We start from the raw sequence: 230686 nt of genomic DNA on the forward strand, positions 1-230686 counted from the left end.
GGCCTGCAGGTTCGAACCCATGTTGAGCATGCCGATACCGACCAGCCCGAGGGCGATCCCCGCCCACTCCAGGCGCGAATTGCGATGGCCGAAGAACAGGCCGAACACCAGGGTGAACAGCGGCACCGTGGCCACCGCCAACGCCGCCACGCCCGAGGCGACCCCGGCATGCTCGGCCAGGGTCACCCCACCATTGCCGCAACTGAGCAGCAGGAAACCGATCGCCCCGGCCGCGCGCCACTGGGGCCAGGTAGGCGCCGGCACGCCGCGCCAGCGCAGGAAGCCATACAGCAGGCTGCCGGCAATCACGAACCGCACCCCGGCCATCAGCATCGGCGGCCAGGACTCCACGCCGATGCGAATAAACAGGTAGGTCGAGCCCCAGACCAGGTACAGGGCGAGAAAGGCGCCGACAAGCAACAACGGGAAGCGACGGGAGGAGGACATGGCAAGGGCTCGAAATCCGTTTACGGGTGGATTAGTTTAGAAAGGCCCAGGCGCAAACTTAAGTTACAAAACACGTTTAAAACACCGAAACACTTTGCAAAGCATGGTTATGCAGTGCCTTTCCAATCGATTGCAAAGTCAGCAGGAGTCACCATGGACAAGTACGACCGCATGCTCCTCGCCGCCCTGCTGGAAAATGGCCGGGCCACCTACGCGCAACTGGCGCGCCAGGTCAATCTTTCGGCCCCGGCGGTGGCCGAGCGGGTGGCCAAGCTGGAAGCCAGCGGGGTGATCAGCGGCTACACGGCCAAGGTCGACCTGGAGAAGATCGGCCTGCCGATCCAGTGCGTGATGGAACTGCGCCTGGCCAGTCATGGCAACCAGCAGGCCTACGAGGATTTGGAGAAGATCCCCGAACTCACCGAATGCCATCGGGTGACCGGCGACCCGTGCGTGATCATGCAGGCGGCCGTCACTTCGATGGGTGAACTGGAAGCACTGATCAACCGCGTGTCGCAACTGGGCTTCACCAAGACGTCGATCATCCTGTCGAGCGCGGTGGCGCGACGGGTGCCGCTGGGGCATCTGGAAGGCAATGGCAAGAAAGGCTGAAGCCCTCCCACATCCGCTTCCTGCCCGCAGCATGACAGGTCAGTGGCGCAGCAGCAGCCGGCCCTCGATAGGCACGTAGCGGCTTGCGGCGCGGATCACCGACAACGCGGTCAACCCCGGCACACCGTACACGACGGTTTCCACGCCATGGCGTTGCATCGCCCGCTCCAGCAACAAGTCGAAATCACCGTCGCCCGAGGCCAGCACCACCTGGTCGACCCGCGCCGCCGCCTCGATGACATCAAGGGTGATGCCCACATCCCAGTCGCCCTTGGCCGAGCCATCGGCGCGCTGGATGAAAGGCTTGAGGCGCACGTCGAACCCAAGGTTGCGCAGGATCTGCTGGAACTGCTGCTGCTTGCTGTCACCACGGTCGATGGCATAGGCCACCGCCTCGACGATCTGCCCTTCGCGGCTGACCTCGGCCCACAGCGCGGCGTAGTTGAAATGACAGCCATGACCTTGGCGAACCGTGTAGTAGAGGTTCTGCACATCGGCGAACAGCGCGATTTTCTTCACCTGAAGCCTCTTACTGGCAGTGGCAAACGATCGCGGGGCAAGCCCGCTCCCACCAAAGCCTGGGAGCGGGCTTGCCCCGCGATAGGAAGCAGCAGTATGCCAGAGCCCTCAGACGTAGTCGTCGTCCGAGAAGAAGCCGCCATCGTCACCGCTGTAATCGGCATCGGCATAACCGCCCTGGTCATTGCCCCAGCCACCGTTGTCCGCCACCTGGCGCTGGCTGTCCTGGTCGTTCCAGCCGCCAGCGTCGCTGGCCGGCGCCGGCTCTTCCTTGATCACCTCGACGATTTCTTCAGGCTGCGAATGATGGTTGAACAGGCTGCTGATGCCCTGGGCCAGCAACACGCCACCGGCCACACCCGCGGCGGTCTGCATGGCACCGCCGAGGAAGCTGCTGGCGCCGCTGCGCGCCGGGGCGGGCGCCGCGCCGAAGCCCTGCTGCGGTGGTGGCGGGGCGTAGGCCTGGGGCGCCGGTTCACGCCAGCCTCCCGAGGAAGTCGGCGGCGGCGCGACCGGGCGCTGCGGCTCTGGATGGCGGGCTCCCGCGCCGAAGATGCTGGAGAGGAAACCACCACCACCGCTGGGTCGGCTCGCATCCACTTGCGCGCGCGCCTGGCGCAGCTCGGCCTCGAGCTGCTTGTTCTGCTCGTCCAGGCGCTTGAGCGCCGCCTCCTGGACCAGGATCGCCTGAGCCATGTAGTAAGGCGCCGCCGGCTGCTGGCGCAGGTGCTCCTCGATGCGCGCCTGAGCCTGGGCATCGCGCGGCTGGGCCGGGTCCTCGGCTTGCTTGAGACGGCCGAACAGGCCATCGATCAGGGTTTGTTCTTCAGTGTTCATCGGGGCAACCTCGTGCGCTGAACAGGACATCGGACAGCGTCAAAGATGGAGGCCCGGGCGGAACGATTCAATTGTCCGGGCCATGAAACTTTTTTCAGCAAGCGGGCCGACTGGGCTAAAGTTACGCCCTGCTTTTTCTGCCATGCGATGTTGACCGATGAATCCGCTGAGCGTTCTGCGCGACTCCCTGTACTTCTTCCGCCGTCACCTGACGAGCATCCTCCAGCTGTGCCTGCCCTTGGTGGTACTCGAGGCCCTCGGCACACAGCTGCTCTACAGCCAGCTGGGCGAGCAGGCCTCGCCGGCCTATGGCATGCTCGTCAGCCTGCTGTTCTACCCGCTGTACAGCGCCGCGCTGATCCTCTACCTCGACACCCGTAGCAACGGCCAGGACATCGCCAAGCGCGCCCTGTTCGCCCGCGCCCTGCAGTTGTGGCCGATGCTGGCCCTGCTGATCGTGATCAGTTCGCTGCTGATCATGGCGGGCCTGGCGCTGCTCATCTTCCCCGGCGTATGGATCATGGTGAACCTGGTGTTCGCCGAGTACCTGCTGGTGCTGCGCGGCCTGCCGGTGATCGAGTCGATGCGCACCAGTGCGCGCATGACCACCGGGCACTTCCTGCGCATCATGGTCTGCATGCTGTCGGTGCTGGCGCCGCTGTGGCTGATCGACGGCCTGCTGCTGCAGCTGTTCCCCGAGCCGCAGCCCGGCGTGCAACTGGCCCTGGACAGCCTCAGCGGCTTCCTGCAGCTGTTCAGCACCGTGGTGCTGTACCGCCTGTTCATGCTGCTCGAGGGTGAAGCCGGCGCCTGAGGCCGGCATTCCCCCGAGCGAATGCACGGGTCAGGCTTTCCTGGGCTTGGCCCTGGCCGTGGCTTCGGCAACCAGTGGATCGTCCGGCCAGTAGTGCTTGGGATAGCGCCCTTTCAGGTCCTTCTTCACCTCGGCATAGGTGGTGCGCCAGAAGTTGGCCAGGTCCTGGGTCACCTGCACCGGCCGGCGCGCCGGTGACAGCAGGTGCAGTTTGACCTGCTGGCGGCCATTGGCAATGCGCGGGGTGTCGGCCAGGCCGAACAGCTCCTGCAGGCGCACGGCAAGGATCGGTGGCTGCTCGCTGTAGTCCAGGCGAATGCTGGAGCCCGAGGGCACGGCCAGGTGCGATGGCGCCATCTCGTCCAGACGCTGGGGCAGCGGCCAGGGCAGCAGGTTGCGCAGCATCGAAGGCAGGTCCAGGTTGGCGAAATGACTCAGGCGCGACACCTTGCCCAGATAAGGTTGCAACCAGTCCTCCAGGCTGGCGAGCAAGGCGTCGTCGCCAAGGTCGGGCCATTCGCTGTGGCCGTCCTTTTCCAGGTCCAGCTGACGCAACAGGGCGACACGGGCCTGCCACTGGCGCAGTTCCGGGGTCCAGGTCAGCAGGTTCAGGCCCTTGCGCCGCACCAGCCCCAACAATGCCCTGGCCCGTGCGTCGTCATCCAGCCCCGGCAGCGGCTCGCGGCTAAGCACCAGTTCACCGACCTTGCGCTGACGCTCGGCGCGCAGCACCTGTTCACGTTCGTCCCAGTCGAGCAGGTCGAGCTGCTCTACCTGCTCGGCCAGCACACCGTCGAACAGCGCCGGATCGAACTCGGCGGCCAGGTAGATGCGCTCCTCGCGCTGCCCCTGGCGGCTGCCGAGGTCGGCGATCACCAGCCACGGGCTTTTCATCAGAGCATCAGCTTCGGCGAACAGCGCCGCCCGGCCATTGGCCAGGCGGTACTCGGCGCCGCCTTCGCGACGCTGCTGCGCCACCCGGTCGGGGTAGGCCAGCGCCAGCACGGCGCCCAGCCAGCGGGGATGATCGGGGTCGGCGACTGGGCTGCGCGGTTTGCCACGCAACTGGCCGCGATACTGCCGGGCCAGTTGCCGGGCGCGCTGCACGCCGCCCTGCCCGCCACGGGAGGCACGGCTTTCACCGCTGAGCAGCGCCAGCCGGCTGTGCAGGTCGGCACCGCCGCCGCGCAGGATGTCGCGCTCGCCCAGCAACGCGGCGACATCGCAGGCCATGTCGGCCAATCCGAGGTCCTGCCCGCGCAGCAGCAGATGGGCGATGCGCGGATGCGCAGGCAACTCGGCCATGGCCTGGCCATGGACGCTCAGGTTGTCGCGGCAGCCGGGCTTGAAGGCACCGAGCCGGGCCAGCAGGTCCTGAGCCTGGCCGTAGGCGGCCGCCGGTGGCTGGTCGAGCCAGCTGAGCTGCTCCGGCGGCACGCCCCAGCGTGCCAGTTGCAGGGCCAGCCCGGCCAGGTCGGCCTGGAGGATCTCGGCGCTGCCATGGGCCGCCAACTGATCGTGTTGCGCCTCGGACCACAGTCGATAGCACACGCCGGGCTCGAGGCGCCCGGCTCGTCCGGCACGCTGGGTGGCGCTGGCGCGGGAAATGCGCTGGGTGTCCAGGCGGGTCATGCCACTGCCGGGATCGAAGCGCGGCACCCGCGCCAGACCTGCGTCGATCACCACGCGCACACCGTCGATGGTCAGGCTGGTTTCGGCGATATTGGTGGCCAGCACCACCTTACGCTGGCCCTTGGGCGCCGGCTCGATGGCGGCTCGCTGGGCGCTCAGGTCAAGCTCGCCGTGCAGCGGGCAGAGCAGGACGTCCGGACGCACGCCCACGGCCTCCTGCAGCGCCTGGTGCACACGGCGGATCTCGGCCTGCCCGGGGAGGAACACCAGCAGGCTGCCGGACTCGTCGGCCAAGGCCTGGAGCACGCAGTCGACCACGCGCGGCTCGACGAACTCGCCAGGCTGCCAGGGCCGGCTCCAGCGGATCTCCACCGGATGCATGCGCCCCTGACTGCTGATGATCGGCGCGTCGTCGAGCAGGCGCGACAGCCGCTCGCCCTCCAGCGTCGCCGACATCAGCAGGATCTTCAGTGGCGACTCGTCGCGCAACAGCGCCCGGCCGTTGAGGCTCAGGGCCAGGGCCAGGTCGGCATCCAGACTGCGTTCGTGGAACTCGTCGAAGATCAGCAGCCCCACGCCATCCAGCGCAGGATCCGCCTGCAGGCGGCGGGTGAGGATGCCCTCGGTGACCACTTCGATGCGCGAGTTCGGGCCGACCTTGCTGTCCAGGCGGATGCGGTAGCCCACGGTTTCGCCGACCTTCTCGCCCAGTTCGCTGGCCAGGCGTTCGGCGGCGGCGCGGGCGGCCAGGCGCCGGGGCTCGAGCATGAGGATGGTCTGTCCTTGCAGCCAGGGCTCAGCGAGCAAGGCCAGTGGCACGCGGGTGGTCTTGCCGGCGCCGGGCGGCGCCTCGAGCACCGCTTCGTCACGTTCGGCCAGGGCCTGGCGCAGGTCGGACAGTACGGCATCGATCGGTAATGAAATCATGGTGGTCCTCGAACAATCGACCGAGTATAACGGCGAACCGAGGCTGCCCTATCATGGTCTTAAGCTCAGGCGCAGGCCATTGCCGCGCCGTTGTTCGTCGTTTTCTTCCGGAGATTCACATGCGCATCCCTTCCCGCGTCATCGGTGGCGCCCTCATCGCCACCCTGCTGACCCAGTTGACGGCCTGCGGCACCCTGTTCTACCCCGACCGTCGCGGCCAGATCGAAGGCAAGATCGATCCGGTGGTCGCAGCGTTGGATGCCATCGGTATCCTGTTCTATGTCATTCCCGGCCTGATCGCCTTCGGCATCGACTTCGCCACCGGCGCCATCTACTACCCCGGGGGCACCACGGCCCATGTCGACCCGGCCAAGCTCAAGCCGGCGATCAATGCCGATGGCCAGGTCGACCGGACCAAGCTGCAGGCTATCCTTGAAAGCGAACTGGGCCAGCGCCTGCCGCTGAACGACCCGCGGCTGATCCAGCACCGCGGCAGCGTCGAGCAACTGGCCAGCTACGGCCTGGTACCCGCTGCCTGACCTGATTCGGACGATCTCCTGCGCATGACCGCCACCGCCGAACACCAACGCCTGTTGCGCCTGGCCACTCGCGCCTCGCTGAGCGTCGCCTGCATCCTGGTGCTGAGCAAGGCCGTGGCCTGGTGGCTGAGCGGCTCGGTCAGCCTGCTGGCCGGGCTGACCGACTCGGCGCTGGATGCCGCCGCCTCCTTCCTCAACCTGCTGGCGGTGCATTACGCGCTGCGCCCGGCCGATGACGACCACCGCTTCGGCCACGGCAAGGCCGAAGCCCTGGCCGGCATGGCCCAGGCGCTGTTCATAGGGGTCAGCGCGGTGCTGATCGGGGTGCAGGCGGTGGAGCGGCTGAAGTCGCCGGAGCCCTTGGGCGACACTGCCGCCGGCATCGCGGTGATGCTGCTGTCATTGGCGCTGACCGTGGCGCTGCTGGCGTTCCAGCGCAAGGTCATCCGCCTGACCGGCTCCACCGCCGTGCGCGCGGACTCGCTGCACTACCGCTCCGACCTGCTGCTCAACGCCAGCATCCTGCTGGCGCTGCTGCTCGCCCGCTTCGGCTGGCCGCAGCTCGACGCCCTGTTCGGCCTGGGGATTGCCCTGTACATCCTGTGGAGCGCGCTACAGATCGCCCGCGAGAGCACGGCGATCCTGATGGACAAGGAGCTGCCCGCCGATATCGGCGAGCGCATGCTCGAAGTGGTGCTGGCGATTCCCGGGGTGAAGGGGGTGCATGACCTGCGCACGCGGGTATCCGGCAGCCAGTGGTTCGTCCAACTGCATCTGGAGCTGCCCGGCGACATGCCGCTACATGCCGCCCATGAGCTGTGCGTGCAGGCCTCGCAGGTCATTCGCCAGCGCTATCCACGGGCCGATGTAATGGTTCACGCCGACCCGGTGTAGCCCGTTATCGCGAATGCCCCGTCAATTGACGCTGTAGCCGCGCCCGCTCAGGCAAGCGCCCAACGCCCTTCGATAGTTGTCCGTCACATTGGCCGGCGGCGCATAGCTGGCGGTCGCCGGATCGAAGCCCGACTGGCTCACCGCCCAGCGATGGCATTGATAGCGGTCCTGCTCCTGCTGCTCCGGCCCCTGGCCGTACATCGGATAGGCGATCACATCGTAGCCGCTGCCCTGCTGCGGCATTGGCGCCGGCGCCACCGTGGGCGGATTGACCACCACGTACTCGCGGCTGTCGGCCTGGTACTGGTAATACGTGTCGGCCACCAGGAAGAACAGCGCACCGCTCAACCACACCTCACGGGCATAGGGCGGCAGGTAGCCGACCCGCACACCGTAGGGCGGCGTGACTACCACGTAGCCGCCGCGATGGGGCCGGTACCAGTAGCCACCAGAGTAGAAATAGTCCTGCCCGCGGTACGGCACTTTCCAGTAGCGATCCGGGAAGCGGTCGACGGTATGCCCGGGGTGGTACTGCGGCCCTGGCCCCCAGCCATTGCCATGCCCATCGGGCCGGCCTGACCAGTCGCCACCGGGGCGCTGACCCGGACCGCCCGCTTCCCAGTAACGGTTGTCGCCGTAGCGACGGGGAATGTCCTGGTAGTAGCCCTGGCGTGGCGGTTGCGTCTGGCGCACTTCGTCACGTGAATTGAGCGGCGATCCACGCCGTTCGCCACCGCCTTGCTCCTGCTGACCGCCATGCCCTTCTCCAGGCCCTTCGGCCAGGGCGCCCAGGCTGATGCCCAGGCCCAGCAAACCAACACCTGCCAATCGCCAGATGCGCGAACTCATGTTGTTCCTCTCGATGAAAACGCTCGCCTTTACCATTCGCAGTCTACTCCGCGGACCGCGACCGGCAGATGAAATAGCCGACAGCCTAGCGCGCCAACAGGCCGCGCAGCAGCAGCTCTAGCGCACCCAGTGCCTGACCGAGCCGCGCGTCACCGTCCTCGCCTTGGGCGATCCAGAATGCCGCTTCCGACAGGCTGCCATGCACCAGCGCCGCCAGCGCCCAAGGATCGGCCTCGGCTACCACGCCCTGTTGGACCAGCCTCGCCAGCATCCGCTGCAACGACGCGATGCAATACTGCTGCGCCTCGGGCGAAGCGGCGCCCAGCACGGCCCGCGCATCGCGCAGGACGATGCGCTGGATCTCCGGCTCGCGGGCCATGCGCAGGTACGCCTGGCAGCGCTGACAGAAGCCTTGCCAAGGGTCATCGCTGGATTCGGAGATGGCCAGCAGGCGCGCATCCATCTCACCGTCGATCTGCGCCACCACGGCCGCCAGCAGGCCCTGTTTGTCGCCGAAATGGTGGTACAGCGCGCCGCGGGTCAGCCCGGCGCGGGCGGTCAGATCGTCCATGGACGTCTGTGCGTAACCCTGCTCGCCTAGCACTTGACGAGCCATCGCCAGCAAGGCGGCACGGGTTTCTTCCATTTCGGCGCGGGTGCGGCGAACCATGGCCTCTCCTTTACGTACACTTCGTATGAATATTTACATTCACCGCGTATGAATATTTAATCATACGCACTGTACGTATTATTCACGCCCCGCCCAGCCAGCGGCAAGCGGGCCGCCTCAAGGAGGAAGCAGCATGTCCAACCCCTACGCCCAGTTGTTCATCCCCGCAGGTACCCGCGCCTTTACCCTGGCCGGGCTGCTGGCACGGCTGCCATTGCCGATGACCGGGATCGGCATCATCACCCTGCTCGCGCAATGGCGCGGCAACTATGCCCTGGCCGGAGCGGTGTCGGCCTGCTTCGTGCTGACCTATGCCCTGCTGTCGCCGCAGGTCTCGCGCCTGGTGGACCGCCTGGGCCAGCGCCGGGTGCTGCCGCTGGCCGGCCTGCTGAGCGTGCTCGGACTGCTGTTGATGGCGGCCTGCGCCTGGCTGCGCGGCCCCGACTGGCTGCTGTTCGTCGCCGCCCTGCTGGCCGGGTGCATGCCCAGCATGTCGGCCATGGTCCGCGCCCGCTGGACCCACCTGTATCGCGGCCAACCCCAACTGCAGACCGCCTACTCGCTGGAAACCGTGCTCGACGAAGTCAGCTTCATCGCCGGGCCACCCCTGGCGGTCGGGCTTAGCGTGGCGCTATGCCCTCAGGCCGGGCTGCTGGCCGCCGCCGCGCTGCTGTTGCTGGGCACTGCGGCACTGGCGATGCAGACCGCCAGCGAACCACCACCGGCAGCTGTCGACGCACCGTTGGCAAGTGGCCTGCCGGTATGGCGGCTGCCGACCGTGCGTCAACTGACCTTGCTGATGGTGGCAATGGGCATGATTGTCGGCACGGTGGACATCGCCACTGTCGCCTTCGCCAGCGAACAAGGGCAGCCGGCCGCCGCCAGCCTGGTGCTGTCGGCCTATGCTTTGGGTTCCTGTGCCTCGGGGCTGCTGTTCGGCACCCTGCGCTGGCGACTGCCGCTGCCCCGCCAGTTGCTGCTCGGCGCACTGGCCACCCTGCTCGCTACCCTGCCGTTGCTCATGGTCGACAACCTCGCCCTGCTGGCCGCGGCAGTGTTGCTGGCCGGGGTGTTCTTCGCCCCGACCATGATAGTGGCCATGGCCCTGGTGGAGCGCAACGTGCCCGAGCGCCAGCTGACCGAGGGCCTGACCTGGCTGCTGGCCGGCCTGAATGTCGGCGTGGCCATCGGCGCGGCAGGCGCCGGCCAGTGGGTGGACGCCACGACAGCGCGCAGCGGATTCGTGATTGCCGTGGCGGGCGGGCTGCTGGTGCTGCTGGCGGCGCTGGCAGTGGTTGGCCGCCGCAAGGCCTCACTCATTCAGCCTGCGGCGCAATAAAAAAGGGAGGCCTTGCGGCCTCCCTTTGGGAATTGTCGTCCGTGCTCGGCGCTTGTGGCACCGGCTCACCTCGCGCCGTCTTCTGGACAGTGCGTAGCCCGGGGGCCTGGCGGATCCTGTTGGATGGCTGGCCGCGACCGCCCGCCTAGGGCGCGTCGCCGTGGACTGATGTCCGGGCAGTGATTCTGGTGATAAAGATAGGCCAGCCGCCGGGGCAGAGGATTGCGAAGATTGCTCTGATAAATAGCGCTTGCGCAATTTTTCACTCAGGATCGATAATTCGCAGCAATCTGAACAGAAAAGGCCCTTTCCATGAGCAAGCTCGACCGCTACGACCTGAGCATCCTCGCCGAATTGCAGCGCGATGCGCGCATCTCCAACCAGGAACTGGCCGAACGCATCGGCCTGTCGCCTTCCCCATGCTCACGTCGGGTCAAGCAGCTCGAGGACGACGGCTACATCTCGCGCCAGGTGGCCCTGCTGGATCGCAAGAAGCTCGGCCTGAGCCTGACCGCCTATGTGCTGATCGGCATGGACCGGCACACGCCCGAGCGCTTCGAGACCTTCGAGGCGGCGATCCGCAGCCTGCCCCAGGTGCTCGAGTGCAGCCTGGTCACCGGGATGGACGCCGACTACCAGCTCAAGGTGGTGGTGCCGGACATGGACCACTACCAGAAGCTGCTGCTGGGCAGCCTGACCCGTATCGAAGGGGTGACCAGCGTGCGCTCGAGCTTCGTGCTCAACCAGGTGCTGGCCAGCACCGAGCTGCCATTGACCCACCTGCGTTGAATCCTTGCACGTGCGGCGTATGATCGGGGGCTCAATCTGCCTGGAGTGAACTGATGGATCCCGCAGTATTCGAAGAATGGATGATGATCGTCCTGGTCACCGTGCTGATCGGTTTCATGGGCTTCATCGTCTGGGACCTGGCGAAGAAGTCCAAGGCCGGGCGCTTTGGCACGCTGATCCTGTTCTTTGTGCTGGGCCTGGGCGTGCTGGCGTTCATCATCAAGAGCGTGGTGGTGGGGTTTCTCGAAGGGGTGTAGCGGCCTGCAACTCTACTTCCTTGTAGGAGCGGCCTTGTGCCGCGAAAGGGCTGCAAAGCAGCCCCAGATTTCAGCATCAAGGCAGAAATTCCCGGGGCCGCTACGCGGCCCTTTCGCGGCACAAGGCCGCTCCTACAGGGGGACGCGTGCGGCTCAAAGCTTCGCCGGCACTTCGCGCCAGCAGCCCTGCTCCAGCCCTTCGATTGTCCAGTCACCGATCCGAACCCGCACCAGGCGCAAAGTCGGCAAGCCAACCGCCGCCGTCATCCGCCGCACCTGGCGATTGCGACCTTCACGGATCACCAGCTCCAGCCAGGCAGTCGGCACGCTCTTGCGAAAACGCACAGGCGGATTGCGCGGCCACAGCTCGGGCTCCTCAAGCAGGCGCGCCTGGGCCGGCAACGTCAGCCCGTCGTTGAGCTCGACGCCGTCACGCAGGCGCTTTAGCTGCTCTTCGCTCGGCTCTCCCTCAACCTGTACCCAGTAGGTCTTGGCCAGCTTGTGCTTCGGGTCGGCGATACGCGCCTGCAGGCGCCCGTCGTTGGTCAGCAACAGCAGGCCTTCGCTGTCGCGGTCCAGGCGCCCGGCCGGATAGATGCCGGGAATGTCGATGAAGTCCTTGAGCGTGGCCCGCCCCTCGCCGTCGCTGAACTGGGTGAGCACATCGAACGGCTTGTTGAACAGGATCAGGCGCGGTTCGGCCGGCGGCGCCTTGGGCTGGCGACGCGGGCCGGTGGGCCGCGCCGCAGGGCGGCGCGGTGTGCTACGGGGTGGCAGGGGCATGGATCCTCAGCGGAACGGCGGCTCATCGAAGCTGCGCAGTTTACGCGAGTGCAGCGAGTTGAGCTCGGTGCGCAGCAGGTCGAGGGCGGCGATGCCGATCTTCAGGTGCTGGCTGACCGCGCGGTTGTAGAAGGCGTTGGCCGAGCCGGGCAGCTTGATCTCGCTGTGCAGTGGCTTGTCGGAGACACACAGCAAGGTGCCGTACGGCACGCGCAGGCGGTAGCCCTGGGCCGCGATGGTGCCGCTCTCCATGTCCACCGCCACGGCGCGGGACAGGTTGATCAACGGACGTTCCTGGGCCCAGCGCAGTTCCCAGTTGCGGTCGTCATAGGTGAGCACGGTGCCGGTGCGCAGGCGCTTCTTGAGCTGCTCGCCGCGCTCGCCGGTGACCTGCGCGGCCGCCTCCTGCAACGCCAGCTGCACCTCGGCCAGGGCCGGGATCGGGATGTTCGGCGGCACCACGCGGTCTAGGATGCCGTCGCGGCGCATGTAGGCGTGGGCCAGCACGTAGTCGCCGATGGTCTGCGACTGGCGCAGGCCGCCGCAGTGGCCGATCATCAGCCAGCAGTGCGGGCGCAGCACCGCCAGGTGGTCGGTGATGTTCTTGGCGTTGGACGGGCCGACGCCGATATTGACCAGGGTCACGCCATCGCCGTCGGCGGCGATCAGGTGGTAGGCCGGCATCTGGTAGCGGTGCCAGACCACGCTGGCGACCAGGGCCTGGGCCTCGCCGTTGTCCATGCCCTTCTCGATGACCACGTTGCCCGGCAGGACCATGCGCACGAAGCGTGGGTCCTCGCGCAGCTGCTCAAGGCCATGGGCGATGAACTGGTCGACGTAGCGGTGGTAGTTGGTGAGAAGGATCCACGGCTGCATGTGCCGCCAGTCGCTGCCGGTGTAGTGCACCAGGCGGCGCAGGGAGAAGTCCACACGGGCGGCGTCGAACAGCGCCAGCGGCAGGGTCTCGGCACTTTCCCAGTCGTAGAGGCCATCGGCGGTGTTATCGGTGGCCGCCGACAGGTCGGTGCTGGGGAACACCCGCGCCAGCTGCGCGGCGGTGATGCCGCTGCCCGCCAGCTCATCGCCCTGGTCGACCACATAGGGGTACGGGATGTTCTGCTCGCTGACGCCGACTTCCACGGTCACGGTGTAGTCGTGCATCAACGGGCGCAGTTGCTCGAGCAGGTAGCCACGGAACGCTGCCGGCTGGGTGACGGTGACGCTGTAGGTGCCGTCCACCTGGACCTTGGCGTAGGCGCGGGTGGTGGCGGCGACTTCGCCTTGGCTGGAGTAGGTTAGGCGCAGGGCCGGGTAGCGGAACAACGCGCGTTCCTCGTCACCCGGCTCGGTACGGTCCTTGAGATAGCGCTTGAGGGCCTGGCTCAGGGCCCCGGTGGCCTGTTCATGCAAGGCCGCCAGACGGTCGACGGCCTGTTCGGGGGTATCAACGACTACAAACGCTTGGCTCACGCTGGGCTTCCTGTCTTATGGAATGCATGACAACCATCTTGCCTGCGTTGCTGGGTAAAAACACCCCCGAGAATCGGCACTGAGCCTTTCGCGGGGCAAGCCCGCTCCCACGCAACATACGTGACGGGGCGTGGGAGCGGGCTTGCCCCGCGATGGCATTATCCGGCCCAGGCAGGCGTGGCCCTGGCCACCAGCGCCTCGACATCCACCCCGCGCGGCAATGCGCCATACACCCGCCCGCCGCCGCCCAGCCGGCTGCCGATAAACGCATCGCTCACCGTGGCGTTGCCCGCCTCAAGCAGCAGCTTGGCCTGCAGCGCCACGGCGATGTCCTCGGTCAGCTGCCGGGCGCGGTACTGGATATCGCCGGTATCGGCGAAGGCACCCTTGAGGTTACCGATGAACGCCGCCAGCCGCGGATCCCCATGGCCGTCTCCCAACTCACAGAACAGCGCCTCGAGCACGCCCGGCTCCTTCGACAACGCGCGCAGCACGTCCAGGCACTGCACGTTGCCCGAGCCCTCCCAGGTGGAGTTGACCGGCGCCTCGCGGTACAGCCGCGGCAGGATGCTGTCCTCGACGTAACCGGCGCCGCCCAGGCACTCGGCGGCCTCGTTGATCATCCCGGGGGCGCGCTTGCAGATCCAGTACTTGCCCACGGCCGTGACCAGCCGGGCGAAGTGTGCCTGCTGAGGGTCATCGAGGCGGTCCAGGGCCTGGCCCATGCGCAAGCTCAGGGCCAGGGCCGCCTCGCTTTCCAGGGCCAGGTCGGCGAGCACGTTCTGCATCAGCGGCTGCTCGGCCAGCACGCGCCCGCCGACCTTGCGGTGGGCGCAGTGGTGCGCGGCCTGGGTCAGGGCCTGGCGCATCAGGGCGCTGGAGCCGACCATGCAGTCGAAGCGGGTCATGGCCACCATCTCGATGATGGTCGGCACGCCGCGCCCCTCCTCGCCGATCATCCAGGCCAGGGCACCGCGGAACTCCACCTCGCTGGAGGCGTTGGAACAGTTGCCCAGCTTGTTCTTCAGGCGCTGGATGTAGAACTGGTTGCGGTTGTCATCGGGCCGGTGGCGCGGCAGCAGGAAGCAGCTCAGGCCCTTGTCGGTCTGGGCCAGGGTGAGGAAGGCGTCGCACATGGGCGCCGAACAGAACCACTTGTGCCCCACCAGCTCATAGGGCTGGCCCGGGCCGGGCGTGCCCACCGGGTAGGCGCGGGTGGTGTTGGCGCGAACATCGGTGCCGCCCTGCTTTTCGGTCATGGCCATGCCGATGGTGACACCGGCCTTGTGTCGGTCACCGACGTTGCGCGGGTCGTATTCGCGAGCCAGGATCTTCGGCAGCCAGTAGCCAGCAAGCTCGGGTTGCAGGCGCAGGGCCGGCACGGCGGCGAAGGTCATGGTCAGCGGGCAGCCGGTGCCGGCTTCGGCCTGGCTGTGCAGGTAGGTCATCGAGGCCCGCGCCACGTGGGCGCCGTCCCGTGGCTCGGCCCAGGGCAGCGAAGGCAGGCCGTGCTCGACGGCGGTGCGCATCAACTGGTGATAGGCGGGATGAAACTCCACCAGGTCGATGCGGTGGCCGTAGCGGTCATGGCTGCTGAACTCGGGCTTGTGGGCATTGGCCAGGAAACCCGCGGCCATCAACGGACCACCGGCCAGGGCACCGTAGGCGTCGATCCGCGACTCGGCCCAGCCGGCGCCGAACCGCCGTGACCACTCCTGCAGGGGCTGGTCGAGGCGATACAGGTTGGCGCCGTCCAGGGACGGCGGCTGGTTGGTGACTTCGTGGGTTTCAGCGAACTGGTGCAGGTTCATCGGCGGCCTCCTGGATCCGGTCATGCCTGGATAACCCAGTGAAGCACCGCAGGCCCTCGAGTCAAAGTGACAAAACGGACTACATGGGGGCGCTTCGCGCCCTGATCGTGGGGCAAGCCCGCTCCCACGGGTACCGCGACGGGTCCGTCAGAAGCGCTCCAGCCCCGAGGCTGCACGCGCCGGTGGTACCTGCACCTGCGCCACGGCAAGGGCCAGAGTCAGCTCGAAGCGGCTGCCCAGGCCCGGCGTCGACTCGTGGGACAGCTGCGCACCGATCAACTCACCCAGCTGCCGGCAGATCGACAGGCCGATGCCCAGCCCGCCGTAGCGCCGGGTCATCGAGCCGTCCACCTGGAAGAAGCGCTGGCACAGCACCGCCTGGTCCAGGTCATCGAAGCCGATGCCGCTGTCACTGACCGTGAGGCTCAGGACCAGGCTGTCCGGCCCGGTGCGCCGGCCACGGGCCTGCACGGTGACGCCCCCCTGGTGGGTGAACTTCAGCCCGTTGTCCACCAGGCAGGCGAGGCAGCGGGCAAGCTTCTGCGCATCACCGACCAGACTGTCGGGCAGGTCGGCGGGGATGTCCAGGCTCAGGTACAGGCCCTTGGCCAGCGCCTGGCTGGCATAGCCGGCACGCAGTTCCTGAAGCAGGCGTCGCAGGCTGAACGCCATGCCCTGGTTGCGCAGGCGCCCGGCCTGCAATTCGGTAAGGATGAGGATGTCGTCGACCATCGACATCATGTCCTGGGCAGAGCCGGTGGCGGTGCGGTGGTACTGGGCCTGCTCGGCGCTCATGGGCAGGGTGTGCAGCAGCTCCAGCGAACCGATCACACCGTTCATCGGCGTGCGCAGTTCATGGGTCACGGTGGCCAGGAACTCGTCCTTGAGCCGGTTGCTGCGCGCCAGCTGCAGGTTCAGTTGCTCCAGCGTGCGCCCGGTTTCGCGCAGGGTCTGCGCCTGCTGCTCGCGCAGGCTGTTGATACGGTCGGCCAGGGCCAGCGACAGCAACGCCACTTCCAGGGCCGAGCCCAACTGGCTGGCATACATGGTGATGAACACGTTGGGCAGGTAACCCAGCACCATCAGCGTGTTGACCAGCCCGCCAGCGAGGAAGGCGGTCCAGGCGATGATGAACCAGCGCGCCACGCGCAATCCGCGCCACCAGGCATAGAGCCCGGCGCTGAAGATACTGACGGTGAACAGCAGCGCCAGCACCGTGGCCATGCGCAGCGCCACACCGTAGCGCAAGGTCACTGCCAGCACCATTACCAGCGCGCCGCCAGCCATCAAGCCCTTGAGCAGGCGGTCGAAGCCCCGGCTGAGGCTGCCAAGTTGCAGGAAGTGGCGGGCGAACTGGCAGCCGAACAGCCCGGCGGCACCGATGAACAGCGGGGTGGCGGCGTTGGCCCACCACGGGCTGTCCGGCCAGAAATAGGCAATGCCGGCGCCGTTGACCGAGACCTGGTAGAGACCGAACGAAGCGATATAAAGGATGTAGTACAGGTAGCTGACATCACGCACGCTGAGGTAGATGAACAGGTTGTACACCAGCATCACCAGCAGCACGCCGTAGATCATGCCCAGCACATAAAGCCGGGTGGGCTGGTCTTCCAGGTAGGCCTCGGCCGACCACAATGTCAGCGGCGCCTGGATCGAGCCCTGGCTGTGCAGACGCAGGTAGGCGGTGGTCGCCTGGCCGGGCTGCAGCGGCAACTCGAACAGGTAGTTGTTCTGGCGGATCTCCCGGCTGGCATAGGGCAGCGCGTCACCGGTGCGCCGGGCCAGGCGATAGGTGCCCTGCGCGTCCGGCAGGTAGAGTTCCAGGTGATCCAGCGGCGGGTAGGCAAGCTCCAGCAGCCATTGGCGTGGCGCGGCCGATGGGACGGCGGCATAGGCTAGATCGACCCGCAGCCAGAATACCGAGGTGGAGTAGCCGGCATTGAGCACTTCCTCCTGATGCGCCTGGAAGCGCCCGGTGAACGCCGCGGAACTGACCTGGGCAATGCTGGCGCTACCATCGTGGTCTTCATAGACCTGCATGTACCGACCCAGCGGCAGGCGTCCGGTGGCGTCGTCGAATTCGACCGCTCCGGCCAGCATGGGCAAGCAGCCCAGAAGCACAATCAGCAAATAGCGCATACAGCCCCAGCATGGCCTGTGCGGTCGCGTCGCGGTTGCCTCCCATCCCTTTGAGACGACGTGATCCGGCAGAACCCATTTATCGAGTTATCCGAGCACTCTAGCATAGCCTCCAGCACTGGCCAGCAGCCACCTTGAATTTGCATGTAGAGGCTCTAGAACGCATGCTTCAGAATATACAGCCAGTTCAACCTGACCACTTGATCAGCAATTCTCTCGCCGCGAGCGAACCGCAGAAAAAGGTTTGGTGATAAGCTCGCCGACCATGAATACCTACAGCTCCCGCCCCGTTGTCCTCTGTCTCTCCGGCCACGACCCCAGTGGTGGCGCCGGGCTGCAGGCAGATATCGAAGCCCTGATCGCCCAGGGCTGTCACGCCGCGCCGGCCGTGACCGCCCTGACCGTGCAGGATACCGTCAACGTTTCCGACTTCCGCGTGCTCGACCGCGAGTGGGTCCTGGCCCAGGCCAACGCCGTGCTGGCCGACTCCACGGTGGCCGCGGTGAAGCTGGGCATGCTCGGCTCGATCGAGATGGTCGACACCATCGCCGAACTACTCGCCGCCCATCCGCACCTGCCACTGGTCTGCGACCCGGTGCTGCGCGCCGGCGGCGGCGGTCGCCTGGGCAAGGACGAGGTCGGCTACGCGCTGCGCGAACGCCTGCTGCCGCTGGCCACCATCGCCACGCCGAACCTGCCGGAGGCGCGTATCCTGGCGGAACTGCCTGAAGGCACGGCGGACGAGTGCGCCGAGAAGCTGCTGCCGTTCTGTAGACACCTGCTGATCACCGGCGGTCACGGCGACGAAGTGGAAATCCACAACCGCCTGTACAGCCGCGACGGCCAGCAACACACCTGGACCTGCCAGCGCCTGCCGGGCAGCTACCACGGCTCGGGCTGCACCCTGGCCAGCGCCCTGGCCGGTCGCCTGGCCCTGGGCGAGCACCTGGAGAGCGCCGTGCGCAGCGCCCTGGACTACACCTGGCGGACCCTGCGCGACGCCGAGCAACTGGGCAAGGGCCAGTACGTGCCGCGCCGCCTGCCCCTGGATTTCTGTTCCTGACTCGAGGCCATCCGATGACGCTCCGCGGTCTGTATGCCATCACCGACAGCCAGCTGCTCGCCGGCCGTTTCCTGAGCCATGTCGAGGCAGCACTCAAAGGCGGTGTCTGCCTGCTGCAGTACCGCGACAAGAGCGACGACGCCGGACGTCGCCTGCGCGAAGCTGAAGCGCTGGCGAAGCTCTGCGAACGCTACGGCACCCAGCTGATCATCAACGACGACGCCGAACTGGCTGCACGCCTGGGCGTCGGCGTGCACCTGGGCCAGACCGACGGTCCGCTCACCCCGGCACGCGCCCTGCTCGGCCGCCAGGCGATCATCGGCTCGACCTGCCACGCCAGCCTCGACCTCGCGCAACAGGCCGCCAGCGAAGGCGCCAGCTATGTCGCCTTCGGTCGCTTCTTCAATTCCGTCACCAAACCGGGCGCGCCCGCCGCCAACGTCGAACTGCTGGAGCAGGCCCGCGCCCAGGTCAAGCTGCCGATCGCCGTGATCGGCGGCATCACCCTTGACAACGCCGCCCCGCTGGTCGCCCATGGCGCCGACCTGCTGGCGGTGATCCACGGCCTGTTCGGTGCCGACAGCGCGCAGGAAGTCACCCGCCGCGCCCGCGCCTTCAACGCCCTGTTCGTTTCCTGATTTCGAGAGAAGATCCATGTCCCGTTCCGAAGCCCTGTTCGCCCAAGCCCAGAAACACATCCCCGGCGGCGTCAACTCGCCGGTGCGCGCATTCAAGAGCGTCGGTGGCACGCCGCTGTTCTTCAAGCACGCCGAAGGCGCCTACGTCATCGACGAGGATGACAAGCGCTATGTCGACTATGTCGGTTCCTGGGGCCCGATGATCCTCGGCCACGGCCACCCCGATGTGCTGGATGCCGTGCGCCGGCAGCTCGAGCACGGCCTGTCCTACGGCGCGCCTACCGCCATGGAAACCGAGATGGCCGACCTGGTCTGCTCGATCGTGCCGTCGATGGAGATGGTGCGCATGGTCAGCTCCGGCACGAAGCCACCATGAGCGCCATTCGCCTGGCCCGTGGCTACACCGGCCGCGACGCCATCATCAAGTTCGAGGGCTGCTACCACGGTCACTCCGACAGCCTGCTGGTCAAGGCCGGCTCCGGCCTGCTGACCCAGGGTGTGCCGAGTTCGGCCGGGGTGCCGGCGGACTTCGCCAAGCACACCTTGACCCTGCCGTTCAACGATATCGCCGCCGTCGAGAAGACCCTCGCCGACGTTGGCCAGAGCGTCGCCTGCATCATCGTCGAGCCGGTGGCCGGCAACATGAACTGCGTACCACCGGCGCCGGGCTTCCTCGAAGGCCTGCGCACCCTGTGCGACAAGCATGGCGTGGTGCTGATCTTCGATGAAGTGATGACCGGTTTCCGTGTGTCGCTGGGTGGCGCCCAGGGCCACTACGGCATCACCCCGGACCTGTCGACCTTCGGCAAGATCGTCGGTGGCGGCATGCCGGTCGGCTGCTTCGGCGGCAAGCGCGAGATCATGGGCTGCATCGCCCCGCTGGGCCCGGTCTACCAGGCCGGCACCCTGTCGGGCAACCCGCTGGCGATGGCCGCGGGCCTGACCACCCTGAAGCTGATCAGCCGCCCGGGCTTCCATGACGAGCTGAGCGCCTTCACCAGCCGCATGCTCGATGGCCTGCAACAGCGCGCCGATGCCGCCGGCATCCCGTTCGTCACCACCCAGGCGGGCGCCATGTTCGGCCTGTACTTCAGCGGCGCCGACGACATCGTCACCTTCGACGACGTGATGGCCAGCGACGCCGAGCGCTTCAAGCGCTTCTTCCACCTGATGCTCGAAGGCGGCGTGTACCTGGCACCAAGCGCCTTCGAGGCCGGCTTCACCTCCATCGCCCATGGCGACAAGGAGCTGCAGATTACCCTGGATGCGGCCGAGCGGGCGTTCGCCAAGCTGAAGTAAGGGTGTTCCATCGCGGGGCAAGCCCGCTCCCACGCCATAACGACATGCGTGGGAGCGGGCTTGCCCCGCGATGGGGCCGCCACAGGCGACAAATGAGCAAAGCGATAACCGCGTCACACCCTTGCACTGCTCACCGCGTTGTAGAAATCTGAGTAAAACTTTGTAAGGTAGGCGCTGCTTATCCCATAATGTGCCACCAGAGACATTGGCCGTAGCTTTGCAGAGGTAAGTCGATCCCCATGAACCGCACCGGCCGCGCCCTGACCCTGGGCTGCCTGTTGCTTCTTCAGCCCCTGCTGGCCCTGGCGGAGGGCGGTAACTCGTTGCTGATTCCAACGACGGGCCGCTGCACGCTCGATACCGCGCCCGAAGACCTGCAGAACGCCCTGAAGGCTTGCGAACAGACGGCGGAGTCCGGGGATGCCGAAGCGCAGTACGAGCTGGGCGAGTTCTACTACAGCGGCACGCCGCGCCATCTCGACAAGGCGCTCAAGTGGTTCGAGAAGGCCTCGCTGCAGGGCCAGGGCCAGGCCCAGTACCGTCTCGGCTCGATGTTCTTCCATGGCGAAGGGGTCAAGGCCAACAACGTGCAGGCCTACATCCTGCTCAAGATCGCCGCGGTCAACGGTGCCGAAGACGCCCTGGACATGGCCGACGAAGTTACCGAGCAAATGCCCCGCGACGAGCTCGAGCACGCCACCCAGGTGCTCGGCCAGATCTTCCGCAAATACCTGCTGGAACTGCAGAACGCCGAAGGTCGCACGCCCTTCTCGCCCCTGCCCTGAGCCGCCCCGGCCCCTGCACGGCCCACCGGCATCACAGTTTCGTCAACTTGCCCTGCCATGATCGGCACGCGGATCGGAAGCGTCGCACCGACCCTTGATCGTTTCAGTGCTTTCGCCACTGCCACTCAAGGGTTATTCTTGAGTTCACATTCATTGCCGTCGAGCGGCTAAAAACGACCTTGAACGCACCCATACAACCCCATCGCTTCATCCTCGAACCCTTCGAGGCCCATCGTTTCGCCAACCTGTGCGGCCAGTTCGACGAGCACCTGCGCCTGATCGAACAACGCCTGGCCATCGAGATCCGCAACCGCGGCAATCAATTCGAACTGATTGGCGAACCCAAGACCACCTCCGCCGCCGAACAGTTGCTGCGCCGCCTCTATCGCGAGGCCAAGGCCACCGACCTGTCGCCGGAAACGGTCCATCTCTATCTCCAGGAGTCGACGGTCGAGACCCTCGAGAACCCGGCGGTCAACGAAGTCAGCGTCTCGCTGCGCACGCGCAAGGGCAACATCCGCCCACGCGGCGTCAACCAGCAGCGCTACGTCAAGGAGATCCTGGCCAACGACATCAACTTCGGCATCGGCCCGGCCGGTACCGGCAAGACCTACCTGGCCGTGGCCTGCGCGGTCGATGCGCTGGAGCGCGAACAGGTGCGCCGCATCCTGCTGGTGCGCCCGGCGGTCGAGGCCGGCGAAAAGCTCGGTTTCCTGCCCGGCGACCTGGCCCAGAAGATCGACCCGTACCTGCGCCCGCTCTACGACGCGCTCTACGAGATGCTCGGCTTCGAGCACGTGGCCAAGCTCATCGAGCGCCAGGTGATCGAGATCGCGCCGCTGGCGTACATGCGCGGCCGCACCCTGAACAACAGCTTCATCATCCTCGACGAGAGTCAGAACACCACCCTCGAGCAGATGAAGATGTTCCTCACCCGCATCGGCTTCGGCTCGACCGCGGTGATCACTGGCGACATCACCCAGGTCGACCTGCCGCGTGGCACCAAGTCGGGGCTCGCCCATGTGATCGAGGTGCTCAAGGACGTCCCGGGCATCAGCTTCACCCATTTCCAGCCCAAGGATGTGGTGCGCCACCCACTGGTGCAGCGCATCGTCGAGGCCTACGACCGCTTCGACGCCCGTCAGGCCAAGCCCGAGGCACCCGGCAAAGATGCTTGAACTCGACCTGCAACGGGCCACGGACGCCGCTGCCCCCGATGACGCCGCTTTCCGCCGCTGGTGCGAGCTGGCCCTGCGCCAGCGCACGGCCGACTCCGAGATGACCATTCGCCTGGTCGACGAAGCCGAAGGCCGCGAGCTGAACCACACCTACCGGCACAAGGACTACGCCACCAACGTGCTGTCCTTCCCCGCCGATGTACCCGACGACCTGCTCGACATTCCGCTGCTGGGCGACCTGGTGATCTGCGTGCCGGTGGTCGAGCGCGAGGCCGCCGAACAGGGCAAGGCCCTCGAGGCGCACTGGGCGCACCTGGTCATCCACGGCTGCCTGCACCTGCTCGGCTACGACCACATCGAAGATGATGAGGCCGAGGAGATGGAAGCGCTGGAACGAGAATTGCTGGCGGAACTGGGTCATCCGGACCCGTACGCCGATGACGAAACCGAATCAATCACACACTGAACACTGCAAGGATCACGAGTAACCGCCATGAGCGAAGACCGATCGAGCAACGGGCAAAAGTCCTGGCTGGGTAAGCTGACCCAGGCTTTTGCCCATGAGCCGAAAAACCGCCAGGAGCTCCTCGAGCTGCTGCGCGAAGCCCATCAGAACAAGCTGCTCGACAGCGAAGCGCTGACCATCGTCGAAGGCGCCATCCAGGTCGCCGACCTGCAGGTGCGCGATATCATGGTGCCGCGCTCGCAGATGATCAGCATCAAGGCCAGCCAGTCGCCGCGCGAGTTCCTGCCGGCGGTGATCGACGCCGCGCACTCGCGCTACCCGGTGATCGGCGAAAGCCATGACGATGTGCTCGGCATCCTGCTCGCCAAGGACCTGCTGCCGCTGATCCTCAAGGAGAACGGCGACAGCTTCAACATCAAGGACCTGCTGCGCCCGGCCACCTTCGTGCCCGAGTCCAAGCGCCTGAACGTGCTGCTGCGCGAGTTCCGCGCCAACCACAACCACATGGCCATCGTCATCGACGAGTACGGCGGCGTGGCGGGCCTGGTGACCATCGAGGACGTGCTCGAGCAGATCGTCGGCGATATCGAGGACGAGCACGATGTCGAGGAAGACAGCTACATCAAGCCGCTGCCCAGTGGCGACTTCCTGGTCAAGGCACTGACCCCGATCGAGAACTTCAACGGCTTCTTCGACAGCGAATTCTCCGATGACGAGTTCGACACCGTCGGCGGCCTGGTGATGAGCGCCTTCGGCCACCTGCCCAAGCGTAACGAAACCACCGAAATCGGCGGCTACCGCTTCCGTATTCTCAACGCCGACAGCCGGCGGATACACTTGCTGCGCCTGACCCCGATCAACCGTTAAGGACGAAAATGCGCTGGATCACCCGCCCCGGCTGGCCCGGTAACCTGCTGGCCATGGCGGCCGGCGCTTCCACCCTCCTGGCCCTGGCGCCGTTCGACGTCTGGCCGCTGGCCATCCTGTCCATCGCCCTGTTCTACGCCGGCCTGCGCGAACTGACGCCGCGCCAGGCCCTGGGCCGTGGCTGGTGCTTCGGCTTCGGCCTCTATGGCGCCGGCACCTGGTGGATCTACGTCAGCATGAACACCTACGGCGGCGCCTCGCCGCTGCTGGCGATCGCCCTGCTGCTGGCATTCTTCGCCTGCCTGGCGTTCTTCTTCGCCTTGCCCGCCTGGCTCTGGGCACGCTGGCTGCGCCGCGACGAAGCGCCACTGGCCGATGCCCTGTGCTTCGCCGCCCTGTGGTTGCTGCAGGAGGCCTTCCGCGGCTGGTTCCTCACCGGCTTCCCCTGGCTGTACGCCGGCTACAGCCAACTTGACGGCCCGCTCGCCGGCCTCGCTCCGCTGGGCGGCGTATGGCTGGTGTCCTTCGTCCTGGCCTTGAGCGCGGCCTTGCTGTGCAACCTGCACCGCTTGCGTGAGCGTCGCTCGTTCCTGGCCATTGGCGTGGTGTTGCTGGTGGCGCCGTGGATCCTCGGCCTGGCCCTCAAGGACCACGCCTGGACCAAGCCGGCGGGCGACCCGCTGAAGGTCGCCGCCCTGCAGGGCAACGTCGAGCAGGACCTGAAATGGGACCCGGCGCACGTCAATGCGCAACTGGCGCTGTACCGCGACATGAGCTTCAGCTCGAAACCCGCCGACCTGCTGGTCTGGCCGGAAACCGCCGTGCCGGTGCTCAAGGACCAGGCCCAGGGCTACATCGACATGATGGGCACCTTTGCCGCTGAACGGCATTCGGCGCTGATCACCGGGGTGCCGGTGCGGCAGATGGTTCACCACCAACGCCGCTACTACAACGGCATCACCGTGGCCGGCGAAGGCGACGGCACCTACCTCAAGCAGAAGCTGGTGCCGTTCGGCGAGTACGTACCGCTGCAGGACATGCTGCGCGGCCTGATCGAGTTCTTCAACTTGCCAATGTCGGACTTCGCCCGAGGCCCCGAGGACCAGCCACTGCTGCAGGCCAAGGGCTACCAGGTCGCCCCGTACATCTGCTACGAAGTGGTCTATCCCGAGTTCGCCGCAAGCCTTGCCGCGCGCAGCGACCTGCTGCTGACCATCAGCAACGACACCTGGTTCGGCACCTCGATCGGTCCGCTGCAGCACCTGCAGATGGCCCAGATGCGCGCCCTGGAGGCCGGTCGCTGGATGATCCGCGCCACCAACAACGGCGTGACGGCGCTGATCGATCCGTTCGGCAGGATCACCGCGCAGATCCCGCAGTTCCAGCGGGCCGTGCTGTATGGCGAGGTGGTGCCGATGCAGCAGCTGACGCCTTACCTGCAATGGCGCTCGTGGCCGCTGGCGATTGTCTGCGTGCTGTTGCTGGGCTGGGCACTGCTGGCCGGGCGGATCGCCAAGACTGTCTGACCGACGAAGCCCCCCTGTAGGAGCGGTCTTGTGCCGCGAAAGGGCTGCGAAGCGGCCCCACGATCTGTGCATATACGCCAATACCCCGGGGCCGCCTTGCGGCCCTTTCGCGGCACAAGGCCGCTCCTACAGGGGGCCGTGTACGCAGGACATCAGTAGAACAACCGATACCCCAGCAACCCCACCGCCTCGTTCAGCAACTGCCCGCTCTGCCACATGGCCCGGCTTTCCGGCAGCAACCCCGCGAACGGTCGGGCATGATCGCGCCCGAGGAAGCCCACTGGCGCCGGCACCACCTCGAACCCAGCCCGCTCGAAGCTCCAGCGCGAACGCTGCATGTGCCAGGCCTGGGTCACCACCACCACGCGCCTGATGCCCAACGGCTGAAGTATCTTTGCACTGAACTCAGCGTTTTCCCAAGTGGTGCGACTGGCCTCTTCCTTCCAGGTGACCTTCACACCAAAATCAGCCTGCAAGCGTTCAGCCATCAATTGCGCCTCACTGGGTGGCACGCCGTAGTGCAGGCCACCACTGGTCAGCACCGGCAAACCCGAGGCTTTGGCCAACTGAGCGGCATAGCGCATGCGCTCCAGCGCCAGGTAACTTGGCTGGTCAGCGCCATCCCAAGCCGGATCACCCCGCTCGCGCCCCGCCCCGAGTACGACGATGGCATCAGCCTGGACCGCCAGGTCCGTCCAACCCTCGGTCGCGAGTGCCGGCTCGGTTTCGAGGGCTTGGGCGCCCCTTTGCACTGCCAGTGGCGTACTCATCAGCCACAGGCCGCCTAGCCCCACCGCGAAGCAGACAGCAGCCAGGCGAGGACGGCGGCGGCGCCACCACCAGGCAGCCAGCAACAGCAGTAAGAGAATGCCGGGCGGCATCAACCATTGTTTGACGAAAAAGCGAAACGGCATTGCACACCTCCATGGAAGGCATGCAGCCTAAGAGGATCGGCACCGGAGCTCAAGGGCATCCGGCGCCAATCAATACGTGCATTACGAAAACCGGCGCGTCGATCCGCGCCTGCAACCCTGAACGGCTATCGGGACGGCAACGTCCTGGAGCTGGCTGGGGTACCGGAGCGCTTGCGGTCCTTGAGCCAGACGATCCTGGCCGAGGACGGCTCCGGTTGCGGGTAGGCACCGGCACTGGCAAAACGGCCCTCCGGAAGGGATTCCAGGTAGGCCTTGATGACTTCGAACTCGGCATGGCTCAGGCCACGCAACTCCAGTTCGGCAGGCATCTCGTCGCGCAATCGCACCGAGGTTCTGGCCACTTCCAGTGCCAGGCCCAGACGGTCGATCAGGCGTTCGTATAGCTCCGGCTTGTTTGCGGTTAGTTGCGACTCTCCCATCCGTTCACCTCATTGAAGGTAAGAATATCTCCCCCCACAGATGAGCTTAGCGTCACTCGCAAAAGCGGCCGGATGCCGCGACCAACGGCCCGCGCGACGGGCGATGCAATCAGGGTTTCCCACGACGCGCGGCGCTCATGTATGCTACGGCGTTCACTCTCATAAGATACCGGAGTGCCGGACGCAGCGAGGTCGAGCTGCCTGGAACATGTCTCTTATTCCTCTCAATACAAAGTAGCCATGCACGAACAATACACGCCCCGTGATGTAGAAGCCGCCGCCCAGAATGCCTGGGACGAGCAACAATCGTTCGCTGTCACCGAACAGCCAGGCAAAGACACGTACTACTGCCTATCGATGTTCCCGTACCCGAGCGGCAAGCTACACATGGGCCACGTGCGCAACTACACCATCGGTGACGTGATCGCCCGCTACCAGCGCATGCTGGGCAAGAACGTCCTGCAGCCGATGGGCTGGGACGCTTTCGGCATGCCGGCGGAAAACGCCGCGATGAAGAACAACGTCGCCCCGGCCAAGTGGACCTACGAGAACATCGACTACATGAAGACCCAGCTCAAGAGCCTGGGTCTGGCCATCGACTGGTCGCGTGAAGTCACCACCTGCAAGCCGGACTACTACCGCTGGGAGCAGTGGCTGTTCACCCGCCTGTTCGAGAAAGGCATCATCTACCGCAAGAACGGCACCGTGAACTGGGACCCGGCGGACCAGACCGTACTGGCCAACGAGCAGGTCATCGACGGCCGTGGCTGGCGTTCGGGCGCGCTGATCGAGAAGCGCGAGATCCCGATGTACTACTTCCGCATCACCGACTACGCCGACGAACTGCTGGAAAGCCTCGACGAGCTGCCGGGCTGGCCCGAGCAGGTCAAGACCATGCAGCGCAACTGGATCGGCAAGTCCCGCGGCATGGAAGTGCAGTTCCCGTACGACCAGGCCAGCATTGGCCATGAAGGCACCCTGAAAGTCTTCACCACCCGTCCGGACACCCTGATGGGCGCGACCTACGTCGCCGTCGCCGCCGAGCACCCGCTGGCCACCCAGGCCGCCCAGAGCAACCCGGCGTTGCAGGCGTTCATCGACGAGTGCAAGAGCGGCAGCGTCGCCGAGGCCGACATGGCCACGCAGGAGAAGAAGGGCATGGCCACTTCCCTGTGCGTCGAGCACCCGCTGACCGGCGAGAAACTGCCGGTATGGGTCGCCAACTACGTGCTGATGCACTACGGCGATGGCGCGGTAATGGCCGTGCCGGCCCATGACGAGCGCGACTTCGAGTTCGCCCACAAGTACAACCTGCCAGTCAAGGCGGTGGTGCGCACCAGCGTCGGCGACGAAGTGGGCAACGAGTGGCTGGCCGCCTACGGCGAGCACGGCCAGCTGATCAACTCCGGCGAGTTCGACGGCCTGGACTTCCAGGGCGCCTTCGATGCCATCGAGGCCGCACTGATCCGCAAGGACCTGGGCAAATCCCGCACCCAGTTCCGCCTGCGCGACTGGGGCATCAGCCGCCAGCGCTACTGGGGCTGCCCGATCCCGATCATCCACTGCCCGTCCTGCGGCGACGTGCCGGTGCCGGAAGACCAGCTGCCGGTCACCCTGCCGGAGAACGTGGTGCCGGACGGCGCCGGTTCGCCACTGGCGCGCATGCCCGAGTTCTATGAGTGCACCTGCCCGAAATGCGGCACCGCGGCCAAGCGCGAAACCGACACCATGGACACCTTCGTCGAATCGTCCTGGTACTTCGCCCGCTATGCCTCGCCGAACTACGACAAGGGCCTGGTCGATCCGAAAGCCGCCAACCACTGGCTGCCGGTGGACCAGTACATCGGCGGTATCGAACACGCGATCCTGCACCTGCTTTACGCCCGCTTCTTCCACAAGCTGATGCGCGACGAAGGCCTGGTGACCTCCAACGAGCCGTTCAAGAACCTGTTGACCCAGGGCATGGTCGTCGCCGAAACCTACTACCGTGTCGCCAGCAATGGCGGCAAGGACTGGTTCAACCCGGCCGATGTCGAAATCGAGCGTGACGCCAAGGCCAAGATCATTGGCGCGCGCCTGAAGACCGACGGCCTGCCGGTGGAAATCGGCGGCACCGAGAAGATGTCGAAATCGAAGAACAACGGCGTCGACCCGCAGTCGATGATCGAAGCCTACGGCGCCGACACCTGCCGCCTGTTCATGATGTTCGCCTCGCCGCCCGACATGAGCCTTGAATGGTCCGACTCCGGCGTCGAGGGTGCCAGCCGCTTCCTGCGCCGTGTCTGGCGCCTGGCCCAGGCCCATGTGGCCCAAGGCCTGCCGGGCCAGCTGGACATCGCCGCCCTGAGCGACGAGCAGAAGGTCATCCGCCGCGCCATCCACGCCGCCATCAAGCAGGCCAGCACTGACGTGGGCCAGTACCACAAGTTCAACACCGCCATCGCCCAGGTGATGACCGTGATGAACGTGCTGGAAAAGGCGCCACAGGCCACCGCCCAGGACCGCGCCCTGCTGCAGGAAGGCCTCGAGGCCGTCACCCTGCTGCTGGCACCGATCACCCCGCACATCTCCCACGAACTGTGGAAGGCGCTGGGCCACGACCAGGCAGCGATCGACGCGGCCTGGCCAACGGTCGACGAAAGCGCCCTGGTACAGGACACCGTGACCCTGGTGGTTCAGGTCAACGGCAAGCTGCGTGGCCAGGTCGAAATGCCGGCCGCCGCCAGCCGCGAGGACATCGAAGCCGCCGCCCGCAACAACGAGAACGTCCTGCGCTTCACCGACGGCCTGACCATCCGCAAGGTCATCGTCGTACCGGGCAAACTGGTCAACATCGTCGCCAACTGATGGCAACGCCCGCCTGCACACCCTGCAGGCGGGCGTAATCGGTCCACGAGGGAGCAACACACATGATCAAACGCAATCTGCTGGTAATGGGCCTGGCTGTCCTGCTCAGCGCCTGCGGTTTCCAGCTGCGCGGCACCGGCACCAATGAGCTGAGCATCAAGGAGCTGGATCTCAGCGCCCGCAATCTGTACGGCCCAACCGTCATGCAACTGCGCCGCACCCTGGAAAGCAGTAACGTCAAGGTCTATTCGGGTGCCCCCTACAAGCTTGTTCTCACCAACGAGCAGGAAACCCAACGCGCTGCGACCTATACCGGCGGTAGCCGTTCGGCGGAGTACGAACTGACCACGGTGCTCAACTATGCACTGGAGGGCCAGAACGACACCCTTTTGCTGGAAGACAAACTGCAAGTACAGAAGTACTACATTCATGATGGCAACAACATCAATGGCTCCAGCCAGGAAGCCAATCAGGTTCGCGAAGAAATGCGCCGCGACCTGGTACAAGGCATGATGGCCAGACTGCAACAGCTGACCCCTGCGCATCTCGACGATCTGCAGCGCAAGGCCAACGAGCGCGCCGAAGCCGAAGCACGGGCCATGCAAGAAGCCCAGCGCATCCAGGACGAGACGCCCCAGCAGTCGCCACTGGAAGTCCCGGCTCCCTGAGCCTATCGGGGCACCTGAGGTGCCCCGCCTCTCCCCATGAAGCTCGCTCCCGCCCAACTCAACAAGCACCTGCAAGGCCAGCTGGCGCCCGTCTACATCGTCAGCGGCGACGACCCGCTGCTGTGCCAGGAGGCCGCCGACGCCATCCGCGGCGCTGCTCGCCAGCAAGGCTACGACGAACGCCAGGTGTTCAGCGCCGATGCCAACTTCGACTGGGGCAACCTGCTGCTGGCCGGTGCCAGCCTGTCGCTGTTCGCCCAGCGCCGCCTGCTGGAACTGCGCCTGCCCTCGGGCAAACCCGGCGACAAGGGCGCCGCCGCACTGATGGAATACTGCGCCAACCCGGCCGAGGACACGCTGCTGCTGATCAGCCTGCCCAAGCTCGATGGCAGCGCGCAGAAGACCAAGTGGGGCAAGGCCCTGATCGAAGGCACGCACTGCCAGTTCATCCAGATCTGGCCGGTGGACGCCCAGCAGTTGCCGCAGTGGATCAACCAGCGCCTGTCCCAGGCCGGCCTGTCGGCCCAGCGCGACGCCGTCGACCTGATCGCCGCCCGGGTCGAGGGCAACCTGCTGGCCGCCGCCCAGGAAATCGAGAAGCTCAAGCTGCTGGCCGAGGGCAACCAGATCACCGTGGAGACCGTCCAGGCCGCTGTCGCCGACAGCGCCCGCTTCGATGTCTTCGGCCTGGTGGACGCCATTCTCAATGGCGAGGCGGCTCACGCCCTGCGCATGCTCGAAGGACTGCGCGGCGAAGGCGTCGAACCACCGGTAATTCTCTGGGCCCTGGCCCGCGAGCTGCGCCTGCTGGCGGGGCTCGCCCAGCAGTTCAGCCAGGGGGTGCCGCTGGACAAGGCGTTCAGCCAGGCCCGGCCACCGGTGTGGGACAAGCGCCGTCCGTTGGTGAGCAAGGCCTTGCAGCGCCTCTCTGCACAGCGCTGGGCCATGCTGCTGCAGGATGCCCAGCGTATCGATGCGCAGATCAAGGGACAGGCCGAAGGCTCGCCCTGGACCAGCCTGGCGCGCTTGTCGCTGCTCATGGCCGGACAGCGATTGGCACTGCCTGCCGAGTAAAACCCATCGCGGGGCTCCCAAAGGCACTGTGGGAGCGGGCTTGACCCGCGATGAGGCCCGCCACCATAAACACAATCAATTGGCTCACGCAGCGCTACAGGCCTAAAGTGCGCCCGCCATCCACCCAGACCGGGAATCCACCATGAGCAAAAAGCCGAAAAAGCACGGCCCCAACAAGGCCAAGTCCATCATCGCCCAACCGCTGTTCCGCTGCCGCCAGGAACGACCGGAAAAAGGCAAAGGCAGCTACCGCCGCGAAGCCTTCCAATCGAGAGATTGGGAGGCTTCCTGCTTTATGGCGGCATGAAAGGCATGAAATGCGCAGGCATGGTATGGTCGGCACCTGACCTGCAATTCTGGATCTGTGCATGCCCTCTCGTCTCACTCTCCGCTGGCAACCCCGCCAGCTGATCGCGGCCACAAGCTTCATCCTGCTCGTCGCCTGCGCCGAGAAACCCACCGCCGCCGACGCCCTGCCGCTGGCGCCCGCCCAGCCCGCCCCCGTCGTCACCCTGCCCGGCACCGCGCCCGAGGCCAACGGTGAAATCCAGCCCCTGCAGACCTTCGCCCAATGGCAGGCCGGCTTCCGCCAGCAAGCCCTGCAAGCCGGTATCAGTGCCAGCCTGTTCGACCGCGCCTTCCTTGGCGTCACCCCGGACATGGACGTGATCAAGGCCGACCGCAGCCAGCCCGAGTTCGCCCGCCCGGTGTGGGAGTACCTGGACGGCGCCCTGTCGCCGCTACGCGTGCGCAACGGCAAGAAACTGCTCGAGCAGAACGCCGATCTGTTGACCCGCATCGAACAGCGCTACGGTGTCGATCGCCAGGTTCTGGTCTCGGTCTGGGGCATGGAAAGCAACTTCGGCCAGTTCCAGGGCAGCAAGTCGGTGATCCGCTCGCTGGCCACCCTGGCCTATGAGGGCCGCCGTCCGCAGTTCGCCCAGGACCAGCTGATCGCCGCCTTGCAGATCCTGCAGAACGGCGATATCCAGCCCGATGCGATGCGCGGCTCCTGGGCTGGCGCCATGGGCCAGACCCAGTTCATCCCGACCACCTACCTGACCCACGCCGTGGACTTCGACGGTGACGGCCGCCGCGACATCTGGAACAGCACCGCCGACGCCCTAGCGTCAACCGCGCACTACCTGCAGGCGTCCGGCTGGAAACGTGGCCAGCCCTGGGGCTTCGAGGTGCAGGTGCCTGCCGGCTTCGACTACTGGCTGGCCGATGGCAGCCAGCGCAAGAGCGTCAGCGAGTGGCTGCAGCTTGGCGTGAAACTGCCAGTCGGCACCACGCTGCCAAACGGCAGCAGCCAGCTGTCCGCCGCCCTGCTGCTGCCCGCGGGCGCCAAGGGGCCAGCGTTCCTGGTGCTGGACAACTTCCGCGCCATCCTCAAGTACAACAACTCGTCGTCCTACGCGCTGGCGGTGAGCCTGCTGGGGGATCGTTTCTCTGGATGGGGGTTCATTGCCGGCAGCTGGCCGAAAGAGGACCTGCCGCTGAGCCGCAGCGAGCGGATCGAGTTGCAGACCTTGCTCAATGCCAACGGGCATGAAGCAGGCAATCCGGATGGGATCATCGGCGCCAATACCCGCAAGGCGATCCGCAATGCGCAGCAGGCCCAGGGCTGGCCGGCGGATGGGTATCCGACGCACAAGTTGCTCGATAGCCTGCGTCGCTAAAAGCTCAGGGGGGCGCTTCGCGCCCCTTTCGCGGCACAAGGCCGCTCCTACAGGAGATTGCGATCACCTGTAGGAGCGGCCTTGTGCCGCGAAAGGGCTGCAAGGCAGCCCCGGCAATCTCAAACCCTAAACAGATCCTGCAGTAACACCAGACTCTGCTCTTCAGCATCCAGTCGCACGCTAGCCCCCAATGGCAAGCACACATTCGGATCACAATGCCCGCTGCGCCACCCGGCCAGCACCGGCACCCCGAGCGGGCCGAAGATGTCCAGCAGCAGCGGCGCCATCGCCGCCACCGTGATCCCGGCAAAGTCCCCCACCAGCACCCCTCGTACCCCCTCCAGCTTGCCGGCCAGGCGCAGGTGGCTCAGCAACCGGTCGACACGGTAGAGTGGCTCGTTGACGTCCTCGATGAACAGGATGCTGTCCTGGGTGTCGACTTCCGCCAACGTCCCCAGCGTGGAGCCTAGCAGCGACAGGTTGCCACCGACCAGACGCCCGCTGGCAATCCCGGGCACCACACTGGTGAGCGGGAACTCGACAGGATGGTCAATCGCATCACCCGCCCCCAGCCGCCCCCGCAACTGCGCGAACAGTGAGCTGACCGTGGGCTCGAACTTGCCCCCCAGCAGGTCGGCATTGAGCATTGCGCCATGGAAGGCCAGCATCCCGGCATGTCGGTTGAGCGCCGAATGCAGGGCGGTGATGTCGCTGTAGCCCACCAGCGGCTTGGGATGGCGCCGGATCAGTTCGAAGTCGATGCGGTCCAGCAGGCGCATGCTGCCGTAACCGCCGCGCATGCACAGGATGGCGTCGATGTCCGGGGCGCTGAATGCATCGTGCAGATCGCGCAGGCGCTGCTCGTCGCTACCGGCAAGGTAACCATCCGCCTGCAGCACCCCAGGGTAGATGCGGCACTGCTGGCCACGGTCTTCGAACCACTGACGGGCCTTGTCGGTATCCAGACGCGCCGGCCCAGCCGGGGCAACGATGGCGAAACGAGCGTTGTCAGGCAGGGCCTTGGGCAACAGGTACTCGGCAGTTTCCAGGCAATTCATCGCGCCACTCCTTGCAGCTTGTCGCTTGAAACTTGTAGCTCAAAAAAATGCCGATGCCGCCTTCCGGCGCGCATCGGCATGTCCCGCTCAAGCCCGGTTCAGAGCTTGATCTTGGCTTCGTGAGCCTGCTGGTCGGCGTGGTACGACGAACGCACCAACGGGCCGGAGGCGACGTTCTTGAAGCCCATCTTGTAACCTTCCTCGGCGAACCAGGCGAAGGTGTCCGGGTGCACGAAGCGCTGTACCGGCAGGTGGTTGCGCGACGGCTGCAGGTACTGGCCGAGGGTCAGCATGTCGATGTCGTGCTCGCGCATGCGGTGCATGACCTCGATCACCTCGTCGTCGGTCTCGCCCAGGCCCAGCATCAGGCCGGACTTGGTCGGCACATGCGGGACCATCTGCTTGAACTTCTGCAGCAGGTCCAGCGACCAGTCGTAGTCCGAGCCCGGACGCGCGGCCTTGTACAGGCGCGGCACGGTCTCGAGGTTGTGGTTGAACACGTCCGGCGGGGTCTGCGCGGTGATTTCCAGCGCCACGTCCATGCGCCCACGGTAGTCCGGCACCAAGGTCTCCAGCTGGACACCCGGCGACAGCGCGCGAATTTCGCGGATGCAGTCGGCGAAGTGCTGGGCACCGCCGTCACGCAGGTCGTCGCGGTCCACCGAGGTAATCACCACGTACTTCAGCCGCAGGTCGGCGATGGCGATGGCCAGGTTCTTCGGCTCGTCCAGGTCCAGTGGCTTCGGACGACCGTGGCCGACGTCGCAGAACGGGCAGCGACGGGTGCAGATGTCGCCCATGATCATGAAAGTCGCGGTGCCGCCGGAGAAGCACTCGCCCAGATTCGGGCAGGAGGCCTCTTCGCACACACTGTGCAGCTTGTGCTTGCGCAGCAGTTGCTTGATGCGGTCGACCTCCGGCGAAACCGGGATGCGCACACGAATCCAGTCCGGCTTTTTCGGCAGCTCTTCGGTGGGGATGATCTTCACCGGGATGCGCGCCACCTTCTCGGCGCCGCGCAGCTTCACGCCGGCCTCGACTTTCTTCGGCGCAGGGCGTGGGGTCACGTCTTGCGTGGGGATCAGGTTCGGCACGGCTTCTTGCACAATTGTCATAATCAGTCGATTCCGCCCGTGAGGGTCGTCTGCTCAGCATAGTCGAGGTGCCTGACCAGCTGTCCGCGCAGCCTTGTCCTGACCTCGTCGAGTTCGATCGGACCTGCCAGGTCGCGTAGCTGGGTCATGGCCAGCCCCGCATACCCACAGGGGTTGATTCGGCGGAATGGCGCAAGGTCCATGTCCACGTTCAGGGCAAGGCCGTGGAAGGAACGACCGTTGCGGATTCGAAGGCCAAGGGACGCGATCTTCGCGCCATCGACGTAGACGCCCGGGGCATCGGGCTTGGCCACCGCCTGCACGCCGTAGCTGGCGAGCAGGTCGATGAGCGTCTGCTCGATGCGGCTGACCAGCTCGCGCACGCCGATGCTCAGGCGCCGCACATCCAGCAGCAGGTAGGCCACCAGCTGGCCGGGGCCGTGGTAGGTGACCTGGCCGCCGCGGTCGGTCTGCACCACCGGGATTTCCCCCGGGATCAGCAGGTGCTCGGCCTTGCCGGCCTGGCCCTGGGTGAAAACCGGCGGGTGCTCGACCAGCCAGACTTCGTCCTGGCTGTCCGGGCCGCGTTGCTCGGTAAAGCGACGCATGGCCTCCAGCACCGGCTCATAGGGCTGCAGGCCAAGATCGCGAATACCGAGCACGCCGGACATCACAGCACCATTTTCACGATGCCGGTGGCACGCAGGGCACTGTTGATGTCGTGCAGCTGGTTCTCGCTCTCGGCAACGATATGCAGTTGCACCGTGGTGTACTTGCCTTCCTTGCTCTGGCGCTCGGCCAGGGTCGACAGATCGACCTTGGCGTGCTTGCTGAGGATCTCGATCACGGTGTCGCGGAAACCGACAACGGTGTCGCCGATCACCTTGATCGGGTAATCCTCGCAGGGGAATTCGATCTTGTGCGACTTGACGTCTTCTTCGCTCATGGCGGAAACGGCCTCGTAAGCCGTGGCAGCAACATCGCCCCCGCCTGGTTCACGGGGGCGTGCAGGTCACGTATCAGTTGAACAAACCGTAGAAGAACAGGCGGATGCTATCCCACATACGGCCGAAGAAACCAGCTTCCTCCACGCCGTCGAGGGCGATGAGGTCAGCGCTGTGAATCACTTTCTCGTCCAGTTTGACTTCCACTTTGCCGATCACGTCACCTTTGGCGATCGGAGCGGTCAGTTGCGGGTTCATGGTCATCGAAGCCTGGAGGCGCTTCAATTGGCCTTTAGGCATGGTCATGGTCAGGTCGTTGGCCAGGCCGGCTTTCACCTGGTTGGTCGCGCCTTTCCATACCTGGGCCTGGGTCAGCTCGGTGCCTTTCTGGTAGAAGGTCTGGGTTTCGAAGAAGCGGAAACCGTAGGTCAGCAGCTTCTGGGTCTCGGCGGCGCGGGACTGCTCGCTGTTGGTGCCGAACACCACGGCGATCAGGCGCTGGCCGTCACGCACGGCCGAGGCGACCATGCAGTAGCCGGCTTCGTCGGTGTGACCGGTCTTCAGGCCGTCGACGGTCTTGTCGCGCCACAGCAGCAGGTTGCGGTTCGGCTGCTTGATGTTGTTCCAGAAGAACTCTTTCTGCGAGTAGATGGCGTAGTGCGCCGGATCTTCGTTGATGATCGCGCGCGCCAGCAGGGCCATGTCGTGGGCCGACGAGTAGTGCTCCGGGTTCGGCAGACCGGTCGGGTTCATGAAGTGGCTGTTGGCCATGCCCAGGTCGGCGGCGGTCTTGTTCATCATGTCGGCGAAGGCGTCTTCGCTGCCGGCGATGTGCTCGGACAGGGCGACCGAGGCATCGTTGCCGGACTGGATGATGATGCCGTGCAGCAGGTCGCTGACGGTGACCTGGCTGCCGACCTTGATGAACATGCGCGAACCACCGGTGCGCCAGGCGTTCTCGCTGACGGTGACCGGGTCGTTCTCGCCGATCTGGCCGCGGCGGATGTCCAGGGTGGCGATGTAGGCGGTCATCAGCTTGGTCAGGCTGGCCGGCGGCAGGCGCTCGTCACCGTTGTTCTCGACCAGCACGTTGCCGCTGGACGCGTCCATGAGTACGTAGGACTTGGCGGCCAGTTGCGGTGGTGCCGGCATCATCTGCTCCGCTGCGAAGGCAGCGGGCATGATCATCAGCAGAACGGGCAGGCAAAGTCGTTTGGCAAGGTTGGTGATGTTCATCCGTCTCTCGTAAATCGCTAATGGTCTGATGTTCCGTGGGCAAGTTCGTTTGCCCAGCGCCCCGTCAGTCTAGTTTTATGGCCGGTGGCCTGGCCCGACAGTGCGACGTAATGCCGCTGCGGGCAAAAGCGGGCATTGTACATGTCATTGCCCGGCAATTCATGAACAAACCGACAGGTCGGCGTGTCGGTTCATCGCGGGGCAAGCCCGCTCCCACGTCCCGCCTTGCAGATGGCGTGGGAGCGGGCTTGCCCCGCGGTTGGTCTCAATCAGTGACGACCTTGGCCTGGCCGAGATTGGCCAGGCGAATGCTGTCCTGCGCCTGCTGGATCTCACCCTGGCTGTTGATCGGCCCCAGGCGCACCCGGTGCAGGGTCTGCTGGTTACGCACCACGGAGCTGATGAACACCGGCGCGCTGACCATGGTGCTCAGCTTCGAGCGCAACAACTCGGCGGCGTCCGGGTTGGCGAACGCGCCCACTTGCAGGATGCTGCCACCACTGGCGTTCGGCACATTGTTACCGCCCACCTGCACCGGCACCACCGGCGCCGCGTGCTGCTGCGGTGGCGGAGTCCACTGCTCGACCCGGCCGGTGCTGGCGGCGATCGGCTGGGCCTGGGCCACCTGCGGCTCCTTGAGCACCATCGGCGGCTGCTGGCCACGCTGGGCCCACCATTGCTGTGGGTCGATGCCCTCGACGCGCACATGGGCGGTCCCGATCTCTGCATAGCCGAGCTTCTTCGCCGCAGCGTAGGACAGGTCGATGATACGGTCGGAATAGAACGGGCCACGGTCATTGACCCGCAGGATCACGCTGCGGCCGTTGGCCAGGTTGGTCACCCGTACATAGGCCGGCAGCGGCAGGGTCTTGTGTGCCGCGCTCATGCCGTACAGGTCGTACAGCTCGCCGTTGGCGGTGTTCTGGCCGTGGAACTTGGTGCCATACCACGACGCGGTACCCTCGGCGCGGTAGTTGCGCGAGTCCTGCATCGGGTAGTAGGTCTTGCCCAGCACCGTGTAGGGGTTGGCCTTGTAGTTGCCGGTGTGCACGGTCGGCGTGGCGTCGGGGATCTTGTTGACGTCCACGTCCCACCAGGGCGCGCCGTCCTTGTGCGCACGGTTGATGTCCAGGCCCGGCTGCGCACGCACGGTGTTACCGCTCTGCGGGGTGGAAGGCCGGCTCGACGAACAGCTGGCCAGCACCAGGCCGACGGCGACGCAGGTCAGCAGTTTTGCGGTATTGATGGTGAAGAGTTCGCGCATTTACTTGACGCCCCGTGCCAGAACCAGCTGTTCGGAAAGCTGATGCACCGCCATGGCATACATCACGCTGCGGTTGTAGCGAGTGATCGCATAGAAGTTCTTCAGGCCCATCCAGTACTCGGGGCCATCCGCGCCTTCCAGGCGGAAGGCCGTGACTGGCAGATCATCGCGCAGCGCATCATGACCCGACCAGCCCAGCGCCCGCAACTGCGCGACCGTCCTGGTCGGCTCGATACCGGTGGTCAGGCCTTCGTCGGCCCGCTCGCCGGCCACGCTGGCGCGGCTGACCACAGGTTCCCCGGGTACCCAGCCGTGGCGCTTGAAGTAGCTGGCGACACTGCCGATGGCATCGTCCGGGTTGTTCCAGATATTGATGTGGCCGTCGCCGTCGAAGTCCACGGCATAGGCGCGGAAGCTGCTCGGCATGAACTGCGGCAGGCCCATGGCGCCGGCATAGGAGCCTTTGAGCGTGAGCGGATCGAGCTGCTCCTCGCGGGCCAGCAGGAGGAACTCGCGCAGCTCCTTGCGGAAGAATTCGGCCCGTGGCGGGTAGTCGAAACCGAGCGTGGACAGGGCATCGATGACCCGATAATTGCCGGTGTTGCGGCCAAAGAAGGTTTCCACGCCGATGATCGCGACGATGTACTGCGCCGGCACGCCGTATTCCTGCTCGGCACGGGCCAGCACGGCCTCGTGCTGGCGCCAGAAGTCCACACCGCGGGCGATTCGCGCGTCGGTGATGAACATCGGGCGGTATTCCTTCCACGGCTTGACCCGCTCGGCCGGCCGCGAAATCGCATCGAGGATCGCCTGCTTGCGCTGTACCTCGCGGAACACGCCCATCAGCTGCTCACCGGCGAAGCCGTAGTCGCGGGTCATCTCGCCAACGAACTCGGCCACCTGGGGCGAGCCGTCGTAGTCGCCGGCATTGGCCTGCTGGATTGCGCCGAACAGCCCCATCGCGCCGAACCACGGCGCCAGGCGGGCAGCCCAGCCACGCACTGCTTGCATGAAATTCTTCACCTTTTTCAAACCTGTGCAATCCATTTGCGGTGCGTATGGATCGACATCAGAACGCCAAACGCTGACAGCAGCGTCACCAACGAAGTTCCGCCATAGCTGATGAAGGGCAGCGGCACGCCCACCACGGGCAGGAGGCCGCTGACCATACCGATATTGACGAACACATAAACAAAGAAGGTCATGGTCAGGCTGCCCGCGAGCAGCTTGCCGAACAGGGTCTGGGCCTGGGCGGTGATCACCAGTCCGCGGCCGATCAACAGGATGTAGATCAGCAGCAGCAGGCAGATGCCGACCAGGCCGAACTCCTCGCCGAGCACGGCGATGATGAAGTCGGTGTGGCTTTCCGGCAGAAAGTCCAGGTGCGACTGGGTGCCCAGCAGCCAGCCCTTGCCGAACACTCCGCCCGAACCGATCGCCGCCTTGGACTGGATGATGTTCCAGCCGGTGCCCAGCGGGTCGCTTTCCGGGTCGAGGAAGGTCAACACTCGCTGCTTCTGGTAGTCGTGCATGACGAAGAACCACATCGCCACCGCCACCGGCACCGCTGCGGCGATCACGCTGACGATCCAGCGCCAGCGCAGCCCGCCCATGAACAGCACGAAGGCGCCGGAGGCGAGGATCAGCAGCGCCGTGCCCAGGTCGGGCTGGCGCACGATGAGGATGAACGGCACGCCGATCAGGACCAGGCTGATCGCCACATGCTTGAGATGCGGCGGCAAGGTGCGCTTGGACAGGTACCAGGCGATGGTCGCCGGCATGATGATCTTCATGAATTCCGAGGGCTGGAAGCGGATCACCCCGGGAATGTTGATCCAGCGCGTCGCGCCCATGGCGTTGTGGCCCATGACGTCGACCACGACCAGCAGGAACACCCCGGCCAGGTAGGCCAGCGGCACCCAGCGCGCCATGAAGCGCGGCTCGAGCTGGGCGATGATGAACATCGACACCAGACCGATACCGAACGAGCTGGCCTGCTTCATCAGCAGGTCCCAGTTCTTGCCGCTGGCCGAATAGAGTACGAACAGGCTGCCGGCGGCGAGCGTCAGCAGGATGAGCAGCAGGGGACCGTCGATATGGATGCGCTGCAGGAAGCTGGCGCGCCTGCGCATCACGTCCTCGCTGGAGAGCATGCGGTCGAAGTTGTTCTTCACGGGGCCGATTCCTGGGCGACTGTGGCGGGGGCGAACTCGGGCTTGAGCCGGCCGCTCTCGTCAAGCAGCCAGGCATCCATGACCTGGCGCACCACGGGGGCGGCGACGCCGGAGCCGGACTCGCCGTTCTCGACCATCACCGAGACCACGATCCTCGGATCGTCGGCCGGGGCGAAGGCGACGAACAGCGCGTGGTCGCGGTGGCGTTCCTGGAGTTTGTTACGGTCGTACTTCTCACCCTGCTTGATCGCCACCACCTGGGCCGTGCCGCTCTTGCCGGCGATGCGGTACTGCGAGCCGATGGCGGCCTTGCGCGCGGTCCCGCGGGCGCCATGCATCACCTGCTCCATGCCGTGAGTGACCCTGGCCCAGTCCGACTTGTCGCGCAGGACGATGTTTTCCATGGGGTTCTCGTCCACCGGGGGCTGGCCTTCGATGGTCTTGGCCAGGCGCGGACGGTTCCACACGCCTTTGTTGGCAATCAGCGCGGTGGCCTGGGCCAACTGCAGTGGCGTGGTCTGCATATAGCCCTGGCCGATGCCGAGGATCAGGGTTTCGCCGGGGAACCAGGCCTGGCGGCGCGTAGCGCGCTTCCACTCACGGGACGGCATCAATCCGGGCGACTCTTCGAACATGTCCAGGGCGACCTTCTGCCCGATGCCGAACTTGTTCATGTAGCTGGACAGCCGATCGATCCCCATCTTGTGCGCAAGATCGTAGAAGTACGTGTCGTTTGACCGCATGATCGCCACATCCAGGTCAACCCAGCCATCGCCGGTGCGGTTCCAGTTGCGGTATTTGTGATCGTAGTTGGGCAGTTGGTAGTAACCCGGGTCGAACACCCGGCTGCCTGCGGTCACCACGCCACTGTCGAGACCGGCGATCGCCACCGCCGGCTTGATGGTCGAGCCGGGCGGGTAGAGGCCGCGCAGCACGCGGTTGAACAGCGGCCGGTCGATCGAATCGCGCAGTTCGGCGTAAGCCTTGAAGCCGATGCCGGTGACGAACAGGTTGGGGTCGAAGCTCGGCTGGCTGACCATCGCCAGCACCTCGCCGGTGCGCGGGTCGAGGGCCACGATGGCGCCACGGCGTCCGCCCAGCGCCTGCTCGGCGGCTTCCTGCAGCTTGATGTCCAGGCTCAGCACGATGTCCTTGCCAGGCTTCGGATCGGTGCGTTTGAGCACTCGCAGCACACGGCCACGGGCATTGGTCTCGACTTCCTCGTAGCCCACCTGGCCATGCAACTCGTCTTCATAGAAGCGTTCGATGCCGGTCTTGCCGATGTGGTGGGTGCCGCTGTAGTTCACCGGGTCGAGGGTCTTGAGTTCCTTCTCGTTGATCCGCCCGACATAGCCCACCGAATGGGCGAAATGCGCGCCCTGGGGATAGTGGCGGACCAGCTGCGCCGCCACTTCCACGCCGGGCAGGCGGAACTGGTTGACCGCGATGCGGGCAATCTGCTCCTCGTTGAGCTCGAACAGGATCGGCACCGGCTCGAATGGCCGGCGCCCCTGCTTCATGCGCTTCTCGAACAGGGCGCGGTCGTCAGGGGTGAGCTCGAGCACTTCGACTATCACATCCAGCACGTCCTGCCACTTGCCGGCGTTGCCGGCGCGCTCGCGGGTCATCACCAGGCTGAAGCTGGGGCGGTTGTCCGCCACCACCACGCCGTTGCGGTCGAAGATCAGCCCGCGGGTCGGCGGGATCGGCTGCACATGCACCCGGTTGTTCTCCGACAGCGTCGAGTGATAGTCGTACTGGATGACCTGCAGGTAATACAGCCGGGCGATCAGTACGCAGACGAGCAGCACCACCGCCACGGCGCCCACGACGACGCGGTTGCGCACCAGGCGGGCGTCTTTCTCGTGGTCCTTGAGGCGGATCTGCTGCGGCATCGGACAGGCTTACAGGTTCATTTGTGGTAGGGATGCCCGGACAGCACGGTCCAGGCGCGGTAGATCTGCTCGCCGATGAGTATCCTTACCAACGGGTGCGGCAACGTCAGCGGCGACAGCGACCAGCGCTGTTCGCTACGCGCGCAGACTTCCGGCGCCAGCCCTTCCGGGCCGCCCACCATCAGGTTGACCGTACGCGCATCCAGGCGCCAACGGTCCAGCTCGCCCGCCAGTTGCTCGGTGCTCCAGGGCTTGCCATGGACCTCGAGGGTGACGATGCGTTCCCCAGGCTGCACCTTGCTCAGCATCGCCTCGCCCTCCTGACGGATCAGGCGGGCGACATCGGCGTTCTTGCCGCGGGTGTTCAGCGGGATTTCCACCAGCTCCAGCGCAAGCTCCGGGGGCAGGCGCTTGGCATACTCATGCCAGCCTTCCTCGACCCACTTGGGCATGCGCGAGCCGACCGCGATCAGACGCAGACGCACGGCGCTTCCTTATTCCCGGTCTTTGAGCTTGTCGGTGAAGTAGTCGCTGGCGTTTTCCGGACTGTGGTGCTTGGCATCGGCGGCACGGCTCTGCTCGGCACCCAGCCACAGGCGCTCCAGGTCGTAGAACTGGCGGGCAGCGGCGGTCATCATGTGCACGATGACGTCGTTCAGGTCCAGCAGGACCCAGTCGCTGTCGCCCTTGCCTTCTTCACCCAGGGGTTGCGCACCCTCTTTCTTCACCGCTTCACGGACCTTTTCCAGCATCGCGTTGATCTGGCGATTGGAGGTACCGGTGGCAATGATCATGTAGTCGGTCAGGCTGTGCTTTTCGCGCACGTCGATGACCTGGATGTCCTGGGCCTTGACGTCTTCCAGGGCGCTGATGGTCAGTTTGACCAGCTCTTCGCCACTGATGCCATTGATTTTCTGCTTGCTCATATAAAACTCGTTCAACTCATTAAGTGAGGCGCCCATGGGCGCCGTCAGTTGGACACACGATACAGGTCGTGCGCCTCGATATAGGCCAGTACTGCGTCCGGCACCAGGAACCGCGCCGACTTGCCGCTGGCCAGCAGCTGTCGGATCTGTGTGGCGGACACCGCAAGCGGGGTCTGCCAGACGAACGAAATGTGCCCCGCCGGGCCGGACATGGCGGTGGGATCGCTCTCCGAGCGCGCCGCCAGCAGGTTGCGCAGCGCGTCGGGGGGTTCGACATCGGCATCCGGGCGTTGCAGCACCAGGATGTGACAGTGTTGCAGCAGTTCTTCCCAGCGATGCCAGCTGGGCAGGCCGCAGAACGCGTCCCAGCCCAGCACCAGGAACAACTGGTCGTGCGCGTGCAGCTGCGCACGGATCGATTCAAGGGTATCGATGGTGTACGACGGCTTGTCGCGGGCCAGCTCGCGGTCATCCACGCTCAGGCGTTCGACGCCCTGCACGGCACTACGCACCATGGCCAGGCGGTCCTGGGCCGACACCTGCGGCGTGTCGCGGTGCGGCGGGCGGGCGTTGGGCAGCAGGCGCAGTTCGTCCAGGCGCATGAACTCGGCCACTTCCAGCGCACTGCGCAGGTGGCCGATATGCACCGGGTCGAAGGTTCCGCCGAGAATGCCGATGCGCCGGACTGCGACCGCGTTGCTCAACTCAGCACGACTCCTGGCCGCGCAGCTGGCCGTCGCCGATCACCACATACTTCTCGCAGGTCAGGCCTTCCAGGCCGACCGGGCCACGGGCGTGCAGCTTGTCGGTGGAGATGCCGATCTCCGCGCCCAGGCCGTACTCGAAGCCATCGGCGAAGCAGGTCGGGGTGTTGAGCATGACCGACGCCGAGTCGACCTCGGCGATGAAACGCCGGGACTGCCCCTGGTGCTCGGTGATGATCGAGTCGGTGTGGTGCGAGCCGTAGTGGTTGATGTGCTCGATGGCCTGCTCCAGGCCGTCGACAACGCGGATCGACAGGATCGCGTCGAGGTATTCGGTGTGCCAGTCGTCTTCGCTGGCCGGCTTGGCGTCGATGATCGCCCGGGTGCGCTCGCAGCCGCGCAGTTCGACGCCCTTGTCGTGGAAGCGGCGGGCCATTTCCGGCAGGAAGCGCTCGGCCACGGCCTGGTCCACCAGCAGGGTTTCCATGGCGCCGCAGATGCCGTAGCGGTAGGTCTTGGCGTTGAAGGCCACGCGCCAGGCCTTGTCCAGGTCGGCATGGGCATCGACGAAGACATGGCAGATGCCGTCCAGGTGCTTGATAACCGGCACCCGGGCGTCGCGGCTGATGCGTTCGATCAGGCCACGGCCGCCGCGCGGGACGATCACGTCGACGAACTCCGGCATGCTGATCAGCGCACCCACGGCCTCGCGGTCGGTGGTCTCGACCACCTGCACCACCGCCGGCGGCAGGCCGGCCTCAGCCAGGCCGCGCTGGATGCAGGCGGCGATGGCGCGGTTGGAGTGGATGGCCTCGGAGCCGCCGCGCAGGATGGTGGCGTTGCCCGACTTCAGGCACAGGCTGGCGGCGTCGATGGTCACGTTGGGGCGCGATTCGTAGATGATACCGATGACCCCCAGCGGCACGCGCATCTTGCCAACCTGGATGCCCGACGGGCGGTAGCTCATGTCGCGGATGGCGCCGACCGGGTCCGGCAGGCTGGCCACCTGGCGCAGGCCGGTGATCATGCCGTCGATGCGTGCCGGAGTAAGCGCCAGGCGGTCGAGCAGCGCCGGTTCCAGGCCGTTCTTGCGACCGTTGGCCAAGTCCTGTTCGTTGGCTGCGGTGAGCGCGTCGCGGGCTGCGTCGAGGGCATCGGCGGCGGCCTGCAGAGCGCGGTTCTTCTGCGCGGTGCTGGCACGGCCGATCACCCGCGAGGCCTCACGGGCGGCGCGACCCAGGCGGGTCATGTAGTCAAGAACGGACTCGGTCATGGGCTCGGTGTCTTGGCAAAGGGGAAATCGGCTGATTATAACTGGAGCGCTCGGGTACGCCCAGCGGCGGGTGGCGGATGGTCGAAAATGGTGGGGGGAATGTGTTGGAAAGATGTAACGACCCGTATCAGCATTTCCTGCGCCTGATCCGGCCCTTTCGCGGGTAAACCCGCTCCCACAGGCTCTGCGCATAACCTGTGGGAGCGGGTTTACCCGCGAAAGGGCCAATCACCGACCTGGCGATTCAGCCTCGATTAAGCCATTCATTGCTATCATCGCCGCCTCCACAGCCACGAACCGCGCGTATGTCCGTCCCAGCCCCCTGCCCGGCCCGGGCCTTGCCCGACAGCTTCTTCGACCGCGACGCCCAGACCCTTGCCCGCGAACTGCTGGGCAAGGTCATCCGCCATCGCCAGGGCGATCTCTGGCTGGCAGCGCGGATCATCGAGACCGAGGCCTACTACCTGACCGACAAGGGCAGCCACGCCTCCCTCGGCTTCACCGAGAAGCGCAAGGCGCTTTTCCTCGACGGCGGGCACATCTACATGTACTACGCCCGTGGCGGCGACTCGCTGAACTTCAGCGCCCAGGGCCCGGGCAACGCGGTGCTGATCAAGTCCGCCTACCCCTGGACCGACGCCATCTCCGACGTCAACAGCCTGGCCCGGATGCAGCTGAACAACCCCGATGCCAGCGGCAACCTGCGTCCACCCGAGCGCCTGTGCAACGGCCAGACCCTGCTGTGCCGGGCCATGGGCCTGAAGGTGCCGCACTGGGACGCCCGGCGCTTCGACCCCGAACGCCTGTACGTCGAGGACTGCGGCATCCCGGTGCCACGGGTGATCCAGACCACCCGCCTGGGCATCCCCCACGGCCGCGACGAACACCTGCCCTACCGCTTCGTCGATGCCGACTACGCGCGCTTCTGCACCCGAAACCCGCTGCGACGTGGCCAGGTCGAAGGGAAAGACTTCTTCATGCTCGAACAAGGAAACTGAACCATGGGCCAATGGCTCGACAGCCTGACCGCCTGGCTTGGCGCCAACCCGCAGTGGCTGGGCCTGGCCATCTTCATCGTGGCCTGTGTTGAATGCCTGGCCATCGCCGGCATCATCGTGCCCGGCACCGTGCTGCTGTTCGCCGTCGCCGTGCTGGCCGGCAGCGGTGCATTCAGCCTCGGCGAAACCCTGCTGCTGGGCTTCCTCGGCGGCCTGCTGGGCGATGCGATCTCCTACGCCATCGGCAAGTACTTCCACCAGAACATCCGGCGCCTGCCGCTGCTGCGCAGCCACCCGGAGTGGATCGGCAGCGCCGAAGCGTACTTCCAGCGCTACGGCATCGCCAGCCTGCTGGTCGGCCGCTTCATCGGCCCGCTGCGGCCGATGCTGCCGATGGTCGCCGGCATGTTCGACATGCCGCTGCCGCGCTTCATCGCCGTGAGCCTGGTGGCCGGCGCCGGCTGGTCGGTGGCCTACCTGTTGCCGGGCTGGGCCACCGGCGCGGCCATGCGCCTGCCACTGCCCGAAGGGTTCTGGCTGGACGCAGGGATCGTCATCGGCACCCTGGCGGTGTTGATCGGCCTGAGCCTGAGTACCAGCATCCGCGACCAGCGCCATGGCACCCGGCTGATCGCCGCCCTCAGCGGCCTGGCCGTGGCCGCGCTGTTCATCGGCTGGCCGTACCTGAGCGAGTTCGACCAGGGCGTGATGACCCTGGTCCAGGAGCACCGCAGCCAGGTGATTGACGGCGCCGTGGTGCTGGTCACCCGCCTGGGCGACTTCCGCACCCAGTTCTTCCTGGGAGGCCTGCTCACCGGCCTGCTACTGCTGGCCCGGCAATGGCGCCATGCCTTGTTCGCCGGCGCGACGCTGATCGGCACCGCGGTAGCCAACGGTACCTTGAAATGGCTGTTCGCCCGCGCCCGCCCCGAAGTACTGGTCGATCCGCTGACCAGCTACAGCATGCCCAGCGGCCACAGCTCGGCGTCGTTCGCCTTCTTCCTGGTGCTGGCAGTGCTGGCCGGACGCGGCCAGCCGCCGCGCATGCGCCTGACCTGGGTCATGCTGGGCTGCCTGCCGGCGCTGGCGATCGCCTTGTCGCGGGTGTACCTCGGGGCGCACTGGCCGACCGACATCCTCGCCGGGGCATTGCTGGCGTGCTGCGTGTGCGCGGCAAGCCTGACCCTGGTGCAGCATCGCCAGCCACTGGTGGCGCTGCCGCAGCGGGTGTGGTGGCTGGTGCTGCCGGCGTGCGTCGCGTTGCTGGCGTTCTTTGCCCTGCATGCGCTGCCAAAGGCGTTGTTGCGTTACCAATACTGATGCCGTCGCAAATCCCTGTAGGAGCGGCCTTGTGCCGCGAAAGGGCTGCGAAGCGGCCCCGGGACTTCAGAGCTAAAGCAAAAATCGCCGGGGCCGCGTTGCGCCCCTTTCGCGGTACAAGGCCGCTCCTACAGGGATCGCATGGGCCGCTGGAGGACCGAGCCTGATCAGGCGAACAACTCGCCCTGGATCCGCTCGAGCAACGCCTGGATCGCCTCCAGCCTGAGCTGTGGCGAATCGATGGCCAGCAGGTCGAGCTTGTCCTCTTCCATGAACGGCAGCAGGTAGGCCAGCTGGTTGCCCAGCGACTGGCGCCCGTCCACGTCGCGCGGCATGTCCAGTGCCTCGACCATCGGGTGCTCGCCCAACGCCAGCAGCAGTGCCAGGAGGTCGTCGTCCTGCTCCACCAGCGGGCTGTCCGCCAGGTCCGGCAGCCATTGCACCTCGGCAAGCATCAGCTGGTCCTTCTGCACCTCGGTCCGCTCGACGCGAAACCGCCGCACGCCCTCGACACGAATGCCCAGCAGGCCGTTGTCCTGCTGCACGAAGTCGCGGATCAGCGCCTCGCAGCCGACCGAGGCCACCACAGGCGGCGCCTTGCCCACCTGCTCGCCTTCGAGGATGCACACCACGCCGAAACCGGCGCCCTGCTTCATGCAGCGGCCGATCATGTCAAGGTAGCGCGCCTCGAAGATCTGCAGGTCGAGCAGGCAACCGGGGAACAGCACGGTATTGAGGGGAAACAGCGGTAACGTCATCTCGACTCCTCAAGCCACCAGGCTGACCGCCAACGGCAGGAACACCGCCGTGGCCACTCCCATCAGGCTCATCGCCAGCGCGGCAAAGGCGCCGCATTCATCACTTTCCTGCAAGGCCACCGAAGTGCCCACCGCGTGGGCGGTCACCCCCAGCGCCATGCCCCGTGCCTCGGGACTTTTCACGCCGCAGCGGCTCAACAGCGCCGGGCCGAAGATCGCGCCGATCACCCCGGTGATCAGCACGAACACCGCGGCCAGGGCCGCCACCCCGCCGATCTGCTCGGCCACCAGCATGGCGATCGGCGAAGTGACCGACTTCGGCGCCATGGTCATCAGGATCATCCTTTCGGCGCCGAACCACCACCCCAGCACCAGGCACGCCACGGTGGCGAACAGGCCTCCGACTACCAGCGTAGTTAATGTCGGCCAGAACAGCTGTCGAATACGCCGCAGGTTGAGGTAGAGCGGCACCGCCAGGGCCACGGTGGCCGGCCCCAGAAGGATGTTCATGATCTCGGTGCTCTTGCGGTATTCGGCGTAGTCGATGCCGCAGGCCAGGAGGATGCCGATCACCACCAGCATCGACACCAGCACCGGTTGCAGGAAGATCCAGCGGGTCTTCTCGTAGCCCGCCAGCACCAACTGGTAGGCGGCCAGGGTGATGCCGATGCCGAACAACGGATGGTGGATGACCGCCTCGAGCGCGCCGTGCCAGTCGAGGATCATGGCTGCTCCTCGCGCTTGCCCTGACGGTGGATGAGTTTCTCCATCAGCACGCCGACGAACACCAGGGTCAGCAGGCAGGAGATCAGCAAGGCCCCGACGATGGCCCAGAAGTCGGCGGCGATGTCCCTGGCATAGACCATCACCCCCACCGCCGGCGGCACCAGCAGCAGCGGCAGGTAGCGCAACAGGCTGCCGGCGGCCTCGTTGAGCGGCTCGCCGACCTCGCCACGGATCATCAGGAAGGCCATCAGCAGCAACAGGCCGATGATCGGCCCGGGCAGGATGGGCAGGATCAGGTGGTTGATCGCCGTCCCCAGCAACTGGAACAGCACCAGCCAGGTCAAACCACGCAACAGCATATGGACCTCCCTCAGAGCATGGCGACCATTATAAGCACGCTAAGCATCTGCCTATAAGGCGATATTCGGCGAAAAGCGGGCAACTTGACTGAAACGGTTCGCCGTGCTGATCTTGCACACTCGTACCAAATGACAATCTGGAGATGTCGCGATGCCCTATGTACCCGTTACAGAGCTTTCGCAGTACGTTGGCAAGGAACTGGGACGTTCCGCCTGGCTGAAGATCGATCAGCAACGCATCAACCTGTTCGCCGAGGCCACCGGCGACTTCCAATTCATCCACGTCGATCCCGAAAAGGCAAAGAAGACGCCGTTCGGCACCACCATCGCCCATGGCTTCCTCACCCTGTCGCTGATCCCCAAGCTGATGGAAGACATCCTCGTGCTGCCCGAAGGGCTGAAGATGGTGGTCAACTACGGCCTGGACAGCGTGCGTTTCATCCAGCCGGTGAAGGTCGACAGCCAGGTACGACTGAAGGTCGACCTGACCGCCGCCACCGAGAAGAAACCAGGGCAATGGCTGCTCAAGGCCACCGTCACCCTCGAGATCGACGGCGAAGAAAAACCCGCCTACATCGCCGAACCGCTGTCGCTCTGCTTCGTCTGACGGCCTGCGCTCACCCGCACCGACCCCATCGCCGCCACAGGCACCGGGCGAAAAAAAACGCCGCGCTCCCTTGCGGGGGCGCGGCGTTCGATCAACTACCGAGGCGGCAGATCAGGCGAACGGATGACGCAGCACGATGGTCTCGTTGCGGTCCGGGCCAGTCGAGATGATGTCGATCGGCGCGCCGACCAGCTCCTCGATGCGCTTGATGTAGTTGCGCGCGGCTTGCGGCAGCTCTTCCAGGGTTTTCACGCCCAGGGTCGACTCGCTCCAGCCCGGCATCTCTTCGTACACCGGCTCCAGGCCGATGTAGCTGTCGGCATCGGACGGCGCGTCGATGACGGCACCGTTCTCGTTCTTGTAGCCCACGCAGATGTTGATGGTTTCCAGGCCGTCCAGCACGTCCAGCTTGGTCAGGCAGATGCCCGAGATGCTGTTGACGTCGATGGCGCGACGCAGGATGACGGCGTCGAACCAGCCGCAACGACGGGCACGGCCGGTGGTCGAGCCGAACTCGTGGCCACGCTTGGCCAGGGTGGCGCCGGTCTCGTCGAACAGTTCGGTCGGGAACGGACCGGAACCGACGCGAGTGGTGTAGGCCTTGGTGATGCCCAGGATGTAGTCCAGGTACATCGGGCCAACGCCGGAACCGGTGGAGATGCCGCCAGCGGTGGTGTTGGAGCTGGTGACGTACGGGTAGGTACCGTGGTCGATGTCCAGCAGCGAGCCCTGGGCCCCTTCGAACATGATGTCCTTGCCGGCGCGGCGCAGGTTGTGCAGCTCCGCGGTGACGTCGAGCATCATCGGCTTGAGCTGCTCGGCGTAGGCCATGCACTCGTCCAGGGTCTGCTGGAAGTCGATGGCCGGCTCTTTGTAGTAGTTCACCAGCTGGAAGTTGTGGTAGTCCAGCAGCTCACCGAGCTTGGCGGCGAAACGCTCGCGGTGGAACAGGTCACCGACGCGCAGGCCGCGACGGGCCACCTTGTCTTCGTAGGCCGGGCCGATGCCACGGCCGGTAGTGCCGATCTTGGCCTCGCCACGGGCCTTCTCACGGGCCTGGTCGAGGGCCACGTGGTACGACAGGATCAGCGGGGCGGCCGGGCTGATGCGCAGGCGCTCGCGCACTGGCACGCCCTTCTCTTCCAGCTTGGTGATTTCACGCATCAGGGCGTCGGGAGCAACGACCACGCCGTTGCCGATCAGGCACTGCACGCCGTCACGCAGGATACCCGAGGGAATCAGGTGCAGAACGGTCTTCTCACCGTTGATCACCAGGGTGTGGCCCGCGTTGTGGCCACCTTGGTAGCGCACTACGGCGGCAGCATGTTCGGTCAGCAGATCGACGATCTTGCCTTTGCCCTCATCACCCCACTGGGTGCCCAGGACGACGACATTCTTACCCATAACACTTGTCCTCATTCACGCAACTTGGTTGCCGGCCCACTGCCGGCGAAGAATCTCAATGGGTCAGCGGCAGAACCTGCCAGCGCCCGTCTTGCTGAATCAATTGCCGATCACAATCCGCTTCGAAGGCAGCACTCAACGGCTGGCCAGGCAGGGCCTGGACCACACGCTGGCCTTCGTTGCGCAACTGGCAGACTTGCTGCCAGAGGGCCGCATCGCTGCTGTCGGGCATCCAGATGCCGCCAGCAGGCAATACGACCTCCGCTCGCCCCAGTGTGACCAGGGTCTTCAAATCCGTGGAGAATCCGGTGGCCGGACGTGCCCGGCCAAAATCGGCGCCGATGTCGTCGTAGCGACCGCCCTGGGCGATCGACTGACCTTCGCCCGGCACGAACACCGCGAACACCACGCCGGTGTGATAGTTGTAGCCGCGCAGCTCGCCGAGGTCGAAGTACAACGGCAGATCCGGGTAACGCGATGCCAGGCGATCGGCGATCGCCAGCAGGTCGTCCAGCGCCGCCAGCACGCTGGCCGGGGCACGGCCCAGGCGCACGCGGGCCTCGGCCAGCACTTCACGGCCGCCGCACAGCTCGACCAAGGCCCGCAGCATGTTGCCCAGGTCCTTCGGCAGATCGGCGGTGAGCGCCTGCACTTCGTCGACCGCCTTGCGCTGCAGGGCGTCGAACAGCTGCTGCTCCACGTCGCCGGACAGGTTGGCGGCACGGGCCAGGCCGCGGTAGATACCGACATGGCCGAGGTCCATGTGCACATCCGGCACATCGGTCAGCTGCAGCGTGGCGAGCATCAGGCTGATGACCTCGACATCGCTGGTGGGGCTGGCGTCGCCATACAACTCGGCGCCCAGCTGGATCGGGCTGCGCGAGGTGGACAGGGCACGCGGCTGCGCGTGCAGCACGCTGCCGGCGTAGCACAGGCGGCTCGGGCCCTCACGGCGCAGGGTGTGGGCGTCGATGCGCGCCACCTGCGGGGTGAAGTCGGCACGGAAGCCCATCAGGCGGCCGGACTGCGGGTCGACGACCTTGAAGGTGCGCTGGTCCAGGTCCTGGCCGGCGCCGGTGAGCAGCGACTCCAGGTACTCGATATGCGGCGTGACGACCAGTTCGTAACCCCAACTCTGGAACAGGTCCAACACCTGACGCCGCGCGATCTCGATGCGCGCCGCCTCAGGTGGCAGTACTTCCTCGATGCCATCTGGCAGCAGCCAGCGGTCTACCGTTGCCATTACGCCATTTCCCCTCTGGTCCGGGCGGCCTGCCCGCAGGCGAGCCGTGAGTGAAGCAGGCATTGGCGCACAATAGCGGGCAGCACTGATCCCAGCGCAACCACCGTACCCAATACCCTCGAATTGCCTTGCGTCCTGACCAAACCGTCAACAAGCCATGGGCCGATCAACCTTGCAGACGCAAAAAAGCCGGGAATTTCCCGGCTGCCGCATCATACACCCCTTTTCATTCAGGATGCACCCCGCCTGGCATTTTAGCTGCCAGACGGGGCGCCCCGTCATGAGAGCAACCTCAGGGCTTGCTCTTGTCCAGGTAACGGAAGAACTCGTTCTTCGGATCCAGGACCAGTACGTCGCTCTTGCTCGAGAAGCTCTCGCGGTAGGCCTGCAGGCTACGGTAGAACGCGTAGAAATCGGCGTCCTGGCTGTAGGCCTTGGCATAGATGGCAGCCGCCTGGGCGTCACCATCACCGCGGGTCTCTTCCGCTTCGCGATACGCCTCGGCCAGCAGCACGCGGCGCTGACGGTCGGCGTCGGCACGAATACCTTCGGCCAGCTCGTTACCCTTGGCGCGGTGCTCGCGGGCCTCACGCTCACGCTCGGTGCTCATGCGGTCGAACACGCTGCGGTTGACTTCCTTCGGCAGGTCGATGGCCTTGACGCGAACGTCGACCACTTCGATACCCAGCTCCTTGCTGGCCATGCGGTTCAGCGAGGCGGTGATATCGGCCATCAACGCGTCACGCTCACCGGACACCACTTCGTGCAGGGTGCGTTTACCGAACTGGTCACGCAGGCCGCTTTCCAGACGACGCGACAGGCGCTCGTCGGCGATCTGCTTCATGCCCGAGGTCGCGGTGTAGAAGCGCTCGGCGTCCTTGACCCGCCACTTGGCATAGGCATCGACCATCACCGCTTTCTTCTCCAGCGTCAGGAAACGCTGGGTCGGGGCGTCGAGGGTCATCAGGCGGGCGTCGAACTTGCGCACCTGGTTCACGTACGGCACCTTCACGTGCAGGCCCGGCTGGACATCGGCCTTGACCACGCGACCGAACTGCAGCAATACCGCGCGCTCGGTCTGCGAGACGATGTAGAAGCAGTTCCAGGCGGCGATCGCCACGACCACGGCACCAATCAGGGCGAACAGCGATTTATTGCTCATCAGCGGCTCTCCCTGGAACGCAGCGGCGGTTGTTGTTGCAGGTCCTGCGCGGCGCGCGCGGCGGCGTCGTTGACCGACGGCGAAACGCTGCTGACCGGTGCCGACGCGCTGTTGCGGCTGCCTTCGACCATCTTGTCCAGTGGCAGGTAGAGCAGGTTGTTCTGCCCGTCCTTGGTGGCCACCATGACCTTGCTGGAGTTGCTGTACACCTCCTGCATGGTGTCGATGTACAGACGCTGGCGAGTGACTTCCGGTGCCTTGCGGTACTCGACGACCATCTTGCTGAAGCGGTCGGCCTCACCCTTGGCGCGGGCGATGACTTCATCGCGGTAGCCATTGGCATCCTCGATGATGCGCTGCGCCTGGCCACGCGCCTCGGGCACCACGCCGTTGGCGTAGGACTCGGCCTGGTTGCGCGCACGCTGCTCGTCTTCACGGGCGCGGATCACGTCGTCGAAGGCTTCCTGCACTTCACGCGGGGCTGCCGCGCTCTGCACGTTGACCTGGGTGACGGTGATACCCGTGCGGTAGGTGTCGAGGAATCGTTGCAGACGCTCGCGGATGTCCACGGCCATCTGCTCGCGGCCTTCGGTCAGCACCTGGTCCATCGAGGTGGAACCCACCACGTGGCGCAGGGCGCTGTCGGTGGCATGCTGCAGGCTGACTTCCGGCTGGTCGACGTTGAGCACGAAGTCCTGCAGGTTGCTGATGCGGTACTGCACGGTCAGCGGCACCTCGACGATGTTCTCGTCTTCGGTGAGCATCTGGCCCTGCTTGGTGTAGGCCCGCTCGCGGGTCACGTTTTCCATGTACTTGCGATCGATCGGCGGGAAGTAGATGTTCAGGCCGGGACCGACGGTTTCGTAGTACTTGCCGAAGCGCAGCACCACGGCCTGCTCCTGCTCGTCCACCACGTACACGGCGTTATACAGCCAGATGGCAGCCAGCACCGCCAGGCCGATGCCCAGCAGCCCATAGCCGCCACCCTTGCCGATATTGCGGTCGCCACTGCCACCGCGTTTCTTGCCACTGCCGAACATGCCGTTCAGGCTGTCCTGCAGCTTGCGGAAGGCCTCGTCCAGATCCGGTGGACCTTTCTTGTCGCCACCACCGCCGCCGCCGTTACGGCGACCGCCCCAGGGATCCTGATTGTTCGAGTTGCCACCCGGCTCGTTCCAAGCCATAGCGCTCTCCATCTGATAAAGCAAAGACGCGCCCACGGCGCGCCGTCCAATGCTACAGAATGCCTGTCACCGCTGCCCGACGACCTCGACGGGCATTTATTGCAAAGTGTGTTGCTCGACAAACACTTGCGGCTCCATGCCTTCGCGGCTGACCAGGCGATTCAACTCGACCCTGGGCAGTCGCACGCTCAGCAGGCTGCGCCCTTCTTCATCATGCTCTTCACTCTGCACGGCACCCAGGGCAAAGAATTGCGCGCGCAGGCGGGCAAACCGTTGCTCCAGGCACAGGGTTCCGACATACAGATCGTCCCCCAGCAACTCGGCAATCGCCTGGCCAACCAGCTCCAGGCCTCGACCATCGCGTGCCGATACCCAGACCCGCTGCGGCTTGCCATCGGCATCGCGCTGGATCTGCGGCTCGACATCTTCGAGCAGGTCGAGTTTGTTATAGACCTCGAGGATCGGCAAGCTCTCGGCGCCGATCTCGCCCAGCACCGCCAGCACCTGCTCGATCTGCTCCATGCGCTCGGGCTCATGGGCGTCGATCACGTGCAGCAGCAGGTCGGAGTTGCTCGACTCTTCGAGCGTAGCCCGAAATGCCTCGACCAGCTTGTGCGGCAGGTGGCGAATGAAACCCACGGTGTCGGCCAGCACGATCGGCCCCAGGTCGGCCAGCTCGAGCCGGCGCAAGGTCGGGTCGAGGGTGGCGAACAACTGGTCCGCGGCGTACACCTCGGATTGCGTCAGGGCGTTGAACAGGGTCGACTTGCCGGCGTTGGTGTAGCCCACCAGCGACACCGACGGGATGTCCGCGCGCTTGCGCCCGCGACGAGCCTGCTCGCGCTGGCTGCGCACCTTCTCCAGGCGTGCCTTGATCTGACGCAGGCGCACCCGCAGCAGACGGCGGTCGGTTTCCAGCTGGGTCTCACCCGGGCCGCGCAGGCCGATACCACCTTTCTGCCGCTCAAGGTGGGTCCAGCCGCGCACCAGCCGCGTGCTCATGTGCTCGAGCTGGGCCAGTTCGACCTGCAGCTTGCCTTCGTGAGTACGCGCCCGTTGGGCGAAGATATCGAGAATCAGCCCGGTACGGTCCAGCACGCGACACTCGAAGACACGTTCGAGGTTGCGTTCCTGGCTGGGCGTGAGGGTGTGATTGAAAATCACCAGGTCGGCTTCGGCCGATTGGACCAGGTCGCGCAATTCCTCGACCTTGCCGCTGCCGATCAGAAACTTGGCGGTGGGCTGATGCCGCGCCACTGTTACCAGCGAGACGATATCGGCGCCGGCCGACAGCGCCAGCTCCTGAAACTCCTGCGGGTCTTCGCGCGCCTCAGGGTTCTGACCTTCCAAGTGAACGAGCAGCGCTCGCTCACCACCACCGTGGCGCTCAAAGAACAATGCAGGCTCCTACTTTTTTCAAGCGTTGCCTTGCTCGCTGTCGCCGTGATCGGCATCGGACGGGCTTGGCAGGCGAACCGGGCGGGCAGGTACGACAGTCGAAATGGCGTGCTTATAGACCATCTGGCTGACGGTGTTCTTCAGCAGCACAACGAACTGGTCGAAGGATTCGATCTGGCCCTGCAGCTTGATCCCGTTGACCAGATAGATCGAAACCGGGACTTTTTCTTTTCTCAAGGTGTTCAAGTAAGGGTCTTGTAGCGAATGCCCTTTTGACATATGCCGCACTCCTGTAAGGATCAATAGTAGAAAATCAAGAAAATCGATAAATTATGCCGCCCGTCCGCAAGAATAGACGGCATTTGGCAGGGACTCAGCTCAATATGGAGACGGTCCCCAGGTATTTCAAGGTGCGGGACAGATTGTCGCAGGCCAGGCTATCCAGCCAGTGCACGCCTTCCCAGCCGCGCAACCAGGTGAACTGCCGCTTGGCCAGCTGGCGAGTGGCAATGATACCGCGTTCTCGCATCTCATTCTCAGTCAGCTGACCGTCGAGATAATCCCAGACCTGTCGATAGCCCACTGCCCGTATAGACGGCAGTTCCGCGTGCAAGTCACTTCTGGCCCGCAGCGTTCGGACCTCGTCGACGAAGCCCTGTTCCAGCATCTGCGAAAATCGTAACGCAATTCGCTGATGCAAAATGTGACGATCTGTAGGAGCAATCGCCAAACTCGCGACAGTATAGGGCAAATGCCCGCCCGCGCCTGCGTCTGCAGCGCTACTTTCCGCGAATTGACGCTGACGGTGGGCGGTCATGGTCTGGCCGCTGACCCGATACACTTCGAGCGCACGGATAAGCCGCTGCGGATCATTCGGATGGATGCGCGCCGCCGATTCCGGGTCCACCTCGGCCAGCTGTCGGTGCAGCTCGGCCAGGCCCAGGGTGGCGGCCTGGGCCTCGAGTTCGGCGCGCACCGCAGGGTCCGCCGCCGGCATGTCGGCCAGGCCCTCGATCAGGGCCTTGTAATAAAGCATGGTGCCGCCGACCAGCAGCGGGATCTTGCCGCGCGCGGTGATTTCGGCCATGGCCTCGAGAGCATCGGTGCAGAACCGCTTGGCCGAGTAGCTTTCGGCGGGATCGAGGATATCGATCAAACGGTGCGGATGGGCCGCCAGCACCTCTTTGGAGGGCTTCGCGGTGCCGATGTCCATGCCGCGATAGACCAGCGCCGAGTCGACGCTGATCAGCTCGCAGGGCAGCACCTTGGTCAACTCGATGGCAAGATCGGTCTTGCCGGCCGCCGTCGGCCCCATGAGGAATATTGCCGGGGGTTTCGCACTCATCTCATCGGCCCCGCAGGAACAGCTTGTCCAGGTCGTCCAGGCCCATCTGGGTCCAGGTCGGCCGGCCATGGTTGCACTGGCCGCTACGCTCGGTGTTTTCCATGTCGCGCAGCAGCGCGTTCATCTCCGGGATGGCCAGGCGCCGGTTGGCGCGCACCGCACCGTGGCAGGCCATGGTCCCGAGCAGTTCGTTCAGGTGCGCCTGGATGCGGTCGCTGGTGCCGTATTCCATGAGGTCAGCTAGCACGTCCTGAACCAGACGGTTGGCCTCGGCCTGCTTGAGCAGCGCCGGGATCTGGCGGATCGCCAGGGTTTCCGGACCCAGGCGCTGCAGTTCGAAGCCCAGGCGCTGGAACCACTGGGCGTGCTCCTCGGCGCAATCGGCCTCGCGCTGGCTCAGCGCCAGCGATTCGGGCACCAGCAGTGGCTGGCCGCTCAGGCCTTCGCTGGCCATGGCCACCTTCAGGCGCTCGTACATGATCCGCTCATGGGCGGCGTGCATGTCCACCAGCACCAGGCCGACGGCGTTCTCGGCGAGGATATAGATACCCTTGAGCTGCGCCAGGGCGTAGCCCAGCGGCGGGATGTCGCCCTGGCTTTCCGGCAGCGTGCTCGGCGTAGCGGCGGCGTTGTCCAGCGGCGCGTAGAACTCGCGGTAGACCGCCTGGGCCTCGCCGACGTTGACCGGCTGCGCGGGGCGCGGAGTGTACTGGTACTGATACCCGGCTCCAGAACCACCGGAGGAAAAGGCCGGCCGCGCCTCGCCCTGGGGCTGCTCGAGCATCGGCGAGGCCAGGCGCATTTCGCCCTGCGGGCCGAACTCGCCAGCCTGCAGGCCACTCGGGCGAAGCATCTCGCTGGTCGTGGCAGGTGCTGCGAGCTGGTCTTCCGGGCGCACGTCGGCCAGGGCGCGGTGCAGGGTGCCATAAAGGAAGTCGTGGACCGTGCGCCCTTCGCGGAAGCGCACTTCGTGCTTGGTCGGGTGCACGTTGACATCCACCCCGGTCGGGTCGCACTCCAGGAACAGCACGAAGGTCGGGTGGCGGCCATTGAACAGCACGTCGCGATAGGCCTGGCGAACCGCGTGGGCGACCAGCTTGTCGCGCACGGCGCGGCCATTGACGAAGAAGTACTGCAGGTCGGCCTGGCTGCGCGAGAAGGTCGGCAGGCCGACCCAACCCCACAGCCGCAGGCCGTTGCGCTCGACATCGATGGGCAGCGCCTGTTCGAGGAAGCCCGGACCACAGATGGTGCCCACACGCCGCGCCCGGGCCATCTCGTCGGCTGCTTCGTGCAGGCTGAAGATGGTCTTGCCGTTGTGGCGCAGGTGGAAGCCGACGTCGAAACGCGCCAGCGCCAGGCGCCGGATCACTTCCTGCAGGTGATCGAATTCGGTCTTCTCGGCTTTGAGGAACTTGCGCCGGGCCGGGGTGTTGAAGAACAGGTCGCGCACTTCGACCGAGGTGCCGACCGGATGCGCGGCGGGCTGCACCCGCGGCGTCATCTCGCGCCCTTCGGTTTCCACCTGCCAGGCTTCGCTGGCGTCGGCGGTGCGCGAGGTCAGGGTCAGGCGTGCCACCGAGCTGATCGAGGCCAGGGCCTCGCCGCGAAAACCGAGGCTGAGCACGCCTTCGAGGTCTTCCAGCTCGCGGATCTTGCTGGTGGCGTGACGCGCCAGGGCCAGCGGCAGGTCGTCCGGGGCGATGCCGCTGCCGTTGTCGCGCACCCGCAGCAGCTTCACGCCGCCCTGCTCGACCTCGACCTCGATGCGCCGGGCACCGGAGTCGAGGCTGTTTTCCAGCAGCTCCTTGGCCACCGACGCGGGGCGCTCGACCACCTCGCCGGCGGCGATCTGGTTGGCCAGCCGCGGGCTGAGCAGCTGGATGCGCGAACCGCCACTCATTGCTGGGACGCCAGGGCGGTGGTGGGGATGTCCAGGTGCTGGCCGACCTTGAGCTCGTCGGTCTTCAGGCTGTTGCTGCTGCGCAGGCTGGCAACGCTGACCTGGTAGCGCACCGCGATCATCGCCAGTGTCTCGCCGGGGCGCACGGTGTGCTCACGCGGCCCCTGGGCGATCTTGCCGCTGTCGCGCAGCCAGGCGATGTAGGTGCCCGGTGGCGGGTTCTGCTGGAAGAACTGGCGCACGCCGGTGTGGATCGAACGCGCCAGCGCCTGCTGGTGGCTGCGGGTCGCCAGCTTGGCGGCCTCGTTGGCATTGGAGATGAACCCGGTCTCGACCAGGATCGACGGAATGTCCGGCGACTTCAGCACCATGAACCCGGCCTGTTCCACACGCTGCTTGTGCAACGGCGTGACCCGGCCCATGTTGCCCAGCACCTTCTGACCGACGTTGAGGCTGGAGCTGAGGGTGGCGGTCATCGACAGGTCGAGCAGCACGCCGGCCAGCATGCGGTCCTTGTCGTCGAGGCTGACGTTGCCGGCACCGCCGATCAGGTCGGAGCGGTTTTCCGTATCGGCCAGCCAGCGAGCGGTCTCGGAGGTGGCGCCACGGTCGGACAAGGCGAACACCGAGGCGCCAAAGGCGGCCTTCGACGGCGCGGCGTCGGCGTGGATCGAGACGAACAGGTCGGCACCCTTCTTGCGGGCGATCTCGGTGCGCTTGCGCAGCGGGATGAAGTAGTCGCCGGTACGGGTCAGCTCGGCGCGGTAGCCCTTCTCGGAGTTGATCTGGCGCTGCAGCTCCTTGGCGATATCCAGCACGATGTCTTTCTCGTGCTGGCCGCGCGACCCGGACGCGCCCGGGTCTTCGCCGCCGTGGCCGGCGTCGATGGCGACCACGATGTCACGCTTGCCGGCCGGGGCTGGCGGCAGCTTGATCGCCGGCTGCGCCGGGGTGACCGGCACCGCCGGCGTGGTGGCCGGTGGCTGCGGCGTCGGTGGCGGGGTCGGGTTGCTGGCGGCAACGGCGTCGGCTTCCTGGTCGTACAGGTCGACTACCAGGCGGTTGCCGTACTGGGCGTTCGGCGCCAGGACGAAGCTTTTGGGCGAGACGGCCTTCTTCAGGTCGACCACCACGCGCAGGTCGGTGGGCGTGCGCTGGGCCGAGCGCACGCTGGTGATCGGCGTGTTCGAGGTGGAGACGTTCAGCGGCGCGCCCAGGGTGGCGCCGTTGATGTCGATCACCAGGCGATCGGGTGCGGTCAGGGTGAAGACGCTGTGCTGCACAGGCCCGGACAGGTCGAAGACCAGCCGCGTGTTGTCCGGAGCGCGCCACAGGCGCATGCTCTTGACTTGAGTGACGGCCAGAGCGTCAACGGTCACCGCGGTCAGCAGCAGCCCAACGACAGCGACCAGTGCGCGTATGCGCATACCTTTCCCCACTTACTGTTTGAATTCTTTGGCCAGAACGGCACACCAGGCTTCGCCGCGTGCCCCCTGCGGCGACAGGTTCAGCGAACGTCCGCCCGCTTGCGGGCTTATGGTAATGGTCAGGTCAGGCTTTGGCAAAACGCCCGCACCTTTGTCGGGCCATTCGAACAGGCACAGCGCATCGCCCTCGAAATAGTCGCGAATGCCCATGAACTCCAGTTCCTCCGGATCGACCAGGCGATAGAGGTCGAAATGGTAGGCGCGAATGTCGCCGATTTCGTAGGGTTCGACCACGGTGAAGGTCGGACTTTTCACCGGGCCGTCGTGGCCCAGGCCACGGATCAGGCCACGGGACAGCGTGGTCTTGCCGGCGCCCAGGTCGCCTTCGAGAAAGATCACGCCATGACCTTGGGTCACTTCGGCCAGCTTGGCGCCAAAGGCGACGGTGGCTGGCTCGTCGGCCAGAAACAGGGTTACACCTGACACGCTGAATGCTCCTCCAATAACGCTCTAATAACCGGGACCAGATCGCTGGCCGCCAGCCCTCTACCTTTGATACCCAGGCGCTCGCCCGCGCAGGCATGCAGCCATACGCCCAGGCACGCAGCCTGCCAGGCGTCCAGCCCCTGGGCCAGCAACGCCGCCAGCACGCCGCTGAGCACATCGCCCAGCCCGGCACCGGCCATGGCCGGATGCCCTCGCCCGCACTGCGCCAGCTGCCCGGCCGGGTCGGCCACCAGCGTGCCCGCGCCCTTGAGCACGCAGACGCTGGCATAGCGCCGCGCCAGCTTGCGCGCGGCCCCCGGTCGGTCGGCCTGCACCGCCTCGGTGGAGATGCCCAGCAGCCGCGCCGCCTCGCCCGGGTGCGGGGTGAGGATGCTGCCACTGGGCAACGCCAGTGGCGCAGCGGCCAGCAGGTTGAGGGCATCGGCGTCCCACACCTGCGGCAGATGCGCAGGGGTCACCGCCGACAGCAGGCTGCGGCCCCAGGCTGCCTGGCCCAAGCCGGGGCCGACCACCAGCACCGTGGCCCGTGCGAGCGGGCCGAGCAACTGGTTGGCCGAGCTCACGCCCTGCCACATCACCTCCGGCAGGCGGGCCAGCCCGGCGGCGACGTGCTCGTCACGGGTCGCCACGCTGACCAGGCCGGCGCCGCAACGCAGCGCCGCCTCGCTGCTGAGCATGACTGCGCCGCCGGTGCCCAGGTCACCGCCGATCACCAGCACATGGCCGAAATCGCCCTTGTGGGCGTCGGCGGCGCGGGGTGGCAGCCCGGCCAAGGTCAGGCTGCTCAGCAGCAATGGGGGGTGTTTGGTCTGAGGCATGGGGTCAAAGGCTCCGATGTCTGGCAGAATTATACGCACCTCCGCTTGTAATGCTTGTTCATCCATGTCCGCCAACCTCCCAGACATCGTCTCACTGGCCCAATCGATCAAGGATTGGGGCCGCGAACTCGGTTTTGCCCATGTCGGCATCGCCGGCGTCGACCTTGGCGAGCACGAACAACACCTGCAGCGCTGGCTGGCGGCCGGCTACAACGGCGAGATGGAGTACATGGGCGACCATGGCCACAAGCGCTCGCGCCCGGCCGAGCTGATCCCCGGCACGCTGCGGGTGATTTCGTTGCGCATGGACTACCTGCCCGGCGACACGCAGATGGCCAAGCGCCTGGCGGAGCCGGAAAAAGCCTACATCTCGCGCTACGCCCTGGGCCGCGATTACCACAAGCTGGTGCGCAAGCGCGTGCAGCACTTCGCCGACCGCATCCAGGAGGCCATCGGCCCCTTTGGCTACCGTGCCTTCGTCGACAGCGCCCCGGTGCTGGAGAAGGCTCTGGCGCAGGAGGCCGGCCTGGGCTGGATCGGCAAGAACACCTTGCTGCTCAACCGCAAGGCCGGCAGCTATTTCTTCCTGGCCGAGCTGTTCGTCGACCTGCCGCTGCCGATTGACGGCGTGCAGGGCAGCGATCATTGCGGGCGCTGCCAGGCGTGCCTGGACATCTGCCCGACCCAGGCATTCGTCGGGCCTTACCAGCTCGATGCGCGGCGTTGCATTTCGTACCTGACCATCGAATTGCGCGGTGCCATTCCACTGGAACTGCGGCCACTGATCGGTAACCGGGTGTTCGGTTGCGACGATTGCCAGATCGTCTGTCCTTGGAACCGTTTCGCCAAGACCACCACCGAAGACGACTTCATGCCCCGCCGGGGGCTGGACAATATCGAGCTGGCCGAGCTGTTCCTGTGGGATGAAAAGCGTTTTCTCGGCTGCACCGAGGGTTCGCCCTTGCGGCGGGCGGGGTATGAACGGTTTTTGCGTAACCTGGCGGTGGGGCTGGGGAATGCCCCTTCGACCATTCCCGTGTTGGAGGCGCTCAACGCGCGACGGGATGATCCTTCGGAGCTGGTGCGCGAGCACGTGGAGTGGGCGCTGGCTCGCCACGACGCCCTTTGACGCTTGCTGGCTCTGGCTTTGGCTTGGCTTGGCTTGGCTTTGCTTTGGCGATCAAAAGATTAACTCCACAGCCCACTAGCGACAGCTGCATCAGCCCAGGCGCCGCCCGTACCTTCGCGACTTCAGGAGGCCGAACGCAGGCCTTGCGGAGGGAGGTGACGGGCATGGATGCCCGTCAAGCGCTGGGGCCCAGGATGGGCCCTGCAGCGCGGTCCTCCCGGGAGCAAGGCCGGAGTGAGGGGACCCGGAGCGAAGCGTAGGGCCGGATGAATGGAGCGCAGCGTTTTTTGGTTACTTTTTGTCGCGTTTGACAAAAAGTGACTCGCCGGGGGGCGAAAGGGTGACTGTGCGTCATTATAGCTAATGAATGCGCTTACAACTATGAAAACGCACGCCGATCGCATTTGACTTTGACTTTGACTTTGACTTTGAGAGAGTGTGTTTTGAAAGTTATATGCGCATTCATTTGCGATAGTGACGCAAAGTCACCTTTCCGCCCTTACGGCGGGTCCCTTTTTGAAGGATCAAAAAGGAACCAAAAAATCCTCGCTCCATTCATCCGGCCCCTACGCTTCGCTCCGGGGTTCCCTCGCTCCGTTCTTGCTCCTGAAGTCGCAATTGGCGGCGCCTGAACTATCGCGCGCTTAGAAGCAAGATCAAGATCAAGATCAACGGGCATGAGCCAATTATCGGGGCACTGGCAGTATAGCTACAGTTATATGCTCTTGCCGGCAAACAGGCTCCCACAAGAACAACTGAACACCTCAGAGCGCAGCGCTATATCTATTGTTGATCGTTGTAATGAAACTTCGGCATCTCCCAATGAAACCGAATCGCCAACAACCGCACCAGAAAACCACCAAACAATGTCAGCAACATGGCCTGCTCCGCCGGCACCTTGAAGTAAACACACCCAAGATAAAACCAAGCCGCCGCAAACGACACACTGGCATAGAGCTCACGCCGAAACACCAACGGAATATCGTTGCAGAAGATATCCCGCAGGATGCCGCCAAACACCCCGGTAATCACCCCGCTGATCGAAGCGACCAGGAACCCCTGCCCCATCTCCAGCGCGGTCATGCAGCCGATCAGGGTAAACGCCACCAGCCCCAGGGCATCGAGCACCAGGAACAGCGACCGCAAATGCCGCATCAAGGGCGCGATGAAAATCGTCAGCAGCGCCGCGAAGCTGGTCAGCACCAGGTACTCCGGGTGCTTCACCCAGGTCAGCGGGTAGTGCCCGAGCAGCACGTCGCGCACCGAGCCGCCACCCAGCGCGGTGACACAGGCGATCAGCACCACGCCGAACCAGTCCATGCCGCGACGGCCGGCGGACAGGGCGCCAGTCATGGCTTCAGCGGTGATGGCGATGAGGTAGAGCATCAGCAACATGGTGCAGGTCCGTGCGGGAAAGGCGCGCAGTCTACCCAGTCGCGCGGGGCACCAAAAGGGGGCGCGCCGACGATCGTCGGCGCACGGCAAGGTCAGACCTTGATGAAATGCTCGCGATAGTGACGCAGCTCGCCAATCGACTCGCGAATATCGTCCAGCGCCAGATGGGTGCTGCCCTTCTTGAAGCTGTCACGCACTTCCGGCGCCCAGCGCGCGGCCAGCTCCTTGAGCGTGGACACATCGAGGTTGCGATAGTGGAAGTAGTTTTCCAGCTCGCGCATGTGGCGATAGAGGAAACGGCGGTCCTGGCAGATGCTGTTGCCACAGATCGGCGACTTGCCCTTCGGCACCCACTGCTCGAGGAAAGCGATGGTCTGCGCCTCGGCCTCGGCCATGCTCACCTTGCTCTCACGCACGCGCTGGGTCAGGCCCGAGGCGCCGTGGGTGCGGGTGTTCCACTCGTCCATGCGCGCCAACACTTCGTCGCTATGGTGAATGGCGATCACCGGGCCTTCGGCCAGGGTGTTCAGCTCGCTATCGGTGACGATGGTGGCCATCTCGATGATGACGTCGTTGTCCGGGTCCAGGCCGGTCATCTCCAGATCGATCCAGATCAGGTTCTGTGGGTTCTGCATGAAAAGGCTCCTCGAATAGCCCGTCATATTAGCCTAGCGGGGCGGCTCGTGGGCGCGCCGTGCTAAACTGCCCGCCGTTTTCTTTCTGCCCCGCCGACACGGAACCCTCATGGCCAAACGCCAGCTCAACCGCCGCCAGAACTGGCGCATCGAAAAGATCCAGGGCGAGCGCGCCGCCCGCGCCGCCAAACGCGAGCAGCACGTGCTGCAGGAGCTGGAGGGTGGCGATCTGGGGCCGGAACAGCTGGGTCTGGTGATCGCCCACTTCGGCGTGCAGGTCGAGGTCGAGGCCCAGGACGGCGAGGCCGCCGGTCAGGTCTTCCGCTGCCACCTGCGGGCCAACCTGCCGGCGCTGGTCACCGGCGATCGCGTGGTCTGGCGCGCCGGCAACCAGGGCATCGGCGTGATCGTCGCGCAGATGCCACGCAGCACCGAGCTTTGCCGGCCAAACAACCACGGCCAGCTCAAGCCGGTGGCGGCCAACGTCGACCTGATCGTCATTGTCTTCGCCCCGGCGCCCGAGCCGCACCCCAACCTGATCGACCGCTACCTGGTGGCCGCCGAGCATGCCGGCATCCGCCCGCTGCTGCTGCTGAACAAGGCCGACCTGATCAATGACGAGAACGGTCCGACCCTCCACGCGATGCTGGAAGTCTACCGCGGCCTGGGCTACCCGCTGCTGGAAGTCTCGGCCCACCACGGCGATGGCATGCAACGCCTGCAGGAAACCCTCGACGGCCATATCAGCGTGTTCGTCGGTCAATCCGGCGTGGGCAAGTCCTCGCTGGTCAACAGCCTGCTGCCCGAGGCCGGTACCCGGGTCGGCGACCTGTCGGAGTGGTCCGGCCAGGGCACGCATACCACCACCACCGCACGGCTGTACCACTTCCCCAACGGCGGTGACCTGATCGACTCGCCAGGCATCCGCGAGTTCGGCCTGATGCACGTCAGCCGCGACGACGTGGAGGATGGTTTCATCGAATTCCGCGAACTGATCGGCCACTGTCGCTTTCGCGACTGCAAGCATGATCGCGAGCCCGGTTGTGCCCTGCTCAAGGCGTTGGAGGACGGCAGCGTCACCCAGCAGCGGATGAACAGCTACCGCTCGATCATCGCCAGCCTGCCGGAAGATACCTACTGATTGGGCAGGTTTGCCTACCTAGACTGTAGGAAATATTACCGCGCTAGGTAGGACCGTTCCGGTTTCGCAGTCACCTATTGTCCCTACCCCTGCTTTCCCTGATCGTCATGACTTGTCGTCGGTATTGATCAGGGAGGGCAACAAGGATGCCGGTATTCATCAGTTACCGCCGGGATGAGCGGCTCGATGCCTTCATCCTCAATGAACGCCTCCTGCTCGAAGGCATTCCCACCCAACTGGTGCCCTTCGACAGTGAAGGGCAGACCCTGGACGACCTGCATGGCGGCTTCTGCCAGCACATGGCCGATGCCACCCACTGGATCGGCGTGCTGTCCGAGCACACCGTCGACGACTGGTGGACGACCTGGCTGTTGGGCGCCGCGGCCATGGCCAATCGTCGGGTGAGTTTCTATCACGCGGGCAGCGGCGAGCTGCCGGAGTGCCTGGGCAGGTGGCCAGCAATGCGCGAGCGGGAACATATCGAGCTGTTCGTGCGGGCCTACCATGACGAGCAGACCTTTGGCCGCGCCATGGCCTCGATGACCGGACCCGGGAGCCTGTCGGACAGGGATAACGCGGATTTCTTTCACGCCGATCTCAAGGCCAAGATCAGGCGGGGCTTCTGAGCGCGCCAGGGCAGGCTTGTGGGAGCAACTGACTTGCACTGCCTGCAATTGACTCATCGCGGGGCAAGCCCGCTCCCACGCTGAACGTGGTGCTGGCAATGAAAAAGGGCCGCTAAGCGGCCCCTTTCATTTACTGGTCCTTGGCCTCATCCATCTTCAACACGCCATCCTCGAAGATGTTCAGCTTCTGGCGCAGTTCGCGCGGCTGCATAGGCGCATCGCTCGGCGCCGCGGAGGCCCCCGGTGCAGCGTCCGCAGGCGGCGTTGCAGTGGCCGGTGGCGTAGCCTCCGGCGCACCCTGCTCACCCTCGATATCACGCTGGGCCTTCTTGGTCAGGACGATGATATCGATGCGGCGGTTGACCGGGTTGAACGGATTGGCCCGGTCGAACAGCGACGACGAGGCATAGCCGACCACCCGCGCCACCTGCTCGTCCGGATAGCCGCCAGCAACCAGGGCCCGACGCGCGGCGTTGGCACGGTTGGCCGACAGTTCCCAGTTGCCGAAGTCGCCGGTGCCGGAATACGGCTTGGCGTCGGTGTGGCCACTGATGCTGATCTTGTTCGGCACCGCCTTGATGGTGTCGGCCATGGCCAGCAGGATGTCCTCGAAATACGGCTGCAGGCGTGCGCTACCCAGGTCGAACATCGGCCGGTTCTCGGCGTCCATGATCTGGATGCGCAGACCGTCCTGGGTGATCTCGAACAGGATCTGGTCCTTGAACTTCTGCAGCTGCGGGTTTTCCTCGACCTTGTTCTGCAACTCCTGCAGCAAGAGCTCGAGGCGCTCGCGCTCGACCTGCTCGGCCATGGTCTCGACCTTGTCCTTGTCCAGCTGCAGGCTGGTGTCAGGGGTCGGCTCGGACTTCACTTCCGGGTTGATGGTCTTTTCCGGCGCCAGTTGCGGCGAGCCGCCCAGGTCGATGATGTAGGGCGTGCCGCTCTCGGAGAAACCGATCGGGTCCTTGAAGTAACCGGCGATGGCGATCTTCTGCTCGGGCGTGGCCGTCGACAGCAGCCAGAGCACCAGGAAGAACGCCATCATCGCCGTGGCGAAGTCGGCGAAGGCGATTTTCCAGGCGCCGCCGTGATGGCCGTCGCCAAAGCGCTTGACGCGCTTGACGATGATGGGCTGATTGTTCTCCATGGCTTAGCGACCGCGTACTGCTTGTTCCAGCTCGGCAAAGCTCGGGCGGTGCGCCGGGTACAGCACCTTGCGACCGAACTCGACCGCCAGCGACGGCGGCATGCCAGAGGCCGAGGCCACCAGCGAGGCCTTGATCGCCTCGTAGACGTTCAGTTCCTCTTTCGCATCGTGGCGCAGGGCGTTGGCCAGCGGGCCGAAGAAGCCATAGGCGGCGAGAATACCGAAGAAGGTACCGACCAGCGCCGCGCCCACGTGCAGGCCGATGGACTTCTGGTCGCCGTCGCCCAGCGAGGCCATGGTCACCACGATACCCAGTACCGCCGCGACGATACCGAAGCCGGGCATGCCGTCGGCGATGCCGGTCACCGCGTGGGACGGGTGCTCCAGCTCTTCCTTCATGCTCAGCAGCTCCATGTCGAACAGGCCTTCGAGCTCATGGGGCGCCATGTTGCCGGTGGACATGATCCGCAGGTAGTCGCAGATGAACGCGGTCATGCGCTCATCGCCCAGCACGGCCGGGTACTTGGCAAAGATCGGGCTGGCCGCGGCGTCCTCGATGTCACCCTCGATGGCCATCATGCCTTCACGACGGCTCTTGTTGAGGATCTCGTACACCAGGCCCAGCACTTCGAGGTAGAAGGTGTGGGTGAAGCGGGTGCCGAACATCTTCAGCGACTTCTTGATTACATGCATGGTCATGTAACCAGGGTTGGCCTGGAGGAACGCACCAAAGGCCGCGCCGCCGATGATCAGCACTTCGAACGGCTGGATCAATGCCGCGATCTTGCCGTGGGAAAGCACGTAGCCGCCGAGCACGCTCGCGAATACGACGATGATGCCGATAATTTTAGCCATAAGTTGGAAGCACTTGCTGTCGTGGTCAGGGTAGGGAACGGAAGCTTGAAAACTCTTCTTCTACTTATCGGCAGAACTGCGCCAGACTATAGCCACTCATTGCGAAAAGCCAGTTCGGACTGATGTCAATATGCCAAGTGAAACCAAGGTGCCAAGTCAGGTTCCGTCGAGTCTAGAGGCCTGGATAAAGCTGCTCGACGGGAATCGAGTACCGGTGCCGAAAGACAGCCACGACCGTGTTCTACAGGCCATCAACGACAGCCGCCGCTCCCTGCGCGACATCGCCGAACTGATGCAGGACAGCCCCGCACTGGTGCTGTGCGTGATGCGCGAGGCCAATCATTCGGCCAACGCGAGCCAGGCGGAGCCGGCCGAAAGCCTGGAAATTGCCCTCAACCGCCTTGGCCTGGCCCGCACCAGCCAGTTGCTGGCCCGCCTGCCAGCAATGCCGGGCGACGAGATCCCGCCGGTGCTGCGCCAGTTCCTGTTGATCAGCCAGCACGCCACCCAGCAGGCCAACGGCCTGTTCGCCAGCCGCCTGGCGCGGCTTTGGCAGGAGATTCACTGGGGCAGCCTGCTGTTCCTCTCGCCGCTGTGGCCTCTGGCGCTGGCTTACCCCAAGCTGCTCGACACCTGGGAGCTACGGGTCATCCACAAGGGCGAGGACGCCGCCGTGGTCGAGCAGGAATTGTTCGGCGTGCGCCTGATGCAACTGTGCCGAAGCCTGGCCGAACACTGGCGCCTACCCGAGTGGGTCATCCAGGGCTACCGCCTGCTGCTTGAAGAGCGCGAACAACTCGCCCTGGTGCTGAACATCGCCCGCGAGCAGGACCCGCTGGCCCAGCAGCAGCGCCTGGACGACGAGCCGGCCCTGCGCCGCTGGTTCAACCAGCCGCCCAACACCGTGCTGCTGGCCAACGGCCTGGCCCTGGCCGCCCAGGTGGGCTGGGACAACCCGCACCTGCTGCGCTGGCAGTTGCTCACCGCGCTGTACCTGCAGACCACCCTGGACGATGTCCAGCAGCAGGTCCACCAGCAGGCCGCGGCCAGTGCCCGCCATCACGCCCGGCATGCGCTGTTCCACCCGGCCGAGGCGCTGATCTGGCCCTGGCACCAGCGCCGGCCGCACCCGGACATGCTCACCCCGCCGCCACCCAGTACCGAGGACCTCGGCCGCTGGCGCGCGCTGTGCCAGGAACTGCTGGCCCAGCCCAGCCCGTTCAGCAACGCCGTGCACCTGGCCACCCAGGCCCGCGACGCCCTGCTGGCCTGCGGCATGCAGCGCATCATGCTGCTGAGCCTGGACAAGGCCACTGATTACCTGCGCGTGCAGCAGACCGCCGGCCTGCCACGCGAGGCTGCCGCCATGGCGTTGCCCGTTGCGCAGAACAAATTGTTGCAAAAGTTGATGGCAAAAGCCGGGCAACTGCGCCTGACGCCCGACAATCATGCCCAGTTCAGCGCCCTGCTGCCGGCACCGCTGCGCGCCTTCTTCCGCGGCGAGCACCTGTTGCTGCGCTCGCTGGCGGTGGGTGACCAGGTACTGATGCTGGCAGTGGCCGACCAGGACGGCAAGCCGCTGGCCGACGTCAGCGTGCAGGCGTTCGGCAAGACCGCGCAATGCGTGGAACGCGCCCTGGCCGTGTTTGCCACCCGCAATGCCTGACCCTTGCGCTACAATCGCCCCTCTTTCCACCCTGGAGAACGTGGATGACTGACTTTTCCGGCCTGCCCCTGGTGATCGAAGCCGAGGACCTGCTGCCGCGCCTGGATTCGCCACGGCTGATCCTGGTCGACCTGACCAGCGCCAACCGCTATGGCAGCGGGCATATCCCCGGAGCCCGCTTCGTCGACCCGAAACGCACCCAGTTGGGCCAGCCCCCGGCCCCCGGCCTGCTGCCGGCCCGGGCAGACCTGGAAAAGCTGTTCGGTGAACTCGGCCACCGCGACGATGCGGTCTACGTGGTCTACGACGACGAGGGCGGCGGCTGGGCCGGGCGCTTCATCTGGCTGCTCGACGTCATCGGCCACAAGGGTTACCACTACCTGAACGGTGGCATCCAGGCCTGGCCGGCGGACAAGCTGTCCACTGACACGCCTGAAGTCGCCGGCGGCCCGGTGAACCTGCACCTGCATGGCGAACCCACCGCCACCCGCGAGTACCTGCAGAGCCGCCTGGGCGCCGCCGACCTGGTCATCTGGGACGCCCGCGGGCCGCTGGAATACAGCGGCGAGAAAGTCCTGGCGGCCAAGGGCGGGCACATCCCCGGCGCGATCAACTTCGAGTGGACCGCCGGCATGGACCTCAACAACCACCTGCGCATCCGCAAGGACATCGCCGAAGTCCTGCAAAACCTGGGGATCACCCCCGACAAGGAAGTGATCACCCACTGCCAGACCCACCACCGCTCCGGCTTCACCTACCTCGTGGCCAAGGCCCTCGGCTATCCACGGGTGAAGGGCTATGCCGGTTCCTGGGGCGAATGGGGCAACCACCCCGACACGCCCGTCGAAGTTTAAGGACGCTCAATGAAATCCCGCTTGTTCATCATCAGCCAGTACCTGCTGCCGCACCACCTGTTGTCGCGGCTCGCCGGCTGCGTCGCCGAGTGCCGCGCACGCTGGTTCAAGAACGCCTTCACCGCCTGGTTCGCCAAGCGCTACCAGGTGAACATGTCCGAGGCACTGGTCGAAGACCTCAGCGCCTACGAGCACTTCAACGCCTTCTTCACCCGCGCCCTCAAGCCGGGAGCCCGTCCGCTGGACGAAACCCCCGGCGCGATCCTCTGCCCAGCCGATGGCGCCGTCAGCCAGCTCGGCCCGATCGAGCACGGCCGCATTTTCCAGGCCAAGGGCCACGGCTACAGCGCCCTGGAGCTGCTGGGCGGCGATCCGGCCCTGGCCGCACCGTTCATGGGCGGCGAGTTCGCCACCATCTACCTGTCGCCCAAGGACTACCACCGCGTGCACATGCCGCTGGCCGGTACCCTGCGCGAGATGGTCTATGTGCCGGGTCGGCTGTTCTCGGTCAACCAGACCACCGCGGAAAACGTTCCTGAGCTGTTCGCCCGCAACGAGCGCGTGGTCTGCCTGTTCGACACCGAGCGCGGGCCGATGGCCGTGGTGCTGGTCGGCGCGATGATCGTCGCCTCGATCGAGACCGTCTGGGCCGGCCTGGTCACGCCGCCGAAGCGCGAGCTGAAGACCTTCCGCTACGACGAAGCCAGCCGTGCGCCGATCCACCTGGAAAAGGGTGCCGAACTGGGTCGCTTCAAGCTGGGTTCCACCGCCATCGTGCTGTTCGGGCCGGAGCAGGTGAAGTGGGCCGAGAGCCTGGGTGCCGGCTCTGCGGTACGCATGGGTGAGTTGCTGGCGCAGCCGACCCAGGCCTGAGCATCCGGTAAGCAAAAGGCCCTGCATGATGCGAATCATGCAGGGCCTTTTTATTGGGGCTGCGTTGCAGCCCTTTCGCGGCACAAGGCCGCTCCTACAGGGTATTGCGGCTTTCTGTAGGAGCGGCCTTGTGCCGCGAAAGGGCCGCAACGCGGCCCCGGGGCTCAAGATCAGCCGCGCGCTTCGCGATCGCGCACGCCGAGCAGGTACAGCACGCCGTCCAGGCCCAGCGTCGAGATCGCCTGCTTGGCCGACTGACGCACCAGCGGCTTGGCGCGGAAGGCCACGCCCAGGCCGGCCAGGGACAGCATCGGCAAGTCGTTGGCGCCATCACCGACGGCGATGGTCTGCTCGAGCTGCAGGCCCTCCTCGCTGGCCAGTTGCTGCAGCAGGTCGGCCTTGCGCTGGGCATCGACGATCGGCTCGACGGCTACGCCGGTCACCTTGCCGTCGACCACCTCCAGTTCATTGGCGAACACGTAGTCGATGCCCAGGCGCGCCTGCACCTGCTTGGCAAAGTAGGTGAAGCCACCGGAGAGGATGGCGGTCTTGTAGCCCAGGCGCTTGAGCTCGGCAAACAGGTGCTCGGCACCCTCGGTCAGGCGCAGCGAGGCGCCGATCTGGTCGAGCACGCTGACGTCCAGCCCCTTGAGCAAGGCCATGCGCTCCTTGAAGCTGGCGCGAAAATCCAGCTCGCCACGCATGGCGCGCTCGGTGATCGCCGCCACCTGCTCGCCGACGCCGGCGGCCTTGGCCAACTCGTCGATCACTTCGGCCTCGATCAGGGTCGAGTCCATGTCGAACACCGCCAGGCGGCGGTTGCGGCGGAACAGGTCGTCGCGCTGGAAAGCGATGTCAATGTTCAGCTCTTCGGACAGCGCAAAGAAGTCGGCGCGCAAGGCCTGGGCATCGCTGGCCTCGCCGCGCACGGAAATTTCCAGCGCGGACTTGCCCTTGTCGGTCGGGGCGTCCAGCGCCACGCGGGCGGACAGCCGCTCGATGCGCTCGATGGTCAGGCCATACTGGCTGATGATCGCGCTGACCCGCTGCAACTGCTGCGGGGTCACCCGGCGGCTGAGCAGGGTGACGATATGGCGCGCCTCGCCCTGGCTGTCGGCCCAGTGCTGGTAGTCGGCCTCGGAAATGGGAGTGTAGCGGGCCTGCAAGTCCAGTTCGTGAGCCTTGGACTGCACGCTCTGCAGCAGCGCGGTGGCCACTTCGTTGTCGGGGATATCGACCAGGATGCCGAACGACAGGGTGCCGTGCATGACCGCCAGGCCGATGTCGAGAATGTTCACACCGCCCTGGAGCAGGACGCCGGTGATGGCCGCAGTGAGACCCGGACGGTCTTCACCAGTGATGTTGATCAGGACGATTTCGCGCAAGACCGGGGCTCCAACTCGATGAAAAATGCGCATTCTACCGATTTTCCATGACCATCGGGCGCCAACGATACTTTGCCGACAAAACACGTATCGCTATACTGCGCAGCAACTTTCTCGCCATAAAGAGCCGAGCTCTGTGAACCGGCCCACGCCCGTAAAACCCGACAACTTCTTCCTGATGATCTACCGAGCCCTGAGCCAGCGCCGAATCCCACTGGCCCTGCGCATTGCCAGCCATAACATCTTCCTGGTGGCCCTGGCCCTGGTGATCTACGCCTGCGTGATGGGCCTGCAGTTCAAGCAGGCCATGCACGAGCAGGCCGATGCCGTCGGCCAGAGCCTGACCACCCAGACCGCCACCTCGGCCACCGAGCTGCTGGTGTCCAACGACATCCTCAGCCTCAACGTGCTGCTGGGCAACCTGGTGAAGAACCCGCTGGTGGCCCATGCGGCCATCTACAGCGTGGACAACCGCATCCTCGCCGAGGCCGGCCAGCGCCCGCGCAACAGCCTGCTGGGCGAAACCGAAGGGGTCTACCAGACCAAGATCACCTTCCAGGACGTGACCGCCGGTCAACTGCGCATCAGCCTGGACATGAGCCAGTTCCAGCAGCCGATGCTGATCAGCCTGCAGAGCATGGGCATTCTCGCCGCGATCCTGCTGGCCCTTGCCCTGACCCTCAGCCTGCGCCTGGGCCGCTTCATCTCGACCCCGCTGCTGCAACTGCGCGTCTGGTTGCGCGACCCGCACCCGTACACGCCGGGCACCGACCGCCAGGACGAAATCGGCGACCTGGCGCGCCAGCTGCACGCCCGCCTCGCCCCACCGCCGCCACCGGAGCCGGAGGAAGAAGACGAGGAAGACGATTTCGACGACGCGCCCGCTGCCAAGCTCGCCCCACGGACGAATGCGGCGCTACAGACTGTCGATCACGACGAGGACGACGACGCCTTCGCCGACCTGATGGATGAGCAAAGCGCCCCGGCCAAGCCTGTCATCGTCGAGTCCGACGAGCCGCAGTTCAGTGCCGTGCTGGCCGTGCAGCTGGGCTCTCAGGAGCAACTGCGCCGCCTGCCACGCACCCGCCTGACCGAATTGCTGGAACGCTACCGCGACTGCCTGGACCAGGCCGCTTCGCTGTACGAAGGGGAAGTCCACACCCTGAACGACGGCAGCACCCTGCTGTTGTTCCACAGCCGCGATTGCGGCGAGGACTACCTGACCAACGCCATCTGCTGTGGCGAGCTGCTGCGTGCCCTGGGCCACGCCCTGCAGATCGAGGTGGCCGACAGCGGCATCACCCTGCAACTGCAACTGGGCCTGGTACTGGCCGACGACCTGCAAGGCATGGATCAGGTCGACCTGCTGATGACCGAGCAGGCCCAGGACGCCCTGGCCCTGTCGCAGCACAGCCGCAACCTGCTGCTGGTCGAGCGCCGCATCAGTGATGACGCCCTTGTGCGCCAGCGTGCGCGTATTCGGCCGATCGCAAGCCCCGAGGGCGCCTGCTGTGTCGAACGCCTGATGGAGCCTTACCCGTCGATGCTGGAGCGCCAGCTGGCACGGATGCATGAGCGGCGGGCCTGAGCGCGACGACTGATCCAGGATTTGCGTGGGAGCGGGCTTGCCCCGCGATAGCGTCGGGGCAGGCGATGTTGCTGTCTTGGAAGCCCTATCGCGGGGCAAGCCCGCTCCCACGCCGATCCGATAACGTCGTCCCGAGCACACAGCCACAAAAAAGCCCGCATCGCTGCGGGCTTTTTTGTGGCTGCGGACATCAGAAGCGGAACACTTCCATATCGGTACGAATCGGCGAAGCCATTGGAATCTTCGGCTTCTCTGGCTCTTTCTTCACCTGCACCGGCGCCGCCTGCTTGCGTGGCGTCTCCTCGGCGATGGCCGGCTGATTGGCCAGTGGCTTGACCGCGGTGCTCAGCTGTTCGGCCAGCTTCTGCAGCAATTGCCCCTGGGCCTGGACCTGCGCCGACTCGGTGCCCGCGTGGGGTTGCTCGAGGTGGATGATACGGTTGTCACGCACCTGGCCACGGCGGTCCAGCACGCGCCACTGGGCATCCAGGATCGCCGGCTGGTTCTTGCCCGAGTCCAGGCGGGTGATCGACAACAGCACCTGCACGTCCGGCGTGAAGCCGGCGCTCGCCGGCGCCAACACCACGCGCTGGCTGTCCAGGCGCCAAGCCAGCTGGCGCACCAGCAACTGGTCGATATCCGACGAAAGGCTACCGGCCCAGCGGCCATCGGTGGCCGCCGTCAGGCTGCCGTCGGCCTGACGCTGGAGAAAGGTCTCGCGTTGCAGGTAGTCGGCCACCGATACCGGGCCGAGCACCACCGCCATGCCCGCCGCCTGGGTCGGCTGGCCGGGTTCACCACTGTCGAGCTGATACAGGGCGACCGGCTGATGCATGCTGCATCCGCTCAGGCCCAGCAAACCAGTCATCAGCAGCGCAAATGGAAGGCGCGGAAATTTCATTCATCCCATCCAGGCGGCCGTCACCAGACTGACCGCAGTGATACTCATGTAGATTCATCCTGGCACACGGCCACGCCGGCGCCACGCGGGCACTATCATCCGTGAAATAACCGCCAGACTCCAGCATTTCCGCCTGAAGCGGCGTCGAAAATGCCGCAGCAGACGGTCCATCCACTCAGGCCGGGGTTTCCACCATCAGCCCGTCGACGCGCTGGAAGCCACGTGGCAATTTGCTACCACGACGCCCCCGTTCACCCTTGTAATGCTCGAGATCATCCGGCTTCAAGGAAAGGGTACGCTTGCCAGCCTGCAATACAAGGGTCGAGCCCTCGCTGATCACCGCCAGGTCGGTCACATACTCTTCGCGACTGGCCACCCGGTCGCCCGGCACGCCGATGATCTTGTTGCCCTTGCCCTTGCCCAGCTGCGGCAGGTCGGCGACCTTGAACACCAGCAGACGGCCTTCGGTGGTCACCGCGGCCAGCCAGTCCTGCTCGCGGTCGGCCACCGGGCGCGGGGTCATCACCTTGGCGCCGTTGGGCAGGCTGAGCAGACCCTTGCCGGCCTTGTTCTTGGCTTGCAGGTCCTCACCCTTGACCACGAAACCGTAGCCGGCGTCGGAGGCCACCACGTAAAGGGCGTCGTCCTCCGGCAGCAGCACGCACTCGAAGGTGGCGCCGGGCGGCGGGGTCAGGCGACCGGTCAGCGGCTCGCCCTGGCCACGAGCCGACGGCAGGCTGTGGGCGGCCAGTGAGTAGCTGCGGCCGGTGGAGTCGATGAGCACGGCGAATTGGTTGGAGCGTCCGGCGGCAGCGGCCTTGAAGCCGTCACCGGCCTTGTACGAAAGCCCGGTGGCATCGATGTCGTGGCCCTTGGCGCAACGCACCCAGCCCTTCTCCGACAGCACCACGGTGACCGGCTCGGTCGGCATCAGCTCATTTTCCGACAGGGCCTTGGCCTCGGCGCGCTCGACGATCGGCGAGCGGCGGTCGTCGCCATAGGTTTCGGCGTCTTCGATCAGCTCGCTGCGCACCAGCTTGCGCAGCTTGGCATCGCTGCCCAGCAGGGTGGTCAGGCGCTTCTGTTCCTTGAGCAGCTCGTCCTGCTCGCCACGGATTTTCATCTCCTCCAGACGGGCCAGCTGGCGCAGGCGGGTCTCGAGGATGTAGTCGGCCTGGATCTCGGTCAGGTCGAAACGGGCGATCAGGGCCTGCTTGGGGTGCTCCTCGGTGCGGATGATATGGATCACTTCATCCAGGTTGAGGAACGCGGTGAGCAAGCCTTCCAACAGGTGCAGGCGCTTCTCGACCTTGTCCAGGCGGTGCTGCAGGCGGCGACGGACGGTACCGATCCGGTACTCCAGCCACTCCAGCAGCAGCGCGCGCAGGTTCTTCAGCTGCGGACGGCCGTCAAGGCCGATGATGTTGACGTTGACCCGGTAGGTGCTCTCGAGGTCGGTGGTGGCGAACAGGTGCTGCATCAGCTCGGCGGCATCGACGCGGTTCGAACGCGGGATGATGACGATGCGGCAAGGGTTCTCGTGGTCCGACTCGTCGCGCAGGTCGGCGACCATCGGCAGCTTCTTGGCCTGCATCTGCGCGGCGATCTGCTCCAGCACCTTGGCCCCGGAGACCTGGTGCGGCAGCGCGGTGACGATAATGTCGCCGTCCTCGACGCGGTACACCGCGCGCATGCGGATCGAACCCTTGCCGGTCTCGTAGAGCTTGAGGATATCGGCGCGGGGGGTGACGATCTCGGCCTCGGTCGGGTAGTCCGGGCCCTGGATGTGCTCACACAACTGCTCGATGGTGGCCTTGGGCTCGTCGAGCAGGCGCACGCAGGCGCTGGCCACTTCCCGCAGGTTGTGTGGCGGCACGTCGGTGGCCATGCCCACGGCGATGCCGGTGGTGCCGTTGAGCAGGATGTTCGGCAGACGCGCCGGCAGCACCGCCGGCTCCTGCAGGGTACCGTCGAAGTTCGGCACCCAGTCGACGGTACCCTGGCCCAGCTCGCTGAGCAGCACTTCGGAATAGCGCGACAGGCGCGCCTCGGTGTAACGCATGGCGGCGAACGACTTCGGATCGTCCGGCGCACCCCAGTTGCCCTGGCCATCGACCAGGGTGTAGCGGTAGCTGAACGGCTGGGCCATCAGCACCATGGCCTCGTAGCACGCCGAGTCGCCGTGGGGGTGGAACTTGCCGAGCACGTCGCCGACGGTACGCGCCGACTTCTTGTGCTTGGAGTCGGCGTCCAGCCCCAACTCGCTCATGGCATAGACGATGCGGCGCTGCACCGGCTTGAGGCCGTCGCCGATGTGCGGCAGGGCACGGTCCATGATCACGTACATGGAGTAGTTGAGGTAGGCCTGTTCGGTGAAGTCAGCCAGGGAACGGCGTTCGACGCCTTCAAGGCTGAGTTCGAGTGAGTCGCTCATGCGGGCCTCGTCATTTCAGGTTCTGGCGCAGCAGCATGGTGCCGCCGCGCTGGGTAAATTCAAGTTGTTTCAGGGCACTCATGCCCAGCAGCACGGCCTGGCCATCCAGGCCCGGCACCACCAGCGCGCGCACGTCGCGCAGGTGGATATCACCCAGCTGCAGGCTGTCGAGCCGGGTGCGGTAGCCTTCGGTGCGGCCATTGGCGGTACTCAGTTGCACCGGGGCGCCGCGGGCCAGGTCCAGGTCGCGGGCCAGCGCCTCGGGGATCGCCACATCGGTGGCGCCGGTATCGAGCATGAAATGCACCACCCTGCCATTGATCGCGCCGTCGGCGACGAAATGGCCCTGGCCGTTGCTCAGCAGGCGTACTTCGACGAAGCCGTCGCCCTGCTCGCTCTGCACCACGGTGTTGGGATTTTGCTGACGCGCCTCCCATTGGCCGAAAAAGCGCGTGGCCAGGAACATCGCCGCCGCCCAGGCGACGATCATCAGCACCCTGCCCGCCCGCTTGCCCGCTGGCTGGCTCATGGCTTGGCGCTCCAGCCGCCGGCCGGCGCACCGAAGCGCCAGACGACCGGCCGCGTTTCACCGTCCGACCGCGGCCGGTCGTTGTTGTCCACGCCGATCCAGGCGCCGTCCTTGTCGATCACCAGCGCCTCGGCCAGGCCATAGGGCTGTGAATAGCGACGCGATTCCACCAGGGCGTCGGCGGCGAACGACCAGCAGCGCTCCACGGCGCCACTGTCGGCGTCGCGCCGGCAAATACGGTAGGCGTTGCGCTCGAGGGTGAACAGCTTGCCCTCGAACCAGGCCAGGTCGGCGAAGTCGCGGGAAACCGGGCGTGCCTCGGGGAATTGCGGCGGCTGCATTTCCACGCCGGCTTCACTGAGCAGCACGCAGCCGCGCCCGCAGGTCCATACCGATTGCTGGCGCTGCACGGCGAGCAGCCCGCGTCGCTCGCGCTCGGCGGCCAGCCACAGGCGATCGCCCGCCGGGTTGATCGCCAACCCTTCGAACAGGGCGTTGAAATGCAGCAGCATGCCGCTGGCCCGCGCCTGGCGCACCATGGCCTGGTCGATCCGCAGCCAGTCCGGCTCGCCGTCCACAGGCAGTTGCAGCACGGCGGCCTGGGCCTCGCTGACGATGAACAGGTTGCCGGCCTGGTCGCAGGTGATGCCTTCGAAATCCAGCGCGCCGCCACGAATATACGACGCCGCCCAGTTGCGCGACTTCAGCCCCCAGGGCAACCCGGTATCGGGGGCCGGCGGCGGGGTGAAGGTCAGCGGCTGGGCCTGCCAGGCCGCGCCCTCCTGGTCCAGGCGGTAGATGCGATCGTCATCGCGGTCGGACACCGCCCACAACGCCCCCCGACACCAGGCCAAGCCCGACAGGTTGCCGCCGCGCATGCCATCGACCACGTGCTCGCCGCTGAGCTTGAGCTGCGGCCAGTCGCCGGCCTGGGCCTGCAGGGCGAACAGCGCCAGGCAGGCCATGAGCAGCGGACGAATCAAACCAGGACCTCGGCCAGGTTGCCTTTGGTCTCCAGCCAGCTCTTGCGGTCACCGGCGCGTTTCTTGGCCAACAGCATGTCCATGATCTCGGTGGTGCCCTGCAGGTCGTCCAGGGTGAGCTGGACCAGGCGCCGGGTGTTCGGGTCCATGGTGGTCTCGCGCAGCTGCGGCGGGTTCATCTCGCCCAGGCCCTTGAATCGGGTGACCTGCGGCTTGCCGCGCTTCTTCTCGGCGACCAGACGGTCGAGGATGCCGTCGCGTTCGGCTTCGTCCAGGGCGTAGTAGATCTCCTTGCCCAGGTCGATGCGGTACAGCGGCGGCATGGCCACGTAGACGTGCCCGGCCTCGACCAGCGGACGGAAGTGCTGGACGAACAGCGCGCACAGCAGGGTGGCGATGTGCAGGCCGTCGGAGTCGGCGTCGGCGAGGATGCAGACCTTGCCGTAGCGAAGTTGCGAAAGGTCGGTGGCACCCGGGTCGACACCGATGGCCACGGCGATGTTGTGTACTTCCTGGCTCGCCAGGACTTCGCCGCCATCGACTTCCCAGGTGTTGAGGATCTTGCCGCGCAGCGGCAGGATCGCCTGGAATTCCTTGTCCCGCGCCTGCTTGGCCGAACCGCCGGCGGAATCACCCTCGACCAGGAACAGCTCGGCGCGCATCGGATCCTGGCCTGCGCAGTCGGCCAGCTTGCCGGGCAGCGCCGGGCCCTGGGTGATGCGCTTGCGCTCGACCTTCTTGCTTGCTTTCAGGCGACGGCCGGCATTGCTGATGGCCAGCTCGGCCAGTTGCATGCCCAGCTCGGGATGGGCGTTGAGCCACAGGCTGAATGCGTCCTTGACCACGCCGGAGACGAACGCCGCCGCCTCGCGGGACGACAGGCGCTCCTTGGTCTGGCCGGAGAACTGCGGCTCCTGCATCTTCATCGACAGCACGAAGCTGATGCGCTCCCAGACGTCCTCGGGCGCCAGCTTGACCCCGCGTGGCAGCAAGTTGCGGAACTCGCAGAATTCGCGCATGGCGTCCAGCAGCCCCTGGCGCAGGCCGTTGACGTGGGTGCCGCCCTGGGCGGTGGGGATCAGGTTGACGTAGCTTTCCTGGATGCTGTCGCCGCCTTCGGGCAGCCACAGCAAGGCCCAGTCCACGGCTTCCTTGTTGCCGGCCAGGCTGCCACAGAATGGCTCGTCAGGCAGGCGCAGGTACTCGCTGACCGAGTCGATCAGGTAGGAACGCAGGCCGTCCTCGTAGTGCCACTCGACCTTCTCGCCGGTGCCCTTGTCCTCGAAGCTGATGGACAGCCCCGGGCACAGCACGGCCTTGGCCTTGAGCACATGCTTGAGGCGGCTGATGGAAAATTTCGGCGAGTCGAAGTACTTCGGATCAGGGGTGAAGTACACGCTGGTGCCGGTGTTGCGCTTGCCGACGGTGCCGACCACTTCCAGCTCGCTGGCCTTGAAGCCGTCGGCGAAGGTCATCTGGTACTCGTTGCCGTCGCGCTTCACGCGCACCCGCACCTGGCTCGACAGGGCGTTGACCACCGAGATACCGACGCCATGCAGGCCGCCGGAGAACTGGTAGTTCTTGTTGGAGAACTTGCCGCCGGCGTGCAGCTTGGTGAGGATCAGCTCGACGCCGGAAACGCCTTCCTCGGGGTGGATGTCCACCGGCATGCCGCGGCCATCGTCGCTGACCTCCAGCGAGTGGTCGGCATGCAGGATCACCTGCACCGAGCGGGCGTGGCCTGCCAGGGCTTCATCGACGCTGTTGTCGATGACTTCCTGGGCCAGGTGGTTGGGCCGGCTGGTGTCGGTGTACATGCCCGGCCGCTTGCGGACCGGGTCAAGGCCCGAGAGGACTTCGATGGCGTCTGCGTTATAGGCGCTAGCGCTGGGATTGGCCATGGGTTCTCGTCGTCAGTCTGGTGAATGCAAAAGTCAAAATACAGAAAAATCCAGCGCCGCATACTGCCCACGGGCAATGCCGGCGAAGGCCAGCAGGGCCGGGAGCTGTTCGGCGAAGCCCTGGTAGCTGTGGTCGCCGCCGGCCTGGATACGCAGGGCACAAGCGCGGTAATAGCGCTCGGCGTGGCGATAGTCCAGTGTTTCATCGGCGGTCTGCAACCACACTTGATAGCGGGCGGCGTCCTGCGGCGGCGGCACTTCCAGTTCGGCCAGGGCGTCCACGTGGTCGTGGGTCAGCTCCCAGGCCTCATCGGTATAAAGGTTGCGCTGGGTGCCGAGGTAGCCGTCGAACAGGCGGTGCGGGCCGACCGCCGGGTTGACCAGCAGGGCCTTGAGGCCGTGGCGCTCGGCAAGGTGAGTGGCATAGTAGCCGCCGAGGGAGCTGCCGACCAGCAAGGGGGCACCGAGCTCGGCAATGGCGGCCTCCAGCTGGGCGATGGCCTGGCGCGGGTGGTGGTGCAGGGCCGGGACGCGCAGTTGGTCGGCCAGGCCGAGCCGCTGCATCACCGCCTCGAGCTGGCGCGCCTTCTTCGACAGCGGCGAGCTGTTGAAGCCATGAATATAGAGGATGGAACCCGACATGCTGCCCCCGGACGCAAAGACGCGCAGTGTAGCGCGTTCGAAGGGCATTGGCGCAGCGTGGGGATTTTCGCAACAAAATCTGGGACAAGGTACTGCCCCCTGTGGGAGCGGGTTTACCCGCGAAGCAAGCGCTGCGGTGGCTGGCACCGGCTTCGCCGGTGTTCGCGGGTAAACCCGCTCCCACAGGAAACGCGACGCATTTAATAGCCTGGGCTATCGAAGTCCAGCTTCACCTCGAAATCGCGCGCCCGCTCCACGCCAGTCTCCAACCGCCCGTCGGCATGCAGCCGCAACCAGCGGTAGCCCGGCTGCTCCTCGCTCACCTTGAAATCCTCGCTGCGCGGCGCGAACTGAATGCAGGTCGATGGCGTGGCAAGGAAACGGATACCATCGCGCTCTTCATCCCACTCCTGGTGAATATGCCCCCAAAGCAGCGCCTTCACTTGTGGATAACTGCGCAAGCGCTTCAACAACTCATCGGCATTGCGCAACCCGATCGGTGCAATCCACGCACAACCGATATCCACCGGTTGGTGATGGCAGCACACCAGGCAATGGCGCTCGCCTGCCCCGTCCAGAGCCTGGTCAAGCACCGCCAACTGGTCGTCAGCCAACAAACCGAAGGTGGCACCCACCACTGCCGAATCGAGCATGACGATGCGCCATTGGCCAATGTCCGTCACCGCCTGCACCAGCTCCGGCGCCACGGTCTGCATCACCTGGGCCTCGTCATGATTGCCCGGCAGCCAGCGCGCCGGCGCCCCCAACTTCGAAGTCAACTCGCTGAAAGCATGGTAGGAGGCGACGCTGGCATCCTGCGACAGATCGCCCGTGCACAGCAGCAGGTCGATGCGCGCCTGCTCGCGGCGCACCTGCTCGATCACATGCCCGAGGCTTGCGCGGGTATTCAGGCCCAGCAAGGTGCCCGCCGGATCGGCGAACAGGTGGGCGTCAGTCAGTTGCACCACATGGATGGGTGACGGAAGTGAGTGTGGTTGCGGCAACGGCCGTCTCCTCGAACGGATTCAGCACCGATTATGGCGGCGGATCGGTTTCGAGCAAGTACTCGAAACCGACGCGCATCACATTTCAGCGCACCGCTTCCAGTTCGTGGCCGCAGGCCAGGCAGTGGCTCAGCCATTCGCCGAGAAACAGGTTGAGCTGGGCCTTCTCGTCCGGCTGGTGCATTGCCGTGTTGGGGTACGGGTAGATGCTGCGCAGGCGGCGGGCATGCTCGGCGCTGACCACCTCGGCCATGCGCGCGTCATGGTAGACCTGCACTTCCAGCTCGGGCACCGGCAGCCAAGGCAGGCTGTGCTCCTGGCGCACCTTCAGGGTGGTGGTATAGGGACAGGCCAGCAGCACTTCGAGCACCAGCACGCCGAGCATCTGGTCGCCCTGGGTCATGCCGATGCGGCGCGAGCTCTGCGTGGTGCGCATCTCCGGCAACAGGCGCATCAGGCGGGCATAGTTGGCCTCGCAGGCCGACTGCAGCCCGACCAGGTCGACCCGATAGCGCTCACGCAGCAGGTTCACTTCCACATACCTCGAACTTCGTCACGGTTGAGTGCCAGCCATTGCAGGCCAATGATCGTGGCGGCGTTGCAGATACGCCCGTCACGCACCGCCTGCAGGGCATCCTCGAATGCCCAGACACGCACGCGGATGTCCTCGCTCTCGTCTTCCAGGCCATGCAGGCCACCGGCGCCCTCGCTGATGCAACGGCCCAGGAACAGGTGGACGTACTCGTCGCTGCCGCCTGGCGAGGGGAAGTAGCAGGTCATCGGCCACAGCGCGCTGAAGGTCAGGCCAGCTTCCTCATCGGCTTCACGGTGAGCGACCTCTTCCGGCTCCTCGTCCTTGTCGATCAGGCCGGCGACCATCTCGATCAGCCAGGGATTATCGATCTTGCCCACCGCGCCGACTCGAAACTGCTCGATCAGCACCACTTCGTCGCGCTGCGGATCGTAGGGCAGCACACAGACGGCGTCATGGCGCACGAACAGCTCGCGGGTGAACTCGCGGCTCATGCCGCCGGCGAACAATTCGTGGCGCAGGTGCAGCTTGTCGAGCTTGTAGAAGCCCTTGAACAGATGCTCACGCCGGGCGATTTCGACCTGGGTGGGCACAGTATTTGACGTGTCCGTCATGCAAACTCCTTGATACCTCGTTTACCGCATCGCGCAATCCTACTCTGCGCGCCGCCCGGTTTCATCCCTTTCCGGCGACCGTTCGGGCAGCCGGGACAGGCGCGCCGCTCTCTGTTAGCTTAGTGGCGAACTGAAGGCCGCGCAGGCGGTCCAAGGCCGATCATCACCGTTGTGAAAGAGGCAACATGACGCTTGTCAAACTGACTTCCGTGGCCGTTCTGGCCTTGGCGCTCGGCGCCTGCCAGAGCCTGTTCACGCCCAATTACCGCGCCCCGCTCGAGGTCAAGCGCGAGGCCTGGGAACACGTCAAGCCCGGCTGCAGCGAGAGCGACTGCCCGCTGGTCAACATCGACGTGGTGCACTTCCCCGACCTGCCCAAGCTCGACGCCATCGTCGAGAAACGCCTGCTGATGCTGACCGAGGACAACCAGCGCGGCACCCCGCCAGCCTCGCTGCAAGCCTATGAACAGCAGTACCTGGCCCGCGCCGACAAGCGCAACAGCAGCTACCTGCAGGCCAAGGTACGCGAGCAGCATGACGGGCTGGTGATCGTCGAGCTGTCCAGCTACCTGGACAGCGGCGGTGCCCATGGCATGCCCGGGCGCGGCTTCATCAACTACTCGCGCAAGCTGGACAAGGTGCTGACCCTGGACGACATGCTGGTGCCCGGCCAGGAAGCGACCTTCTGGAAGACCGCCGAGGAGTCCCACCGCGCCTGGCTGATCAGCACCGGCATGGACAAGGACCCCGAGTTCGTCAAGACCTGGCCTTTCAAGCAGTCACCGCACATCGCCCTGACCTACGGCGCGGTGGTGATCAAGTACGAGGTCTACGCCATCGCCCCCTACTCCATGGGCCACGTCGAGCTGAAGATCCCCTACCCACGCCTGAACGGCGTGATCAAGCCCGAGCTGTTTCCCGGCCGCGGCTGAGCGATAGCAGCAGATGCAGCCCCCCTGCCAGCAGCAGTGCCGGCAGGGTCGCCCCCAGCTCCGGTGCCTGGCTGGCCAGCAGGTGATAGGCCGCCACCCCCACCGCCCAGGCCAGCAGCGCCTGCCAGTGCAAGCCCTCGACCAGCGCCGGCAGGCGACGGCGACGGACCACGAAATGATCCACCAGCACCACGCCGAACAGCGGTGCGAACACCGAGCCGATCAGCAGCAGGAAGTTCTGGTACTGGGCCAGCGGCGCCAGCAGGGCGATCAGCGTGCACAACACGCCGATGGCCAAGGCCAGGTGCTCGACCTTGAGCTTGACCAGCAGCCCGGTGGAAACGGCTGCCGAGTGGATATCGGCAAAGGCGTTCTCCGACTCGTCCAGCAGGATCAGCAGCAGCGGAATGCCCAGCCCAGCGCCGGCCAGCGCCAGCAGCAACGCATTTACTTCACCGCTCGGAGCGAAGGCCAGGGTATAGGCCACGCCCAGGCTCATCAGCCAGGCATTGCCAATGAAAAAGCCCAGCGCCGTGCCACCGAACACCCGGCTGGCCCGCTGGCCGAAGCGTGAATAGTCAGCGATCAGCGGCAGCCACGACAGCGGCATGGCGATGACGATGTCGAAGCCCAGGGCCAGGGACAGCGAACCATCTCCCGGGCGCTGCCACAGCGCGGCCAGGTCGGCCTTGGCGAACAGGTTCCAGGTCAGCCAGATGCAGGCACCCAGCAGCAGCCAGATGCCCCATTTGCGCAGCACCTTGCGCACGAACGCCAACGGTCCGCTGACCGCCAGCAGGGTGGCCAGGGCGCCGAAGCACAGGGTCCACAGCAGCGGGCTGCTCCAGCCGCTGCCCTCGCCGAAGGCACGGGCGCCCAGCAGGCTGGCGGCGTCGCGCATGACGATGATCTCGAACGACCCCCAGCCCACCAGCTGCAGGAGGTTGAGCAAGGCTGGCAGGCGCGCGCCATGGCTGCCCAGGGTCAGGCGCAGGGTGGCCATGGCCGAGAGGCCGGTGTCGCTGCCAATCACCCCCGCCGCGGCCAGCAGCAGCACGCCCACCGCCGTGCCGAGGGTGATAGCCAGGATCGAGCCGGCCAGGCCCAGGCCCGGCGCCAGCAGGGCACCGACCTGCAGCACCATCAGGCCGATGCCGAGGGAGAACCACAACGAGAACAGGTCGCGGGCGCCGAACTGGCGGTGGTGGGAGGGGACCGGATGATCTGGGGAGAAGTGGCTGGGGGTGGTCATGGAGGGGCTCGCCGGAATATTGGAGTTGTTACTGGCGAGGACTACGTCCTCGTTTCGCGGCACAAGGCCGCTCCTACAGAGGCCTGCGCGGTCCCTGTAGGAGCGGCCTTGTGCCGCGAAAGGGCCGCAAAGCGGCCCCCAAGGTCTACTTACACCTTCTGGTACAACTGGCTGCCTTCCTGGCGGAACCGCTCGGACTGCTCACGCATGCCCTGTTCGACCGTCACGTCAACGGTCTCGATCTTGGCCGCGTACTCACGCACTTCCTGGGTAATCTTCATCGAGCAGAACTTCGGCCCGCACATCGAGCAGAAGTGCGCGACCTTGGCCGACTCCTTGGGCAGCGTCTCGTCGTGGAAGGAACGCGCGGTATCCGGGTCCAGGCCGAGGTTGAACTGGTCTTCCCAGCGGAATTCGAAGCGCGCCTTGGACAGCGCATTGTCACGAATCTGCGCGCCCGGGTGGCCCTTGGCAAGGTCCGCGGCATGGGCAGCGATCTTGTAGGTGATGATGCCGGTCTTCACGTCATCCTTGTTCGGCAGGCCCAGGTGCTCCTTGGGCGTGACGTAGCAGAGCATGGCGCAACCGAACCAGCCGATCATCGCCGCGCCTATTCCTGAGGTGATGTGGTCGTAGCCCGGGGCGATATCGGTGGTCAGCGGGCCGAGGGTGTAGAACGGCGCCTCGTCGCAGCACTCGAGCTGCTTGTCCATGTTCTCCTTGATCAACTGCATCGGCACGTGGCCGGGGCCTTCGATCATGCACTGCACGTCGTGCTTCCAGGCGATCTTGGTCAGCTCGCCGAGGGTTTCCAGCTCACCGAACTGGGCGGCGTCGTTGGCGTCGGCGATCGAGCCCGGGCGCAGGCCGTCGCCCAGCGAGAAGCTGACGTCGTAGGCCTTCATGATCTCGCAGATCTCGTCGAAATGCGTGTACAGGAAGTTCTCTTTATGGTGCGCCAGGCACCACTTGGCCATGATCGAGCCGCCGCGGCTGACGATGCCGGTGACGCGCTTGGCGGTCAGTGGCACATAGCGCAGCAGCACGCCGGCGTGGATGGTGAAGTAGTCCACGCCCTGCTCGGCCTGTTCGATCAGGGTGTCGCGGAACAGCTCCCAGGTCAGGTCCTCGGCCACGCCGTTGACCTTCTCCAGGGCCTGGTAGATCGGCACGGTACCGATCGGCACCGGCGAGTTGCGGATGATCCACTCGCGGGTCTCGTGAATGTGCTTGCCGGTGGACAGGTCCATGACCGTGTCCGAGCCCCAGCGGATGCCCCAGGTCAGCTTGGCCACTTCTTCCTCGATCGAGGAACCCAGGGCGCTGTTGCCGATGTTGCCGTTGATCTTCACCAGGAAGTTGCGGCCGATGATCATCGGCTCCAGCTCGGTGTGGTTGATGTTGGCCGGAATGATCGCGCGGCCGCGGGCGATCTCTTCGCGGACGAACTCGGGGGTGATTTCTTTCGGGATGCTGGCGCCGAAGCTGTGGCCCGCGTGCTGCTGGTTCAGCAGGCCGGCGGCGCGGGCTTCCTGCAGCTTCATGTTTTCGCGGATGGCGACGTATTCCATCTCGGCGGTGATGATGCCCTGGCGCGCGTAGTGCATCTGCGTGACGTTGGCACCGGCCTTGGCGCGGCGCGGGTTGCGCACATGGGCGAAGCGCAGCTTGGCCAGCTCCGCGTCGTTCAGGCGCTGCTGGCCGAAGTTCGAGCTCAGGCCATCCAGGCGCTCGGTGTCGCCACGGGCGTCGATCCAGGCCGAGCGCACATCGCCCAGGCCCTTGCGCACATCGATGATGACATTGGGGTCGGTGTACGGGCCGGAAGTGTCATACACCAGCACCGGGGCATTCTTTTCGCCGCCGAAATCGGTGGGGGTGTCGTGCAGGCTGATCTCGCGCATGGGCACGCGGATGTCGGGGCGCGAACCTTCGACATAGACCTTGCGCGAATTGGGCAGGGGTTGCACGGACTGTTGGTCGACTTGGGCCGACTCGCTCAGACTGATTGTTTTTTCTTGTTTGCTCATCACAGGCTCTCCAGACAGCTTCCAGGCGGTGGAATGTCGGGGTGAACCTGAAAGGCGTGGACGCACCCGTGTTGACGAGTGCAGTGCCGGACATGGGGAGCCGTGGGCTGCAAGCAGCTGTGGCGATCCCGGACCTGGCACAAGAGGCTCCCGGGATATGAGAGCAATCTTGTTCCCTACGCAGGCGCTAACCTGATCAGGTTCAACGGGATCCGCACCTCTGCGATCTCAGCCTTTGCTTCAAGGCACCCCGACAAGAACATGCGCAGTCTAGACTGGAGTGGCCGGCAAAGCCAAGCGGGTAAATCCGGGGGTGATAAATGGCACACACGGTGGATTGTTGATGACGGCGGGCGGCACTACACTGGCGCATCGCTCGATACCCGACAGTACAGTAAATAAAATTTGATCAAGGATTGCCCTATGCTGCGCAAACTCTCACTGGCAATTGCCGTGTCTTGTGCGTCCCACGGAGTGGCCTGGGCAGTGGATACGCCCACGACGGTAAAGACCGACCTGGTCAGCGTCTACCAGGAAGCAGTCGACAACAACGCCGACCTGGCCGCCGCCCGCGCCGACTACGGCGCCCGCCGTGAAGTGGTGCCCCAGGCCCGCGCCGGCCTGTTGCCGAACCTTTCGGCCGGCGCCGAAATGATGAACACCCGGACCAAGCTCGACGAGCCCTCGGTCACCTCCAACCGCAGCGGCAACGCCTGGAGCGCGACCCTGGCGCAGCCGATCTTCCGTGCCGACCGCTGGTTCCAGTTGCAAGCCGCCGAGTCGGTCAACGAACAGGCCGCCCTGGAACTGTCGGCCACCGAGCAGAACCTGATCCTGCAGAGCGCCGAGAACTACTTCGCGGTGCTGCGCGCCCAGGACAACCTGGCCTCGACCAAGGCTGAAGAAGCGGCCTTCAAGCGCCAGCTCGACCAGTCCAACGAGCGCTTCGACGTCGGCCTCTCGGACAAGACCGACGTGCTGCAGTCCCAGGCCAGCTACGACACCGCCCGGGCCAACCGGATCATCGCCGAGCGCCAGGTGCAGGATGCCTTCGAAGCCTTGATCACCTTGACCAACCGCCAGTACTCGGCGATCCAGGGCGTCGTCCACACCCTCCCGGTGCAGGTGCCCACGCCCAACGACGCCAAGGCCTGGGTCGAGACCGCCGGGCGGCAGAACCTCAACCTGCTGGCGACCAACCACGCCGTGGCGGCGGCCGAGGAGACCGTGCGCCAGCGCAAGGCCGGCCATGCGCCGACCCTCGACGCGGTGGCCAAGTACCAGAAGGGCGACAACGACAACCTCGGTTTCACCAACCCTTCGCAGAACGGCGTGCGCTACGGCGGCGATGTCGAGCAGACCAGTGTCGGCCTGCAGTTGAACATCCCGATCTACAGCGGCGGCCTGACCAGCTCCCAGGTACGCGAGGCCTACGCCCGCCTGACCCAGAGCGAGCAGCAGCGCGAAAGCCTGCGCCGCCAGGTGGTGGAGAACACCCGCAACCTGCACCGGGCGGTGAACACCGACGTGGAGCAGGTGCAGGCGCGCAAGCAGTCGATCATCTCCAACCAGAGCGCGCTGGAGGCCACCGAGATCGGCTACCAGGTCGGCACCCGCAACATCGTCGACGTGCTCGACGCGCAGCGTCAGCTGTACACCTCGGTGCGTGACTACAACAACAGCCGCTATGACTACATCCTCGACAACCTGCGCCTGAAGCAGGCCGCCGGCACCCTGAGCCCGCAGGACCTGCAGGACCTGGGGCGGTACCTGAAAGCCGACTACAACCCGGACAAGGATTTCCTGCCACCGGACCTGGCGGCGGCGGCGGCGAAGAATTTCGAACGCCGGCCTTGAAGGCCATGGACCACCTGTAGGGACGGGCTTCGTGGGAGCGGGCTTGCCCCGCGATAGGGCCCGATCAGGCAGTGATATTGCCTGGTCGGGCCCTATCGCGGGGCAAGCCCGCTCCCACGAACGCCTACAGGATCATCAGTTCAGAAGTCGTCCCAGCCCATCCAGCAACCGCTGCAACGCCCCCTGGTTGGCCCGCATCACCGCCCTGCCCGCCTCGCCCATGCGCCGCGCATCCTGCGGCAGCTCGACCAACCGACGCACCGCCCCGGCCAGCCCTTCGGCGTCGTCCACCTGCTGCAACGCCCCCGCCTCGCGCAGCATCGCGCTGATCTCGAGGAAGTTGAACACATGCGGCCCCATGAGCACCGGCAGCGCCAGCGCCGCCGGCTCCAGCGGGTTATGCCCGCCGGTGGCCACCAGGCTGCCACCGACGAAGGCGATGTCGGCCAGGGCATAGAGGAACAGCAGCTCACCCATGGTGTCGCCCAGCAGCACCTGGGTCTGCGCCGTGACCGCGTCGCCGGTCGAGCGGCGCACCGTGCTGAACTGGCCGGCGCACAGTTCATGCACTGCCGCGAAACGCTCGGGATGGCGCGGCACCAGGATCAGCAACGCATCGCTGTGGACCTTCAGCAGCTCACGATGAGCCTCGAGAATCAACGCGTCTTCGCCATCATGGGTACTGGCGGCAATCCACACCGGACGCTGCCGGGCAGCCCACTGCTCGCGCAATGCAACGGCCCGTGGCAGCAGTTGATCGTCGATCTTCAGGTCGAACTTGATCGAACCGGTCACCTGTACGCATTCATCGCGCGCACCGAGCGCACGGAAGCGCTCGGCCTCGGTTTCGGTCTGCACGGCGATCAGGCTCATCTCCTCGAGCATCGGCCGGGTCAGGCCGGCGAAGCGGGCATAGCCACGGGCCGAGCGCTCGGACAGCCGGGCATTGGCCAGCGCTACGGGAATGCCGCGCCTGGCGCACTGGTGGATGTGGTTCGGCCACAGCTCGGTTTCCATGATGATGCCCAGGCGCGGGCGCACATGGTCGAGGAAACGCCCGGCCGCCCACGGCAGGTCGTAAGGCAGGTAGCAGTGTTGCACCCGTGGCTCGCCCTCGAACATCGCGCGGATGCGCTCGGAGCCGGTCGGGGTCATGCAGGTGAGCGTGATCGGCAGGTCCGGGTACTGCTTGAGCAGGGCCCGCACCATCGGCGCGGCGGCGATGCTCTCGCCCACCGAAACCGCATGCACCCAGATGCCGCCCTGGCGCATCGGCGGCAGCTTGCAGGCGAAGCGCTCGGCAATCCGCGCACGGTACGCCGGCGCCTTGCGCCCGCGCAGGAACAGGCGCAGCGCGACCAGCGGCAGGCCCAGGTGAAACAGCAGGGTATAGAGGGTTCTGTTCATGGCGGCGGAGTTTACTAGGAACTGGATGAAAAGGCCTGTCAGCCAATCGCCCGCAGGTGCACGGCGAAGCGCTCGGCCAGCCACTGCGCGGCCGGACCCAACGGTTCGTCGCGCCGCCAGGCCAGCTCCGCCACCAGCGCCGGCGGGCGCCACTCGCTGTCCAACTCTACCATCTGCGTCTGGTAGGTGGGGTACTGCACCACATGCCGGGGCAGCCAGGCCCAGCCCAGGCCGCGCATCAGCAACTCGGCCATGGCGTAGAAACTGTCGGCGCGCCAGACCTGCGGGCTGATCGCCTCGCCGCCGGGGTAGCCGCTCTGCTGCGGGGTGATCAACAGCTGGCGGTGGCGGGCCAGTTGCTGGCGGCTGACCTTGGCCAGGTGCGCCAGCGGGTGGTCGATGGCGCACACCGTGACCATCTCGACGCTGCCCAGGGCGCGCCGCTCCAGCGAGGCGGGGATGCTTTCGTGGTGGAAGAACAAGCCCAGGTCGGCGCGCCGCTCCACCAGCTTGCGCGCCACATCGCCCTGGGCACCGCTGGCCAGTTGCACTTCCAGGTAAGGGTAACGCGCCGCCAGCTCGTCGAGGCTGTCGATCACCGGCTGGTAGGGCATGGCCTCGTCCTGGGCCACCCGCAACAACGCCTCCTGCCCGCGCATCAAGGCCAGCGCCCGGCCATCCAGGCGTTCGCACTGGCGCAACAGCTCGCGGGCGTCCTCCAGCAGCGCGGCGCCGCTCTCAGTCAGACGCGGCTGCCGCCCGCTGCTGCGCTCGAACAGGGTCACGCCCAGGTCCGTCTCGAGCAAGGCGATGGCACTGCTGATCGCCGACTGGGCCTTGCGCTGCTCGCGGGCCACGGCGGAAAACGAACGCAATTCGGCGGCCCGCACGAACAGGCGCAGTTGCTCGAGGCTCCAGTGTTCAGTCATAGCAAGCCTATCTCCAAAGCAGATAGGTAATGACTTTACCGCATCCAGGGATTCCCTAGAATGCCCATCCAGCAACGGAGGACCCGCACCATGAACGCCTATACCTATCTCGCCATCGCCATCTGCGCCGAAGTCATCGCCACCGCCTCCATGAAGGCGGTCAAGGGGTTGAACACGCCGCTGCCACTGCTGCTGATGGTCTGCGGCTACGGCGTGGCGTTCTGGATGCTGACCCTGGTGGTGCGCAGCATTCCGGTGGGCATCGCCTATGCGATCTGGTCGGGGCTGGGCATCGTGCTGATCAGCATCGCGGCGCTGGTGATCTATGGGCAGAAGCTGGATGTGCCGGCGATGCTGGGCATGGCCATGATCGTCGGCGGGGTGGTGGTGATCCAGGTGTTTTCCAATACTGCCGGACACTAAGCCCGCTCCCACGGTCCTCTCCCCCGGTTACAGCCTGTATACTGCGCACCTGTCCCAGTTTTCGAGGTGCCCGCATGCCATCCGCCATTACCACTGACGTGCTGATCGTCGGCGCCGGGGTCGCAGGCCTCTGGCTCAATGCCCGGCTCCGACGCCTGGGCTATTCGACGGTGCTGGTGGAGCGCGCCAGCCTGGGTGGCGAGCAGACCATCAAGTCGCAAGGCATCATCCACGGTGGCACCAAATACGCCCTGCACGGCGCCCTCAGCGGCGCCTCCGAAGCCATCGCCGACATGCCGCGGCGCTGGCGCGAAGCGCTGGCCGGCAACGGCGAGCTGGACCTGACTGATACCCGCCTGCTGTCCGACGCCCACTACCTGTGGTCCCCCGGCACCCTGGCCGGCAACCTCACCAGTTTCTTCGCCAGCAAGGCCGTGCGTGGCCGGGTCGACCAGGTCAAGGGCGAGCAACTGCCGCCGGCCCTGCAGGACCGCGCGTTCAAGGGCAAGGTCTACCGCCTGGCCGAACTGGTCATCGACGTGCCCAGCCTGCTGGCCAACCTGGCGCAGCTGGCGGGCGACAGCCTGCTGGCCGGCGAGCGTATCGAGCCGCTGCGCGATGGCGACGAACTGGCCGGGCTGGTAGTCGATGGCCGCGAGATCCGCGCCCAACGTATTGTCCTCAGCGCCGGTGGCGGCACCGAAGCGCTGCTGCATGCCCTGGGGCTGAGCCAACCGGCCATGCAGCGCCGTCCGCTGCACATGGTCCTGGCCAAGGGCCCCAACCTCAAGCCGCTGTACGCCCACTGTCTGGGCGGCGGGCCCAAGCCGCGCATCACCGTGACCACCCACCCGGCCGCCGATGGCCAATGGGTGTGGTACCTGGGTGGCGACATCGCCGAGGCCGATGGCGTGGCCCGCGAGCCCGCCGCGCAGATCGCCGCGGCGCAAAAGGAAGTCGCCAGCCTGTTGCCGTGGGTCGACCAGGCCCAGGTGCGCTGGGCCACCCTGCGCGTCGACCGTGCCGAGCCCGCGCAATCGGGCCTGGTACGCCCGGACAACGCCTTCCTCGCCGACCAACAGCGCCTGCTGGTCGGCTGGCCGACCAAGCTGGCCCTGGCGCCGGACTTCGCCGATCGCGTACTGTCCAGCTTCGAACGTGACGGCATCCGCCCGGCGAGCCAGCCGGACCTCGCCGACCTGCCCCGCCCACCACTGGCACTGCCCGCCTGGGAGCAACTGCTGCCATGAGCCTGCCGACCCTGCACGATCATCACCGCCTCCTGGGCAGCACCGGCCTGCGGGTGTCGCCGCTGGGCCTGGGCACGGTCAAGCTTGGCCGCGACCAGGGCGTGAAATACCCCAACGGTTTCACCATTCCTGATGACGAAACCGCCCGCCTGTTGCTCGCCCAGGCCCGCGAGCTGGGCATCAACCTGCTCGACACCGCACCGGCCTATGGCCGCAGCGAGGAGCGCCTCGGCCCGTTGCTGCGCGGCCAGCGCGACCAGTGGGTGATCGTCAGCAAGGTCGGCGAAGAGTTCGAAGCCGGCCAGTCGCACTTCGATTTCAGCGCCGCCCATACCCGCCTGTCGGTGGAACGCAGCCTCAGGCGCCTGGAAACCGACCGCATCGAGCTGGTGCTGGTGCACTCCGACGGCAACGACCTGGCGATCCTCGAGCAGGAGGGGGTGTACGAAACCCTTGCCGCGCTCAAGCAGGAAGGCAAGATCCTCGGCTATGGTTTGTCCGGCAAGACCGTCGCCGGCGGCCTGAAGGCGCTCGAGCAAGGTGATTGCGCCATGGTCACCTACAACCTCAACGAGCAGGCGGAGCGGCCCGTGCTGGACTACGCTGCCGAACACGGCAAGGCCATCCTGGTGAAGAAAGCCCTGGCCAGCGGGCATATCTGCCTGGCCCCCGGGGTTGATCCGGTGCAGGCCAGTTTCGAGTTGCTGTTCGCCCACCCGGGCGTGAGCAGTGCCATTGTCGGCACCATCAACCCGCTGCACCTGGCCCATAACGTGGCCACTGTCGCCCGCATCCTGGGCCGGTCCTGAGCCGCCCGGGCGGGGGCCCAACGCAAGGAGGAGCCTCGTGCCGCGTACGCTGATCCGCAAGAATCCGAGCAACTTCAAGACCCTGCCGCTGCACGTCGAGGCCACGCCTGAAGGCCTGACCTACCAGAGCATCGGCATGCCGCTGAATTTCGCCCAGACCCTGCAGCGGCGCAAGGCCATCCAGGTCGCCGACCCCGAACACTTCGTCGCGGAACTGGCCAACCTCGGCGTGTCGGTGCGCCTGACCCTGCACTGGCAGGGGCGCGACTACTGGGTGCTGGTCCGCCAGCGCCGCCAGGACCGTGGCGATGTGGTGCTCAAGCTGATTTCCGGCTATGTCCCGGCCCACGAGCTGAACCTGCCGCTGCACACGGCGATCCAGGAAGTGGCCGAGGAATGCCTGCTGGAAACCCCCGAGGGCTGGCTGGGCGGACGCTTCAACGATACCTGGCTGCCGGCGCCCTATGCCGCTGCCCTGCACTATCGCGAGGCCCTGCCGTTCGTGCTGTCGCCCGAGTCGGGCGCCGCCCGCCCGGTGCATTGCGCCAACCTGATGTTGCTGGAGCGACCACGCGCCTATGTGCACCTGCCCACCGCGTCGCTGCAGCTGATCTACGACCTGCGCCTGCAGGTGCCACGGGAGGCCAAGTCGCTGAGCCTGTTCCACGTCGACGAGCGCCTGGAGGGCGATCAGCTGGTGGCCAGGCTCAATCGCAAGCGGCCGGACCTTTACCTGATGCCGCTCAAGGACGGTCAACCCGTGGCCGAGCTGTATACCTTGAAGAAGGACCAGCTGACACCTGCGGGTACGCGCGGACTGTGGCTGGCCGAGAGCTTCGCCCGCCAGGATGGCTGGGTGGTGCGGGATGAACGGGTGCGTTGGAAGGACTGGCTGAAGCAGCAGGGGCTGGTCGAAAGCAAGCCCGCGCCGGCGTCGCACCTGAAGCGGTTCGGAGACAAGGCACGGGAACTGCTGGCCCGTGCGCGGACCTCGCTGCATAAATGAACACGGGGCAAGCCCGCTCCCGATGTTTCGTGGGAGCGGGCTTGCCCCGCGATCTGCAACGTATCAGTGCTTGCGGATCTTCTCGACGATCGCCGTGGTCGAGCTGTTCTCCACCAGACCCAGTACCTTCACCGTGCCGCCATAGGCCTTGACGATATCGGCGCCGACCACCTGGTCGATACCGTAGTCACCACCCTTGACCAGCACATCCGGCTTGACCTGGCGCAGCAGGTTCTCTGGCGTGTCCTCGGGGAAGCTGATGACCCAGTCCACCGCACCGAGGCCGGCCAGCACGGCCATGCGTCGATCGACACTGTTGATCGGCCGGCCCGGGCCCTTCAGGCGGCTGACCGAGGCATCGTCGTTGATGGCGACGATCAACCGGTCACCCTGGGCGCGAGCCTGTTCCAGGTAGGTCACGTGCCCCGCATGAAGGATATCGAAACAGCCGTTGGTGAAGACGATCTTCTCGTTGTGCGCACGGGCATCATCGATGGCCAGCAGCAGTTGCTCCAGCCCCAGGACACCCCGCTCCGAGCCCTCTTCACGCTGGATGGCGCGACGCAGCTCGGGGGCGCTGATGGCGGCGGTACCCAGCTTGCCGACCACGATGCCGGCGGCCAGGTTGGCCAGGGCGACGGCATGCGGCAGGTCCTCGCCCGCGGCGATGGCGGCGGCAAGGGTGGAAATCACTGTATCGCCGGCACCGGTGACATCGAACACCTCGCGGGCGCGAGCCGGCAGGTGCAGGGCCGGGTGGCCGGTGCGCAGCAGGGTCATGCCATGCTCGCCTCGGGTCACCAGCAATGCGCCCAGGTCCAGTTCTTCGAGCAGCTTCAGGCCTTTGGCGACCAGTTCGGTTTCATCGGCGCAACGGCCAACGATGGTCTCGAACTCGCTGAGGTTGGGGGTAATCAGGCTGGCACCGCGGTAGATCGAGAAATCCTTGCCCTTGGGGTCGGCCAGCACCGGGATGCCCTTGCCGCGAGCAGCCTGGATCAGCGCCTGATGGTTCTGCAGTGCGCCCTTGCCGTAGTCGGACAGCACCAGCACCTTGACGCCCTCGAGCAGGGTATCGACCTCCGCGCCCAGCGACAGCGGGTCGGTGGCGAACGGTTCCTCGAAGTCGATGCGCAGCAGTTGCTGGTGACGGCTCATCACCCGCAGCTTGACGATGGTCGGCTGGTGGGCAATGCGCTGGAAGATCGAGCGCACACCGGCGGCGTGCAGGCTGTTGGCGAGGCTGTCGGCAGCCTCGTCCTGGCCGGTGACTCCGACCAGCGCGGCCGGGGCGCCGAGGGCGGCGATGTTCAAGGCCACGTTGGCCGCGCCGCCGGGGCGATCCTCGATCTGATCGACCTTGACCACCGGCACCGGCGCTTCAGGCGAAATACGCGAAGTACCGCCATGCCAGTAGCGGTCGAGCATGACATCGCCGACCACCAGTACCGGGGCTTGATCGAAACGCGGCATGGACAACTTCATGGGCAACCCATTTTTGGAAAAGTGAACAGGGGCAGGATATTAGCACAGGGATGCGCAGGGCTTTACGGCCAACCGCGGCGATGCTGTATCGATTGACCGGCGAGGCCTGCAAGGCCCCGCCGTGACGCAGGCTCAGGTGATGTTGGCCTTTTCGGCCTCGTCCAGCCCCATGGCGTGCAGACGGGCGTAATGACCATTGGCCTGGAGCAGTTCGGCGTGGGTGCCGCGCTCCACCAGACGGCCCTGGTCCATGACCAGGATCAGGTCGGCCTTCTCGATTGTCGACAGCCGGTGCGCGATCACCAGGGTGGTGCGCCCTTCCATCACATGGTCCAGCGCCGCCTGGATATGCCGTTCGGACTCGGTATCCAGGGCCGAGGTAGCCTCGTCGAGAATCAGCAGCGGCGCATTCTTGAGCAAGGCCCGGGCAATCGCCAGGCGCTGGCGCTGGCCGCCGGAAAGCAGCACGCCGTTCTCGCCGACTTCGGTATCGAAGCCCTTGGGCAACTGGTCGACGAACTCCTTGGCATAAGCGTCTGCGGCGGCGGCCTCGATATCGGCCCGCGGCGCGCCGGCCAGGTCGCCATAGGCGATGTTGTTGGCCACGGTGTCATTGAACAGGGTGACATGCTGGGTCACCTGGGAAACATGCCGGCGCAGGTTACGCAGGCGGTAATCCTCGATCTCCACGCCGTCGAGCAGGATCTGCCCTTCCGTGTGGTGGTAGAAACGCGGGATCAACGCCGCCAGCGTCGACTTGCCACTGCCGGAACGCCCCACCAGGGCGATCATCTGCCCGGGCTCGGCGGTAAAGTTGATGTCGCTGAGCACCTGGCGCTCGGTACCTGGGTAGGTGAAGCTGAGGTTGCGCACTTCCAGGCGTCCCTCGACCCGCTCCTTCTCGATGCTGCCCTTGTCTATTTCGGGTTTTTCGTCCAACTGCTCGAAAATGCTCTCTGCACCGGCAAGGCCCTTCTGGATGGTCGAGCTGACTTCCGACAACTGGCGAATCGGCTTGGGCAGAAGGCCGGCGGCAGTGATGTAGGCCACCAGGTCACCCGCCGATGCCTCGCCGCGCAGGAACAGCACCAGGAACATCAGCGCGGCCATGGCGCTGTAGATCACCAATTGCAACAACGGCGTGTACAGCGCGCCGGTCTTGGTCATGCGCAGTTGCTTGTCGGTATTGCTTTGGCTGGCGGCACCGAAGCGACGCTCCTCGTAGCTTTCGCCACCGAAGCTGCGCACCACGCGATAGCCCTGGATGGTCTCGGAAGCCACGTGAGTGACATCGCCCATGGCCACCTGGATCTTCTTGCTCTGCTTGCGGAATTTCTTGCTGGCAGTGCTCACCATCACCGCGATTACCGGCAGGATCGCCACCATCACCAGGGTCAGCTTCCAGTTCATCCACAGCAGGTAGGCAAACAGGAACACCACCGTCAGGCCTTCACGAATGACCACCTTGATAGCGTCGGTGGCGGCGCCGGTGACCATGGTCACGTTGAAGGTGATGCGCGAGATCAGGTGCCCGGAATTGTGGTTGTCGAAGTAGTGGTTGGGCAGGACCAGCAGCTTGTTGAACAGCTCCACCCGCAGGTCGTGCACCAGGCACAGCGACACCTTGGCCAGATAGTAGTTGCCGAGGAACGAACCCAGGCCCTGCCAGGCGGCGATCAGGATGATCAGCAGCGGCACCGCCTGCAATAATTGCAGATCGCGCAGGTAAGGCACGTCGGGGAACAGCACCGCCTGCGGATTGCTCAGCCCATCGACGAAATACTTGAGGATCCCGGCCAGCATCGGCTGGGTCGAGGCGAAGATCACGAAACCGACGATGCTCAGCAGGAAGATGCCGATATAGGGTTTGACGTAGCCCAGCAGGCGCAGATAGATCTTCAGGCTTGCGGGGGAAGACGATTCGGGAACTGTCATGAGAATCCGTCGGGTCAAAAAGAGTCGGGATTATACCACACACGGTGTCTTGCACCGTCCGCCGCAGGTTAAGATAGACGGCTGTCCCGAACCCTGGCCCCGGAGGCTTGATGCACGCACTTGACCACGCCCGTTACCTTGCCCTGCGCGAGGGCGCCCACGTCCTCGAGGCCGACGGCACTGGCGACAAGGTCCTGCGCCTAAAGGATGGTTCGATGCTCAAGCTGTTCCGGCGCAAGCGTCTGATCAGCTCGGCGGCCTGGTATCCCTACGCCCGGCGCTTCGCCGACAATTGCCAGGCGCTGGCCGAACGCGGTATCCCCTGCCCGCAGGTCAAGGCGGTCTATCGTATCGCCGAGATTGCCCGCGATGCCGTGCACTATGACCCGCTACCCGGCCATACGCTGCGCCAACTGCTGGAGCAACCCGGCAACCACCCAGGCTTGCGCGATCAGCTCGGGCGTTTCATCGCGACGCTTCACGAAGCGGGGGTGTACTTCCGCTCCGCGCACCTGGGCAACGTGGTGCTGACGCCCGAAGGCGAGCTGGGGTTGATCGACGTCGCCGACCTGCGCATGTACCGCAGACCACTTCGCCGTTCTCAACGCCAGCGCAACTTCCGTCATATGCTGCGTTACCAGGAAGATCGAGAGTGGCTGCTGGGTGACGGCGACAACACCTTCATCGAGGCCTACCTTGCCAGTCAGCAGGTCTGCCGCCGCCAGGACCTGGCCAACGCACTGGTCTGAACGAAAATGGCCGCCCGGAGGCGGCCATCTTCATCATCAGTTCGAACGTCGCTGCTGCAACCCACGACCCAGCACCATGGCCGCCGGCAACAGGACCAATGGCCACAGCTCGTCAGGGTTGCCGATCAGCTTGCTGCCATCGAAGTTGAGCATCACCAGGGCACAGGCCAGGTACATGCCCCAAGGGTCTCGAAGGCGCAAGGCCTGGACCAGGGTCATCGCCACGATGACCAGGAACAGGACCAGCGAGACGCCGCCGGTATAGAGGCCCAAGGCAACGAAGATATTGTGCGGATGCTGGATCGGCATGAAGCCGCTCAGCAGCTTGTCGGTATGGAACTCGACGCCGCAGCCAACCATCCAGCCACAGTTCTGCCACTCGCCGACCATCACGTGGAACAACTCGCCACGATAGGAGTCACCGCGCTCGAACAGCGAATGGAACCAGGCCATGTCCTTGACCAACCACAGGGCGATGCCGCCAAGTACCGCGAACACCAGCAGCCAGCTTCCGGCCACGCGCGGGAAGCGCCACAGCGCCCAGCATGCCCAGGCGGCAAACAGGAAGGCCGCGCCGACCATCGCGGTACGCGTCTGCAGGACAAAGGTGATTGCCACCACCGACAGCGCCACGGCGGCAAACGCTTCGATCCAGCGACGACGGTGCAACCACCCCGGCATGGCCAGTGCCAGCGCACAGAGCAGCCATATACTGGTGTAGATCACGTTCTGCATGCGCGCAGGCATCAGACTGACCCGCTCACCCAAGGCGTAGATGCCGGTCAGGTAGGCGAAGGCCGAATAGCCGAAGATGTACAGGCAGATGATCCAGAATAGCGCGCGCGCAAACACCTCGGAGCGGAAGAAGCCCTGGTTCGTCAGCCCAGCCACCGCGAAGACGAAGAGCGTCACGTAAGCGATGTGCTTGTAGAACTGCCCATCACCGGCAATCACCGCCGGCACCAGGAACCACAGCAGGAATACCAGCCAAGCCAGCCCCAGCTTGTCGCCGAACAGCCCCGCACCGCGCTCCTTGACCAGGAACACCAGGCCAGGCAACGCGATGAAGGCGTAGAAAATGTTGTTGGTCCATTTCGATGAGGCCATCAGCACGAAGCTGGCCAGGAACGCGATCAGCGCAGCGCTGAAGTAGCGCCTGCTCGTTCGGTTGTCGTTGCCAATCCCTTCAAACATCCTTCAACACCCATCCCAGCAATAGTCCGATAATCAGCACGCCCAACAGACGAATGCGATCCATGCGCTTGCGCCGTGCCTTCTTGATTTTCTCTTCCGCCATTTCCACATGCTCGCCGAAACCGGTATGCAGCACGGCGTCGTTCTCCAGGATCAGCGCATAGCGGTCGCGCTCGGCGTACAACCGCGACAAGCTCTTCTCGCCGGAATGCGAGGCGTACGGTGCATGTGCCTGGTAGTCGGCCAGCCTGCGCAGGCCTGGGTTGAACGAGAACCCCTGCCATTCCGCCTTGTGCGAGCCCAGCTTGTGGAAAGCGATGCCCTGCAGCACCTGGCGCTCCTCCAGGAACACATAGGGGCTGTGCACCTGCAGGTCATGATTGAAGCTGCGCAGCCAGACCTGCAACGCTTGCGGGTCGGCCTCCAGCAGTGCCTGGGATTCCTCGACGAAGCCCGGGCGATAGAAGGCCCAGTCATCCTCGCAATGGAACACCCAGAAGGTCTTGATCTGCGAATAGGCGGCGTCCACCGAGCGCAACTGCCCAAGCTTGGGATTGTTGACGATGAAGGTGGTGTGTTCGCGCCAGTGTTCCGGGATGCAGCCACGCACCGCCTCGTCACCGGAGTCTTCGGTGATGAAGACTTCACGGATGGGCGCCGTGTTGTAGCGGTCGAAACTTTCGAGCGTGCGCTTGAGCAACTCGAAACGACCACAACTGGTCACCACCAGTGTGATCTCGCTGTTTTCACTGAAGATCATGGCTTCCTCGATGTGTGTGGGGCCTAACGCGACAGGCCGATGGCCAGCAGCACACGCTCCAGCAGGCCGGGTTTCGCGGCCGGGCGCAGCGGCGCGCGCATGGCCTCGGTGATCGCTTGCCCGAGCGCGTGGAAGGTGTAGCGCTGCTCGGCCAACTGCTGGCCATTGCGCGAGATACGCTCGGCCAGGGCGAGATCGCCACGCAGCCGGGCGAGCTTCTCGCGCAACTGCTCGAGGTCGCGGTAGAGCACGATATTGTGCATGTCGACGAAGCCCAGCGCCTGGTTCTCTTCCTCGCCCTGGTCATAGGCGAACAGGACGCAGCCACAGGCCATGGCTTCGAAGTTCTTGATCATGTATTCGCCCATGCCGACATCGGCACTGACGAAAAAGCGGATGCGACTGAGGGTCTGGCTGTATTCCTCGCCGGACTTGGTACGGGTGATCAGCAGGTTTTCAACCGCCGCGATCGACTCGAGCATCTGCTTGCGCCCGGAGTAGGCCACGCTGCGCAGGCTGCCGACGAACGCCAGCTCGATATCGCGCTCATGGTTTTCATTGCGCAGCAGCGCCTGGTCATACCCCTTGGGCACGAAGATCGCGTCGAAGCCTTCATCGCGCAGGCGTCGGGTGACCACCGCGCCGGAGGTGATGATCCGCGCCCATGGCAACTGGCGGTAGTACTCGCTGAACTTGCCGGTGTACTTGCAGGGGATGTAGTTCTGGTAGGCGTCGTGTTCGAGGATCACCAGGTTCGGAATCGTCCGAATGAAGCGCGCCTGGCGGATCTCTTTCTTGAACCGCAGGAAGAACAGGATGCGGTCGTACCGCTCGACCTGCACATGCTCGCGGAAATAGCTGCGCAGATCCGCCTGTTCGTCACCGGTCAACCAACGGATATCGCACTCGCAGTCGGCCGCGATGCCTTCGTACAGGCGGTCCAGGATGGCGCGTTGCTCTTTCTGGACCAGGAACAGGACTTTCACCGTGGTTCTCTCTTGTCGATCATTGTGCCGACCCACAGCAGTTCGTGGCGCCGTACGGCCTTGCGGAAGAATTCATTTTCACCGAATGCGGGCCAGCGCCGGGCGGCGAGGCAGCGCTGCAGGAAGCGACGGATTCGGCGCTTGAGCGGGGCCGCGGGCTGCAGGTCGTGCATCATACCCAAAGCGATGGCCTTTTGCCTCTGCTCTTGTGCCCCCACCCCAAGCACCCACGGACGCATGGGCATGCCGGCATCGAAGAAGGGTGGCAGAGGTACGCCGGTCCCGGCATCACCCATCGGCCAACGGTCATTGTCATGCAGGTGGTTGGCATAGAACAGCAGGGTTTCAGGCCGCCAGTCGGCGCTCTGCAACGCCTGCTGCAAGGCGTCATGGGCACACACATGGTCCGGGTGCGGATCCAGGGTCGGGTGCGGCATCACAATGGTTGCCGGACGCGCGCGCTCGATGAGCTCGCGCAGGTCCTGGACCAGGTTGACCCAGGTCGGTCGGCCATCGGCGTCGCTTTGCAACGCGACTTCGTTGAATCGACGGAATGGCCGGGTGTCGGTCAGGTCTGCCTCGCGCGACGGAATCGATGCCCCGGGCTCGGCCTGCATGGCGGGCAACTGCATGCAGAAATAGCCCAACTGCACGCATTGGCTGGAAGGCACGCCAGCCCAACGCGGCACGGCGACGCTGTCCCAGCTGCGCAATTGGCCCTTGAGCCGGGCCGCCTCGGTCAGGTCGAGGCCAAAGGTGTCGCGGTAGTACTCGTTCTCGATCTCGCCGGCGGTGAGGGTCACGATCCAGCTGCTCTTCGCCTGGGAATAGGCAGCGAACGCCGCCAGCTCGGCATCGTCGGCATGGGGGGCGATAACCATCAGGGTGCCGGCCAGGTAGTCGGGGTGGCGCAGCACCAGCAGTTCCATCTCCGGCTCGATGCGGCAATGGCGACCGCTCAAGCGTAACCGTCCGGCGCGCAGCGCCTCGGCCTGCCCGCTCAGGTTCAGATAACGCACACCCCGCACACCCCGCTCGAAAGCCTGGCAATCGGTTGTGTCACCTTCGATGCGTACTACCGGATCGAACAGCCGACCCAACCAGCCGGCACGCAGGCTCACCTGCAACAACAGCGTCTCGCTGCCGTCCAGCGTGCAATCGCCCGGCAAAGCCAGCCCCCCTTCCTGACTGCGCAGCGCATGACGCTCGCTGGCTTGCAGGTCATACTGGTAGTCGCTGCCCGGCACGTAGAACAGATGGTCGGAAAACCAGGCTTCATGGGCCACCCACAGCAGCACTGCGAGCACGGGCGGCAGCCACAGCGCCCACAGCGACGAGAACAGCAGCACGATCAGCGCCAGCAGCAGGATCACCCGTTTGCGCTTGCGATGGCGTTTGAGCAGTTGCTGTTTGTTGGCGCTCATGTTCAGACCTGGAAGACGTTGACGGGGTTGCACCAACGGTCCTTGTACTCCCGGTCGGCCCGACCGAACGAGAACCGCAGCATCTTGCCGCGGGCATTGGCATCCTCCCAGGCAGCCTGGGTATTGAGGAAGCTCAGTACGCTACCAGGGCTGAATGCCTTGGTCTGCGGGTCGACACCGCCGTTTACATATTCGACGCTGATCCATTGCGGCGCCTCGACGCAATACACCAGCTGAATGGCGATGGGCGCCCCGTCGAGGAACAGCACCGAACCGACCAGCAGCTCGCGCAGGCGCTCGACCACCTCGGCCATGCGGGCCGCGCCGGTGGCCGGGAAGCCCCAGCGACGCTGGAACAGATCACAGTACATCGCGGCGATCTCGGCTGCAGTGAAATCGCCGATCGGTCGCACCTGACCGCCCGCCTCTTCCAGCAAGCGCAGCTCACGACGCTGGTTGTAGCGAAATTTCTTCGACAGGTCTTCATGGGGCCGCGCCATGGCCAACTGCTCGGGTTGTGCCTTCAGGCCGGCGAAACGGCCCTGGTTCAACTCCGACAGGTAGCGACCGGCGTGGCGCAGCGGCGCCCCGGCATCGGCGGCGGCCGGCAGGATGATCTCGGCATTGCCCAGGTCGAACAGGCCTTTCTTGCCTTCGCGCTTGAGCACATCCTTGGACAGCGCCAGATGGCGCCCCCAGGTCGGCAGCGCGGCCTTGAGCTCGGCGCCTTGGAACCAGCCCAGGTAACGCACCGGGATCCCGGCCAGGTCCGCCAGTTGCTCGATCACCAACGGGTGCGTGGCGACACTGCCGCCATGACGCTGCCAGGCGTCGCTGTACGCGGCCGCGTCGATCACTTGCCAGCCGCGTTCGCGCCAGGCCTTGAGATGATTGAGCATCAGGCCTCCGCCATCAGCGCGCGGACTTGCGGCAGTTGCCAGAAGGCATCACGCACCGCCTGGTCGCTGAAGCGCTGCTGCAGACGCTGCAGCATATGCCCGGCGCATGCCTCGCGCTGCTGCGCGTCCAGGCCGGCCATGTGCTTCAGGCCCTGGGCCAGCTGCGCGGCATCGCCCAGTGGGAACAGCACACCCACGCCCTCGACCACTTCCCGGGCACCGCCACAGGCGGTGGCCAGCACCGGCACGCCAGCGACCATGGCTTCGAGCAGGACCATGCCGAACGGCTCATGGTCGGAGCTCAAGGCGAACACGTCGAAAGCACGGAAATAGCGGCGAGCGTCCGGTACCTGGCCGAGGAAGTCGACCTGCCCGGCGATGCCCAACTCGGCAGCCAGGGCCTTGAGTTTCGCCTCGAGACGCCCCTTGCCCAGGATCGCCAGGCGCGCGCCGGACGGCAGCCCCGGCAAGGCTTCGGCGAAACCACGCAGCAGCGTGGCCTGGTCCTTGTCCGGATGCAGACGGCCGACGTTGCCGACCACCCAGGCACGTTCATCCAGGCCCAAGGCCCGGCGCGCCTCGTCACGCGGCACCAGGCTGGCCTGCAGTGCCTCGACGTCGATGCGGTTGTACAAAGTCTGGATACGCTCGGCAGGCCATTGACCCAGGCAGCGACGCATGTCGTCGCGCACCGCGTCCGACACACCGAGCAGGCTCAGGCGCTTGCGGAACAGATTGGCGAACAGCCGCCGCCCTTTGCGCTCATAGTCGCTGAAGGCATGGTGCACGCCAATCACCGGCAGGCCGGTCCCGAGCAGCGCGACATAGATCGGCTTGAAGCGATGAGCGATGCAAAAGCTGAAATTGCGCTGCGCGGCGATCTCGCGCAGCGCGCGGATCGCGCCCAGCTTCAGGCCGCGCACGGCCTTGGAGCTGAACTCGAGAAACAGCACCTCGTCCGAGGCACAGCCGGCAGCTACTTTCGCGTCGGCTGCCCCGGTGAGGAACACGGTAGTGACCTTGTAGCCGCTGCCCTGGAACAGGCTGGCGTATTGACGGGCACAATCGAGAAACGGCCCGTCATAGCCATGGCAGAACTGCAGGATGCGCGGTTCAGAGCGGCTGGTCATACGGCGCGGCGCCTTCCTTGACCACCAGGATGTCTTCCATGATCAGGTACTGCAGGTCCGAGCCGAAGAACATGTTCAGGGCGTCGGTCGGCGAGCAGATCATGGGTTCGCCACGGCGGTTCAGCGAGGTGTTCAGCGACACGCCGTTGCCGGTCAGGTCTTCCAGCGCTTTCATCATGTCGTAGTAGCGCGGGTTGTACTCGCGCTTGAGCACCTGGGCGCGCGAAGTGCCGTCTTCGTGCACAACTTCCGGCACGCGGGTCTTCCACTCTTCGGCGACTTCGAAGGTGAAGGTCATGAACGGCGCGGGGTGATCGATCTTGATCATCTGCGGCGCGACGGTGTCCAGCATCGACGGGCAGAAAGGTCTCCAGCGCTCGCGGAACTTGATCTGGTGGTTGATGCGATCGGCCACGCCTTCAACGCTCGGGCAGCCGATGATCGAACGACCACCCAGCGCACGCGGACCGAACTCCATGCGGCCCTGGAACCACGCCACCGGGTTGCCATCGACCATGATCTTGGCGATCTGCTCGGGCATGTTCTCGAGCTTGCGCCATGCGGGCTGGTTCGGGTGACGGGCACAGGCGGCAATCACGTCTTCGTTGGAGTACGCAGGGCCGAGGTAGACATGCTCCATCTTCTCGACCGGCACGCCACGGGCGTGGGACACGTAGGCGGCCGCACCAACGGCGGTACCGGCGTCGCCGGAGGCCGGCTGGACGAACAGCTCTTTCACGTCGTCGCGGGCGATGATCTTCTGGTTCAGCTTGACGTTCAGCGCGCAGCCGCCGGCGAAGGCCAGCTTGCCGGTCTCTTTCAGCGTGTCGCCCAGGTAATGGTCGATCATCTGCAGGGCCAGCTTCTCGAACAGCGCCTGCATGCTGGCGGCGTAATGGATGTACGGCTCGTCGGCGATATCGCCTTCGCGCTTCGGACCCAGCCACTCGATCAGCTTGGGCGAGAAGTAGAAGCCCTTGCCCTTCTCTTTATAACGGCGCAGGCCGATGACGTTGGCGTATTCGGTGTTGATCACCAGCTCGCCGTTTTCGAAGCTGGCCAGGCGCGAGAAGTCATACTTGCTGGCGTCGCCATATGGCGCCATGCCCATGACCTTGAACTCGCCATCGAGCATTTCGAAACCGAGGAACTCGGTGATCGCGCCATACAGGCCGCCCAGCGAGTCCGGATCGAAGAATTCCTTGATCTTGTGGATCTTGCCGTTTTCGCCGTAGCCGAAGAAGGTGGTGGCGTACTCGCCCTTGCCGTCGATACCAAGGATCGCGGTTTTCTCTTTGAAACCCGAGCAGTGGTAGGCGCTGGAGGCGTGAGCCAGGTGGTGCTCGACCGGCTCGATCTTGATCTTCTTCGGATCGAAGCCCAGTTGCTCCAGGCACCAGACGATCTTCTTGCGGTAGCGCTTGTAGCGGCGGTTGCCCATCAGCAGCGCGTCGAGGGCGCGGTCCGGGGCGTACCAGTAGCGCTTGGCGTAATGCCAGCGGGCCTTGCCGAACAGGCTGATCGGGGCGAACGGAATGGCCACCACATCGACGTCCGACGGCTTGATGCCGGCCTGCTCCAGGCAGAACTTCGCCGACTCGTAGGGCATGCGGTTCTTCGCATGCTTGTCACGCACGAAGCGCTCTTCTTCGGCGGCGGCAATCAGCTTGCCGTCGATGTACAGGGCCGCGGAAGGGTCATGGCTAAGGGCGCCGGACAGGCCAAGAATCGTCAGTGCCAAGGGTCTAGCCTCTCAAATCGGTATGAAGTGCGCCAACGGCCATTCGGGCGGATGGCGGCTAAAGGGCGGGATTATAACGCAAACGCCATGCACTGCACGGTCGTTGTAGGAGCGGCCTTGTGCCGCGAAAGGGACGCGTAGCGGCCCCGGGGCTCAGCGTCACAGCGAACATCGCCGGGGCCGCCTTGCGGCCCTTTCGCGGCACAAGGCCGCTCCTACAGGGTTCGTACGGGTTACTCGGCGATCAGCCAGTCCATACGGAAGCTGCCGGCGGTCTGCGCCAGCTCCTTGGCCAGCCACGGCAGCAGCGTCTTGAGCTCGTCCTCCAGGCCCCACGGCGGGTTGGCGATGGCCAGGCCTGAGCCGTTCAGGCCCTGCGGGCTGTCCTGGTGGTGCACGTAGAGCTCGACCCGCAGCAACTTCGGCGCGCCGGTGCTGGTCAGGTCCTGGTAGAAGCGGGTCAGCGAGCGCTGGTCCTTGATCGGGTACCAGATCGCCGCGACAGTCTGGCGCATGCGACCGATCGCCTCTTTCATGGCCACGGTGCAGCGCTTGAGCTCGTCGGCCTGCTCGAACGGCGGGTCGATCAGCATGATCGCGCGCTTTTCCTGCACTGGCAGCAGGGCCCGGGCGATATGCCAACCCTCACCCAGATGCACGGTGACCCGCGGATCCTTTTTCATGTTTTCCTTGAGCAGCGCCCCATCTTCAGGGTGCTTCTCGTTGAGCAGGGCACGGTCCTGCTGGCGCATCAGGCGGCGCGCCAGCTCCGGCGAGCCCGGGTAGTAGCGCAGCTCGCCGTCCTGGTTCAGGCGCTTGATGATGCGCAGGTAGTCGGCGGTCGCTTCCGGCAGGTCGTCGCGGTTCCACAGGCGGGCCACGCCCTCGAGGTATTCGCCGGTACGGCTCGCCTGGTCGCCCTGCAGGTCGTAGAGACCCAGGCCGGCGTGGGTATCGATGTAGGCGAACGGCTGCTCCTTGCGCGACATCAGGGCGATGAGGCGGGTGAGCACGATGTGCTTGAGGACATCGGCATGGTTGCCGGCGTGGAAGGCGTGACGATAGTTCATGAGGACTCCTGCGGGGGCGACAAGTTTACCTTGCCTTGCAGTCGGCACAAAGCATCGCGGGGCAAGCCCGCTCCCACAAATGCCCGAGGACACGTGGGAGCGGGCTTGCCCCGCGATAGGGATAACGCCGGTTCAGCAGGCGTTACTTGTCGGCGTGGTACGCCGCGTCAGCGGTTTCAAAACGCGAAACCATGCTGTTCGACGGGCTGCCCAGCTTGCTCACCACGAAGATGGCGATGCTGGCGAACAGGAAGCCCGGGATGATCTCGTACAGGCCCATGTCCACGTAGTTTTTCCACAGGATCACGGTCAGCGCGCCGACCACGATACCGGCCAGGGCGCCGTTGCGGGTCATGCCCTTCCACAGCACCGAGATCAGCACCACCGGACCGAAGGCGGCACCGAAGCCGGCCCAGGCGTAGGCCACCAGGCCCAGCACGCGGTTTTCCGGATTGGACGCCATGGCGATGGCGATCAGCGCGACGGCCAGGACCATCAGACGGCCGACCCACACCAGCTCCTTCTGCGAAGCGTTCTTGCGCAGGAAGGCCTTGTAGAAGTCTTCGGTCAGTGCGCTGGAGCACACCAGCAGCTGGCAGCTCAGGGTGCTCATCACCGCGGCCAGGATGGCCGACAGCAGGATACCGGCGATCCACGGGTTGAACAGGATCTTGGCCAACTCGATGAACACGCGCTCATGGTTCTCGGTAACCGGGCCGGCCAGGTCTGGGTGCGCCGAGAAGTAGGCGATACCGAAGAAACCGACGGCGCAGGTACCGGCCAGGCACAGGATCATCCAGGTCATGGAGATGCGGCGGGCGTTGGCGATCGATTTGACCGAGTCGGCGGCCATGAAGCGCGCCAGGATGTGCGGCTGGCCGAAGTAGCCCAGGCCCCAGCCCATCAGCGAGATGATGCCGATGAAGGTCGCGCCCTTGAACATGTCGAAGTGCGCCGGGTTCACCGCGTCGATGGCAGCGAAGGTCTGGTCGAAGCCGCCAGTGGAGATCAGCACGATCACCGGGGTGAGGATCAGCGCGAAGATCATCAGCGAAGCCTGTACGGTATCGGTCCAGCTTACAGCCAGGAAACCACCGATGAAGGTGTAGGCGATAGTCGCCGCGGCACCGGCCCACAGGGCGGTTTCGTAGGACATGCCGAAGGTGCTTTCGAACAGGCGGGCGCCGGCGACGATGCCGGAAGCGCAGTAGATGGTGAAGAACACCAGGATGACGATCGCCGAGATGATCCGCAGCAGACCGGTCTGGTCTTCGAAACGGCTGGAGAAGTAGTCCGGCAGGGTCAGGGCATCACCGTTGTGCTCGGTCTGCACACGCAGACGGCCGGCGACGAACAGCCAGTTCAGGTAGGCGCCGACGGTCAGGCCGATGGCGATCCAGGCCTCGGAAAGGCCCGCGAAGTAGATGGCGCCCGGCAGGCCCATCAACAGCCAGCCGCTCATGTCCGATGCGCCGGCGGAAAGCGCGGTAACCACGCTGCCGAGACTACGGCCGCCGAGAATATAGTCGGAAAGGTTCTTGGTGGAGCGATAGGCGGCGAAGCCGATCAGCACCATTGCCGCAATGTAGATCACGAAAGTGATCGTTAGTGGATTGCCCATGAGTTGTGCCCTGGCGTTGTTTTTATCTCTTGCGACCGCCGCGCACGACGGTTGCACCCAGGCGGCGAATCCTATGCAACAACATGAACGAGGTGCAACCATTTTTCATTTGCAAGTTGCACCCAGCCATGGTTTTTCGGACAAAGCCCCTTTTTTGCTCCTTTTCGGAGCAAACACAGCGTTTTACATAAGCAAAAGCAGCAAAAAAGACCGTTTCGGCTTTAAGGAAACACCCTTCAGACGAGTTGCACCTTTACCGTGAAGATTTCGGGTTGCACCCGGTTGCACCCGAATTGTCCTACAGGCTAATCTTGCCTTCAGCTTAGGCCACATCCGTGACCAATAACGAGGATAAGAAATGGCGACGACCACCCTTGGGGTCAAACTCGACGACCCGACCCGTGAGCGACTCAAAGCAGCTGCGCAGTCCATCGACCGCACGCCGCACTGGTTGATCAAGCAAGCGATCTTCAACTATCTCGAGAAGCTCGAGGGTGGCGCCACCCTGAACGACCTCAACGGCCATGCTGCCGCTGGCGACGACGCCGGCGAAGTCGCCGCCGACCATGCCCACCAGTGCTTCCTGGAGTTCGCCGAAAGCATCCTGCCGCAGTCGGTACTGCGCTCGGCGATCACCGCCGCCTACCGCCGTCCCGAGCAGGAAGTGGTGCCGATGCTGCTGGAGCAGGCACGTCTGCCGGCCGCCCAGGCCGAAGCCACCAACAAGCTGGCCGCGAGCCTTGCCGACAAACTGCGCAACCAGAAGAGCGCCGGCGGCCGTGCCGGCATCGTCCAGGGCCTGCTGCAGGAGTTCTCGCTGTCCTCCCAGGAAGGCGTGGCGCTGATGTGCCTGGCCGAAGCCCTGCTGCGCATCCCCGACAAAGGCACCCGTGACGCACTGATCCGCGACAAGATCAGCACCGGCAACTGGCAGCCGCACCTGGGCAACAGCCCGTCGCTGTTCGTCAACGCCGCCACCTGGGGCCTGCTGCTGACCGGCAAGCTGGTCAGCACCCACAACGAATCCGGCCTGACCTCCTCGCTCACCCGCATCATCGGCAAGAGCGGCGAGCCGATGATCCGCAAGGGCGTCGACATGGCCATGCGCCTGATGGGCGAGCAGTTCGTCACCGGCGAGACCATCGCCGAGGCACTGGCCAACGCCAGCAAGTTCGAAGCCAAGGGCTTCCGCTACAGCTACGACATGCTCGGCGAAGCCGCGCTGACCGAGCACGACGCGCAGAAATACCTGGCCTCCTACGAGCAGGCGATCCACTCGATCGGCAAGGCCTCGCACGGCCGCGGCATCTATGAAGGCCCGGGCATCTCGATCAAGCTCTCGGCCCTGCACCCGCGCTACAGCCGCGCCCAGTACGAACGCGTGATGAGCGAGCTGTACCCGCGCCTGCTGTCGCTGACCCTGCTGGCCAAGCAGTACGACATCGGCCTGAACATCGACGCCGAGGAAGCCGACCGCCTGGAGCTGTCGCTGGACCTGCTCGAGCGCCTGTGCTTCGAGCCGTCGCTGGCCGGCTGGAACGGCATCGGCTTCGTCATCCAGGCCTACCAGAAGCGCTGCCCGTACGTGATCGACTATGTCATCGACCTGGCCAAGCGCAGCCGTCACCGCCTGATGATCCGCCTGGTGAAGGGCGCCTACTGGGACAGCGAGATCAAGCGCGCCCAGGTCGAGGGCCTGGAAGGCTATCCGGTCTACACCCGCAAGGTGTACACCGACGTGTCCTACGTCGCCTGCGCCCGCAAGCTGCTGGCCGTGCCAGAAGCCATCTACCCGCAGTTCGCCACCCACAACGCCCACACCCTGTCGGCCATCTACACCATCGCCGGGCAGAACTACTACCCGGGCCAGTACGAGTTCCAGTGCCTGCACGGCATGGGCGAACCGCTATACGAGCAAGTCGTGGGCAAGATCTCCGAGGGCAAGCTGAACCGTCCGTGCCGCGTGTACGCACCGGTCGGCACCCACGAGACCCTGCTGGCCTACCTGGTCCGCCGCCTGCTGGAAAACGGCGCCAACACCTCGTTCGTCAACCGCATCGCCGACCACTCGATCTCCATCCAGGAACTGGTCGCCGACCCGGTCGCCAGCATCGAGCGCATGGGCACCCAGGAAGGCAGCATCGGCCTGCCGCACCCACGCATCCCGATGCCGCGTGAACTGTACGGCAGCGAGCGGGCCAACTCGGCCGGCATCGACATGGCCAACGAACACCGCCTGGCGTCGCTGTCCTGCGCCCTGCTGGCCACCGCCCACAACGACTGGAAAGCCACGCCGCTGCTGGCCTGCGCCGCCAGCGAGCAGCCGGCCGTACCGGTGCTCAACCCGGCCGACCACCGCGATGTCGTGGGTCATGTACAGGAAGCCACCGTCGCCGACGTCGACAACGCCATCCAGTGCGCGCTGAACGCCGCGCCGATCTGGCAGGCCACTCCGCCGGCCGAACGCGCCGCGATCCTCGAACGCGCCGCCGACCTGATGGAAGCCGACATCCAGCCGCTGATGGGCCTGCTGGTGCGCGAAGCCGGCAAGACCTTCGCCAACGCCATCGCCGAAGTACGCGAGGCCGTGGACTTCCTGCGCTACTACGCGGTGCAGGCGCGCAACGACCTGCGCAACGACAGCTGCCGCCCGCTGGGCCCGGTGGTGTGCATCAGCCCGTGGAACTTCCCGCTGGCGATCTTCTCCGGCCAGGTGGCCGCGGCGCTGGCCGCCGGCAACCCGGTACTGGCCAAGCCGGCCGAACAGACCCCGTTGGTCGCCGCCCAGGCCGTGCGCCTGCTGCTGGAAGCCGGCATCCCCGAAGGCGTGCTGCAACTGCTGCCAGGCCAGGGCGAAACCGTCGGTGCCGGCCTGGTCGGTGACGAGCGTGTCAAGGGCGTGATGTTCACCGGCTCCACCGAAGTCGCCCGCCTGCTGCAACGCAACATCGCCGGGCGCCTGGACAATCAGGGCCGCCCGATCCCGCTGATCGCCGAAACCGGCGGCCAGAACGCCATGATCGTCGACTCCTCGGCACTGACCGAGCAGGTGGTGATCGATGTGGTTTCCTCGGCCTTCGACAGTGCCGGCCAGCGTTGCTCGGCCCTGCGCGTGCTGTGCTTGCAGGAAGACTCCGCCGACCGCGTGATCGAGATGCTCAAGGGCGCCATGGCCGAAAGCCGCCTGGGCAACCCGGAGCGCCTGTCCGTGGACATCGGCCCGGTGATCGACGCCGAAGCCAAGGCCGGCATCGAGAAGCACATCCAGGGCATGCGCGACAAAGGCCGCACCGTCTACCAGGTGGCCATCGCCGAAGGCGAGGAGATCAAGCGCGGCACCTTCGTGATGCCGACCCTGATCGAACTGGAAAGCTTCGACGAGCTCAAGCGCGAGATCTTCGGCCCAGTGCTGCACGTGGTGCGCTACAACCGCAAGGACCTGGACCAGCTGATCGAGCAGATCAACGCTTCCGGCTACGGCCTGACCCTGGGCGTGCACACCCGCATCGACGAGACCATCGCCAAGGTGGTGGACAACGTCAACGCCGGCAACATGTACGTCAACCGCAACATCGTCGGTGCCGTGGTCGGCGTGCAGCCGTTCGGCGGTGAAGGCCTGTCGGGCACCGGCCCGAAAGCCGGCGGCCCGCTGTACCTGTACCGCCTGCTGTCGACCCGCCCGGCCGACGCCATCGCCCGCCACTTCCAGGCCGACGATGCGCGCAGCCAGGCCGACACCACCCTGCGCGACCAGCAGCTCAAGCCGCTGACCACCCTCAAGACCTGGGCGGCCAGCAGCCAGATGAGCGACCTGGCCGCGCTGTGCGAGCAGTTCGCCGAGCAGTCGCAGAGCGGCATCACCCGCGTGCTGCCAGGCCCGACCGGCGAGCGCAACACCTACAGCGTGCTGCCACGCGAACACGTGCTGTGCCTGGCCGACAACGAGGCCGACCTGCTGGCCCAGCTGGCGGCGGTACTGGCCGTGGGTAGCTCGGCGGTGTTCCAGGACGGCGAGCCTGCCAAGACCGTGCGCGGCCGTCTGCCGAAGGAGCTGCAAGCGAAAATCAAGCTGGTGGCCGACTGGAGCAAGGACGAGGTGGCCTTCGACGCGGTCATCCACCACGGTCACTCCGACCAGCTGCGCGGCGTCTGCGAGCAGGTGGCCAAGCGTGCCGGCGCGATCGTCGGCGTGCACGGGCTGTCGAGCGGCGATCACCAGATCGCCCTGGAACGCCTGGTGATCGAGCGGGCGGTGAGCGTGAACACCGCGGCGGCAGGTGGTAACGCCAGCCTGATGACCATCGGCTGACGCTAACGGTCGTTGAACGGAAAAGGAGAGCTCAGGCTCTCCTTTTTTTGTGGGAGCAACTGTCTTGCCGAGATTTCTCAACCTGGCACGGTCCCTGTAGGAGCGGCCTTGCGTCGCGAAAGGGCCGCAAAGCGGCCCCGGCGATCTTTGCGACAACGCTGAAATCCCGGGGCTGCTGCGCAGCCCTTTCGCGACGCAAGGCCCCTCCTACATTTGTTTCGGGCCAGTATCTCCTGTGCCAATACCTGATCCGCCTTATTGGCTCGAAACAATTTCAGCGTGGGCATTACTGCCGCCCCACATGACTCAAGGCATGCGCCAAGGCGGGCAGCGGTACTCTCACAGGACTCATTGGCCCGAAACAGATGTAGGAGCGGCCTTGCCTCGCGCGGGCGGCGCTCGATCTCATAGGCGCTGAAGAACTTTCGGCGAACACCTGGCAGCCCTCACCTAATCAGGAAAAGCCCGCGCAACTAAAGTGAAGCAACCATCACGCAGATTTCTTTTTCACCGTGAAGTCAACTTCCAGGTCGGCGTTCGCCAGAATATTCACCAGTGCATCCAGCGAGAACTTGTCTATCTTGCCATTGAGCAAGTCACTCAAGCGTGGCTGAGTCAGATGCAGTTGCCGTGCTGCGTCTTTCTGCGGCAGATCCCAGGACCGGACAATCCTGGCCAACACCCTCATCAGCTTCGCCCGAAGCCGCAGGTTCTCGGCCTCTTCCGGTGAGTCGAACAGCGCATCCCATACCGAAGTGGAGCGTTCGTTTGTCATCGCAAATCCCTCTGTGCATCCGTCTCGTTCAAACACTGTCGACTCCAGCTCAGCAGGCGCCCAACCATTTGTATCGCGCTTTCGCCAGATCGATATCGCGCTTTTCCGTCTTCTCGGTCGTCTTGCGAAACGCGTGCAGGACATAAACCGCTTCTGGTCGACTCACGACGTAGAACACCCGAAACGCCCCGTCCTGGCACTTGATGCGGATTTCCCGCGTCCCAGGCCCAACGCTTTCCATTGGTTTCCAGTCGAAGGGGGCCTCACCGCCCTGGATCAGCTCCAGCTGATACCCGGCCCGCTGCCTTGCCACAATCGGAAAGTCCCGCAGGTCCTGCTTGCTGCTACCCAACCATTCGATTGGCTTTTGCCCATCATGCATCCTGCACGCTCCCGCCAATGCACTCGCCTGGCTTGTCCATACCGGAGGCGTAAGCTCTCCATGAGCGGCAAAGATAAAACTATATCGATATCGATATAAGCGCAATTGCGTGACAAGGCTTTGCGACGGGTAACACCCACGCCCATACCGCCCGGCGCAACCCAAGACGGCCTGGGCGACGGCAACTTCTGTCCCCATATCACCCAAACCAATTAACCTGTCCCCTGCCCCATCACCTTGCCTAGACTCGCTGCATCCCGAACCAGGAATGCCGCCATGTCCGAGCAACTCCTCAGCAGCCGCAACCTCGCCTTCGAACTCTACGAAGTCCTCGACGCCGAGGCCCTGACCCAGCGCCCGCGCTTCGCCGAGCACAGCCGCGAGACCTTCGACGCGGCGCTGACCACCGCCCGCACCATTGCCGAAAAGTACTTCGCCCCGCACAACCGCAAGGGCGATGAAAATGAGCCGCGCTACGTGGACGGCAGTGCCGAGCTGATCCCGGAGGTAAAACCTGCGGTCGACGCCTTCCTCGAAGCGGGCTTCCTCAACGCCAACCGCGACTTCGAAGTCGGCGGCATGCAGCTGCCCAGCCTGGTGTCGCAAGCCTGCTTCGCCCACTTCCAGGCCGCCAACGCTGGCACCACGGCCTACCCGTTCCTGACCATGGGCGCGGCCAACCTGATCGAGAGCTTCGCCAGCGTCGAACAGCAGCGCCTGTTCCTGCAACCGATGATCGAAGGCCGCTACTTCGGCACCATGGCCCTGACCGAGCCCCATGCCGGCTCGTCCCTGGCCGACATCCGCACCCGCGCCGAACCCGCAAGCGACGGCACCTACCGACTCAAGGGCAACAAGATCTTCATCTCCGGCGGCGACCACGAGCTTTCGGAGAACATCGTGCACATGGTCCTGGCCAAGCTGCCGGACGCGCCGCCAGGTGTGAAGGGCATCTCGCTGTTCATCGTGCCCAAGTACCTGGTCAACGCCGACGGCAGCCTGGGGCCGCGCAACGACGTGCTGCTGGCCGGCCTGTTCCACAAGATGGGCTGGCGCGGCACCACCTCCACGGCGCTTAACTTCGGGGACAACGGCCAGTGTGTCGGCTACCTGGTGGGCCAGCCGCACCAGGGCCTGGCCTGCATGTTCCAGATGATGAACGAAGCGCGCATCGGCGTCGGCATGGGCGCGGTGATGCTGGGCTACGCCGGCTACCTGTATTCCCTGGACTACGCCCGCCAACGTCCACAGGGCCGCCTGCCGGACAACAAGGACCCGCATAGCCCCGCCGTGCCGATCATCGAGCACAGCGATGTGAAGCGCATGCTGCTGGCACAGAAGGCCTACGTCGAGGGTGCTTTCGACCTGGGCCTGTACGCGGCCCGGCTGTTCGATGACACCCACACCGTCGCGGATGCTGAGGCTCGCCGGCAAGCCTTGGAACTGCTCGACCTGCTCACCCCCATCGTCAAGTCCTGGCCCTCGGCGTTCTGCCTGAAAGCCAACGAACTGGCGATCCAGATCCTTGGCGGCCACGGCTACACCCGTGAGTACCCGGTCGAGCAGTATTACCGCGACAACCGTCTCAACCCGATCCACGAGGGCACCGAGGGCATCCAGTCCCTCGACCTGCTCGGGCGCAAGCTGGCGCAGAACAACGGCGCCGGGCTCAAGCAACTGATTCGCCTGATCGCCGGCACCTGCGAGCGCGCCAGCCATCACCCGAACCTCGATCCGTTGCGCCAGCCCCTGGAGCACCTGGTCAACCGCCTGCAGAGCGTGACCCTCACCCTGCTCGGCGACCTGGCCGCCGGCAAGGTCGCCGGCGCGCTGGCCAACTCGGCGCTGTACCTCAAGGTGTTCGGCCACTGCGTGATCGGCTGGCGCTGGCTGGAGCAGGCCATTCATGCCGAGGTCGGCCTGCTCAAGGGCAGCGATCGCGACTTCTACCTGGGCAAACTTCAGGCCGCGCGTTATTTCCTAACCTGGGAAGTGCCGGGCTGCCATAATGACCTCGCTTTGCTCGAGGCCCGCGACGACACCTGCCTCGCGATGCAAGAGGGGTGGTTCTAGGGGGAACCACCGCACACACGGAGGTTTCCGATGTTCGACTCCAGCACCCTGCTGCGCCAGCGCTTTGCCGCGCTGCGCAGCACGGCCGAACTGTTCTCGCTTCGCCATGTGAAGCAATCGCACCAGTCACTGTCGGTGCGGCGCAACGTCGCCGAGCCGCCCTTCTTCAGCCAGGACGAAGGCGCCATGCTCACCGTGCGGGTGGAGGGCGTCGAGGCCTACGCGGCCACCGCCGACCTGTCCCAGGCCGGGCTGCAACGCGCCCTTGAGCAGGCCGAGGCGCTGGCCCGGCGGATCAAGGCCAGCAGCCTGCTCGACCTGAGCAACCAGCCGGCCCCGGACGGGCGCCACGACCATGTCTCGCCCAACTTCGAACAGCCTCTGCCCAACCTCGCCGACTGCCTGGACCTGCTGGCCGCCGAATCGGCCAGCGTGCCCAAGGACGAACGCCTGGTGGACTGGCAGGCCAGCCTGGGCATCAGCGTGGTCGAGCAGACCTACCTGAACTCCGCCGGCGCCGAGCTGCGCCATGCCCAACGCTTCGTCTACCCGGGCTTGGGCGTCACCGCCAGCGACGGCCAGGACAGCCAGAGCCGTAGCCTGGGCCGGGAAAACTTCGGCCAGCAGGGCGGCTTCGAGGTGATCGAGCGCTGTGGCCTGGTCGGCGCGGCCCGCCGGGTGGCCGACGAGGCGCTGCAACTGCTGCTGGCGCCGAATACCCCAAGCGGCCGGCGCGACCTGCTGCTGATGCCCGACCAGATGATGCTGCAGATCCACGAGTCCATCGGCCACCCGCTGGAGCTGGACCGCATCCTCGGCGATGAGCGCAACTACGCCGGCACCAGCTTCGTCAAAGCCGGCGACTTTGGCCATCTGCAGTACGGCTCGAAGCTGCTCAACGTGACCTTCGATCCGACCCTTCGCGAGGAGCTGGCCAGCTACAGCTTCGATGACGACGGCACCCCGGCCAGCAAGCAGTTCCTGATCCGCGACGGCCTGCTGGAGCGCCCCCTGGGCGGCGCCCTGTCGCAGCTGCGCTCGGGCCTGGACGGCGTCGCCAACAGCCGCGCCTGCGGCTGGAACCGCGCGCCGATCGACCGCATGGCCAACCTCAACATCGAGCCGGGCGACCAGTCGCTCGAACAACTGGTCAGTGGCATCGAGCACGGCATCCTGATGCGCACCAACCGCTCCTGGTCCATCGACGATGCGCGCAACAAGTTCCAGTTCGGCTGCGAGTGGGGGCAGTTGATCGAAAACGGCGAGCTCAAGGGCGTGGTGAAGAACCCGAACTACCGGGGCATCTCCGCCGACTTCTGGCGCAACCTCTCGGCCGTGGGCGACAGCAGCACCTTCCAGGTGCTCGGCACGCCCAACTGCGGCAAGGGCGAGCCCAACCAGGTAGTGCGCGTCGGCCATGCCTCGCCGGCCTGCGTGTTCCGCCAGATCGACGTATTCGGGGGAGACGCCTGATGAGCACCCTGTACCAGCAACGTTTCGAAAACCTGCTCGACAGCCTGAACGCCGCCGTGCAGCCGGGCGAGCAGTTCACCCTCGGCTACAGCGCCGAGCATTCGCAGTTCGTGCGCTTCAACCATGCCAAGGTGCGCCAGGCCGGGCTGGTCAGCCAGGCCAGCGTGCACCTGCGACTGGTGCGCGAAGGGCGCCAGGCCGAGCAGCAGATCACCCTGGGGGACGATCCCGAGCTCGACCAGCGGCGTCTGCACGACGCCCTGGTGCAGTTGCGCCAGACCTTGCCATTGCTGGCGGTGGATCCCTACCTGAACCTCGACGACAGCGCCTGGCACAGCCATAGCCTGCTGGAGCAGCCATTGCCCGAACTGGACGAAGTGCTGGCCCTGGTCGAGCGCGAAGCCGGCGACCTGGACCTGGTCGGCATCTATGCCGCCGGCCCCATCTGCCGGGGCTTCGCCAGTTCCTTCGGGGCCTTCGGCTGGCACCAGGCGAACAGTTTCAACTTCGACTGGAGCCTGTTCCACGCCAACGGCCAAGCGGTCAAGGCCAACTATGCCGGACAGGCCTGGAGCGGCGAGACCTTCGCCGCGCGCCTGCGCCAGGCCCGCGAACAGCTGGCGTACCTGGGACGCCCGGCCATCACCCTCAAGCCCGGCAGCTACCGTGCCTACCTGGCGCCAGCGGCGATGGACGAGATCGCCGGCATGCTCTGCTGGGGCGGTTTCTCCGCGCAGGCCCTGGCCACGGGCAACAGCCCGCTGCAGCGCCTGTACAACGGCGACGCGCAACTGAGCCCGCAGGTGAGTTTCAGCGAGCAGGTCAGCGGCTCGCTGAGCCCGGCGTTCTCCGACGAAGGCTCGCCCCGTCGCGACCTGCTGCTGATCGGCGAAGGCCGTGCGCTGGAGCGGCTGGTAAGCGCCCGCAGCGCCGCCGAGTTCGCCCAGGAGGCCAATGGCGCCGACAGCCATGAGTCGCCGTGCGCGCTGAGCCTGGCACCGGGCAACCTGCCCGGCGAAGAGGTACTGGAGCGTCTGGGCACCGGGCTGTACATCAGCAACCTGTGGTACCTGAACTATTCGGACCTGCCCGCGGCGCGCATGACCGGGCTGACCCGCTTCGCCACGTTTTGGGTGGAAAATGGGCAGATTCAGGGGCCGGTAAGCACCATGCGCTTCGACGACAGCCTGTACAACCTGCTGGGCAGCCAGCTCGAAGACCTGACCCAGGAGCGCGAGATGATCCTCTCGACCAGCACCTACGGGCAGCGCAGCACCGGGTCGAGTCATTTGCCGGGGGCGTTGGTCCAAGGGCTCACCTTGACCTTGTAAGACTACAGCGTGGGAGCGGGCTTGCCCCGCGATAGGGCCAGTCAAGGCAACATCAATGGCTGATCCGACGCCATCGCGGGGCAAGCCCGCTCCCACGCTGTGGACTGCTCCCACGCCCCTCCCACAATGGGCCCCACACTCGCCTGAGGTTTCTCATGCCCGACCGCGCACCACTGGACCCCGTCACCGCCCGCTGGATCCCCTGGGTGGTGGCCATCGCCTTCTTCATGCAGTCGCTCGACGGCACCATCCTCAACACCGCGCTGCCGGCCATGGCCCGCTCCCTGGCCGAGGACCCGCTGCGCATGCAGGGGGTGATCATCGCCTACATGCTCACCGTGGCCCTGCTGATCCCGGCCTCGGGCTGGATCGCCGACCGTTTCGGCACCAAGCGCATCTTCTTCAGCGCCATCCTGCTGTTCAGCTTCGGTTCGCTGTTGTGCGCCATGGCCAACAGCCTCGGTTTCCTGATCCTCGCCCGGGTGATCCAGGGCCTTGGCGGCGCGCTGATGCTGCCGGTCGGGCGCCTGGTGGTGCTGCGCGCCTACCCGCGCTCGGAGCTGGTGCGGATCATGAGTTTCATCACCATCCCCGGCCTGCTCGGCCCGCTGCTGGGTCCGACCCTGGGCGGCTGGCTGGTGGAGATCCTCAGCTGGCACTGGATCTTCCTGATCAACCTGCCGGTGGGGGCACTGGGCTGCTACGCCGTGTGGAAGTTCATCCCCGATCTGCGCGGCGCCGAACGCACCAGCTTCGATGGCCCGGGCTTCCTGCTGTTCGGCGCGGCGATGGTGCTGATCACCATCGCCATGGAGGGCCTGGGCGAATTGCACCTGCCGCACCTGCGGGTGATGCTGTTGCTGTTCGCCGGCATGGCCTGCCTGGCCGCCTACTGGCTGCGCGCCGGACGTGATCCGGAGCCCCTGTTCTCGCCCTCGCTGTTCCGCGTACGAACCTTCGCCATCGGCATCCTCGGCAACCTGTTCGCCCGCCTGGGCAGCGGCGCCCTGCCCTTCCTGGTGCCGTTGCTGCTGCAGGTGGCGTTGGGCTATTCGCCGGCCCAGGCCGGCATGAGCATGATCCCGCTGGCGGCGGCGGCGATGCTCGCCAAGTCCATCGCCCGGCCGCTGATCGAGCGCCTGGGCTATCGCATCGTACTGACCGGCAACACCCTGCTGCTGGGCCTGCTGCTGGCCAGCCTGGGGCTGGTCGACGAGCAGACGCCCTATGCCTTGCTGCTGGTGCAACTGGCGCTGCTGGGGGCGGTCAACTCGATGCAGTTCACGGCGATGAACACCGTGACCCTGATCGACCTCGACGACGCCAGCGCCAGCAGCGGCAACAGCCTGCTGTCGGTGGTCGCGCAACTGTCGCTGAGCCTGGGCGTGGCCTGCGCCGGCGCCTTGCTCGGCGGCTTCACCGCGGCCGGCAGCGGCGATGGTGTGGAGAGCACCTTGGGCGCGTTCCAGCTGACCTTCGTCACCATCGGCGTGATGGCCATGCTGGCGGCGGCGATCTTCCTGCAACTGGCGCCGACGGACGGAAGGCGTGCGCGTCGTCCGGAAGAACACGTCGAGTCGTAGGGTGAATGGCTTCGAGGCTGGTAGACTATGCGGCATTTTTCGCTTCGCACCGTAGGCCCGCCTCGTGACCGTTGAAACCACCGCTTTTGCCACCCTACCGCTGTCCGCCGCCATGCTGGCCAACCTGGACGCCCTGGGCTACGCCTCGATGACGCCGATCCAGGCCCAGAGCCTGCCGGTCATCCTCAAGGGCCAGGACCTGATCGCCCAGGCCAAGACCGGTAGCGGCAAGACCGCCGCTTTCGGCATCGGCCTGCTCAACCCGATCAATCCGCGCTACTTCGGCTGCCAGGCCCTGGTGCTGTGCCCGACCCGCGAACTGGCCGACCAGGTGGCCAAGGAGCTGCGCCGCCTGGCCCGCGCCGAGGACAACATCAAGATCCTCACCCTGTGCGGCGGCGTCTCGCTGGGCCCGCAGATCGCCTCGCTGGAACACGGCGCGCACATCATCGTCGGCACCCCGGGGCGCATCCAGCAGCACCTGGACAAAGGCACACTGGTGCTCGACGGCCTCAACACCCTGGTCCTGGACGAAGCCGACCGCATGCTCGACATGGGCTTCTTCGACGCCATCGCCAGCATCATCGGCAAGACCCCGTCGCGCCGCCAGACCCTGCTGTTCTCCGCCACCTACCCGGCCGGCATCGAGCAACTGGCCAAGGACTTCATGCGCCAGCCGCAGCAGGTCAAGGTCGAGGCGCTGCACAGCGACAGCCAGATCGAACAGCGCTTCATCGAGATCGACCCGCAGCAGCGCCTGGAAGCGGTGACCCGCGTGCTCGGCCACTACCGCCCGCAGTCCTGCGTGGCGTTCTGCTTCACCAAGCAGCAGTGCGAAGACCTGGTCACCCACCTGACCGCCAAGGGCATCGTCGCCCAGGCCCTGCATGGCGACCTGGAGCAGCGCGATCGCGACCAGGTGCTGACGATGTTCGCCAACCGCAGCAGCTCGGTGCTGGTGGCCACCGACGTGGCCGCCCGTGGCCTGGACATCGACGGCCTGGACCTGGTGATCAACGTCGAGCTGGCCCGTGACGCCGAGATCCACGTGCACCGCGTCGGCCGTACCGGTCGCGCCGGCGAGAAAGGCGTGGCGATCAGCCTGGTGGCCCCGGCCGAAGGCCATCGCGCCCAGGCCATCGAGGACCTGCAGAACAAGCCGCTGCGCTGGGAACAGCTGGACAACCTCAAGAACAAGGGAGGCGAGCCGCTGCTGCCGGCGATGACTACCCTGTGCATCGGTGCCGGACGCAAGGACAAGCTGCGTCCGGGCGACATCCTCGGCGCGCTGACCGGCGATGCCGGGCTGCCGGGCAAGCAGGTGGGCAAGATCGCCATCTTCGATTTCGTGGCGTTCGTGGCTGTGGAGCGGGCGGTGGCCAAGCAGGCCATGCAGCGGCTGAACAGCGGCAAGATCAAGGGTCGTGCCCTGAAAGTCCGTATTATCTAAGCCCTGCACAGATCCCGTGGGAGCGGGCTTGCCCCGCGATAGCGTCAAGCCAGGCAATGATGTTGCCCCTGCTGGCGCCATCGCGGGGCAAGCCCGCTCCCACGCTGCCCTGACACTCAACTCCAATTGCAAAGGTTCACCCACGTGCACTCCACCGACGTGATCATCCTCGGCGCCGGCGCCGCCGGCCTGATGTGCGCCCAGCTCAGCGCCCGCCGCGGGCGCCGGGTGCTGCTGCTCGACCACGCCAACAAGCCGGGCAAGAAGATCCTCATGTCCGGCGGCGGGCGCTGCAACTTCACCAACATGTACACCGAGCCGGCCAACTTCCTCTCGCACAACCCGCACTTCTGCAAGTCGGCGCTGGCCCGCTACACCCAGTGGGACTTCATCGAGCTGGTGTGCAAGCACGGCGTGCCGTACCACGAGAAGAAGCTCGGCCAGCTGTTCTGCGACAACAAGTCCAGCGACATCCTCGACATGCTCCTGGCCGAGTGCGACGAGGCTGGCGCCGAGCTGCGCATGAACACCAACATCGAGCGCATCGACAAGACCGAAGGCGGCTATACCCTGCAGACCAGCGCCGGCCCATTCGCCTGCCAGTCGCTGGTGATCGCCACCGGCGGCCTGTCGATCCCGACCTTGGGCGCCACCGGCTTTGGCTACCAGGTCGCCCGCCAGTTCGGCCATGAGCTGCTGCCGACCCGCGCCGGTCTGGTGCCGTTCACCATCACCGAGCCCCAGCTCAAGGCACTGTGCACCGAGCTGTCGGGTACCTCGCTGGACTGCGTCGCCAGCTGCAATGGCACAAGCTTCCGCGAGAACCTGCTGTTCACCCACCGCGGCCTGAGCGGCCCGGCGATCCTGCAGATCTCGTCGTTCTGGGAAGCTGGCGACACGGTGGAGATCAACCTGCTGCCTGATCGCGATGCGCTGGAGTGGCTGCAGGGCCAGCAAGTCGAACGCCCCAACAGCGAACTGAAGACGGTGCTGGGCGAGGTGTTCACCCGCAAGCTGGCTAACCTGCTGGCCGAGCAGTGGTTCGTTTCGAAACCATTGAAGCAGTACACCCCGGCGGAATTGACCCAGATCGCCGAAAAACTGGCGGCCTGGCAGGTTATCCCGGCCGGCACCGAGGGCTATCGCACCGCGGAAGTGACCCTGGGTGGCGTGGACACCCGCGAGGTGTCGTCCAAGACCATGGAATCGCTGAAGAGCCCTGGGCTTTACTTCATCGGCGAGGTGCTGGACGTGAGCGGGCACCTGGGCGGTTTCAACTTCCAGTGGGCCTGGGCTTCGGCCAACGCGGCGGCACAGTTCGTGTAGAGTAGAATCCATTCAGCAGCACGGAACGCTTCTTGCTGGTCTGTGCTTGAGCGCCATTTTTTGGGGCCGCTGTGCGGCCCTATCGCGGCACAAGGCCGCTCCTACAGGAGATCGCGTCCCTCTGTAGGAGCGGCCTTGTGCCGCGAAAGGGCCTCGAAGGTATTCAACTGATCTCAGCCCAGGGCCATCATGTCATCGAGCTCGTTCCGCCATTCATTGCGTCGCCTGTGGGGCCAAGACAAGTTCAGCTACGCCATCCGCGTGACCATCGCCCTCACCGGCAGCATGGCCTGGTGCTGGTACCAGAACGAGATGAGCCTGCTGATTCCCCTGTTCCTCGGCATCATCGCCAGTGCCCTGGCCGAAACCGACGATGGCTGGCAGGGCCGGCTCAGCGCCCTGCTGGTGACCCTGGGCTGCTTCGCCATCGCCGCGCTGTCGGTCGAGCTGCTGTTCCCCTACCCCTGGATCTTCGCCGTCGCCCTGGCCCTGGCGGCGTTTTCCCTGACCATGCTCGGGGCCCTGGGCGAGCGCTACGGGGCGATTGCCTCGGCCACGCTGATCCTGTCGGTCTATACGATGATCGGCGTCGACCAGCGCGGCGGTGAAGTCAGCGATTTCTGGCACGAGCCGTTGCTGCTGGTGGCGGGAGCGGCCTGGTATGGGCTGCTGTCGGTGCTGTGGCAGGCGCTGTTCTCCAACCAGCCGGTGCAACAGAGCTTGGCCAAGTTGTTCTACGAGCTGGGCAGCTACCTCAAGCTCAAGGCCAGCCTGTTCGAGCCGGTGCGCACTCTCGACGTCGAGGCCACGCGCCTGGAACTGGCCAAGCAGAACGGCAGGGTGGTGGCGGCGCTCAACGCGGCCAAGGAAATCATCCTGCACCGGGTCGGCAACAGCCAGCCCAACTCCAAGGTCAGCCGCTACCTCAAGCTGTACTTCCTGGCCCAGGACATCCATGAGCGGGTCAGTGCCTCGCACTACCCCTACAACGCGTTGACCGACGCCTTCTTCCACAGCGATGTGATGTTCCGCTGCCAGCGCCTGCTGCGCAAACAGGGCTCATCCTGCCAGGAGCTGGCCCGCTCGATTCGCCTGCGCCAGCCCTTCGTGCTCGCCAGCGGCTACCCCGAGGCCCTGGAAGACCTCAATGCTTCGCTCGAGCACCTGCGCATCCAAAGCAATCCGGCCTGGCGCGGCCTGCTGCGCTCGCTGCGCGCGCTGGCCGCCAACCTGGCTACCCTCGACCGACTGCTCAGCGCCGCGAGCAACCCGGACAGCCTGGCCGATGCCAGCGACAGCAGCCTGCTCGACCGCTCGCCCCGCAACCTCAAGGACGTGTGGAAACGCCTGCGCACCCAGCTGACGCCGACATCGCTGCTGTTCCGCCACGCCCTGCGCCTGTCGCTGGCGCTGTCGGTGGGCTATGGCATGGTGCACCTGATCCACCCGACCCAGGGCTACTGGATCATCCTCACTACGCTGTTCGTCTGCCAGCCCAACTATGGCGCGACCCGGCGCAAGCTGGTGCAGCGGATCTTCGGCACTGCCATCGGCCTGACCGTGGGCTGGGCGCTGTTCGACCTGTTCCCCAACCCGATCATCCAATCGCTGTTCGCGGTGGTCGCCGGGGTGGTGTTCTTCGTCAACCGCACCACCCGCTACACCCTGGCCACGGCGGCGATCACCCTGATGGTGCTGTTCTGCTTCAATCAGATCGGCGATGGCTACGGCCTGTTCCTGCCACGCCTGTTCGATACCCTGGTGGGCAGCCTGATCGCCATTCTCGCGGTGTTCCTGTTCCTCCCCGACTGGCAGGGCCGACGGCTGAACAAGGTGCTGGCCAACACCCTGGCCTGCGCCAGCGAGTACCTGCGCCAGATCATGCAGCAGTACGCCCACGGTAAGCGCGACGACCTGGCCTATCGCCTGGCCCGGCGCAACGCGCACAACGCCGACGCGGCATTGTCCACCACCTTGGCCAACATGCTGATGGAGCCGGGGCATTTCCGTAAGGAGGCCGATGTCGGCTTCCGCTTCCTGGTGCTGTCACACACCTTGCTCAGCTACCTCTCGGGGCTCGGGGCGCACCGCGACACGGCGCTGCCGACCGAGGTCCACGAGCAGCTGATCGATGGCGCCGGGCGGAGCCTGGCCAGCAGCCTCGACGAAATTGCCAATGGCCTGGCGGCGCGCTTGCCGGTGGCGATCCACAGCGATGCCGAAGAAGCCCTGGCCAATGCGCTGGAGCAGATGCCGGAGGAGCTGGACGAGCATCAGCGGCTGGTGCAGACGCAACTGGCGCTGATCTGCCGGCAACTCGGGCCATTGCGCACCCTGGCAGGGCATCTGATCAAGGAAGGCGAACCCGCCTGATCGACCCGCGATCAAAACCCATGCTGGCGCAGCAACCGGTCGTAACTGCCGTCGGCCTTCATCGCGGCGATGGCCTTCTCGAAGCGGGCGACGATCTTCTGGTGCTCCGGGTGCTTGAGACTGACCAGGATATGCAGGCTGTTCTCGCTCAGCGGCGGATCGACGAACGCCACCCCCTCCCGCACCGGCTGCGGCTCGCGTTGCAGGTTGTAGCGCGCCACGAACTCATCCTCCACCGCCAGGTTGACCCTGCCGGCCGCCAGCATGCGCACCGCGGACGAGAAGCTGCGTACCGGCACCTTGTTCAGGCGCTCGTCGCTGTCGAATTCAGGGGAATAGGCGTAATCGCGCACCACGGCGATGGTGTAGGGGTAGAGGTCGGACTGGCGCGCATAGGCGAACGCCTCGCCCTCACGCTTGAGCAGGCGGATGCGGTTGACCAGGTAGGCATCGGAGAACTGGCCGATCAGGGTTCGCTCGTCGTTGTACCAGGCGTTGATCAGCACGTCGTAGCGCCCCTCGCCCACGCCCATCAGCGCCCTGGCCCAAGGCGCCTCCTCGAACTCGGTGGCGTAGCCGGCACGGGTCAGCGCCGTGGTGACGATGCTGGTGGCCAGGCCGCCACCGGGCATGCTGGTGTCGGTAAAAGGCGGCCAGCTGTCGGCCACCAGCCGCAGCTTGCCCTGGGCCAGGGCAGGCCCCGCGCACAACAGCCCGAGTAAACCAAGAACGCAAAGCAGTGGCCGCATGCTCAAGTCCTTTCGCAATTGGTAACCCACGCGGTAACGGCGATCTTAACGACTACTGCTCTGGCAGCCTACACAAGGCTGAGCGTTGTGGCACGCGACAATACTGTCAAATTGCCTCTATTTTGGCCGGACTGTGGATAATTTCATCGTTCAACCGCGCAGGCGCTCGAAGACCCACTGGGCAATTTGCGCATCCTGCACTGCGACACCGGTCAGGTCGGCCAGGGTAACCTCGTGCTGATCCTGACGCCCAGTGCCCTGGCCAGCCAGCACCGCGCCCAGCTCCAATAGGCGGGAAGGTTCGAGCGCCCCCGCCTTGAGCGCGTGGGAAACCTCGCCATAGGCCCCGCACTGGACCTGCGAGTCGACGATGATTCGCGACATCGAAGCGACCAGCGCCGCATCCAGCTCCTGCTTGCCGACGCAGTCCGCGCCGACCGCCGTGATATGGGTGCCGGGACGAACCCACTCGCGCCTGAGCAACGGCTCACGTGACGGGGTGGTGGTGACGATCAGGTTGGCCGCCTGCGCGACAGCCTGCGGCTGTCCGACCGTCCGCACGCTGAAGCCCAGCGCCCGGGCATGCTCACGGTAGTCCGACAGGCCTTGCTCGCTGCGCCCCCAGACCACCACCTGACGGCAGCTCGTCAGCGGCATCAGGTACTCCAGTTGCAGGCGGGCCTGCAGGCCGGTGCCAAGCACGCCGATGGCCTCGACCTCGCGAGGCGCCAGCAGGCGGGCAACAATGCGCCCGGCCAAGGCTGTGCGCACGGCAGTCAGCCAGCCCTGATCGGCCAGCCATGCAAGCGGTTCACCGGTGCGGGCCGACAGCACCAGCATCAAGCCGTCATTGCTGGGCAGGCCCTTGCCCGGATTGTCGTAGAAACCACTGGAGACCTTGACCACGAAGGTTTCGCCGCCCTCGAGGTAAGCCGATTTGATGCAGCAATCACCATTGGCCTGGCGGAACTGGAAAGTCTGCACCGGCGGGGCCTGCACCTGGCCCGCACTGTAGGCCTTGAAACCGTCCACCAGCCGCCGCTCGATCGCGTCAAGGTCGAGGCAGGCCTTGATCGCCTGCAGGTCGTGGATCTTCATGCGATGGCCTCCAGGTATTTCTCCAACTGGATATTGCGTCCGCACAACACCACCGCCACCTTCTTGCCCTGGTAGCGCCCGGCCAGCTGCTTCATGCCGGCCAGCGCGACGGCGGCAGCGCCTTCGATGATCCAGCGCTCGCACGCAGCGGCATCACGCATGGCCTGCCTGATCTCGTCCTCGCTGACCAGCACGGTGCGCGTCAGCAGGCGCTGGCAGATAGGCAAGGTGACCGCGTCCGTCTCCACGCCCCCAGCGGTGCCGTCGGACAGGGTCGGCAGTTCATCCATCTCGATGATCCGGCCTTGTTCGATGGAGCGTTGCAGGGTCGGCGCGTTGGCCGGCCAGCAGCCGATGATCTGTACCGACGGCGCCAGCTTGTGCAGTGCGGTGGCGATGCCGGAGACCATTCCGCCGCCGCCCACCGCGACGAACACCGCGTCCAGGTCCGGCGCCTGCTCGAACAGTTCCATGCCGATGGTCCCCTGCCCGGCGATGACCTCCAGATCGTTGTAAGGTGAGACGAACGGCTTGTTCTGACGCCCAGCCTCTTCACGAGCCAGTTGCTCCGCCCCCAGCGAATCGACCTCCAGAACCTGCACCTGCGCCCCCAGCAGACGCATCGCCTCGATCTTGGCCGGCGAGGCTTCATCGCTGACATACACCGTCACCGGCACGTCCAGCAGCTGACCGGCCAGGGCAAGCCCTTGCCCATGATTGCCCGAGGAAGCAGCGATAACCCCCCTGCTTCGCTGCGCCTCACCCAGCAGCCGCAGCTTGTTGCTGGCACCGCGAAACTTGAACGAACCGGTCAGCTGGAGGTGTTCGCACTTGAGATGAACGTCGCAGCCGGTCATGGCCGAGAGCGCCAGGCTGCGTGCCAGCGGGGTCACCGGCACCTGCGGGCGCAGGGCCTGATGGGCCTGGAGAATGGACTGGTACAGCTGCTCGAGCGCCAGATCGTCGATAGGCATGGGGTGGAATCTCCTCGGGAAGCGACAGGCAGGCGCCGACGCCAAATGGAATAAAAATCCACCGTAGAATATTTTTCCACCAAGTACAAGCCTGGAAACTATGCCTCCCGAGCGAGCTTCACATACTTGTAAACCGTCGCCCTGCCCATGCCGAGGATATTGGCCACGTAGTCGTATGTGCCACCGCCGCGGAAGGCGCCTTCCCCGTGCAGGGCCTCGACCAGCTCGCGTTTCTGCTCCCGGCTGAGCCCCTCGAGGCTCAAGCCATGCTGCCTGAGCCAGGCATGCAGGAAGGTGTTGATGCGCTCCTGCCAGTCATCACGGAACAGCACGTCTGGCTGGGGCAGCAGGCGGCTGGCCTGGAAGAACAGGTCCAGTGCCTGCTTGGCCTGCTCCAGCACCGAGACATTGAAGTTGATGCACAGCAGCGCCTCGGGAGCACCGGCCTCATCGACCATGACACTGCTGATCGAGCGCACTTTCTGACCGTTCCAGTTGAGTTTCTCGTAGGGCCCCAACGGCGTCGTGGCGCTCAGTTCGCCCGGTAGATCCTCAAGTGCCGAGTCGTCGCCCAACTGCCGCCTGGAAATATTGTTGGCGATATGCACGACCGTCTGGCTGCGCAGGTCGTGGACCACCACTTCGGCATGGGGGAACAACAGGGTCGCGACACCATCGGCCATGGCGGCGTAGTTGCTGAAGCGAGCGTCAATGGCCTTGGCAGACATCCGGAACATCCTGAAAGAGAGGTATGACGTACAGGTGGTAGTGAAACTCAGGGATAACCCAACACTTCGCGCAACTGGCGCAGGTGCTGGATGATCCACTGCTTGTCGATCGCCCCCCAGTCGCGGATGCGGTAGTGCCCGGCATGGTTGCGCGCGCCGGCCTGCTGCTCGAACTCACAGACGATATCCAGGTCGGCCAGGGCGGCGATGGTGTCCTGGGCAGTGCGTCGCGGCATGCCGGTGGCCTCCATCAGCGCTGGCACGCTGGTGGCGGTCTGGCTGTCGATCAGCCAGGCCACGTAGAGGCGGCGATAGAAGCTGCTGCGGGTCTTGCTCACTTCCGTGGTCATGGGGTGCTTGTCCCTCAGGTGTTGCCCGGCAGCTCCCGATAGGTCAGGTAGACGCGCAGGTCGAATTCCAGTTGATGGTAGTCCGGCTCCATGTGCTGGCAGAGCTGGTAGAAGGCCTTGTTGTGGTCGCGCTCCCTCAGGTGCGCCAGCTCATGCACCACGATCATGCGCAGGAACTGCGGCGCCGCCTCGCGAAACAGCGAGGCGACGCGGATTTCCTTCTTCGCCTTGAGCTTGCCGCCCTGCACCCGCGACACCGCCGTGTTCAGGCCCAGCGCCCGGTGGGTAAGGTCCAGGCGGTTGTCGAACAGCACCTTGTCCAGCGGCGGCGCACTGCGCAGGTACTGCTGCTTGATTTCCTGGGCATAGCCGTACAGCGCCTTGTCACTCTGCACGTCATGGCGCTCGGGGTAGCGCTGGCGCAGGTAGTCGCCCAGGCGATCGCTGGCGATCATCTGGCGCACCTGTTCCTGCAGGTGCGGCGGGTAGGCTTGCAGGTAGCGTAAGGCGGTCATGGCAGGCGTTCGGAACGGGAAGACGCGAGTTTAGCCAATCACGACGCCCATGGGAAAACCACCGGGAAGTTGCCAGCATCGCTGGCGGTCAGCGGACGGGCGACCAGGAACCCCTGCACGTAGGCGCAGCCGGCGTCCTTGAGCCATTCTGCCTGGGCCCGGGTCTCCACGCCCTCGGCAATCACGGTGATGTCGTAGGCCGCGCACAGGCCAATGACGCTGCGCACCAGGGCGATATCCGCCGCCGAGTCCGGCAGCCGCGCAACCAGGTGGCGGTCAAGTTTGAGGGTGTCGATGGGCAGGTCGCGCAGCATGCGCAACGAGCAATCGCCGGCACCGAAGTCGTCCAGCGCCACGCGAATACCCAGCTCGCGCAGGCGATGCACCTGCTTCACCGCCGCGTCGATGTTGTACATCAGCGACGTCTCGGCCACCTCAACCTCCAGCTGGGCTGGCAGCAACTGGTGCTTGTCGATCACCTGGGCCAGCTCATCGACCAACCCTGGCATGGTGAACTGGGCGCGGCTCAGGCTGATGCCCAGCACCAGTTGCGAGCCGAAGCGATCGCTCCAGGCATTGCGCTGGGCAGCACCCTTGCGATAGATCCAGCTGGCCAGGCGGTTGATCAGGCGCGCCTCTTCCAACAAGGGAATGAACAGCCCGGGCGGCACATCGCCGACGCTTGGATGCTTCCAGCGCAACAGCGCCTCGAAGCCACGCAACCGGCCATCGGCGAACGCCACCTGGGGCTGGTAGACCAGGCTGAAATCGTTCTGCTCAATGGCCGTGCGCACGCTGTCCTCGAGCATCAACCGCGAGCGGGCACGGCCGTTGAGCTCCTGGTCGTAGAAGCGGTACTGCTGGCGGCCGGCCTGCTTGGCCGCATACATCGCGGCATCGGCCGCCCGCAGCAGGCCTTCCACGTTGGCGCCGCAGTCGGGGTAGGTGGCAATGCCGATGCTCACCCCCAGGTTGACCTCCAGGCCATCCACCTGCTGGAAGCTCGACATCCGCTCCAGCAGCTTCTCGGCATAGCGCCCGGCCTGCTCGGGGTACGGCAGGCCATCGAACAGCGCGGTGAACTCGTCGCCGCCCATCCTGGCCAGCAACGCCTCGCTGCCCAGACACTCCTTGAGCTGGTCGGCCACCCAGCGCAGGACCTTGTCGCCGGCCTCGTGGCCAAGCAGGTCGTTGATCCGCTTGAAGCCGTCCAGATCCATGTACATCAAGGCCTTGGCCTTGTCCGAGCGCTCGTTGCGCAACAGCGCGCTTTCGGCGGCCTGGTAGAAGCCACGGCGATTGAGCAGCCCGGTCAGCGGGTCGGTGACCGCTTGGTACTCGAGCTGCTGGTGCAGGCTGCGCACCACCGACATGTCCAGCACCGTCACCACCATGGCCTTCTGCTCGGCGGGCAACGGCGCGCAGGACAGCGCCACCGGTACCGGCTGGCCGCCGAGGGTGCGCAGCTGGGCGTCGTGCACACGGAAGATCTGCCGGCCCAGGTAGGCCTGGTAGAAATCCGACTCGGGCCACAGGTTGGCGCAGGGCAGCTGGATGAGGTCGAGCATGTGCGCGCCCTGCAGCTTGTCCACCGGGGCATCGAGCAGGCGCGAGATCGCCGGGTTGGCAAAGCCGATGCAGCCCGACTCGTCCACCACCAGGATGCCCTCGGCGGCGTTCTCCAGGATCGAGGCATTGAAGGCCCGCGCCGACTCCAGCTCGCGGGTCAGGCGTTGCAGCATGCGCCGGTTGCGCTGCTGCTCCAGCAGGGCCTGGACCTTGGGCTTGAGAATCTGCGGGTCGAAGGGTTTGAACAGGTAGTCCACCGCGCCGCTGGCATAGCCTTTAAGCACTGCGGCATCGGACTGTTCGTTGGCGGTGAGGAAGATGATCGGGGTCAGCCGCGTGCGTTGGCTGCCGCGCATCAGGCGGGCCACTTCGAAGCCGTCCATCTCAGGCATCTGCACGTCGAGCAGGACCAGGTCGACTTCGTGTTCGAGCAGGGTGCTCAGGGCTTCCATCCCTGAACTGGCGGTCAATACCTGCCAATCCTGGCGGGACAACAGGGCCCGCATGCTGATGAGGTTTTCCGGGTAGTCGTCTACGACCAGCAGCACCGAGCTGCTTTCCGGTGATTGTGAATAAGCGCCATCCATGCTGCTTCTCTTGGTAAGTCCAAACTTCGACTTGTGATTGGATCCGATTGTTACTCTAGACTCGGCACCCGAAGACGCAATGCAGGCAGATGGCCATAAGCCATCCGAACCGATGTTAGCCGACTAACGGTATAAGCGGCGGGCAGGCGACGTACGGGCAAAAAAAAGCCCGCATCGCTGCGGGCTTTTTCGTTGAATGGCGCCGGATCAGTTGATCTTGGCGGCCAGCTCACCCTTGGCGTAACGCTGGAACATGCCTTCCAGGGAGATCGGCTTGATCTTCGAAGCGTTGCCGGCGGTGCCGAAGGCTTCATAGCGAGCGATGCACACGTCGCGCATGGCCTTCACGGTCTCGGCGAAGAACTTGCGTGGGTCGAACTCGCTCGGGTGCTGGGCCATATAGCGGCGGATGGCACCGGTGGAGGCCAGGCGCAGGTCGGTGTCGATGTTGACCTTGCGCACGCCGTACTTGATGCCTTCGACGATCTCTTCGACCGGCACGCCGTAGGTCTCTTTGATCTGGCCGCCGTACTCGTTGATGATCGCCAGCCAGTCCTGCGGCACCGAGGAGGAACCGTGCATCACCAGGTGGGTGTTGGGGATGCGCTTGTGGATTTCCTTGATGCGGTCGATCGCCAGGATGTCACCGGTTGGCGGCTTGGTGAACTTGTAGGCGCCGTGGCTGGTGCCGATGGCGATGGCCAGGGCATCGACCTGGGTCTTCTTGACGAAGTCGGCGGCCTCTTCCGGGTCGGTCAGCATCTGGCTGTGGTCCAGGATGCCTTCGGCGCCGACGCCGTCTTCCTCGCCGGCCTGGCCGGTCTCCAGGCTGCCCAGGCAGCCCAGCTCACCTTCCACCGACACGCCGCAGGCGTGGGCGAACGCCACGGTCTGCTGGGTGACGCGGACGTTGTAGTCGTAGTCGGACGGGGTCTTGCCGTCTTCCTTCAGCGAGCCGTCCATCATCACCGAGCTGAAGCCCAGCTGGATCGAGCGCTGGCACACGTCAGGGCTGGTGCCGTGGTCCTGGTGCATGCACACCGGGATGTGCGGGAACTCTTCGATGGCGGCCAGGATCAGGTGGCGCAGGAACGGGGCACCCGCGTACTTGCGGGCGCCGGCCGAGGCCTGGACGATGACCGGAGAGTCGGTGGCGTCGGCGGCTTCCATGATCGCGCGCATCTGCTCGAGGTTGTTGACGTTGAAAGCCGGAACGCCGTAGCCGAACTCGGCGGCGTGGTCCAGCATCTGGCGCATGCTAATGAGTGCCATTGTGTATCTCTCTCCCGACAAGCGTCGTTTGTTTCATGCAAGCCTGCCGCAGGGGCGGTTGCTGTTCAAGTAGTGTGGGCCATCTACGTGGCCCGGCCAGTCACGGTGCCTTGCAGCCCCGCCCAATCAGATCGTTGGTCGCCACCCAGTACACCAGGCCTTCTTCACCTTTGGTGTGGAAGGCCAGCATGCCATCGCTGTACAGCGCGCCGGAGGCACCCGGTTCGGCCTTGAGCCGATGGACCTGGTCGCCGCCGCCAAGGCGGACATCGACCGCGTCCTGTTGCGCGTCGGCGAAGCGCCACAGCACTTCGGCCTGGCTGTCGCAGACCCAGCGGGTCCAGTTGTCCGCCGGGGCGGGTTGGGCCGGCTGCAACAGCGAGCAGCCTGCCAGGGTCGCCAGGGCCAATACGGCCAGAAGCGCTTTCATCAAACATCCTCGTTACGGGAGCGCTGTACCGGCCTCATCGCCGGGGCAAGCCCGCTCCCACGATGAGTGCGTGGGAGCTGACTTGCCCCGCGATGAGGCCGCAACGACAGCCCCAATGTCCAAGACCACGAAATCCGGCTCAGGTTGCCAGCCACCCGATCAAGGGCAGCCCGGGGCCTTGCGCTGGTGTTCGTCGTCGTACTTTTCCAGGCCGTCCGGGCCCAGGCGCTTATTGATCACCGGTGCCGTCTCCGCCTGCCACTGGGACTGGTAGCAACCGCCCTTGGGCGGCTGCGCCGGATCGGCCTCGCTGCCCTTGTTGCTGGAGCAGGCGCCCAGCAACAAGGCCACGATCATCACAGGCAATTGCTTGACCATCAGGTCGCTCCCTTTGCCAGGCGCCTTCACGCTCAGGCCTTGGCCCGCTCTTCCAGGATTGCCACGGCAGGCAGGACCTTGCCCTCGACGAACTCGAGGAACGCGCCGCCACCGGTAGAAATGTAGGAGATATCGGCACCCACGCCATACTTGTCGATGGCCGCCAGGGTGTCGCCGCCACCGGCGATGGAGAACGCGGCGCTGTCGGCGATGGCCTTGGCCAGGACCTTGGTGCCGTTGCCGAACTGGTCGAACTCGAACACACCGACCGGACCGTTCCACAGGATAGTCTTCGAGGTCTTCAGCAACTCGGCGAACTGCTCGGCGGTCTTCGGGCCGATGTCCAGGATCATGTCGTCGGCGGCCACGTCGGCGATCGCCTTGACGGTGGCTTCGGCGCTTTCGGCGAATTCCTTGGCGACCACCACGTCCACCGGCAGCGGCACGCTGACCTTGGCGGCGATGGCCTTGGCGGTCTCGACCAGGTCAGGTTCGTACAGCGACTTGCCGACCGGGTGACCGGCGGCGGCGAGGAAGGTGTTGGCGATGCCGCCACCGACGATCAGCTGGTCGCAGACCGCGCTCAGGCTGTTCAGAACGTCCAGCTTGGTCGACACCTTGGAACCGGCGACGATGGCGGCCATCGGCTTGGCCGGGGCTTTCAGGGCCTTGCCCAGTGCATCCAGCTCGGCGGCCAGCAATGGGCCAGCGGCGGCGACCTTGGCGAACTTGGCAACACCGTGGGTGGAGCCCTCGGCGCGGTGGGCGGTACCGAAGGCGTCCATGACGAACACGTCGCACAGGGCGGCGTATTTCTGTGCCAACTCGTCGGCGTTCTTCTTCTCGCCCTTGTTGAAGCGCACGTTTTCGAATAGCACCAGGTCACCGGCCTGAACCTGAACGCCGTCGAGGTAATCGGCGACCAGCGGCACGTCGCGGCTCAGGGCCTTGCTCAGGTAGTCGGCAACCGGCTTGAGGCTGTTCTCGGCAGAGAACTCACCTTCGGTCGGGCGGCCCAGGTGCGAGCAGACCATCACCGCCGCGCCCTTCTCCAGGGCCAGCTTGATGGTCGGCAGCGCTGCCAGGATACGCGCGTCGCTGGCCACCACACCGTCCTTCACAGGGACGTTGAGGTCTTCGCGGATCAGTACGCGCTTACCTTGCAGGTCGAGGTCGGTCATCTTCAACACGGTCATGAATGCAGTCCTTCAGGGCTGTTTGCTGCGGGTTGGGTGAACGACGTGCAGATAGTGTTCGGCAACGTCGAGCATACGGTTGGCAAACCCCCATTCGTTGTCGAACCAGGCCAGCAGGTTCACCAGGCGGGGGCCTGAGACGCGGGTCTGGCTGGCATCGACGATGGCCGAATGCGGGTCATGGTTGAAATCACAGCTGGCGTGGGGCAGCTCGGTGTAGGCCAGCAAGCCTTTCAGCGGGCCGTCCAGGGCGGCCTCGCGCAGCACCCGGTTGACTTCCTCGGTGCTGGTATCACGGGAAGTCTGCAGGGTGATGTCCAGGCACGAGACGTTGACGGTCGGCACGCGTACCGCTTTGGCCTGGATTCGCCCGGCAAGTTCCGGCAGCAGGCGCTCGATACCCCGGGCCAGGCCCGTGGACACCGGAATCACCGACTGGAACGCCGAACGGGTGCGGCGCAGGTCTTCGTGATGGTAGGCGTCGATCACCGGCTGGTCGTTCATCGCCGAGTGGATGGTGGTGATCTGCACGTATTCGATGCCGAAGGCCTGGTCCAGCACGCGCAGCAGCGGCACGCCGCAGTTGGTGGTGCAGGAGGCGTTGGACACCAGCAGTTCGCTGCCGGTCAGGCAATCCTGGTTGACGCCGTAGACCACCGTGGCGTCGATGTCCGCCTCGCTGGCCATGGGCTGGGAAAACAGCACCCGCGGCGCACCGGCATCGAGGAAGCGCTGGCCGTCGGCACGGGTGTGGTAGGCACCGGAGCATTCCAGCACCAGGTCGATGTCCAGGGCGGCCCAGTCGATGCCTTCCGGGGTGGCGCTGCGCAGCACCTTCACGCAGTCGCCATTGATATGCAGACAGTCGCCGTCGACCTTCACCTCGCCGGGGAAGCGCCCGTGGGTGGAGTCGAAACGCGTCAGGTATTCCAGGCTGGCCTGGTCGGCCAGGTCGTTCAGCGCGACGATCTCGAAACCGGCCTTCGCCCCCCGCTCGAACAGTGCGCGCAGGACACAGCGGCCGATGCGGCCGTAACCGTTGAGTGCAACTTTGTAGGGACGCGGGTGGGGCATAGGTAGCTCTTGAACTCCGGCGGTTGAACGGGGCCGCTGCGCGGCCCATTCGCGGCACAAGGCCGCTCCTACAGGAAACGGCGTGCGCAATGCCCTGTAGGAGCGGCCTTGTGCCGCGAACGAGGGCCAAAGGCCCTCGCCTTACCTGTATCAGTCTTCCAGCAGCTCTTCGGCGGTGCCCAGGATGTTGTCCAGGGTGAAGCCGAACTCCTCGAACAGCGCGCTGGCCGGGGCCGACTCGCCGTAGGTGGTCATGCCGATCACGCGGCCTTCGAGGCCGACGTACTTGTACCAGAAGTCGGCGTGAGCGGCTTCGATGGCGATACGCGCGCCAACTTCCAGCGGCAGTACCGACTGCTTGTAGGCTGCGTCCTGGGCGTCGAACACGCTGGTGCTCGGCATCGAAACGACGCGGACCTTGCGGCCTTCGGCGGTCAGCTTGTCGAAGGCCTGAACGGCCAGGCCCACTTCGGAACCAGTGGCGATCAGGATCAGCTCAGGCTCGCCGGCGCAGTCCTTGAGCACGTAACCGCCACGGGCGATATCGGCGATCTGCTGGGCGTCGCGGGTCTGGTGCTGCAGGTTCTGGCGCGAGAAGATCAGTGCCGACGGGCCGTCCTTGCGCTCCAGGGCGGCTTTCCAGGACACGGCGGATTCCACCGCGTCGGCCGGACGCCAGGTGTCCAGGTTCGGCGTGCTGCGCAGGCTGGTCAGCTGCTCGATTGGCTGGTGGGTCGGACCGTCTTCGCCCAGGCCGATGGAGTCGTGGGTGTAGACGTGGATCACGCGCTGCTTCATCAGCGCCGACATGCGCACGGCGTTGCGGGCGTATTCCATGAACATCAGGAAGGTGGCGCCGTAAGGCACCAGGCCGCCGTGCAGGGCGACGCCGTTCATGATGGCGGTCATGCCGAACTCGCGCACGCCGTAGAACACGTAGTTGCCGCTGGCATCGTTGGCTTCGACGCCCTTGCAGCCTTTCCACAGGGTCAGGTTGGAGCCGGCCAGGTCGGCGGAGCCGCCAAGGAACTCGGGCAGCAGCGGGCCGAAGGCGTTCAGGGTGTTCTGGCTGGCCTTGCGGCTGGCGATGGTCTCGCCCTTTGCAGCAACTTCGTTGATGTAGGCCTGGGCCTTCTCGGAGAAGTCGGCCGGCAGGTCGCCGGCGGCGCGGCGCTTGAACTCGGCAGCCAGCTCAGGATAGGCCTTGGCGTAGGCATCGAAGCGCTGATTCCACTCGGCTTCGACCTTGGCGCCAGCTTCCTTGGCATCCCACTCGGCCTTGATGTCGGCCGGGATTTCGAACGGGCCGTGGTTCCAGTTCAGTTCCTTGCGGGCCAGGGCGATTTCGTCGTTGCCCAGCGGTGCGCCGTGGCAGTCTTCCTTGCCCTGCTTGTTCGGCGAGCCGAAGCCGATGATGGTCTTGCAGCAGATCAGGGTCGGACGGTCGCTCTTGCGCGCGGTCTCGATGGCGGTCTTGATCTCGTCGGCGTCGTGGCCGTTGACGTTGCGGATCACCAGCCAGTTGTAGGCCTCGAAGCGCGCCGGGGTGTTGTCGGTGAACCAGCCGTGGACTTCGCCGTCGATGGAGATGCCGTTGTCGTCGTAGAAGGCAACCAGCTTGTTCAGGCCCAGGGTGCCGGCCAGCGAGGCGACTTCATGGGAGATGCCTTCCATCATGCAGCCGTCGCCGAGGAACACGTAGGTGTTGTGGTCGACGATGTCGTGGCCTTCACGGTTGAACTGGGCACCCAGCACTTTTTCCGCCAGGGCGAAGCCCACGGCGTTGGCCAGGCCTTGGCCCAGCGGGCCGGTGGTGGTCTCGACGCCCGGGGTGTAACCGAACTCCGGGTGGCCCGGGGTGCGGCTGTGCAGCTGGCGGAAGGCCTTGAGGTCGTCGATGGTGACGTCGTAGCCGGTCAGGTGCAGCAGCGAGTAGATCAGCATCGAGCCGTGGCCGTTGGACAGCACGAAACGGTCGCGGTCGGCGAAGCTTGGGTTGCTCGGGTTGTGCTTCAGGTAGTCGCGCCAAAGCACTTCGGCGATATCCGCCATACCCATGGGGGCACCTGGGTGGCCGCTGTTGGCCTTTTGCACGGCATCCATGCTGAGGGCACGAATGGCGTTGGCACGTTCACGACGGCTGGGCATCGCTGAGTCTCCTGGGGCTTGAAATAGGTGGTGAAGCGAAAAAAGGCGGCCATTTTCGCCCACAGGGGGGGCCGGGGGCAATGACGTATGGTCGCAGTCGGGCTTTTTTCCTGTGATTGGCGGGGAAAAGAGTAAAAAAGCGGGGTCGTGGGAGCGGGCTTGCCCCGCGATTGCGTCAGATTGGACGGAGGAAGTACCAGGGCGAGCGCCATCGCGGGGCAAGCCCGCTCCCACGATCAGCCCCACGAGGCCATCGGTCAGGCAATATCAAAACTTTTTGATATTGCTATTGCGACGACAGCATCCCCTGTCTAGACTCCCGCCCCATGAACCTCAATGCGCCCATCACCCCACAACGCAGCGACGAGCTGGCCGCCCTGTGCAAGGCCGGCGGCGACCCCCTGCGCCTGAACGTGCTGCGCGCATTGGCCAATGATTCGTTCGGCGTGCTGGAGCTGGCGCAGATCTTCGACATCGGCCAGTCGGGCATGAGCCATCACCTGAAGGTGCTGGCCCAGGCCGAACTGGTGGCGACCCGCCGCGAAGGCAACGCGATCTTCTACCGCCGCGCCCTGCCCGACAGCCAGCGCCTGGGCGGTCGCCTGCATTCGGCGCTGCTCGAGGAGGTCGATGACCTCGCCCTGCCTCAAGCGGTACTGGCTCGCATCGCCCAGGTCCAGCAGCGTCGCGCCGCCACCAGCCAGGATTTCTTCCTGCGCGTGGAAGAGAAGTTCCGTGCCCAGCAGGACCTGATCGCCGGCCTGCCGCAATACCGCGAGAGCCTGCTGGCGCTGCTCGACAAGCTGAGCTTCGAGGCCGGTGCCAGCGCCTTGGAGGTCGGCCCCGGCGACGGCGGTTTCCTGCCCGACCTGGCCAGACGCTTCGAGCAGGTCACGGCCATGGACAACAGCCCGACCATGCTCGAGCTGGCCCGCCAGGTCTGCGAGCGCAACGAATTGAGTAACGTAAACCTGCAGTTGGCCGATGCACTGGGTGCAACGGATGTGGAAGCCGACTGCGTTGTGCTGAACATGGTCCTGCACCATTTCAGCGATCCGGCCCAGGCCCTGCGCCTGCTGGCCAGACGGGTGAAGGCGGGCGGCAGCCTGCTGGTCACCGAACTGTGCAGCCATGACCAGGGGTGGGCGCGCGAAGCCTGCGGCGACCTGTGGCTTGGCTTCGAGCAGGACGACCTGGCCCGTTGGGCCAACGCGGCAGGGCTGGCCCCCGGGGACAGCCTCTACGTGGGCTTGCGTAACGGTTTCCAGATCCAGGTCCGGCACTTCCAGCGGACCACTGGCGACATACAACATCGGTAAATTTCAGGAACCCATCGAGATGAGCGAATACTCCCTTTTCACCTCCGAGTCCGTGTCCGAAGGGCATCCGGACAAGATCGCCGACCAGATCTCCGACGCGGTGCTGGACGCCATCATCGCCCAGGACAAGTACGCCCGCGTGGCCTGCGAGACCCTGGTCAAGACCGGTGTCGCCATCATCGCCGGTGAAGTCACCACCTCGGCCTGGGTCGACCTGGAAGAGCTGGTGCGCAAAGTGATCATCGACATCGGTTACAACAGCTCCGATGTCGGCTTCGACGGCGCCACCTGCGCCGTGATGAACATCATCGGCAAGCAGTCGGTGGATATCGCCCAGGGCGTCGATCGCTCGCGCCCGGAAGACCAGGGCGCCGGCGACCAGGGCCTGATGTTCGGCTACGCCAGCAACGAAACCGACGTGCTGATGCCGGCGCCGATCTGCTTCTCGCACCGCCTGGTCGAGCGCCAGGCCGAAGCGCGCAAGTCCAAGCTGCTGCCATGGCTGCGCCCGGACGCCAAGTCCCAGGTCACCTGCCGCTATGAAAACGGCAAGGTCGTAGGCATCGATGCCGTCGTCCTGTCGACCCAGCACAACCCTGAAGTGTCGCAGAAAGACCTCCAGGAAGCGGTGATGGAGCTGATCGTCAAGCACACCCTGCCGGCCGAGCTGCTGCACAAGGACACCCAGTACCACATCAACCCGACCGGCAACTTCATCATCGGTGGCCCGGTGGGCGACTGCGGCCTGACCGGACGCAAGATCATCGTCGACAGCTACGGCGGCATGGCCCGCCACGGTGGTGGCGCGTTCTCCGGCAAGGACCCGTCCAAGGTCGACCGTTCGGCCGCCTACGCCGGCCGCTACGTGGCCAAGAACATCGTTGCCGCGGGCCTCGCCGAGCGCTGCGAGATCCAGGTGTCCTACGCCATCGGCGTGGCCCAGCCGACTTCCATCTCGATCAACACCTTCGGTACCGGCAAGGTTTCCGACGACAAGATCATCCAGCTGGTGCGCGAGTGCTTCGACCTGCGTCCGTACGCCATCACCACCATGCTCGACCTGCTGCATCCGATGTACCAGGAAACCGCCGCCTACGGTCACTTCGGCCGTACGCCGCAGCAGAAGACCGTCGGTGACGACACCTTCACCACCTTCACCTGGGAGCGCACCGACCGCGCCGCCGCCCTGCGCGACGCCGCTGGCCTGTAAGCCTCCTACAGCAGTAACGGAAAGCCCCTGCCGAGTGATCGGCAGGGGCTTTTTTGTGACATATCGGCTGACAAATCACCGCCGTTGCCAACGCCGCCGCCCGCCTAGGCTGAGGACTCCTTCCCGCCTCGCAAGGATGCCGGCCATGCCGTTGCTGCTGATACTCATAGCGCTGCTGTTGCACCACTCCATCGCCCAGGCGAGCGCGTGCCCGGCCTGGGGCACCGCGCAGGCCGAAGCCGAGATCGCACAACTGCGTGCCACCCTCGCTCATTGGGATGACCAGTACCATCGCCTGGGTATCGCCCTGGTGGCCGACGAACTCTACGATCAAAGCCGCCAGCACCTGCTGGAACTTCAAGCCTGCTTTGGCCTTTCCCACGACGAAGCGCCGCTGGCGAGCGCCCGCGGCACTATCCCTCACCCCATCCCCCACACCGGTGTCGACAAGCTTGCCGACGAGCAGGCCGTAGCCCGATGGCTGCAGGGCAAACGCGACGTCTGGATGCAGCCGAAGGTCGACGGCGTCGCGGTGTCGCTGATCTATCGCCAGGGACAACTGACGGGTCTGCTCAGCCGTGGCGATGGCACGCTGGGGCACGACTGGAGCCGGCACATCCCCATGCTGAGCGGCATCGCGCGGCAACTTTCCCAACCGCTGGACGCGGTGTTCCAGGGCGAGCTGTACTGGCGCCTGGACGACCATGTGCAGGCCGAGGCAGGCAGTGCCAATGCACGCGGCACCGTCGCCGGGCTGCTGGCGCGCAAACGGATGACCGAGGAACAAGGCGAAGGCATCGGACTCTTCGTCTGGGACTGGCCGCACGGCCCGGATAACCAGGCCGAGCGCCTGGCACGCCTGGCAGTGCTTGGCTTCCCCGACAGCCAGCGCTTGAGCGTGGCCATCGAGGGCGTTGCCGAGGCGACGCGCTGGCGTCAGCACTGGTACCGCTCGCCCCTGCCCTTCGCCACCGACGGCGTGATCCTGCGCCAGGAAAGCCGTCCCCCGGCACAGCGCTGGCGCGCCCAGGCACCCTACTGGATCGCTGCCTGGAAGTATCCGTTCGCCCAGGCGCTGGCGCAGGTCAGGGATGTGCAGTTCCGAATCGGCCGTACCGGGCGCATCACGCCCTTGCTGCAGTTACAACCGGTGACCCTGGACGACCGCCGGATCAGCCAGCTCAGTCTCGGCTCGCTGGCGAGCTGGAAACAGCTGGACGTTCGCCCCGGTGACCAGATAGCGGTCAGCCTGGCCGGCCTGACCATTCCACGTCTGGAAAGCGTGGTGCATCGTGCCGCGCGACGCCCCATCGTGCAGGCTCCGGATCCGGCGACCTATCACGCTCTCAGTTGCTGGCAGGCCGACAAGGACTGCCAGCAGCAGTTCCTTGCCCGCCTGGCCTGGCTGGGCGGCAAGCAGGGCCTCGACCTGCCAGGCCTGGGGGCCGAAACCTGGAAGCACCTCGTCGAGAGTGGCCATATCGTGCAACTGACTGATTGGCTGAGCCTCGAACAGGACCAATTGCTCAAGGTACCTGGGATCGCCCAGGCTCGAGCCAGGCAATTGCAGACTGCTTTCGCCCAGGCCCGCCGCCAGCCTTTCCAGCGTTGGCTACGAGGCCTCGGCGTACCCGCACCGTCCAGCCTGCAAATGGGCCCCGACTGGCACACACTGGCATCCAGAAACATCGAGCAATGGCTTGCCGAACCTGGCGTCGGGCCTGGTCGAGCAGAGCAATTGCAGGCTTTTTTCGCCCACGAGCGGGTTCAGGCGCTGGCCCGAAACCTGCGCGCCCATGCAATCGAGGGTTTCTAATTTGCGCGGATCAGGGCAGCATTTCGCTTTCTGTTGCCCAGCCCCGAATGGAGCCCCCGATGAAACTGCTTTCGTCCCTCGCCCTGTCCACCCTGCTCGGCTTCGTCGCCAGCCCGCTGCTGGCCGCCGAAGAGCAGCCGGGCCTGACCGGTTGCGCGGCCAAGCGCCAGGCCATCAGCGAACAGATCGAACAAGCCCGCGCCCATGGCAACAGCGACCAGCAGGCGGGGCTGGAAAAGGCCTTGAGCGAAGTCACCGAACACTGCACCGATGCCGGCCTGCGCAAGGAGCGCGAACAGAAGGTGCTCGACGCTCGCCATGAGGTGAACCAGCGCACCAAGGATCTGGACAAGGCCATGAAGAAGGGCGACGCGGAGAAGATCAACAAGCGCAAGGACAAGCTGGCCGAGGCGAAGAAGGAGCTGCAGGAAGCCGTGGACGAGCTCGAACGCTAGCCGACCGGTCTTATGTGTACGAACCGTGGGAGCGGGCCTGCCCCGCGATGACGTCAGCCCAGGCAACGTCACTGGCCGATCCGACGCCATCGCGTGGCAAGCCCGCTCCCACGAGCCCGCACCCACAACGGCCCACTCGCTCAGTGATTGCGAAACTCGCTATGACAGGCCTTGCACGCCGCCTCGACCCTGTCCATCGGCGCCTTCACCTGCGCCGCATCCAGCGGCTGGGCACGGGTCACCGCGACCAACTCGCCGGTGACGCCCTCCAGTTGCCGGGCCAGGTCCTGGAACCGCGCCTGGCGCTCCCAGACCTCGGCCCGCGCGCTGCTGTCGCCCGCGTCGCGCACCTGCGGGAAATGCTGCCACGGCGCGTGGGCCAGGCTGTCCAGCTTCGCCGCACCATCGGCGAACTTCACGCCGTCGAAGGGCAGGCGCCCGCGCAGCATGCCGCCCATGTCTTCGCTGGTCTTGAGCATCTGCTTGAAGATCGCCTTGCGCTGGCCCAGCGGCGAGTTGGGATCAACGCCGTCACAGGCACTCAGGGCAAGGGCGGCGAGCAGTACTACGGTCAATCGCTTGAACATCACGGTCTCTTCGGCCAGGAAAACGGGCGGCCAGTATCGCCGCCTCGCGGGCAAAGACCAATAGCCACACAGAAAACAGGGGTGAATCTTCATGCTTCGCCCCCTACAGGATCGACGACATGAAATCTGCATTGCGCCATCTCGCCTGGGCACTGCCCGCCCTGGCGCTCCTGGCCGGCTGCAACGGCGGCGAAAGCGCCAAGCCCGAACCCCACGCCATTGCCACCTACGTGCCAGCCACCTTCAAGGACCTGCCCCAGGTCAGCGACGACGACCTGCTGGCCGGCTTCTACGCCTGGCGTAATGGCTGCGAGAAGCTCAGGCGCGACCCGGTGTGGGCCGCCACCTGCGAGGCAGCGGGCTCGGCCACGGCCGATGCCGCCCAGGTGCGCACCTTCCTCGAACAGAACCTCCAGGTCTATGGCCTGCGCTCGGCGCAGAACAGCGCCAACGGCCTGATCACCGGCTACTACGAGCCGGTCTACCCCGGCAGCCTGGCTCGCACCGACAGGGCGCACGTCCCGGTGTATGGCGTGCCCGAGGACATGATCGTGGTCGACCTGGCCAGCGTGTACCCCGAGCTCAAGGGCAAGCGCCTGCGCGGGCGCCTCGACGGGCGGCTGCTCAAGCCCTACGACACCGCCGAGGTGATCAACCGCGACGGCGCCAAGGCGCCGGTGCTGGCCTGGCTGACCGACCCGATGGACCTGCAGTTCCTGCAGATACAGGGCTCGGGCCGTATCCAGCTGGAGAACGGCCGCCAGCTGCGCCTGGGCTACGCCGACCAGAACGGCCACCCGTACCGACCGATCGGCCGCTGGCTGGTGGAGCAGGGGCAGCTGCCGAAGGAAGAGGTGACCATGGGCAGCATCCACGCCTGGGCCCAGGCCAACCCGCAACGTGTGCCCGAGCTGCTGGCGAGCAACCCGAGCTACGTGTTCTTCAGCACCCGCCCGGACAGCAACGAGGGACCGCGCGGCTCGCTCAACGTGCCGCTGACCGCAGGCTACAGCGTGGCGATCGACCGCAAGGTGATTCCTCTGGGCAGCCTGCTCTGGCTGGCCACCACCCGCCCGGACGGCAGCCCGGTGGTGCGCCCGGTCGGCGCCCAGGACACTGGCGGCGCCATCACCGGCGAAGTGCGCGCAGACCTGTTTTGGGGCACCGGCCCCGAGGCCGGCGAGCTGGCGGGGAACATGAAGCAGCAGGGGCAGATCTGGATGCTGTGGCCCAAGGGGCAGCCTTTGCCCGAAGTGCCGAAAGTACCCTGACAGGCGCTATCGCGGGGCAAGCCCGCTCCCACGATGATTGCGTGGGAGCGGGCTTGCCCCGCGATGCATTCAAATCGATACGACGAAGAACGACACAATCAGCGCCATCCCGACGAACCACACCAGCGAACGCAGCACCGCCCAGTCCGCCAGGTAGCAGATGATGTAGAGCAGCCGGCTGGTGATGTACACCACCCCCAGCACATCCTGGGTTACCTGCTCGGCATTGCCGACGATGTCGGCCACCAGCACCGCCGCGGCAAACGCAGGGAACGCCTCGTAGCCGTTCAACTGCGCTGCATGGGCACGCCGGGGCAGCCCTTCGAGCTTGTCCAGGAACGCACGCGGGTCGTGATTGGCGCGCAGGCCAAAGTACCCGCTGCTGAGCTTGGCGATCAATGCGCACAGCGGCGGCAGGACCAGCGCGACGAGAATGCACCACAGGGCAACGGTCATCTACAGGACTCCTTGTTCACAGAGGATCGGTTCACAGTTTCATCACCAGCATGCCGGCCAGGACCAGCCCGCAAGCTAGGAGTCTCGGCCCGCCAAAAGGTTCTTTAAGGTAGCGCATGCCCAGCAGCACCACGAGGATCACGCTCAGCTCGCGCAGCGCCGCCGCCTCGGCCACCGACCCCAGGTGCATGGCCCACAGCACCAGAGCGTAGCTCAGCAGCACGCACAGCCCCACGGCTAGCCCGAGGCGCCACTGGGTGCGCCAGAACAGCGCGAACTGCGCGCGGCGGGCGACGCCGGCCAGCAACGGGAACGGCCAGGCACTGAGCAGGGTCAGCCACACCAGGTAATCCCAGGGCTTGCCCCACAGGCGCACGGCCTGACCGTCGAACCAGGTGTAGCAACCGATGCACAGGCCAATCAGCGCCACCACCGGCAGCATCGACCAGGGTAGGCGATCACCCCCACCGCCCTGCCACAGCAGGCAGACCATGCCGCAAGGGATCAGCAGGATGCCGATGATCTGCTGCTGGCTGAGCGACTCGCCGGCAAAAGCCAGGGTCAGGCCCAGGACCACCAACGGCGACAGGCCGCGCATAAGCGGATAGACCAGCCCCAGGTCACCGACGCGATAGGCCTTGATCAGCAGGTAACGGTAGAGCTGCTCGGCCAGTGCCGATGCCAGCAGCCAGGGCCAGATGCCGGCCTGGGGAAACTCGACGAACGCCACCGCCAGAACGGCGAAGACCAGTGCCACAAGGTCCATGCTGGCGATCACCAGAAGGCGTTCGCCGCTGAACTTGATGAGGGTGTTCCAGGTCGCGTGGAGCAGGGCTGCGACCAGTACCAGGGAGGTTGCCAGCACGCGGGGCTCCTTGCGCAATGACCAGGCGGCTGCACGCACTATAACGCGTGCTCCCACAAAGTATCTGCAATCTGTTTTGAGGAACGAATTCGGTATTTCGGGTCATAAGGTGTGTCCCGAACCCCGCGCCAGGTCATCAAAGAACTGCCCGAGTCACTCGGGAAACGACTTGGAAGCCACTGTTACAGGATTCGGGATGCTTGAATTAGTTGCCGCGTTTATCTGCCTCACCACCCTCCTCACCTATGTGAACTACCGCTTCATCGGCCTGCCGCCGGCCATCGGCGTGATGGTCACCGCACTGCTGTTCTCCCTGATGCTGCAGGGCCTGAGCCTGATCGGCTTCCCTGGCCTGGAAGAGCGCGTCGAAGGCCTGATGAACCAGATCGACTTCAACGACCTGCTGATGCACTGGATGCTGTCGTTCCTGCTGTTCGCCGGCGCCCTGCACGTCAACCTCGCCGACCTGCGCAGCTACCGCTGGCCGATCGGCCTCTTGGCCACCATCGGGGTGCTGATCGCCACCGTGGTGATCGGCTACCTGGCGCACTGGGTGTTCGCCCTGTTCGGCTGGAACGTGCCGCTGATCTACTGCCTGCTGTTCGGCGCGCTGATCTCGCCGACCGACCCGATCGCCGTGCTCGGCGCGTTGCGTACCGCCAACGCCTCCAAGCCGCTGAAGACCACCATCGTCGGCGAGTCGCTGTTCAACGACGGCACCGCGGTGGTGGTGTTCACCGTGCTGCTGGGCATCATCCAGCTGGGCGAGACGCCGAGCGTCACCGACACCGCCATCCTCTTCGCCCGCGAAGCCATCGGCGGGATCGCCTTCGGTGGCCTGATCGGCTATGCCACCTATCGCATGATCAAGAGCGTCGAGCAGTACCAGGTCGAGGTCATGCTGACCCTGGCGCTGGTGATCGGCGGCTCGGCCATGTGCTACGAGCTGCATGTGTCGGCGCCAATCGCCATGGTGGTGGCCGGCCTGATCATCGGCAACCTTGGGCGCAACCTGGCGATGAACGACATGACCCGCCGCTACATGGACGGTTTCTGGGAGCTGATCGACGACATGCTCAACGCGCTGCTATTCGCCCTGATCGGCCTGGAGCTGTTGCTGCTGCCGTTCAACTGGCTGCACCTGGCGGCCGGTGGCGTGCTGGCGGTGGCGGTGCTGGCCTCGCGCCTGCTGACCGTGGCGCCGGCCATCGTGTTGCTGCGACGCTGGCGGAGCGTGCCGCAGGGCACCATCCGCGTGCTGACCTGGGGAGGCCTGCGCGGTGGCGTGTCGGTGGCACTGGCGCTGTCGCTGCCACAGGGCGATGAGCGTGACCTGCTGCTGTCGATCACCTACATCGTGGTGCTGTCGTCGATCCTGGTGCAGGGTCTGACGGTCGGCAAGGTGGTCAAAGGCGTAAGCCAACAAGCCTGATGCATCGAGCTGGCTGCTTCGCGGGTAAACCCGCTCCCACAGGATGGCAGAACCTTCAAGGGCGCCGAAGGACCTGTGGGAGCGGGTTTACCCGCGAAGAGCCGAACGCCGGTCTCACTCCACGGCGCTGTCCGGGAACTGATCCTGGATGTACTTGATCTCGGTCCGCCCGTGCGGCGCCGGCTGACCATCCTCGCCCAGGTTGACGAAGACCATCTTGTCGACGGTCAGGATCGCCTTGCGGGTGATCTTGTTGCGCACTTCGCACTTGAGGGTGATCGAGGTGCGGCCGAACTCGGTGGCGGTGATGCCCAGCTCGATGATGTCGCCCTGGCGCGAGGCGCTGACGAAGTTGATCTCGGAAATGTACTTGGTCACCACGCGCTGGTTGCCCAGCTGGACGATGGCATAGATTGCCGCCTCCTCGTCGATCCAGCGCAGCAGGCTGCCGCCGAACAGGGTGCCGTTGGGGTTGAGGTCTTCGGGTTTTACCCATTTGCGGGTGTGAAAGTTCATCTGTACTCCTGACCTGCCTGGCTCACATGGGCTAATGATGGCAGACCGCTGGGTCACCCTCCATTGAACATCGACTATCGTCTCGATTAATCGACAGAAAGTCTTGGGTGTGTCACACGCCCGCGGCTATAATCCCTGCCGTTTCACATGGTCCCCCGCAGTGGTGACCATCCCGCCACCCAGCCGAGGGGCGCTGCAGCAGGTTCGTCCTGTCAGGCTCGGTTGGGGCGTTGTTCGCGCAAGCGAACGCTCAACGCACAACGGCGCCCATTCGCACACTACGAATGGAGGCTCTCAATGAGCGCTGTAAACACGCCTGCTGGTTTTTCCGACTTCAAGGTCGCCGACATCTCCCTGGCCGACTGGGGCCGCAAGGAAGTCATCATCGCCGAATCGGAAATGCCGGCACTGATGGGCCTGCGCCGCAAGTACCAAGCCGAGCAACCGCTCAAGGGCGCGAAGATCATCGGCTGCATCCACATGACCATCCAGACCGCCGTGCTGATCGAGACCCTGGTCGCCCTGGGCGCTGAAGTACGCTGGTCGTCCTGCAACATCTTCTCCACCCAGGACCAGGCCGCCGCCGCCATCGCCGCCGCCGGCATCCCGGTGTTCGCCTGGAAAGGTGAAACCGAGCAGGAGTACGAGTGGTGCATCGAGCAGACCATCCTGAAAGACGGCCAGCCATGGGACGCCAACATGGTCCTGGACGACGGCGGTGACCTGACCGAAATCCTGCACAAGAAATACCCGGCCATGCTGGACAAGATCCACGGTGTGACCGAAGAGACCACCACCGGCGTGCACCGCCTGCTCGACATGCTGGCCAAGGGCGAGCTGAAAGTCCCGGCGATCAACGTCAACGACTCGGTCACCAAGAGCAAGAACGACAACAAGTACGGCTGCCGTCACAGCCTGAACGACGCCATCAAGCGCGGTACCGACCACCTGCTGTCGGGCAAGCAGGCCCTGGTGATCGGCTACGGCGACGTGGGCAAGGGCTCGGCCCAGTCCCTGCGTCAGGAAGGCATGATCGTCAAGGTCACCGAAGTCGACCCGATCTGCGCCATGCAGGCCTGCATGGACGGCTTCGAAGTGGTCTCGCCGTTCAAGGACGGCATCAACACCGGCACCGAAGCTGGCATCAACAAGGACCTGCTGGGCCGCATCGACCTGATCGTCACCACCACCGGTAACGTCAACGTCTGCGACGCCAACATGCTCAAGGCCCTGAAGAAGCGCGCCGTGGTCTGCAACATCGGCCACTTCGACAACGAGATCGACACCGCCTTCATGCGCAAGAACTGGGCATGGGAAGAGGTCAAGCCACAGGTTCACAAGATCCACCGCACCGGTGCTGGCGTGTTCGACCCGCAGAACGACGACTACCTGATCCTGCTGGCCGAAGGCCGCCTGGTGAACCTGGGCAACGCCACCGGCCACCCAAGCCGCATCATGGACGGCTCGTTCGCCAACCAGGTCCTGGCGCAGATCTTCCTGTTCGAGCAGAAGTTCGCCGAACTGCCAGCCGCCAAGAAGGCCGAGCGCCTGACCGTGGAAGTGCTGCCGAAGAAGCTGGACGAGGAAGTGGCCCTGGAGATGGTCCGCGGCTTCGGCGGCGTGGTCACCCAACTGACCCCGCAGCAGGCCGAGTACATCGGTGTGACCGTCGAAGGTCCGTTCAAGCCGGACGCCTACCGCTACTAAGCAGCGGCGCCAGCGCCGGGCAATCGCCCTGGCGCTGGCTGGCAACGCGTCGAACCGATGTCCGAGCCAGGCCGGCCCCAACCGTCCTGGCTTTTATTTGCAGGTAGCCGCCCCAGGCGCGCCACCGAAGGAACGAGAGATGTCACAAGAACGCCGCTACAGTTTCGAGTTCTTCCCCACCAAGACCGACGCCGGCCACGAGAAGCTGATGGGCGTCGCCCGCCAGCTGGCCAGCTACAACCCGGACTTCTTCTCCTGCACCTACGGTGCCGGGGGCTCGACCCGCGACCGCACGCTGAACACCGTGCTGCAGCTGGAAAGCGAAGTGAAGGTCCCTGCTGCTCCGCACCTGTCCTGTGTGGGTGACAGCAAGGACGACCTGCGTGCCCTGCTCGCCGAGTACCAGGCCGCCGGCATCAAGCGCATCGTCGCCCTGCGTGGCGACCTGCCGTCGGGCATGGGCATGGCCAGCGGCGAGCTACGCTACGCCAGCGACCTGGTCGAGTTCATCCGCCAGGAAACCGGCGACCACTTCCACCTGGAGGTCGCCGCCTACCCGGAGATGCACCCGCAAGCGCGCAACTTCGAGACGGATCTCGCCAACTTCGTGCACAAGGTCAAGTCCGGCGCCGACAGCGCCATCACCCAGTACTTCTTCAACGCCGACAGCTACTTCTACTTCGTCGAGCGCGCGCAGCAACTGGGCGTGGACATCCCGGTGGTGCCCGGCATCATGCCGATCACCAACTACAGCAAGCTGGCACGTTTCTCCGATGCCTGCGGCGCCGAGATCCCGCGCTGGATCCGCAAGCAGCTGGAAGCCTATGCCGACGACACCGCCAGCATCCAGGCCTTCGGCGAGGAAGTGATCACCCGCATGTGCGAACAACTGCTGCAAGGCGGCGCACCGGGCCTGCACTTCTACACGCTCAACCAGGCCGAGCCGAGCCTGGCGATCTGGAATAACCTGAAGCTGCCACGCTGATGGTCGTGGACAAGGCTTTGGCGCAGGTCAAAGCCTTGTTCATTCGCGCTTGTGCCGCAGGCCCCCGCGACCAGTGTTCACTGGCCTTGCCCGGGTTCGCAGCGTACTCTCCCGCCATGCGCACGCTCATCCTCCCTTTCCTGCTGTTGCTGCTCGCCGGCCTGAGCCCGTTGGCCCATGCCGAACGCCTGCGCATCGTCAGCGACGACTGGGCGCCGTACCTCTACCAGGAAAACGGTCAGCCCAAAGGCATCGACTACGAAGTCACCAACGAGGTGTTCAAGCGTCTGGGCGTCGAGGTGCAATGGCAGTTCCTGCCCTGGCGGCGCTGCCTGGCCATGATCGAGCAGGGCCTGGCGGACGCGGTGATGGATATTTTCCGGGTCGACTCGCGCCAGGGTTACCTGGTCTACCCGGACGAGCCCATGTCAGAGGTCGAGTTCGTCCTCTACCAGGCCCGCTCACGCCCCCACCCGGTCGAGCGCCTCGAAGACCTGGCTGGGCTGACCGTGGGCACCTCGCCGGGCTATGTCTACGACGGCAGCTTCGCCGAATCGCCGCTGTTCCGCCGCGAGCCTGCGCCCAGCCACGAGGCCAACTTCGGCAAGCTGGCGCTCGGGCGCATCGACCTGCTGGTGACCGACCGCCGGGTTGGCCGCTATGTCAGCCGTCAGCTGGGCCTGGAACAGACCGTCGAGGCGCTGCCCCTGGTGATCAGCCGCCGACCGCAGTACCTGGGGCTGGCCCGCAAGCCCGGCCGCGAGCAGCTGGCACAGGCGTTCAGCGATGAACTGCGACGCTTCAAGCAGGAGCCGGCCTATGCGGCGATCAACGCCCGCTACCTGGGCAATCGGGATTTTCCTTTCGCCGTTGAGCAGCAGGAACGCAGCACACCCTGATTGCTCTGTTATACTCGGGCCTTCCCGCCAGGCTCACGCCCGGACGCTCGGCCTCGCAACAGGCATCTCGACCCGCAGCAGCGCACCTTGCGCGCCGCCTGCAGGCATCCAGGATGCGCCGTGAACGCCCAGCTGGACCGGACGCGATCGCATCCCTCCGATGCCCGTCGCGCCAGGCAGAACACCCCATCGGGCCCAGCCCCCACGAGAACAGGATTGCCCATGTCCTTTGCTTCCCTCGGTCTCTCCGAGGCTCTTGTCCGCGCTATCGAGGCAGCGGGCTACACCCAGCCCACTCCGGTGCAACAGCGGGCCATTCCCGCCGTGTTGCAAGGTCGCGACCTGATGGTCGCCGCCCAGACAGGTACTGGTAAAACCGGCGGCTTCGCGCTCCCCATCCTCGAGCGCCTGTTCCCGGGTGGCCACCCCGACAAATCGCAACGCCACGGCCCGCGCCAGCCGCGCGTGCTGGTGCTGACCCCGACCCGCGAGCTGGCCGCCCAGGTGCATGACAGCTTCAAGGTCTATGCCCGCGACCTGAACTTCATCAGCGCCTGCATCTTCGGCGGCGTCGGCATGAACCCGCAGGTCCAGGCCATGGCCAAGGGCGTCGACGTCCTGGTCGCCTGCCCGGGTCGTTTGCTCGACCTGGCCGGCCAGGGCAGCGTCGACCTCTCGCGGGTCGAAATCCTGGTGCTGGACGAAGCCGACCGCATGCTCGACATGGGCTTCATCCACGACGTCAAGAAAGTGCTGGCGCGCCTGCCGGCCAAGCGCCAGAACCTGCTGTTCTCGGCGACGTTCTCCAAGGACATCACCGACCTCGCCGACAAGCTGCTGCACAACCCCGAGCGCATCGAGGTCACGCCGCCGAACACCACCGTCGAGCGCATCGAGCAGCGCGTCTACCGCCTGCCGGCCAGCCACAAGCGTGCCCTGCTGGCGCATCTGATCACCCTGGGTGCCTGGGAGCAGGTACTGGTGTTCACCCGCACCAAGCACGGCGCCAACCGCTTGGCCGAGTACCTCGAGAAGCACGGCCTGACTGCCGCGGCGATCCACGGCAACAAGAGCCAGAACGCCCGCACCAAGGCCCTGGCCGACTTCAAGGCCAACACCGTGCGCGTGCTGGTCGCCACCGACATCGCCGCCCGCGGCCTGGACATCGACCAGTTGCCTCACGTGGTCAACTTCGAGCTGCCCAACGTCGAGGAAGACTACGTTCACCGCATCGGCCGCACCGGCCGTGCCGGTCGCTCGGGCGAGGCCATCTCGATGGTCGCCCCGGACGAAGAGAAGCTGCTCAAGAGCATCGAGCGCGTCACCAAGCAAAAGATCCCGGATGGCGACCTGATGGGCTTCGACGCCTCCCAGGTCGAGGCCGAGAAGCCGGAAGTCCGCGAGCGCCAGCAGAACACTGGCCGCGGTGGCCGCAACCAGCAACCTCGTGGCGAAGGCGGCAAGGAAGGCAGTGGCGGACGCAAGGACAAGGGCAAGGACAAAGGCCGCAACAAACCTGCGGGCGAGAAGCAGGCCGACAAGGAAAAGGCCGGCGACAAGCAGCAGCAAGGCCAGCAGCAGCGCAAGCCGCGTGACAAGAAGCCACGCCAGCAGCAGGCTGCACAGGGCCAGAAGGCCATCCCTTTGGCTCCCGCCGATCGTGACCCGGAAGAGTTCCTGGACGACGATGTGGATAACTTCGGCAACCGCGCCGACTACGTCAGCCCTTACCAGAATGCCAAGAACCATGGGCGCAACCGTCGCCCAGGTGGCAATGGCGGACAAGGTCAAGGGCAAGGCCAACGCAGCGGCGGTGGTCAGGCGCAAGGTCAAGGTCGTGGCAATGGCCAACAGCGCCAAGGCCAGGGCTCGGGTGAAAAACGCCCGCGCAACGGTGGTGGCAGCAATGGCGGTGCTCGTCGTGACAACAACGGCGGCCGTAACCGCCGTGACGAATCGGCTCGCCAGGAACCAGCCGTGCGTAACCCGCGCGAGTCGCAGAGCGCGCCGGTGATCATTCGCAAGGAATCCAAGCTCGACCGTTACCCGACGCCCGAGCAACTGGACGACCTGCCGAGCCGCCCACGCGGTGAGCGTCCGGCGTTGCTGACCCGCAAGGGCTGATCGAAACACCGAGGGGCTGCTATGCAGCCCTTTCGCGGCACAAGGCCGCTCCTACAGGTTCAGTGCAGCCCTTTGGCTTAGCGCAGTACCTGTAGGAGCGGCCTTGTGCCGCGAAAGGGCCGCGTAGCGGCCCCTCGGTCTTTCAGCTAACGCTAATTACTTCTGCTTCACACCTTCGACGCTGATATCCAGGTCCAGGGTCTGGGAGGTCGGGCCTGGGCCTTTGATCCCGAAGTCGTTCAGGTTCAGCGTGGTCTTGGCGTTGAAGCCAGCACGCTCGCCACCCCACGGGTCCTTGCCTTCACCGTTGAACACAGCCTTGAAGGTGACCGGCTTGGTCACGCCGTGCAGGGTCAGGTCGCCGGTAACGTCGGCAGTCTTCTCACCGGTCGACTTGACGGCGGTGGAGACGAACTTGGCCTGCGGGTACTTCTTCACATCGAGGAAGTCGGCGCTGGCGATGTGCTTGTCACGCTCGGCGTGGTTCGACCACAGGCTGGCGGTCTTCAGGTCGACGCTGATCTTGCTGGCCTCGGGCTTGGCGCTGTCCCAGGTGAAGTTGCCGTCGAAGTCCTTGAAGGTGCCGTGGATGAAGCTGTAGCCCAGGTGGCTGATCTTCCAGTCAACGAACGCGTGCTGGCCTTCCTTGTCGATCTTGTATTCGGCGGCCATGGCCTGGCCGGCGGAGATCAGGGCGGTACCGAGCGCCAGAGCGGCAAAAGTCTTTTTCAACATCCTTACTTCCTTCCTTTGCAATTGAGGTTGAGAGTCAAGCTTTGCGGCCCAGCATGCGGGTCAGGGTCGCGTCACGGTCGATGAAATGGTGCTTGAGTGCCGCCAGGGCATGCAGTACCGCGAAAATCACCAGGCCCCAGGCCAGCCAGAGGTGGATCACCCCGGCGGTGTCGGCCTGGTCAGGCAGGTCGCTGATCAGCGCCGGCACCTCGAACAGGCCGAACACCGGAATGCCGACACCGTCGGCGGTGGAAATCAGGTAGCCGGCGACCATCACCGCGAACAGGCCCAGGTACAGCGCCAGGTGGCCCAGCTTGGCGGCCAGGCGGGTGACCTTGCCATGGTTGGCCGGTGCCGGCGGTGGCGGGCTGATGAAACGCCAGAGCACGCGTAGCAGCATGGCGGCCAGCAACACCAGGCCGATGCTCTTGTGCAGATCAGGCCCGGACTTGCGCCATGGGCTGTAGTAGTCGAGGCCGACCATCCACAGGCCCAGGCCGAACAGGCCGAAGACCGCCAGCGCCACGCCCCAGTGCAGGACGATGCTGACCAGGCCATAGCGGGAAGATGAGTTGCGCAGTTGCATGTTGGCGTATTCCCCGTGAAAGCTGCGCACAAGACTAGCGCGTAATGCATCGAATAAAAGCGTAAAAAATTGCTTCGGATTATCTAAAAATCCGATATTTAGTCTGCAAGCTTCCTATTAAGGAAACATTAACGATAGTCGTTTGGATGTGCCGACGCCATCGCGGAGATCCGCGATGGCGGCTATAGCGAGATCAGCCGGCCTTGGCCTGGCTGTCGACCACTGGCTTCTTGGTCGGTTCCGACTTGGCGGTGGCCTTCTTCGCCGGCGCCGGCTTGGCAGCGGGCTTGTGTGCCTGCTTGGCCGCGGGCTTGCTTGGAGCAGGCTTGGTGGCGGCAGGTTTAACCGCTTCCTCCTTGGCCACAGGTGCCGGGGCGACCGGGGCGGGGGCCGGTGCAGGCGCCGGGGCGATCTCCTCGGCCTTGGCGATCGGCGCGGTCTTGACCTCTGGCTTGTCAGCACCACCGAACAGGCGCGAGAAGAAGCCCGGCTTGTCCTGCTTGGCCTCCTCGACCTTCACAGGCTCGGCCTTGGCCGGAGCCTTGTCGGAACCGCCACCGAACAGGTTGGAGAAGAACCCGCCCTTGTCCTTCGTCGCCACGGCGCCCGCCGCTCCGGCGGCGGCTGCGGCGGCAACCGGCGCGACCTTGGCCGGGTCGAAGGACTTGCCCGCAGCCAGGTCCTGGACCTGGCCCGCGGCGCGCTGACCGCTGCGCAGGGCGCCTTCGAGGGTGCCCGGGTAGAGTGCGTCGGTATGCTCGCCGGCAAAGGCGATGCGCTGGACCGGACGCTCCCACAGACGCCAGTACTTGCTGATTTGTCCTGGGCCGTAGGCCAGGTAGGCGCCCCCCATGCCGGCATCGGTGCTGTAACGGCGCACTTCGTAACCGGTGAAGGCGCCACGAGCTTGCGGGTAGAAGGCGTGCAGGCGGATCAGCACCTGGTCGACCATCTGCTTGTCACCGAAGGCCTGCAGCAAGCGAGCGTTGTCGCCGGACAGGTTGATCACCACGTTGGCGCCACCCTTGAGCGCCGGCTCGATCCACAGCATGCCCAGGCCAGTGTTGGAGAAGATCTCGCCGGACATGCGCGCACGGCTTTCCCATACCGGGTTCTTGAACTTGAGCATCAGTTGGTCGCGCCAGCCGTAGTTGGTGCCCTTCAGCGCGGCCAGGTGCTGGTTGTCCAGGCCCGGAGTCATCTGGATCCTGGCCAGGGCCCGCAGCGGCACGGCCATGACCAGGTAATCGGCCTGGTAGCCGACGGCACCGACCTTGACCGTCACCCCGTCCTTGTCTTGGACAATGGCGGTGACCGGCGAGCTGGTCTTGATGGTCTTGAGTTGCTTGACGAAGGCCTGGGCCAGCACCGGGCTGCCGCCTGGCAGACGCGCGGCGCGCAGGTCGCGATCGCTGACGTTGCGGTAGACGCGGCTCTGCTGGGCGAAATACAGCAACGACAGGCGCGATGGCTCGTCGTAACGAGTGCGGATCTGCTGGTTGACCAGCTGACGGGCGGTTGCCGGCAGTTGCAGCTTGTCCAGCCAGGTGGACACGTTCATCTGATCGAGGGCGAACAGGGTACTGTTGGCCGCCGGGTTCAGCGGGTCCTCGATGGAGCGGGCCAGGTCGTCGAGGGTCTTCTCATAACGCTTGAGGGCCTCGGCGGTAGCCGGTTGCTTGGTGGCGAGATCGGCAGCGCTGAAATACTCGCCGTCGATCAGGTAGCCGGGGTTACGCACGAACTCCGGTGCTGGCAGGGTACCGACCTTGAACCGCTCCAGGTACTGGTTGAGCACCGGCTGGGTCTTGCTGTTGCCAATCCACTCGCTGGTGGCCAGCCCCGAACGCCCACCCATGCCCGATTTGGCTTCCAGCAGGGTGACCTGCCAGCCCTTGGCCTGCAGCTCATAGGCTGCGGTCAGGCCTGCCAGGCCACCACCGACGACGATCGCCGTCTTGTCCTTGGCCAGCGCGGCACCGCTGGACACCCCGATCAATACCAACGCGCACAGGCGCACCCAAGCAGCAGCCATGATGGCGAACTCCGGTTAGAGAAGCGATAGAAGAGACGGGGAAGAATGCCCCGGGAGAGATGCGTTAAGAATACGTCACCTCTGCCGACCCTGCCACCGCAGTGACATCAAGTGCTTTTGGCAACTGGTAATTTTGTCAGTTGTATCTCACGCCACCACGACAGCAAGCTGCGATCAGGCCAACACCCAAATGGACAAGATCGTGCCTTGCATAGCGCCATTCGACCTCATCCTCTCACCGCCCCAAGCGAAACTGAACTGGAACACCACGTCAGCCTGGAGCATGCGTACCCAAGGTCAGGTAGAAACCGAGAATTACGTCACCGACGAATGGCAAATGGCCAAGGAATTGACCCTGCTGGGTGAATGCGACGTCGCGATCGATTTCGGTCGCCTCGTCCATGGCCTGTCGTTCGAGCTGGACATCTGCAGATTCGGCAAGGGCATCAGCCAAGCGTACTGGCTCGAACTCTATGACGGCGAGAGCGTATTTGTGCGCGGCCCGGGCCAATACGGCCGCCACGTGCACACGCTGGATCGCCCTGTCTTGAGCCTGACCATCTGCACATGGCCACGCTCCGTCGTGCGCCTGCGTGAGCTGCAATGGTCGCTGGTCCAGCTTCAATGAGGTAGCCGCGTCCCAACGGTTGTCCTGCCGTACGGCATTGCTTAGGCTTACGCGGTCAAACCGAGCCGTAACGCCAGGAGAAGTGCCCATGGGCCTCAACGATCAGTGGATGCAACGCGACCTCAAGGTCCTGTGGCACCCCTGCACCCAGATGAAAGACCACGAGCAGCTGCCGCTGATCCCGATCCGCCGCGGCGAGGGCGTATGGCTCGAGGACTTCGAGGGCAAGCGCTATCTGGACGCGGTCAGCTCCTGGTGGGTCAATGTGTTCGGCCATGCCAACCCGCGCATCAACCAGCGCATCAAGGACCAGGTCGACCAGCTCGAGCACGTGATCCTGGCAGGCTTCAGCCACCAGCCGGCGATCGAGCTGTCCGAGCGCCTGGTAGCGATGACGCCGGCGGGTCTCGACCGGGTGTTCTACGCCGACAATGGCTCGTCGTGCATCGAAGTGGCGCTGAAGATGAGCTTCCACTACTGGCAGAACATCGGCAAACCGCAGAAAAAACGCTTCGTCACCCTGACCAACAGCTACCACGGCGAGACCATCGCGGCGATGTCGGTGGGCGACGTGCCGCTGTTCACCGAGACCTACAAGGCGCTGCTGCTGGACACCATCAAGGTGCCGAGCCCGGACTGCTACCTGCGCCCCGAAGGCATGGGCTGGGAAGAGCACTCGCGAAACATGTTCGCGGCCATGGAGCAGACCCTGGCCGAACACCACGCCAGCATCGCTGCGGTGATCGTCGAGCCGCTGATCCAGGGCGCCGGCGGCATGCGCATGTACCACCCGGTGTACCTCAAGCTGCTGCGCGAGGCCTGCGACCGTTACGATGTGCACCTTATCCACGACGAAATCGCCGTGGGCTTCGGCCGCACCGGCACGATGTTCGCCTGCGAGCAGGCCGGCATCCGCCCGGACTTCCTGTGCCTGTCCAAGGCCCTGACCGGCGGCTACCTGCCACTGGCCGCCTGCCTGACCACCGACAAGGTGTACCAGGCCTTCTACGACGACTACCCGACCCTGCGCGCCTTCCTCCACTCGCACAGCTACACCGGCAACCCGCTGGCCTGCGCTGCGGCCCTGGCGACCCTGGACATCTTCGAACAGGACAATGTCATCGAGGCCAACAAGGCCCTGTCGGCGCGCATGGCCAGCGCCACCGCGCACCTGGCCGACCACGCCCATGTCGCCGAGATCCGCCAGACCGGCATGGCCTTGGCCATCGAGATGGTCCAGGACAAGGCCAGCAAGACCGCCTACCCCTGGCAGGAGCGCCGCGGTCTGAAAGTCTTCGAACATGCCCTGAGTCGTGGCGCGCTGCTGCGCCCGCTGGGCAGCGTGGTGTACTTCCTGCCGCCCTACGTGATCACCCCGGAGCAGATCGACTTCCTGGCCGAGGTGGCCAGCGAAGGGATCGACATCGCCACCCGTGATCGCGTCAGCGTGGCGGTGCCGGCCGACTTCCACCCCGACTTCCGCGATCCGGGCTAGGCCCCAAGCCTTCACACGGTCCCTTGTAGGAGCGGCCTTGTGCCGCGAAAGGGCTGCGGAGCAGCCCCAGGTTTTCAGCTTCGCAGCAGAAACCGCCGGGGCCGCTTTGCGGCCCTTTCGCGGCACAAGGCCGCTCCTACAGGGGCGATGCCCCTAATTAGATTCCGAGTAGAACCATGAGACTCTCCCGCTTCTTCATCGACGCCCCGCTTGGCCTTGGCGAGCACGAGCTCCCCGAAGCCCAGGCCCACTACATCGGCCGCGTGCTGCGCATGGCCGCCGGCGACGCCGTACAGCTGTTCGACGGCAGCGGCCAGGAATACCTCGGCCAACTGCTCGAGGTGGGCAAGAAAAGCGTGCGCGTCAGCCTCGACCAGGCTCTCCCCGGCCAGGCCGACTCGCCGCTGCACATTCACCTCGGCCAGGGCCTGTCCCGCGGCGAGCGCATGGACTGGGCGATCCAGAAGGCCACCGAACTGGGTGTCAACGAAATCACCCCGATCGTCAGCGAGCGCTGCGAAGTGCGCCTGAAGGACGAGCGTGCCGACAAGCGCCTGGCCCACTGGCGCCAGGTGGCGATCAGTGCCTGCGAACAGTGCGGTCGCTCGACCCTGCCAGTGATCCACCCACCGGTCACCCTGGTCGAATGGCTCAAGGGCACCGAGGCCGACCTCAAGCTGGTGCTGCACCCGGTGGCCGAACCGCTGACCAGCCATGAAAAACCAGCAAAGCTGGCCTTCCTGATCGGCCCGGAAGGCGGCCTGAGCGATGCGGAAGTCGAGCAGGCCAAGGCCAGCGGCTACCACGCCGCCCGCCTCGGTCCACGGGTACTGCGCACCGAGACCGCGCCGGTGGTGGCGTTGTCGGTGGCCCAGCAGTTGTGGGGCGATTTCTAACTAACGCACGTAGAAGAATACCGCGACGAAGTGCATCAGGCTGCCGGCAATGACGAACAGGTGCCAGATGCCATGCCAATGGCGGAACCGGCTATCGAAGGCGAAGAAAATGATGCCGACGGTGTAGAACACGCCGCCGGCCGCCAGCCAGGCAAAGCCGGCGCCGCCCAGGCTGTGCAGCAGCGGCTTGACCGCCACCAGCACGATCCAGCCCATCAGTGCGTAGATGACGATTGACAGGATCCTCGCCTCCGAGCGCGGCTTGATCTCCTGCAGCATGCCGATCAGCGCCAGCCCCCAGACCACCCCGAACAGGCTCCAGCCCCACGGCCCACGCAGGCTCACCAGGCAGAATGGCGTGTAGCTGCCGGCGATCAGCAGATAGATCGACAGGTGGTCGAGCTTGCGCATGACGCGTTTCGCTCGTCCTCGCGTGCTGTGATAGAGGGTGGAGATGCTGTAGAGCAACAGCAGCGTGAAGCCGTAGATGGAAAAGCTGACGATCTTCCAGGGATCGCCCTGCAGGCCGGCCACGACAATCAGCCAGACCGCGCCAATGCAGGCCAGGACCGCACCGACCAGGTGGGTCCAGGCGTTGAAACGTTCACCATGGTACATGCAAGCAAAGACCTCGCTACGCCGCTCGGGTTCCTGAAAGGCCGCTCCCACACCTTGTCGTGGGAGCGGGCTTGCCCCGCGATAGGGCCCGCCCAGACACAATCCTAATCGGCTACAGGTTGCAGTTGCGCGTCACGCACCAATCTTTCCAACCCCGCCAGGTCAGGCACCCGCGCCACCTGTTCACCCACCTGCACTGCCGCCAGCTCCAGCCCCGCCAACGGCACATCGACATAATTCAGCTGGCTGTCGAGCTTGCACGAGCGCGGGATCCCCTGCAGCAGCAGCGCCAGGTAACGCAGCCCGGTATCGCCAAGGGCGTTGAGCACCACCACCCGCGCCCGCTCGCCGCAAGAAGTCTGCCCGCCACAAGCAGCCTCGAATCCGATCAGTGGCAGCCGCTGCTGGCGCCAGTCCACCCAGCCCAGGTGCCAGGCCGGTTCCCCTGGCTCACAAGCGATGACGCGGTGGCCGATCAACTCGGCCACCGCCACGTTGGGCAACACCAGGGTGCGGTCGCCCAGGGGCAGCAGCAACCCGGTCAGGCTGCTGCGCTGACCGGCGATATGTTCAAGCATGGGGTCGGCTCCAGTGGGCGATGCTCTGCAGCAGCACCGATTCCTGGTACGGCTTGCCGAGGTAGTCGTTGACGCCGATGGCCATGGCCCGGTCGCGGTGCTTCTGGCCCGTACGCGAGGTGATCATGATGATCGGCAGCTGGCTCAGGCGCTCATCGCGACGGATCCGCGTGGCCACCTCGAAGCCGTCCATGCGCGGCATCTCGATATCCAGCAACAACACATCCGGACGGTGCTCTTCGAGCAGCGCCATGGCATCGACGCCGTCCTTGGCCGTCAGCACGCTCATGCCGTGCCGCTCGAGCAGGCGACTGGTGACCTTGCGCACGGTCACCGAGTCGTCCACCACCATCACCAGCAACGGCCGCCGGGGCACCGGGCCAGTCAGCCCATGCGCCCCCTCGGCCACGCCCGGCAGCCGCGCCAGGCGCCGTTGCTGCCCGCGCAACTGGCCGAGCAGGTCGAGAATCAGCACCACCCGCCCGTCCCCCAGCAGGGTGGCGCCGGACAGTCCCGGCACCGCGGCGAACTGCGGGCCGAGGCTCTTGACCACGATCTCGCGGCTGGGCGAAAGGCTGTCCACATGGATGGCGAACGACTGCTCGTGGGAATGGGTGAGCAGCACCGGCAGCGGCACGCTCTGCCCCAGCAGCCCGGGCTGGCCGCCGCCCTGCAGCAGGTCGCCGAGGTAGCGCAGCGCGTAATCGTGGCCGGCATAGCTGTAGCGCGGCGGGTCGAGCCGGTAACAGGCCTCCAGCTCCGCCGGTGGCACACGCACGATGCCCTCGATGGTGTTCAGCGGGATGGCGTACTGCTCGTCTTCCACGTGCACCATCAGCGCCCGGTTCACCGACACGGTAAACGGCAGGCGGATCAGGAAACGCGCGCCCTTGCCGGGGCTGGACTCGATGCTCATCGAGCCGCCCAGTTGCTTGACCTCTTCATGGACCACGTCCATGCCCAGGCCGCGCCCGGAGATCTGGGTGATCTTCTCGGCCGTGGAGAACCCGGGACGCAGGATGAACTGCAGGATCTCGTGGTCGCTCAGGCGCGCCTGCGGATCGAGCAGGCCGCGCTTGATCGCCTTGTTGCGCACCGCCTCCAGCGGCACCCCTGCGCCGTCGTCGCTCATCTCGATGACGATGTCGGCGCCTTCGTGCAGCAAGTTCAGGTGGATGGTGCCCTGCTCCGGCTTGCCGGCCGCCAGGCGCGCCTCGCGGGCCTCAAGGCCATGGTCGACGGCGTTGCGCAGCATGTGTTCCAGCGGCGCGACCATGCGTTCGAGCACGCTGCGGTCGAGCTCGCCCTCGGCATTGCCGACCACCAGCTCGACCTGCTTGCCCAACTCGCTGGCCACCTGCCGCACCACCCGCTGCAAACGGGGCACCAGCCGCTCGAATGGCACCATCAGGGTGGCGGTCAGGCCCTCCTGCAGCTGGCTGTTGACCCGTGCCTGCTGCTGCAGGAGGCTGTAGGCTTCCTGGGCCCTCTGCAGCAGGGTTTCCTTCAGGTCGAGCAGGTCCGAGGTGGACTCGAACAGCGCCCGCGACAATTGCTGCAGCTGGGAATGGCGGTCCATCTCCAGCGGGTCGAAATCGTCATAGGCGTCACCCTCGAACTGGTGACGGCTGGAAATCCGCCCCTGGGTCTCGATGTCCAGGCGCAGCAGCTGGTCGCGCATGCGCTCCAGCGTGGTTTCCATCTCGTTCAGCGCAAACTGGGCGTCATTCACCTGCTGCTCGATGCGCCCGCGGATCACCGAGTGCTCACCGGCCAGGTTGCCCAGGTCATCGAGCAGTTCGGCATCGACCTTGACCATGTCACCCGCCCGCTCGGGGGCGGCGGCCGGGGTCTCGGCGGGAGCGACTTCGGCTTGGGGCTGGCCAGCGGCGCTGTCAGTCAGGGCGGCGCTGGAAAAGTTGCGGATGTAGTCGATCAGCGCCGTGGCCGCATGCAGCGGCTCGCCCAGGCGCGCCGCATCGAGCATGTGCGCCAGACGGTCATGGCAGTTCTGCAGCAGGCTGAACAGGGCCGGCGTCGACGGCAGGCGCCCGGCGGCCAGCAATTCGTAGAGGAACTCCAGTTCGTGGGCAAGGTCGCCGATAGCGGCAATCTCGACCATGCGCGCGCCGCCCTTGAGCGTGTGCAGGTCGCGCAGCAGGTTCTCCACCTCGACCGTGTTGCGCGGGTCGGCCTGCCAGCGCGCCAGGGACTCGGCGGCGCTCTCGAGGATATCGGAGCTCTCTTCGAGGAAAACCTCCAGCAGCTCCTTGTCGCCCTCGGTTTCTTCGTTGTCGTCCTGCGGCTCGGAGGCGACGGGAGGCGGGGCGCTGTGGCGGAACTCGCGCAATTCGCCCAGCAACGCCACCGCCGACAGCGGTGCCTGGCCCTCGCGCAGGCTGCGCAGCATTTCGGCCAGGGCGTCATGGCTGCGCCGGAGCAGCTCGAACAGTGCCGGGCTGGCACCCAGCCGGCGGTCCACCAAGCCTTCGTAGAGCAGCGCCAGCTCCTGGGCCAGCACCTCGACGGCGCCGATCGCCGCCATCTGTGCCCCGCCCTTGAGGGTGAGCACATCGTGCTGCAGCGCCGACAGCGGCGACAGGCTGTCCGGATCGGACTTCCATTGCCGCAAGGCCTGGTCGGCACCGTCAAGGATATCCCCGGCCTCTTCGAGGAACAGCTCGACCACCGCCGGGTCCGGCAACTCGCCTGGCGCCGGAAGCACCGTGACACCGTTCGCCCCGACCAAACCCAATGCTGCAGGGTCGAGGGCATCATCGAGCAGGCCATGCAGGGCCGCCAGGCATTCGGGCCGGGGATTCGGGTCCTGGCCGGCGGCTATCTCGTCGAACAGGTCGAGCAGCGCCTCATGGGCTTGCCGGGCGACGGCGAAGAAGCGCGGCGTGACGGCCAGGCTGCCCTCCTCCACCGCACCGTACAGGTCGAGCAGCCCTTCGCAGATCTCATCCACCTGCCACAACTCGGCCTGGTGCGCGCCGTGACCGAGGGTGGTCATCTCCTCGAGCAGCAGGTGCAACTCATGGTGTTGCGCGGGGTCGCCCTGCCAGTTGGCGAGCCGCGCCTCCGCATCGAGCAGGATATCCATGCCCATGGTCAAGAAAGTGGCCGTCAGCTGCGGATCGCGTCGGAGCCGGCGCGGCGGATGCGGCTCGGCCTGGAGTTGGGCCAACCGGGCGTCAACCGTCTGCCCGACCTGTTCGATCAGCCCGGCGGCCCCTGGGATCGGCGCCAGCGGCGTGCTGCCCAGCTGGGCCAGGCCCAGATGGAACAGCGCGCGCGCCGCCTCCAGCAGTTCGATCTCGGCCACTTGCAGGGGCAACTGGTGCCCCTTGTATTCACGCACCAGGCGGTCGAGGGCGGTGGCCAGTTCCGCCACCGGCATCACGCCGGCCATGGCGGCGCTGCCCTTGAGGGTGTGCAGGGCGCGTTGCAGGCTGTCGTTGACCGCGCTGCCCCGGCCGTCGACCGTCTGCAGGAACCCGTCGAGCCCGGCCAAATGGCCCTGGGCCTCGTTGCGGAAGATCTCAAGCAAGTGCGGATCGAGGCCATCGATACTGGCGCTGGCCGGTGTGTCGTTGAGCGCCAACGCATGCAGGTGCCCGGCCAGCTGCTCGATCTCGGCCGTGGGCGGCAATTGGCTGGCGGCGAAATCAGCGAGCAGGTCGGGCAGGCGCACGAACACCTGCTGCAGCGCCACCAAGCCTTCGGCGCTGAGCACGATGCGCCCTTCCAGCACCCGATTGAGCAGGTGCTCGGCGCCCCAGGCCAGCTCGGCCACGGCTTCGGCATGGACCATCCGCCCGCTGCCCTTGAGGGTATGCAGTGCCCGCCGCACCTCGATCAACGCCTCGCGCAGGCCGTTGTCGGCTCGCCAGCGCAGCCATTGGCGCTCGATTTCCGGCAGCAGCTCGCCAGCCTCTTCGAGGAACACCTCGCGCAACTCATCGTCGATGCCGTCCAGCGCCTGCTCACCGCCCGCAGCTGACGTGTCGCGCACGCACTGCACGCCCAGCGCGGCCAGGCTGGCGTGGGCCATGTCGATGAAGCGCTGGGCGTCGGCCAGCGGATCGGCCACCCGCCATTGCAGCCAGGCCTCGCCGGCACTCAGGGCATCGGCCAGGTGCGCCAGTTCGTCCGCTTGCGGCTCCTCCTCCAGGTGCACCAGCCAGCCTTGCACATAGCCCGCGCAACCGGCAAACACCTCGGCGGCGGCCGGCAGCATCAGCATCGCCAGCGCCCCGCGCACCTGTTGCAGCAACCCGGGCAGGGCTTGCAGACGCTGGCGTGACCAGTCGGACTCCAGGCAATCACCGATCAGGTCCTTGGCCTGCTGCAGCACGTTGAGCGCTTCGTTGAGCACCAGCTGGCGGATTTCGGCCAGGTCCGAGCCGGGCAGGCTGCCGGGGCTGATTTCCTCCAGCGGACCGACCATGCCGTTGAGGGTGGCCTCGACATACAGCAGTGCCCCGGCGACATCCATCAGCACCGCCTCGTCCACGCCGCCGTCTTTTTCGACCAGTGCCTGCAACGCCAGCACCTGGTCGATGATCACCCGTCGCGGCTGCTGGAAGCCCAGCACCGCCAGGGTATCGGCCACGTGCCGCAAGGGCGGCAGCAGCGCCTCCAGTGGCTCGCTGGGCGAGCGCTCGCCACCGACGAAGGGGTCGAGGCGGTCCTTGATGCGCATCAGGTCGTCGCACAGGGCCATCACCACCGAGCGCAGCGCATCGCGCCCGGGGCCGGCCTGCATGTGGTCGCGCCAGCTACCCAGGGACAGGTCGAGGTTGGCCAGGTCCGCCGCACCGGCCAGCCGTTGCCCCAGGTCACCCAGCAGGCTGCCCTGGGCCAGGGGTTCGGCACCGCGGCAGACCCGCAGCTGGTTGAGCAGCGGCATGACCACCAGCGGCAGGTCGTGGCGCGCGCCACGCAGGCGGTCCAGGTACGGCGGCAATTGCTCGAGCCCGCGGAACAGCGCGCCCAGGCAATCGCCACGCGGGCTCACCTGGCCGTCGGCCATGGCCCGCCCGAGCAGCTCCAGCTCTTCGGCCAGGCGCATCGCGCCCGGCAGCGCGAGCATGTGCAGGCAGCCGTGGACCTGGTGCAGGTTGTCGACGAAGAACGCCAGCATCGACAGGTCGCCCGGCTCCGCCGAGAAGCGCTCCAGGGCCTGGCGTGCCTGGCCCAGGCAATCGAGGATCGGCGCCTTGGTCCAGGCCAGGGCCACTGTGTCGTGACGCTCGCCGGGCGCGTTCAGGTTCGCCTCGTTCACGAGCGCTCCACCGGTTTGGGCAAGGTGAAGCCGGACACCGAGCGGCGCATCTCGCTGGCCATGCGCGCCAGGTGGCGGATGCTGTCAGCGGTGGCGCCGGAGCCGGCGGAGGTCTGCGCAGTGATTTGCTGGATCACCGCCATGGTGTGGGAAATCTGCCCGGCCGAGGAGGTCTGCAACTGGGCGGCGTCGGAGATGCTGTGGATAAGTTCGGCCATGGTCTGCGAAACGCCCTCGATTTCCGCCAGGGCCACCCCGGCATCCTGCGCCAGGCGCGCGCCGCGCACCACTTCGGCGGTGGTCTGTTCCATGGAAATCACCGCCTCGTTGGTGTCGACCTGGATGGTCCGTACCAGCGCCTCGATCTGCCGGGTCGCCGAGGAGGATCGCTCGGCGAGGCGCTGCACCTCGTCGGCGACCACGGCGAAGCCGCGACCGGCCTCGCCGGCCAGCGAGGCCTGGATCGCCGCGTTGAGGGCGAGGATGTTGGTCTGTTCGGCAATATCGTCGATCAGGCTGACGATGTCGCCGATCTCCTGGGAGGACTCACCCAGGCGCTTGATCCGCTTGGCGGTGTCCTGGATCTGCTCGCGGATGTTGTCCATGCCGTGGATGGTGTTGTGCACCACCTCGTTGCCCTTGTTGGCGATGGCCACCGAGCGCTCGGCCACCTTGGCCGACTCGTAGGCGTGGGCCGAGACCCGGTCGATCGACTCGACCATGTCGCCCACCGCCTCGGAGGCCTCGCTGATCTGCTCGGCCTGGTGCTCGGAGGCCTTGGCCAGCTGGCGGGCGGTGTTCTGGGTGTCCTGCACGGCGGCGGCGACCTGCTCGGCGCTGTGGTTGATGGTGGCCACCAGGTCGCGCAGCTGGTCGACCGAATAGTTGATCGAGTCGGCGATGGCGCCGGTGAAGTCTTCGGTGACCGACACGGTGACGGTCAGGTCGCCGTCGGCCAGCTCCTCGATCTCGTCGAGCAGGCGCATGATCGCCTGCTGGTTGCGTTCGTTCTTCTCGGCGGTCTCGCGCAGCTGACGGTGAGTGGCGCGTACCATCACCAGGCCGATGAGGATGATCGAGGCCAGCGCCAGCAGGCCGAGCACGTAGCCGCCGACGGTGTCCAGGGTGCGCCCGCCGGCCAGGTTCTCGAAACCGTTGGCCAGGTGCGAGGCCTCGTCGAGCAAAGTCTGCGACAGGCTGAAGATGTTGCCGGCGGCCTCGCGCACGCGGAACAGCTCGGGCGAGGTCTCGAGGATCTCGTCCACCGAGCCCGAGACGAACTGGAACAGCTCGGCGATCTCGGCCAGCCGCGCCCGGGCGTCAGCGTCCTCGACCCGGGTGACCTGAATCGTCGGGTTGCCGGCGAGCATGCCTTCGAGCACCTGGCCGAAGCGGCTGGCATCGCGGCCAAAGGCATCGGCGGCCTGAACCGAGGTCTCGTCGCCGGCGAGCACGGTGTTGACCGAGCCGAGAATGCGTTCGGCCAAAAGCAACTGGCGCTGGGCCACGGCCACCTGGTTGGCCGGCGCGCCGCTCTGCAGCAGGATCTCCACCACCTTCTCGTACTCGACCTGCAGTTGCGGCACGGTTTCGGCCAGGGTGGCCGCCACCTGGTGCAGCGACAGCACGGTCTGTTCGCTGGCGAGGATGGTGTCGGTGTTCTTGCGCAGGTTCTCCCAATCCTGGCGCACCGCGTCCATCTCGTCGCGCACCGTCACCGGCGCGGCGGGCAGGCCGGTGGTCTTGTCACCCTCGCGCAGGTAGCTCCAGCGCCGCTCGAAGTCGTTGCGCGCATCGCTGAGCAGCTTGAACGCCAGCGCCTTGCCCGCCGCCGCCTCGGTGGCGTTCTTGGCGATGCGCTGGGACAGCACGCGCAGCTCGCCGGCATGGCCGATGTACTGCTTGTCGTGGTTGGCCTGGGTGTTGAGGTAGGCGAAGTTGGCGAACAGCAGGACGATCGACAGGATCAGCACCACGAACAGCACGGTGATCTGCGCGGTGCTGCGCGGGCGCTGGGCCACGGCGGCCGGCGAGACGCCGGCGGTGGCAACTGAAGGTCCTGGCTTGTTCACGTCGAAAATCCTCTACAACGCCACATCGAGAAAACCCGGGGCCTGGGCCAGGGCGAACGGGCTGAAGATCGCCCAGTTGCGTTCACGGGGAAAATGGCCCTGCACGAAGGGCGCGGCCGCGCGAATCAGCGGCTGCGGCGGCGACAGCTCGAGGCTGCTCAGGACGAAGTGCTGCAGGCCGACCACCTCGTCCACCAGCAGCCCGGCGAACAGCTCCTCGTGGTCCAGCACCAGCACCCGCCGTTGCTTGCCCGTCGCCGCCGGGCCGAGGCCAAAGAACGCGCACAGGTCCATCACCGGCAACAGCCGCCCACGCAGGTTGGCCACCCCGCGAACCCACGGCTGCACGCCCGGCACCCGGCTGCTGCGGGGCTCGCGCAGCACCTCGGCAACCTCGCCCATGGGTGCGACGAACCACTGCCCGGCAATGCGAAAGCCGATGCCGCTCCACTGCTGCAGGCGGGTGTCCTGCGGTGGCTGGTCGGCCACCAGCAGGCGGCAGCGCCGGTCGATGTCCAGCAACAGCTCGAAGGCGGTCAGCGACGCGCCCTGGGGGCGGGTGGTCAAGCGCCGAGCACTTCTTTCAGCTTGGCGATCAGCGCCTCTTCCTCCACCGGCTTGGTCAGGAAATCGCGGGCGCCCTGGCGCTGGGCCCAGATACGGTCGGTTTCCTGGTCCTTGGTGGTCACCACGATCACCGGAATGGCGCTGGTTTCCGGGTCCTTGCTCAGTTGCCGGGTGGCCTGGAAGCCGTTCATGCCGGGCATGACGATGTCCATCAGCACGGCATCCGGTTTTTCCTGGCGGGCCAGGGCCACGCCGTCGGCGCCATTGTCGGCCTTGAGCACCCCATAGCCGCTTTTCTCCAGCCATTCGGTCAATCTGTACATCTCTGTCGGCGAGTCGTCGACAATCAGAATTCGGGCCATGCTGTTTCCCCATCAGGAAATAGAGACGCCGTCCGGCGAGGGCGGCGTCAGGGTGCGTTTGGGTCCTGCGCGGCGAAACCGGGCACGCAGGCACGGATCGCGTCGAGCAGTTCTTCCTTGCTGAACGGTTTGGTCAGGAACTGGTCGGAGCCGACCACCCGGCCGCGGGCCTTGTCAAAAAGGCCATCGCGTGAAGAGAGCAGGATCACCGGGGTGTCCTTGAATGCGTTGTTGTGCTTGATGATGGCGCAGGTCTGGTAACCGTCAAGGCGCGGCATCAGCACATCGACGAAGATGATCCGGGGCTTGTGGTCGACGATCTTGGCCAGGGCGTCGAAGCCGTCACTGGCGGTGATCACCTCGCAGCCGGCCTCGCCGAGCAACATCTGCGCGGTGCGGCGGATCGTGCGGGAGTCGTCGATCACCATCACCTTCAGGGGTTGTTCCATAGTTGCGCTTCTGCCTGGGAGCGAATTCGCCAAAAGGCCGTGCAGGCCATGTGCCTGGCCTTTTTAACACAGTCCCGAGGGCCATTCCATCCGCCCGCCCCTTGACCGTGGGCGCGCCCGGCGCCACCCTGAGCCACTTTTCTTTCGTGCCATCGCGGCCACCCGCCGCCAAGAGGAACTACCCCATGAGCGTTCGCCTCGGGATTGTCATGGACCCCATCGCGTCCATCTCCTACAAAAAGGACAGCTCGCTGGCCATGCTGCTGGCCGCCCAGGCCCGTGGCTGGAGCCTGTTCTACATGGAACAGCGCGACCTGTACCAGGCCCAGGGCAAGGCCCGCGCGCGGATGCGCCCGCTCAAGGTGTTCGCCGACCCGGCCCGCTGGTTCGAGCTGGACGAGGAACAGGACAGCCCGCTGGCCGAGCTGGACGTGATCCTGATGCGCAAGGACCCGCCCTTCGACATGGAGTTCGTCTACAGCACCTACCTGCTGGAGCAGGCCGAGGCCGAAGGCGTGCTGGTGGTCAACCGCCCGCAGAGCCTGCGCGACTGCAACGAGAAGCTGTTTGCCACGCTGTTCCCGCAGTGCACGCCGCCGACCCTGGTCAGCCGCCGCCCGGACATCATCCGCGCCTTCGCCGCCGAACATGGCGACGTGATCCTCAAGCCGCTGGACGGCATGGGCGGCACCTCGATCTTCCGTCACCGGGCCGGTGATCCCAACCTGTCGGTGATCCTCGAGACCCTGACCGCGCTCGGCGCCCAGCAGATCATGGCCCAGGCCTACCTGCCGGCGATCAAGGACGGCGACAAACGCATCCTGATGATCGACGGCGAGCCGGTGGACTACTGCCTGGCGCGCATCCCGGCCAGCGGCGAGACCCGCGGCAACCTGGCCGCCGGCGGACGCGGCGAAGCCCGGCCGTTGAGCGAGCGCGACCGCTGGATCGCCGCCCAGGTCGGCCCGACCCTGCGCGAGAAGGGCCTGCTGTTCGTCGGCCTGGACGTGATCGGCGACTACCTCACCGAGATCAACGTCACCAGCCCGACCTGCATCCGCGAAATCGACGCAGCCTACAACACCGACATCGGCGGCCGCTTGATGGACGCCATTGATCGCCAGTTGCAGGCGCGCTGACCGCCGACACGCGGCAAACCCGCGGAGTGGGGTATGATGCCGGTCCTTTTTCGCTGACCTGCGCCCTGTTTCGCGGTTGCTGGATACCTGATGACGCTGCCTGCCGACATCCCCGCCGACCTGCTGCCACCCCGCGTTCGCCCGGTGGACCGGCTCGGCTTCACCCTGTTCCTGGCCGCCCTGGTGCACCTGGCGCTGATCCTCGGCGTGGGTTTCACCGTGGTCAAGCCGGCTGACATCCGCCACACCATGGACATCACCCTGGCCACCTTCAAGAGCGAAAAAGCGCCCGAGAAGGCTGATTTCCAGGCCCAGGAAAACCAGCAGGGCAGCGGCACCCTGGAAAAGAAGGCGGTGCCCAAGACCACCGAGGTCGCGCCGTTCCAGGACAGCAAGATCAACAAGATCACCCCGCCACCGGCCGCGAAACCGGAAACGCCGCCTGCACCGGCGAAGTCGGTGGTCGCCACCCAGGCGCCGAAAACCCAGAAGGTCGAGCCCAAGCCGAAGGAAAGCAAGCCGCAGCCCAAGCCCGAAGCCAAGGTGCCGGACTTCGACAGCTCGCAGCTGTCCAGCCAGATCGCCAGCCTCGAGGCCGAGCTGTCCCATGAACAGCAACTGTATGCCAAGCGCCCGCGCATCCATCGCCTGAACGCCGCCTCGACCCTGCGCGACAAGGGCGCCTGGTACAAGGAAGAATGGCGCAAGAAGGTCGAACGCATCGGCAACCTCAACTACCCCGAAGAGGCCCGGCGCCAGCAGATGTACGGCAGCTTGCGGATGATGGTGTCGATCAACCGCGACGGCTCGCTGTACGAAGTACTGGTGCTGGAATCGTCGGGCCAGCCGGTGCTGGACCAGGCGGCCCAGCGCATCGTGCGCCTGGCGGCGCCGTTCGCGCCGTTCACCGGTGACCTGGCGGAATTCGACCGCCTGGAGATCATCCGCACCTGGCGCTTTGCCCGCGGAGACAAGCTGTCGAGCAACTGACGGCAAGGCTTGCTTGGCCCCTGTAGGAGCGGCCTTGTGCCGCGAAAGGGCTGCACAGCAGCCCCGGCGATTCTGCACGAGGCCAAGATCCTGGGGCCGCTACGCAGCCCTTTCGCGGCACAAGGCCGCTCCTACAAGGGGCACCGACAGCCACTCGCGCACCTTGCCAGCCCCGCCACCTGGCGCCACACTAGCGGACATGAAGACCCTCGCCCCCAGCTACCTAAAGCACCAGTTCCTGATCGCCATGCCGCACATGGCCGATCCGAACTTTGCCCAGACCCTCACCTACATCGTCGAGCACAATGCCCACGGCGCCATGGGCTTGGTGGTCAACCGCCCGCAGGAGCTGAACCTGGCCGACATCCTCGAGCAGTTGCGCCCCAACGACGAGCCGCCCGCCAGCACCCTGCACATCCCGATCTACCAGGGCGGCCCAGTGCAGACCGACCGCGGATTCGTGCTGCACAGCAACGACCGCAGCTACCAGGCCACGGTCGAGCTGGAGGGCCTGTCGCTGTCCACTTCCCAGGACGTGCTGTTCGCCATCGCCGCCGGCGACGGCCCGCGCAGGAGCCTGATCACCCTGGGCTACGCGGGCTGGGAAGCCGGCCAGCTGGAAGCGGAGCTGGCCGACAACGCCTGGCTCAACTGCCCCTTCGACTCCGAGATCATCTTCGGCCTGGCCAGCGACCAGCGCCTGGGCGCCGCCGCTGCGAGCCTGGGGATCAACCTCAGCCTGCTGACCAGCCAGGCGGGCCACGCCTGATGGCCGAACTGCGTCTGCTGCTGGGCTTCGACTATGGCACCCGACAGATCGGCGTGGCCGTCGGCCAGGTAATCACCGGCCAGGCCCGCGAACTGTGCACGCTCAAGGCCCAGAACGGCGTGCCGGACTGGAACCAGGTCGAGAAGCTGATCAAGGAATGGAAACCCGACGCCATCGTCGTCGGCCTGCCGCTGAACATGGACGGCACGCCCAGCGAGATGAGCGATCGCGCCGAGAAATTCGCCCGGCGCCTGCACGGCCGCTACAACCTGCCGGTGCACACCCACGACGAACGCCTGACCACCTTCGAGGCTAAGGGCGAGCAGATGGCCCGGGGCGGGCGCCACGGCAGCTACCGCGACAACCCGGTCGACGCCATCGCCGCCGCCCTGCTGCTGCAAGGCTGGCTGGAGGCCAACACTTAAATCCGCTTTGCCGCCGGCTGGAGCCGGCGCCCGCCTTCCGAGGAGCACGCAATGAGCCTACCCAATCCCGCCGACCTGATCCGGCAGATGGCCGTCGACCTTCGCGCCCACCTGGCCCGCCGTGGCATCAGCGAGCCGCGTTTCATCGGCATCCGCACCGGCGGCGTGTGGGTGGCCCAGGCCCTGCAGGCCGAGCTGGGCGACCAGGGCCCGCTGGGCACCCTGGATGTGTCCTTCTACCGCGACGACTTCAGCCAGAACGGCCTGCACCCGCAGGTGCGCCCCTCGGAGCTGCCGTTCGAGATCGAAGGCCAGCACCTGGTGCTGGTGGACGACGTGCTGATGAGCGGGCGCACCATCCGCGCCGCCCTCAACGAACTGTTCGACTATGGCCGCCCGGCCAGCGTGACCCTGGCCTGCCTGCTCGACCTGGATGCCGGCGAACTGCCGATCCGGCCGAATGTACTCGGCGCCACCCTGTCCCTGGCCGCCCATGAACGGGTAAAATTGACCGGACCCACGCCGCTCGCCCTCGAGCGCCAGGACCTCGCTCCCGCTTCCGCCCTTTAAGAGTCCCCCGCGATGACGCCATTCGACGCCAAGCGCCCGCTGCAGCTCAATGACCAGGGCCAGCTGCGCCACTTCCTCTCGCTCGACGGTTTGCCCCGCGAACTGCTCACCGAGATCCTCGACACCGCCGACTCGTTCCTCGAAGTCGGCGCCCGGGCCGTGAAGAAAGTCCCGTTGCTGCGCGGCAAGACCGTGTGCAACGTGTTCTTCGAGAATTCCACCCGTACCCGCACCACCTTCGAACTGGCCGCCCAGCGCCTGTCGGCCGACGTGATCAGCCTGAACGTGTCGACTTCCTCTACCAGCAAGGGCGAGACCCTGTTCGACACCCTGCGCAACCTGGAGGCCATGGCCGCCGACATGTTCGTCGTGCGCCACTCCGATTCCGGCGCCGCCCACTTCATCGCCGAGCATGTGTGCCCGGACGTGGCAGTGATCAACGGCGGTGACGGCCGCCACGCCCACCCGACCCAGGGCATGCTCGACATGCTCACCATTCGTCGGCACAAGGGCGGTTTCGAAAACCTCTCCGTGGCCATCGTCGGCGACATCCTGCACTCGCGGGTGGCCCGCTCGGACATGCTCGCGCTCAAGGCGCTGGGCTGCCCGGACATCCGCGTGATCGGCCCGAAGACGCTGATCCCGATCGGTATCGAGCAGTACGGGGTGAAGGTCTACACCGACCTCGCCGAAGGCCTCAAGGACGTCGACGTGGTGATCATGCTGCGCCTGCAGCGCGAGCGCATGGCCGGTGGCCTGCTGCCCAGCGAGGGCGAGTTCTACCGCCTGTTCGGCCTGACCACCGCGCGCCTGGCCGGGGCCAAGCCGGATGCCATCGTCATGCACCCGGGCCCGATCAACCGCGGCGTGGAAATCGAATCGGCGGTGGCCGACGGCCAGCACTCGGTGATCCTCAACCAGGTCACCTATGGCATCGCCGTGCGCATGGCCGTGCTGTCCATGGCCATGAGCGGACAGAACGCGCAACGTCAATTCGACCAGGAGAACGCCCAGTGACCATCAGCATTATCGGCGCCCGGGTCATCGATCCTGCCAGCGGCCTGGACCGCATCACCGACCTGCACCTGGACGGCGGCCGTATTGCCGCCATCGGCGCGGCGCCGGCCGGCTTCGACGCCAGCCGCACGATCCAGGCCGACGGCCTGGTGGCCGCCCCGGGCCTGGTCGACCTCGGTGTTTCCCTGCGCGAGCCGGGCTACAGCCGCAAGGGCAACATCGCCAGCGAAACCCGTGCCGCCGTGGCCGGCGGCGTCACCAGCCTGTGCTGCCCACCGCAGACCAAGCCGGTGCTGGACACCTCGGCGGTGGCCGAACTGATCCTCGATCGCGCCCGCGAGGCGGCCAACAGCAAGGTCTACCCGATCGGCGCCCTGACCAAGGGCCTGGAAGGCGAGCAACTGGCCGAACTGGTGGCCCTGCGCGACACCGGTTGCGTGGCCTTCGGCAACGGCCTCAAGGAAATCCCCAACAACCGCACCCTGGCCCGAGCCCTGGAATACGCGGCGACCTTCGACCTGACCGTGGTGTTCCACTCCCAGGACCGCGACCTGTCGCAAGGCGGCCTGGCCCACGAAGGCCCGATGGCCAGCTTCCTCGGCCTGCCGGGCATCCCGGAAACCGCCGAGACCGTGGCCCTGGCCCGTAACCTGCTGCTGGTCGAGCAGACCGGCGTGCGCGCCCACTTCACCCAGATCACCAGCGCCCGCGGCGCCCGGCTGATCGCCCAGGCCCAGGCGCTGGGGCTGCCGGTCACCGCCGACGTGGCGCTGTACCAGCTGATCCTCACCGACGAAGCGCTGCGCGACTTCTCCAGCCTGTACCACGTGCAGCCGCCACTGCGCACCGCCGCCGACCGCGATGGCCTGCGAGAAGCGGTGAAGTCCGGGGTGATCCAGGCAATTTCCAGCCACCATCAGCCCCACGAACGTGATGCCAAGCTGGCGCCGTTCGGTGCCACCGAGCCGGGGATCAGCAGCGTGGAACTGCTGCTGCCGTTGGCCATGACCCTGGTCGAGGACGGCCTGCTCGACCTGCCGACCCTGCTGGCGCGCCTGAGCAGCGGCCCGGCCGCTGCGATGCGCCTGCCAGCCGGCGAGCTGAAGGTGGGTGGCGCGGCGGACCTGGTGCTGTTCGATCCGAAAGCGTCCACTGTTGCCGGCGAGCAGTGGTTCTCTCGCGGCGCGAACTGCCCGTTCATCGGCCACTGCCTGCCGGGCGCGGTGCGTTATACCTTGGTCGACGGGCACGTCTGCTTTGAGGCCTGAGTAACGCCCATCGCGGGGCAAGCCCGCTCCCACGCGCTCGCGTGGGAGCGGGCTTGCCCCGCGATCGTTTCGGAAACATCCTGTCTTGCTCGCCGCTCATCCCCTGCGGTTGAAATCCTTCCCCCCTCCCCCCATATGAGTCTGCATCAGGCATTTTCGCCCCGCTGCGTGGAGACTCTCCCTTGACTACCATCGTTTCTGTCCGCCGTAACGGCAAAGTCGTCATGGGCGGCGACGGCCAGGTTTCCCTCGGCAACACCGTGATGAAAGGCAACGCCAAGAAAGTCCGTCGCCTGTACAACGGCCAGGTCATCGCCGGCTTCGCCGGTGCCACCGCCGATGCCTTCACCCTGTTCGAGCGCTTCGAAGCCCAGCTGCAGAAACACTCCGGCCACCTGGTGCGTGCTGCCGTCGAGCTGGCCAAGGAATGGCGTACCGACCGCTCCCTGAGCCGCCTGGAAGCCATGCTGGCCGTGGCCAACAAGGACGCCTCCCTGATCATCACCGGCAACGGCGACGTGGTCGAACCCGAGGACGGCCTGATCGCCATGGGTTCCGGCGGTGGCTACGCCCAGGCCGCTGCCCGCGCATTGCTGAACAAGACTGACCTGTCGGCCCGTGAAATCACCGAGGCCGCCCTGAACATCGCCGGCGACATCTGCGTGTTCACCAACCACAACCTGACCATCGAGGAGCAGGACCTGGCCGAGTGAATCAGTTGTTTTGGCGCCCCGCTCCCAGCGGGACTTTTCCACACTGATTACTCTGCTCGAGGACCACATTCATCATGTCCATGACCCCCCGCGAAATCGTCCACGAACTCAACCGCCACATCATCGGCCAGGATGACGCCAAGCGCGCCGTCGCCATTGCCCTGCGCAACCGCTGGCGGCGCATGCAGCTCCCAGCCGAGCTGCGTGCCGAAGTGACGCCCAAGAACATCCTGATGATCGGCCCCACCGGTGTCGGCAAGACCGAGATCGCCCGCCGCCTGGCCAAGCTGGCCAATGCGCCGTTCATCAAGGTCGAAGCGACCAAGTTCACCGAAGTCGGCTACGTTGGCCGTGACGTCGAGTCGATCATCCGCGATCTGGCCGACGCCGCGCTGAAGATGCTGCGCGAGCAGGAAATCGTCCGCGTGCGCCACCGCGCCGAGGACGCCGCCGAAGACCGCATTCTCGACGCCCTGCTGCCGCAGGCGCGGGTCAGCAGCTTCAGCGAGGAAGCCCAGCAAAGCAGTGCCGACTCCAACACCCGCCAGCTGTTCCGCAAGCGCCTGCGCGAAGGCCAGCTGGACGACAAGGAAATCGAGATCGAAGTCGCCGAGAACATGGGCGTCGAGATCGCCGCGCCGCCCGGCATGGAAGAGATGACCAACCAGCTGCAGAGCCTGTTCGCCAACATGGGCAAGGGCAAGCGCAAGACCCGCAAGCTGAAGGTCAAGGAAGCGCTGAAGATGGTCCGCGACGAAGAAGCGAGCCGTCTGGTCAACGAGGAAGAGCTCAAGGCCAAGGCCCTGGAAGCGGTCGAGCAGCACGGCATCGTGTTCATCGACGAGATCGACAAGGTGGCCAAGCGCGGCAATGTCGGCGGCGCCGATGTCTCCCGTGAAGGCGTGCAGCGCGACCTGCTGCCGCTGATCGAGGGCTGCACCGTCAACACCAAGCTGGGCATGGTCAAGACCGACCACATCCTGTTCATCGCCTCGGGCGCGTTCCACCTGAGCAAGCCGAGCGACCTGGTGCCCGAGCTGCAGGGCCGCCTGCCGATCCGTGTCGAGCTCAAGGCGCTGACCCCGGAAGACTTCGAGCGTATCCTCAAGGAGCCGCACGCCTCGTTGACCGAACAGTACAGCGCCCTGCTCAAGACCGAGGGCCTGAACATCGAGTTCGCCGACGAAGGCCTCAAGCGCCTGGCCGAAATCGCCTACCAGGTCAACGAGAAGACCGAGAACATCGGTGCCCGCCGCCTGCATACCCTGCTTGAGCGCCTGCTCGAAGAGGTGTCGTTCAGCGCCGGCGACCTGGCCAGCGCCCACGACGAGACGCCGATCCACATCGACGCCGCCTATGTGAACAGCCACTTGGGTGAGCTGGCGCAGAACGAAGACCTGTCGCGTTACATCCTGTAAGACCGCTGGGGGCCGCTGCGCGGCCCATTCGCGGCACAAGGCCGCTCCTACAGGGGGATTGCATTCTCCTTGTAGGAGCGGCCTTGTGCCGCGAATGGGCTGCGTAGCAGCCCCCTTGCACAATGCCTGGAATCACTCGAAGCTTGCAGCTTGAAGCCAAAGAGAGATTCGCCCATGGCCCGCCTACCCACCGCCATCAACCTGCACAAAGCCTCCAAGACCCTCACCCTCACCTACGCCCCCGGCGAGGTCTACCACCTGCCCGCCGAATTCCTGCGCGTGCACTCCCCCTCCGCCGAGGTCCAGGGCCACGGCAACCCCATCCTGCAATTTGGCAAGATCAACGTCGGTCTCAGCGGCCTGGAACCAGCCGGTCAATATGCACTGAAACTGACCTTCGACGACGGCCATGACTCCGGATTGTTCACCTGGGAGTACCTTGAGCAGTTATGCCTGCGCCAGGAGCAGCTGTGGGCCGATTACCTCGACGAATTGCACAAGGCCGGCAAATCCCGCGACCCATCCGAATCGGTGGTGAAATTGATGCTCTAGCTCAAGGCTCGCAGGCTTTAGTGCGCATTTTCTAATCTCATCTGCTTGAATGCCTTGATGACTGCCAAAGATTGGCTGTCTTGCGCATTACACGAAAGTCGGGTAACCAATGGAGCTGGCAAGTTCCCTGCATTGCCTTGATGGCAGGCAGGGCCAGGCCGGTATGTAGAGGTCGCGAGCGAAAGCAGGTTGTCTTCACACGCAGAAACCCACGCAGCTCATCATCGGCACGCATCCGGTCGCAGCACCGCTGTTCCTTATCACTGGTCACCCGAGTAGCAGTACCGGGCTGTCACAGCACGCCGGTACTCGTCTCAGGACAACGGAGCGTCGTAGATGAGTAACAAGAACAACGATGAGTTGCAGCGGCAGGCCTCGGAAAACACCCTGGGGCTGAACCCGGTCATCGGCATTCGCCGCAAGGATCTGCTGACATCGGCGCGCACTGTGCTGCGCCAGGCGGTACGCCAGCCCCTGCACAGCGCCAAGCACGTGGCGCATTTCGGCCTGGAGCTGAAAAACGTGCTGCTGGGCAAGTCGGCCCTGCAGCCCGAAGGCGACGACCGTCGCTTCGCCGACCCGGCATGGAGCAAGAACCCCCTGTACCGCCGCTACCTGCAGACCTACCTGGCCTGGCGCAAGGAGCTCAACGACTGGATCGGCGAAAGCGACCTGTCGCCCCAGGACATCAGCCGCGGGCAGTTCGTCATCAACCTGGTGACCGAGGCCATGGCCCCCACCAACACCCTCTCCAACCCCGCCGCGGTCAAGCGCTTCTTCGAGACCGGCGGCAAGAGCCTGCTCGACGGGCTGTCCAACCTGGCCAAGGACATCGTCAACAACGGCGGCATGCCCAGCCAGGTGAACATGGAGGCCTTCGAGGTCGGCAAGAACCTCGGCACCAGCGAAGGCTCGGTGGTGTACCGCAACGATGTGCTGGAACTCATCCAGTACAGCCCCATCACCGAGCAGGTGCACAGCCGTCCGCTGCTGGTGGTGCCGCCACAGATCAACAAGTTCTACGTGTTCGACCTGAGCCCGGAAAAGAGCCTGGCGCGCTTCTGCCTGCGCTCCCAGCAGCAGACCTTCATCGTCAGCTGGCGCAACCCGACCAAGGCCCAGCGCGAGTGGGGCCTGTCGACCTACATCGACGCGCTCAAGGAGGCGGTCGACGCGGTGCTGGCGATCACCGGCAGCAAGGACCTGAACATGCTCGGCGCCTGCTCCGGCGGCATCACCTGCACCGCGCTGGTGGGCCACTACGCCGCGCTCGGCGAGAAGAAGGTCAACGCCCTCACCCTGCTGGTGAGCGTGCTCGACACCACCGTCGACACCCAGGTCGCGCTGTTCGTCGACGAGCAGACCCTGGAGGCGGCCAAGCGCCACTCCTACCAGGCCGGGGTGCTCGAAGGCAGCGACATGGCCAAGGTGTTCGCCTGGATGCGCCCCAACGACCTGATCTGGAACTACTGGGTCAACAACTACCTGCTCGGCAACGAGCCGCCGGTGTTCGACATCCTGTTCTGGAACAACGACACCACCCGCCTGCCGGCCGCCTTCCACGGCGACCTGATCGAGATGTTCAAGAACAACCCGCTGACCCGCTCCGACGCCCTCGAAGTGTGCGGCACCGCCATCGACCTGAAGAAGGTCGACTGCGACATCTACAGCGTCGCCGGCACCGCCGACCACATCACCCCGTGGCAGTCGTGCTACCGCTCGGCGCACCTGTTCGGCGGCAAGATCGAGTTCGTGCTGTCCAACAGCGGCCATATCCAGAGCATCCTCAACCCGCCGGGCAACCCCAAGGCGCGCTTCATGACCGGCGAGGACCGCCCGGACGATCCGGTGGCCTGGCAGGAGAACGCCATCAAGCATGCCGACTCCTGGTGGCTGCACTGGCAGGACTGGCTGGGCGAGCGCGCCGGCGAACTCAAGAAGGCGCCTACAAAGCTGGGTAACCGCACCTATACCGCAGGCGAGGCCGCACCGGGAACATACGTGCACGAGCGTTGAACCGAACCGCCGCGATGGGCCTGTCGGTGCATCGCGGCGCTACCTTCACCACAGAGTCACGCGCATGCCGCAACCGTACATCTTCAGGACCGTAGAGCTGGACGAGCAGTCCATCCGCACCGCGGTCCGCCCGGGCAAGCCACACCTGACGCCGCTGCTGATCTTCAACGGCATCGGCGCCAACCTCGAGCTGGTGTTCCCGTTCATCGAGGCACTGGACCCGGACCTGGAGGTCATCGCCTTCGACGTGCCCGGGGTCGGCGGCTCGTCGACGCCCCGCCACCCCTACCGCTTTCCCGGCCTGGCCAAGCTGACCGCGCGCATGCTCGACTACCTGGACTACGGCCAGGTCAATGTCATCGGCGTGTCCTGGGGCGGCGCCCTGGCCCAGCAGTTCGCCCACGACTACCCCGAGCGCTGCAAGAAGCTGGTGCTGGCCGCCACAGCCGCCGGCGCGGTGATGGTGCCGGGCAAGCCCAAGGTGCTGTGGATGATGGCCAGCCCACGGCGCTACGTGCAGCCCTCCCATGTGATCCGCATCGCCCCGCTGATCTATGGCGGCGGCTTCCGGCGCGACCCGGATCTGGCCATGCACCACGCCTCCAAGGTCCGCTCGGGCGGCAAGCTGGGCTACTACTGGCAGCTGTTCGCCGGGCTCGGCTGGACCAGCATCCACTGGCTGCACAAGATCCACCAGCCCACCCTGGTGCTGGCCGGCGACGACGATCCGTTGATCCCCCTGATCAACATGCGCCTGCTGGCCTGGCGAATTCCCAATGCCCAGCTACACATAATCGACGACGGCCATCTGTTCCTGATCACCCGGGCCGAGGCCGTCGCGCCGATCATCATGAAATTCCTCGAGCAGGAACGCCAACGCGCGGTCATGCACCCCCGGCCCGCTGCGCGCACCTGATGCCGATCGCGGGACAAGCCCGCACCCACCGCCCCGGAAAAGCTGGCGTGGGAGCGGGCTTGCCCCGCGATCGGTCCGATTGCTAAACGATGGAGTGTTGGCATGAAAGACAAACCGGTGCCCGTCACCAGCATGAACGTGCAGAACGCCATCACCGGCTTGCGCGGTCGCGACCTCATCTCGACACTGCGCCAGGTCGGCAGGATCAGCCTGCGCAACCCGCTGCACACCGCCCACCACCTGCTGAGCCTGGGCGGCCAACTGGGCCGCGTGCTGATCGGCGACAGCGGCTATCAGCCCCATCCCCGCGACACGCGCTTCAGCGACCCGACCTGGAGCCAGAACCCGTTCTACCGTCGCGGCCTGCAGGCCTACCTGGCCTGGCAGAAGCAGACCCGCCTGTGGATCGAGGAAAGCAGCCTGGCCGACGATGATCGCGCCCGGGCACAGTTCCTGTTCAACCTGGTCAGCGATGCCTTCGCCCCCAGCAACTCGCTGCTCAACCCCCTGGCGGTCAAGGAGCTGTTCAATACCGGCGGCCTGAGCCTGCTGCGCGGGGTCAGCCACCTGCTCGACGACCTGCGCCACAACGACGGCCTGCCGCGCCAGGTGGACGAACGGGCCTTCGAGGTCGGCGGCAACCTGGCCGCCACCCCCGGCGCGGTGGTGTTTCGCAACGAGCTGCTGGAGCTGATCCAGTACAAGCCCATGAGCGAGAAACAGTACGCCCGGCCGTTGCTGGTGGTACCGCCGCAGATCAACAAGTTCTACATCTTCGACCTGGGCCCGACCAACAGTTTCGTCCAGTACATGCTCAAGCAGGGCTTGCAGGTGTTCATGGTCAGCTGGCGCAACCCTGACCCGCGTCACCGCGAATGGGGCCTGTCCAGCTACGTGCAGGCCCTGGAGGAAGCGCTCAACGCCTGCCGCAGCATCAGCGGCAGCCGCGATCCCAACCTGATGGGCGCCTGCGCCGGCGGCCTGACCATGGCAGCCCTGCAAGGCCACCTGCATGCCAAGAAACAGCTGCGCAAGGTGCGCAGCGCCACCTACCTGGTGAGCCTGCTCGACAGCCAGTTCGACAGCCCAGCCAGCCTGTTCGCCGACGAGCAGACCGTGGAGGCGGCCAAGCGCCGCTCGTACCAGCGCGGCGTGCTCGACGGCGGCGAAGTGGCGCGGATCTTCGCCTGGATGCGGCCCAACGACCTGATCTGGAACTACTGGGTCAACAACTACCTGATGGGCAAGACCCCGCCGGCGTTCGACATTCTCTACTGGAACGCCGACAACACCCGCCTGCCCGCCGCCCTGCACGGCGACCTGCTGGACTTCTTCAAACTCAACCCGCTGACCTTCCCCGAAGGGCTGGAAGTGTGCGGTACGCCGATCGACCTCAAGCAGGTCGGGCTGGACAGTTTCACCGTCGCCGGCAGCAACGACCACATCACACCATGGGACGCCGTTTACCGCTCGGCCCTGCTGCTCGGCGGCGATCGGCGATTCATCCTGGCCAACAGCGGCCATATCCAGAGCATCATCAACCCGCCCGGCAACCCCAAGGCCTACTACCTGGAAAACCCCAAGCTCTCCAGCGACCCACGGGCCTGGTTCCACGATGCCCAGCGCCGCGACGGCAGCTGGTGGCCACTGTGGCTGGAATGGATCACCGAGCGCTCAGGTACGTTGAAGACACCCCGTGAGGAACTGGGCAACGCCACCTACCCACCGCTGGGCCCCGCGCCGGGCAGCTACGTATTGGCGCGCTGACCGGATGAAGACCCGCGACCGTATCCTCGAATGTGCCCTGCAGCTGTTCAACCGCCAGGGCGAGCCGAACGTCTCGACCCTGGAGATCGCCAACGAACTGGGGATCAGCCCCGGCAACCTGTACTACCACTTCCACGGCAAGGAACCGCTGGTGATCGGCCTGTTCGAGCGCTTCGAAGAGGAGCTGATGCCACTGCTCGATCCGCCCCTGGATGTGCGCCTGGACGCCGAGGACTACTGGCTGTTCCTGCACCTGATCGTCGAGCGCATGGCCCAGTACCGCTTTTTGTTCCAGGACCTGTCCAACCTCACCGGGCGCCTGCCCAAGCTGGCGCGGAGCATGCGCAGCCTGATCAACGCCCTCAAGCGAACCCTGGCCGCGTTGCTGGCCAGCCTCAAGGGCCAGGGCCAGGTGACCAGTGAGACCCAGGCGCTGGGGCAACTGGTGGAGCAGATCACCCTGACCCTGATGTGCTCGCTGGACTACCAGCGGGTGCTGGGACGCGAGGGCGATGTGGGGGTGGTGGTGTACCAGGTGATGATGCTGGTGGCGCCACATCTGCAGGCACCGGCGCGCAGCGCGGCGGAGCAGTTGGCGATGCGGTATCTGGAAGGCTGAAACGATCGCGGGGCAAGCCCACCCCCACGCGTCCTGTACAGGCTTCGTGGGAGCGGGCTTGCCCCGCGATCAGGGCGACGCGGTGTCAGGCCTGGGTGGCCGCGTTCACCGGTGCCGACGGCGTGCTGCTGGCCGGGGCCGCGCTCGGGGCCGGAGCTGCGGTGGCGGCAGGCGCCGGAGCGGCCGGCTTGGCTGCCACAGGCTTGGCCGGAGCCGCTTTCTTCACGGCCGGTTTCTTGGCCGCAGCGGGTTTTGCCGCCGGTTTGGCCGCCGCTGGTTTGGCTGCTGGTTTGGCTGCCGCGGTTTTCGCCGCAGGCTTGGCCGCCGGTTTTGCCGCGGCGGTCTTGGCCGCAGGCTTGGCTGCCGCCTTGGCCAGGGGCTTGGCCGCGGTCTTGCTGGCACTGGCCTTGGAGATCGGAGTCACCGACGCACCGGTCAGCTTCTCGATCTGCTTGGTCAGCGAGTCGACCTGCTGGTGCAGGGCCTTGATCTCATTGCGGCTGGGCACGCCCAGACGCGAGATGGCGCTGTTCAAGCGCTTGTCGAAGGCCTCTTCCAGCTCGCTCCACTTGCCCAGCGCACGGTCCTTCACGCCAGACACTCGGGAGTTGGTCGACGACTTGGCGCTTTCGGCCACGTCTTCGGCGGTTTTCTTCGCCTGCTTCTCGGCCTTTTCGCCATCCTTCACCAGCGAATCGAACAGCTTCGGACCATCCTGGTCGACCTTGGAGTAGATACCCAGGCCAGCCAACCAGATCTTGCGGGAGTACTTCTCGATTCCGCCGATCCAGGAGCTGCCTTCTTTCTCGGTGTTCTTCTTGCCAGCCATCCTGCTCTCCTTATGGTTTGTGCGCGACGCGCTCGAGCAGCTCATGCAGCTGTTCAAGCTTGATGGACAACGCCTCAACGTCATGTTTAGACGGAATGCCGAGGCGATTCAAGGCGCGACCGACACGGGCGTCGAAGGCTTTCTCGATTTTGTCCAGTTGGACCTCGACCTTGCCGCGTACCCGGCTGACTTCCTGGGTGGCTTCGTCGAGATGGCCGTTGGCGGCCTCGATCTCTTTATCCAGGCGCTTCTTGCCGCGTTTCTCGACGCCTTCGCCGGCCTTCACCAGCTCTTTGAAGTAGTCGGAACCTTCCTGGCCGACGCGGGCGTAGGCACCGATGCCCGCCAGCCAGATCTTGCGGGCGTAGCCGCGCACCTCGCCCAGGGTACTGCCTTGGGCGTCGTCTTTCTGCTTGAGATTCACTTTGGCCATGCTCTGCACCTCATGCTCGTTCAAGGGGAGGGAGGAACTGCCCTGGGAGGCAGGGCTTGAGCGTGAAGGTAGGCGGAAAAATTAGAATCCTCACCCTAAGGTGAGGTCATGCAGCGTTTGCGTGGGAGCGGGCTTGCCCCGCGATAGCTATTGCCCGGGCTGGCGCTATCGCGGGGCAAGCCCGCTCCCACAATACCTGCTCCCACAAGGCCCGCGCCCGTAAACAGCAAGGAGCGCGCAGTGTCAGGCCAGCGCCTTGTCCAGCGCCCGCTCGATCTCGCCCTTGATGCTGCCGCTCATCATCGACAGCATCATGCCCAGCTTCAGCTCGACGCGGATGGTGTCCTCGCCAATGTGCACGCTGCCGTTGGCGCCGCTGCGCGTCACATCGACGCGGTCGCCATTCCAGGTGGCCTTGAGGTCGTATTCGCGGCTGAGCCTGTCGACCAGCGCCTCGGCCTTGGCACGGGCGGCGTCACGGCCGAGGGAGTGTTTGCGTTCGACGCTGATCTGGGTCATGCGGGTGATCCTGGATATGAATACATAATCGCCATTATGCCCGCCCCCTCTGCATGACACACCCCGCCAAGACAAATCCGCCCGCAGCCCCTAGAATGGCCGTAATTTTTTTCTGGTGAAGCGATATGACCGACCAGCGCAAAGGCGACCACGCCGAACCCACTACCCACTTCGGCTACCAGGATGTGCCGGAGAGCCAGAAGGCGAAGAAAGTCGCCGAGGTGTTCCACTCGGTGGCCGCCAAGTACGACCTGATGAACGACGTGCTGTCCGGCGGCATGCACCGCCTGTGGAAGCGCTTCACCATCGAGCTGTCCGGCGTGCGCAGCGGCAACCGGGTGTTGGACATCGCCGGTGGCACGGGCGATCTGGCCGCCAAGTTCTCGCGCCTGGTCGGCCCGACCGGCCAGGTGGTGCTGGCCGACATCAACGATTCGATGCTCAAGGTCGGCCGTGACCGCCTGCTCGACCGTGGTGTTGCCGGCAACATCGAGTTCGTCCAGGCCGACGCCGAGAAGCTGCCGTTCCCGGACAACCACTTCGACTGCGTGACCATTGCCTTCGGCCTGCGCAACGTGACCCACAAGGACGAAGCCATCCGCTCCATGCTGCGGGTGCTCAAGCCCGGCGGCCGCCTGTTGATCCTGGAGTTCTCCAAGCCGACCAACAAGCTGATGTCCAAGGCCTACGACGCCTACTCGTTCGCCTTCATGCCGCTGGCCGGCAAGCTGATCACCAACGACTCGGAAAGCTACCGCTACCTGGCCGAATCGATCCGCATGCACCCCGACCAGGAAACGCTCAAGAGCATGATGGTCGAGGCCGGCTTCGACCGCGTCACCTACCACAACATGACCAGCGGCATCGTCGCCGTGCACCGGGGGATCAAGCCCTGATGCTCCTGGCCGGCCTGCTCGCCAGCGCCGAGCACGGGCTCAACCGTGTCCTGCGCCTGGACAGCACCGCCCTCCCACGCCTGGCGGCGCTGGAGGGCCGGGTGATCGAGATCGACTGCGTGCAGCCGGCCCTGAAGCTGTTCGTGCTGCCCGACGAGGAAGGCCTGATGCTCGCCGCCCACTGGGAGGGCGAGGTCGACTGCACCCTGCGCGCCCCCGCCGGGCGCCTGGCGCAGCTGGCCCTGGCCAAGGACAAGACCGCCGTGCTGCACAGCCCTCAGGTCGAACTGCATGGCGACAGCGCCGTGCTGCTCGACCTGTTCGGCATCGTGCAGGACCTGGAGCTGGACTGGGAGTACGAGCTGCAACGCTGGCTGGGCCCGGTGCCCACCGCGCTGATCGCCGGCCACCTGCGCCTGCGCGCGCGCTGGACCCGCCAGGGCCTGGCCCGCTTCGGCGAGAACCTCTCCGAGTACCTGGCCGAGGAATCCCGTACCCTGGTCGGCAAACGCGAAGCCGAAGCGGCGTTCAGCGAGCTCGATGCGCTGAAGGTCGACATCGAACGTCTCGAGGCGCGCCTGCGCCGCCTCGCCCACATTCTTGATACCAGCGATAACGCATGAAGCTGCTCGCCGTCCGCCGTCTGTTGCGCATCCAGCGCGTCGTGATCCGCTACCGCCTCGATGACCTGCTGTTCGAACAGCCCCTGCTGCCTTGGTGGCTGGCCAGCCTGCGCCTGCTGATGCCCTGGCGCTGGCTGCCGCGCAAGCCCCTGGAGCTGAGCCGCGGCGCACGCCTGCGCCTGGCGCTGCAGGACCTGGGGCCGATCTTCATCAAGTTCGGCCAGTTGCTCTCCACCCGCCGCGACCTGCTGCCCACCGACATCGCCGACGAGCTGATGCTGCTGCAGGACCGGGTACCGCCATTCGACCCGCAGCACGCCGTGGCGCTGATCGAGGAACAGCTCGGGGCGAAGGTGGCCGAGGTGTTCAGCCGCTTCGACGTCGAGCCGCTGGCCTCGGCCTCGGTGGCCCAGGTCCACGCCGCGCGCCTCAAAAGCGGCGAGGAAGTGGTGGTCAAGGTGGTGCGCCCAGGCCTCAAGCCGGTCATCGCCCAGGACCTGGCCTGGCTGTTCCTGATCGCCAAGGCCGCCGAGCGGGCCTCGGCCGATGCCCGCCGCCTGCACCCGGTGGAGATCGTCGGCGACTACGAGAAGACCATCTACGACGAGCTCGACCTGCTGCGCGAGGCGGCCAACGCCAGCCAGCTTCGACGCAACTTCGAAGGCTCCGAGCTGATGTACGTGCCCCAGGTGTACTGGGACTTCTGCCGGCCCAAGGTGCTGGTGATGGAGCGTATCTACGGCGTGCCGGTCACCGACATGGCCACCCTGGCCGACCAGCGCACCGACATGAAGATGCTCGCCGAGCGGGGGGTGGAAGTGTTCTTCACCCAGGTGTTCCGCGACAGCTTCTTCCACGCCGACATGCACCCGGGCAACATCTTCGTCAGCACGGTCAAGCCGTGGAGCCCGCAGTACATCGCCATCGACTGCGGCATCGTCGGCAGCCTGACGGCCGAGGACCAGGACTACCTCGCGCGCAACCTGATCGCCTTCTTCAAGCGCGACTACCGCCGCGTGGCCCAGCTGCACATCGATTCGGGCTGGGTGCCGGCGCAGACCAAGGTCAACGAGTTCGAGGCAGCGATCCGCACCGTGTGCGAGCCGATCTTCGAAAAGCCCTTGAAGGACATCTCCTTCGGCCAGGTGCTGATGCGCCTGTTCCAGACCGCCCGGCGCTTCAACATGGAAGTCCAGCCGCAGCTGGTGCTGCTGCAGAAGACCCTGCTCAACATCGAAGGCCTGGGCCGCCAGCTGTACCCCGACCTCGACCTGTGGAGCACCGCCAAGCCGTTCCTCGAGCGCTGGATGCGCGAGCGCATGAGCCCGAAGGCGGTGATCGGCAACCTGTACAGCCAGGCCGAGCAGCTGCCACACCTGGCCGACATGACCCGCGACCTGCTCGAACGCCTGTCGCAACCGCACCTGCACGATGCGCAACTGCCCGAGCGGCGCCGTGCCGGCGACAACTGGGCGCTGCGCCTGCTCGGCGCCGGCCTGCTCGGCGGCGGCGCCACCCTGGCCGCCGGTGCCGTCAGCCTCAGCGCCCCGGCCGCCTGGCCCGCATGGTTGATGCTGGCCGCGGGCCTGTACCTGATCGTGCGCCGATAGCCAGCCGCGCCGCCGGCTGGCACACTAGCGCAAAGGGGCTCGGTACGGGAGCGGGCCCGGTTTGGAGTCGACGATGAAAGACTGGCTGGACGAGATCAAGTGGAACAGCGACGGCCTGGTGCCGGCGATCGCCCAGGACCACAAGACCGGGCGCGTGCTGATGATGGCCTGGATGAACCGTGAATCCCTCGCCCTGACCGCCGCCGAGCATCGCGCCATCTACTGGTCGCGCTCGCGGGGCAAGCTGTGGCGCAAGGGCGAAGAGTCGGGCCATGTGCAGAAACTGCATGAGATGCGCCTGGACTGCGACGCCGACGTGATCATCCTGATGGTCGAGCAACTGGGCCATATCGCCTGCCATACCGGCCGTGAAAGCTGCTTCTACCGCGTCTTCGAGGACGGCCAGTGGAAAACCGTCGACCCGGTCCTGAAGGATCCGGACGCCATCTACAGCGCAGGACACTGACATGAGCGACACCCTGAACCGCCTCGCCGAGGTGCTGGAAGAACGCAAGCACGCGGCGCCGGACAGCAGCTACGTGGCCAGCCTGTATCACAAGGGCCTGAACAAGATCCTCGAGAAGCTCGGCGAAGAGTCCATCGAGACCATCATCGCCGCCAAGGATGCCGCCGCCAGCAAGGATTACAGCGATGTCATCTATGAAACCGCAGACCTGTGGTTTCATAGCCTGGTCATGCTCAGCGCGCTGGGCCAGCATCCGCAGGCGGTGCTTGACGAGCTGGAGCGTCGGTTCGGGTTGTCCGGGCATGACGAGAAGGCTGCGCGTCAGCCTTCTGCCTGAATAATTGCGGGGGCGCGTTGCGCCCCTTTCGCGGCGCAAGGCCGCTCCTACAGGGGCCCGCGTCGCCTGACAGATTCGCAATACCCTGTGTAGGAGCGGCCTTGTGCCGCGAAAGGCTGCAACGCAGCCCAGGGTCCGAAAGACAGACACACATTTTCAGGAGCTTGAAATGGGCATTTTTGACTGGAAACACTGGATCGTCCTGCTGGTCGTCGTGGTGCTGGTATTCGGCACCAAGAAACTGAAGAACTTCGGCAGCGACCTGGGCGAATCGATCAAGGGCTTCCGCAAGGCCATGAACGAAGAAGAAACCAAGCCCGCCGAGCAGACCCCGCCACCGGCGCAGCCGGTTCCGCCGGTGCAGAACACCGCGCAGCAGGCCCAGGGCCACACCATCGAGGGCCAGGCCCAGCCGGTCCAAGAGCCGCAGCGGAAAGACTGACCCATGTTCGGCATCAGTTTCAGCGAGCTGCTGCTCGTCGGCCTGGTCGCCCTGCTGGTGCTCGGCCCCGAGCGCCTGCCGGGGGCCGCGCGCACCGCGGGCCTGTGGATCGGCCGCCTCAAGCGCAGCTTCAACGCGATCAAGATGGAGGTCGAGCGCGAGATCGGCGCCGACGACATCCGCCGCCAGCTGCACAACGAGCACATCCTGCAGATGGAGCAGGAGGCCAAGCGCATCCTCAATCCGCTGACGCCACCGGCGCAGCCGCCGGCCAGTACTGAAACGCCCGCCACACCCGCCGTCGAAGCCGCCCCCGCGCAGCCGACCGCGACGCCACCCTCCGAGCCGCCCCAACCGCCACGAGCCCCATGAGCGAGAATCCGGAACATGACCAGCCGATGCCGCTGGTCTCGCACCTGACCGAACTGCGCACCCGCCTGCTGCGCTGCGTCGCCGCCATCTTCCTGATCTTCGCCGGGCTGTTCTCCTTCGCCCAGCAGATCTACACCCTGGTCTCGGCACCGCTGCGCGCGCACCTGCCGGCCAATGCGACGATGATCGCCACCGACGTGGCCTCGCCGTTCCTGACGCCGTTCAAGCTGACCATGATCGTCTCGCTGTTCCTGGCGATCCCGTTCATCCTGCAGCAGATCTGGGGCTTCATCGCCCCGGGCCTGTACCGCCACGAAAAGCGCATCGCCATCCCGCTGCTGGTATCGAGCATCTTCCTGTTCTATGCCGGCATGGCCTTCGCCTACTTCCTGGTGTTCCCGCTGATCTTCGGCTTCTTCGCCAGCGCCACCCCCGAGGGCGTGTCGATGATGACCGACATTTCCAGCTACCTCGACTTCGTCATGACCCTGTTCTTCGCCTTCGGCGTCGCCTTCGAGATCCCGGTGGCGGTGGTGCTGCTGGTGTGGATCGGCGTGGTCGACGTGCAGTACCTGAAGAAGATCCGCCCGTACGTGATCATCGGCTGCTTCGTGGTCGGCATGATCCTCACCCCGCCGGACATCTTCTCCCAGACCCTGCTGGCCGTGCCCATGTGGATGCTGTTCGAGGTCGGCGTGCTGTGCGGCAGCCTGATCCGCAAGCGCAGCCACGAGCCGGACGAAGCGAGCAACGACCACAACGACCAGCCGCCTGCGACCCAACCGTGAACCTGTTGCTTCTTGAAGAGGCCGACTTCGTGTCGGCCGACCGTGTCGTCCTGGCCGATCGCCGCTTCACCCACATGCAGGAGATCCACCGCGTGGCGGTGGGCGACAGCCTGCGCGTCGGGCGCATCGGCGGCCTGATGGGCAAGGCCGAGGTCATCCGCCTCGAAGGCCACGAGGCCGAACTGCGGGTGGCCTTCGACCAGCCGCCGCCGGCCAAGCTGCCGCTGACCCTGGTGCTGGCCGTGCCGCGGCCGAAGATGCTGCGCCGGCTGTTCCAGACGGTCGCTACCCTGGGCGTGCCGCGGCTGATCCTGGTCAACAGCTACAAGGTCGAAAAGAGCTTCTGGCAGACGCCGTTCCTCCAGCCCGAAACCATCCGCGAAAACCTCATTCTCGGCCTCGAGCAGGCCCGTGACACGGTGCTGCCGGAGGTGATCATCGAGAAGCGCTTCAAGCCCTTCGTCGAAGACCGCCTGCCCGCCATCGCCGAAGGCACCCTGGGCCTGGTCGGCCACCCCGGCCCCTACCCTGCCTGCCCGCGCGCCGTGGAAGGCCCAGTGACCCTGGCGATCGGCCCCGAAGGCGGCTGGATCCCCTACGAGGTCGAACTGCTCGGCAAGGCCGGACTGGCCCCGGTGCAACTGGGCGATCGTATCCTGCGGGTGGAAACGGCGGTCACCGCCCTGCTCTCGCGAATTTTCTGACACAAGAGTCAGGTTTTTACCATCAAGTTTCCCCGCCCCGCGCCGATGGCCTGTGCAACAGAACAATAATCCGCACTGCCACGCGCCGGGGAGTCGTCTATGTACCGTTGGTTTGCCCAGTCACTGGGAAATGTAAGCGTCAATCGCAAGTTGGGGATCGGCTTCGGCCTGGTGCTGCTGCTCACCCTCGGCATCACCTTCACCGGCTGGCTGGGCATCGACAGCGTCACCAGCCGTGGCGACAAGCTCGGCAACATCTCGGTGATCCACCAGTACACCCAGGACCTGCGCCTGGCCCGCCTGGGCTATGAGCGCAACCGAGACGACGCCGCCGTGGCGGAAATGGAAAAGGCCCTGGCCAACCTCGAGCGCCAGGTGCAGTTCATGCTCGGCCAGATCGAACTCCCCGCCGACCGCCAGCGCCTGGACAAGCAGCAGGATGCCGTGCGCCAGTACCAGCAGGCATTCGCCGAGCTCAAGCAGGCCGGTCAGCGCCGCGAGGCCAGCCGCGCCACCCTGGGCGACAGCGCCGACAAGGCCGCCGAGCTGATTGCCAAGGTCCAGCAGCGCCTGCTGCAGGGCAGCGATATCCAGCAGTACCAGGAGGTGGTGCAGGTCGCCGCCCTGCTGCAACAGGCGCGCTTCCAGGTGCGCGGCTACACCTACAGCGGCAAGGCCGAGTTCCAGCAGACCGCCCTCGGCGCCATCGACCAGGCCATGACCGTGCTCAAGGCGCTGCCGGGCAAGCTTCCGGCCGAGTTCGCCGCCAGCCTCGACGACGCCGCTGGCGCACTGGCCGCCTACCGCGACGCGGTGAACCAGTTCGGCAACGCCCAGGCCGCCAGCGAGCAGGCGCTGACGCGCATGTCCGCGCAAGGCCAGCTGCTGCTGACCGCCAGCCAGGAAATGACCGTTTCGCAAACCACCGTGCGCGACCAGGGCACCCAGCAGGCCAAGACCCTGCTGGCCGGCGCCACCGCCCTGGCCCTGGTGCTGGGGGTGCTGGCCGCCTTCGCCATCACCCGGCAGATCATCGTGCCACTGCGCCAGACCCTCGCCGCCGCCGAGCGCGTCGCCGGCGGCGACCTGCGCCAGGACCTCAAGGCCGATCGACGCGACGAACTGGGCCAGTTGCAGGCCAGCATGCAGCGCATGACCCAGGGCCTGCGCGAGCTGATCGGCGGCATCGGCGACGGCGTGACGCAAATCGCCAGCGCCGCCGAGGAACTGTCGGCGGTCACCGAGCAGACCAGCGCCGGGGTCAACAACCAGAAGGTCGAGACCGACCAGGTCGCCACCGCCATGAATGAGATGGCCGCCACGGTCCAGGAGGTGGCGCGCAACGCCGAGCAAGCCTCGGAAGCGGCGCTGATGGCCGACCAGCAGGCCCGCGAAGGCGACAAGGTGGTGGGCGAGGCGATCAGCCAGATCGAGCGCCTGGCCGGCGAGGTGGTCAATTCCAGCGAAGCGATGAGCCAGCTCAAGGCCGAGAGCGACAAGATCGGCAGCGTGCTCGATGTGATCAAGTCGGTGGCCCAGCAGACCAACCTGCTGGCGCTCAATGCCGCCATCGAGGCCGCCCGCGCCGGCGAGGCGGGCCGTGGCTTCGCCGTGGTCGCCGACGAGGTGCGCAGCCTGGCCCAGCGCACCCAGCAGTCCACCGAGGAGATCGAGGAGCTGATCGCCAGCCTGCAGAACGGCACCGAACGGGTGGCCAGCGTCATGGACAGCAGCCGCGCCCTGACCGACAGCAGTGTCGAACTGACCCGCCGCGCCGGCGACTCGCTGGGCACCATCACCCGCACCGTGTCGTCGATCCAGTCGATGAACCAGCAGATCGCCACCGCCGCCGAGCAGCAGAGCGCCGTGGCCGAAGATCAACCGCAGCGTGATGAACGTGCGCGATATCTCCGACCAGACCTCGGCGGCCAGCGAGGAGACCGCCAGCTCCAGCGTCGAGCTGGCCCGACTGGGGACGCATCTGCAGGGCCTGGTGGGGCGCTTCAGGCTCTAATTCAAGGCTTGCGGGCTGTAGGCACTGCCCTTCAGCCCGCCGCGAATTTTCCTACTCAATTTGCAGGTCCAGTCCGACGGACTTCCGGCCGATGAGCAAGGGCCATGGCGGCATTCTGCCGCCATGGCCTTTTCTCAATTGGACGGAGACCTGCCATGTTCGGATACCTTGACCGCCAGCTCGGCAACCTTGGCGTCGGGCTCAAGCTCGCCCTGGGTTTTGCCGTGGTGCTGCTGCTCACCCTGGCCACCACCCTTAGCGGCTGGAGCGCCCTGGACGGCGCCATCGAGCGCTCGGAGCAGCTCGGCGACATCGGCCAACTCGACGACCTGACCCGTGACCTGCGCGCCGAGCGCATCACCTACCGGGTACTCGCCGACGACGTCAGCAAGACCCGCATCGCGACCATCCTGGAGCAGTTGCACGACCGCCTGACCCTGCTGCTGCAACGCAGCGGCGTCGATACGTCACGACAGATGCTGAACCAGAAACTCCAGTTGCTGCAGCGCCTGAAGGCCGACTTCGCCAGCCTGCAGAGCACCGTGGACAGCCGCGAAGGCTTGCGTGCAGCGATGCAGGCGCAGGCAGGCGTGCTCGAAGCCGTGATCGACGAGCTGCAGACCCAGGCCTTGCTGAAGCTGCCGGGCGATGATCGGCAGGGCGGCGTGGTCGGTCTCATGGATACCCTGGGCCGCCATATCGAATCCGCCAGCCAGCAAAGCCTGGTGCCGGCCTATGCCTTCTCGCCCCGGGACAGTTTCGCCAGCATGGGCGATGCCGCGCTGCAGGCGGCGGACACCAGCCTGGGTCAGTTGCTGCGGGCCATCGCACCACTGGAGCTGCCCGCTACGCTGACCCAACGCCCACAGGTGGAACTGGACCGTTACCGCGACACCCTGCGCCAATACCGCGACACCGCGCTCAAGGTCGAGCAGTTGCAGGACGGCATGGAGAAAATGGGCGATGAACTGCAGGCGGTGAGCCGTGAACTGAGCGAGCGCAAGGTCGAGCAGCGCGACAACGAGGCCCTGGCCGACCGTTCGCTGCTGACCAGCGTGGCTGCGCTGGCGCTGGTGTTCGGCATCCTGGCCGCCTGGCTGATCACCCGGCAGGTCACCCAGCCCCTGCGCCAGGTGCTGGCCCAGGCCGCGCGCATCGCCCGTGGCGACCTCAGCCAGGTGCAGACGGTGCAGCGCCGCGACGAGATGGGCCAGTTGCAGACGAGCATGCGTGAGATGACCTTGAGCCTGCGCGAGCTGCTCGGCGGCATCGACCAGGGTGTCGGTCACCTGTCCCGGGCCGCGACGGCGCTGGCCGGCGCCAGCGTGGACACCCGCGAGCGCATTGGCCAGCAACAAGAGGAGACCGACCAGGTGGCCACGGCCATGAACCAGATGAGCGCCACGGTGCAGGAGGTCGCGCAGAACGCCGAGCAGGCCTCGCAGGCGGCCACCGCTGCCGACCATCAGGCACAGCTGGGCGACCAGGTGGTGGCCGAGGCGATTGCCCGTATCGAGCAGTTGGCCGGGCAGATGGACCACTGCCTGGCGGCCATGGGGCACCTGGCCGGTGAAAGCCAGCGCATCGGCTCGATTCTCGATGTGATCAAGTCGGTGTCCGAGCAGACCAACCTGCTGGCGCTCAATGCTGCCATCGAGGCGGCCCGGGCCGGTGAGGCCGGGCGCGGTTTCGCCGTGGTGGCCGACGAGGTGCGCGGCCTGGCCCAGCGTACGCAGCAGTCGACCGAGGAGATCGAGTTGCTGATCGACAACCTGCACCGTGGCACCGATGAGGTGACCGGTCTGTTGGACGACAGCAAGCGCCTGACCGGGCAAAGCGTCGAGCTCAGCCGCAAGGCCGGCGCCGCGTTGGGGCAGATTACCGAGACGGTGTCGACGATCCAGGGAATGAACCAGCAGATTGCCACGGCCAGTGAACAGCAGAGCGTGGTGGCCGAGCAGATCAACCGTAGCGTGATCAATGTGCGGGATGTGTCGGAGCAGACGCGGGCGGCCAGTGAACAGACTGCGGTTTCGAGTGGGGAGTTGGAGCAGTTGGGGCAGCAGTTGCGGGGCATGGTGGGGCGGTTCAATCTTTAAGCCTTGCAGGCGTGCCCAGATAGCCAGGACCTGAAACCAGACCGACGGCTTTGGCTTTGGCTTTGGCTTTGGCTTTGGCTTTGGCTTTGGCGATCAGAAGATTAACACCGCAGCTCACTAGCGACAGCTGCGCCATCCCAGGCGCCGCCCGTAACTTCGCGACTTCAGGAGGCCGAACGCAGGTCTTGCGGAGGGAGGTGACGGGCATGGATGCCCGTCAAGCGCTGCGCCCCAGGATGGGGCGTTCAGCGCGGTCCTCCCGGGAGCAAGGCCGGAGTGAGGGAACCCGGAGCGAAGCGGAGGGCCGGATGAATGGAGCGAGGATTTTTTGGTTCCTTTTTGATCCTTCAAAAAGGAACTCGCCGTAAGGGCGAAAAGGTGACTATGCGTCGACATCGCAAATGAATGCGCTTACAACCATTAAAACCAGCGCCGACCGACTTTGACTTTGACTTTGACTTTGACTTTGACTTTGACTTTGACTTTGACTTTTAAAGCATGTGTTTTGAAAGCTATATGCGCATTCATTCGCGATGGTGACGCGAAGTCACCTTTCCGCCCTTACGGCGGGTAACTTTTTGAAGGATCAAAAAGTCACCAAAAAATCCTCGCTCCATTCATCCGGCCCCTACGCTTCGCTCCGGGGTTCCCTCGCTCCGTTCTTGCTCCCGGGAGGACCGCGCTGAACGCCCCATCCTGGGGCGCAGCGCTTGACGGGCATCCATGCCCGTCACCTCCCTCCGCAAGAACTCCGCTCGGCCTCCTGAAGTCGCAATTGGCGGCGCCTGAACTATCGCGCACTTAGAAGCAAGATCAAGATCAAGATCAAGATCAAGATCAAGATCAAGATCAAGAGATGAGCGTTTCTTGATTGGAGGGTGGTGTTATTTCAGTGATCAGACCCCTCGCCAACATATAGCAAGAGGCCTGAACAGTTTGACCACATACATTGCACCCACGGTTTACGCAGGTCTAAACACAATCACAGAACTTGCCGCAAGAACGCCTGCGCACGCACATCCTTCGGCGCAGCAAAGAACGCCTGCGGTGGCGAATCTTCCAGCAACTTCCCGTGGTCAAAGAACAACACCCGATCCGCCACTTCCCGGGCAAAACCCATCTCGTGCGTCACGCAGACCATGGTCATGCCTTCCTGGGCCAAGGTCTTCATCACATCCAGCACCTCCCCGACCATCTCCGGATCAAGCGCCGAGGTCGGCTCGTCGAACAGCATCACCTTCGGGTCCATCGCCAGGGCCCGGGCAATGGCCACTCGCTGCTGCTGCCCGCCGGAAAGGCGCGAAGGATACTCGTTGGCCTTCTGCGCGATACCGACCTTTTCCAGCAACGCCCGGGCCTTGGCTTCGCGCTCGGCCTTGTTGCGCTTGCGCACCACCTTCTGCGCCAGGCACAGGTTCTCCAGCACGGTCATGTGCGGGAACAGATTGAAGTGCTGGAACACCATGCCGACTTCCCGGCGATAGGCGTTGATATCGGTTTTCGGATCGTCCAGCTGCAAACCGCCGATGGACACATGCCCCTCGTCGAAATGCTCCAGGCCGTTCAGGCAGCGCAGGAAGGTCGACTTGCCCGAGCCCGAAGGCCCCAGCACCACCACCACCTCGCCCTTGGCCACCTGGGTGGTGACGTTGTCCACCGCGCGCACTACCTGGCCACGGGTGTCGAAGACTTTCAGCAGGTCACGGACTTCAATCACTTTGCGCAAGCCTCCGCTCGAGCCGGCTGGCAATGTGCGACAGCGGCAGGTTGATCAGCAGGTACAGGCCCGCCACGCAGAACCAGATCTCGAAGGTCGAGAACGAGGTGGTGATGGCCTCGCGGCCGCTCTTGGTCAACTCGGTGATGGCAATCACCGACACCAGCGAAGTGTCCTTGACCAGGCTGATGAACTGCCCGGCCAGTGGCGGCAGCACGCGCTTGAAGGCTTGGGGCAGGATCACATGACGCATCGACTGGGCGCCGTTCAGGCCCAGCGAACGCGCCGCCTCGTTCTGGCCCTTGGCGATCGACTGCACGCCGGCACGGACGATCTCGGCCACGTAGGCGCCGGTGAACAGCGCCAGCGCCGCCACCCCGGCGAACTCGCGGGACAGGTTGAGCACGGTGCCGATGAAGAAGTAGAAGATGAAGATCTGCACCAGCAGCGGCGTGCCGCGCACCAGCTCGACGTAGACAGTGGACAGGTCACGCAGGGTCGGGTTGTTCGACAGCCGGCACAGCCCGGCGAACAGGCCGATCACCAGGCCCAGGGCGCCGGAGATCACCGAGATCCACAACGTGGTCCACAGGCCCCAGGCCAAGGGGCCGGCGGCCCAGTGACGGTTGACGCCGATGGCATCGCCCTCGGCGACATCGTCGCCACGGGCCAGCAACATGCTGTCCTTGGCCACTTCGACGACCTGGGTGTCGCCGCTTTCATCCTTCAGGGTGACCCGGGCGTTGTCGCCGGACACCACGATTTCCTCGACCGTGCCAGGGTTGGCGGCACGCTGGGTTTCCTCGGCCTTGTAGGCGAAGTATTGCGGAACACGGTTCCAGCGCCACTCGTAGGAAATCATCGAGGTGGCCAGGTACAGGCTGAACGCCAGGCCCACCAGGACCAGCGCGGTCAGCCCATGCCAGGGCCACTGTGCTTTCTTGTGTTTGATCACTTGGGGTACTTCCACAAAAAAAGAAACGCGCCGGGTGGAGCTTTAGCGATAGCCCGTGGAGCGTGCGTTGTACTTGCCGGCCTCTTCGCGGGTAAACCCGCTCCCACAGATGTAGCCAAACCCTGTGGGAGCGGGTTTACCCGCGAAGAGGCCAGCGAAAACATCCGCTGTCCTCGATCTACCGCCCTCAGTCCAACCTGCGCGTCGGGATCAAAGTCTAGGCTTTTGACCCGGGCCTTATTCCATTTCCTTCAGCCATTCCTTGCTCTTGAACCACTTGTCGTGAATACGATCGTAGGTCCCGTCATGCTTGATCTGGTGCAGGAAGTTGTTGATGTAGTTGATGCTGTCGAAGTCGCCTTTCTTCAGGCCGAAGGCCAGCGGCTCGTAGGTGAAGGGTTCTTCCAGGAATACCAGCTTGCCGGCGCCGGCCTTCTCTACCGCCACCACGTTATACGGCGAGTCATAGACGAAGGCGTCGGCCTTGCCGTTGACCACGTCCATCACCCCTTCCTGCTCGTTGTCGTAGCCGTGGTACTTGGCCTTGCTGATCAGCTTCTTCGCGACCATCTCGCCGGTGGTGCCGAGCTTGGAGGTGAGGCGGTACTTCTCGTTGTTCAGGTCCTTGTACGACTTGATCTCGCCCGCCAGCTCCTTGCGGATCAGCAGGGTCTGGCCGACCACGATGAAGGGTTCGCTGAAGTTCAGGCGCAGGTTGCGCTCCTGGGTCAGGGTCATGCCGCTGCCGATGAAGTCGAACTTGTCGGTCATCAGGGCCGGGATGATGCCGTCGTAGGCGGTGGAGACCATCTCCAGCTTGACGCCCATGGACTTGGCCATGGCCTTGAGGATGTCGACTTCGAAGCCGATGATCTCACCGCGCTTGTTGGTCATTTCGAACGGCATGTAGGTCGGGTCCATGCCCACGCGCAGGGTGCCACGCTTGACCGCGTCGTCGATGGCGCCGGCCTGGGCGGCGGTCACCGCGATCAGGGCGGTCGCACCTACCAGCAGTCGCGACAGGTATTTCTTAATCATCACCAAGTCCCCTAGCAAGAAGTACGCAGATTTTTCTTGTAAGCACGGTCCGACAGACCGATGCGCAATATCGGGACGGATGCTAACGCATGCGTGAGCTGGGACCTAGAGCCGGGGGGGACTTTGTTGGCCAAAATCGACCAGAAAGCATCGCGGGGCCAGCCCGCTCCCACGCACCGTTGAGATGGCGTGGGAGCGGGCTGGCCCCGCGATTATCGGAGCAACGGACTCAAGCCAGGGCTGGCTGGGCCACGTTCTCCGGATGCAGCGGCAGCAATGGCGAGTGCGGATCGTTGGCGATGGATGCCCGCCACACATCGATCCACGCCGTGTTATGCCCGGCCCACACCTGCTCGTGCAGGCGCGCCAGCGCCACCGGGTCGCTGAGCAGCGCCAGGCGGGTGTTCAGGTCCAGGCCTTTCGGGCCGACTTCCAGTGCCTTGGCAACGCGCTCGACGCGCAGCGCCTCGATCGGGGCCGCCTGACCGTGACGCGCCGTGGCCATGGCACAGGCCAGGGCGTTCTGGCGCGGGTCGACCACGGCACGGACGAAACCGTCATGCAGGGCGTGCCAACGGTTCTCGTGGGTGTACTGGTCGGTCGCCAGCAGCTCTTGCGGCGTTGCGTATTCCTCGGGGATGAGGAACAGCTTCTCGTCCTTGGCCGCCAGGCCCAGGCGCGTGCGGCTGGATATCACCGACACCGGGATCGACAGCACCAGCGAGCCGACGATCGGCGCCAGCCACCACAGGAAGCTCGGGTTCAGCCAGGCCACCAGCCCAGCCCAGGCGATGCCCAGCAGGGTCTGCGGACCATGACGACGCACCGCTTCGCTCCACGGCGTGGAGTCGTCGTCACGCTGCGGCGAGTTCCAGGTCGCGGCCCAGCCGAGGAACGCGGCCAGCACGAAGCGGGTGTGGAAGATCATCCGCACCGGTGCCAGGAGCATCGAGAACAGCATCTCCATCAGCATCGACAGGGTGACCTTGATGCGTCCGCCGAACTCGGTGGCGCCCTTGGCCCAGATCAGGATGACGCTGAGCAGCTTGGGCAGGAACAGCAGCACGATGGTGGTGGAGAACAGCGCAATGGCCTTCTCCGGATGCCACTGCGGCCACAGCGGGTAGAGCTGGAACGGCTCGATGAAGTACTGCGGCTCCATCAGCGTGTTGGTCGCCAGCAGCGCCGTCGACAGCACCAGGAACAGGAACCACAGCGGCGCCGACAGGTACGACATCACCCCGGTGAGGAACACCGCGCGGTGCACCGGGTGCATGCCCTTGACCAGGAACAGGCGGAAGTTCATCAGGTTGCCGTGGCACCAGCGACGGTCGCGCTTGAGCTCGTCGAGCAGGTTCGGCGGCAGTTCTTCGTAGCTGCCCGGCAGGTCGTAGGCGATCCACACGCCCCAGCCGGCACGGCGCATCAGCGCGGCTTCGACGAAGTCGTGGGAGAGGATCGCGCCGGCGAAGGCGCCCTTGCCCGGCAACGGCGCCAGGGCGCAGTGCTCGATGAACGGCTTCATGCGGATGATCGCGTTGTGGCCCCAGTAGTGCGACTCGCCCAGCTGCCAGAAGTGCAGGCCGGCGGTGAACAGCGGGCCATACACGCGGGTGGCGAACTGCTGCATGCGCGCATACAGGGTGTCCATGCCCGAGGCTTTCGGCCCGGTCTGGATGATGCCGGCGTCCGGGTTGGCCTCCATCAGGCGCACCAGGCTGCTCAGGCACTCGCCGCTCATGACGCTGTCGGCGTCGAGCACGACCATGTACTTGTACTCGCCACCCCAGCGACGGCAGAAGTCGTCGAGGTTGCCGCTCTTGCGCTTCACCCGGCGCCGGCGGCGACGGTAGAAGATGCGGCCGAAGCCCTTGGTTTCACGGCACACGTCGAGCCAGGCCTGTTGTTCGGCGACGGCGATGTCGGTGTCATTGGTGTCGCTGAGCACGAAGAAGTCGAAGCGGTCGAGATTGCCGCTGGCGGCCACCGACTCGAAGGTGGCGCGCAGGCCGGCGAACACCCGTGGCACGTCTTCGTTGCAGATCGGCATCACCAGCGCGGTACGCGCCTCGGGCGCGATCGGCTCGTTGCCGGCGCTGCTGCCGGAAATCTTGTACTTGTCACGCCCGGTGAGCAGCTCGAGGAAGCCCATCAGGGCGGTCCAGAAGCCCGCCGACACCCAGCAGAACAGGATGCCGAACAGGACCAGGATCGAGGTCTGCAGCGCATATGGCCACACCTGCACCACCGTGTCCCACAGGGGCTGGTTGACGATCTCGTCGAAATCGACGAACGACCAGCCCTGGTACGGCAGGATGCCCTTCATGTACCAGCCCGCGACGAGGGTCTGGCCGATCATCAGGGTCAGCAGGATGTAACGGCGGATCGAACCGACCGTACGCCAGCGCGCCGGCGGCAGCTCGCGCTTGGGCGGCTGCGGGGCGTTGGTGCGGCCGGTCATGCGCCGCCACATGCGAATCAGGATGTTGGTGCGCCACGGCTCGGGCACGACCTTGGTGCGCTTGATCGGCGGCGCGATCTTCAGGCACAGCCGCCCGCCGGCATCGACGCCGAGCATCTCGGCATCTTCCAGCTCGGCGGCGCTGCCGACTGTAAGACGGGCGCCCACCGAAGCCTGGGCGGCCTCGGCGGTGCCGGCGGCCGGTTGGGCCGCCAGGTGTTGGTGCAGCTCGCTGAAGGAGGTGCAGCGGGCGAGTTCCGCACGCTGCTCGTCGCTCAGGGGAAGGTGGGCCAGGTACTCGCTCAGCGATTCCGGCCTTGCGCTTGAGTTACTCATCGGCAGGCAACTGATAGCTCCAGGTCTCGGTCAGCACTTTCTCGGTGGTGGCCGGGGTCCCGTTGGTGGATGCCGCATCGGCGGCGGGTTGCTCGGCAGCCTTCTCGGCCTTGGCTTTCTCGGCCTTGGCGTGAGCATGCTTGGCCGCGGCCTTGTCCTGCTTGGCCGGCTTGGGCTGCTCGACCGGAACGTCGCGCAGCAGCGCGGCACGCATCTCGGTGGATTTCTTCGGATCCTGCACCTTCAGGCGCAGGGTCAGGCGCCAGCCCTTGGTTTCCGGGTTGTAGCGCAGGTTGTTCTCAACCACCTCGGCGTTGTCGCCGACGCTGACCTGGCTGCGCACGGAGGTGTCGGCCGGCAGGGTGGCCAGGTTCGGGCCGATGAAGTCGACCAGGAAGGCAACGGTGCCATCGGTCTGGCGGATCAGGTTGGACTGCTTGACGTCGCCGGTGGAACGCAGGGTCTGCTTGACCCAGCCCAGTTCCTGCGAATGCAGCTGGTCTTCCTTGATGGTCCAGCGCAGGCGGTAGTCGTACTCGAACGGTTTGCCCACTTCAGGCAGCTTTTCCGGGCTCCAGAAGGCCACGATGTTGTCGTTGGTCTCGTCGGCGGTCGGGATCTCGACCAGGTCGACGGTACCCTTGCCCCAGTCGCCCTTCGGCTCGATCCAGGCGCTCGGGCGCTTCTCGTACTCGTCGTCGAGGTCTTCGTAGTCGCTGAAGTCGCGCTGGCGCTGCAGCAGGCCGAAACCACGCGGGTTCTCCACGCTGAAGTTGCTCACGGCCAGGTGTTTCGGGTTGTTCAGCGGACGCCACAGCCACTCGCCGTTGCCGGCGTGGATCGCCAGGCCTTCGGAGTCGTGCAGGGCCGGACGGTAGTTCATGACCTTGGACGGCTGGTTGGGGCCGAACAGGTACATGCTGGTCAGCGGGGCGATGCCCAGGCGGCTGACGTTGTCACGCAGGTAGACCCGCGACTTGACGTCGACCAGGGTGTCCTCGCCCGGACGCAGGGTCAGCTTGTAGGCGCCGGTGGAGCGCGGGGAATCGAGCAGCGCGTAGATCACCAGGTGCTTGTCGTTCGGCTTGGGCTTCTCGATCCAGAACTCGCGGAAGCGCGGGAATTCCTCGCCGGACGGCAACGCAGTGTCGATGGCCAGGCCACGGGCCGACAGGCCGTAGCGGTGGCCCTTGCCGACCACGCGGAAGTAGCTGGCGCCAAGCAGGGTCATGATCTCGTCCTGCTTGTCGGCCTTGTTGATCGGGTAGAGCACGCGGAAACCGGCGTAGCCGAGGTTCTTGGTGGCTTCGGCGTCATGCGGCACGTCACCGAACTCGAAACGGCTCGGGTCGTACTTGATTTCCTTGACCTTGTTGGCGGTGATCTCGTTGATGGTCACCGGCGTGTCGAAATGCATGCCCTGGTGGTAGAACGAGAGCTTGAACGGCGTCTTGTCCTTGGCCCACTCGGCCTTTTCCTGCAGGAAGCGGATCTTCTGGTAGTCGGCGTACTTCATGTCGCGGAACACCGGCGGCAGGTTGCTCTTCGGTGCCTCGAACTTCTGACCGGCCAGATCCTTTGCCTTGGCTGCAACGTCGTCCAGATTGAATGCCCACAGCTGGCCCGCGCTCAACAGGCCGACCAGCGCCACGCCGGCCAGCATGGCCTTGCGCAGCCGGGTACCGGGGATTCTAGGTGCAATACAGGGGCTTACAATCACGAGCAATCCTCGCCGAAAACAGATCATGAAACCAACGGCCAGCGACCAATGCCGGGTTGGCGAGCACTGTTCGGACCCCGTGAGGGCGTAATGATTCCCCAAACGGATCCTGACAATGCTCGAGTCAAAGTGAAACGAACCTGCGAACGCAGGTTCATGCAGCGCGCGATTATCCAGCAGGTCGCGTTACAACGCATCAGGCTGAACAAACTATTTATCGTACAAAACCCCTTGTTTTTCGACAAACAAAGGGTTTTTTGACCTCATATTTGTAACATAAATGTTACCGGGCCATCATTGACCAGATGCACCTGCATGTCTGCACCGAAGCGACCACTGGCCACAAGCGGGTGTTGGACCTGTGCCTGGCGCAGCAGATAGTCGAACAGCTCGGCGCCGAGGGCCGGTGGCGCCGCCGTGGAAAAGCTCGGGCGCATGCCGTTGCGGGTATCGGCGGCCAGGGTGAACTGCGACACCAGCAGCAGGCCGCCGCCGACATCCTTGAGCGAGCGGTTCATCTTGCCCTGCTCGTCGCTGAACACCCGGTAGTTCAGCAGCTTGTGCAACAGCTTGTCGGCATGCTCGGGCGAATCTTCAGGCTCGACCGCCACCAGCGCCAGCAACCCCTGGTCGATGGCGCCGACAATCTCCCCTGCCACTTCCACCCGGGCGCCACGCACGCGCTGGATCAGCCCCTTCATGCTTCTTCCAGGGGCAGGTCGAGCAGGCGCCGGGCCATCTGGTCGGCGGCGCGTACCAGGGCGTCGGTGATGCCAGGCTCGGAGGCGGCATGGCCGGCGTCGCGGATCACCTTCAGCTCGCTGTTCGGCCAGGCCTGGTGCAGCTCCCAGGCGTTGTCCAGCGGGCAGATCACGTCATAGCGACCATGCACGATCACCGCCGGCAGGTGAGCGATCTTCGGCATGTCGCGGATCAGCTGGTCCTGTTCGAGGAAAGCGTTGTTGGTGAAGTAGTGGCATTCGATGCGGGCGATCGACAGGGCGCGCTGCGGCTCGGAGAAACGGTCGACCACCAGCGGGTTCGGGCGCAGGGTCGCGGTGCGGCCCTCCCAGGTGGACCAGGCCTTGGCGGCGTGCATCTGGGCGATCTGGTCGTTGCCGGTCAGGCGCTTGTGGAAGGCCTTGACCAGGTCGCCGCGCTCTTCCGGCGGGATCGGCGCGATGTAGTCCTGCCAGTAGTCGGGGAACAGGCGGCTGGCGCCTTCCTGGTAGAACCAGTGGATCTCCTGCGGGCGGCACAGGAAGATGCCGCGCAGGATCAGGCCATGCACGCGCTCGGGGTGTTTCTGGGCGTAGGCCAGGGCCAGGGTTGAGCCCCAGGAACCGCCGAACAGCACCCACTTGTCGATGCCGAGGTGCTCGCGGATGCGCTCCAGGTCCTCGACCAGGTGCCAGGTGGTGTTGTTCTCCAGGCTCGCATGGGGCGTGGAGCGACCGCAGCCACGCTGGTCGAAGGTGACGATGCGGTACAGGTTGGGGTCGAAGTAGCAACGGCTCTGGGCATCGCAGCCCGCGCCCGGGCCACCGTGGATGAACACCACGGGCAGACCTTCCGGCGAGCCGCTCTCATCGACATACAGCACATGCGGCGCTTCCACGGCCAGATCGTGCCGGGCGTAGGGTTTGATCTGCGGGTAGAGGGTCTGCATCGCGCACTCCGTGTGAGGATATTGTCTGCCGTTGGGCATCATAAACCTGAATTGCGCTTTGAGCATGCTCTCGTGCTGGATGCGATGCGTACCGACAGGTCCGACGGCCAGATCATGTTATGTCCTGGGCCGGTGAATCAGTCCATACCATCCGGGCCTCCCTTCCATCGAGGCCCCATCATGAGCGTCAACAACAACGGCGTCGCTGGCGCGCCAGCAACGGACGAACCCATAGGCTCACTGTCGAAACGGCTGATCGCCGACAAGATGCCTGACTGGCTGAAGCACGTCGCAAAGCCGGCCCATGCCCACATGCGCAATGCCCTGAGCCGGCCAAGCGCCTGGTTCGACAGGGCCTGCCTGGCCCATCCGGACATTGCCCGGCAACTGGTGCAGGAATATGGCACCCATCGAAAGACCCAGGACGATGTGGCCAGGCTGCTCAAGCAGCTACCCGATCTACGGCAGTTCGCCACGCAGCAGCTGACCCAGGCGATCAAGCAGCGCTTTGACCTGGAGCTGGACGTGAACAGGACCTACCTGTTCAACGCCCGCCGGGCCGAGGCTTATCAGGACGCCTCTTACGGCGACCCTATCGTTCAGGCGGCGCGGTCGTTCAGACGAGCCACCCAGTCCTTGCTGCACAGCGCCTTGCAGAACTTCGAGGCCGAACATGCGCTGCCCGGTGGGCTGGATACCGCCAGGCTCAGCTCACGGGTGCTCGACAGCAATGCGTTCGTGGGCGTGGTGCCCAGCGGCAACCAGGTCGGGATCTCGCCGAGCGAATTCGCGGCACTCTCCCGCGAGCTGGACATCGGTGGTCAGTACCAGGCGCTGATCGAAACGGTCTGTCAGGCGGATCCGCAGGCGGCCAAGGTATTCGGCGACGCTGAGCTGAGCACCCTGCGCCTGGAGCTGCACAGGGCCTACCTCGGCGAAAGGCTCGAGCAACCCCTGTATGCGGCCTTGCTCAAGCTGGTCGAACACGGCCAGGCCGAGTACGAAGGCCGCCCGCTGGGCGCGACCTTCCTGCAACTGTTCGGCAGCTCGGTAACGGGCGCGTTGATCTTCGGTGTCGAATCCGGCCCCAGCATGCCAGCGCGCTACCCTGCGTTTAATCTGCCCTTCCAGGGTTGGCTGGTCACCTACCTGCCCGGCGCGCGAATCCCCTTGCAGCGCCACGCCACCGCCGAGGCGCTGCAGGCCTACCTGCGCGAACAGCTGGGGGCCATGACCCGCCGGCAACTGCTCGACAGCGTGCCGGCACGGGACAGCAGTGCCTTCTACACCCAGTTGCTGGACTGCCTGCAACCGGTGGACTGGCGTACCTCCAAGGTCATTCCGGGCCAATACGGCGGCACGGTAAACCGTGTGCGCGATCCGAATGCTCGAGTGACGGCGGCACAGCAGCCCTTCGGGCAAGGCCTGCGCGAGGCGCTGGTCGCGCAGAAACGCCAAAGGCTCTCGGACGATGCCCTGTTCCACGCGGTCCCCACCGCGACGGAAGACCGGATAACAGCGCAGAAACAGCTGGCGTACTACACCGGCCTGGCCTTCGACGCCCTGGCCCTGGGCGTTTTCTTCGTGCCGGCCCTGGGCCCGGTGATGCTGGGGCTGACCGCGCTGCAACTGGGGCATGAGGTATACGAAGGGTTTGCCAGCTGGGCGCGGGGCGACAGACAGCAAGCCCTGGCCTACCTGGTAGACGTGGTTGAGAACGTTGCCCAGTTGGCGGTACTGGGCGTCTGGGAGGCGAGCGGCGGAAAACCTGCCGTCGAGAAAATCACTGTCGAGACGCCTTCATTTGTCGAAGAACTGGAGCCCGTGCGCAGGCCTGACGGCGATGTCCGCCTGTGGTCCCCGGACCTGAAACCGTTTGCCCATGACATTGTGCTGCCTGCAGGCTTGAAGGCGGATGAGTTCGGCTTGTACCACCACGCAGGCAAGACCTGGCTGGCGCTGGAAGACCGCCTGTTTTCAGTCAGCCCCATTACAGTGCCCCACGACTACGTCCTCGTACACCCGCAAAGCCCCCATGGCTATCAACCTCGATTGCGCCACAATGGCGCAGGTGCATGGCTGCATGGCCTGGACCGACCACAGGCATGGCCACTGAACCAGTTGGCCAACCGGGCAGGCCAGCTGGCTGCGGAGTTCGACGAAGCCACCCTGGCCCAGATACTTGAAGTCAGCGCCACCGATGTGTCCGTGTTGCGCCGAGTCGTCAGCCGGAACCTGCGCCTGCCGGCATTGCTGGAAGACACGCTGTCTCGTTTCAAGCTGGATCAGGAACTGCGCACCTCAGTGACTGAACCCCACATGCTGCGCAAGACGTTCCAGAAGCGCTACGACCTTTTGTACGCCAAGCCCGCCGCTCGCGGCGCCACCCTGCGGCAACGTTATCCACAGCTGCCGCTTCCCGTCATCGAAGAGCTGTTGCGCAATGCCAGCCAGGTGGAGTTGCAGAGCCTGGATCAAGGCAGGATCCACGCCCGCCTTGCCGCAGAGTCTCGCACCTACCAGCAGCAGGTTCGCCTGGCCCGCGCCTATGAAGGGCTGTATCTGGACGCGGTACGCAACTGGGACACTGACCGCTTGATTCTGCATACGCTGGAACAGCTTCCCGGCTGGCCCGCCGATACGGTCATCGATCTTGAGCAACACCTGCACTGGCCCATCGAGCGCACACGAATCGGAGCACAGGCCGCTGAGCCCAACGCCATCATTTTCAGCACGACAACCGGCTATATCGTCGACGGCAGCAGTGCCTCGCAAGCCTCTGAGATGCTTCACGACACACTCTACAGTGCGCTGATGAAAGCCCTGCCAACACCCGCAATCACCGTACTGGCCAACTTGGGAGCGAGCTACACGCAAGCGCTCAAGCGCCTGCTTCGCCAGAGGCCTCGACTTTCGCGCGAGACGTTGAGAAAGGTGTTGCGCATGCAGCCCGTGCGACAAGGCTTCCACTCGCCGATGCGTCTGGCCGATGGCCGCCTGGGATACCCACTGGGCGGCCAAGGCGGCACTGGGGGCGGGTTTACCCGCCACACCCTGCTGCGCATGATCAGGGAGACTGGTCTGCCCGTACACACGACGCGCACGGCCGACCAGATACTGGCCGACCTGGAAGGCAGCGGACTAAGCCGAAGCGAGATAAACCTGCGCTTGCAAGCATTGCTCGAACAACACACATCCTTACGTCGCACGCTGGCCGAATGGCGACGAACGACACGATCCACAGCCGGGCATGACACTGACGCGATCGACACCTTGCACGAGCGGCTCATCCAGCACTGGTATGACAACGCCCTGCCTGTGACGCCTCACGAGACGACACCACTTCGCCTGGAGCAGATCGCGCTGGACACCTTCCCATCCGACCTGCCCACGTTTTTTGGCGAAAGTGTCAGGCACCTTCAGCTCATCGACCCATCCCACGGCAGCGCTTCGAGTCTGGGACGGCGCGAACGTTTGCTCACCAATCTGTTCCAGCAGTTCCCAGGCTTACACTCACTGGAAGTGACCCGACCTTATGTCGACAACGCGCCAGCTTCCGACTTCCTGTACGACCTCGGTTCAATCATCCGTCGCCTTCCGCAGCTTGAATCCCTCAGCATCACCAACCTGAACCTGCCGCTGTCGAGCAGGGAGATCGAAAGCCTGCGAACGTTGCCACGCTTGCGCCGGCTCACCCTGGATGGCAATCGGCTGCTCACCCACGGCTACCAGGCTTTCGAAGGCCTGACCCTCGACTACCTGGGCCTCGAGCGCATGACGCTCGACCATTGGCCCCAAGGCCTCAGGCCACGCCCCCTGACCCGCATCAGGGAAGTCTCGTTACGCGACAACCGTATCCGCTCACTGCCGAGCTTTCTCACGAGCAATGAACCGGACCTCGCCACCCACACAGTCATTGCCCTGGAAGGCAATCCCATCATCGAGGATCAACTGCTGCGCATCATGCTCAATCAACAGGGTCAGGCCGGACGGATCCATGCTGACATTTCACCCTCCCTGAATACCCGGCTGCGCCACTACACCCAGCAGCGCGAAGCATTGCGCGATGCTCTCGACAATTGGGCCAACGCCTCAAGCTCGACGGCGCCGCTGAGCCAGGGCGCCATGGCCATGCGCAACCGGATCGGGGTCAGCATCAACACGTTCTGGCGCAACCAGGAACTGGGCATGCGCCAGACAACACTGCGCCTGGAGAACATCGCCCTGGAGCATTTTCCTCCGAGTCTGCCGGCTTTCTTCCACCAACGGGTCCGAAGCCTGTCACTGGCCAGGATCAGCAGCACGACCGCCCAGCTGGATGACTTCCTGAGGCGCTTCCCCTTGGTGGAAAACCTCAGCCTCGTCGAACACGCCCAGCCAAGCCAGACACTGCCGACGGCACTCCGACGGCTTCCCAGGCTTATCTACCTGTCCCTGCGCGACATGGGTCTGGTAATCGATGACAGCGTACTCGCCACGTTCGCCACATTGGGCAATCTCAGCACACTGGAGCTGGCCGGCAACCGCCTGGGCACTATCACCGAGGTGCCCGAGACCTTGCGCAACCTGAGCCGGCTTGAACTGAACAACATGGGCATCGAGCGCTGGCCCACCTGGCTAGACAGCCTGCTGCCGCTGGAGCTGCTCGACCTGAGCGAGAACCGCTTGACCGAACTGCCTGAACACATCTTCAGCAACCTCGATCATGACTTCCCCGTGTCGTCCATTGCCCTGTTCGACAACCCACTGACCCGCAGCACCATGTTCCGCGCACGCACATCCTCCGATACCCAGCGCAACTTCACCTTCGCCATGAGCCTGCCCGATGACTTGCTGACCGCGACGTCTTCGGATGAGGAACTGGCGGGAGGGCACCTGCATAATCCAATCCTTCCCCTTGCCGAGGACCAGCCGCGCCTGGAGGCCTGGCTGCAAGGCGCACAGCTGGAAAACGAAGCGCTGCGCGATGCCTGGCAGCAACTGCAACAGGCCGGCGATGCGGGCAACCTGCTGTCGCTGGTCGGGCGCCTGCAGCAGTCAGCCCCCTTTCGCAATGGCGCCACCCGCCCGTCCTTCTGCCAGCGCGTGCGCATGGTCCTGATCAAGGCGCTGGTCAGGCCGGAAGAACGCGCGCTGTTCAATGCCATCGCACAGGAGGCACTGGTGCAACCGGACACCGGCAGCCAGACCTGTCACGACGGGGCATTGCTGGTGTTCCAGAACATCGAGCTGTTGATCGACAGCCGTAGCCTGCTGAGAACCGCAGGCGATACGGAACATACGCTCTACCAGGAACTCACGCGTCTCTACCGCCTGTACCGACTGGATGAGATCGCCCGCGACAAAGCCAAAGGCCGGGACGAGGCGGAGGTCCGCCTGGCCTATCGCCGCGGGCTGAACCAGGAGCTGAAGCTGGGCGTACCCGACGACAACATGCTCTACGAGGCCTTTGCCGATGTCAGCCGCAGCGAGCTGACAGCGGCGATGGACCAGGTACACCGGGATGAGCAGGGTGAGTCGTTCCTGAGGTATGCCGCGAGCAATGACGAATGGTGCCGGTACCTGCGGCTGACCTACGCAGCACGCTTCGACGCCATCGAGCAGCAGTACAGGGCGCAGGTCAGCGCCCTGGACGAGTCCCCGCAAAGCCTAGAAGAACTGGCCCCCGAGTACGAGGCGCTGGAAAACGACAAGCAGGCACGGGAACAGCACCTGATCCGTGAACTGACCACGCTGGCCAACCCGGATCGCAGTTGAGGGCTAACGCCCGTATCGCTCCCGGCCCCATGCGAGGACTGTCTCCAGCAACCGTCCCAGGACCACCTGGGTCGGTTGCGCCAGGTCCTCGCGGTAGGCGAATGGCTCGACTTCATTCATGTATGTGCTCTGCGCCAGCTCCAGTTGCACGGCATGGATCTGTCGGGAAGGGTCACCGTAGTGGCGGGTGATGTGTCCGCCCTTGAAGCGGCCGTTGAGTACATGGCTGTACTGCGGGAATTCGGCGCACACGCCCTGCAGCCGCTCGGCCAGCTCGGGATCGCAACTGGCGCCGTTGAAGGTGCCTAGGTTGAAGTCCGGCAGCTTGCCGTCGAACAGGTGCGGGATCAGCGAACGGATCGAGTGGGCATCCCACAGCAACGCATAGCCGAACTCGGCACGCAGGCGCTCCAGTTCACGACGAATCGTGTCGTGGTACGGGCGCCAGATCCCTTCCAGGTACGTCGCCCGCTCATCGGCGCTCGGCACCTGCCCGTCCTTGAACAACGGCTTGCCATCGAACAAGGTCGCCGGGTACAGGCCGGTGGTGGCGCCGGCGTACAGCGGCTTGTCGTCATCCGGGCGGTTCAGGTCGATGACGAAGCGCGAATACTCCGCCGCCACCACACTGGCGCCCAGGTCACGGGCGAAGTCGTACAGGCGCGGAATATGCCAGTCGGTGTCAGGCAGGCTGCGTGCCTGGTCGACCAGGCCATTGCGCACGGCTGGCGTCAGGCCCAGCCCGGCGTGGGGCATGCTGATCAGCAGTGGCAGGCGGCCCTGGTGAAAACTCAATACCTTGTCCATATGACTCCTACAGCGTATCTGATTGACCTTCGTGGGAGCGGGCTTGCCCCGCGATACCGGCGAAGCCGGTGCCATCCATCGCGGGGCAAGCCCGCTCCCACGAAGCTCTGCTTCCGGCACCGCAGTGCAACTCTGAGCCTTTCAGTTGGATATCTCATGCCCCAGGCGCACCACGCGCTTGGGCAAGTCACCGCCGAGCCAGTAGCTGAGGTCGGCCGGGCGTTCGATCTGCCAAGCGATGAAGTCCGCCACCTTGCCCACTTCCAGCGAGCCGTGGCTGTCGCCCAGCCCCAACGCCGTGGCGGCATGCACGGTGACGCCGGCCAGCGCTTCTTCCGGGGTCATGCGGAAACAGGTGCAGCCCATGTTCAGCATCAGGCGCAGCGACAGCCCCGGTGAAGTACCTGGGTTGAGATCGCTGGCCAAGGCAATCTTCACGCCATGCCGGCGCAGGGCGTCCATCGGTGGCAACTGGGTTTCGCGCAGGAAGTAGAACGCCCCCGGCAACAGCACGGCAACGGTGCCGGCCTCGGCCATGGCGATGGCGTCTTCCTCGGTCATGAACTCCAGGTGATCGGCCGACAGCGCCTGGTAGCGGGCCGCCAGGCTCGAGCCGTGCAGCGATGACAACTGCTCGGCGTGCAGCTTGACCGGCAGCCCCAGCTCGCGCGCCTTGATGAACAGGCGCTCGACCTGGGCCGGGGAGAACGCCAGGTGTTCGCAGAAGGCATCCACCGCATCCACCAGTCCCTCGGCGGCCAGCGCCGGAAGCATCTGCTCGCAGATATGGTCAATGTAGTCGTCCGCCCTGCCCGCGTATTCCGGCGGCAGAGCGTGGGCGGCCAGGCAGGTGCTGCGCACGGTGACCGGCAGTTCCTCGCCCAGACGCCGGGCGACGCGCAGCATCTTGCGTTCGTTCTCAAGGTCCAGGCCGTAGCCGGACTTGATCTCGATCGTGGTCACGCCGTCGCGCATCAGTGCCTGGACCCGCTGGCGGGCACTGGCCAGCAGTTCGTCCTCGCTGGCCGCGCGGGTGGCCCGCACGGTGCTGGCGATACCGCCGCCTTGGGCAGCGATCTCGGCATAGCTGACGCCCTGCAGGCGCTGCTCGAACTCGCCGCTGCGGTTGCCGCCGAACACCGCGTGGGTGTGGCAGTCGATCAGCCCGGGGGTGACCCAGGCACCGCCCAGGTCGACGACACGGTCGGCCACGACCGGCGGCACGTCATCGCGCGGGCCGATCCACTCGATCAGACCAGCGCTGGTGACAATCGACGCGTCCTCGATGATCGAGTAACGGCCGTCGGTCATGGTCGCGGCGTGGCAGTGCTGCCAGAGGGTTCTCATCAGGATCTCCTTTCTAATTCAGCGGTGCAGCTCGGCAGGCTCCCGGAGCGGCTCGCCACCACCGGCGCGCGGCTTGCACCACAGCAGGTAGGAGGCCACCAGGAACACCACCCAGATCACCCCGACGATCAAGGCCGCCTGGGTGTCGGGGAAGTAGCCGAGCACACCGAAAATGAACACCATGAAGGCAATGGCCAGGGCCGGGCCATAGGGCCAGAACGGTACCGGGAACTTGAGCTGGGCGACCTCCTCGCGGCTCATGCTGCGGCGCATGGCGACCTGGGTGACCAGGATCATCAGCCACACCCATACGGTGGCGAAAGTGGCGATCGAAGCGATCAGCAGGAACACGTTTTCCGGGATCAGGTAATTGAGCAGCACGCCGATCAGCAGCGCCGCGCCCATCACCACCACGGTCATCCACGGCACGCCGTGTTTCGACAGTTTGCCGAAGCCGCGTGGCGCCTGGCCGTGCTGGGCCAGACCGTACATCATGCGGCCGGCGCCGAAGATGTCGCTGTTGATCGCCGAGATGGCCGCCGAGATCACCACGATATTGAGCACGGCCGCGGCCGAACCAATCCCCAGGTTGCTGAAGATCTGCACGAACGGGCTGCCCTGGCTGCCGATCTGCGGCCACGGGTACAGGCACATCAGCACGAACAGGGTGAGCACGTAGAACAGCAGGATGCGCAGCGGCACGGCGTTGATCGCTTTTGGGATCACGCGCTGTGGGTCTTTCGCCTCACCGGCGGTGACGCCGATGATCTCGATGCCGCCGAAGGCGAACATCACCACCGCGAACGAGGCGATCAGGCCACTGACGCCATTGGGCATGAAGCCGCCGTGGTCGAACAGGTTGCTCACCCCGACCGCGTGCCCGGTGCCCACCTGGCTGAAGCCGAAGGCCATGATGCCGAGGCCCGCGAGGATCATCGCGACGATGGCGCCGACCTTGAGCAGCGACAGCCAGAACTCCATCTCGCCGAAGACCCGCACGTTGCACAGGTTCAGGCCGCCGATCAGGAAGACGATGCCCAGCACCCAGATCCAGCGGGCGACCTCGGGGAACCAGAAGCCCATGTAGATACCGAAGGCGGTGACGTCGGCGATGGCGACGATGACCATCTCGAAGGCATAGGTCCAGCCGAGGATGAAGCCGGCCATGGGGCCGAGGTAGGTGCTGGCGTAGTGGCCGAAGGAGCCGGCCACCGGGTTGTGCACGGCCATCTCGCCGAGGGCGCGCATGACCATGAAAACGGCAGCGCCGCCGATCAGGTAGGCCAGCAGCACGGCCGGGCCGGCCATCTGGATGGCCGAGGCCGAACCGTAGAAAAGCCCGGTACCGATTGCCGAACCGAGCGCCATGAAACGGATATGCCGGGCCGATAGCCCGCGCTTGAGACCTTGAGCTTGTTGCATGTCACGTCCTTATTGTTGTTCTGGTCGTGAGAATGAGGGGGCTGCTGCGCAGCCCATCGCGGCACAAGGCCGCTCCTACAGGGGAACGCATTGCCTGTGCAGGAGCGGCCTTGCGCCGCGAAAGGGCCGCAAAGCGGCCCCCGACGGCATTACAGGCTAGGCAGGACCCCAGCCGGCAGCAGGCCGGTCAAGGTACCTTTGGCCAGCAGCTCGGACGCCACCTCGATATCCGGCGCGAAGAAACGGTCGCGGTCATAGTGCGGCACGTCCTTGCGCAGCGCCTGGCGCGCCTGCTCCAGCTTGACCGAAGTCTTCAGCCCCTTGCGCAGGTCCAGGCCCTGGCAGGCGCCAAGCCATTCGATGGCCAGCACGCCACGGGTGTTCTCGGCCATTTCCCACAGGCGCTTGCCGGCAGCCGGGGCCATCGACACGTGGTCTTCCTGGTTGGCCGAGGTCGGCAGGCTGTCGACGCTGTGCGGGTGCGACAGCGCCTTGTTCTCGCTGGCCAGCGCGGCGGCAGTGACCTGGGCGATCATGAAGCCGGAGTTGACCCCGCCGTTTTCCACCAGGAACGGCGGCAGCTGGGACATGTGCTTGTCCATCATCAGTGAGATGCGACGCTCGCTCAGCGAGCCGATCTCGGCAATGGCCAGTGCCAGGTTGTCGGCAGCCATGGCCACGGGTTCGGCGTGGAAGTTGCCGCCGGAGATAACGTCACCTTCGGCGGCGAACACCAGCGGGTTGTCCGACACGGCGTTGGCTTCGATACCCAGTACTTCGGCGGCCTGGCGGATCTGGGTCAGGCAGGCGCCCATGACCTGGGGCTGGCAGCGCAGGGAGTACGGGTCCTGGACCTTGTCGCAGTTCTTGTGCGACAGCGACACTTCGCTGGTGTCGCCCAGCAGGTCGCGGAAGCAGGCGGCGGTGTCGATCTGGCCGCGCTGGCCACGCACTTCATGGATACGCGCATCGAACGGCGAGCGCGAACCCAGTGCCGCTTCCACGGTCAGGCCGCCGCAGGCGATGGCCGCGGCGTACAGGTCTTCGGCCTGGAACAGACCGCGCAGGGCGTAGGCGGTGGACGCCTGGGTACCGTTGAGCAGGGCCAGGCCTTCTTTGGCGGCCAGGGTCAGCGGCTCCAGGCCGGCAACGGCCAGGGCTTCGGTAGCCGACAGCCACTGGCCCTTGTAACGGGCCTTGCCTTCACCCAGCAACACCAGCGACATGTGCGCCAACGGGGCCAGGTCGCCCGAGGCGCCGACCGAGCCTTTGAGCGGGATGTGTGGGTAGACTTCGGCGTTGACCAGGGCGATCAGCGCATCGATCACCTTGCGGCGGATACCGGAGAAGCCGCGGCTTAGGCTGTTGATCTTCAGCACCATTATCAGGCGCACCAGGCTGTCGTCCAGCGGCGCGCCGATACCGGCGGCGTGGGACAGCACCAGCGAACGCTGCAGGTTCTCCAGGTCGTGGCTGGCGATGCGGGTCGAGGCCAGCAGGCCGAAACCGGTGTTGATACCGTAGGCGGTGCGGTCTTCGGCGATGATCTGCTCGACACAGGCGACGCTGGCGTCGATGGCCGGCGCGGCGCTGGCATCCAGTTGCAGGCGCACAGGGGCGGCATGGATGGCGCGCAGCTGGGCCAGGGTCAGGGTGCCGGGCTTGAGGGTCAATTCGGTCACTTCGCTACTCCAATCGCTTGGGGCCACGCGGGGCCCCTTCTTGTTGTTCAGTATCACCCGTGAAGGGTGCGATCCAAAGCGCGGCGATCAGCCGGTGATCATCGGCAGGTCCAGGCCCTGCTCCTTGGCGCAGTCGATGGCGATCTGGTAACCGGCATCGGCGTGGCGCATCACGCCGGTCCCCGGGTCGTTGGTCAGCACGCGGGCGATACGCTCGGCGGCCTCGTCGGTACCGTCGCAGACAATGACCATGCCCGAGTGCTGGGAGAAGCCCATGCCCACGCCACCGCCGTGGTGCAGTGAAACCCAGGTGGCGCCGCCCGCAGTGTTGAGCAGGGCGTTGAGCAGCGGCCAGTCGGAGACCGCGTCGGAGCCGTCGCGCATGGCTTCGGTCTCGCGGTTGGGGCTGGACACCGAACCCGAGTCCAGGTGGTCACGGCCGATCACTACCGGCGCCGACAGCTCGCCGCTGCGCACCATCTCGTTGAACGCCAGGCCCAGTTTGGCGCGCAGGCCCAGGCCGACCCAGCAAATACGTGCCGGCAGGCCCTGGAAGCTGATGCGCTCACGGGCCATGTCCAGCCAGCGGTGCAGGTGGGCGTCGTCCGGGATCAGTTCCTTGACCTTGGCGTCGGTCTTGTAGATGTCCTCGGCGTCGCCGGACAGCGCGGCCCAGCGGAACGGACCGACACCGCGGCAGAACAGCGGGCGGATGTAGGCCGGTACGAAGCCTGGGAAGTCGAAGGCGTTGGTCACACCCTCTTCCTTGGCCATCTGGCGGATGTTGTTGCCGTAGTCGAAGGTCGGGATGCCTTGCTTCTGGAAGTCGAGCATCGCCTTGACGTGCACGGCCATCGATTGCTTGGCGGCTTTCACCACGGCAGCCGGGTCGGTCTGGGCGCGGTCGCGGTATTGCTCCCAGGTCCAGCCGGCCGGCAGGTAGCCGTTGAGCGGGTCGTGGGCGCTGGTCTGGTCGGTGACCATGTCCGGGCGCACGCCACGCTTGACCAACTCCGGCAGGATCTCGGCGGCGTTGCCGTGCAGGGCGATGGAGATGGCCTTGCCTTCGGCGGTGTATTTGGCGATGCGCGCCAGGGCGTCGTCCAGGTCCTTGGCCTGCTCATCGACGTAGCGGGTTTCCAGGCGGAAATCGATGCGGCTCTGCTGGCACTCGATGTTCAGCGAACAGGCGCCGGCCAGGGTTGCGGCCAGAGGCTGGGCGCCGCCCATGCCACCGAGGCCCGCGGTCAGTACCCACTTGCCTTTCAGGCTGCCGTTGTAGTGCTGGCGGCCGGCTTCGACGAAGGTTTCGTAGGTGCCCTGGACGATGCCCTGGCTGCCGATGTAGATCCAGCTGCCGGCGGTCATCTGACCATACATGGCCAGGCCCTTGGCATCCAGCTCGTTGAAGTGTTCCCAGTTGGCCCAGTGCGGTACCAGGTTGGAGTTGGCGATCAGCACGCGCGGGGCGTTGCTGTGGGTCTTGAACACGCCGACCGGCTTGCCCGACTGCACCAGCAGGGTTTCGTCGTCTTCCAGGCGGGTCAGGGTCTCGACAATCTTGTCGTAGCACTCCCAGTTGCGCGCGGCGCGGCCGATGCCGCCGTACACCACCAGCTCTTTCGGGTTTTCGGCGACCTGCGGGTCGAGGTTGTTCATCAGCATGCGCAGCGGAGCTTCGGTCAGCCAGCTCTTGGCGGTCAGCTTGTTGCCACGCGGGGCACGGATTTCTACGTCACGGTATTTGTTGTTGTCAGTCACGGGAGAGGTCCTCTGCGGTCGTCCGACGGCATGTGTGTGTCGTGGCGACTATACAAACACACCTTTACTTGTATGTACAAGCATAGGCAACCAAAAAAGAACGACCATTCCTCGGATGAAAACGAAAAGGGGCCGCTGCGCGGCCCTTTCGCGGCACAAGGCCGCTCCTACAGGATTGCGCGGGACCTGTAGGAGCGGCCTTGTGCCGCGAAAGGGCTGCGCAGCAGCCCCAATTCACGTAATTCGAACTCAGCGCTGAATCAGCTCGATCAGGCAGAACCGCCCCTGTACATCCAGCTCAAGCAACCCCTCGTTGCCATCGATCCGCAGGCAGTCATACCGCCCAAGCTGCTGCGTCTCCTCCCCGGCCAACCCCACCTCGACATGATTGCTGGCGGCAAACAGCAACAGCGTCGACGCCGAACTGAACACCCGGTTGCCGCCATCGAACCACTGCAACCGCGCCCGATATCGCTGCGGCGCATAGATCAGGTTGAAATCGCGAATCGCCCCGCCCAGCAGCTTGCAGCTGACCTGGCTCTCGCCACTGAAGGCAAACGCATCGAACGGCAGCAGCGGCCGGCTGGCCTGACCATCGACCAGCAGGCGCATGCCGTCGCCCTGCAGCACGGTGATGATCCGCTGATACCCGGCAAAGGTGGAAAAGCCGCCGGACTCCTCGATATCGGCAATCGACAGGCGCCAGCCGAAACCGTCCAGGCTGTCGCCGGCATCGCGGGTGATCTCTTCGGTGAAGCCACCACCGTTCTTCCAGGGCATGCGCGGATAATCCCGGGCACGCAACAGCTGCAACTGAGTCATTTACTGAATCGTCCTTCCAGACGGTGACGGGAACCGGGGTGGATCAGGCGCGCGGCGGTCACCGGCTGGCGCCCCGACCAGGTGCGGCGGCGGATCAGCAGGCACGGCTCGCCCCGCTCGATCTGCAACAGCGTGCATTCTTCAGGCTCGGCGAGGATGGCCTCGACCACGTGCTCGCCTTCGGTGAGCGGCGCAACCTGCGACAGGTAGGCGTAGGGCGTCTGCCGGGTGAAATCCTGCTTGAGGTAGTCCGGGGCGATGGCCGCGTTGACGTAGCGGTCCTCGATCTGCACCGGCACGCCGTTCTCGTAATGCACGATCAGCGAGTGGAACACCCGCTGGCCTTCGCGCATGTCCAGGGCCAGGGCGCGCTCGGAGCCCGCGGCCTCCTCGGCCAGGGTGATCACCTGGCAGCTATGCTGGTGGCCACGGCCGGCGATCTCGTCGGCGATGTTGTTGACCTCGAACAGCGCCGAACGGCTCTTGGGCTCGGCGACGAAGGTGCCGACGCCCTGCATGCGCACCAGCAGGCCTTCGGCGGTCAGTTCGCGCAGGGCGCGGTTGATGGTCATGCGGCTGAAGCCCAGCTCGCTGACCAGTTCGCTCTCCGAGGGCACCCGGTGATGAGGCGGCCAGCTGCCGCTCTCGATCTGCTGGATGATCATCTGTTTCACCCGGGCGTAGAGCGGCGCCGGCCCTTCGCCCATCTGGGCAACCAGCGCGGAGACAGGAGGTGTCGGCACGGCGTTGAATCCTTGTGCGGTTGGAGTGAACGGTAGCTTGCCGGAGTTTACCCGGCAGGCAAACGGCTGTATATGTATATACAAGTTAACAATAACAGGATTTCACCGATGTCCGCCTACTTCGCCGAACGCGCCCTGCTGCCCTCGGGCTGGGCCCGCAATGTCCGTCTGGAGGTCGCTGCCGACGGCCGACTGGCCTCGATCGAGGCCGATGCCAGCGCCGATGGCGCCGAGCGCCTGGCCGGGCCGTTGCTGCCGGGCATGCCCAACCTGCACTCGCACGCGTTCCAGCGGGCCATGGCGGGGCTGGCGGAAGTGGCCGGCAATCCCAACGACAGCTTCTGGACCTGGCGCGAGCTGATGTACCGCCTGGTTGGCCGGATCACCCCCGAGCAGTTGCAGGTGATCGCCCGCCAGCTGTACATCGAGATGCTCAAGGCCGGCTACACCTCGGTGGCCGAGTTCCATTACGTGCACCATGACCAGAACGGCCAGGCCTATGCCGACCCCGCCGAGCTGTCGCGCCGCATCAGCGCCGCCGCCAGCGCCAGCGGCATCGGCCTGACCCTGCTGCCGGTGCTGTACAGCCATTCCGGCTTCGGCGGCCAGGCGCCCAACGACGGCCAGCGACGCTTCATCAACTCCACCGAGCAGTACCTGCGCCTGCAACAGCAGCTTGCCCCCTTGCTGGCGCAACAACCGGCGCAGGCGCTGGGGCTGTGCTTCCACTCCCTGCGCGCGGTGACGCCGGGCCAGATCGCCGATGTGCTGGGCGCCGGCGATGCGGCCTGCCCGGTGCATATCCACATTGCCGAGCAGCAGAAGGAAGTCGATGACTGCCTGGCCTGGAGCGGCCGCCGTCCGCTGCAGTGGCTGTACGAGCATGTCGAAGTCGACAAGCGCTGGTGCCTGGTCCACGCCACCCACGCCGAAGCCGACGAAGTCGCCGCCATGGCCCGCAGCGGTGCGGTGGCCGGATTGTGCCTGACCACCGAGGCTAACCTTGGCGACGGTATCTTCCCGGCGGTGGACTACCTGGCCCAGGGTGGGCGCATGGGCATTGGCTCGGACAGCCATGTGTCGCTCAGCGTGGTCGAGGAGCTGCGCTGGTTGGAGTATGGCCAGCGCCTGCGCGACCAGCGGCGCAACCGGCTGTATCGCAGTGACCAGCCGATGGTGGGCCGCACTCTCTACGATGCCGCCCTGGCGGGTGGCGCCCAGGCACTGGGGCAGCCGATCGGCGAGCTCGCCGTGGGCAAGCGCGCGGACTGGCTGGTGCTCGATGGGCAGGACCCGTATCTGGCCGTGGCCGACGGCGATGCGATCCTCAACCGCTGGCTGTTCGCGGGCGGCGACCGCCAGGTGCGCGATGTGATGGTCAACGGGCAGTGGGTGGTGCGCCAGGGGCGGCATGGCCAGGAAGAGGAAAGTGCGGTGGCGTTTGTGGCAGTCCTGCGCCAGCTTCTAGCCTGAACGCGGTCCCTGTAGGAGCGGCCTTGCGCCGCGAGAGGGCCGCGAAGCGGCCCCAGGTTCAGTGTTGACGCAAAGATCGCCGGGGCCGCTTTGCGGCCCTTTCCGGCCGGTCCGACGCCTCGGCAAGGCCGCTCCTACAGGGGTCGCAACCACCTGGATCTCAATGCCTGGCAACAATCTGCTTGTCGGGCACTCGCCAGATCAGCCGATTGGTGTCATACCCCTGCTGCCGCGCCTTGGCCAAGAGGTTCTCCCGCTCCCACGCCGGCAACGAAGGCGTGCGCGACAAAATCCACAAGTACTTGCGATCCGGGCTGCCGACAATCGCCGTGCGGTAGCGCTCGTCGACGAACAGGATCCAGTAGTCGCCCTTGGCCACGCCAGGCACCAGGCGGGTAAACCAGTTGTCGAATTCGACCCACAGCTTGTCGGTGTGCCCGGCCTCCTGCGGCGTGGCATGGCCTTCGGCGCGCAGCCACTCGTCGCCCAGGGTGCGGCAGCGATTGAGCACACCGACCGTACCGTCGGGCTTGAGGTTGTAGTGAGCTTCGGACTGGGCGCAGCCGTCCTGGTACTTCATCGGCAGACGCGCCAGCTCGAACCATTTGCCCTGGTAACGCTTGAGGTCGACCGCACCTGCGGTCTTCGGCGCCAGCGGGTCGGTGGCCGAGGTGGCGCAGCCACCGAGCAGCATCACCAGGCACACGCCCAGCAGCAGGTGCAGATGCCTCATTTGAGGCCCTGCCCGGAATACATGAGGACCTTGTCCGCCGCGTACTGCACGCTGATGAAGCTCTTCTCGTCACCCCAGGTGCAGCTGCTCATGCCCAGCGCGCCGGAGCACTCCTTGGGCGAACCGAGCAGTTGCTCGACCTCGGCCTTGTTCATGCCGGCCTTGAGCTTGGAATAGTTTTCCTGGTTGATCTTGCTGCAGGCGGTCAGGACGACGCACAAGGACAACAGGGCGAGGGAACGCAACGACATGAAGGGACACTCCTGGAGGTGGATACGCAGGTACGAGGGCCTGCAGGGAGCTTAGAAGGGAAAAAGGCTCCGCGGTTCCCTGGCGGGCCAGGTTTCGTTGTGCGCCGTTGGTCGCCTGGCGCGCAAACGATTAATGTTTTATTCCTGCGCGTCGACATAGAGCGGTGGTGTGGCCTTTTGCCGCACCCCCCCCTTCGTGCCCGTGCGCAGATTCCAAGAAAAATGACCAAGAACCTCAAGTTCAGCCACAAGATCCTGCTGGCCGCCGCCCTCGTGGTGGCCGTCGCCTTCACCTGCTTCGTCCTGTTCAACGACTACCGGCAACGCCAGTCGCTGCGCAGCGACACCGAATCGACGTTGCAGTCACTGGGCAACCTGACCGCGGGCAACATCCGCACCTGGCTCGACAGCCGCATCCAGCTGGTGAACTCGGTGGCCCAGCAGATCGCCGTCGACGGCCCGGCCAAGGGCAGCCTCGACCGCATCCTGGCGTTGCCGGTGTACAGCGCCAACTTCATCCTCACCTACTTCGGCAGCCAGGACGGCAGCATGCAGTCGGTGCCGGTGGGCAACCGCGCCGCCGACTACGATCCGCGCGTGCGCGGCTGGTACAAGGCGGCCAGCGCGGCGGGCCAGACCATCGTCACCGAGCCGTACATCTCGGTCTCGGCCGGCAAGCTGGTGATCACCCTGGCCACCCCGGTGCAGCAGGGCGGGCGCATGATCGGCGTGAGCGGTGTCGACACCGACCTGCAGACCATCAGCAACCTGATCAACACCCTGGACTTCGGCGGTCGCGGCCATGCCTTCATCGTCAACGGCGAAGGCAAGGTGCTCATCCATCCCAAGGGTGAGCTGGCGCTCAAGACCCTGGCCGATGTCTACCCCGGCAACGACCTGCGCATCGGCAGCGGCCTGAAAGAGGTCGAGGTTGATGGCCGTCGGCAGTTCATCAGTTTCACCCATGTCGACGGCGTGCCGTCGGCGGACTGGTACGTGGCGCTGGTGCTGGACCAGGACGCGGCCTTCGCCATGCTCGGCGAGCTGCGCACTTCGGCGGTGGTGGCGACGCTGATCGCAGTGGTGGTGATCATCGCCCTGCTCGGCCTGCTGATCCGCGTGCTGATGGAACCGCTGCACGTCATGGGCCGCGCCATGCGCGACATCGCCGAGGGCGAGGGCGACCTGACCCGACGCCTGAACATCCACGCCCAGGACGAGTTCGGCAGCCTGGCGCAGTCGTTCAACCGCTTCGTCGAACGGATCCACGAGTCGATCCGTGAAGTGGCCTCGGCCACCGGCCAGGTAAATGCCGTGGCCAGCCAGGTGGTCAACGCCTCCAACGCCTCGATCCACAACGCCGACCAGCAGTCGAGCCGCACCAGCAGCGTGGCCGCGGCGATCAACCAGCTGGGCGCCGCCGCCCAGGAAATCGCCCAGAACGCCGCCCTCGCCTCGCAGCACTCCAGCGCCGCCCGCGGCCTAGCCGAGGAAGGCCAGCAGGTGGTCGGCGAGACCATCGACGTGATGAACCAGCTGTCGGCGCGCATCAGCGACGCCAGCGGCAATATCGAGACGCTGAACAACCACACGGCGAACATCGGTCAGATCCTTGATGTGATCAGCGGCATCTCGCAGCAGACCAACCTGCTGGCGCTCAACGCCGCCATCGAGGCTGCCCGTGCCGGTGAGGCAGGTCGCGGCTTCGCGGTTGTGGCGGACGAGGTGCGCAACCTGGCCCACCGTACCCAGGACTCGGCGCAACAGGTGCAGCGCCTGATCGAGGAGCTGCAGGCCGGCGCCCAGGTGGCGGTCAGCACCATGAACCAGAGCCAGCAGCACAGTGATCGCAGCGTGGGCATCGCCAACCAGGCCGGCGAGCGTCTGGGCAGCGTCACCCAGCGCATCGGCGAGATCGACGGCATGAACCAGTCGGTGGCCACCGCCACCGAGGAACAGACGGCCGTGGTCGAGTCGATCAATGTCGACATCAACGAGATCAATACATTGAACCAGGAAGGGGTGCACAACCTGCAGAGCACCTTGCGTGCCTGCACCGACCTTGAGCATCAGGTCGAGCGGTTGAAGCATCTGGTGGGGAGTTTCAGGATCTGATTCGAAGGCCCTGGGGGCCGCTTTGCGGCCCATCGCGGCACAAGGCCGCTCCTACAGGGGGATGCGATTCCCTGTAGGAGCGGCCTTGTGCCGCGAAAGGCCTGCGCAGCAGGCCCGGCTATTCAGAAGCGGGAGCCAGGCTCCAGCAAGAAGTCCATCTCCTCGCTGGTACTCGGCCGCTCCAGCACAAGGTTGCGGTGCGGGAAGCGCCCAAACCGGGCAATCACCCGCTGGTGCTGCTCGGCATAGTCGAGGAAGCCTTCGAACAACCGGCGGTTGGCCTCGGGCTGCTCAGCCAGCAGCATCTGGTAACGCTCGACACACAGGTTCTGCCAGTCCAGCACCTCGGCGTGCTCCAGCACCAGCAGCACGAACACCCGTTGGATCGGCAGCAACTGGTAGTCCCAGCCCTTCTGCAGGCCTTGCATGGCCACCACCTGCGCCCGCCGATCGCCTTCGAAGGCGCGCGGCGTGTCGCGGTGGATCATGCGCGGCAGCTGATCCAGCAGGATCAGCAGGCCAAGCCAGCCCTGCGGGCTCTGCTGCCACTCATCGAGCCCGCCCGAGAGGGCCTGCTCGACCAGGTGGCCGAACTGAGCCTGGGCTTCGGCGTCATGGTGCTTGCCAAACCACAGCGTGTTCTTCTCGTCAGCCACGGCCTGGGCACTAGTGCCCCAACCGAACCACCACTCCAGCAACGGCTGCCAAGGTGCGAGCATGACTTACTCCTTGTGGTAAGCGGTGACGCGCTCGACCTCTTCCTTCGAGCCGAGGATCACCGACACGCGCTGGTGCAGGCTCTCCGGCTTGATGTCGAGGATGCGCTCGTAACCGTTGGTGGACGCGCCGCCGGCCTGTTCGATGATGAACGACATCGGGTTGGCTTCGTACATCAGGCGCAGCTTGCCCGGCTTGCTCGGCTCGCGGGCGTCGCGCGGGTACATGAACAGGCCGCCACGGGTCAGGATGCGGTGCACGTCGGCCACCATCGAGGCGATCCAGCGCATGTTGTAGTTCTTCTTCAGCGGACCGGTCTCGCCGGCCAGCAGCTCGCCCACATAGCGCTGCACCGGGGCTTCCCAGTGACGCTGGTTGGACATGTTGATGGCGAACTCGGCGGTGGTTTCCGGGACGCGGATGTTCTCGTGGGTCAGGACGAAGCTGCCCAGCTCGCGGTCCAGGGTGAAGCCCTTGACGCCGTTGCCCAGGGTCAGGATCAGCATGGTCTGCGGGCCGTAGATGGCG

The 230686-nt window shown here is 65.5% G+C and carries 204 protein-coding genes, 4 pseudogenes and 2 riboswitches (2 of these 210 only partly in view); of the genes and pseudogenes, 89 read left to right on the forward strand and 119 right to left on the reverse strand.

All coding sequences use genetic code 11. The features are described 5' to 3' along the window. A protein-coding gene (gene yedA, locus VUG52_RS24150) for a drug/metabolite exporter YedA (protein WP_050707028.1) crosses the window boundary here: on the reverse strand, nt 1–447 show its 5' portion. 474 nt of this gene lie to the left of the window's left edge; the window shows 447 of its 921 coding nt (coding positions 1–447); its start codon is at nt 445–447; the stop codon falls past the left edge of the window. Between the two features lie 153 nt (nt 448–600). On the opposite strand from yedA, the gene VUG52_RS24155 reads away from it, so the two are divergent. Continuing rightward, complete coding sequence (locus tag VUG52_RS24155) at nt 601–1059, forward strand: Lrp/AsnC family transcriptional regulator (protein WP_050707029.1); 459 nt, start codon at nt 601–603, stop codon at nt 1057–1059. A gap of 39 nt (nt 1060–1098) precedes the next feature. Here the strand turns inward: VUG52_RS24155 and VUG52_RS24160 are convergent, their stop codons facing one another. Next, nucleotides 1099–1578, reverse strand: a complete 480-nt coding sequence (locus VUG52_RS24160; protein WP_050707030.1) for an NYN domain-containing protein — start codon at nt 1576–1578, stop codon at nt 1099–1101. 108 nt (nt 1579–1686) lie between these two features. Continuing rightward, complete coding sequence (locus tag VUG52_RS24165; RefSeq protein WP_050707031.1) at nt 1687–2415, reverse strand: DUF2076 domain-containing protein; 729 nt, start codon at nt 2413–2415, stop codon at nt 1687–1689. A gap of 157 nt (nt 2416–2572) precedes the next feature. Between VUG52_RS24165 and VUG52_RS24170 the strand changes: the two genes are divergently transcribed. Continuing rightward, on the forward strand, nt 2573–3229 hold the full coding sequence (locus tag VUG52_RS24170; protein WP_050707032.1) for a YciC family protein: 657 nt from the start codon (nt 2573–2575) through the stop codon (nt 3227–3229). Between the two features lie 30 nt (nt 3230–3259). Here the strand turns inward: VUG52_RS24170 and hrpB are convergent, their stop codons facing one another. Beyond that, complete coding sequence (hrpB, locus tag VUG52_RS24175; RefSeq protein ID WP_050707033.1) at nt 3260–5788, reverse strand: ATP-dependent helicase HrpB; 2529 nt, start codon at nt 5786–5788, stop codon at nt 3260–3262. Nucleotides 5789–5907: 119 nt separating this feature from the next. On the opposite strand from hrpB, the gene VUG52_RS24180 reads away from it, so the two are divergent. Together VUG52_RS24180 and VUG52_RS24185 are read left to right on the forward strand one after the other, a co-directional pair. Then, nucleotides 5908–6327 carry a hypothetical protein gene (locus VUG52_RS24180; protein WP_050707034.1) on the forward strand — a complete coding sequence of 140 codons (420 nt, stop codon included), beginning with the start codon at nt 5908–5910 and terminating at the stop codon, nt 6325–6327. A 24-nt stretch (nt 6328–6351) separates the two neighbouring features. Continuing rightward, nucleotides 6352–7221, forward strand: a complete 870-nt coding sequence (locus VUG52_RS24185; protein WP_050707035.1) for a cation diffusion facilitator family transporter — start codon at nt 6352–6354, stop codon at nt 7219–7221. A gap of 21 nt (nt 7222–7242) precedes the next feature. Here the strand turns inward: VUG52_RS24185 and VUG52_RS24190 are convergent, their stop codons facing one another. Further along, a complete protein-coding gene (locus tag VUG52_RS24190) occupies nt 7243–8070 on the reverse strand; it encodes a DUF6515 family protein (protein ID WP_050707036.1) in 828 nt (275 codons plus the stop codon). An 85-nt stretch (nt 8071–8155) separates the two neighbouring features. Continuing rightward, entirely contained in the window at nt 8156–8740 is a 585-nt protein-coding gene (locus VUG52_RS24195; protein ID WP_050707037.1) for a TetR/AcrR family transcriptional regulator, read from the reverse strand. A gap of 133 nt (nt 8741–8873) precedes the next feature. Here VUG52_RS24195 and VUG52_RS24200 point away from each other — a divergent pair, with 133 nt between their 5' ends. The 3 genes from VUG52_RS24200 (at nt 8874) to VUG52_RS24210 (ending at nt 11125) form a co-directional block, all read left to right on the forward strand. Beyond that, complete coding sequence (locus VUG52_RS24200) at nt 8874–10079, forward strand: MFS transporter (RefSeq protein WP_050707038.1); 1206 nt, start codon at nt 8874–8876, stop codon at nt 10077–10079. 312 nt (nt 10080–10391) lie between these two features. Beyond that, entirely contained in the window at nt 10392–10868 is a 477-nt protein-coding gene (locus tag VUG52_RS24205) for an Lrp/AsnC family transcriptional regulator (protein WP_011535815.1), read from the forward strand. Between the two features lie 53 nt (nt 10869–10921). After that, nucleotides 10922–11125 carry a DUF2788 domain-containing protein gene (locus VUG52_RS24210; RefSeq protein ID WP_023378567.1) on the forward strand — a complete coding sequence of 68 codons (204 nt, stop codon included), beginning with the start codon at nt 10922–10924 and terminating at the stop codon, nt 11123–11125. A 153-nt stretch (nt 11126–11278) separates the two neighbouring features. Here the strand turns inward: VUG52_RS24210 and VUG52_RS24215 are convergent, their stop codons facing one another. From VUG52_RS24215 to VUG52_RS24230, 4 genes are all read right to left on the reverse strand, one after another. Next, on the reverse strand, nt 11279–11908 hold the full coding sequence (locus VUG52_RS24215) for a pseudouridine synthase (RefSeq protein WP_050707039.1): 630 nt from the start codon (nt 11906–11908) through the stop codon (nt 11279–11281). A 6-nt stretch (nt 11909–11914) separates the two neighbouring features. After that, entirely contained in the window at nt 11915–13378 is a 1464-nt protein-coding gene (amn, locus tag VUG52_RS24220; protein WP_050707040.1) for an AMP nucleosidase, read from the reverse strand. Nucleotides 13379–13536: 158 nt separating this feature from the next. After that, complete coding sequence (locus tag VUG52_RS24225; protein WP_050707041.1) at nt 13537–15189, reverse strand: acyl-CoA dehydrogenase family protein; 1653 nt, start codon at nt 15187–15189, stop codon at nt 13537–13539. Nucleotides 15190–15336: 147 nt separating this feature from the next. Next, on the reverse strand, nt 15337–17328 hold the full coding sequence (locus VUG52_RS24230; protein WP_050707042.1) for a sensor histidine kinase: 1992 nt from the start codon (nt 17326–17328) through the stop codon (nt 15337–15339). 265 nt (nt 17329–17593) lie between these two features. Here VUG52_RS24230 and VUG52_RS24235 point away from each other — a divergent pair, with 265 nt between their 5' ends. The 8 genes and pseudogenes from VUG52_RS24235 to lnt all read left to right on the forward strand — a co-directional run bounded on the left by VUG52_RS24235 (nt 17594) and on the right by lnt (nt 25150). Beyond that, entirely contained in the window at nt 17594–18391 is a 798-nt protein-coding gene (locus VUG52_RS24235) for a hydroxymethylpyrimidine/phosphomethylpyrimidine kinase (protein ID WP_050707043.1), read from the forward strand. 14 nt (nt 18392–18405) lie between these two features. Next, the gene (gene thiE, locus VUG52_RS24240) at nt 18406–19029 is read left to right on the forward strand and encodes a thiamine phosphate synthase (RefSeq protein ID WP_050707044.1); all 624 of its coding nucleotides are present in this window, start codon (nt 18406–18408) and stop codon (nt 19027–19029) included. Nucleotides 19030–19045: 16 nt separating this feature from the next. Next, nucleotides 19046–20328: pseudogene (gene hemL, locus VUG52_RS24245) on the forward strand (glutamate-1-semialdehyde 2,1-aminomutase). 239 nt (nt 20329–20567) lie between these two features. Next, nucleotides 20568–21113: a tetratricopeptide repeat protein gene (locus VUG52_RS24250; RefSeq protein WP_050707046.1), complete on the forward strand. Its 546-nt coding sequence runs from the start codon at nt 20568–20570 to the stop codon at nt 21111–21113. Between the two features lie 179 nt (nt 21114–21292). After that, nucleotides 21293–22291 (forward strand): PhoH family protein, encoded by a 999-nt coding sequence (locus VUG52_RS24255; protein WP_050707047.1) that lies wholly within the window; start codon nt 21293–21295, stop codon nt 22289–22291. Next, the gene (gene ybeY, locus VUG52_RS24260; protein ID WP_050707048.1) at nt 22284–22757 is read left to right on the forward strand and encodes an rRNA maturation RNase YbeY; all 474 of its coding nucleotides are present in this window, start codon (nt 22284–22286) and stop codon (nt 22755–22757) included. The genes VUG52_RS24255 and ybeY overlap by 8 nt, the downstream gene beginning before the upstream one ends. A 27-nt stretch (nt 22758–22784) precedes the next feature. Next, the gene (locus VUG52_RS24265; RefSeq protein ID WP_050707049.1) at nt 22785–23624 is read left to right on the forward strand and encodes an HlyC/CorC family transporter; all 840 of its coding nucleotides are present in this window, start codon (nt 22785–22787) and stop codon (nt 23622–23624) included. A gap of 8 nt (nt 23625–23632) precedes the next feature. Further along, nucleotides 23633–25150: an apolipoprotein N-acyltransferase gene (gene lnt, locus VUG52_RS24270; protein WP_050707050.1), complete on the forward strand. Its 1518-nt coding sequence runs from the start codon at nt 23633–23635 to the stop codon at nt 25148–25150. Nucleotides 25151–25302: 152 nt separating this feature from the next. Here the strand turns inward: lnt and VUG52_RS24275 are convergent, their stop codons facing one another. Beyond that, nucleotides 25303–26064: a YdcF family protein gene (locus VUG52_RS24275; RefSeq protein ID WP_050707051.1), complete on the reverse strand. Its 762-nt coding sequence runs from the start codon at nt 26062–26064 to the stop codon at nt 25303–25305. A 125-nt stretch (nt 26065–26189) separates the two neighbouring features. Then, a complete protein-coding gene (locus VUG52_RS24280) occupies nt 26190–26504 on the reverse strand; it encodes a hypothetical protein (protein WP_050707052.1) in 315 nt (104 codons plus the stop codon). Between the two features lie 240 nt (nt 26505–26744). Here VUG52_RS24280 and leuS point away from each other — a divergent pair, with 240 nt between their 5' ends. The 5 genes from leuS (at nt 26745) to VUG52_RS24305 (ending at nt 32775) form a co-directional block, all read left to right on the forward strand. Then, nucleotides 26745–29351, forward strand: a complete 2607-nt coding sequence (gene leuS, locus VUG52_RS24285) for a leucine--tRNA ligase (RefSeq protein WP_050707053.1) — start codon at nt 26745–26747, stop codon at nt 29349–29351. A gap of 62 nt (nt 29352–29413) precedes the next feature. Further along, nucleotides 29414–30019 carry an LPS-assembly lipoprotein LptE gene (locus tag VUG52_RS24290; RefSeq protein ID WP_050707054.1) on the forward strand — a complete coding sequence of 202 codons (606 nt, stop codon included), beginning with the start codon at nt 29414–29416 and terminating at the stop codon, nt 30017–30019. A 36-nt stretch (nt 30020–30055) separates the two neighbouring features. Next, entirely contained in the window at nt 30056–31093 is a 1038-nt protein-coding gene (holA, locus tag VUG52_RS24295) for a DNA polymerase III subunit delta (protein WP_050707055.1), read from the forward strand. A gap of 142 nt (nt 31094–31235) precedes the next feature. Continuing rightward, nucleotides 31236–31400 carry an alternative ribosome rescue factor ArfA gene (arfA, locus tag VUG52_RS24300; protein WP_050707056.1) on the forward strand — a complete coding sequence of 55 codons (165 nt, stop codon included), beginning with the start codon at nt 31236–31238 and terminating at the stop codon, nt 31398–31400. A gap of 61 nt (nt 31401–31461) precedes the next feature. Continuing rightward, a complete protein-coding gene (locus VUG52_RS24305) occupies nt 31462–32775 on the forward strand; it encodes a lytic murein transglycosylase (RefSeq protein ID WP_220689946.1) in 1314 nt (437 codons plus the stop codon). A 119-nt stretch (nt 32776–32894) separates the two neighbouring features. Here VUG52_RS24305 and VUG52_RS24310 read toward each other — a convergent pair whose 3' ends face one another. From VUG52_RS24310 to VUG52_RS24370, 13 genes are all read right to left on the reverse strand, one after another. Beyond that, complete coding sequence (locus VUG52_RS24310; RefSeq protein ID WP_050707058.1) at nt 32895–33833, reverse strand: S66 peptidase family protein; 939 nt, start codon at nt 33831–33833, stop codon at nt 32895–32897. Between the two features lie 98 nt (nt 33834–33931). Then, complete coding sequence (gene lipA / locus VUG52_RS24315; RefSeq protein ID WP_050707059.1) at nt 33932–34948, reverse strand: lipoyl synthase; 1017 nt, start codon at nt 34946–34948, stop codon at nt 33932–33934. 2 nt (nt 34949–34950) lie between these two features. Then, complete coding sequence (gene lipB, locus VUG52_RS24320; RefSeq protein WP_050707060.1) at nt 34951–35598, reverse strand: lipoyl(octanoyl) transferase LipB; 648 nt, start codon at nt 35596–35598, stop codon at nt 34951–34953. Then, complete coding sequence (locus tag VUG52_RS24325; protein ID WP_011535839.1) at nt 35598–35873, reverse strand: DUF493 domain-containing protein; 276 nt, start codon at nt 35871–35873, stop codon at nt 35598–35600. Before VUG52_RS24325 ends, lipB begins: the two co-directional genes overlap by 1 nt. Nucleotides 35874–35946: 73 nt before the next feature. Further along, entirely contained in the window at nt 35947–37107 is a 1161-nt protein-coding gene (locus tag VUG52_RS24330; protein WP_050707061.1) for a D-alanyl-D-alanine carboxypeptidase family protein, read from the reverse strand. Between the two features lie 265 nt (nt 37108–37372). Then, the gene (locus tag VUG52_RS24335) at nt 37373–38371 is read right to left on the reverse strand and encodes a septal ring lytic transglycosylase RlpA family protein (RefSeq protein WP_050707062.1); all 999 of its coding nucleotides are present in this window, start codon (nt 38369–38371) and stop codon (nt 37373–37375) included. Further along, on the reverse strand, nt 38372–39382 hold the full coding sequence (mltB, locus tag VUG52_RS24340) for a lytic murein transglycosylase B (RefSeq protein ID WP_050707083.1): 1011 nt from the start codon (nt 39380–39382) through the stop codon (nt 38372–38374). It lies immediately after the preceding gene. A gap of 17 nt (nt 39383–39399) precedes the next feature. Further along, the gene (gene rodA, locus VUG52_RS24345; protein WP_050707084.1) at nt 39400–40503 is read right to left on the reverse strand and encodes a rod shape-determining protein RodA; all 1104 of its coding nucleotides are present in this window, start codon (nt 40501–40503) and stop codon (nt 39400–39402) included. A gap of 38 nt (nt 40504–40541) precedes the next feature. After that, nucleotides 40542–42440 (reverse strand): penicillin-binding protein 2, encoded by a 1899-nt coding sequence (gene mrdA / locus VUG52_RS24350; RefSeq protein WP_050707063.1) that lies wholly within the window; start codon nt 42438–42440, stop codon nt 40542–40544. A gap of 17 nt (nt 42441–42457) precedes the next feature. Next, nucleotides 42458–42925 (reverse strand): 23S rRNA (pseudouridine(1915)-N(3))-methyltransferase RlmH, encoded by a 468-nt coding sequence (gene rlmH / locus VUG52_RS24355; protein WP_023631106.1) that lies wholly within the window; start codon nt 42923–42925, stop codon nt 42458–42460. Between the two features lie 9 nt (nt 42926–42934). Continuing rightward, complete coding sequence (rsfS, locus tag VUG52_RS24360) at nt 42935–43366, reverse strand: ribosome silencing factor (RefSeq protein ID WP_050707064.1); 432 nt, start codon at nt 43364–43366, stop codon at nt 42935–42937. Nucleotides 43367–43410: 44 nt separating this feature from the next. Beyond that, entirely contained in the window at nt 43411–44070 is a 660-nt protein-coding gene (gene nadD / locus VUG52_RS24365) for a nicotinate-nucleotide adenylyltransferase (protein ID WP_028690384.1), read from the reverse strand. A gap of 1 nt (nt 44071) precedes the next feature. Next, nucleotides 44072–45343: a glutamate-5-semialdehyde dehydrogenase gene (locus tag VUG52_RS24370; RefSeq protein ID WP_050707065.1), complete on the reverse strand. Its 1272-nt coding sequence runs from the start codon at nt 45341–45343 to the stop codon at nt 44072–44074. Nucleotides 45344–45648: 305 nt separating this feature from the next. On the opposite strand from VUG52_RS24370, the gene VUG52_RS24375 reads away from it, so the two are divergent. Continuing rightward, a complete protein-coding gene (locus tag VUG52_RS24375) occupies nt 45649–46341 on the forward strand; it encodes a DNA-3-methyladenine glycosylase (RefSeq protein WP_050707066.1) in 693 nt (230 codons plus the stop codon). 3 nt (nt 46342–46344) lie between these two features. Continuing rightward, nucleotides 46345–47661, forward strand: coding sequence for a bifunctional DedA family/phosphatase PAP2 family protein (locus VUG52_RS24380; RefSeq protein WP_050707067.1), 1317 nt, complete (start codon nt 46345–46347; stop codon nt 47659–47661). A 167-nt stretch (nt 47662–47828) separates the two neighbouring features. Here the strand turns inward: VUG52_RS24380 and VUG52_RS24385 are convergent, their stop codons facing one another. The 3 genes from VUG52_RS24385 to VUG52_RS24395 are packed head-to-tail and all read right to left on the reverse strand — an operon-like array spanning nt 47829 to nt 49504. After that, nucleotides 47829–48419 carry an LON peptidase substrate-binding domain-containing protein gene (locus tag VUG52_RS24385; protein WP_050707068.1) on the reverse strand — a complete coding sequence of 197 codons (591 nt, stop codon included), beginning with the start codon at nt 48417–48419 and terminating at the stop codon, nt 47829–47831. 9 nt (nt 48420–48428) lie between these two features. Further along, a complete protein-coding gene (locus VUG52_RS24390; protein WP_050707069.1) occupies nt 48429–49145 on the reverse strand; it encodes an LrgB family protein in 717 nt (238 codons plus the stop codon). Beyond that, nucleotides 49142–49504 (reverse strand): CidA/LrgA family protein, encoded by a 363-nt coding sequence (locus tag VUG52_RS24395; RefSeq protein ID WP_050707070.1) that lies wholly within the window; start codon nt 49502–49504, stop codon nt 49142–49144. The genes VUG52_RS24390 and VUG52_RS24395 overlap by 4 nt, the downstream gene beginning before the upstream one ends. Nucleotides 49505–49655: 151 nt before the next feature. Between VUG52_RS24395 and VUG52_RS24400 the strand changes: the two genes are divergently transcribed. Beyond that, a complete protein-coding gene (locus tag VUG52_RS24400; protein ID WP_050707071.1) occupies nt 49656–50111 on the forward strand; it encodes a MaoC family dehydratase in 456 nt (151 codons plus the stop codon). A gap of 111 nt (nt 50112–50222) precedes the next feature. Here VUG52_RS24400 and VUG52_RS24405 read toward each other — a convergent pair whose 3' ends face one another. From VUG52_RS24405 to VUG52_RS24455, 11 genes are all read right to left on the reverse strand, one after another. Further along, a complete protein-coding gene (locus VUG52_RS24405) occupies nt 50223–51515 on the reverse strand; it encodes an adenylosuccinate synthase (protein WP_050707072.1) in 1293 nt (430 codons plus the stop codon). A 55-nt stretch (nt 51516–51570) separates the two neighbouring features. After that, entirely contained in the window at nt 51571–52758 is a 1188-nt protein-coding gene (locus VUG52_RS24410; RefSeq protein WP_050707073.1) for an ATP phosphoribosyltransferase regulatory subunit, read from the reverse strand. Nucleotides 52759–53050: 292 nt separating this feature from the next. Then, nucleotides 53051–53920, reverse strand: a complete 870-nt coding sequence (gene hflC / locus VUG52_RS24415) for a protease modulator HflC (RefSeq protein ID WP_050707074.1) — start codon at nt 53918–53920, stop codon at nt 53051–53053. Next, nucleotides 53920–55104 (reverse strand): FtsH protease activity modulator HflK, encoded by a 1185-nt coding sequence (gene hflK, locus VUG52_RS24420; RefSeq protein ID WP_050707075.1) that lies wholly within the window; start codon nt 55102–55104, stop codon nt 53920–53922. The genes hflC and hflK overlap by 1 nt, the downstream gene beginning before the upstream one ends. A 96-nt stretch (nt 55105–55200) precedes the next feature. After that, entirely contained in the window at nt 55201–56502 is a 1302-nt protein-coding gene (gene hflX, locus VUG52_RS24425) for a ribosome rescue GTPase HflX (RefSeq protein ID WP_050707076.1), read from the reverse strand. An 18-nt stretch (nt 56503–56520) separates the two neighbouring features. After that, on the reverse strand, nt 56521–56781 hold the full coding sequence (hfq, locus tag VUG52_RS24430) for an RNA chaperone Hfq (RefSeq protein WP_028688261.1): 261 nt from the start codon (nt 56779–56781) through the stop codon (nt 56521–56523). Between the two features lie 94 nt (nt 56782–56875). After that, nucleotides 56876–57847: a tRNA (adenosine(37)-N6)-dimethylallyltransferase MiaA gene (gene miaA / locus VUG52_RS24435; protein WP_050707077.1), complete on the reverse strand. Its 972-nt coding sequence runs from the start codon at nt 57845–57847 to the stop codon at nt 56876–56878. A 1-nt stretch (nt 57848) separates the two neighbouring features. After that, entirely contained in the window at nt 57849–59750 is a 1902-nt protein-coding gene (gene mutL, locus VUG52_RS24440) for a DNA mismatch repair endonuclease MutL (RefSeq protein ID WP_050707078.1), read from the reverse strand. After that, entirely contained in the window at nt 59747–61189 is a 1443-nt protein-coding gene (locus VUG52_RS24445; RefSeq protein ID WP_371263160.1) for an N-acetylmuramoyl-L-alanine amidase, read from the reverse strand. The genes mutL and VUG52_RS24445 overlap by 4 nt, the downstream gene beginning before the upstream one ends. Further along, a complete protein-coding gene (gene tsaE / locus VUG52_RS24450; protein WP_371263161.1) occupies nt 61190–61642 on the reverse strand; it encodes a tRNA (adenosine(37)-N6)-threonylcarbamoyltransferase complex ATPase subunit type 1 TsaE in 453 nt (150 codons plus the stop codon). A gap of 8 nt (nt 61643–61650) precedes the next feature. Then, entirely contained in the window at nt 61651–62502 is an 852-nt protein-coding gene (locus tag VUG52_RS24455; protein WP_050707081.1) for an NAD(P)H-hydrate dehydratase, read from the reverse strand. Nucleotides 62503–62566: 64 nt separating this feature from the next. Between VUG52_RS24455 and queG the strand changes: the two genes are divergently transcribed. Next, complete coding sequence (gene queG / locus VUG52_RS24460; protein WP_050707082.1) at nt 62567–63631, forward strand: tRNA epoxyqueuosine(34) reductase QueG; 1065 nt, start codon at nt 62567–62569, stop codon at nt 63629–63631. Nucleotides 63632–64414: 783 nt separating this feature from the next. On the opposite strand, the gene VUG52_RS24465 is transcribed toward queG, so the two are convergent. Both VUG52_RS24465 and orn read right to left on the reverse strand, forming a co-directional pair. Next, nucleotides 64415–65026, reverse strand: a complete 612-nt coding sequence (locus VUG52_RS24465) for a trimeric intracellular cation channel family protein (protein WP_023630647.1) — start codon at nt 65024–65026, stop codon at nt 64415–64417. A 92-nt stretch (nt 65027–65118) separates the two neighbouring features. Further along, complete coding sequence (gene orn, locus VUG52_RS24470) at nt 65119–65661, reverse strand: oligoribonuclease (RefSeq protein ID WP_028688268.1); 543 nt, start codon at nt 65659–65661, stop codon at nt 65119–65121. Nucleotides 65662–65770: 109 nt separating this feature from the next. On the opposite strand from orn, the gene rsgA reads away from it, so the two are divergent. Together rsgA and VUG52_RS24480 are read left to right on the forward strand one after the other, a co-directional pair. Then, nucleotides 65771–66802 (forward strand): small ribosomal subunit biogenesis GTPase RsgA, encoded by a 1032-nt coding sequence (gene rsgA, locus VUG52_RS24475; protein WP_050707162.1) that lies wholly within the window; start codon nt 65771–65773, stop codon nt 66800–66802. 146 nt (nt 66803–66948) lie between these two features. Further along, nucleotides 66949–67428, forward strand: coding sequence for a molecular chaperone Tir (locus VUG52_RS24480; RefSeq protein ID WP_262951316.1), 480 nt, complete (start codon nt 66949–66951; stop codon nt 67426–67428). Nucleotides 67429–67558: 130 nt separating this feature from the next. On the opposite strand, the gene motB is transcribed toward VUG52_RS24480, so the two are convergent. Both motB and motA read right to left on the reverse strand, forming a co-directional pair. After that, nucleotides 67559–68575 carry a flagellar motor protein MotB gene (gene motB, locus VUG52_RS24485; RefSeq protein ID WP_050707163.1) on the reverse strand — a complete coding sequence of 339 codons (1017 nt, stop codon included), beginning with the start codon at nt 68573–68575 and terminating at the stop codon, nt 67559–67561. A gap of 3 nt (nt 68576–68578) precedes the next feature. Further along, nucleotides 68579–69430: a flagellar motor stator protein MotA gene (gene motA, locus VUG52_RS24490; protein ID WP_023630652.1), complete on the reverse strand. Its 852-nt coding sequence runs from the start codon at nt 69428–69430 to the stop codon at nt 68579–68581. 130 nt (nt 69431–69560) lie between these two features. Here motA and VUG52_RS24495 point away from each other — a divergent pair, with 130 nt between their 5' ends. From VUG52_RS24495 to asd, 3 genes are read left to right on the forward strand one after another with little or no spacing between them, the layout of a single operon-like run. Further along, on the forward strand, nt 69561–71096 hold the full coding sequence (locus VUG52_RS24495; protein WP_050707164.1) for an HDOD domain-containing protein: 1536 nt from the start codon (nt 69561–69563) through the stop codon (nt 71094–71096). A gap of 44 nt (nt 71097–71140) precedes the next feature. After that, the gene (gene rhdA, locus VUG52_RS24500) at nt 71141–71950 is read left to right on the forward strand and encodes a thiosulfate sulfurtransferase (RefSeq protein WP_050707165.1); all 810 of its coding nucleotides are present in this window, start codon (nt 71141–71143) and stop codon (nt 71948–71950) included. Between the two features lie 9 nt (nt 71951–71959). Then, nucleotides 71960–72823, forward strand: a complete 864-nt coding sequence (gene asd, locus VUG52_RS24505; RefSeq protein ID WP_028688274.1) for an archaetidylserine decarboxylase — start codon at nt 71960–71962, stop codon at nt 72821–72823. 170 nt (nt 72824–72993) lie between these two features. Here the strand turns inward: asd and serB are convergent, their stop codons facing one another. After that, nucleotides 72994–74208 carry a phosphoserine phosphatase SerB gene (gene serB, locus VUG52_RS24510; RefSeq protein WP_050707166.1) on the reverse strand — a complete coding sequence of 405 codons (1215 nt, stop codon included), beginning with the start codon at nt 74206–74208 and terminating at the stop codon, nt 72994–72996. A gap of 136 nt (nt 74209–74344) precedes the next feature. On the opposite strand from serB, the gene VUG52_RS24515 reads away from it, so the two are divergent. Continuing rightward, a complete protein-coding gene (locus tag VUG52_RS24515) occupies nt 74345–75796 on the forward strand; it encodes a histidine kinase (RefSeq protein ID WP_050707167.1) in 1452 nt (483 codons plus the stop codon). 190 nt (nt 75797–75986) lie between these two features. Here the strand turns inward: VUG52_RS24515 and VUG52_RS24520 are convergent, their stop codons facing one another. The 9 genes from VUG52_RS24520 to VUG52_RS24560 form a co-directional block, all read right to left on the reverse strand. After that, nucleotides 75987–76697 carry a PqiC family protein gene (locus VUG52_RS24520; RefSeq protein WP_050707168.1) on the reverse strand — a complete coding sequence of 237 codons (711 nt, stop codon included), beginning with the start codon at nt 76695–76697 and terminating at the stop codon, nt 75987–75989. 175 nt (nt 76698–76872) lie between these two features. Beyond that, nucleotides 76873–79131 carry a DNA topoisomerase IV subunit A gene (parC, locus tag VUG52_RS24525; protein WP_050707169.1) on the reverse strand — a complete coding sequence of 753 codons (2259 nt, stop codon included), beginning with the start codon at nt 79129–79131 and terminating at the stop codon, nt 76873–76875. A gap of 10 nt (nt 79132–79141) precedes the next feature. Then, nucleotides 79142–79660 (reverse strand): retropepsin-like aspartic protease family protein, encoded by a 519-nt coding sequence (locus tag VUG52_RS24530; protein ID WP_050707170.1) that lies wholly within the window; start codon nt 79658–79660, stop codon nt 79142–79144. Continuing rightward, on the reverse strand, nt 79657–80643 hold the full coding sequence (locus VUG52_RS24535) for an esterase-like activity of phytase family protein (RefSeq protein WP_050707171.1): 987 nt from the start codon (nt 80641–80643) through the stop codon (nt 79657–79659). Before VUG52_RS24535 ends, VUG52_RS24530 begins: the two co-directional genes overlap by 4 nt. Then, complete coding sequence (gene parE, locus VUG52_RS24540; RefSeq protein WP_331832201.1) at nt 80640–82544, reverse strand: DNA topoisomerase IV subunit B; 1905 nt, start codon at nt 82542–82544, stop codon at nt 80640–80642. Before parE ends, VUG52_RS24535 begins: the two co-directional genes overlap by 4 nt. 33 nt (nt 82545–82577) lie before the next feature. Continuing rightward, nucleotides 82578–83186 carry a YqiA/YcfP family alpha/beta fold hydrolase gene (locus VUG52_RS24545; RefSeq protein ID WP_186716228.1) on the reverse strand — a complete coding sequence of 203 codons (609 nt, stop codon included), beginning with the start codon at nt 83184–83186 and terminating at the stop codon, nt 82578–82580. Between the two features lie 200 nt (nt 83187–83386). Next, on the reverse strand, nt 83387–84190 hold the full coding sequence (gene cpdA, locus VUG52_RS24550) for a 3',5'-cyclic-AMP phosphodiesterase (RefSeq protein ID WP_050707174.1): 804 nt from the start codon (nt 84188–84190) through the stop codon (nt 83387–83389). 85 nt (nt 84191–84275) lie between these two features. After that, complete coding sequence (locus VUG52_RS24555) at nt 84276–84728, reverse strand: DUF1249 domain-containing protein (RefSeq protein WP_050707175.1); 453 nt, start codon at nt 84726–84728, stop codon at nt 84276–84278. Next, entirely contained in the window at nt 84719–85336 is a 618-nt protein-coding gene (locus tag VUG52_RS24560) for an NUDIX domain-containing protein (RefSeq protein ID WP_050707176.1), read from the reverse strand. Before VUG52_RS24560 ends, VUG52_RS24555 begins: the two co-directional genes overlap by 10 nt. A 185-nt stretch (nt 85337–85521) precedes the next feature. Between VUG52_RS24560 and VUG52_RS24565 the strand changes: the two genes are divergently transcribed. Next, complete coding sequence (locus VUG52_RS24565; RefSeq protein WP_050707177.1) at nt 85522–86268, forward strand: RsiV family protein; 747 nt, start codon at nt 85522–85524, stop codon at nt 86266–86268. Here the strand turns inward: VUG52_RS24565 and cytX are convergent. Then, nucleotides 86237–87520, reverse strand: a complete 1284-nt coding sequence (gene cytX / locus VUG52_RS24570; protein ID WP_050707178.1) for a putative hydroxymethylpyrimidine transporter CytX — start codon at nt 87518–87520, stop codon at nt 86237–86239. The genes VUG52_RS24565 and cytX overlap by 32 nt on opposite strands. Before the next feature lie 149 nt (nt 87521–87669). Beyond that, nucleotides 87670–89550 carry a phosphomethylpyrimidine synthase ThiC gene (gene thiC, locus VUG52_RS24575; RefSeq protein ID WP_050707179.1) on the reverse strand — a complete coding sequence of 627 codons (1881 nt, stop codon included), beginning with the start codon at nt 89548–89550 and terminating at the stop codon, nt 87670–87672. A gap of 156 nt (nt 89551–89706) precedes the next feature. Beyond that, nucleotides 89707–89813, reverse strand: a riboswitch (TPP riboswitch). 160 nt (nt 89814–89973) lie between these two features. Between thiC and VUG52_RS24580 the strand changes: the two genes are divergently transcribed. Then, a complete protein-coding gene (locus tag VUG52_RS24580; protein WP_220689947.1) occupies nt 89974–91407 on the forward strand; it encodes a TolC family outer membrane protein in 1434 nt (477 codons plus the stop codon). A gap of 135 nt (nt 91408–91542) precedes the next feature. Here the strand turns inward: VUG52_RS24580 and waaA are convergent, their stop codons facing one another. Together waaA and VUG52_RS24590 are read right to left on the reverse strand one after the other, a co-directional pair. Beyond that, nucleotides 91543–92814 carry a lipid IV(A) 3-deoxy-D-manno-octulosonic acid transferase gene (gene waaA, locus VUG52_RS24585; RefSeq protein ID WP_050707181.1) on the reverse strand — a complete coding sequence of 424 codons (1272 nt, stop codon included), beginning with the start codon at nt 92812–92814 and terminating at the stop codon, nt 91543–91545. 38 nt (nt 92815–92852) lie between these two features. Beyond that, nucleotides 92853–93743, reverse strand: coding sequence for a LysR family transcriptional regulator (locus tag VUG52_RS24590; protein ID WP_050707182.1), 891 nt, complete (start codon nt 93741–93743; stop codon nt 92853–92855). A 90-nt stretch (nt 93744–93833) separates the two neighbouring features. Here VUG52_RS24590 and VUG52_RS24595 point away from each other — a divergent pair, with 90 nt between their 5' ends. From VUG52_RS24595 to VUG52_RS24610, 4 genes are all read left to right on the forward strand, one after another. After that, nucleotides 93834–94166 carry a DMT family transporter gene (locus tag VUG52_RS24595; protein ID WP_050707183.1) on the forward strand — a complete coding sequence of 111 codons (333 nt, stop codon included), beginning with the start codon at nt 93834–93836 and terminating at the stop codon, nt 94164–94166. A 74-nt stretch (nt 94167–94240) separates the two neighbouring features. Further along, entirely contained in the window at nt 94241–95416 is a 1176-nt protein-coding gene (locus VUG52_RS24600; protein ID WP_050707184.1) for an NAD(P)/FAD-dependent oxidoreductase, read from the forward strand. Then, nucleotides 95413–96225 carry an aldo/keto reductase gene (locus tag VUG52_RS24605; protein ID WP_050707185.1) on the forward strand — a complete coding sequence of 271 codons (813 nt, stop codon included), beginning with the start codon at nt 95413–95415 and terminating at the stop codon, nt 96223–96225. Before VUG52_RS24600 ends, VUG52_RS24605 begins: the two co-directional genes overlap by 4 nt. A 37-nt stretch (nt 96226–96262) precedes the next feature. Next, a complete protein-coding gene (locus VUG52_RS24610) occupies nt 96263–97231 on the forward strand; it encodes a hypothetical protein (protein ID WP_050707186.1) in 969 nt (322 codons plus the stop codon). A 63-nt stretch (nt 97232–97294) separates the two neighbouring features. Here the strand turns inward: VUG52_RS24610 and hldE are convergent, their stop codons facing one another. Beyond that, nucleotides 97295–98716 (reverse strand): bifunctional D-glycero-beta-D-manno-heptose-7-phosphate kinase/D-glycero-beta-D-manno-heptose 1-phosphate adenylyltransferase HldE, encoded by a 1422-nt coding sequence (hldE, locus tag VUG52_RS24615; protein ID WP_050707187.1) that lies wholly within the window; start codon nt 98714–98716, stop codon nt 97295–97297. Nucleotides 98717–98848: 132 nt separating this feature from the next. Beyond that, nucleotides 98849–100651 carry a lipid A export permease/ATP-binding protein MsbA gene (gene msbA / locus VUG52_RS24620; RefSeq protein ID WP_050707188.1) on the reverse strand — a complete coding sequence of 601 codons (1803 nt, stop codon included), beginning with the start codon at nt 100649–100651 and terminating at the stop codon, nt 98849–98851. Between the two features lie 110 nt (nt 100652–100761). Here msbA and VUG52_RS24625 point away from each other — a divergent pair, with 110 nt between their 5' ends. Next, entirely contained in the window at nt 100762–101400 is a 639-nt protein-coding gene (locus VUG52_RS24625; protein WP_050707189.1) for a phosphotransferase, read from the forward strand. 36 nt (nt 101401–101436) lie between these two features. Here VUG52_RS24625 and VUG52_RS24630 read toward each other — a convergent pair whose 3' ends face one another. From VUG52_RS24630 to putP, 9 genes are all read right to left on the reverse strand, one after another. Next, nucleotides 101437–102594, reverse strand: coding sequence for a hypothetical protein (locus tag VUG52_RS24630; protein WP_050707190.1), 1158 nt, complete (start codon nt 102592–102594; stop codon nt 101437–101439). Then, nucleotides 102587–103354 (reverse strand): glycosyltransferase family 2 protein, encoded by a 768-nt coding sequence (locus tag VUG52_RS24635; RefSeq protein ID WP_050707191.1) that lies wholly within the window; start codon nt 103352–103354, stop codon nt 102587–102589. Before VUG52_RS24635 ends, VUG52_RS24630 begins: the two co-directional genes overlap by 8 nt. Nucleotides 103355–103377: 23 nt before the next feature. Beyond that, nucleotides 103378–104340, reverse strand: a complete 963-nt coding sequence (locus tag VUG52_RS24640; RefSeq protein ID WP_050707192.1) for a glycosyltransferase family protein — start codon at nt 104338–104340, stop codon at nt 103378–103380. Next, nucleotides 104337–105764: a PIG-L deacetylase family protein gene (locus VUG52_RS24645; RefSeq protein ID WP_050707193.1), complete on the reverse strand. Its 1428-nt coding sequence runs from the start codon at nt 105762–105764 to the stop codon at nt 104337–104339. Before VUG52_RS24645 ends, VUG52_RS24640 begins: the two co-directional genes overlap by 4 nt. A gap of 2 nt (nt 105765–105766) precedes the next feature. Continuing rightward, complete coding sequence (locus VUG52_RS24650; RefSeq protein ID WP_050707194.1) at nt 105767–106663, reverse strand: antimicrobial resistance protein Mig-14; 897 nt, start codon at nt 106661–106663, stop codon at nt 105767–105769. Next, nucleotides 106663–107793, reverse strand: coding sequence for a glycosyltransferase (locus VUG52_RS24655; protein WP_331832202.1), 1131 nt, complete (start codon nt 107791–107793; stop codon nt 106663–106665). The genes VUG52_RS24650 and VUG52_RS24655 overlap by 1 nt, the downstream gene beginning before the upstream one ends. Next, complete coding sequence (locus VUG52_RS24660; RefSeq protein ID WP_050707196.1) at nt 107777–109534, reverse strand: carbamoyltransferase family protein; 1758 nt, start codon at nt 109532–109534, stop codon at nt 107777–107779. The genes VUG52_RS24655 and VUG52_RS24660 overlap by 17 nt, the downstream gene beginning before the upstream one ends. Nucleotides 109535–109767: 233 nt before the next feature. After that, nucleotides 109768–110604, reverse strand: a complete 837-nt coding sequence (locus VUG52_RS24665; RefSeq protein ID WP_050707197.1) for a 23S rRNA (adenine(2030)-N(6))-methyltransferase RlmJ — start codon at nt 110602–110604, stop codon at nt 109768–109770. A 142-nt stretch (nt 110605–110746) separates the two neighbouring features. Then, on the reverse strand, nt 110747–112225 hold the full coding sequence (gene putP, locus VUG52_RS24670; protein ID WP_050707198.1) for a sodium/proline symporter PutP: 1479 nt from the start codon (nt 112223–112225) through the stop codon (nt 110747–110749). Between putP and VUG52_RS24675 the strand changes: the two genes are divergently transcribed. Further along, entirely contained in the window at nt 112224–112487 is a 264-nt protein-coding gene (locus VUG52_RS24675; RefSeq protein WP_156329675.1) for a hypothetical protein, read from the forward strand. The two genes, putP and VUG52_RS24675, sit on opposite strands and share 2 nt — an antisense overlap. A 96-nt stretch (nt 112488–112583) precedes the next feature. Continuing rightward, complete coding sequence (putA, locus tag VUG52_RS24680; protein WP_331832203.1) at nt 112584–116534, forward strand: trifunctional transcriptional regulator/proline dehydrogenase/L-glutamate gamma-semialdehyde dehydrogenase; 3951 nt, start codon at nt 112584–112586, stop codon at nt 116532–116534. A 490-nt stretch (nt 116535–117024) separates the two neighbouring features. On the opposite strand, the gene VUG52_RS24685 is transcribed toward putA, so the two are convergent. Both VUG52_RS24685 and VUG52_RS24690 read right to left on the reverse strand, forming a co-directional pair. Continuing rightward, the gene (locus tag VUG52_RS24685) at nt 117025–117309 is read right to left on the reverse strand and encodes a helix-turn-helix domain-containing protein (RefSeq protein ID WP_050707200.1); all 285 of its coding nucleotides are present in this window, start codon (nt 117307–117309) and stop codon (nt 117025–117027) included. Nucleotides 117310–117358: 49 nt separating this feature from the next. After that, entirely contained in the window at nt 117359–117691 is a 333-nt protein-coding gene (locus VUG52_RS24690) for a type II toxin-antitoxin system RelE/ParE family toxin (RefSeq protein WP_050707201.1), read from the reverse strand. A 276-nt stretch (nt 117692–117967) separates the two neighbouring features. Between VUG52_RS24690 and VUG52_RS24695 the strand changes: the two genes are divergently transcribed. From VUG52_RS24695 to yccS, 7 genes are all read left to right on the forward strand, one after another. After that, complete coding sequence (locus VUG52_RS24695) at nt 117968–119764, forward strand: acyl-CoA dehydrogenase (protein WP_050707202.1); 1797 nt, start codon at nt 117968–117970, stop codon at nt 119762–119764. 30 nt (nt 119765–119794) lie between these two features. After that, nucleotides 119795–121237, forward strand: coding sequence for a TldD/PmbA family protein (locus tag VUG52_RS24700; protein WP_050707203.1), 1443 nt, complete (start codon nt 119795–119797; stop codon nt 121235–121237). Next, nucleotides 121237–122568 (forward strand): TldD/PmbA family protein, encoded by a 1332-nt coding sequence (locus VUG52_RS24705; protein ID WP_050707204.1) that lies wholly within the window; start codon nt 121237–121239, stop codon nt 122566–122568. The genes VUG52_RS24700 and VUG52_RS24705 overlap by 1 nt, the downstream gene beginning before the upstream one ends. 155 nt (nt 122569–122723) lie before the next feature. After that, entirely contained in the window at nt 122724–124151 is a 1428-nt protein-coding gene (gene mdtD, locus VUG52_RS24710) for a multidrug transporter subunit MdtD (protein ID WP_050707205.1), read from the forward strand. Between the two features lie 112 nt (nt 124152–124263). Next, on the forward strand, nt 124264–125601 hold the full coding sequence (gene dbpA, locus VUG52_RS24715; RefSeq protein WP_256206027.1) for an ATP-dependent RNA helicase DbpA: 1338 nt from the start codon (nt 124264–124266) through the stop codon (nt 125599–125601). Nucleotides 125602–125745: 144 nt separating this feature from the next. Beyond that, complete coding sequence (locus tag VUG52_RS24720) at nt 125746–126927, forward strand: NAD(P)/FAD-dependent oxidoreductase (protein ID WP_331832204.1); 1182 nt, start codon at nt 125746–125748, stop codon at nt 126925–126927. 189 nt (nt 126928–127116) lie between these two features. Continuing rightward, entirely contained in the window at nt 127117–129300 is a 2184-nt protein-coding gene (yccS, locus tag VUG52_RS24725; protein WP_050707208.1) for a YccS family putative transporter, read from the forward strand. Between the two features lie 11 nt (nt 129301–129311). Here yccS and VUG52_RS24730 read toward each other — a convergent pair whose 3' ends face one another. From VUG52_RS24730 to tkt, 13 genes are all read right to left on the reverse strand, one after another. Continuing rightward, nucleotides 129312–130049 carry a substrate-binding periplasmic protein gene (locus VUG52_RS24730; protein WP_050707209.1) on the reverse strand — a complete coding sequence of 246 codons (738 nt, stop codon included), beginning with the start codon at nt 130047–130049 and terminating at the stop codon, nt 129312–129314. Between the two features lie 150 nt (nt 130050–130199). Next, a complete protein-coding gene (locus VUG52_RS24735; RefSeq protein ID WP_331832205.1) occupies nt 130200–131147 on the reverse strand; it encodes an ornithine cyclodeaminase family protein in 948 nt (315 codons plus the stop codon). Next, complete coding sequence (locus VUG52_RS24740; RefSeq protein ID WP_050707211.1) at nt 131144–132121, reverse strand: threonine/serine dehydratase; 978 nt, start codon at nt 132119–132121, stop codon at nt 131144–131146. Before VUG52_RS24740 ends, VUG52_RS24735 begins: the two co-directional genes overlap by 4 nt. A 98-nt stretch (nt 132122–132219) precedes the next feature. After that, entirely contained in the window at nt 132220–132849 is a 630-nt protein-coding gene (locus VUG52_RS24745) for a helix-turn-helix transcriptional regulator (RefSeq protein ID WP_050707212.1), read from the reverse strand. A gap of 47 nt (nt 132850–132896) precedes the next feature. Continuing rightward, nucleotides 132897–133199 (reverse strand): winged helix-turn-helix domain-containing protein, encoded by a 303-nt coding sequence (locus VUG52_RS24750; RefSeq protein ID WP_028688318.1) that lies wholly within the window; start codon nt 133197–133199, stop codon nt 132897–132899. Between the two features lie 14 nt (nt 133200–133213). Beyond that, nucleotides 133214–133714, reverse strand: a complete 501-nt coding sequence (locus tag VUG52_RS24755; RefSeq protein ID WP_023631708.1) for a M48 metallopeptidase family protein — start codon at nt 133712–133714, stop codon at nt 133214–133216. Nucleotides 133715–133752: 38 nt separating this feature from the next. Continuing rightward, nucleotides 133753–135870: a putative bifunctional diguanylate cyclase/phosphodiesterase gene (locus VUG52_RS24760; RefSeq protein ID WP_050707213.1), complete on the reverse strand. Its 2118-nt coding sequence runs from the start codon at nt 135868–135870 to the stop codon at nt 133753–133755. A gap of 207 nt (nt 135871–136077) precedes the next feature. Next, entirely contained in the window at nt 136078–137142 is a 1065-nt protein-coding gene (fba, locus tag VUG52_RS24765) for a class II fructose-bisphosphate aldolase (RefSeq protein ID WP_050707214.1), read from the reverse strand. Nucleotides 137143–137242: 100 nt separating this feature from the next. Beyond that, nucleotides 137243–137572: an MliC family protein gene (locus tag VUG52_RS24770; protein WP_050707215.1), complete on the reverse strand. Its 330-nt coding sequence runs from the start codon at nt 137570–137572 to the stop codon at nt 137243–137245. Between the two features lie 159 nt (nt 137573–137731). Then, the gene (locus tag VUG52_RS24775) at nt 137732–137950 is read right to left on the reverse strand and encodes a hypothetical protein (RefSeq protein ID WP_050707230.1); all 219 of its coding nucleotides are present in this window, start codon (nt 137948–137950) and stop codon (nt 137732–137734) included. Nucleotides 137951–137982: 32 nt separating this feature from the next. Continuing rightward, nucleotides 137983–139146, reverse strand: a complete 1164-nt coding sequence (locus VUG52_RS24780) for a phosphoglycerate kinase (RefSeq protein ID WP_050707216.1) — start codon at nt 139144–139146, stop codon at nt 137983–137985. Nucleotides 139147–139158: 12 nt separating this feature from the next. Further along, nucleotides 139159–140220, reverse strand: a complete 1062-nt coding sequence (epd, locus tag VUG52_RS24785) for an erythrose-4-phosphate dehydrogenase (RefSeq protein WP_050707217.1) — start codon at nt 140218–140220, stop codon at nt 139159–139161. Nucleotides 140221–140370: 150 nt separating this feature from the next. Next, on the reverse strand, nt 140371–142368 hold the full coding sequence (tkt, locus tag VUG52_RS24790; RefSeq protein ID WP_050707218.1) for a transketolase: 1998 nt from the start codon (nt 142366–142368) through the stop codon (nt 140371–140373). A gap of 326 nt (nt 142369–142694) precedes the next feature. Between tkt and VUG52_RS24795 the strand changes: the two genes are divergently transcribed. The 4 genes from VUG52_RS24795 (at nt 142695) to VUG52_RS24810 (ending at nt 147168) form a co-directional block, all read left to right on the forward strand. Continuing rightward, entirely contained in the window at nt 142695–143687 is a 993-nt protein-coding gene (locus VUG52_RS24795) for an ArsR/SmtB family transcription factor (RefSeq protein WP_050707219.1), read from the forward strand. Between the two features lie 19 nt (nt 143688–143706). Further along, the gene (gene metK, locus VUG52_RS24800; protein WP_050707220.1) at nt 143707–144897 is read left to right on the forward strand and encodes a methionine adenosyltransferase; all 1191 of its coding nucleotides are present in this window, start codon (nt 143707–143709) and stop codon (nt 144895–144897) included. Nucleotides 144898–145042: 145 nt separating this feature from the next. Further along, nucleotides 145043–146713: an NAD-dependent DNA ligase LigB gene (gene ligB, locus VUG52_RS24805; protein ID WP_331832206.1), complete on the forward strand. Its 1671-nt coding sequence runs from the start codon at nt 145043–145045 to the stop codon at nt 146711–146713. A 59-nt stretch (nt 146714–146772) separates the two neighbouring features. Then, a complete protein-coding gene (locus tag VUG52_RS24810) occupies nt 146773–147168 on the forward strand; it encodes a DUF1090 domain-containing protein (protein WP_186715860.1) in 396 nt (131 codons plus the stop codon). 140 nt (nt 147169–147308) lie between these two features. Here VUG52_RS24810 and VUG52_RS24815 read toward each other — a convergent pair whose 3' ends face one another. Continuing rightward, complete coding sequence (locus VUG52_RS24815) at nt 147309–147755, reverse strand: c-type cytochrome (protein WP_050707223.1); 447 nt, start codon at nt 147753–147755, stop codon at nt 147309–147311. A gap of 119 nt (nt 147756–147874) precedes the next feature. Here VUG52_RS24815 and mltA point away from each other — a divergent pair, with 119 nt between their 5' ends. Next, on the forward strand, nt 147875–149026 hold the full coding sequence (gene mltA / locus VUG52_RS24820; RefSeq protein ID WP_050707224.1) for a murein transglycosylase A: 1152 nt from the start codon (nt 147875–147877) through the stop codon (nt 149024–149026). A gap of 69 nt (nt 149027–149095) precedes the next feature. Here mltA and VUG52_RS24825 read toward each other — a convergent pair whose 3' ends face one another. Both VUG52_RS24825 and VUG52_RS24830 read right to left on the reverse strand, forming a co-directional pair. Then, the gene (locus VUG52_RS24825; protein WP_050707225.1) at nt 149096–149482 is read right to left on the reverse strand and encodes an MAPEG family protein; all 387 of its coding nucleotides are present in this window, start codon (nt 149480–149482) and stop codon (nt 149096–149098) included. A 31-nt stretch (nt 149483–149513) separates the two neighbouring features. Continuing rightward, the gene (locus VUG52_RS24830; RefSeq protein ID WP_050707226.1) at nt 149514–150347 is read right to left on the reverse strand and encodes a DMT family transporter; all 834 of its coding nucleotides are present in this window, start codon (nt 150345–150347) and stop codon (nt 149514–149516) included. 196 nt (nt 150348–150543) lie between these two features. Between VUG52_RS24830 and VUG52_RS24835 the strand changes: the two genes are divergently transcribed. Beyond that, nucleotides 150544–151779, forward strand: a complete 1236-nt coding sequence (locus VUG52_RS24835) for a cation:proton antiporter (RefSeq protein ID WP_331832207.1) — start codon at nt 150544–150546, stop codon at nt 151777–151779. A 114-nt stretch (nt 151780–151893) separates the two neighbouring features. Here the strand turns inward: VUG52_RS24835 and VUG52_RS24840 are convergent, their stop codons facing one another. After that, a complete protein-coding gene (locus VUG52_RS24840; protein ID WP_050707228.1) occupies nt 151894–152295 on the reverse strand; it encodes an acyl-CoA thioesterase in 402 nt (133 codons plus the stop codon). Between the two features lie 179 nt (nt 152296–152474). Beyond that, nucleotides 152475–152571, forward strand: a riboswitch (S-adenosyl-L-homocysteine riboswitch). Between the two features lie 21 nt (nt 152572–152592). On the opposite strand from VUG52_RS24840, the gene ahcY reads away from it, so the two are divergent. From ahcY to VUG52_RS24860, 4 genes are all read left to right on the forward strand, one after another. Continuing rightward, on the forward strand, nt 152593–154002 hold the full coding sequence (gene ahcY / locus VUG52_RS24845; protein WP_028688336.1) for an adenosylhomocysteinase: 1410 nt from the start codon (nt 152593–152595) through the stop codon (nt 154000–154002). A gap of 139 nt (nt 154003–154141) precedes the next feature. Beyond that, nucleotides 154142–154987, forward strand: coding sequence for a methylenetetrahydrofolate reductase [NAD(P)H] (gene metF, locus VUG52_RS24850; protein WP_050707229.1), 846 nt, complete (start codon nt 154142–154144; stop codon nt 154985–154987). Between the two features lie 116 nt (nt 154988–155103). Then, a complete protein-coding gene (locus VUG52_RS24855; protein WP_050707231.1) occupies nt 155104–155886 on the forward strand; it encodes a substrate-binding periplasmic protein in 783 nt (260 codons plus the stop codon). Between the two features lie 222 nt (nt 155887–156108). Then, complete coding sequence (locus VUG52_RS24860) at nt 156109–158010, forward strand: DEAD/DEAH box helicase (protein WP_220689948.1); 1902 nt, start codon at nt 156109–156111, stop codon at nt 158008–158010. 156 nt (nt 158011–158166) lie between these two features. On the opposite strand, the gene VUG52_RS24865 is transcribed toward VUG52_RS24860, so the two are convergent. The 3 genes from VUG52_RS24865 to VUG52_RS24875 all read right to left on the reverse strand — a co-directional run bounded on the left by VUG52_RS24865 (nt 158167) and on the right by VUG52_RS24875 (nt 161366). After that, a complete protein-coding gene (locus VUG52_RS24865; protein ID WP_050707233.1) occupies nt 158167–158745 on the reverse strand; it encodes a YceI family protein in 579 nt (192 codons plus the stop codon). 34 nt (nt 158746–158779) lie between these two features. Further along, nucleotides 158780–159331 carry a cytochrome b gene (locus tag VUG52_RS24870; protein WP_050707234.1) on the reverse strand — a complete coding sequence of 184 codons (552 nt, stop codon included), beginning with the start codon at nt 159329–159331 and terminating at the stop codon, nt 158780–158782. Between the two features lie 193 nt (nt 159332–159524). Beyond that, nucleotides 159525–161366, reverse strand: coding sequence for a flavin monoamine oxidase family protein (locus tag VUG52_RS24875; protein ID WP_331832208.1), 1842 nt, complete (start codon nt 161364–161366; stop codon nt 159525–159527). Between the two features lie 190 nt (nt 161367–161556). On the opposite strand from VUG52_RS24875, the gene VUG52_RS24880 reads away from it, so the two are divergent. From VUG52_RS24880 to VUG52_RS24890, 3 genes are all read left to right on the forward strand, one after another. Further along, nucleotides 161557–161994, forward strand: coding sequence for a hypothetical protein (locus VUG52_RS24880; RefSeq protein WP_262951301.1), 438 nt, complete (start codon nt 161557–161559; stop codon nt 161992–161994). A gap of 88 nt (nt 161995–162082) precedes the next feature. Next, nucleotides 162083–163489, forward strand: a complete 1407-nt coding sequence (locus VUG52_RS24885; protein WP_331832209.1) for an adenosylmethionine--8-amino-7-oxononanoate transaminase — start codon at nt 162083–162085, stop codon at nt 163487–163489. Between the two features lie 176 nt (nt 163490–163665). Continuing rightward, entirely contained in the window at nt 163666–164385 is a 720-nt protein-coding gene (locus tag VUG52_RS24890) for a 16S rRNA (uracil(1498)-N(3))-methyltransferase (protein ID WP_050707238.1), read from the forward strand. On the opposite strand, the gene trhA is transcribed toward VUG52_RS24890, so the two are convergent. The 7 genes from trhA to pilG all read right to left on the reverse strand — a co-directional run bounded on the left by trhA (nt 164386) and on the right by pilG (nt 174321). Continuing rightward, nucleotides 164386–165003, reverse strand: a complete 618-nt coding sequence (gene trhA, locus VUG52_RS24895) for a PAQR family membrane homeostasis protein TrhA (protein WP_050707239.1) — start codon at nt 165001–165003, stop codon at nt 164386–164388. It abuts the gene before it with no gap. 104 nt (nt 165004–165107) lie between these two features. After that, nucleotides 165108–165581: a chemotaxis protein CheW gene (locus VUG52_RS24900; RefSeq protein ID WP_262951299.1), complete on the reverse strand. Its 474-nt coding sequence runs from the start codon at nt 165579–165581 to the stop codon at nt 165108–165110. Then, nucleotides 165574–170871 (reverse strand): Hpt domain-containing protein, encoded by a 5298-nt coding sequence (locus tag VUG52_RS24905; RefSeq protein WP_331832210.1) that lies wholly within the window; start codon nt 170869–170871, stop codon nt 165574–165576. The genes VUG52_RS24900 and VUG52_RS24905 overlap by 8 nt, the downstream gene beginning before the upstream one ends. Further along, nucleotides 170868–172892, reverse strand: a complete 2025-nt coding sequence (locus tag VUG52_RS24910) for a methyl-accepting chemotaxis protein (protein ID WP_156329677.1) — start codon at nt 172890–172892, stop codon at nt 170868–170870. The genes VUG52_RS24905 and VUG52_RS24910 overlap by 4 nt, the downstream gene beginning before the upstream one ends. A gap of 63 nt (nt 172893–172955) precedes the next feature. Further along, nucleotides 172956–173510 carry a chemotaxis protein CheW gene (locus VUG52_RS24915; protein ID WP_050707242.1) on the reverse strand — a complete coding sequence of 185 codons (555 nt, stop codon included), beginning with the start codon at nt 173508–173510 and terminating at the stop codon, nt 172956–172958. Continuing rightward, nucleotides 173507–173872, reverse strand: a complete 366-nt coding sequence (pilH, locus tag VUG52_RS24920) for a twitching motility response regulator PilH (RefSeq protein ID WP_028688352.1) — start codon at nt 173870–173872, stop codon at nt 173507–173509. The genes VUG52_RS24915 and pilH overlap by 4 nt, the downstream gene beginning before the upstream one ends. A gap of 47 nt (nt 173873–173919) precedes the next feature. Further along, nucleotides 173920–174321: a twitching motility response regulator PilG gene (pilG, locus tag VUG52_RS24925; RefSeq protein ID WP_186715946.1), complete on the reverse strand. Its 402-nt coding sequence runs from the start codon at nt 174319–174321 to the stop codon at nt 173920–173922. Between the two features lie 185 nt (nt 174322–174506). Between pilG and gshB the strand changes: the two genes are divergently transcribed. The 14 genes from gshB (at nt 174507) to VUG52_RS24995 (ending at nt 188500) form a co-directional block, all read left to right on the forward strand. Further along, a complete protein-coding gene (gene gshB / locus VUG52_RS24930) occupies nt 174507–175460 on the forward strand; it encodes a glutathione synthase (RefSeq protein ID WP_050707244.1) in 954 nt (317 codons plus the stop codon). 90 nt (nt 175461–175550) lie between these two features. Continuing rightward, entirely contained in the window at nt 175551–176450 is a 900-nt protein-coding gene (locus VUG52_RS24935; RefSeq protein WP_186733323.1) for an energy transducer TonB, read from the forward strand. 199 nt (nt 176451–176649) lie between these two features. Further along, complete coding sequence (locus tag VUG52_RS24940) at nt 176650–177219, forward strand: YqgE/AlgH family protein (protein ID WP_331832211.1); 570 nt, start codon at nt 176650–176652, stop codon at nt 177217–177219. Next, complete coding sequence (gene ruvX / locus VUG52_RS24945; RefSeq protein ID WP_262951296.1) at nt 177219–177644, forward strand: Holliday junction resolvase RuvX; 426 nt, start codon at nt 177219–177221, stop codon at nt 177642–177644. The genes VUG52_RS24940 and ruvX overlap by 1 nt, the downstream gene beginning before the upstream one ends. A 51-nt stretch (nt 177645–177695) precedes the next feature. After that, nucleotides 177696–178214: a bifunctional pyr operon transcriptional regulator/uracil phosphoribosyltransferase PyrR gene (gene pyrR, locus VUG52_RS24950; RefSeq protein WP_050707247.1), complete on the forward strand. Its 519-nt coding sequence runs from the start codon at nt 177696–177698 to the stop codon at nt 178212–178214. 12 nt (nt 178215–178226) lie between these two features. Then, nucleotides 178227–179231: an aspartate carbamoyltransferase catalytic subunit gene (locus tag VUG52_RS24955; protein ID WP_050707248.1), complete on the forward strand. Its 1005-nt coding sequence runs from the start codon at nt 178227–178229 to the stop codon at nt 179229–179231. Next, nucleotides 179228–180499 (forward strand): dihydroorotase, encoded by a 1272-nt coding sequence (locus VUG52_RS24960; protein ID WP_050707249.1) that lies wholly within the window; start codon nt 179228–179230, stop codon nt 180497–180499. Before VUG52_RS24955 ends, VUG52_RS24960 begins: the two co-directional genes overlap by 4 nt. Nucleotides 180500–180681: 182 nt before the next feature. Then, complete coding sequence (gene hslV / locus VUG52_RS24965) at nt 180682–181212, forward strand: ATP-dependent protease subunit HslV (protein ID WP_011536056.1); 531 nt, start codon at nt 180682–180684, stop codon at nt 181210–181212. Nucleotides 181213–181286: 74 nt separating this feature from the next. Next, on the forward strand, nt 181287–182630 hold the full coding sequence (hslU, locus tag VUG52_RS24970; protein ID WP_050707250.1) for an ATP-dependent protease ATPase subunit HslU: 1344 nt from the start codon (nt 181287–181289) through the stop codon (nt 182628–182630). Between the two features lie 174 nt (nt 182631–182804). After that, nucleotides 182805–183182 carry a gamma-butyrobetaine hydroxylase-like domain-containing protein gene (locus tag VUG52_RS24975; RefSeq protein WP_046853917.1) on the forward strand — a complete coding sequence of 126 codons (378 nt, stop codon included), beginning with the start codon at nt 182805–182807 and terminating at the stop codon, nt 183180–183182. Between the two features lie 336 nt (nt 183183–183518). Beyond that, a complete protein-coding gene (phaC, locus tag VUG52_RS24980; protein WP_331832212.1) occupies nt 183519–185198 on the forward strand; it encodes a class II poly(R)-hydroxyalkanoic acid synthase in 1680 nt (559 codons plus the stop codon). Between the two features lie 64 nt (nt 185199–185262). Beyond that, complete coding sequence (gene phaZ / locus VUG52_RS24985; RefSeq protein ID WP_050707252.1) at nt 185263–186114, forward strand: poly(3-hydroxyalkanoate) depolymerase; 852 nt, start codon at nt 185263–185265, stop codon at nt 186112–186114. Between the two features lie 102 nt (nt 186115–186216). Next, complete coding sequence (gene phaC / locus VUG52_RS24990; protein ID WP_050707253.1) at nt 186217–187881, forward strand: class II poly(R)-hydroxyalkanoic acid synthase; 1665 nt, start codon at nt 186217–186219, stop codon at nt 187879–187881. A gap of 4 nt (nt 187882–187885) precedes the next feature. Then, a complete protein-coding gene (locus VUG52_RS24995; RefSeq protein WP_262951295.1) occupies nt 187886–188500 on the forward strand; it encodes a TetR/AcrR family transcriptional regulator in 615 nt (204 codons plus the stop codon). An 85-nt stretch (nt 188501–188585) separates the two neighbouring features. Here VUG52_RS24995 and VUG52_RS25000 read toward each other — a convergent pair whose 3' ends face one another. The 3 genes from VUG52_RS25000 to VUG52_RS25010 form a co-directional block, all read right to left on the reverse strand. Continuing rightward, the gene (locus VUG52_RS25000) at nt 188586–189413 is read right to left on the reverse strand and encodes a phasin family protein (protein WP_442964598.1); all 828 of its coding nucleotides are present in this window, start codon (nt 189411–189413) and stop codon (nt 188586–188588) included. Then, the gene (locus tag VUG52_RS25005) at nt 189340–189762 is read right to left on the reverse strand and encodes a phasin family protein (protein ID WP_050707256.1); all 423 of its coding nucleotides are present in this window, start codon (nt 189760–189762) and stop codon (nt 189340–189342) included. Before VUG52_RS25005 ends, VUG52_RS25000 begins: the two co-directional genes overlap by 74 nt. A gap of 243 nt (nt 189763–190005) precedes the next feature. Next, a complete protein-coding gene (locus VUG52_RS25010) occupies nt 190006–190281 on the reverse strand; it encodes a polyhydroxyalkanoic acid system family protein (RefSeq protein ID WP_050707257.1) in 276 nt (91 codons plus the stop codon). Between the two features lie 125 nt (nt 190282–190406). Between VUG52_RS25010 and ubiE the strand changes: the two genes are divergently transcribed. The 12 genes and pseudogenes from ubiE to VUG52_RS27370 all read left to right on the forward strand — a co-directional run bounded on the left by ubiE (nt 190407) and on the right by VUG52_RS27370 (nt 200632). Beyond that, complete coding sequence (gene ubiE / locus VUG52_RS25015) at nt 190407–191177, forward strand: bifunctional demethylmenaquinone methyltransferase/2-methoxy-6-polyprenyl-1,4-benzoquinol methylase UbiE (RefSeq protein ID WP_050707258.1); 771 nt, start codon at nt 190407–190409, stop codon at nt 191175–191177. Continuing rightward, nucleotides 191177–191800: a ubiquinone biosynthesis accessory factor UbiJ gene (locus VUG52_RS25020; protein ID WP_050707259.1), complete on the forward strand. Its 624-nt coding sequence runs from the start codon at nt 191177–191179 to the stop codon at nt 191798–191800. The genes ubiE and VUG52_RS25020 overlap by 1 nt, the downstream gene beginning before the upstream one ends. Further along, nucleotides 191797–193410, forward strand: coding sequence for a ubiquinone biosynthesis regulatory protein kinase UbiB (gene ubiB, locus VUG52_RS25025; protein WP_050707260.1), 1614 nt, complete (start codon nt 191797–191799; stop codon nt 193408–193410). The genes VUG52_RS25020 and ubiB overlap by 4 nt, the downstream gene beginning before the upstream one ends. A gap of 73 nt (nt 193411–193483) precedes the next feature. Then, on the forward strand, nt 193484–193876 hold the full coding sequence (hisI, locus tag VUG52_RS25030; protein ID WP_050707261.1) for a phosphoribosyl-AMP cyclohydrolase: 393 nt from the start codon (nt 193484–193486) through the stop codon (nt 193874–193876). Nucleotide 193877: 1 nt separating this feature from the next. Beyond that, the gene (locus VUG52_RS25035; RefSeq protein WP_050707262.1) at nt 193878–194213 is read left to right on the forward strand and encodes a phosphoribosyl-ATP diphosphatase; all 336 of its coding nucleotides are present in this window, start codon (nt 193878–193880) and stop codon (nt 194211–194213) included. Nucleotides 194214–194382: 169 nt separating this feature from the next. After that, nucleotides 194383–194655, forward strand: coding sequence for a twin-arginine translocase TatA/TatE family subunit (locus VUG52_RS25040; RefSeq protein WP_028688374.1), 273 nt, complete (start codon nt 194383–194385; stop codon nt 194653–194655). A gap of 3 nt (nt 194656–194658) precedes the next feature. Next, nucleotides 194659–195027: a Sec-independent protein translocase protein TatB gene (gene tatB, locus VUG52_RS25045; protein WP_186733314.1), complete on the forward strand. Its 369-nt coding sequence runs from the start codon at nt 194659–194661 to the stop codon at nt 195025–195027. Continuing rightward, entirely contained in the window at nt 195024–195815 is a 792-nt protein-coding gene (tatC, locus tag VUG52_RS25050; protein ID WP_028688376.1) for a twin-arginine translocase subunit TatC, read from the forward strand. The genes tatB and tatC overlap by 4 nt, the downstream gene beginning before the upstream one ends. Then, nucleotides 195812–196519, forward strand: coding sequence for a 16S rRNA (uracil(1498)-N(3))-methyltransferase (locus VUG52_RS25055; protein WP_050707264.1), 708 nt, complete (start codon nt 195812–195814; stop codon nt 196517–196519). Before tatC ends, VUG52_RS25055 begins: the two co-directional genes overlap by 4 nt. Nucleotides 196520–196618: 99 nt before the next feature. Beyond that, nucleotides 196619–198533: pseudogene (locus tag VUG52_RS25060) on the forward strand (HAMP domain-containing methyl-accepting chemotaxis protein). Nucleotides 198534–198688: 155 nt separating this feature from the next. After that, a pseudogene (locus VUG52_RS27365) lies at nt 198689–199729 on the forward strand (methyl-accepting chemotaxis protein); the annotation flags it as partial. A 198-nt stretch (nt 199730–199927) separates the two neighbouring features. Further along, nucleotides 199928–200632 (forward strand): methyl-accepting chemotaxis protein, encoded by a 705-nt coding sequence (locus VUG52_RS27370; protein ID WP_371263163.1) that lies wholly within the window; start codon nt 199928–199930, stop codon nt 200630–200632. On the opposite strand, the gene VUG52_RS25070 is transcribed toward VUG52_RS27370, so the two are convergent. From VUG52_RS25070 to pip, 8 genes are all read right to left on the reverse strand, one after another. Further along, entirely contained in the window at nt 200622–200768 is a 147-nt protein-coding gene (locus VUG52_RS25070) for a hypothetical protein (RefSeq protein ID WP_331832213.1), read from the reverse strand. The genes VUG52_RS27370 and VUG52_RS25070 overlap by 11 nt on opposite strands. A gap of 846 nt (nt 200769–201614) precedes the next feature. Beyond that, nucleotides 201615–202349 carry an amino acid ABC transporter ATP-binding protein gene (locus tag VUG52_RS25075; RefSeq protein ID WP_050707283.1) on the reverse strand — a complete coding sequence of 245 codons (735 nt, stop codon included), beginning with the start codon at nt 202347–202349 and terminating at the stop codon, nt 201615–201617. Then, nucleotides 202342–203304 (reverse strand): amino acid ABC transporter permease, encoded by a 963-nt coding sequence (locus VUG52_RS25080; RefSeq protein WP_050707268.1) that lies wholly within the window; start codon nt 203302–203304, stop codon nt 202342–202344. Before VUG52_RS25080 ends, VUG52_RS25075 begins: the two co-directional genes overlap by 8 nt. Nucleotides 203305–203541: 237 nt before the next feature. Continuing rightward, nucleotides 203542–204339: a transporter substrate-binding domain-containing protein gene (locus VUG52_RS25085; protein WP_050707284.1), complete on the reverse strand. Its 798-nt coding sequence runs from the start codon at nt 204337–204339 to the stop codon at nt 203542–203544. 232 nt (nt 204340–204571) lie between these two features. Then, nucleotides 204572–207139 carry a glucans biosynthesis glucosyltransferase MdoH gene (gene mdoH / locus VUG52_RS25090; RefSeq protein WP_050707269.1) on the reverse strand — a complete coding sequence of 856 codons (2568 nt, stop codon included), beginning with the start codon at nt 207137–207139 and terminating at the stop codon, nt 204572–204574. Next, entirely contained in the window at nt 207132–208802 is a 1671-nt protein-coding gene (locus VUG52_RS25095; RefSeq protein ID WP_442964609.1) for a glucan biosynthesis protein G, read from the reverse strand. Before VUG52_RS25095 ends, mdoH begins: the two co-directional genes overlap by 8 nt. 320 nt (nt 208803–209122) lie before the next feature. Continuing rightward, the gene (gene dtd / locus VUG52_RS25100) at nt 209123–209560 is read right to left on the reverse strand and encodes a D-aminoacyl-tRNA deacylase (RefSeq protein WP_331832215.1); all 438 of its coding nucleotides are present in this window, start codon (nt 209558–209560) and stop codon (nt 209123–209125) included. Further along, nucleotides 209557–210528 carry a prolyl aminopeptidase gene (gene pip, locus VUG52_RS25105; protein ID WP_050707271.1) on the reverse strand — a complete coding sequence of 324 codons (972 nt, stop codon included), beginning with the start codon at nt 210526–210528 and terminating at the stop codon, nt 209557–209559. The genes dtd and pip overlap by 4 nt, the downstream gene beginning before the upstream one ends. On the opposite strand from pip, the gene VUG52_RS25110 reads away from it, so the two are divergent. Next, nucleotides 210463–216285: a dermonecrotic toxin domain-containing protein gene (locus VUG52_RS25110; RefSeq protein ID WP_082337825.1), complete on the forward strand. Its 5823-nt coding sequence runs from the start codon at nt 210463–210465 to the stop codon at nt 216283–216285. The genes pip and VUG52_RS25110 overlap by 66 nt on opposite strands. Nucleotides 216286–216288: 3 nt before the next feature. Here the strand turns inward: VUG52_RS25110 and hutG are convergent, their stop codons facing one another. The 7 genes from hutG to hutC all read right to left on the reverse strand — a co-directional run bounded on the left by hutG (nt 216289) and on the right by hutC (nt 224833). Beyond that, nucleotides 216289–217092 carry an N-formylglutamate deformylase gene (gene hutG, locus VUG52_RS25115; protein ID WP_050707273.1) on the reverse strand — a complete coding sequence of 268 codons (804 nt, stop codon included), beginning with the start codon at nt 217090–217092 and terminating at the stop codon, nt 216289–216291. 141 nt (nt 217093–217233) lie between these two features. Further along, complete coding sequence (hutI, locus tag VUG52_RS25120) at nt 217234–218439, reverse strand: imidazolonepropionase (protein WP_050707274.1); 1206 nt, start codon at nt 218437–218439, stop codon at nt 217234–217236. 18 nt (nt 218440–218457) lie between these two features. Beyond that, nucleotides 218458–219861, reverse strand: a complete 1404-nt coding sequence (locus VUG52_RS25125; RefSeq protein WP_050707275.1) for an amino acid permease — start codon at nt 219859–219861, stop codon at nt 218458–218460. Between the two features lie 149 nt (nt 219862–220010). Continuing rightward, the gene (gene hutH, locus VUG52_RS25130; protein WP_331832216.1) at nt 220011–221543 is read right to left on the reverse strand and encodes a histidine ammonia-lyase; all 1533 of its coding nucleotides are present in this window, start codon (nt 221541–221543) and stop codon (nt 220011–220013) included. 87 nt (nt 221544–221630) lie between these two features. Further along, a complete protein-coding gene (gene hutU, locus VUG52_RS25135) occupies nt 221631–223304 on the reverse strand; it encodes a urocanate hydratase (protein WP_213658652.1) in 1674 nt (557 codons plus the stop codon). A 249-nt stretch (nt 223305–223553) separates the two neighbouring features. Beyond that, nucleotides 223554–224126 carry a HutD/Ves family protein gene (locus VUG52_RS25140; protein ID WP_331832217.1) on the reverse strand — a complete coding sequence of 191 codons (573 nt, stop codon included), beginning with the start codon at nt 224124–224126 and terminating at the stop codon, nt 223554–223556. Next, a complete protein-coding gene (hutC, locus tag VUG52_RS25145) occupies nt 224123–224833 on the reverse strand; it encodes a histidine utilization repressor (RefSeq protein ID WP_177330863.1) in 711 nt (236 codons plus the stop codon). The genes VUG52_RS25140 and hutC overlap by 4 nt, the downstream gene beginning before the upstream one ends. 144 nt (nt 224834–224977) lie before the next feature. Here hutC and VUG52_RS25150 point away from each other — a divergent pair, with 144 nt between their 5' ends. Next, nucleotides 224978–226342 (forward strand): formimidoylglutamate deiminase, encoded by a 1365-nt coding sequence (locus tag VUG52_RS25150; protein ID WP_331832218.1) that lies wholly within the window; start codon nt 224978–224980, stop codon nt 226340–226342. 160 nt (nt 226343–226502) lie between these two features. Here VUG52_RS25150 and VUG52_RS25155 read toward each other — a convergent pair whose 3' ends face one another. Both VUG52_RS25155 and bamE read right to left on the reverse strand, forming a co-directional pair. Further along, nucleotides 226503–227075, reverse strand: coding sequence for a lipocalin family protein (locus VUG52_RS25155; RefSeq protein ID WP_331832219.1), 573 nt, complete (start codon nt 227073–227075; stop codon nt 226503–226505). Continuing rightward, on the reverse strand, nt 227072–227326 hold the full coding sequence (gene bamE / locus VUG52_RS25160; RefSeq protein ID WP_028688397.1) for an outer membrane protein assembly factor BamE domain-containing protein: 255 nt from the start codon (nt 227324–227326) through the stop codon (nt 227072–227074). The genes VUG52_RS25155 and bamE overlap by 4 nt, the downstream gene beginning before the upstream one ends. Before the next feature lie 222 nt (nt 227327–227548). Here bamE and VUG52_RS27375 point away from each other — a divergent pair. Both VUG52_RS27375 and VUG52_RS27380 read left to right on the forward strand, forming a co-directional pair. After that, nucleotides 227549–228586, forward strand: a pseudogene (locus VUG52_RS27375) (cache domain-containing protein); the annotation flags it as partial. 129 nt (nt 228587–228715) lie between these two features. Next, entirely contained in the window at nt 228716–229441 is a 726-nt protein-coding gene (locus VUG52_RS27380) for a methyl-accepting chemotaxis protein (protein WP_371263164.1), read from the forward strand. Between the two features lie 122 nt (nt 229442–229563). Here the strand turns inward: VUG52_RS27380 and VUG52_RS25170 are convergent, their stop codons facing one another. Both VUG52_RS25170 and VUG52_RS25175 read right to left on the reverse strand, forming a co-directional pair. Further along, nucleotides 229564–230160 carry a DUF924 family protein gene (locus VUG52_RS25170; RefSeq protein ID WP_050707286.1) on the reverse strand — a complete coding sequence of 199 codons (597 nt, stop codon included), beginning with the start codon at nt 230158–230160 and terminating at the stop codon, nt 229564–229566. Between the two features lie 3 nt (nt 230161–230163). Then, nucleotides 230164–230686, reverse strand: partial view of a class 1 fructose-bisphosphatase gene (locus tag VUG52_RS25175; protein ID WP_050707287.1) — the 3' portion only. Its footprint extends 488 nt past the window's final position; 523 of the gene's 1011 nt are visible here — the last part of the coding sequence; its start codon lies off the right edge, out of view; it ends in the stop codon at nt 230164–230166.

This window comes from Pseudomonas sp. LH21 (assembly GCF_036549575.1).
In the GTDB taxonomy this organism is placed as follows: Bacteria; Pseudomonadota; Gammaproteobacteria; order Pseudomonadales; family Pseudomonadaceae; genus Aquipseudomonas; species Aquipseudomonas peradeniyensis.

Excerpts from the sequence above, each read along its gene's own strand:
- VUG52_RS24155 (WP_050707029.1), top strand. The coding sequence starts at position 601 with ATGGACAAGTACGACCGCATGCTCCTCGCCGCCCTGCTGGAAAATGGC.
- VUG52_RS24165 (WP_050707031.1), bottom strand. The coding sequence starts at position 2,415 with ATGAACACTGAAGAACAAACCCTGATCGATGGCCTGTTCGGCCGTCTC.
- VUG52_RS24170 (WP_050707032.1), top strand. The coding sequence starts at position 2,573 with ATGAATCCGCTGAGCGTTCTGCGCGACTCCCTGTACTTCTTCCGCCGT.
- hrpB (WP_050707033.1), bottom strand. The coding sequence starts at position 5,788 with ATGATTTCATTACCGATCGATGCCGTACTGTCCGACCTGCGCCAGGCC.
- VUG52_RS24180 (WP_050707034.1), top strand. The coding sequence starts at position 5,908 with ATGCGCATCCCTTCCCGCGTCATCGGTGGCGCCCTCATCGCCACCCTG.
- VUG52_RS24185 (WP_050707035.1), top strand. The coding sequence starts at position 6,352 with ATGACCGCCACCGCCGAACACCAACGCCTGTTGCGCCTGGCCACTCGC.
- VUG52_RS24190 (WP_050707036.1), bottom strand. The coding sequence starts at position 8,070 with ATGAGTTCGCGCATCTGGCGATTGGCAGGTGTTGGTTTGCTGGGCCTG.
- VUG52_RS24195 (WP_050707037.1), bottom strand. The coding sequence starts at position 8,740 with ATGGTTCGCCGCACCCGCGCCGAAATGGAAGAAACCCGTGCCGCCTTG.
- VUG52_RS24200 (WP_050707038.1), top strand. The coding sequence starts at position 8,874 with ATGTCCAACCCCTACGCCCAGTTGTTCATCCCCGCAGGTACCCGCGCC.
- VUG52_RS24205 (WP_011535815.1), top strand. The coding sequence starts at position 10,392 with ATGAGCAAGCTCGACCGCTACGACCTGAGCATCCTCGCCGAATTGCAG.
- VUG52_RS24210 (WP_023378567.1), top strand. The coding sequence starts at position 10,922 with ATGGATCCCGCAGTATTCGAAGAATGGATGATGATCGTCCTGGTCACC.
- VUG52_RS24215 (WP_050707039.1), bottom strand. The coding sequence starts at position 11,908 with ATGCCCCTGCCACCCCGTAGCACACCGCGCCGCCCTGCGGCGCGGCCC.
- VUG52_RS24225 (WP_050707041.1), bottom strand. The coding sequence starts at position 15,189 with ATGAACCTGCACCAGTTCGCTGAAACCCACGAAGTCACCAACCAGCCG.
- VUG52_RS24230 (WP_050707042.1), bottom strand. The coding sequence starts at position 17,328 with ATGCGCTATTTGCTGATTGTGCTTCTGGGCTGCTTGCCCATGCTGGCC.
- VUG52_RS24235 (WP_050707043.1), top strand. The coding sequence starts at position 17,594 with ATGAATACCTACAGCTCCCGCCCCGTTGTCCTCTGTCTCTCCGGCCAC.
- thiE (WP_050707044.1), top strand. The coding sequence starts at position 18,406 with ATGACGCTCCGCGGTCTGTATGCCATCACCGACAGCCAGCTGCTCGCC.
- VUG52_RS24250 (WP_050707046.1), top strand. The coding sequence starts at position 20,568 with ATGAACCGCACCGGCCGCGCCCTGACCCTGGGCTGCCTGTTGCTTCTT.
- ybeY (WP_050707048.1), top strand. The coding sequence starts at position 22,284 with ATGCTTGAACTCGACCTGCAACGGGCCACGGACGCCGCTGCCCCCGAT.
- VUG52_RS24265 (WP_050707049.1), top strand. The coding sequence starts at position 22,785 with ATGAGCGAAGACCGATCGAGCAACGGGCAAAAGTCCTGGCTGGGTAAG.
- lnt (WP_050707050.1), top strand. The coding sequence starts at position 23,633 with ATGCGCTGGATCACCCGCCCCGGCTGGCCCGGTAACCTGCTGGCCATG.
- VUG52_RS24275 (WP_050707051.1), bottom strand. The coding sequence starts at position 26,064 with ATGCCGTTTCGCTTTTTCGTCAAACAATGGTTGATGCCGCCCGGCATT.
- VUG52_RS24280 (WP_050707052.1), bottom strand. The coding sequence starts at position 26,504 with ATGGGAGAGTCGCAACTAACCGCAAACAAGCCGGAGCTATACGAACGC.
- leuS (WP_050707053.1), top strand. The coding sequence starts at position 26,745 with ATGCACGAACAATACACGCCCCGTGATGTAGAAGCCGCCGCCCAGAAT.
- VUG52_RS24290 (WP_050707054.1), top strand. The coding sequence starts at position 29,414 with ATGATCAAACGCAATCTGCTGGTAATGGGCCTGGCTGTCCTGCTCAGC.
- holA (WP_050707055.1), top strand. The coding sequence starts at position 30,056 with ATGAAGCTCGCTCCCGCCCAACTCAACAAGCACCTGCAAGGCCAGCTG.
- arfA (WP_050707056.1), top strand. The coding sequence starts at position 31,236 with ATGAGCAAAAAGCCGAAAAAGCACGGCCCCAACAAGGCCAAGTCCATC.
- VUG52_RS24305 (WP_220689946.1), top strand. The coding sequence starts at position 31,462 with ATGCCCTCTCGTCTCACTCTCCGCTGGCAACCCCGCCAGCTGATCGCG.
- VUG52_RS24310 (WP_050707058.1), bottom strand. The coding sequence starts at position 33,833 with ATGAATTGCCTGGAAACTGCCGAGTACCTGTTGCCCAAGGCCCTGCCT.
- lipA (WP_050707059.1), bottom strand. The coding sequence starts at position 34,948 with ATGACAATTGTGCAAGAAGCCGTGCCGAACCTGATCCCCACGCAAGAC.
- lipB (WP_050707060.1), bottom strand. The coding sequence starts at position 35,598 with ATGTCCGGCGTGCTCGGTATTCGCGATCTTGGCCTGCAGCCCTATGAG.
- VUG52_RS24325 (WP_011535839.1), bottom strand. The coding sequence starts at position 35,873 with ATGAGCGAAGAAGACGTCAAGTCGCACAAGATCGAATTCCCCTGCGAG.
- VUG52_RS24330 (WP_050707061.1), bottom strand. The coding sequence starts at position 37,107 with ATGAACATCACCAACCTTGCCAAACGACTTTGCCTGCCCGTTCTGCTG.
- VUG52_RS24335 (WP_050707062.1), bottom strand. The coding sequence starts at position 38,371 with ATGCGCGAACTCTTCACCATCAATACCGCAAAACTGCTGACCTGCGTC.
- mltB (WP_050707083.1), bottom strand. The coding sequence starts at position 39,382 with ATGCAAGCAGTGCGTGGCTGGGCTGCCCGCCTGGCGCCGTGGTTCGGC.
- rodA (WP_050707084.1), bottom strand. The coding sequence starts at position 40,503 with ATGCGCAGGCGCGCCAGCTTCCTGCAGCGCATCCATATCGACGGTCCC.
- mrdA (WP_050707063.1), bottom strand. The coding sequence starts at position 42,440 with ATGCCGCAGCAGATCCGCCTCAAGGACCACGAGAAAGACGCCCGCCTG.
- rsfS (WP_050707064.1), bottom strand. The coding sequence starts at position 43,366 with ATGAGCAAGCAGAAAATCAATGGCATCAGTGGCGAAGAGCTGGTCAAA.
- VUG52_RS24370 (WP_050707065.1), bottom strand. The coding sequence starts at position 45,343 with ATGACCGAGTCCGTTCTTGACTACATGACCCGCCTGGGTCGCGCCGCC.
- VUG52_RS24375 (WP_050707066.1), top strand. The coding sequence starts at position 45,649 with ATGTCCGTCCCAGCCCCCTGCCCGGCCCGGGCCTTGCCCGACAGCTTC.
- VUG52_RS24380 (WP_050707067.1), top strand. The coding sequence starts at position 46,345 with ATGGGCCAATGGCTCGACAGCCTGACCGCCTGGCTTGGCGCCAACCCG.
- VUG52_RS24385 (WP_050707068.1), bottom strand. The coding sequence starts at position 48,419 with ATGACGTTACCGCTGTTTCCCCTCAATACCGTGCTGTTCCCCGGTTGC.
- VUG52_RS24390 (WP_050707069.1), bottom strand. The coding sequence starts at position 49,145 with ATGATCCTCGACTGGCACGGCGCGCTCGAGGCGGTCATCCACCATCCG.
- VUG52_RS24395 (WP_050707070.1), bottom strand. The coding sequence starts at position 49,504 with ATGCTGTTGCGTGGTTTGACCTGGCTGGTGCTGTTCCAGTTGCTGGGG.
- VUG52_RS24400 (WP_050707071.1), top strand. The coding sequence starts at position 49,656 with ATGCCCTATGTACCCGTTACAGAGCTTTCGCAGTACGTTGGCAAGGAA.
- VUG52_RS24405 (WP_050707072.1), bottom strand. The coding sequence starts at position 51,515 with ATGGGTAAGAATGTCGTCGTCCTGGGCACCCAGTGGGGTGATGAGGGC.
- VUG52_RS24410 (WP_050707073.1), bottom strand. The coding sequence starts at position 52,758 with ATGGCAACGGTAGACCGCTGGCTGCTGCCAGATGGCATCGAGGAAGTA.
- hflC (WP_050707074.1), bottom strand. The coding sequence starts at position 53,920 with ATGAGCAATAAATCGCTGTTCGCCCTGATTGGTGCCGTGGTCGTGGCG.
- hflK (WP_050707075.1), bottom strand. The coding sequence starts at position 55,104 with ATGGCTTGGAACGAGCCGGGTGGCAACTCGAACAATCAGGATCCCTGG.
- hfq (WP_028688261.1), bottom strand. The coding sequence starts at position 56,781 with ATGTCAAAAGGGCATTCGCTACAAGACCCTTACTTGAACACCTTGAGA.
- miaA (WP_050707077.1), bottom strand. The coding sequence starts at position 57,847 with ATGAGTGCGAAACCCCCGGCAATATTCCTCATGGGGCCGACGGCGGCC.
- mutL (WP_050707078.1), bottom strand. The coding sequence starts at position 59,750 with ATGAGTGGCGGTTCGCGCATCCAGCTGCTCAGCCCGCGGCTGGCCAAC.
- VUG52_RS24455 (WP_050707081.1), bottom strand. The coding sequence starts at position 62,502 with ATGCCTCAGACCAAACACCCCCCATTGCTGCTGAGCAGCCTGACCTTG.
- queG (WP_050707082.1), top strand. The coding sequence starts at position 62,567 with ATGTCCGCCAACCTCCCAGACATCGTCTCACTGGCCCAATCGATCAAG.
- VUG52_RS24465 (WP_023630647.1), bottom strand. The coding sequence starts at position 65,026 with ATGTTGCTGATGCTCTACCTCATCGCCATCACCGCTGAAGCCATGACT.
- orn (WP_028688268.1), bottom strand. The coding sequence starts at position 65,661 with ATGCAGAACCCACAGAACCTGATCTGGATCGATCTGGAGATGACCGGC.
- rsgA (WP_050707162.1), top strand. The coding sequence starts at position 65,771 with ATGGCCAAACGCCAGCTCAACCGCCGCCAGAACTGGCGCATCGAAAAG.
- VUG52_RS24480 (WP_262951316.1), top strand. The coding sequence starts at position 66,949 with ATGCCGGTATTCATCAGTTACCGCCGGGATGAGCGGCTCGATGCCTTC.
- motB (WP_050707163.1), bottom strand. The coding sequence starts at position 68,575 with ATGGAGAACAATCAGCCCATCATCGTCAAGCGCGTCAAGCGCTTTGGC.
- motA (WP_023630652.1), bottom strand. The coding sequence starts at position 69,430 with ATGGCTAAAATTATCGGCATCATCGTCGTATTCGCGAGCGTGCTCGGC.
- VUG52_RS24495 (WP_050707164.1), top strand. The coding sequence starts at position 69,561 with ATGCCAAGTGAAACCAAGGTGCCAAGTCAGGTTCCGTCGAGTCTAGAG.
- rhdA (WP_050707165.1), top strand. The coding sequence starts at position 71,141 with ATGACTGACTTTTCCGGCCTGCCCCTGGTGATCGAAGCCGAGGACCTG.
- asd (WP_028688274.1), top strand. The coding sequence starts at position 71,960 with ATGAAATCCCGCTTGTTCATCATCAGCCAGTACCTGCTGCCGCACCAC.
- VUG52_RS24520 (WP_050707168.1), bottom strand. The coding sequence starts at position 76,697 with ATGAAATTTCCGCGCCTTCCATTTGCGCTGCTGATGACTGGTTTGCTG.
- parC (WP_050707169.1), bottom strand. The coding sequence starts at position 79,131 with ATGAGCGACTCACTCGAACTCAGCCTTGAAGGCGTCGAACGCCGTTCC.
- VUG52_RS24530 (WP_050707170.1), bottom strand. The coding sequence starts at position 79,660 with ATGAGCCAGCCAGCGGGCAAGCGGGCGGGCAGGGTGCTGATGATCGTC.
- parE (WP_331832201.1), bottom strand. The coding sequence starts at position 82,544 with ATGGCCAATCCCAGCGCTAGCGCCTATAACGCAGACGCCATCGAAGTC.
- VUG52_RS24545 (WP_186716228.1), bottom strand. The coding sequence starts at position 83,186 with ATGTCGGGTTCCATCCTCTATATTCATGGCTTCAACAGCTCGCCGCTG.
- VUG52_RS24560 (WP_050707176.1), bottom strand. The coding sequence starts at position 85,336 with ATGACGGACACGTCAAATACTGTGCCCACCCAGGTCGAAATCGCCCGG.
- VUG52_RS24565 (WP_050707177.1), top strand. The coding sequence starts at position 85,522 with ATGACGCTTGTCAAACTGACTTCCGTGGCCGTTCTGGCCTTGGCGCTC.
- cytX (WP_050707178.1), bottom strand. The coding sequence starts at position 87,520 with ATGACCACCCCCAGCCACTTCTCCCCAGATCATCCGGTCCCCTCCCAC.
- thiC (WP_050707179.1), bottom strand. The coding sequence starts at position 89,550 with ATGAGCAAACAAGAAAAAACAATCAGTCTGAGCGAGTCGGCCCAAGTC.
- VUG52_RS24580 (WP_220689947.1), top strand. The coding sequence starts at position 89,974 with ATGCTGCGCAAACTCTCACTGGCAATTGCCGTGTCTTGTGCGTCCCAC.
- waaA (WP_050707181.1), bottom strand. The coding sequence starts at position 92,814 with ATGAACAGAACCCTCTATACCCTGCTGTTTCACCTGGGCCTGCCGCTG.
- VUG52_RS24590 (WP_050707182.1), bottom strand. The coding sequence starts at position 93,743 with ATGACTGAACACTGGAGCCTCGAGCAACTGCGCCTGTTCGTGCGGGCC.
- VUG52_RS24595 (WP_050707183.1), top strand. The coding sequence starts at position 93,834 with ATGAACGCCTATACCTATCTCGCCATCGCCATCTGCGCCGAAGTCATC.
- VUG52_RS24600 (WP_050707184.1), top strand. The coding sequence starts at position 94,241 with ATGCCATCCGCCATTACCACTGACGTGCTGATCGTCGGCGCCGGGGTC.
- VUG52_RS24605 (WP_050707185.1), top strand. The coding sequence starts at position 95,413 with ATGAGCCTGCCGACCCTGCACGATCATCACCGCCTCCTGGGCAGCACC.
- hldE (WP_050707187.1), bottom strand. The coding sequence starts at position 98,716 with ATGAAGTTGTCCATGCCGCGTTTCGATCAAGCCCCGGTACTGGTGGTC.
- msbA (WP_050707188.1), bottom strand. The coding sequence starts at position 100,651 with ATGACAGTTCCCGAATCGTCTTCCCCCGCAAGCCTGAAGATCTATCTG.
- VUG52_RS24625 (WP_050707189.1), top strand. The coding sequence starts at position 100,762 with ATGCACGCACTTGACCACGCCCGTTACCTTGCCCTGCGCGAGGGCGCC.
- VUG52_RS24630 (WP_050707190.1), bottom strand. The coding sequence starts at position 102,594 with ATGTTTGAAGGGATTGGCAACGACAACCGAACGAGCAGGCGCTACTTC.
- VUG52_RS24635 (WP_050707191.1), bottom strand. The coding sequence starts at position 103,354 with ATGATCTTCAGTGAAAACAGCGAGATCACACTGGTGGTGACCAGTTGT.
- VUG52_RS24645 (WP_050707193.1), bottom strand. The coding sequence starts at position 105,764 with ATGAGCGCCAACAAACAGCAACTGCTCAAACGCCATCGCAAGCGCAAA.
- VUG52_RS24650 (WP_050707194.1), bottom strand. The coding sequence starts at position 106,663 with ATGCTCAATCATCTCAAGGCCTGGCGCGAACGCGGCTGGCAAGTGATC.
- VUG52_RS24655 (WP_331832202.1), bottom strand. The coding sequence starts at position 107,793 with ATGACCAGCCGCTCTGAACCGCGCATCCTGCAGTTCTGCCATGGCTAT.
- VUG52_RS24665 (WP_050707197.1), bottom strand. The coding sequence starts at position 110,604 with ATGAACTATCGTCACGCCTTCCACGCCGGCAACCATGCCGATGTCCTC.
- VUG52_RS24675 (WP_156329675.1), top strand. The coding sequence starts at position 112,224 with ATGAGTTGTGCCCTGGCGTTGTTTTTATCTCTTGCGACCGCCGCGCAC.
- putP (WP_050707198.1), bottom strand. The coding sequence starts at position 112,225 with ATGGGCAATCCACTAACGATCACTTTCGTGATCTACATTGCGGCAATG.
- putA (WP_331832203.1), top strand. The coding sequence starts at position 112,584 with ATGGCGACGACCACCCTTGGGGTCAAACTCGACGACCCGACCCGTGAG.
- VUG52_RS24685 (WP_050707200.1), bottom strand. The coding sequence starts at position 117,309 with ATGACAAACGAACGCTCCACTTCGGTATGGGATGCGCTGTTCGACTCA.
- VUG52_RS24690 (WP_050707201.1), bottom strand. The coding sequence starts at position 117,691 with ATGCATGATGGGCAAAAGCCAATCGAATGGTTGGGTAGCAGCAAGCAG.
- VUG52_RS24695 (WP_050707202.1), top strand. The coding sequence starts at position 117,968 with ATGTCCGAGCAACTCCTCAGCAGCCGCAACCTCGCCTTCGAACTCTAC.
- VUG52_RS24700 (WP_050707203.1), top strand. The coding sequence starts at position 119,795 with ATGTTCGACTCCAGCACCCTGCTGCGCCAGCGCTTTGCCGCGCTGCGC.
- VUG52_RS24705 (WP_050707204.1), top strand. The coding sequence starts at position 121,237 with ATGAGCACCCTGTACCAGCAACGTTTCGAAAACCTGCTCGACAGCCTG.
- mdtD (WP_050707205.1), top strand. The coding sequence starts at position 122,724 with ATGCCCGACCGCGCACCACTGGACCCCGTCACCGCCCGCTGGATCCCC.
- dbpA (WP_256206027.1), top strand. The coding sequence starts at position 124,264 with ATGCTGGCCAACCTGGACGCCCTGGGCTACGCCTCGATGACGCCGATC.
- yccS (WP_050707208.1), top strand. The coding sequence starts at position 127,117 with ATGTCATCGAGCTCGTTCCGCCATTCATTGCGTCGCCTGTGGGGCCAA.
- VUG52_RS24730 (WP_050707209.1), bottom strand. The coding sequence starts at position 130,049 with ATGCGGCCACTGCTTTGCGTTCTTGGTTTACTCGGGCTGTTGTGCGCG.
- VUG52_RS24735 (WP_331832205.1), bottom strand. The coding sequence starts at position 131,147 with ATGAAGATCCACGACCTGCAGGCGATCAAGGCCTGCCTCGACCTTGAC.
- VUG52_RS24740 (WP_050707211.1), bottom strand. The coding sequence starts at position 132,121 with ATGCCTATCGACGATCTGGCGCTCGAGCAGCTGTACCAGTCCATTCTC.
- VUG52_RS24745 (WP_050707212.1), bottom strand. The coding sequence starts at position 132,849 with ATGTCTGCCAAGGCCATTGACGCTCGCTTCAGCAACTACGCCGCCATG.
- VUG52_RS24750 (WP_028688318.1), bottom strand. The coding sequence starts at position 133,199 with ATGACCACGGAAGTGAGCAAGACCCGCAGCAGCTTCTATCGCCGCCTC.
- VUG52_RS24755 (WP_023631708.1), bottom strand. The coding sequence starts at position 133,714 with ATGACCGCCTTACGCTACCTGCAAGCCTACCCGCCGCACCTGCAGGAA.
- VUG52_RS24760 (WP_050707213.1), bottom strand. The coding sequence starts at position 135,870 with ATGGATGGCGCTTATTCACAATCACCGGAAAGCAGCTCGGTGCTGCTG.
- fba (WP_050707214.1), bottom strand. The coding sequence starts at position 137,142 with ATGGCACTCATTAGCATGCGCCAGATGCTGGACCACGCCGCCGAGTTC.
- VUG52_RS24770 (WP_050707215.1), bottom strand. The coding sequence starts at position 137,572 with ATGAAAGCGCTTCTGGCCGTATTGGCCCTGGCGACCCTGGCAGGCTGC.
- VUG52_RS24775 (WP_050707230.1), bottom strand. The coding sequence starts at position 137,950 with ATGGTCAAGCAATTGCCTGTGATGATCGTGGCCTTGTTGCTGGGCGCC.
- VUG52_RS24780 (WP_050707216.1), bottom strand. The coding sequence starts at position 139,146 with ATGACCGTGTTGAAGATGACCGACCTCGACCTGCAAGGTAAGCGCGTA.
- epd (WP_050707217.1), bottom strand. The coding sequence starts at position 140,220 with ATGCCCCACCCGCGTCCCTACAAAGTTGCACTCAACGGTTACGGCCGC.
- tkt (WP_050707218.1), bottom strand. The coding sequence starts at position 142,368 with ATGCCCAGCCGTCGTGAACGTGCCAACGCCATTCGTGCCCTCAGCATG.
- VUG52_RS24795 (WP_050707219.1), top strand. The coding sequence starts at position 142,695 with ATGAACCTCAATGCGCCCATCACCCCACAACGCAGCGACGAGCTGGCC.
- metK (WP_050707220.1), top strand. The coding sequence starts at position 143,707 with ATGAGCGAATACTCCCTTTTCACCTCCGAGTCCGTGTCCGAAGGGCAT.
- ligB (WP_331832206.1), top strand. The coding sequence starts at position 145,043 with ATGCCGTTGCTGCTGATACTCATAGCGCTGCTGTTGCACCACTCCATC.
- VUG52_RS24810 (WP_186715860.1), top strand. The coding sequence starts at position 146,773 with ATGAAACTGCTTTCGTCCCTCGCCCTGTCCACCCTGCTCGGCTTCGTC.
- VUG52_RS24815 (WP_050707223.1), bottom strand. The coding sequence starts at position 147,755 with ATGTTCAAGCGATTGACCGTAGTACTGCTCGCCGCCCTTGCCCTGAGT.
- mltA (WP_050707224.1), top strand. The coding sequence starts at position 147,875 with ATGAAATCTGCATTGCGCCATCTCGCCTGGGCACTGCCCGCCCTGGCG.
- VUG52_RS24825 (WP_050707225.1), bottom strand. The coding sequence starts at position 149,482 with ATGACCGTTGCCCTGTGGTGCATTCTCGTCGCGCTGGTCCTGCCGCCG.
- VUG52_RS24835 (WP_331832207.1), top strand. The coding sequence starts at position 150,544 with ATGCTTGAATTAGTTGCCGCGTTTATCTGCCTCACCACCCTCCTCACC.
- VUG52_RS24840 (WP_050707228.1), bottom strand. The coding sequence starts at position 152,295 with ATGAACTTTCACACCCGCAAATGGGTAAAACCCGAAGACCTCAACCCC.
- ahcY (WP_028688336.1), top strand. The coding sequence starts at position 152,593 with ATGAGCGCTGTAAACACGCCTGCTGGTTTTTCCGACTTCAAGGTCGCC.
- metF (WP_050707229.1), top strand. The coding sequence starts at position 154,142 with ATGTCACAAGAACGCCGCTACAGTTTCGAGTTCTTCCCCACCAAGACC.
- VUG52_RS24855 (WP_050707231.1), top strand. The coding sequence starts at position 155,104 with ATGCGCACGCTCATCCTCCCTTTCCTGCTGTTGCTGCTCGCCGGCCTG.
- VUG52_RS24860 (WP_220689948.1), top strand. The coding sequence starts at position 156,109 with ATGTCCTTTGCTTCCCTCGGTCTCTCCGAGGCTCTTGTCCGCGCTATC.
- VUG52_RS24865 (WP_050707233.1), bottom strand. The coding sequence starts at position 158,745 with ATGTTGAAAAAGACTTTTGCCGCTCTGGCGCTCGGTACCGCCCTGATC.
- VUG52_RS24870 (WP_050707234.1), bottom strand. The coding sequence starts at position 159,331 with ATGCAACTGCGCAACTCATCTTCCCGCTATGGCCTGGTCAGCATCGTC.
- VUG52_RS24875 (WP_331832208.1), bottom strand. The coding sequence starts at position 161,366 with ATGGCTGCTGCTTGGGTGCGCCTGTGCGCGTTGGTATTGATCGGGGTG.
- VUG52_RS24880 (WP_262951301.1), top strand. The coding sequence starts at position 161,557 with ATGGACAAGATCGTGCCTTGCATAGCGCCATTCGACCTCATCCTCTCA.
- VUG52_RS24885 (WP_331832209.1), top strand. The coding sequence starts at position 162,083 with ATGGGCCTCAACGATCAGTGGATGCAACGCGACCTCAAGGTCCTGTGG.
- VUG52_RS24890 (WP_050707238.1), top strand. The coding sequence starts at position 163,666 with ATGAGACTCTCCCGCTTCTTCATCGACGCCCCGCTTGGCCTTGGCGAG.
- trhA (WP_050707239.1), bottom strand. The coding sequence starts at position 165,003 with ATGTACCATGGTGAACGTTTCAACGCCTGGACCCACCTGGTCGGTGCG.
- VUG52_RS24900 (WP_262951299.1), bottom strand. The coding sequence starts at position 165,581 with ATGCTTGAACATATCGCCGGTCAGCGCAGCAGCCTGACCGGGTTGCTG.
- pilH (WP_028688352.1), bottom strand. The coding sequence starts at position 173,872 with ATGGCCCGAATTCTGATTGTCGACGACTCGCCGACAGAGATGTACAGA.
- pilG (WP_186715946.1), bottom strand. The coding sequence starts at position 174,321 with ATGGAACAACCCCTGAAGGTGATGGTGATCGACGACTCCCGCACGATC.
- gshB (WP_050707244.1), top strand. The coding sequence starts at position 174,507 with ATGAGCGTTCGCCTCGGGATTGTCATGGACCCCATCGCGTCCATCTCC.
- VUG52_RS24935 (WP_186733323.1), top strand. The coding sequence starts at position 175,551 with ATGACGCTGCCTGCCGACATCCCCGCCGACCTGCTGCCACCCCGCGTT.
- VUG52_RS24940 (WP_331832211.1), top strand. The coding sequence starts at position 176,650 with ATGAAGACCCTCGCCCCCAGCTACCTAAAGCACCAGTTCCTGATCGCC.
- ruvX (WP_262951296.1), top strand. The coding sequence starts at position 177,219 with ATGGCCGAACTGCGTCTGCTGCTGGGCTTCGACTATGGCACCCGACAG.
- pyrR (WP_050707247.1), top strand. The coding sequence starts at position 177,696 with ATGAGCCTACCCAATCCCGCCGACCTGATCCGGCAGATGGCCGTCGAC.
- VUG52_RS24955 (WP_050707248.1), top strand. The coding sequence starts at position 178,227 with ATGACGCCATTCGACGCCAAGCGCCCGCTGCAGCTCAATGACCAGGGC.
- hslU (WP_050707250.1), top strand. The coding sequence starts at position 181,287 with ATGTCCATGACCCCCCGCGAAATCGTCCACGAACTCAACCGCCACATC.
- VUG52_RS24975 (WP_046853917.1), top strand. The coding sequence starts at position 182,805 with ATGGCCCGCCTACCCACCGCCATCAACCTGCACAAAGCCTCCAAGACC.
- phaC (WP_331832212.1), top strand. The coding sequence starts at position 183,519 with ATGAGTAACAAGAACAACGATGAGTTGCAGCGGCAGGCCTCGGAAAAC.
- phaZ (WP_050707252.1), top strand. The coding sequence starts at position 185,263 with ATGCCGCAACCGTACATCTTCAGGACCGTAGAGCTGGACGAGCAGTCC.
- phaC (WP_050707253.1), top strand. The coding sequence starts at position 186,217 with ATGAAAGACAAACCGGTGCCCGTCACCAGCATGAACGTGCAGAACGCC.
- VUG52_RS24995 (WP_262951295.1), top strand. The coding sequence starts at position 187,886 with ATGAAGACCCGCGACCGTATCCTCGAATGTGCCCTGCAGCTGTTCAAC.
- VUG52_RS25000 (WP_442964598.1), bottom strand. The coding sequence starts at position 189,413 with ATGACGTTGAGGCGTTGTCCATCAAGCTTGAACAGCTGCATGAGCTGC.
- VUG52_RS25005 (WP_050707256.1), bottom strand. The coding sequence starts at position 189,762 with ATGGCCAAAGTGAATCTCAAGCAGAAAGACGACGCCCAAGGCAGTACC.
- VUG52_RS25010 (WP_050707257.1), bottom strand. The coding sequence starts at position 190,281 with ATGACCCAGATCAGCGTCGAACGCAAACACTCCCTCGGCCGTGACGCC.
- ubiE (WP_050707258.1), top strand. The coding sequence starts at position 190,407 with ATGACCGACCAGCGCAAAGGCGACCACGCCGAACCCACTACCCACTTC.
- VUG52_RS25020 (WP_050707259.1), top strand. The coding sequence starts at position 191,177 with ATGCTCCTGGCCGGCCTGCTCGCCAGCGCCGAGCACGGGCTCAACCGT.
- ubiB (WP_050707260.1), top strand. The coding sequence starts at position 191,797 with ATGAAGCTGCTCGCCGTCCGCCGTCTGTTGCGCATCCAGCGCGTCGTG.
- hisI (WP_050707261.1), top strand. The coding sequence starts at position 193,484 with ATGAAAGACTGGCTGGACGAGATCAAGTGGAACAGCGACGGCCTGGTG.
- VUG52_RS25035 (WP_050707262.1), top strand. The coding sequence starts at position 193,878 with ATGAGCGACACCCTGAACCGCCTCGCCGAGGTGCTGGAAGAACGCAAG.
- VUG52_RS25040 (WP_028688374.1), top strand. The coding sequence starts at position 194,383 with ATGGGCATTTTTGACTGGAAACACTGGATCGTCCTGCTGGTCGTCGTG.
- tatB (WP_186733314.1), top strand. The coding sequence starts at position 194,659 with ATGTTCGGCATCAGTTTCAGCGAGCTGCTGCTCGTCGGCCTGGTCGCC.
- tatC (WP_028688376.1), top strand. The coding sequence starts at position 195,024 with ATGAGCGAGAATCCGGAACATGACCAGCCGATGCCGCTGGTCTCGCAC.
- VUG52_RS27370 (WP_371263163.1), top strand. The coding sequence starts at position 199,928 with ATGAGCGCCACGGTGCAGGAGGTCGCGCAGAACGCCGAGCAGGCCTCG.
- VUG52_RS25070 (WP_331832213.1), bottom strand. The coding sequence starts at position 200,768 with ATGGCGCAGCTGTCGCTAGTGAGCTGCGGTGTTAATCTTCTGATCGCC.
- mdoH (WP_050707269.1), bottom strand. The coding sequence starts at position 207,139 with ATGAGTAACTCAAGCGCAAGGCCGGAATCGCTGAGCGAGTACCTGGCC.
- VUG52_RS25095 (WP_442964609.1), bottom strand. The coding sequence starts at position 208,802 with ATGCTGGCCGGCGTGGCGCTGGTCGGCCTGTTGAGCGCGGGCCAGCTG.
- dtd (WP_331832215.1), bottom strand. The coding sequence starts at position 209,560 with ATGAAGGGGCTGATCCAGCGCGTGCGTGGCGCCCGGGTGGAAGTGGCA.
- VUG52_RS25110 (WP_082337825.1), top strand. The coding sequence starts at position 210,463 with ATGCGGCGCTTCCACGGCCAGATCGTGCCGGGCGTAGGGTTTGATCTG.
- pip (WP_050707271.1), bottom strand. The coding sequence starts at position 210,528 with ATGCAGACCCTCTACCCGCAGATCAAACCCTACGCCCGGCACGATCTG.
- hutG (WP_050707273.1), bottom strand. The coding sequence starts at position 217,092 with ATGGACAAGGTATTGAGTTTTCACCAGGGCCGCCTGCCACTGCTGATC.
- hutI (WP_050707274.1), bottom strand. The coding sequence starts at position 218,439 with ATGAGAACCCTCTGGCAGCACTGCCACGCCGCGACCATGACCGACGGC.
- VUG52_RS25125 (WP_050707275.1), bottom strand. The coding sequence starts at position 219,861 with ATGCAACAAGCTCAAGGTCTCAAGCGCGGGCTATCGGCCCGGCATATC.
- VUG52_RS25140 (WP_331832217.1), bottom strand. The coding sequence starts at position 224,126 with ATGACTCAGTTGCAGCTGTTGCGTGCCCGGGATTATCCGCGCATGCCC.
- hutC (WP_177330863.1), bottom strand. The coding sequence starts at position 224,833 with ATGGGCGAAGGGCCGGCGCCGCTCTACGCCCGGGTGAAACAGATGATC.
- VUG52_RS25150 (WP_331832218.1), top strand. The coding sequence starts at position 224,978 with ATGTCCGCCTACTTCGCCGAACGCGCCCTGCTGCCCTCGGGCTGGGCC.
- VUG52_RS25155 (WP_331832219.1), bottom strand. The coding sequence starts at position 227,075 with ATGAGGCATCTGCACCTGCTGCTGGGCGTGTGCCTGGTGATGCTGCTC.
- bamE (WP_028688397.1), bottom strand. The coding sequence starts at position 227,326 with ATGTCGTTGCGTTCCCTCGCCCTGTTGTCCTTGTGCGTCGTCCTGACC.
- VUG52_RS25170 (WP_050707286.1), bottom strand. The coding sequence starts at position 230,160 with ATGCTCGCACCTTGGCAGCCGTTGCTGGAGTGGTGGTTCGGTTGGGGC.